Source organism: Microbacterium sp. GW823-FHT02G05 (genome assembly GCF_058797175.1).
Window position 1 is genome coordinate 1,188,235 of the sequence record NZ_JBXAJK010000001.1, and the last position, 224,726, is coordinate 1,412,960.

The window sequence follows — 224,726 nt, forward strand, 5'->3', positions numbered from 1 at the left end:
TCTCGCGGAGCAGATCGGCGACAACGACAACGCCGTGACCCGCTTCGTGCTCGTCACGCCGACGACGGTGCCGCCCGCGCCCACCGGCGCCGATAAGACCTCGCTCATCATCGAGCTGCCCGTCGACCAGCCCGGTGCGCTGCTTGAGATGCTGGAGCAGTTCTCCACCCGGGGCATCAACCTCTCGGCGATCCAATCGCGTCCCATCGGCGACGAGCTCGGACGCTACCGCTTCGTCATCGACGCCGACGGACACATCCACGACGAGCGCATGTACGACGCACTTCTCGGCATCCGCCGGTTCAGCCCGCGGGTGGTGTTCCTCGGCTCGTACCCGCGTGCCGACCGCCGCATCGTGCAGTACCCGGAACGCTACGCGGACGACATCTTCGTCGAGGCCCGCGACTGGATCCGCGGCCTGCTCAGCGGCGAGCCCGAGGCCTGAGAGTCGCCCGGAACAACGCGCCGCCTGTCATCTTCTTGCGCGATCACGCAAGTGGCTTGCGTATGATGGTCGGATGACGAAGCGTCTGGTCGAGGTCGCCCGCAAGGTGGGCGTGAGCGAAGCAACCGTCTCGCGGGTGCTCAACGAGAAACCCGGTGTTTCGGACGCGACGCGTCAGGCCGTGCTCACTGCTCTCGACGTTCTCGGCTATGAACGCCCCACGAAGCTGCGCGGCGAACGTGCCCGCCTCGTCGGTCTGGTCGCTCCCGAACTGACCAACCCCATCTTTCCGGCACTCGCCGAGATCGTCGGAGGCGGGCTCGCGCAGAACGGGTACACCCCGGTGCTCTGCACACAGAACGCGGGCGGGATCACCGAAGCCGACTATGTGGACCTGCTTCTCTCGCAGCATGTCTCGGGCGTCATCTTCCTCGGCGGTCTTTACACCCAGGAGGACGCCCCCCATGAGCACTACGAGCGACTGCGCCAGGTGAATCTGCCGACGGTCTTCGTCAATGCGCGAGTGGATTCGCTGCGCGTGCAGACGGTGGCCACCGACGACCTGGCTGCGGGAGAGCAAGCGGTCTCGCATCTGCGTCAGCTCGGTCATCGCAGGATCGGGATGCTCCTCGGGCCGACAGATCACATTCCGTCGCGACGGAAGCTGGAGTCCGCGCGCCGCCTGCTGGCGCGGCAGGGTGCGGACCTGGACGACGACCTCGTCGTCCATGCGCTGTACACGCTGGAGGCGGGGCAGGCGGGCGCGACGAAGCTCATCGATCGTGGGGCCACCGCGATCGTCTGCGCCAGCGACCCGCTCGCACTCGGCGCTATCCGGGCCGCACGCCGTCGCGGGCTCACCGTGCCGGAGGATCTCTCGGTTGTGGGTTTCGACGACTCGGCGCTGATGAGCTGCACGGAGCCGCCGCTGACGACGGTTCGCCAGCCGATCGAGGCGATGGGGCGCGCGGCGGTGGAGTTACTGATGGCTCAGATCGCCGGAACCTCTGATGCAGGGGACGAGTTGCTCTTCGAACCGGAGCTCGTGCTGCGCGGTTCCACGGCACCCCTGACCGCCTGATCGCAGGGGCGAGGCAGGCACTCGGAGCGCACCGCGCTTAGGTGGGCTGAGAACGCCCGTCCGGTATTGCGCGTTCCATCGCCGCGCCGCGTTCGTGGATCTTCATTTGTCAAGTTTTTGCAAAGTTCTATTGAGTTGTTGCTTAACAAGGTTCATAAAGCTACAGTCATCGCATCGGCGAGTCGCGCCGAGGGAATGACGGAGAACGATGGACATAGGCGTCCGCACGCAGGAGTCGACCGCGCAGGTCGCGCAGGATTCGACGTGGTGGCGGTCCGCGGCGATCTACCAGATCTACGTCCGCAGCTTCGCAGACGGGAACGCCGACGGAATCGGCGATCTGCGCGGGGTGCGTGAGCGCCTTCCGTACCTGGCTGAGCTCGGAGTCGACGCGCTCTGGTTCAACCCGTGGTACCCGTCGCCTTTCGCGGATGGCGGCTACGACATCTCGGACTATCGCGACATCCACCCGTGGTTCGGCACGCTGGCCGAGGCGGAGGAGCTGATCAATGAAGCCCGCGCCTACGGCATTCGCACGATCATCGACATCGTTCCCAATCACGTCAGCGATCAGCATCCGTGGTTCCGCGAGGCGATCGCCGCCGAGCCGGGCGACCCGGCCCGTGAGCGGTTCTGGTTTCATGCGGGCAAGGGCGGGGACGGCGCGACCATCCCGACGAACTGGGTGTCCAGCTTCCAGGGAACGACCTGGACCCGTACAACCCAGGATGACGGCCGTCCCGGGGAGTGGTATCTGCATCTCTTCACTCCCGAGCAGCCCGATCTCAACTGGAACCACGAAGATGTGCGCCGCGAGCACGAGGACATCCTGCGGTTCTGGTTCGATCGTGGTGTCGCCGGAGTGCGTATCGATTCCGCGGCATTGCTGGTGAAGGATCCGGCGCTGTCCGAAGTGGGTCAGAATCCGGACCGCACCCATCCCACCCAGGACCGTGACGAGCTGCACGAGATCTATCGCTCCTGGCGCGCGATCGCCGACGGCTATGTCGAGCCGCGCGTGCTCGTCGGAGAACTCTGGCTCGAAGATGCCGAGCGTTTCGCGGCGTACCTTCGCCCCGATGAGCTTCACACGGCCTTCAACTTCGATTTCATGACTCGCCCCTATGGTGCGGAGTCCTTTCGAGCCTCGATCGATCAGACACTGCGCGCGCACGCCTCGGTCGCGGCGCCCTGCACGTGGGTGCTTTCCAACCACGACGTCACACGACCGGTCACCCGCTACGGTCGCGAGAAGACCGGATTCGCCTTCCTGGACAAGCGGTTCGGCACGCCGACGGACCTTGTCCTGGGCACGCGCCGTGCGCGCGCGGTGAGTCTGGTGGTGGCCGCCCTTCCCGGGTGCCTCTACATCTACCAGGGCGACGAACTGGGCCTCCCCGAGGTCGAAGACCTTCCACGGGATCGGATCGAGGACCCGATGCACTTCCGGTCCGGTGGGGTCGACCCGGGGCGTGACGGATGCCGGGTGCCTCTGCCGTGGTCGGGGTGGGAGTCACCGTTCGGTTTCGGCGAGGGGGCCGAGCCCTGGCTGCCGCAGCCAGATGACTGGGCATCGCGCGCCGTCGCCGTGCAGAGCGAGGACCCGCGGTCGATGCTCGAGCTCTACCGGCGCACGCTGCAGGCGCGTCGACGGATCGAGGACCTGCGCACGGGTGACTTCGCATGGTCGGAGGACTTCAGCCCGGAAGTGCTCGCCTTCCGACGCGGCGACGACTTCCTCTGCCTGCTCAACACGGGGGCAGCCCCCGTTCTGCTCCCGCGAGACGCGACCGTGCTCGTCGCCAGCGAGGAGCTCTCCAGCCGTCTGCTGCCGCGCGACACAGCCGTGTGGTTGCAGCTGGCGTCCGCAGCCGCGGACGACAACCAACAGGGATGACCGGCGCGCGCTTCACGCGCCTCCCGCACACGAAAGGTATGACAATGAGGTCACCACGAAAGGTCCTGCTCTCCGGTGCCGTGACGATCGCCGTCGTCGGTCTTGTCGCAGGCTGTACCGGAACAGCAGAGGACTCCGAGGCGGGCGACAAGGTCCAACTGCGCGTCGCCACCTTCCCTCCTGGGGCGGATGCGGCCGCGTACGAGGCGTTCGCGGCGCAGGAGGAGCAGTTCGAGAAGCTCAACCCCGGAATCGACATCATCGGAGTCGAGTACGAGTGGAAAGGGCCGACGTTCGCGGTTCAGCTCGCCGGCGGCTCTCTTCCCGATGTGTTCACGGTGCCGTTCACCGACACGAAGACTCTGCTCGAGAACGGCCAGCTCATGGATGTCACCGCGGAGGTCAAGAGCCTCGGCTATGCAGATGCGTTCAACCCGATCATCCTCGACGGGGTCACGGGCGCGGACGGCAACTTCTACGGCTTCCCCCGCCAGGCGTACGCGATGGGTCTGCACTACAACCGCGACCTGTTCACACAGGCCGGCCTCGATCCGGACAAGCCGCCGACCACCTGGGATGAGGTGCGCGCGTATGCGAAGCAGATCGCCGAGAAGACCGGCAAGGCCGGGTACGTCCAGATGGCCACGAGCAACACCGGTGGCTGGCAGCTCACAGCGCAGACGATCGCTCGGGGCGGACGCACCCAGACGGACGCGCAGGACGGCAGCGCCACTTCGACGATCGACAATGAGGCGACGAAGGCCGCGCTCGAATTTCTGCACGATGTGCGTTGGGAGGACCAGTCCTTCGGCTCGAAGTTCGATCTCGACTGGGGGACGATCAACCAGGAGTTCGCGGCCGGCAACGTCGGCATGTACACGTCGGGCTCTGACGTCTACACAGCGCTGGTGCGGGACTTCGCCCTCGACCCGGATGTCTACGGCCTCGGCGTCGTGCCGATCGAGGGTGCTGCCCCGGGCACCCTCGGCGGTGGCGACGTCGCCGTGATCAGTCCCAAGATTGACGACCGCACGAAAGCGGCGGCAGTCACCTGGATCGACTGGTACTACATGCAGAAGCTGATGAATGAGGAAGCGGCGATCACCGACGCGAAGACGCTCGCAGATTCGGGTCAGGCGGTCGGTACCCCGGTGCTTCCGGTTCTGAGTCGCGAGCAGTACGAGCAGTCGCTGGAGTGGATCGCGCCGTTCATCAACGTGCCGCGCGAGCAGATGGCCCCCTTCACCGAGAGCATCTGGGAGCAGACGCCGGTCGGCGAAGCGAAGAAGAAGACTCAGGAGGTGTACGCGCTTCTCGACGTCGTCGTGCAGACCGTGCTGACGCAGCAGGACGCCGACATTCCGGCACTGCTGAAGAAGGCTCAGTCTGACGCTCAGGCGCTTCTGGACCAGTGAAACCGTGGGGCCGCCCATCCTGTGGGCGGCCCCACCCCATCTGTGGAGAGAGATGACGACTCTGTCGGAAGAACGTGCAGCGGCGAAAACGGTGCAGACGATGCAGGAACCCCGGCCGAAGGTGCGCCGCAGCCCGAAAACCTGGTACCGCGGCGGTGGCCTGTGGAACCTGTTGTTCCTGCTGCCGATGATCCTCGTGTTCGCGGTCTTCAGCTGGTCGCCGATCGTGCAGTCCGTCGTGATGAGCCTGCAGAAGACGAACCTCATCACATCGCACTGGGTCGGTATCGACAACTATGCGCGGGTGTTGTCGGACCCGCTGCTCGGTGAGGCGGTGCTCAACACGCTCTGGTTCGCGCTGCTGGCTCTGCTGTTCGGCTTCCCGATTCCTCTGCTCATGGCGGTGCTCATGAGCGAGGTGCGCCGCGGCAAGGGTCTCTACTCCGCGCTGGCGTATCTTCCCGTCGTCATTCCGCCGGTCGTCGCGGTGCTGCTCTGGAAGTTCTTCTACTCGGCCGACGCGAACGGCGTCTTCAACACGATTCTGGGAGCCGTGGGTATCCCGCCCCAGCCATGGATCCAGGACGCGGTGCAGGCGATGCCATCTCTCGTGCTCGAAGCCACCTGGGCAGGAGCGGGGGGATCGATCATCATCTATCTTGCCGCGCTGCTCGGAGTGCCGCCGGAGCTGTATGACGCCGCCGAGGTGGACGGCGCAGGCCTCTGGCGCAAGGTCTGGCACATCACCCTGCCACAGCTGCGGGGCATCCTCTTCATCATGCTGATCCTCCAGATCATCGCGACCGCGCAGGTGTTCCTCGAACCGTTCCTGTTCACGGGCGGCGGACCGGCGGGTGCGACTCGAACGATCCTGCTCTACATCTACGACAAGGCCTTCCGCAACAGTCTGGGAGGTGCGTACGGCGAGGCGACCGCGGTCTCCGTGCTGCTCGCCCTCGCGCTTGCCCTGCTCAGTTGGCTCTACTTCCGCCTCACGAACCGTTGGAGCAGCTCATGAGCGTCGTCATCCGCCGGCAGGCACGACGGAGATCCGCAGACGAGACCGAGCGTACGATCGTCTCGGGATTCGATCGGCGAAAGCGCACGACCCGCATCGGCATGGGTGCCACGCATGTGTGCCTCGTCGTGACGCTGCTGATCGCCGGGCTCGGGCCGATTCTCTGGCTGATGAAGTCGGCGGTGACGCCTACGCTGGACACCCTCACGCAGCCGTTCGCGCTCTGGCCGAATGGGATCGACTGGGCAAACCTCTCTGCGGCATGGAACGACATCGGCATATCGCACTACTTCTGGAACACGATCGTCATCGCCGTCGGCGCCTGGTTCTTCCAACTGTTCATCGCGACGACGGCCGGGTACGGGCTTTCGGTGCTGCGCCCGAAGTACGCCCCGATCCTGAACGGCCTTGTGCTGGCGACTCTGTTCATTCCGGGCATCGTCCTGCTGGTGCCGCTGTATCTGACGATCGTGAACCCGCCGCTGGTGGGGCAGTCGATGTTGAACAGCTACTTGGCCGTCTGGCTGCCGATGGCGGCGAACGCCTTCAACATCCTCCTCGTCAAGCGCTTCTTCGATGCGCTGCCACGGGAGGTCTTCGAGGCGGCGCGCACAGATGGCGCCGGGCCCGTGCGACTGTTCTGGTCTGTCGTGCTGCCGATGTCGAAGCCGATCCTCGGCGTCGTGTCAGTGTTCGCCATCATCGCCGCCTGGAAGGACTACCTGTGGCCGATGCTCGTGCTGCCGGATCCAGCTGTTCAGCCGCTGTCGGTTCGGCTACCCGCGGTGCAGTCCCAGACGGAACTGGACGTCTTTCTCGCCGCGCTTGCGATCGCGACGCTGATTCCGATCGCGATGTTCATCGCGTTCCAGTCGGTGTTCCTGCGGTCCGCGGGCCTGGGAGGCGCGGTGAAGGGCTAAGCCAGCAATTCCAGCGTCTGCTGGCGCCCGGACGCGGTGTCCAGCGACTCTGTATCGAACGCCCCCGCCACCGGTGAGATCATGATCTCGTCGACGCCATAGCGCGCGGCGAAGGCTTCGAGCTCCGTGCGCACCTCCGCGCCGGTTCCGATGAACCATCCGGCTCCCGCGGCAGCGAGGGTTGTCGGATCTGCGGCAGCATCCGCGGCGGCGACGCCGGCCTGCGCCTGCTCGACGGTCTCCAGGGGAGTGAGCGGCAGGCCTCGACGCAGACGCACCATCGTGCGCAGCTGCGGCAGCGCTCGAGCTTCGGCTTCGTCGCGGGTCGGTGCAGCGACAGCGTTCGCGGTGAGGAAGGTGCGAGGCTCTGGATGCTGCTCACTGGGCCGGTAGCCGCTGCGATAGAGATCCAGCGCACGTTCGAGCCCGGCGCCGGAGAAGTGGTTCGCGAAGACGTACGGCAGGCCGTGCGATGCGGCGAGCTGCGCGGAGTAGTCGCTGGATCCCAGGAGCCAGATGTCAGGGGTTCCGGATGCGGCGGGCGTCGCGTGTACCGAGTACTCGCCGCCGCTCGTGAACTGCACGGTCGCGCCGTCCGGCTGCAGCATGAGTCCGATGTCCTGCACGTGCGAGGGGAATCGCTCCACGTCGCCGGCGGTCCCCGATGCGCGCAGAAGCTGGGTGATGACCGGATCGCTGCCGGGGGCGCGTCCGATGCCGAGATCGATGCGCCCGGGCGCGAGTGCTTCAAGTGCAGCGAACTGCTCGGCGACGATGAGCGGTGCATGGTTCGGCAGCATGACGCCACCGGAACCGACGCGGATGCGAGAGGTGCGCATGGCTGCGGCCGCGATCAACACGGGTGGCGCCGTGGAGGCGACCGCCGGCATGTTGTGATGCTCGGCGAACCAGTAGCGGCGGTACCCCAGAGCATCCGCCTTCTGCGCCAGCGTGAGCGATGCGGCCATGGCCTGCGCGCTGGTCTGCCCGGTGCGCACCGGGACGAGGTCGAGAACAGAGAGTGTGAGAGCAGTCATCCCTCAGAGCAACCGCCCCGGGGTCGCATCAATTCCCGCGGTCGGCCGCGTACTCTTGCCGCATGGACGCCGCCCTCTTCTACATCGTCGTCGGTGCTGTCGCTGTGGCGGCGATCGCACGCTGGCGAGGATGGCCCGCTCCGCTGCTCGTGACGATCGTTGCGCTCGCGGCATCCTTTCTTCCCTTCGTGCCTGAGATCACGATCGACGGGCATGTGCTGCTGAACATCGTGCTCCCGCCGTTGCTGTACTCGGCGGCGCTGGATGTGTCGTTCGTCAGCTTCTCGCGCAGTCTTCCGCAGATCCGACGTCTGGGAATCGGCCTCGTCGTCGTCACCGCGGTCGCCGTCGGGTTCGTCGCCTGGTGGCTGATGCCGTCGCTCACCCTGCCTGGTGCCCTCCTGCTGGGGGCGATCGTCGCGCCGCCGGATGCGGTCTCCGCCGCCGCCATCGGGCGCAAGCTCGGCTTGCCTCGACGGGTGATGACCGTGTTGTCGGGGGAGAGTCTCATCAACGACGCGACCTCGCTCACGATGTACCGGGTCTTCGCGGGCGTGATCGTCGGTGCGGCATCGTTCGCTCTCTGGGAGTCGATCTGGCAGTTCCTCGTTGCGGTCGTCGTCGGTGTCGCGGTCGGTGTGGTCTTCGGGATCGTGCTGCATCAGCTGCGGATGAGGGTCAGTGATCCGGTCGTCAACGGCACGTTCGGTCTGCTGGCTCCCTTCGGCGCCTACGGCATCGCGGAGCACCTGCTCGGATCGGGCGTGCTCGCGGTCGTCGCGATGGGCCTGTTCGTCGGCTACAACGCTCCGCGCACCGACTATCTGACGCGTCAGCAGGAGGCGCCCCTGTGGCTGTCGGCCGACTTCCTGCTCGAGTCCTTCGTCTTCGCGTACATCGGACTCCAGCTGCCTCGTGTGCTGGCGGATCTCAACGACGGCGCGGTCGGAGAGGTCATCGTGCTGGCGATCGGGGTGCTGCTGGTCGTGCTGGTCGTCCGCCCGCTGTTCGTGTACCCGGCGCATGCCTGGGGGCAGTGGTGGCTGCGGCAGAAGGTGCGGAGGTGGGAGAATCACCACCGATCCGCACCGGAGGGGCGCGGGCGCGCCGGAAAGCGCGGCCGTCATGCGTGGACGGAACAGCAGCTGAAGGCCCTCGTCGCCGAGTCCGCTCTGTCCTGGCGGGACAACGCCGTGATCTCCTGGGCGGGAATGCGCGGCGTCGTGACGCTCGCCACTGCGCTCGCCGCCGCCGACCTGGCGGGCCTCGATCGAGACGCGGAGCATGCGATCGTCGTGGTCGCTTTCGTCGTCACGGTGGGCACCCTGCTGCTGCAGGGCCTGACGCTTCCCTGGATGATCCGTCGGCTGGAGGTCGTCGACGACGTGGAGGCGAAGGAGGATGAGCGGCAGATCGCGGCGGTGCGCGCCCGCAGCCGCGAGGTCGGCAAGGCGTACCTGAGGGAGGCGCGCACCCGCTGGGCCGCCGAATACGGCGAGGATCAGCTGCGTACTTTCGACACGTTCGCGAAGCGGCTGGTGAAGTTCGAATCGGATGCCGACGCGGTCGGCCCTGATGCTGCGCCTGCCCAGATCGCATACGAGCAGTTCCTTCCTCTGATGAAGGGATGGCTGTCCGTGCGGCGTGCGCTGCTGCTGGAGGAACGCGACGCAGGCACGCTGAGTGAAGAGGTCATGCACGAGCTGATCGCCGCGATGGATGCCGAAGAGCTGGCGCTGGATGCGCGCGCCGCTACTCGTTTTTCCCGTTGACGACACGCCTACTCCGGAGTAGGTCTGGAGTACGAGGTGAGCGCAGTGGACAGATTTCGTGATCGCGACGAGGCGGGTCGTCTGCTTGCCGACCGGCTGGCAGAGCAAGCACGGCCGGAAGCCGTCGTGCTGGCATTGCCTCGCGGAGGGGTACCTGTCGCGGCCGTCATCGCCGCACGCCTCGGGGTGCCGCTGGATGTGCTCGTCGTGCGGAAGCTGGGTGTGCCGTGGCATCCGGAGTTGGCGATGGGCGCGGTCGGCGAGGAGGGTGCGACGGCGTTGAACGACGATGTCATCGCCGCGGCGCGCATCGACGAGATCACGCTGCAGGGCGCGATCGCTCGGGAGCGATCGGAGGTCGCGCGACGCGTCGACCGGTTCCGGGGCGCACGGCCGCCGGTTGCGCTGGCGGGGCGCACGGCGATCATCGTGGACGACGGTGTTGCCACCGGGGCCACCGCCCGGGCGGGGTGCGCGGTCGCGCGGCTTCGTGGTGCAGCATCCGTTGTGCTCGCCGTGCCTGTCGGTGCGCCCTCGGCGATCCGCGATCTACGTGACGTGGCGGACGAGATCGTCTGCCTGCAGGAGCCGAGCGGATTCATGGCGGTCGGGATGCATTATCTCGACTTCCGCCAAGTCGAGGACACGGAGGTGGGGCGTCTGCTGCGCGCGGCACACCATCCGGAGACGTCGGCATGACCACGAGACCCCGCACTGCGACGCAGTGCGGGGTCTCGACGGGAGTGCTCGGTATCAGCGGGTGGGAGCGGGCTCCGCGGATGCCTCGGGCGCCGCATCCGCTGCCGTGGTGTCGTCCTCGGCGCTGTCATCACCAGAGTCGTCTGCGAACGGCAGGCCCTCGCGAGGAGCGTTGTAGAGATCCTCATCGAGGATGCCCTCACGCTTCGCGACGATCGTCGGGATGAGCGCCTGACCTGCGACGTTGACCGCGGTGCGGCCCATGTCGAGGATCGGGTCGATCGCGAGCAGCAGGCCGACGCCCTCGAGCGGCAGACCCAGGGTCGACAGCGTCAGCGTGAGCATGACGATCGCGCCCGTGGTGCCGGCGGTGGCGGCCGAGCCGACGACCGAGACGATCACGATCAGCAGATACTGCACGAAGTTCAGCTCGATGCCGAAGAACTGTGCGACGAAGATCGCGGCGATGGCCGGGTAGATCGCGGCGCAACCATCCATCTTGGTCGTCGCGCCGAACGGCACGGCGAAGGATGCGTAGGCGCGGGGCACGCCGAGGTTGCGCTCGGTGACGCGCTCAGTCAGGGGCAGCGTGCCGATCGACGAGCGGCTCACGAAGGCGAGCTGCACGGCGGGCCAGACACCCGAGAAGTACTGCTTGATCGAGAGGCCGTGCGTCTTCACGAGGATCGGGTAGACCACGAACAGCACGAGCGCGAGGCCGACGTAGATCGCGATCGCGAACCAGGCGAGACCCACGAGCTTGTCCCAGCCGTACTTGATGACGGCCGAGCCGATGAGGCCGAAGGTGCCGAGCGGGGCGAGGCGGATGATCCACCACAGCACGCGCTGGATGACCTTGAGCAGCGACTCGGTGAAGGCCAGGAACGGCTCGGCCTTCTTGCCGGCCTTGAGGGCGGCGATGCCGATGACGGTCGCGACGACGATGACCTGGAGGATGTTGAAGCCGACGCTCGACGAGAACGTGCCCTCAGCGGCGCCCGGGTAGGTGCTGACCGTGATGCCGAGGAAGTTCTGCGGGATGAGGCCGAGCAGGAAGTCCCACCACGAGCCGACGCGCGACGGCTCTGCGGGCGCTTCGAGGCCTTCGCCGGCACGAGCACCCGGCTGGATGATGAGACCGAGGGCGATACCGATCGACACGGCGATGAACGCGGTGATCGCGAACCACAGCAGCGTCTGACCTGCAAGGCGCGCGGCGTTCTGCACGCGGCGCAGGTTCGAGATGCTCGCGACGATCGCGGTGAAGATCAGCGGAACGACAGCCGCGCGAAGGATCGTGACGTAGGACGAGCCGATCTTGTCGAGCGTGTCGGACAGCACGGTGGCGGAGCCGTCGACGGAGATCTGGCGTCCGATGAGGCCGGCGGCGATGCCGAGCACGAGCGCGGCGAGGATCTGGAAGCCGAACGACGTCAGCAGCTTGCGGATGGGGCTGCGCGTGTCGGGCGCCTTGGCGGCGCGGGCGGTGGTGGTGCTCAAGGGGACTCCCGTCGATGCGCGCCGGGTGCGCGCCGTGGAGTTCAACGCTAGACACCGTCATTCATTCCCGTGAATGGTGTGACGCTCGATGACACCCAGTGTGACGCTGCGTGACACTCCGGCGGTCAGCGGGCGGGGGTTGAGGACGGGACGGCGGGAGCTGTGCTGGGGCGGCGAGACGGATGGCGGGAGCTTGGCACGTTTGGCGGCGTGGAATGGCCAGAACGCCCGTGAGTGCGTTGCGGTTCCCGCCATCCGTGCTTTGGCTGTCGGCCATCCGTCCCCGGCCGCGCACGATCTCGCCCGCTCGATCGGGTGACGGCATACTGAGGGCTGGTCAAAGAGAGTGGGCGCGATGTCGGTCATGCAGAAGTTCTCCCTTGAGGGGAAGGTGGCGCTCGTCACCGGCGGCAGCCGGGGAATCGGACGAGGGATCGCGCAGGCGCTCGCCGAGGCGGGAGCGAAGGTCGCGGTCACCGCGCGCACCGTGCAAGGGGCGGCGGATGCTGCCGCAGAACTCACTGCAGGAGGCCACACCGTCATGGGGGTTGCGATGGAGGTCACCGACGCAGAGAGCGTTGAGCGCGCGGTCGCCGAGGTCGAAGCATCCCTCGGTGCTGTCGACGTTCTCATCAACAATGCGGGCGTCTCGATCGGGGGTGCGGCTCTGGAGATCGAGGACGACGTCTGGACGCAGACCCTCGACACCAACCTCAACGGAGTCTGGCGTTGCAGTCGTGCTGTGGGACGTCGGATGGCTGAGCGTGGCGGCGGCACGATCGTGAACATCGGCTCGATGTCGGCGATGATCGTGAACCTGTCGCGCTGGCAGCCGGCCTATCTCGCATCGAAGGCCGCGGTGCATCAGCTCACGAAGGCGCTGGCGGCGGAGTGGGCACCGCACGGGATCCGCGTGAACGCCATGGCGCCGGGGTACATCCTGACGGAGATGTCGCCGGTCGATCAGCCCGTGCTCTACGACACGTGCATCGCCCCTGCCGCGATGAAGCGGCACGGGACGGTCGACGAGATCGGATCGGTCGCGGTCTTCCTCGCCAGCGACGCTTCGAGTTTCATGACCGGATCCGTGCTCGTCGTCGACGGCGGATACACGCTGTACTGAGAGCGAGCCGCCCGCGAGACGTTCAGCGCTCCGCGAGCACGAGCAGGTCGCCGACTTCGCAGTCGAGCGCATCGCAGATCGCGCGCAGCGTCGAATAGCGGATGGCCCGGGCGCGGTCGTTCTTCAGCACCGAGAGGTTGACGATGCTGACGCCGACCCGGACGCTCAGTTCTGTCAGCGTCATGCCGCGCTCGGCGAGCAGCTCGTCGAGGCGGCAGTGGATGCCCGTGTCCTCCTCGGAATCCGCGGGGGTCACACGAGTCCTCTGCTGTCCTCTTGCAGGCGGATGCCGCGGCGGAAGGCCACCCCGAGAATGCCCATCGCGACACCGATCAGCCAGACCGGCGCGTAGTTCCAGAAAGCGAGGGGGTGAAGTGGCTCGCCTGTCACGCCGAGGGACGCGAGGATGCCGTTGCGCACCACATTCTCCAGGCCGAGCACGACCAGCCCGCCGATGACGAGCGTCCAGCCGAGCAAGGTGAACGTCCGTGCGGTGCTGCGCACGAAGAAGCGGCCGCGCAGGAAGCTCCACGCCAGGAACATCACGGCCGCGACGATCACCAGCGCCGTGAGTGCCGACGCGATAATCGATGCGGCACCCGCGACAGCTGTCGCCGTGGCCACGTCGGGATCGACCACCAGAAGCGCGCCCGCGTAACCGTTCACGGACGCGGATCCGGAGGCGACCGTGGTTTCGACGGGCGTCTGGTCGACGTCGAGAGTCCAAGCGAAACCGTCGGGACGGAACGCAGACCAGAGACGCGTAGCCGTGGCTGAGGCGACGACGATGGTCGTGAGCGCGCCGAGCACGATGACCGTCACGAGATCAGCGGTCTCGTTTCGCTGTGCGCGGGTGGGGGAGGGGGCGTTCATCAGACGAGTCCTTCCGTGTCGCGTTGCATCCGCTCCGCCAGCAGCAGCACGGCAGAGATGACGAGCAGCAGCGTGGGCACGGCGAGCATGTCGGAGCTCAGGGTGAACGCGAAAGGAGCGTCATCGCCTGCCGGACCCAGTGTGAGTGCTTCGGTCGCGGCGACGGCATTCAGGAACGGCGCGAAGATCGTGCCGGCGAACGCCGCAACCGAGAGGCCCGCGAAGGTGAAGCCGACGCGGCGCTGGAACCGCTCGCGGGCTGTTGTGAGGCCGAGGATGATGATCGCGATCGTCATGCTCAGAGGAAGGAGCGCGGATGCTGCGGCTGAACCGATCACGAGGTTCCTGATCCCGGATGGCGGCTCGGCGACCATCACGTCGACCTGGCTGACCGAGGCGCGCACCTGGGTTCCCGACAGCACGTCGTACGGCGCGGGCTCGGTGAGCAGGGCCCCGGGGATCGTCAGCACCGACCTTGTCGCCGCCGACACGATCGCCGTGCCAAGGGCCACGAGAATGACGAGCAGTGCGAATCCCGCCAATCCGACGATCACCCAGAGCGTGCGGCGGTCTACGGCGGCCAGTCGTGCCTGACTCATGAGAGCTCCCTTTCGAGCGGTGGCTTATCGATGATCGTTAACATAACGACTATCGATAAAGACGTCAATGGCTCCCTGGAAACGGAAGGCTGAGTCATCCGCTCGCCACGGCCCTGCCTGCGCACCCCGCTCCGCTATGCCGACGGCGAACACGGGCATACGCCGTGGCGCTGGTCGTTACTCTCGATGTACAGGCGCCGCAGCGTCTTCGCCCTGTGCGATAAGGAGTCACAGCATGTTCGAGAGATTCACCGACCGAGCCCGTCGTGTGGTTGTGCTCGCCCAAGAAGAGGCGAAGATGCTCAACCACAACTACATCGGCACTGAGCACATCCTGCTCGGCCTCATCCACGAGGGTGAGGGCGCCGCTGCCAAGGCACTGGAGTCCCTTGGGATCTCGCTCGACGCCGTGCGCGAGCAGGTGCAGGACATCATCGGCCAGGGGCAGCAGCAGCCGACCGGCCACATCCCCTTCACGCCTCGTGCGAAGAAGGTTCTCGAGCTGAGCCTGCGCGAAGCGCTGCAGCTCGGCCACAACTACATCGGCACTGAGCACATCCTCCTCGGCCTCATTCGTGAGGGTGAGGGTGTCGCCGCTCAGGTGCTCGTCAAGCTCGGCGCAGACCTCAACAAGGTGCGTCAGCAGGTCATCCAGATGCTCTCGGGCGCTTCGGGCCGTGAGCCCGCCGCCGTCTCGGGCGCCGCGCACGAGACCCAGCAGTCCGCACAGGGCGGCTCGGCCGTGCTCGACCAGTTCGGCCGCAACCTCACGCAGGCCGCGCGCGACAACAAGCTCGACCCCGTCATCGGGCGTGAGAAGGAGATCGAGCGGGTCATGCAGATCCTCTCGCGTCGCTCCAAGAACAACCCCGTCCTGATCGGTGAGCCCGGCGTCGGCAAGACCGCCGTCGTCGAGGGCCTCGCGCAGGCGATCGTCAAGGGCGATGTGCCTGAGACGCTCAAGGACAAGCAGGTCTACTCGCTCGACCTCGGCTCGCTCATCGCCGGATCCCGCTACCGCGGTGACTTCGAAGAGCGTCTGAAGAAGGTCACGAAAGAGATCCGCACGCGCGGCGACATCATCGTCTTCATCGACGAGATCCACACCCTCGTGGGTGCAGGTGCCGCCGAAGGCGCGATCGACGCCGCCTCGATCCTGAAGCCGCTCCTCGCTCGCGGCGAGTTGCAGACGATCGGCGCGACGACGCTCGACGAGTACCGCAAGCACTTCGAGAAGGATGCTGCGCTCGAGCGCCGCTTCCAGTCGATCCAGGTGCAGGAGCCGAGCATCCCGCACGCGATCAACATCCTCAAGGGGCTGCGTGACCGCTACGAGGCGCACCACAAGGTGCAGATCACGGATGGCGCGCTCGTCGCCGCCGCGAACCTCGCAGACCGCTACGTCTCCGACCGCTTCCTGCCCGACAAGGCCATCGACCTGATCGACGAGGCCGGCGCTCGCCTGCGTCTGTCGATCCTGTCGAGCCCGCCCGAGCTGCGCGAGTTCGACGAGAAGATCGCCGCCGTCCGCGAGCAGAAGGAGCTGGCGTCGGAGGAGCAGGACTTCGAGAAGGCCGCGTCGTTGCGCGACCAGGAGAAGGAGCTGCTCGCCGAGCGCCTCCGCCTCGAGAAGCAGTGGCGTTCGGGTGACGTCGCCACGGCCGCCGTGGTCGACGAGGGCCTGATCGCCGAGGTTCTGGCGCAGGCCACGGGCATCCCGGTCTTCAAGCTCACCGAGGAAGAGACCAGCCGTCTCGTCTTCATGGAGAAGGCGCTGCACCAGCGCGTCATCGGCCAGGAAGAGGCGATCGCGGCGCTGTCTCGGACGATCCGTCGTCAGCGCGCCGGTCTCAAGGACCCGAAGCGTCCTTCGGGCTCGTTCATCTTCGCCGGCCCCACGGGCGTCGGAAAGACCGAGCTCGCGAAAGCACTCGCCGAGTTCCTGTTCGACGACGAGGCTGCTCTCATCTCGCTCGACATGAGCGAGTTCGGTGAGAAGCACACGGTGTCGCGTCTGTTCGGTGCTCCTCCCGGGTTCGTCGGCTTCGAAGAGGGCGGCCAGCTCACCGAGAAGGTCCGTCGCAAGCCGTTCTCCGTCGTGCTGTTCGACGAGATCGAGAAGGCGCACCCCGACATCTTCAACTCGCTGCTGCAGATCCTCGAAGAGGGTCGCCTGACCGATGGTCAGGGTCGCATCGTCGACTTCAAGAACACGGTCATCATCATGACGACCAACCTCGGAGCGCGCGACATCGCGGGTGGCCCGGTCGGCTTCCAGGCCGAGGGCGAGACCTCGACCAGCTACGAGCGGATGAAGGGCAAGGTCAACGAAGAGCTGAAGCGGCACTTCAAGCCTGAGTTCCTCAACCGTGTCGACGACATCATCGTCTTCCCGCAGCTGTCGAAGTCGGAGCTCATCCAGATCGTCGACCTGTTCACGAAGCGTCTCAGCGAGCGTCTGCTGGACCGCGACATGACGATCGAGCTGTCGCAGGTCGCCAAGGAGCGCCTCATCGAGATCGGCTTCGACCCGGCCCTGGGTGCGCGTCCGCTGCGTCGCGCGATGCAGCACGAGATCGAAGACCGCCTGTCGGAGAAGATCCTGCACGGCGAGCTCAACTCGGGCGACCACGTGAAGGTCGACGTCGCAGACGGCGCGTTCACCTTCGACCACGGTCCCCGCGGTGAGAAGGTCTCGGTCGGCATCAACACCGGCGGCGAGATCTCGGCCACTCCCGACCTGGCGGTCGCCAGCGGCGAGTAAGAACGTCTGACAGGAGGGCGGCGGATGCTTCGGCATCCGCCGCCCCTCGTCGTTCGCGCGACACCGTGTCGCACGCCGGTGCGCACTCTTCGCACGCCGGGGCGACGACGGCGCGGCATTCGACCCCTAGCCTCGCGGGTAATGCTCGAGGAGGACGACGATGACCACGGCTGACGATGTGCTCGACGTGTTGCGCGGATGGCAGATCCCCTATGTGTTCTGCTGTCCGGGAACCAGCGAGACTCCGCTGCTGGATGCTCTTGCGGATCCGGCGAACGAGGGACGCGGGCCGGAGTTCCTGCTGACCACTCACGAGGCGATCTCCGTCTCGATGGCGGACGGCTACGCCCGTGCATCCGGGGAGGTGGGCGTCGCCTATCTGCACACGAACGTGGGCCTCGCCAACGGTCTCGCGCACCTCTATGCGGCGCAGCTCGCGCGCAGCAGCGTGGCGCTGCTGACCGGCGTGAAAGGGACGGCCACGCTGCCGCACCGCGCGCTCACCACTTCGTCGCGCATCCTCGACACGGCAGCGCCGTACAGCGGCTACACCTGGCAGAACCTGCGTGGTGAAGACCTCATGACCGACATCGACCGGGTGCTCTGGAAGACCACGGTGGTGCCCGAGCAGCCCGCCGTGCTGACGATTCCGCAGAACCACATCGGTCGCACCCGCGCGGACAGCGGCGGCTTCCGGCGTCGTCGCGCCGCACGCCAGAGTGCCCACGCCGACGAGCTCAACGAGGCCGTCGCGCTGCTCCAGAAGGCCCGTCGACCCGTCATCGTCGCGGGCACGGACATCGCCCGTCGCGGTGCAGAGGCCGAGATCGAGCGCATCGCCGAACGGCTGGGGGCGCCAGTGCTCGTCGAATCGCGCCGCGATCTCGAACGCTGGGCGTTCCGTACGGACCATCCGCACTACGCCGGGCTCTTCGACCCGCGCTCGCCCCTGTTCGCCGAGGCGGATCTGCTGGTGATCGCGGGCGCGCCCACGCCCCTGGAGTTCTCCGCGGAGCGACCGATCCTTCCGCATGGCGTCCCGCTGCTGCACATCGCCGAGGACGCCGGAGAGCCGGGGCGGCGACAGGCGCCCGCAGCGAGCATCGTCGGCGATACGGGCGCGGTGCTGCGCAGCATCCGCCAGTTGCTGGAGCAGGAGTCGGCTGCCCGCTGTAGTCAGGGCTGGCTCGATCGTGCTCGGGGCGTCTTCGCCACGCAGCGCGCGACCTGGGCAGAGCAGGTGCCCGCTCGGGCTGACGGTGCGGAGTTCAGTGCGGCCAGCGCGATGCGTGTGCTCGCCGAAGAGCTTCCTGACGATCGTCCTGTCGTGCTCGATGCCGTCACCTCGACCCTGCCGCTGCTGCGCTTCATTGAGCGTCCCCGGCGCGACACCCTCTTCGCCACGGCGAGCGGCTCGCTCGGCTGGGGGATGGGCGCCGCGCTGGGTGTCACCCTCGCACGGCAGGAACGCACGGTCACGGTGGTCGGAGACGGCGTCGTGCAGTTCGGCGTTCCCGCCCTCTGGACGGCATCGCACTACCGCATCCCCGCAACCTACGTCGTCGTCAACAACGGCCGGTATCAGGCGGTGATCGCCGGTCTTGTGGGCATCGACGGCACGGCGCACGCCGAGGGCACCTACCCGCTGACGGACATCGGTGGTGTCGACATCGCCGCGCTCGCGCATTCGTTCGGGATCGCCGCCGAGCGCGTGCACGGCTCGGAGGAGCTGCGCGCGGCCCTTGCCGAAGACCGCGTACGCTCCGCCGATGACGGCCCCTACCTGATCGAGGTCATGGTGAACGGGGCCATGTGGCCGGAGAAATCATGATTGCGACATGGTGTCGGAATCGGGTGCGCAGAATCACTCCTCTGTTCCGTATCGACGGGTGATCCGGGCTTCCTAGCCTGGGGTTCCACGCATCCGAGGAGGAATCCGTGCCTGAATCCGTGAAGAGCACTCTCACACCCCTGCCCGCCATCAGTGACGATGTCTGGCCCACCTCGACCGAGGTTCTGATCATGGGCGGCGGCCCGGTGGGACTCACCTGCGCCATGCTGCTCGCCCAACAGGGTGTCGACGTGCTGCTGGTCGAGCGCCGCGACTTCGTGTTCCGCTTCCCGCGCGCGCACCTGCTCAACACTCGCACGATGGAGGCATTCCACGACATCGACGTCGCGGACGACATCTACGCGGCTACGCCCACGCACGACCGCTGGCGCAAGGCCGTCTGGTACACGACCGCAACGGGCCCCGGCGAGTTCGACGGCCTAAAGATCGGGGAGGTCCCCGCATGGGGCGGTGGACCCGACGCCGAGCGCTACCGCCAGTCGTCCCCCCGCGCCTTCGCGAACATGCCCCAGCTGCGCCTTGACCCGCTGCTGTACCGCCACGCGCTCGCCGCCGCGCCCGGACGCATCCGCAAGCGCCAGGAGGTCGTGGGCATCGAGCAGCAGGCGGATGCCGCGGTCGTGTCGATCCTCGACCGCACCACGGGCGACCTGCGCGAGGTGCGCGCGAACTACGTGATCGCCGCCGACGGTGGCCGCAGCAGCGCGGACATGCTCGGCGTCGAGATGGAGGGCCCGCGAGACATGCGCGAGGTCGTCAACTACCACGTGAGCATGGACCTCTCATCCTGGTCGGAGCCGGATGCTCTGCTCGGGCACTTCCTGCACCCGGCCGGCGGCGCGCGTCGCCGCGGCACGATCCAGGCGATCGGTCCGACCGAGTACAACCGCAACTCGGAGGAGTGGCTCGTCTCGGTGGCCGCATGGATGGTCGAGGGCGACCCCGACGACGAGGCGGCGCTGTTCGCCTCGATCCGCACGATGCTCGGTCTGCCGGAATCGCATGAGATCACGATGCACTCGATGACGCGCTGGAGCTACAACGGCCTGGTCGCGAAGCAGTTCCGCAACGGCCGGGTCTTCCTCGCCGGCGACGCAGCGCACAAGCATCCGCCCACGGGCGGGCTCGGCCTCAACAGCGGCATCCAGGATGCCCAGAACCTGTGCTGGAAGCTCGCCGCCGTGCTGCACGGTGAGGCATCCGACGGCCTACTCGACAGCTACCAGGCGGAGCGCCGCCCGATCGTCGCCTGGTACACGGCGCACTCTCTGGAGAACGCGAACCGGCACCCTCCGATCGCAGAGGCTCTCGGCTTCACCGAGGACGTCGAGGAGGGCTTCCGCAACTTGGCCGAGTTCGTCGCAGACACACCCGAGGGTGATGCGCGTCGCGCGCAGGTCAAGGCCGAGGTCGACCACAACGAGCACGACTACAGCCAGCTGGGTGTCGAGGCCGGGTACCACTACTCCGAGGGCGCGTTCGTCCCCGACGGATCGCCCGTCCCCGGTGACCCGAACGACCCGGTCGCGTTCCACCCGACATCACGACCGGGGCATCACCTCCCGCATGTGTGGTTGGCGAAGGCGGATGCTGCGGGCCAGCCAGTCTCGTCGCATGATCTGATCGCGCGTCACGGCCTCACGCTGCTGACCTCTGCCTCGGCGGCGGAGCGCTGGCGTGCCGAGGCGGAGCGAGTGCGCACGCACATGCCGCTCACGATCGCGACAATCGCCGACGACGATGCGGCATGGGCCGAGGCCCGTCAGATCGACGCGGATGGCGCGCTGCTCGTGCGTCCTGACCGCAAGGTCGCGTGGCGGGTGACGTCGCTTCCCGCGGATCCTGCACAGGCGCTCACGGACGCGCTCGATGTGATCGTGCGCGGCGGTGACCGGCTCGACAGCGACCCCGCCGAGCCGTACCTGGTGCGCATCCGCGCCGCAGCCAACGTCCTCGTGCGATGATCCGCGTCGCCATCGTCGGCGGGGGCGTGATCGGCCTGACGGTCGCTCATGAACTCGTCGGCGACGGCGCGCGGTGGTAGCAGGTGCCTGCGCGGGCTGCGGGTTCTAGGCTTGTCATGTGAGCGAGATCATCGTGCGGCCGGCCCGCAGCGCAGACGTCAAAGGCATCAGCGCGCTCCTTGCGCCGATGGTCGAGCAGCGCATCCTGCTGGGTAAAGACCTCGCGGTGCTCTATGGGGCGGTGCAGGAATTCGTCGTCGCGGAGGCGGAGGGCGAGCTCATCGGATGCGGTGCGCTGCACGTGTTCTGGGAAGACCTCGGCGAGGTGCGCACTCTGATGGTGCGCGGTGACTGGCTGCATCACGGTGTCGGCGGCGCGATCGTCGGCCGCCTGGAGGAGAACGCCCGAGAGCTGGGGCTGTCCCGCCTGTTCTGCCTGACCTTCGAGGTCGATTTCTTCGGACGCCGCGGTTTCACACCGATCGGCGAGCAGGTCGTCGACCCGGACGTCTACTCCCAGCTGCTGCGCAGCGGCGACGCCGGTGTCGAGGAGTTCCTCGATCTCGCGCATGTGAAGCCGAATACGCTCGGCAACACCCGCATGCTCAAACTGCTCTGAGCGGAAGCGTCTAGCCTGGAGTCATGACCGCGCGTGTTTCTCCCGCCGTGTATCGGCGGCGTCGACTGGTCTTCTTCGGTGCCCTCGTCGTGATCCTCGCGCTCATCGCAGGGCTGGCCTGGTTCCTTGTCGCTCGGGCTCAGGAGGCGTCGGCGCCGTCTCCTACGGGAACGGCAGAGACTTCGACTCCGGATGCGTCGGCGACGACCGACACGACGGTGACTCCGACGCCCGGCGACTCGACTCCGCCCGATGACGGCGCCGTGGGTCCGTGCGTGGAAGGGGATGTCACGGTCGCCGCAGTGACGGACTCGGAGAGCTACGCCGCGGATGCCCTGCCGCAGATGTCGATCTCGTTGACCAACAGCGGGGCACGCGACTGCACGATCGATGTCGGCACGGCGACCCAGCAGTTCACCGTGGTGAGCGGCGCGGATGTCTGGTGGCGTTCGATCGACTGCCAGCAGAATCCCGAGGGGATGATCGTCACGCTCGCGGCGGGATCCACGGTGACGAGCTCGCAGCCAGTGGTGTGGGACCGCACCCGCTCCTCGCCGGACACCTGCGCTTCGACCGAGCGACCGCGCGCTCCGGGCGGTGGGGCTTCGTACCACGTGAGTGTTTCGATCGGCGGCTTCACGAGTGCCGAGAGCGCTCAAATCCTGCTCTACTAGAGCTTTTATGGCAATGTTTGTGCACAATTGCCGATCCTTTGGGATACCATTGGATACAGCTACTGTGACACAGGACGAAAATCCATCCCCAGTGGTGTCGAGTTCATAGCGTCCCCAGCGCTTCGACTTCGTCCTCCAGGAGCATCCTGGGCCCTCTCGAATCATCCAGTCCCCAATGGCGGATTCGAGAGGGCCCCTTCTGCTTTCCTCCGTGACGCTCCCGCTCGTCGGTCGCAGCGTGCGGAGGAAAGCGGAAGCACTCCTGCGCCTAGGCTGGAGACATGGCCGCGAAGAAGTCTGCGCGCGCGAAGCGCGCTAAGGGATCCAAGAGCAAGCCCGGTCCGGAGGAGTTCCGCTCCGAGGCGCTCGCTCAGGCTCTCGAGAAGCAGGACATGGCCGCGGTGGCCCTCGCTCTGCGTCACGGCACCACCGTCGTTCCGCTGATCCGGCCCGGCGCTCGCGACAACCCCATCGACGGGGGTGAGGTGTGGACGTACCGCGATCCGCGCACGGGCGAGGTCGCGCTGCTGCTGTTCAGCGATGCCCGCAACAAGCCTGCCAACCTGCCACCCGGTGTCGGGATCTACTCGGCGGGCTGGCTGCGTGCGTTCCTCACGACGTATCAGGATCGCATCACGACGGTCTTCCTCGACATCGCCGGCCCGCACCCCATGCAGGCTGCGCCCGCTGACCTTCTTGCTGCGTTGAACGTCGATACCGACCAGGACGCCGACGCTGCGCCTGAGGAGGATGCTGCGGAGGAGGGCTCTCCGGAGGCCTAGAACGCCGGGATGTCGTCTTCGCGGCGCCGCTGCGTGCCGCGGGCTTTGACGTCGTCGATGGCGGCGCGCAGTGTGCCGGAGCGGTCATCGACGACCTGCGCGTAGCCCAGCCGGCCCGCTTCCGACCGCCGCTGCGCGGCCTGGGTGACCGGACGCACCTCGCCCGCGAGGCTGAGCTCGCCGACGGCGGCCACCGTGCGGGGTACGGCGACGTTGCGTAGCGAGCCGGCGACGGCGATCGCGATCGCGAGGTCGGCTGCCGGCTCGGTGAAGCGCACGCCACCGACCGTCGAGACGTAGACGTCTTGATCGCTCGTCTTGATGCCGGCGCGGCGTTCGAGCACCGCCAGCACCATCGCGACGCGTGCCGAGTCGAGGCCGTTCACGACGCGGCGCGGGTTGGGTGCTGCGGTCGGAATCGTCAGCGCCTGCACTTCCACCGGCATCGCGCGACGGCCCTCGAGGGCGATGGCGACGCACGTTCCCGGTTCGGGCTTGCCGCGCGAGAGGAAGAGCTGGCTGGGGTCGGGCACTTCGGCGATGCCTGCGCCCGTCATCTCGAAGCAGCCGACCTCGTCGGTCGGGCCGAATCGGTTCTTCAATGCCCGGACGAAGCGGAGGGCCGTCTGGCGGTCACCTTCGAAGTGGCAGACGACATCGACGAGGTGCTCGAGCATGCGCGGACCCGCGACCTGCCCGTCTTTCGTGACGTGGCCGACGAGGATGATCGGCAGGTCGCGCTCTTTCGCGATCCGGATGAGAGTGGAGGCGACGTCGCGCACCTGGCTGGGCTGCCCGGCCGCTCCGTCGATGAGCGCCGACGCGACCGTCTGCACCGAGTCGACGATGACCAGCTGCGGCTGCACCTCGTCGATGTGCCCGAGGATCGTGCCCAGGTCGGTCTCGCTCGCCAGGTACAGCTCATCGTGCAGGGCGTTCGTGCGCTCAGCACGCAACCGCACCTGCGCCTGCGACTCTTCGGCGCTCGCGTAGAGCACACGTCGTCCGGACTGGGCTGCCCGCGCGGCGACCTCGAGGAGCAGCGTGGATTTGCCGACGCCCGGCTCGCCGCTGAGCAGAATGGCGGCACCCGGCACGATGCCACCCCCCAGGACCCGGTCGAACTCGGCCACACCGCTTGATCTGCGGGGCGAATCGGCGGTGGTGATCTGTGTGATCGGGCGAGCGGCACGCCCCGCGCTCGGCGCCACCGGTGAGACCTGTCGCACGATGCCGGTCTGCGCTGCGCGTTCGACGACGGTGCCCCACTGCTGGCACTCTCCGCAGCGGCCGGCCCACTTCGCGGCGGTCCACCCGCATTCCGAGCACACATAGGCGGAAGGAGCGGGTCGACGAGTGGCCATGAGATCAGGCTAATCGGGGCAGCGGACATCGAGGTCGCGCCGGCCCGCAGCATCCGCCTTCGCGGCCCCGTGATCCGCGGAATTCCGGTGCAACTCATTATTCACGGCCCGACGAATAGGGGTTTTATACGGACCCGTGAATAATGGAGACATGCCTCCCGCAAGGCCCACCTACGGGCCGATTTCGAGCTACTCGCGAGTGCGGATCCTGCACCTCGTGCAGTCGCAGCCACATCGCACGATCGGTGAGCTGTGCGATGCGACCGGGCTGCACGCGAACACCGTTCGCGAGCACCTGCAGCGGCTCATCGACGGCGGGTATGTGGTGCAAGAGAGCGAGAAGCGTGCCACTCGTGGTCGCCCCCGCACGCTCTACAGTGCCGCGACCGGCGCCCCCGGAGCCTCCAGCTCCATCGCCCAGAAGAAGGTCATCGCGGCTGCTCGCCGTGGCGACCTGCTTCGTCGCGCGATCCCGGGAGCCGCGGGCGAGACCCTCGAAGAAGCAGCGACCCACCAGCTCGACGCCCTCGTCGAGCATCTGGAGGAGTCGGGCTTCGAGCCCCTCATCGACGAAGGCGCGCTCACGGTTGACCTTTCCCCCTGCCCGCATGCCGCAGCGTTGCCACAGCACCGACCGGTGCTGTGCCAGGTTCACCTGGGGCTGATGCAGGGAGTGCTGGCGCAGGCGGGAGGGCCGCTTCTGGCCCGGTGCGTGCGCACGACCGATCAGGTCAACGACTGCACGGTGGAACTGGCTCACGCCTCCTAGGGCGTGCGGAGACTGCAAAAAGGCAGCACAGGGGCAGACGCAGTGAATTATCACGGTGCCGGCCCCCGAACTCGGCGTACCCGCCGAACTAGCGTGGAGAACAGGGCAGAAGCCTGAGGAGGCACGATGGAATGGCTTGATCCACTCGTATTGTCGAGATGGCAATTCGGATTGACGACGGTGTACCACTACCTGTTCGTCCCGCTGACGATCGGCATGGCGCTCGCCGCGGCGATCTTCCAGACCGCGTGGGTGCGCACCGCCAAGGTGCAGTACCTCCACCTCACCCGCTTCTTCGGCAAGATCTTCCTGATCAACTTTGCGATGGGCGTAGTGACAGGAATCGTGCAGGAGTTCCAGTTCGGCATGAACTGGTCGGACTACTCCCGGTTCGTCGGCGACGTCTTCGGAGCTCCGCTGGCTTTCGAAGGTCTCCTTGCCTTCTTCTTCGAGGCGACCTTCATCGGCCTGTGGATCTTCGGCTGGGACAAGCTGAGCCCCAAGCTGCACCTCATGACCATCTGGTGCGTCGCGATCGGAAGCATCGTCTCGGCGTACTTCATCATCGCCGCCAACGCATTCATGCAGAACCCGGTCGGCTATGAGTTCAACCCCGAGACCAACCGTGCCGAGCTGGTCGACTTCGGTGCGCTGCTGACCAACCCGGTCGCACTTGCGGCGTTCCCGCACACGATCTTCGGTGCGTTCATGTTCGCCGCCGGTGTCATCATCTCGGTGTCGGCCTGGCACCTGGCGCGCGGGCAGCACCTCGACACGATGCGCATCTCGCTCAAGTTCGGTCTCTGGGCGATGATCATCTCGACCGTGGGCGTCGTGCTCACCGGGGACCAGCTGGGCCTTGCGATGTACGCCACGCAGCCGATGAAGATGGCCGCAGCCGAAGCGACCTTCAACACCGTGTGCGGCAAGGAGGCGGCGTTCAGTCTCTTCACGCTCGGCACGCCGGACGGCAAGACCGACCTCTTCTCGATCCGCGTGCCGTACCTGCTGTCGCTGCTGTCCACGCACACCCTCGACGGCTGCGTGCACGGCATCAACGACCTCAATGCGCAGTACGCGATCGAGTTCGCTGACACGGGTCTCACCGACTTCACCCCTGTGCTGTGGATCACGTACTGGGCCTTCCGCTGGATGATCGGTCTCGGAATGGCGGCTGCCCTCGTCGCCGTCGTCGGTCTCTGGATCACGCGCAAGAAGGCGAAGAACCCGCCGGCACCGTGGATGTGGAAGATCGCGATCTGGTCGTTCCCGTTGGCGCTCTTCGCCAACATCATGGGCTGGGTCTTCACCGAGATGGGCCGCCAACCCTGGATCGTCTTCAGCCTCATGTCGACGCAGGACGGCGTCTCGCCCGGCGTGAGCGGAGTCGAGGTGCTCATCTCGCTGATCGCCTTCACCGCGATCTACGCGGCGCTCGCCGTCGTGGAGATCCGCCTCATCGTCAAGGCCGCCCAGAAGGGGCCTGACACGTCCGAGAAGCCTGACGAGACGGCCAAGCTGCCGTCGGTCGTCTACTGAGTGAGAGGAGAGACACATGGATCTCGCAACAATCTGGTTCTGGATCGTCGCCTTCCTCTTCGTCGGCTACTTCCTCCTCGACGGCTTCGACTTCGGTGTCGGCATGTCCCTGCCGTTCCTGGGCAAGAACGACGTCTCGCGTCGGCAGATCATCAACACGATCGGCCCGGTCTGGGACCTCAATGAGACGTGGGTCATCGTGGCCGGTGCCGCGCTGTTCGCGTCGTTCCCGGAGTGGTACGCCTCGCTGTTCAGCGGGTTCTATCTGCCGCTGCTGATCATCCTGCTCGCTCTCATCGCCCGCGGTGTGTCGTTCGAGTACCGGCACCAGCGCGATGACGACCGCTGGCGCAACCGCTTCGACTGGATGATCGTGATCGGCTCGGCGGTTCCCGCGCTGCTGTGGGGTGTCGCCTTCGGCAACATCGTGCAGGGTGTGCCGCTGGATGAGAACCACATCTTCCGGGGCACGATCCTGACGCTGCTGAATCCCTACGGCCTCCTGGTCGGTGTGACGACGCTGCTGCTGTTCTTCGTGCACGGCCTGTACTTCATCGGCCTCAAGACCGACGGGCAGGTGCGCAGCGATGCGATCCGGCTTGCGAAGATCGCCGCTGTGCCGACGATCCTCGCCGCCGCCGGCACCGTCGTCTGGACGATCGTGATCGCTGCGGGGCGTCCGGATGCGCTGCTCTGGCTCGTCATCGCGTGCGGTGCGATCGCCGCGGTCTTCCTGATCACTGCGACCATCTTCTCGGCGAAGGGCCTTGAGGGCTGGGCGTTCACGAGCATGCTCGTCACGATCGCCGCAGCCGTCGTGATGCTGTTCGGAGCACTGTTCCCGTACGTGCTGCCGTCGACGATCGACCCGGCGTACAGCCTGACGATCGCCAACGCATCGAGCACGCCGTACACCCTGCAGATCATGAGCTGGACGGCCCTGTTCGCGATCCCGTTCGTGCTGCTCTACCAGGGCTGGACGTACTGGGTGTTCCGCAAGCGCGTCACGCGCGCCTCGATCGAGGCGGCGCCTGCGCACGCGTAATACTGTCAGTGCTCGCTCTCGGCGAGCAGGCTCCTGATCTGCGGATGCTTCTGCGCGAAGCATTCGCAGATCAGGGCCTGCGCCGAGAGAGACCTGCACGCCGATTCGGAGCATTCGCATGAAACCCCTCGATCCTCGCCTCCTGCGCTATGCGCCGGCGGCGCGAACGTACGTTGCCGCCTCGGCGCTGATCGCGGTGGTGCAGACCGTTGTGACGATCGCGTTCGCGTGGTTCCTCGCGGACGCGCTGACCGGACTGATCGCGGGGCGCGACGTGCGCACGTCGCTGCTGTGGCTCGTCGCGATAATTCTCGTGCGCGGCCTGCTGATCTGGGCCAGCGAAGCGTGGGGCCTTCGCGCTGCGGCGCAGACGGGGGCACAGCTACGGGCGGCCCTGTTGCGCGCGATCGGGCGCAGGGGCCCAGGATGGCTCGCGCAGCGCAACCAGGCAGAGCTCGCGGTCACGGCGGGGCACGGGCTGGATGCGCTCGATCCCTACTTCGCGCGGTACATCCCGCAGCTCGTGCTGACCATGATCGCGACTCCTGTGATCGTCGCGGTGATGTGGTGGCAGGACTGGCCGAGTGGTGTCGCGGCTATCATCACGCTTCCGCTCATCCCGCTGTTCCTCATTCTCATCGGCATCGCGACGCGCAGCGTGCAGCGTCGTCAGCTGGGTGTGCTGCAGCAGCTGGCCGCCCGGTTCGCCGACACCGTGCAGGGGCTCGCCACGCTGCGCGTCTTCGGGCGCGAGCGCCGCGCCGTGACGCGGATGCGCGAGACGGCCGAGCAGTATCGCCGTGAGACGATGAGCGTGCTGCGCTACTCGTTCATCTCGGGCTTCGCGCTCGAGCTGCTGTCGTCGCTGGCGGTTGCGATCATCGCGGTGTCGGTGGGCTTCCGCCTGCTCGACCGCGACATCACACTTGAGGTCGGGCTCTTCGTGCTGCTGCTCGCGCCCGAGGCGTTTCTGCCGCTGCGTCAGGTGGGAGTGCAGTTCCACGCTGCAGCCGAGGGCGTGGCGGCGACGGAGCAGATCTTCGAGGTGCTCGACGGGGACGCGCCTCGCGCCGCAACCCAGGCCGTCGCTGAGCAACCGACAGACGCGCAGGCCCCGGCAGGCGCCGCGCTCGTGCTGCAGGATGTGTCGGTCCGCTACGGCGATCGCGTGCTGCCCCCGGTCTCTCTGACAGCCGCGGCCGGGACGGTGACCCTGATCGAAGGCCCCAGTGGCTCCGGGAAGTCGAGTATCTTCGCCGCGCTTCGCGGCGCGGCGGACTTTGATGGGTCCGTGACGGTCGGGGAAGCGGATGTGCGCGCCCTCGCGCCCTCTGACTGGATGGCGTGGGCGGGGCAGCGACCGGGCCTCATCCGCGGAACAGTCGCCGAGAACGTCGCCCTGGGGCAAGAGCCGGATGCGGCGCGCGTCGCTCATGCGCTCACCGCCGCGCAGGCGGACACGATCGATCCTGCGCTCGCGCTCGGCGTGCAGGGTTCGGGGCTCTCCGGCGGTCAGGCGCAGCGCGTCGCGGTCGCCCGTGCGCTGTACCGGCTCGATGACGGTGTGCAGGTTCTCGCGCTCGACGAGCCGTCCAGCGCTCTCGATGCTGAGACGGAGGAGGCGCTGTGGCGGAGCATCCGCGCGGTGGCCGATTCCGGCGTCGCCGTTCTACTGATCTCGCACCGTCGATCGGCACGGGAGATCGCCGACCACATCGTCTCGGTGGGGGTGTCTGCATGAGCGTCTCGACCTCGTCGGTCCGCGGAATCCTGCGTGCCGCTCAGCCGCCGTTCCGACAGTTCTGGCCCGGGCTGCTGAGCGGCATCCTGTCGGCCGCGGCCGCGATCGGACTCCTGCTTGTGAGCGGATGGCTGATCGTCAGCGCGTCGATCGTCGACTCGCTCGTGCCGCTCTCAGTCGCGGTCGTCGGCGTGCGCTTCTTCGCCGTCTCGCGTGCCGTGTTCCGCTATCTTGAGCGGCTCGCGGGACACAGCGCCGCGTTGAAGCAGCTCGCGGGGCTTCGCGCCGGGATCGTCGATCGGCTCATCCCGCTCTCGCCCGCGGGGCTCGGTTCGACCGACCGCGGCGCGGTGCTGTCGAGTCTCGTCGACGATGTCGAGAACCTGCAGAACCTTCCTTTGCGGGTTGTGCAGCCACTTGTGACGGGCGGGGTCATCGCGCTGACGGCCATCGCTGTGGTGGCGTTCATCTCACCCGCGGCGGCGCTGTCGCTCGCCGTCTGCCTCATCGTTGCGACCGTCGTCGCGGTGCTCATCGGGGGCGTGCTCGGCAGCCGCGCAGAACGCGAGATCGCTGCGCGCCGCGCCACGCTCTCCGGTGCGCTCGTCGACTACCTGGCCAGCCTCGACGTGCTGCTCGCCTATGGGGCGGAAGAAGCGGCACACCGCCGGATCACGGATGCGGATGCTGCGCTGCGCCGTGCGGTGACCCGCGCCGCGCTCGCGCAGGCGGTGTCGGCCGCGGTCGTCTCCGTCGCTGCGGGTGCGGCGTCGGTGGGGGCGCTCATAGTGGCTCTCCCCGGTCAGCCCGGCGGAGCCGTGGATGCGCCGTGGTTCGCGGTGGCGGTGCTGCTGCCGATGGCCGTCTTCGAAGTGTTCGCGGTCGTGCCGCAGGCCGCGTCGTCGTGGCGGAGTGTGCGCGCGAGCGCCGAGCGTATTCACGCGGTGCTGCCGCAGGCGCTTCCCTCGGTAGTGCGCGACGACGACGGAGAACCGCTGGCGTCCGCGTCCGGTGTGCCGGCCGTGCGGGTGCGAGCCCTCCGGGCTTCCTGGCCGGATGCGCCGGAGACCCTGCGCGGTATCGACCTGGACGTCGATCCGGGGGAGCGCGTGCTGGTGACAGGATCCAGCGGCGCCGGAAAGTCGACCCTCGCGGCTGTTCTCGTCGGCTTCCTGCGCTTCGAGGGCGAGTACAGTCTGGGGGATCAGGATGCTGCGCGCATCGCTGGTCCGGAGCTTCGCCGCGTCGTCGGGCTGTGCGAGCAGTCGCCGCAGTTGTTCGATGAGGACATCCGGCAGAACCTGCTCTTCGCGAACGATTCGGCGACCGATGAAGAGCTCCTGGCCGTGCTCGACAGGGTCGGCCTCGGCGCGTGGGTGGCCGAGCGCGGCGGCCTCGATGCGCGGGTCGGCGAGCGTGGCGCGCTGGTCTCGGGTGGACAGGCGCAGCGCATCGCGCTCGCCCGTGCGCTGTTGCGTGGCTTCCCTGTGCTGGTGCTCGACGAGCCGACCGCGGGCGTCGACCCCGAGGCATCCGATGCCCTGCTGCGCGATCTGCTCGCTGCCGCCGATGCGCAATCGGTCATCCTGATCTCGCACGTCGCACCTCCGGCAGGGACGATCGACCGCACGGTGCGGATCGTCGCCGGACAGACCGTCGCGCACTGAGGGGTGACACCTCTGCGGTGCCGACGTAGCGTGGAGGGATGACGCGCACAGACGAAGTACGCCGAATGATCGATGCCTCACCGGTGCGGGTGTTCACCGCGCTGACGACGCCGGAGAGTCTGGAGCAGTGGCTCGCCCCTGACGGCATGACGGCGCGCGTGGAACGCTTCGATGCGCGCGCCGGCGGGGAGACGCGTATGGTGCTGACCTACGACGACGCCAGCGATGCGCCGGGAAAGAGCGATGCCGCGCACGATGTTGTGGAGACCACGATCGTCGCGTTCGAGCCCGGGGTGCGCATCGTGCAGGCGATCACGTTCGAGACTGACGACGACGCCTTCGCGGGTGTCATGCGCATGACCTGGGAGGTCGTCGCCGATGGAGCGCACTCGCAGGTGCTGTTCCGTGCGGAGGATGTTCCGTCGGGGATCTCTGCCGAGGATCACATCGAAGGACTGACGGCGTCGCTGCGCAACCTGGCGGCCCACGTCGAGCGCTGAGCCTCAGGCTCAGAGGTCTTCGGGTTCGGGCGGATCGACCGTGAAGCCCTGGGCCTCCAGCATCCGCCGACGCTCTTCCAGACGCCGGTGCAACTCCTGCTGCCCGTCGGCGATGAGATCGGCCGGCAGGTCGATGTGAGCGCCGCGAGCGGCACCATGGCGCTCGGCGATGAAGCGGTCGAGCTCCGGGCCGGAGGTCCACGAGGAGATGAGCGCGTACCGCGGTGCGGTGCCGCGGTGCCAGACCGCGTGCCAGAAGCGCTGTGTGTCGAGCACGAGTCGGGTGCCTGCGGGGAGGGGGATTCGCGTCTCGGTCGCGGGATCGAAGCGATCCTCGCGGAGGATCAGCAGCGATTCGCCGTCGTCGCTGAGGTTCTCGTAGCCGCGGACGACCCAGCCGGTGCCCTCGGGGTTGAGGCGGTTGTTGTCGTCTTTGTGCAGGTTGTAGATGGCGTCAGCGTAGGTGTTCGGCTGCAGTTCGATGACGCGGCAGCGGCCGACCCCTGCGCCGGCCGCGAGAGCGCGGCGCTGCAGAGACGGGGCGATCGCGACCTGAGATGCGATCCACACGCCGTCCTTGTCGGTGCGCGGGGGAGTGTGGTTCCAGAACGCGTTGCAGTCGACCTCGCCGAAGGCACTCGCCAGCGGTGCGAAGCGGGTCACCCCGGAGGACCGCCACGGCACGTACGCGAGGTTCATCCACTCGCTCGCATCCACGTCGCGCTCTGCACGGTCGAGGATGACGTATCCGGTCTCGTCGAGAGCACTCGATCTGAAGTACGGCATGCGCTCACCCTTTCCTGCGGCACCAAAGGCACTAAGGGCATGCTAAGCCAGAGTGCGGAAAGCGCCGATTCGGGCCGCCGTGAATAAGGCGCGGGAGGTGACTTGGGATGCCTCGGCGCGAAGCATCCGCCTGAATGAAACCGATAGCGTGGAGGCATGACGCAACCCCAGGGAGCCCACCTCGTCGGCAGCGTGAACTACGACGACGCCGAGAAAACGATGCGCACGGCCGCGGCCGAGATGGGGCCGCTGCTGCATCGCATCCCGGACGGCGAGGTCGGCAAGAGGTTCCACTGGATCATGTTCCAGCCCGACGTGCTCGGACAGACCGAGGGGCTCGAGCGCATCGGCGACGAGCCGCGGATGCTGCGCACTCTCGACACGCGTCCTCTGCGCATCGCCGACGGCGTGGACGCTGCCGCGCTGCAGTTCCCGCCGCTGGGGTACGCGTCTGCGGCGATCGAGTCGTACGCGATCTTCGCCCGTCTGCGCGCCGAGGGCGCGATCGCGGCCCGAACGCGTTTCCAGGTGTCGCTGCCGACGCTCGTCGCCGTCGTGTCTGCGTTCTTCTTCGGAGATGACCGCGAGGCGATCGAGCCTGTCTACACCGCGGCGATGCTGCGTGAGTTGGACGAGATCCTCGCGGCGATCCCTCACGAAGACCTAGCGATCCAGTGGGACGTCGCCTCGGAGATGGGCATCATCGAGCAGGCCGCCGTGTATGGCAAGCCCATGTCGGCCTGGTGGCCCGGCGATCCCTTCGACGGGCTCGTCTCGCGTCTCGCCGCGCTCGTGGATGCCGTGCCCGTGGACGTCGAGGTCGGTGTGCACCTCTGCTACGGCGACATCGCCGAAGCCCACTTCATCGAGCCCAAGGACGCGGGAACACTGACCCGCTTCGCGAACGCCATCGTCGCGGCGTCCGCTCGTCCGCTGACCTGGCTACACCTGCCCGTGCCGATCGAGCGCGACGACGAGGCGTACTACGCGCCGCTCGCAGATCTCACGCTGGCGGACGAGACCGAGCTGTACATCGGTCTCGTGCACCGCGAAGACGGCGTTGAAGGCGCGCATCGCCGCATCGCCGTCGCATCGAAGTTCGTGCCGGCGTACGGGGTGGCGACCGAGTGCGGCATCGGCCGCGCGCCCGAGGGAACGACCGAAGGCATCTTCCGCACGCACGCTGAGGTCGCAGCGGCCTGGTGACACGCCGCCCCGCGAACTCGATTCGCGCTGAGGCGGGCGGTGCCGTAAGCTTTTCCGCGGTGACGTGTCCGAGCGGCCGAAGGTGCAACACTCGAAATGTTGTGTAGGTTCACCCCTACCGTGGGTTCAAATCCCACCGTCACCGCCATGGAAACCCCCTCCTTGTGAGGGGGTTTTCGCATATCTGGAACGGTCCTCAGTAATACACCCAGCTGTATTGAGCCGGCAGGACGAACAGGGCGACGACCAGAGCTCCCACGGCGAGGACGCTGGAAAGGGATACGAGGACAACCCCGAGAACTCTCACCTTGACGCCTGCGGTCACGGCCGAACCGGGCCAGGAAGCAATAGCCGTCACCACAAGCGACGACACCCACACCAGGAGAAGCACCGAAGCAAGTATCACGCCTACTTCGCTCTCTGTGTCCTCCCAATAGGGAGCGCGACCGAAACTGCCTCCTACCCACACCAGTCCTGAGAGGTTGAGTTGCGCAGCGGCGCCGAGGCCGCACAGTATCCCGACGACGCTCGTTACGACGAGAACGAAGATCCTCAATGGATGCGCCTTTCTGATCTCGCTGTGCTCAGAACCCCTGGTGCCAACGGTGATCGTCCAGTACAGCATGTGGCGGTGACGGCCGCAGACATTCCTCGCCAGGGCGGCGGCTCGCGAGGCCACGCGTGAACACTCCAACAGATGAACTTCATCTTTCATCCATTCGCCCGCGTCACCTCTTCGACCGTTCGGACTCCTTCTTCATGTAACGACGCCTAGTCGGGCATGATCTGAGGGGATTCTGTGTGATGAAGGGGAGTGGAACGATGAGAAGCACGTTTGTGAAGAGATCGAGCCGAGGGGGAGCGATGTTCGCGGGGGCGCTGCTCGCCCTCGGTGTGATCTTCGCGCCCAGCGCAGCGATGGCCGCCGAGATCGAGAACGGCGACCCCGTCTACATCGGCGGGCGGGAAGGGTACCCGGGCACAGGCATCTTCCCGATCTGGTCATCGGGTAGTCAGGCTGGGGAGCCTGACTACTGGGCCTATTGCATCGAGCACGACGTGACCGCCAAGACCGGTCTCCAGGGCATCGCTGGCGACGCCGACAGCTTCCTCGGAAGCAACTACTTCGCCGATCCGGCGATCCCCGGCAAGGTCCTCTGGGTCCTCGCCAACAGCTACCCGGCAGTGAGCCTCGAAGAGCTGGCTGCTGAGTCGGGCGTGCCCCTGATCTCGCGCAGTGACGCGATCGAGGCCACGCAGTATGCGATCTGGCGCTACACGGATCTCACCTTCGATGCGGCGTGGGCGTGGGAGACGCCCGAGTCGGAAGCGGCCTATTGGTATCTGGTGAACGGCGCGAATGCCAGCTCCGGTCTGACGCCGAGTGAACTCACCGTCACGGCATCTGTGACGGCACCGAGCGCGGCGCAGGCGGCCGGAACGCTCGTCGGCCCGTTCCTCGTGAACACCAACCAGGCGACTGTCGCGCTCTCCGTCGACCCCGCCGTCACCGTCACGGACGTGGACGGGAATGCGATCGACGTGAACGCCGTCGCCGACGGGCAGGAGATCTATCTCGACCTGCGCGGAACCACGGCCGCCGGAAGCGCCACCGTTCGGGTCGTCGCGGACGGTGCGACAACCGGCAAGGTCGTGTCTGTCCCGAACACACCCGGAGGCACGCCGAGCGAGGCGGATCATGCGCAGACGATCATCTTGGTCGCCCCGGGCTCGGCGACCACGACGGCCGAGGCGGCCGCGGCGTGGGCCGCAGTGCCGGGAGCTGTCGTGCCCGTCATCGGAACGTCTTTGGTCGACTCCGCGGACGGAGACCGGGTGCTGGCCTGGAACGGCGGCACGGTGATCGACACCGTCGCCTACGAGAACCTGGTGCCCGGCACGGAGTACACGCTTGTCGGTGAGCTGATGCGCAAATCGGATGGCTCGTCGACGGGCATCACGGGAACGACGACGTTCACCCCGACGTCCGCCAACGGATCGGTCGATGTCAGCTTCGTCGTGCCGGAGGGATTCGCAGGTCAGACTCTCGTCGCATTCGAGTGGCTGTTCGTGGGGACGGACACACTCGGCGAACCTGTTGCGGCTCACACCGACATCGAGGACGCGGCTCAGACGGTCGTCGTAGACGCCGCAGTGCCGGTCGCGCCGGTCGTGCCCGCCGGACCGAGCCCGTCGGGCGGACAGCACCTCGCCGCGACCGGTTCACCGGCGCCGGTTGCGCTCGCCGCCGGTGCGTTGCTCAGCGTCATCGCCGGCGCGGCTCTGCTGATGGCCAGACGGCGATCAGCAGAAGCCTGATCCGACCAGTGAGGCAGGGGAGCGGAACCCGAACCGCGCCCCTGCCTCACTCATGCACCACGGATATCCGCTCCACGGAAACTTCTGTGAGAGAGGTGCCACGCGGGCATCCGACTTCTAGGATGTGGATGCGGGCGAGGCGGATCGGCCGTGCTCGTCCTCTCGGCCCGAAGCCGGAGAGGCGGGCGAGCGTCGTTCTGAGGGGAAGACGTGAACGAGTCTCGTGGCGACGCCGATCTTCTTCGCAGCCTGCGCGAGGGAGATCAGAGCGCATATGCGATTCTGTGGGAGCGCCACATCGGCGCCGCCCTGCGCTATGCGCACCGGGTCTACCCTGCGCGCGGGGAGGATCTGGCCTCGGAGGCATTCCTTGCGATCTACCAGCAGGTGACGACCACCGGCAAAGGGCCTGAGTTCGCCTTTCGCTCGTACCTCAAGGCGGTGATCCGCAACACCGCCATCCGGTGGCGGAAAGAGGCCGACCTCGTCGACGACACCGCCGCCGCTGACAGCACGGACTTCCGCGATGCGCTCAACCTCATCGAAAGGGAGGCGAACGCCAGCGATCTGCGAGGGGCATTCGAGGAGCTTCCGGAACGCTGGCAGCGAGTGCTGTGGCTGAGCGAGGTCGCCGAGGTCGGGCGTCCCGAGATCGCCCTCGAGCTCGGCATCAAGCCGAACGCCGTCTCCGCGCTGCAACGCCGCGCCCGCTCGGGCCTCAAGCTGAACTGGCTTGCGCGACAGATTCCGCTCGCGTTGCGCGACGACACGGCCCACGCTGCGCATCTCTTCCCTCGTCATCTTGCGGAGCCTCAGGACATGACCGTGGCGGAGGAGGTCTCCACGCATGTCGCGGAATGCTCCGTCTGCAGCGAACTGCTCCTCAATCTGCGCAACGACGCGCGGAGACTGCAGAACGTCACCTTGTCGGCGGTCGGTTTCGGTGCCCTGGGCGTCACGCTTCCTTCCGTGAGCGCATTCGCGCCCGGAACCGTGGCTGCGGCGGCGATCGTCACCGCAGGGGCGGGGATCGGCCTCACCGGACTCATCACCGGTGGTATCGGCGCACTCTCCCTCGGCGGCGTTCTGCTCACGACACTTCTGCTCCCCGGGCCGGGGCCGGTGGCTCCTTCTGAGGCTGTCGCGGACTCGACGACGAGCACGGCGCCCGTCGCGCCCGATCTGATCGTTCCCGAAGGTGCGGTCGTCGCGCCCGCGCCCACCCTGCCGGCCGTGCCATCGCCGACCGGACGCTGGAATGCCGACCCTTCGATCGATTCCGTCGATCTCGTCAATGATCCGGCTGCGGAGGTGCCGCTGGCCCCGACCGCGCCTGTGACGGCACCCGGCACGACACCGGGCCCCGGCGAAGGCGCGGAATCGGCGCCGAGCCCGGGAATGTCCACACCGCCGACGTCATCCGGCTATCTCGCTCCGGTGCTGGCGGGGCGGACGACGCCGGGGGCGGAGATCGGCATCGAGGTAGACGGACAGCGCTATGCGCCGGCGGTTGCGGCGGACGGCACGTGGTCGTTCGATCCGCGCGGCCTTCAGCTCGCCGCGGGAGACTATGAGTATCAGGCGTGGGCCTTCGACAGCACCGGACCGTCTCCCTCGACGACAGGGACCTTCACGATCCTTCCCGTCGTCATCGGCGGCTTCGAGAATATCTCCGGTATGGAAGACATGCAGGTCGCGGAGGCGAGCACCACGGGTCTCGTGATCTCCGCCACCGGGCCGGCGAACGGCTCCATCTTCATCACCACCATGCAGGGGCACACCGCGATCATCCCCCTCGATGAGAACGGGAACGCGCTGAAGCGGCTGCGGATGCACTCACGAGGCTGGTACTGGTTCACGTTCCGCGCGCTGGACGTAGACGAGAACTGGGGCCCGCCCACAGAGCATGCGCTCGATGTCTACGACCCCGAGATCATCTTCGACCCCTGGGGCCCCGGGCCCGAAGAGATGACGTTCGAGATCACTGATCCTTAGTCGACGGGGTCTCCGTTGTTCGACGGCCGCGGTCTCCGCCACCAGAGGCGCCGCTTCGGCGTGGGCGGGGCAGGCTCAGGGATGGCCGGGCTGGATGCCCGCTTGCGCTCGCGCCAGGCCGTGATGTCGTCATCGATGTTGCGCAGCGCGGTCACGACGGGCGGCCCGCCGAGCAGTTGCATCCGCGCGTGGCGGACGCGCTTGTTGAACTCCTCCAGGTACTCGCGTACATCGGACTCGTGCCACATGGCGTCGAGCGTCTCCTCGACCTCCGCCGATTCTTTGCGCAGCTGGAAGGCAGGCGGTGCGAGACCTGTGAGGTCTTCGCTCTGGATCTTCCGGCGGATCCACCAGTCCGGATCATTCGGGCTCCCGAGACCTTCGATCGGCTTTCCTGCGCCCGGAAGGTTGTCGAACTCGCCGCGGTCAATCGCCATCTGGATCGTCAGCTCGACCGCAGCCCAGCGCTCTTCCGTGGTCGACCACCGCGGTGGGCCGCCCGCGCCGTGCTCGGGCGTATCGTCGGCGTCTTCACGGTTCACATCATGCTCCTTCCGGGACCGAAATCTCTGGTCAACAGCGTCGGCCGGGCTCAGATACCCAGCGCCCGCGCCCACTCTGCTTCGTGAGCGCGCGCGTACTCGGTGGCTCCCGCCCAGTATGCGCCGTGGCCTTCGACGAACATCGTCGACCATGGTTCGACACCGGATGTGGAGGCGTCGCGCAGCATCGTATGCATGGCGGCCGCGCGGGTGCCCAGCATTGCGGGCAGTGCCGCGCGGAGCTCGTCAGACGGCGCATAGCCGTCGATGATCGCCGCGAGCCGCGCCGCAGCGGCCTCCACAGGCGCGCCTTCCGCGATCCCGGCGAACGCCTGCGCCGAGTATGCGAGATCCCACAGCCGCGAGCTCGGACCGGCCGCATCCCAGTCGATGAAGGCCCACCGTTCACCCATCACGAGATTCCACGGGGTGAGGTCGTTGTGGCAGACCAGGTCGGGGTCCGGAGCGGGGATCAGCGCGGGCTGCCAGTCATCGTCGAGCGGTACATCCGCGCACGCGTCGTGGATGCGGCGGATCAAGGCCCCCACCTGTCGCAGGTCGCGACCGTTCAGCGGCAGCAGGTCCATCGCCATCCGGCCGGGCACGAACTCGATGCTCTGTCGACCCGCTGCGTCAGCACCCAGATGCGTCGGAACATCGATCCCGGCATCCTGTACGACCGCCATCAACCGGGCCACCGCAGGCGTCGAGGACAGCCATGGCTTGCGCACCGTCTCGCCCACGCGCACGACGCCCGTCGTCGCGTTGCCGCCGGCGAGGGGCTCTTCCGTGGTCATCCCCTCAGCGTAGGCGGCGTGCGCTGTTCCCCAGGCAACCTCGGGTTGCCTCGCGTAGTGTCGAGGTTCCTGCCCCGCCCTGGCGCCTTTCCAAGGTGTCGGGCGAACGAATCGAGGGAGTTACTCCGGATGCCACGCATGGTGCAGTTTCCCGAGGGGCGGCAGATCGCGCTGACCTGGTCGATCCCCGACTCCTTCGGCGGGCTCACGACGGCCATGCTGCGCCGCTCTCGGGCGTTTCGAACCCTGGGGGGAACGGATGTCTCGGTGTTCACCCTGGATCCGCGCGAGAACCGCGTGCGCCGCGACCAGGTGCTGGCCGAGCGCGAGGCGCTCATCGACGGTGTGACCGTCGGAAACCTGTACGACTGGCTCCGAGAGCATCCTCTTCCCGGCGGTGGCTTGTACCTCGACCGAGAGGTCTTCACCCCCATCGAACCCGGCCAGGGGCTGGACGAGCGTGACACCGAGGACGGGCCGGCGCGTCGTCGCATCCGGCACAACGATGCCGGTGACGTGATGCAGATCGACCACCTTCGTGCCGACGGAACGCTCGTGCTCAGTGACCGCTACGACAGCACCGAACCGGGCACGAAGAGCGGCCGTTCGCTCGTGCTGTGCGATGAGACCGGCGCACCGGTGAGGTCGTGGCGCAAGGTCTGGCATCTGTACACCGCCTGGCTCGACCGCTTCACAGCGAAGAAACCGTCGTTCCTCATCGTCGACAGCAAGGTTGTCGCGAAGTTCGTCCTCACGTATCGACGTGAGCACGTCACCACGATCCATGTCGTGCACGGCTCGCACCTCAACGACGGCCCGGAGCCCGTGCGCGTCTCCCGCCGTGAAGTGTTCGCTCGCCTGTCGGACTTCGACGCCGTGGTCTTCCCGACCAACGGACAGCGGGCCGACGTCCGCACGATCGTCGGTCCCGAACCGCGGCTCTTCACGGTGCCGAACTCACTGCCCGATCCGATGCCGTCCGCGGACTCCGGCAGAACCGGCGCAGCCATGGTCGCGCGACTTGAGCCCCTCAAGCAGGTCGAGCATGCGATCGAGGCCGTGCAGCGCGCGAACGAGACACTCGCCTCGCCGATCACACTCGATGTCTACGGAGACGGCCCCCTGCGGGCGGAGCTGGAAGCACAGACGAACGGCGACCCGACCGTGCGGCTGAACGGCTTCACGACCGACGTGCAGGAACGTCTGGCGCAGGCATCCGTCCTTCTGCTGACCAGCCGGTCCGAGGCCTTCGCGCTCGCCATCGGCGAAGCCATGGCGGCGGGCTGTTTGCCGATCGCCTACGACATCAGCTACGGGCCGAGCGATTTCATCGAGCACGGCAAGAACGGATGGCTCGTCGCGAAGAACGACATCGCGGGCCTTGCGGCCGCACTTGTCGAGGCATCCCGCCTCCCCGAGCGGCGCCTGACAGCGATGCGTCGCAGTGCGCGCAAGCGCGCCGCGGACTTCACCGAGGCACGCGTGATCGAGATCTGGGCGCGAGTGCTGCGCGAGGCCGCAGGGCACGAGCCCGTCGAACCCCGCGGGTTCCTGTCTCGCCTTCGTCGCTGAGATCGCGTCACGGGAATCCGTCGAGTGGTGGCGACTGCGAGGATGTGACCATGATTTCGCGTGAGGAGTATCGGCGACAGTGGGTGGCTCAGTTCCTGCCGCAGGCCGATGAGACGGCCCGCTCCGAGGGGTTCAGCCTCGCTTCTTCGCAGAACGGCACGTGGGAGTGGGAACGCGCGCAGTCAGAGGGGGTTCGTGCGCGGGTCGTGATTGGTGAGATGACCGGTCGGCACACCCGTGACGGGATCGACCTCACCGCCTCGGGGACCCTCATCATCACCGAAGTCGAGGAGCGGATGCGTGCGTCCTCCGCGCGGCCCGCAGAGGCGGCCACGCTCATTGCGCCCCTGCGTTCGTGGGGGCTCACGTACACACGAGACAATCGCTACCCGCTGCGGTGGGCGGCCGATCCGGCTGTGCGCATCACGCAGCTCTGTCGCGACCTGCGTGCGTTCGCGCAGTTCGCACGCGGAATCGCCTCTGTGACAGATTTGGCGCCGCAGAGGCTGACCGTCTCCCGTATTCGGCGCCACGTCATCGACGGGCTCGCCCCGAACTACGCTCATGCGGGGGTCGCGGAGATCATCTCCGAACTCACGTCCCCGCCCGTGTCGAGGTGAGCTCTCAGAGGCCGAGCGTGGCGAAGCGGATGCCGCGCACGACGCGCTTCCAGGGGTGCTCGCCGACCGTCCACAGCATCTGATCCTGCGGGTCGAGCGCCAGATCCTCCGTGCCCACCGGCAGAGGGATGGGGCTGCGCTGCAGCATCCGCCCCTCACCGACCCAGAGGCGACCGGGCTTGCTGAGGCCTCGCGACTGGGAGACGAAGATCTGATCGCCCCATCGGGCGACGCCCTGCATGCGGGGGATGCCCGGTGCATCCGCCTCGATGTCGGCGACCGGCGTCGGGTCGTCGACAGGGACGAAGCCGGAGGAACCCTCGGGGATCGTGAACTCGCCGATGCGCCCGCGGTCGTCGGCGCGATACTCGCCGATCAGCACGCGCGGCAGAGGGGTGCCATCGGCCTCGAAGGCGCGGCCGAGGAACGAGCAGCGCAGTGAGACGGGGTGGACGCGCGTGCGCACGACGGCGAGACCGCTGAGCCCTCGTCGCCCCGTGATCCGGCGCACATCCTTTCGGTGCAGACGCGTGACCGAGCTGAGATCGAACTCCCAGACGCCCTCGTTGGTCGCCGCCGCGAAGAGACGGTCGTCGAACCAGGCCAGACCGCCGGCATGGATCTGCGCAGGCTGGAGATCGCCGTTCTCATCTTGGATCGCGAAACTCAGATCGAGGTGACGGGAGCGCTGTGGATCGATGAGGGTCACGCGGGACGCGAGGTGCAGCCCCGTCTTGTCTTTGCGGAACCAGCTCACGGCGAGCGCGCGCCGGCCCTGCCAGACGCCGACGTCGATGCCCTGCGGGTACCACTTCTCGGTGAAGGACCTCGCCGACAGCCACCGCAGATCCACGGTGTCACGGTGACGGCGCAGCATCCGTCGCCAGCGAGAACCAAACATCTCCCTATCGTCGCTGACGTTGCCCCCGCACGCTACTCGCAGGCGCTGGGCGAGCGCGTCTCAGGTGGAGCTGCGGGGTGCGGATAGGGAAATCCACACGCCCTCGTGCAGCGCCCCAACCGCGCGCTCTCGTGGTCGACACTGAACGCTGCCCGCCAAACAGGAGGCTCATTCGCCTCTTCTTCGGCTGGTCTTTCACGCAACTCGATAAACACACTCAACACGAAAGACGCCAGAATGACGACCGGAAAACTCACTCACAACGCCCGTCGGATCCGACTCGCTGCACTCGCCGCGATGGTGATCGGGGCTCTCTTCATCACAGCGGGCATCGGTGCCTGGATCATTGTGAGCACTCAGCTCGCATCGGAGAACATCACCGTGTCCGACGACGCAGCGCTTCTCGCCGGAAGTAGGGTGCAGGATCCGATCTCTGCGTTCGCGCAGGCGGAGGCCATCAACCAGCACGCCCTGTCGATGACCGACGGCAAGACCTACGCCGAACTCGACCAGGACGATCCGAAGCGCGAAACCGTCAAGACCGCCTCATTCCTGCGGGCGTCGCTGTTCACCTCGGTCGTGTCCTTCGGCGTCGCCCTCTTCGCGGTCGGGGTTGGCGTTATCGCGGTGCTCTTCGCCTACATCGGTCTGCTGTCATCGCGGCGGGGGGCCGCGCCGGCAGTCTAGGCACCCTTTGCAGCGCCCTGTCGCCCGCGGAGGCGACAGGGCGCTGCGCTGTTGCTCGGTGAGCGTGAGGCCGCGAACGGCGAACGGGAGGAAGGTTTCATGAATATGCAAGAAACTATTGCATATTCATGAAGTCTCGCGCATGATGGTCGGAGTCGCTGCGACCTGAGGCAGTGGCGAGGAGTTTCCACATCCGCTCAGTTCCAATGGAGGAATACGAGATGACCGCAATCGTCCGTCGAACAGCGACAGGCGCAATCGCGCTTGCCGCGGGCCTGTCGCTCGCGGCATGCAGCGCGGGAGCGCCCGCTACGCCCGAGGCCAGCCCTCTGCCCCAATCACACGACTCCAGCACCCTTGAAGGCTGGGGAGCGAACATCCGCGAGGCCTATGAAGGCACCGAGATCACGATCGCCGCGCACGCGCACCCGTCGATCGAGGCGTTTCGCACCATGGATGCTGAGTTCACCGATCTGACCGGAATCAAGGTCAACTGGGACGTCATGGAGCAGACATCGCTCAAGAACAAGCAACTGCTCGACTACACCTCGAACACCCAGATCTACGACATTCTTCTGGTCGACCCGTTCGCGCAGGCGGAGTTCGTCGACAAGAAGGTCATCGCACCGCTGAACAGCTACCTCGACGACGAGAATGCTGCTCCTTCCTGGTTCGACTATGACGACATCGTGCCCGCCTACTCCTCGGTCGATGACTTCGATGGTGAGATCTTCGGCGTTCCCATCGCGGGAGAGACCCGCTTCCTGGGCTATCGCGCCGATCTCTTCGAGAAGTACGGCAAGCAGCCCCCGAAAGACATGGCGGAGTTCCTTGAGCTCGCAGAGTTCTTCAACGGCAAGGAGCCGGGCCTGTACGGGGTCGCGATGCGTGCCCAGCGCGGCATCCACTTCGGGTCGGGCCTGATGAGCATCATGTACACAATGACGGACGGCTTCATCGACCAGAAGACGGGCAAGCCCACGATGAACGATCCCGAGATGGTCGATGCCCTGCAGTTCTACGTCGACTTGCTCAGCTTCGGACCGCCCGACATCGCCAACTACACACACGAGGAGGCGCTCTCGGCATTCGCATCCGGCAAGACGGCGATGTGGTTTGATGCCACGGCAATTGCGCCGCGCCTGCTCGATCCGGCCCAGTCGCAGATCGCCGACACCGTCGCTTTCATGTCGCCCCCGGACGGGCCAAAGGGCGAGGCAGCCGCGATTGCAGGTTGGCGCATGGCGCTCGCATCTAAGAGCAAGAACCCGGGCGCTGCTATGGCGCTGATCACGTACCTGGCGAGCAAGGAGATGAGCACCACCTACGTCGCAGCGGGCGGAGTCCCCACGCGCACTTCGCAATTCTCCAACCCGTCGACGCCTACGGAGGAGACCCTCTTCCCGACGATCCTCGAGTCACTCGACAAGGCGAAGGCGCTCTCGGATCGCGGTATCAGTTACGTGCCCGCGAACCCCAACCTGGGGCAGATCATGGACCGGATCGGCTACTGGGGCTCGCTAGCCCAGACCGGTGAGACCTCAGTTCCGGATGCTGCTGAAGAAGCGCAGAAGGAACTCGTGGAGATGACTGAGTAGTCCCCGTCCCTTCGATCGAGTGGGGTGGCGGCGCACGCCGCCCCACTCAGAGGAGCCGAACGAGCCGCATGTTTCGACGTCGCCCGTACCTGCCATTCATCCTTCCCGCCTTCACGATCATGGGCGTGCTCATCGCAGTCCCCGTGATCGTCATGATCACCTACGCCATGACCGACTACGAGATCGGATACCCGAGCTTCGAGTTCGTCGGAGCCGAGAACTTCCTGCGGCTGTTCCGCAGCGCGAGCTTCTGGCACTCGGTCACCCTCACGCTGCGCTACGCGCTGATTGTGACGGCGCTCTCCCTTCTCATCGGCTTCCTCATGGCGCAGCTGATCGACCGGCACCTCCGCTGGCGCCCGGTCGCGATCGCCGCCCTCGTCGTGCCGATCGCGATGACTCCGAGCATCGCCGGACAGATCTGGGGACTCATCCTCAACTCCGAGTACGGCGTGCTGAACTTCCTCCTGGATGCCGCGATCAACGTGCGCCAGCCCTGGCTGGCATCGGACTGGGCTTTCGCTTCCGTCGTCGGCGTCTCCGTGTGGCAGAGCGCGCCCTTCGCCGCTCTGATCATCTTCGCCGGACTGCAGTCCATGCCCGCAGAGCCCTTCGAGGCGGCGCGCGTTGACGGGGCCGGAACCCTGCAGACGCTCTGGCACATCACCCTGCCTCTGCTGCGTATGCCGCTGCTGCTGGCGCTGATCTTCGTCTCGATCGATGCCCTGCGTATCTTCGACATCCCCTTCACCTTGACCCAGGGTGGGCCGGGTGACGCGACGGAGCTGCTGGGCATGTACATCTATCGGACCGGATTCGGGCAGACGGGCTGGATCGGCCGTGCTTCGGCAGCGTCCGTGATGCTCATGCTCTTGACCCTCGCGATCAGCCTCGTGCTCATCAGTGTTGTGCGCCGCTCGATGAAAGGCATCACGAAATGACCCTCACCCGCGTGGAACGGGCCACTTCGACCCGCCGTGGCGCGCGATCGGCGAAGCATCGGCTCGGTCGGACCCTCACAGGGGCTCTCCTGCTGGGGATGCTCGTGGTCTGCGTCTTCCCCCTGTTCTGGATGGGCGTGGTCTCGTTCAAGCAGGCCAAGGACGTCACAAATCCGGCGATCTGGTTCGTCGCGCCGAATCTCGAGAACTACATCGACGTCTTCGTCAATCGAGGCCTCGGGCAGTACCTCGCAAACAGTGCGATCGTCGCGGTGAGCGCGACCCTCATCTCCGTCGCCATCGGCGCGTTCGCCGCCTACGGTCTCGCCCGCTTCGAGTACCGCCGGCGCGAGGACCTTGCATTCCTGGTGCTCGCGATGCGGATGCTTCCGGCGATCGCGATCGTGATTCCGCTGTTCGTGATGGCGCAGACGATCGGGGTGCTCGACACGCATCTCGTGCTGGTCGTCTGCTACATGCTGTTCAACATCCCATTCTCGATCTGGATGCTGCGGGGGTTCTTCGAGGAGATCCCTCGAGAGATCGAAGAGGCGGCGCTCATTGACGGGTGCACGCGTCGACAGATCCTCGCGCGGATCATGTTCCCGCTCGCAGCCCCCGGCCTCGCTGCGACGAGCATCTTCTGCCTCATCAACTCGTGGAACGAGTTCACTTTCGCGGTGTTCCTCACGAGTGTGCGTGCCTCGACGCTGCCCACGACGGTGACGCAATTCCTGTCCGCGGCAGGCACGTCCTGGGGTGCGATGGCCGCGACGGGTGTCGTGACGATCATCCCGGTGCTCATCTTCTCGCTCCTCGTGCAGCGATACATGGTCAAGGGCCTTTCCTTCGGAGGTGTGAAATGAGCCGCCTGAGGGTCGGTGTCATCGGAATGGGCGCGATGGGACGTACTCATCTGCGTGCATGGCGCAGCATCGAGGAGGCCGACGTGATCGGTGTCGTGTCCTCGCGCCCCCAGGAGGGCGTCGCTGTGTACGAGACGGTGGAGTCGCTCCTCGCGCACGGACACCCGGATCTCGTATCCGTGTGCACACCGACAGACACTCATCCGGCGATCGTGCGAGAGCTGCTCGTGGCTGGATGCGATGTGGTGTGCGAGAAGCCGCTGGCCCTGACTGCGGTGGAAGCCGCCGTGCTCTTCGCTGAGGCAGAGGCCGCGGGAAGGATGCTTGCCGTCGGACACGTCGTTCGGCACTTCCCGCAGTACTCAGAAGTGCGCGCGATCCTGGATTCGGGACGGCTGGGCACCCCCGCAACGGCACGACTGCGTCGCGCGGTGCCGTGGCCCGCGGGAGCGTCCGACTGGTTCTCGGACGAAGCACGCTCCGGCGGCGTCGTCTTCGATCTCATGATCCATGATCTCGACTTCCTGGTCGGTGAGTGGGGGCGACCCGAAACGGTCTTCGCTCGTCGAGCGGACGGCCCGGGAACAAGCGTGGTCACGGCGACGATGCGTTTCCCCGAGGGGGTGCTCGCACATGTTGAAGCTCTCTGGGGTGGAGTCACCGAACTGGAGTACAGCTGTGAGATCGCGGGCAGTGCGGGCTCGGTGGAGTTCTCTTCGCGGCGCAGCGCAGGAATGGTCCTGACCAGCACCGTCACCGGTGCGATGCGCCACGAGTCTCCGACCATCCTCGATCCGTACGCGGCGCAGCTTCGTCATCTCGCTGAGGTCAGACGCGCACGCTCCGTCGCCACTTCGGATCAGCAGGCGATCGAGACGATCATGACGTGCGAGATGATCGGGCGCTCGCTGCAGACAAGTCAGTCCGTGAGCGCACAAGGATGGGGCAAGGCATGAGTCGGATCCGAGTGGGGATGGTCAGCTTCGCCCATTCCACCCACCCTGAGCGCGCGCTCTCGGCCTTGTTGCGGAACCCTTCCGCAGAGATGATCGGCATCTGGGATGACCGTCCTGAGAGGGCGCGTCCCCACGCCGAGCCTGCCGGGATCCCGCTCTTCGATGATCTCGCGGCACTCCTGCTCCGCTGCGATGCTGTCGTCATCAGTTCCGAGTATGACCTCCGCGCGAAGCATCTCCGGGCCGCCGTCGATGCGGGAGTCGCGATCCTCTGCGAGAAGCCGCTCGCTCCCACTGCGGAGATGCTCGATGATGTCGTCGCCATTCTTGCGGAGGGAACTCGCCCGTTCATGGTCGCATTTCCGTGTCGGTTCATCCCCGCCGTCGTTGCCGCGCGAGAGGCGATCGCGGCTGGCGAGATCGGACGAGTTCTTGCTGTCAACGCGACCAACCGAGGGGCTTGTCCCCATGACTGGTTCGTGGACCTGAGGCGTTCCGGCGGCGGCGCGATCATGGACCACACGGCGCACGCGGCTGATCTGATCCGGTGGCTCACGGGCGCTGAGTATGCGTCGATCCATGCGCTCGCCGGCGACAACCTGCTCGGGCTCGCTGTCGAGGACTCTGCGCTGCTGCACGTCGAGATGACGAACGGCGTGGTGGGGTCGATCGACACGAGCTGGTCGCGCACAGGCGCCATGCCCAGCACGTTCGACATCACACTTCGCATCGTCGGCACGGAGGGCACGATCGAAGTCAACGCACTTGCGCAGCACGTCGACGTGTACGCCGAGACGCTGTCATGGAATCTCTACAGCGGGTCGATCGATGACGCGATGATCGACGAGTTCCTGCGGCATGTGTCCGAGGGCAGCGTGCCTTCCATCGGTCTCGCGGATGTCGCCGCGGCGACCGCCCTTTCATTCGCCGCATATCGCTCCATCGACGAGGGGAAGGCCATCCGTCTGGTTGAACAGGACTAGGGTCGTTCTCGTCAGATGGAGACCGCATTGCAAGTGCTCACACCGCAGGACGTCGGCCGCGCGAACCGCTATCGCGTCCTTCAGGCCCTCGTGGATCATGGCCCGCTCTCGCGCGCGGAGCTTGCCCGGGTGATGGGCGTTCCTCGCGCGTCTGTCGGAACCATCACGAACACTCTTGTAGAGGACGGCGTGCTTGCAGAAGAACCAGCGGCCGGCGCGCAGAGGGGGCGAGGCAAGCCGGCTCGCCCCCTCTGGTTCGCGGATGACGCGGGCCTCTGCGGCGCGGTGGCGATCGAGTCGGGTCGGGTGCGCTGTGGCCTTGTCGATGCATCAGGCGCGGTATCTCATGCCGCGGAGGTTGCGATCGATGAAACGGCCACGGAGGAGCAGCTGATTGCTGCGGTGACGGCGATGTTCGAAGGGTTTCCGGTCACAGCGCGTCAGCGCATCCGCACCGTGGGGCTCACGGTGCCCGCCCAGTGCGATCCGGCGGGACGCGTGATCGAACTCTGCACCGTGGTGCCGGCACTCACCAACAGCGCCCTTCCTGAGCGTCTCGCCGAGATTTTCGGCTGCGAGGTCGCTCTGGAACAGGACGTGCGTGCCTTTGCCAGCGCCGAGCGCTGGTTCGGCAACGGTCGCGGCAGAGTGTCTTTCGGAGTCCTCCAGGTGGACCGTGGCGTCGGTGTCGGGCTGGTGGTCGACGGACATCTCTTCCCGGGCGTGACGGTGTCCAGCCCGCAGTTCGGGCATATCTGCGTGGACCGAAGTGGGCTCGACTGCTCGTGTGGTCAGCGCGGATGCTGGGAGACGATCGCATCGACCGAGTGGCTGGCCACTGCGATTGCGCACATGCAGCCGGAGCGCGCGGACGCCACGCTCGGCACCTTGCTGCAGCGCGCGGAGGATGGCGACGCTGCGGCCGCAGATCTGATCGAGGAGTACGCGGATAACATCGCGATCGGCATTGCGACGCTCGGCCAGATTTTTCGAGTACCTCATGTGGTGCTCGAAGGTGAGCTCTCTCACGCTGGAGAAGCGATGCGGGCGCGTCTCCAGCGCGCGACGAACCGCAGAGCGGCGATGATGGCGCACCCCCCAGAGATTCTCCGTTCGGGACTGCTGCACGAAGCGGCGCTGCTCGGCGCAGGGGCGACCGCCCTCAGCCAGGAGCTGGGCGTGCGTCTCTAGCAGCCAAGTCGTACGGCGGTCTGAGAGCTGACACGTGGATGGGACAGCGTCAGAGGTCGGCGTAGCGCCCGCGGAATCCGCAGAAGACGCCGTAGAGGATGAGCCCCGCACCGATCCCGAGCGTCAGCGCGGGGCCGAAGGGCATCTCGAGCAGTGCGGCGATCGCGGCGTCCAGCCCGCCTGCGGCATCCGGATCGACTTTGAACGCGGCAACGAGCAGCAGCACTCCCATGCTCAGCAGCGATAGTCCCTTCGCGATGAATCCCGCGGCGCCGAGCGCGGTGACAGCGTGCCCGACGGGACCGTCCGGCAGGCGCATCTTCGAGACGAAGCTGCGTCGCACGCCCATGACGGCGAAGGCGACGCCGGCGATCGCGAAGCCTGCCCCCACGCCCCCGAGAACAAACACCCCACCGGGGACGAAGAGCACGCCGCGGCTGACATCCGCCGCCGTCTCGTCCGCGTCAGGGCGCGCGCCCAGCGCGACCGACGCGGCGAGGATGCCGATCACGAGGAAGACCGCGGCCTGGCTCCACTCCGAGACGCGTCGACCCCACTTCTGCGCGGTGCTGCCCCGCGGCGCGAGGACGCCATCGAGAACATGCCACAGAGCCAGTGCCCAGAGCGCCGCGGCCAGAATCCAGAGCAGTGCGAAGCCGAACGGTGCGGCGGCCAGCGCCTTGAATGCGCCCGCCTGATCCGACTCGCCCCGGCCGCCTAACGCCACCGCCAGCACCAGCGACCCGATGAGCACGTGCACGACGCCGTTCGCGGCGAAGCCCGCGCGCGCAAGCACGCGCAGAATCGTGGATGACTCGGCTTTGCGCGCGGCCCGACGGGCTTCGCTTCTCATGTGCCCATCCTAGGGATGGCGTGGTTGTCGCGCGGAACCAGGCATGGAAGCATCGCATCATGAGCACAGTCGTCATCGCGGGAGCATCCGGTCTCATCGGCACAGCGCTCACCCACAGTCTGCGCGCCGATGGCGTCGATGTCGTGCGGCTGGTGCGCCGCCCTACGCGCGGGACGGACGAGCGGGAGTGGCTGACGGATGCTTCGCCGTTGAACCCCGATGTGCTCGCGGGGGCTTCCGCGGTGGTCGGTGTGAACGGTGCGAGCATCGGACGTCTGCCGTGGACGCCTGGCTATCGGAAGACGCTGCGTGAGTCGCGCCTGCGCCCGACCGAGACGCTGGCGGCGGCCCTGAAGTCGCTCGGCTCCGACGCGCCACCCTTCCTGAGCGGCTCTGCTGTCGGGTACTACGGGTCGCAACCGGGCGTCGAGCTCGATGAGGCCGGTTCCGGCGGTGGCACTTTCCTCGCGGAGCTCTGCGTCGAATGGGAAGCCGCGGCGCGCACCGCGGGGTCGTCGACGAGGGTCGTGCACCTGCGTACCGCGCCGATCGTGCATCCGGATGGTGTGCTGAAGCCGCTTATGCGGCTGACGGCGCTCGGCGTCGGTGGACCGATCGGACGGGGCACGCAGATCTGGCCGTGGATCTCGCTCGACGATGAGGTGCGTGCCATCCGGTACCTCATCGACGCCGACGTCGAAGGTCCTGTGAATCTCAGCGGCCCCACCACGGCATCCGCGAACGATCTGGGGCGTGCCGTCGCCCGTGCGATGAATCGTCCGTTCTGGCTCCGGGCGCCGGAATGGGCACTGCGGCTCGGCCTCGGGCGCGCGCCGGTCGATTCGCTGCTGACCTCTGATGCGAGGGTCATTCCGCGCGTTCTGCGTGACACCGGATTCACCTTTCACAATGAAACGGTCGAAGCAGCCACAGCGGCGGCCCTCGGCTGATAGCCCCTTTCGGGCGGTGGAATTGCTCGCTAGGTTGTGGAGCACATCGGCTCCACACCCTGCGACGAAAGAGGCATGATGACGACGGCGACGATCTCAGGAAATGCTCGAAAAGTCCGCATCCTCGCGATCTTCGCGATGGTCGTCGGTGCGATCTTCATCGTGGCGGGCATCGTCGCATGGATCGCCGTCAGCGTGCAGCTGGCCGCGGAGAACATCACGGTGTCCGACGACGCGGCCTTCCTCGCGGGGAGCCGTGTGCAGGGACCCCTCTCGGCGTACGCGCAGGCCGAGGTCATCAACCACCACGCGCTGGCCATGAGCGACGGCAAGACCTACGCCGAACTCGCGCAAGACGACCCCACGCGTGACACCGTGATGAATGCGTCGTTCCTGCGTGCATCGCTCTTCACCTCGGTCGTGTCGTTCGGAGTCGCTCTCTTCGCGATCGGGGTCGGCGTCCTCTCGATGGTCTTCGGCTACATCGCCATTCTGCTGTCCCGTCGTGAGCCAGCCGTCGTGGTCTGAGCGCCGCGCATTACGCTGTGCAGGTGACCAGCCCCGCTACGCCCGCTCCTCCTCTGCTGTCGCCGACCCTCCGAACGCTCCTCGGTCTCGCCGCAGCCGCGGTGGTGATCGCGGGCATCTTCTTCGCGAAGGAGATCGTCGGCCCGATCGCGCTCGCGATCGTGATCGTCGTCATCTGCGAACCTCTGCGGGTGCCGCTGGAGCGTCGTGGCTGGCCGCGCTGGCTCAGCACGACGAGCGTCATCGCCCTTGCCTATGGGATCCTCCTGGCGATGGGCGCATTGCTCTGGTTCGCCGGAAACCAGTTCGTCCGTCTCGTGATCGGCCTGACCGACGACGGCGAGCTCGGGAAACGTCTCGACGAGTTTCTGACCTGGCTGGAGTCGCTCGGCATCACCGAGCAGACCACCGATTCCCTTGCGCAGGCGCTCGACCCCGCCACTCTGCTGCGGCTTGCCTCCGGCATCGGCGGCACTGTCCTCGCGGTGGCGACGGCGCTCTTCTTCGTCTTCGCCTATGTGATCTTCATGGCCGTCGACGCCGCCCGCTATCGGAACGTGCCGGGGGCGTTCCGTGCGCCGCACGCCGCAGCGATCGGGCGCATCACTCGGCTCAACTCGGGTATCCGTCGCTACTTCATCGTCAACGCCGCCTTCGGCGCCATCGTCGCGGTCATCGATGGCCTGGCGCTGTGGTGGATGGGCGTGCCGGGACCCGCGATCTGGGCAGTGCTGGCATTCGTCACGAACTTCATCCCCAACATCGGCTTCGTGCTCGGTGTCATCCCGCCGGCGATCCTCGCCTTCGTCGTCGGGGACTGGCCGATGCTGATCGGTGTGATCGTGGTCTACTCCGTCGTCAATGTCGTCCTGCAGGTGCTCGTGCAGCCGAAGTTCGTGAGTGATGCTGTCGACCTCAGCCTCACGCTCAGCTTCTTCTCCGTGATCTTCTGGACGTTCGTGATCGGACCGCTCGGCGCCATCCTGTCGATTCCGCTGACACTCGCAACGCGCGCGCTGCTCCTGGAACCGAATCCCGATGCGCTCTGGCTGCGGTGGATCACGGGTGATCGCACGGCCGTGCCACCGGGCCCGCAGCACGAGCATGTGGATGCCGCAGAGGCGGAGAGCGACGCGGCACCGGAAAGTGTGTCCCGCACCGACGAAGATCCGGTCCCGGACGACAGGACGTGACCTCGCCGGCTGCCGGCCGCACCCGTTAGGTCACACCGCCGACCAGAGCCTCGACCGTCTCGGGCTGGCGCCGCGACCGGTCTGCCAGTCGTGCGATGAGAGCTGCCGCGAGCACGAGCGCGGCAGCCGTGAATGCGGTCGCCCCGACAAGCGCAGAGGACGGTTCGTCGACCACGCGTGCGACGCCGATCCAGGCCAGTCCCCAGGCGGTCGCGATCGCCGGAGCGAGACGCCCGCGGCTCCACAGTGCCGTCGCCACGGAGATCGTCGCTCCCACGACGATCACGATCAGCCCCCAGACCTGCGCGGGCCAGCCGAATCCTTCGAAGCCGATCGCGACGAGCCACGCGGTGATGTTCGCGATCGTCGCGACGGTGACCCATCCGAGGTACAGACCCATCGTGGCATCCATTGTCAGCATGTCGACCCAACCGCGAGCGTCCAGCTGTCGCATCCGCACGAAGACGATGATCAGCACGAGCAGCAACACAGCGATGATCACGACCGAGGCGCCGAGGAGCCCGGCCTGCACGGTCAGGATCCAGAGTGCGTTCAGTACCTGAGAGGCCAGGATCCACCAGCCGAGCAGACGATGCCGCGGACGGGCGGCTTGGCTCGGGAGCAGCTGCCAGATGGCGTAGCCGAGGAGCCCTGCGTAGATCACGGACCAGATCGAGAAGGCGGGGCCGTAGGGGGCGAGCAGCGTGGCGTCCGCAGCGAGCGCGCCGCCCGCAGCATCCTGAACCGACGTGCCGCCGAGTGCCCCGGAACCGAGGAACGCCCCGAAGAGGGCGAGCAGCCCGCCGAGGAGGACGGTGACCTGCCGCACGCGATCTGCGGGGGTGGGGGTGTGATCACTCGGTGTGCTCATGTGCACACCGTACCCAGGCAGACGCATCGGCGACAGAGGGTTGCGAGGGCGGAGAATCTCTGAGATGCGGATGCTCAGGCAGAACCGTAGAGCCGTGCGATGTCGGGCGAGTCGAGGCCGTGACCGTAGGTGGGGCGCTGCGGCCATCCGTCCGGCACATCCTGCCATTCCTCCTGGCGTCCGTAGGGCAGGACGTCCATGAGGCCGTGCAGGTAGCCGAGCTGCTCGGTGCCGCGCCCGTCGGTGTGCCACGCGCGATAGACCGTGTCGCCAGAACGAACGAAGGTGTTGAGCGCGAAGCCTTCGCCGGGAGCAGCGCCCATGTCGGCGCCGAAGGGGCTCTCGGCGCTCGAGTACCAGGTCATCTGGTTGCCGACGCGGTCGCGGTAGGCGAGCGCCTCGTCCAGCGGGCCGTTCGTCACGATGACGAACCGGGCGTCGTACTCTTCCTGGAGGAAGTCCAGGCGTGTGAACTGCGAGGTGTACCCCGTGCATCCTGGGCACTGCCACGTCTCGTGCGGGAACCACATGTGGTGGTACGTGATCAGCTGTGAATGACCGTCGAACATCTCCGCGAGGGTGACGGGGCCCTCCGCGCTCTGCAGGGTGTACGTCGGCAGCTCGACGACGGGAAGCCGCCGTCGCTGGGCTGCGATCGCATCGAGCTCGCGTGTCGCCGCCTTCTCACGCACGCGCAGGGCATCGAGGTCGCGTCGCCACGAGTCGGTGTCGACGACCGGCGGCAGGGGGAGATCGCTCATGAGAAGCCTCCAGCGGGAGTCTTAGGTCTGCGCCCGCTCCGGAGGGGCGTCAACCGGGTCGACGGGCACGGCGGGCGGGCGACGAATGCCGATCCACGACACGATCCCGCCGAGGGCCATGAGGATCGCCGTCACCCACGCCGCCGTGTGGAAGCCGGCGAGGTCCAGCGTGCCTCCCACGATCGTGGCGAGCAGTGCGACGACGAGTAGACCAGCCACGCGAGCGACCGCGTTGTTCACGGCCGAGGCGATGCCGGAACGGCTCTCGTCGATGGCTCCGAGGATGGCGGAGGTCAGTGGTGCGACAGTGATCGCAAGGCCGAGGCCGAGCACGGTCACCGACGGCAGGACCTGCCACCAGTAGTTGAAGTCGAGGGAGACCGTCAGCAGCAGGATGGCGCCGACGGCCATGACCAGCGGGCCCACGGTCATGAAGATGCGCGGCCCGAAGCGACCGGCGAGAGCGCCTGCCCGAGAACTCAACAGAACCATGAGCACCGTCGTCGGAAGGCTCGCGAGACCCGCGAGAGTCGCGCTCAGCCCTGCACCCTGCTGCAGATACACGCCGATCACGAAGCCGTTCAGGGCAAGGGCGGCGTAGACGAAGAGCGTCGCGAGGTTTCCCCAGCCGAAGTTGCGCACGGTGAACAGCGAGAGGGGCATGAGCGGGGCATCCGAGCTCTTCTGCCGCAACAGGAACAGGGCGAACAGCGCCGCACCGCCGAGGGCGGGGATCCAGATCGCGGGCGAGCCCCAGCCGAGGTTCGGCTGCTCGATGAGTGCGAACACGACGGCCCCGAGCCCCACGGCGCAGAGCGCGCCGCTCACCCAGTCGACGCGGGCGCCCCGGGCGTGCTGTGGGAGATCGAGCCGCGCCAGCAGGAACAGCGTCACAGCGATCGGCACGACGTTGATGAGGAACACCCAGCGCCAGGAGGCGTAGTCGACGAAGAGCCCGCCCATGAGCGGTCCGATGAGGAAGGCGGCAGTCGTGAATGCCGTCCATGCACCGATCGCCCGCGCCTGCACTTCGCCGCGCATGGTCGCGGTGATCAGGGCGAGCGAGCTCGGTACGAGCAGGGCTCCGGCGGCCCCTTGAAGAGTGCGGGAGATGATCAGGATGAGCGGGTCGGGCGCGAGTGCGACGGCGACGGACGCGATGCCGAAGGCGATGAGGCCCACACGCATGATGAGCACGCGGCCGTACGCGTCGGAGAGGGACCCCGCCAGGAGGATCAATGCGCTCAGAGTGATGAGATACGAGTCCACGACCCACTGCTGCGTGGTGATGCCCCCGCCGAGTTCGCGGCTGATCGCCGGCAGGGCGACGGTCACGACGCTCCCGTCGAGGAAGGTCACGAAAGACGCCAGGATCGCGACGACGACGACGCCGCGCTGCGTGGAGGTGAACGTGGTCACACGCTGAGCGTACGCCCGTCCGGGACGCTGCGGGGCGGATTCTGTGAGACGGATTCCTGCTCGTCGAGGGCCGCGCTGATGGCCGTGATCACGCGCGTGGCCGCGGCGAGTTCGTCGTCGGTGAACTCGGCGACGGCTCCGCGCATCGCGCGCAGGCGCACGCCGAAGAGGCGGAAGAACTCCGACTTGGCGAAGTCGGTGAGGGTCACGACGCGGGCGCGGCGGTCGATCGGGTGCGGCCCGCGGAGAACGTGTCCGGATGCCACGAGGCGGTCGAGCAGCTTGGTGGTCGAGGCGGTCGAGATGCGCAGGTGTCGGGCGATGTCGGCGGGGGTGACTTGCGCGCCGCTCTCGGCACGCATGATCAGCAGCCGGAGAGCGGCGATATCGGTGATGTTCATGTCCATCCCGAGCTTCATGCCGGTGCTCATCCGGTCATGAGAGTCGCCGAAGGAGCGCACGGCGCGAAGCACGTCCATGACGATGGCTTCGCGTTCTCCCATCGGGGATTCACGCACATCTTCCTCCCGCATTCCCGGAACTCAGTATTTCATCATGCAACGAGTTCGGTTATATTGCTAGATAAACTAGCGATTGGATGCACATGGGTCACGAAGAACGCGTCGTCCTGTTGGACGACGATGGGCAGCCGATCGGTACAGCGCTCAAGAGCGAGGTGCACCACGAGACCACTCCGCTGCACCTTGCGTTCTCCTGCCATGTCTTCGACGACAACGGTCGGATGCTGATGACACGTCGCGCGCTCACCAAGAAGACCTGGCCCGGAGTGTGGACGAACTCCTTCTGTGGACACCCCGGCCCAGAGGAGCCGATGGAGGACGCGATCCGCCGTCGGGCACGTCAGGAACTCGGTCTCGAGCTCGATGACATCACCGCACTGCTCCCCGACTTCCGCTACTCGGCTGTCGATGCGAGTGGCACGGTCGAGAACGAGATCTGCCCGGTGTACGCCGCGCGCGCGACATCAGCGGTGCAACCCGACGCCACCGAGGTCGCAGAATTCGTCTGGGCTGATCCGCGGAACCTGCGCACGGCGGTGAGAGCGGCTCCCTTCGCATTCAGCCCGTGGTTCGCGCGGCAGCTCGACGAGATCGCTACAGGAGAGAAGACGCCATGGGCAGCGTGAGCGACCACCATCGCGTCGATGAGGAGATCTCTCGCATCATCGACGAACTTCCGCTGCCCGGGACATCCGGACACGCGCTGCGTGAGCAGATGCGCGCAGCAACCATCGGAGGAAAGCGGTTCCGTCCGCGCCTGGTGCTGGAGTCTTTCCGCGCCTTCGCGTCGTCGAGCCCGGTCCCCGACAGCCTCTGGCGGGTTGCCGCCGGCTACGAGATCCTCCACGCCGCCTTCGTCGTGCACGACGACATCATCGATCAGGACACCCACCGCCGTGGCCGCCTGAATGTGCGCGGGGATCTGGCGCGCCAGGCGCAGAGCGCCGGAGAAGCGGAAGCAGCCAGCACCCGTATCGGAGACGCGGGCGCGCTCCTCGTCGGCGACCTGCTGCTGTACGCCGCCTCCCGGGCCATCCTCACCGCAGATGCGGAAGCGCCCGTGCGGGCACGCCTCGCCACGCACCTCGATGCCGCGCTCGCCGTGTCGGCGGCCGGCGAGTGGGAAGACGCGACCCGCGCAGGCGCAGACCGCGATGCAGCCCTGGGCATGACCGCCAACAAGACCGCGGTCTACTCGTTCACGGCGCCGCTGTGCGCGGGCGCGGCGCTGGCCGGCGCCGATGAGGACGCAGAGCAGACCCTGCGCGCGGTCGCCCACGAGCTCGGAGTGGCCTTCCAACTCGCCGACGACCTCATCGGGGCCTTCGGCACCGACGCGCAGGCCGGGCGGGAGAGCGGCGCAGATCTTCGTGAAGGTAAGCGCACGCCCCTTGTGGCGCTGGCGCAGGAGAGCGCAGACTGGCCGGAGGTCGAGGGCGCGCTCGCGCTCGCGAACACGGGCCCCGTCGCGGTGCGGCGCGCACAGCGGATGCTGGAGCGCAGCGGTGCCCGGGAACGGACCGTCGTGCTGCTGCGCGGACACCTGGAGCGGGCGCGGGCGCAGGCCGCCGAGCTGCCCGTGGGGATCGTGATGCTCGTCGAAGATGTGGCCGCCGAGATCGAAGGGCGAGTGCCATGAGCCGCAGACTCACTGACAGCGAGCGCTACGACGAGACCGCGTCGGCTGCTGCCGCCGTGGTGATCGGCCATTACTCCACCTCGTTCTCGCTCGCGACGCGGATGTTCGGCCCGCGCGTGCGCCCCCATGTGCGCAACGTCTATGCGCTGGTGCGCATCGCCGACGAGATCGTGGACGGGCCTGGACGCGGAGCATGCCGCGACGCGGAGGCGCTGCGGACCCTCATCGATGCCTTGGAGCGCGAGACCCTGTCGGCGGTGGCATCCGGCTTCAGCACCGATCTCATCGTCCACGCCTTCGCGCAGACCGCGCGCGAGAGCGGCATCACCGAGGGGCTGATCCGTCCGTTCTTCGACTCGATGCGCACCGACATCGATGTGACGGCGCACGACCCCGCGTCGCACGACCGCTACGTCTACGGCTCTGCGGAGGTCGTCGGTCTCATGTGTCTGCAGGTCTTCCTCAACGCGGGCTACCACCGAGCCCGCACGGCGCCCGCGCACCTCACGGCCGGAGCGCGGCGCCTCGGGGCGGCCTTTCAGGACATCAACTTTCTCCGCGACAGCACGCACGACCGTCAGGTCCTCGGGCGTGACTACGTCGGGGCGGATGATCCGGCCCAGCGCGAAGAGGTGCTGCGGCGTATCCGACAGGATCTGAACGCGGCCGCACGCGTCATTCCCGACCTTCCGCCGGACTGCCGTCGCGCGGTGATCCTCGCGCACCAGCTGTTCAGCGCGCTCGCCCGACGTCTGGAGACGAACCCGACGGAGCGGGCGTCGGTGCCGACCTCGGCCAAGGCGCTCATCGCCGTGCGCGCGCTTCTCGGCGGCTCGGCGAGCGAGGTCGCGGCATGAGCCATGTGATCGTGATCGGCGGGGGAGTGTCGGGACTTGCCACCGCCGCGCTGCTCGCCGCCGACGGCCACGACGTCGAACTGCACGAGGCGCGCGATCAGCTCGGCGGACGCGCGGGCATCTGGGAGAAGGACGGCTTCCGCTTCGACACCGGGCCCAGCTGGTATCTGATGCCCGAGGTGTTCGAGCACTTCTTCGCGCTGCTGGGCACGAGCGCAGAGGAGCAGCTCGACCTGGTCGCTCTCGACCCCGCATACCGCGTGTACAGCGAGGGGCATTCGCCCTTCGACGTCGTGAGCGGACGGGCGCAGACCATCGCGCTCTTCGAGTCGATCGAGGCGGGCGCGGGAGCCAAGATCGATCGCTATCTGGATGCGGCCGAGCACGCGTACCACCTCTCCGTGGACCACTTCCTCTATGACGGCTATCAGAATCTGTCGGGCCTGAGGCATCCCGCCGTGCTGCGCAGCGCGCCCCAGCTCGTGCCGTCGCTGAGCCGTTCACTCGCACGGCATGTCGACTCCCGCTTCACTGACACGCGACTGCGCCAGGTGCTCGGCTACCCGGCGGTCTTCCTCGGGGGCACGCCCTACACCGTGCCTGCCCTGTATCAGTTGATGAGTCACCTCGACCTCAACGACGGGGTGCTCTATCCGCAGGGCGGCATGTACACGTTCGTCGCCGCGTTGGAGCGTCTCGCCCGCGAGCGCGGCGTGCGCGTGCACCTGGGCAGTGACGTGCGGCGGATGCTGGTGAGCGATGGTCGTGCGCGCGGCGTCGAGCTCGCCGACGGAACCACTCATGACGCTGACCTCGTCGTCGCCGCCACCGATCTGCACCACCTCGAAGCGGACCTTCTCGCCGGTGCCAGCACCGGACGGAGACGTGAGCGCACACCGAGTTCCGGGGCGCTGCTTCTGCTGCTCGGCGTGCGCGGTGAGGTGCCGCAGCTGGCTCACCACACACTGCTGTTCACCGCCGACTGGCAGCAGAATTTCGATGCGATCACGCGCGCCGGCGGTCACATCCCCGATCCTGCGTCGCTGTACGTGTGCGCCGCGTCGCAGACCGATCCCTCGGTTGCGCCCACGGGAGACACGAACCTCTTCGTGCTCGTCCCTGCACCCGCGGATCCGGAATCCGGGGCAGGCGGCATCGACCGCGGTGGCGACGACGAGATCGAGCGGACGGCCGATCGTGTGATCGCGCAGATCGCCGAGTGGTGCGACATCCCGGATCTGGCTGAGCGCATCGTGGTGCGCCGTACGATCACGCCGCAGGATTTCGCGACCGACCTGCGCACCTGGCAGGGCAACGCGCTCGGGATGGCGCACACGCTGCGGCAGAGTGCACTGCTGCGCGACCGCAACACGGTTCCGGGAATCGAGGGTCTCTACCGGGTGGGTGCCGACGTCACGCCCGGTATCGGCCTGCCGATGTGCCTGATCTCCGCCGAGATCGTCACGAAGCTCGTCCGCGGTGACACAGCGCCCGGGCGCATCGGCGCGCTGCGGAGCGCGCTCTGATGCCGGGCCTGTACCTCGCAGCGATCCTGGTCTCGACGGCAGGCGTCGCCGTCTGCGATGCGCGCTGGCGGCTCGCCCTCTGGCGCGATCGCCGTCGTACGCTGCTTCTGCTCGCGATCGGGTGGGGGTTCCTGCTCCTCTGGGACATCGTCGGGATTGCGACCGGGGTGTTCGTGAAGGGCACGGGTCCGTGGTTTCTGGGCATCGACCTCGCTCCTCATCTGCCCCTCGAAGAGCCGTTCTTCCTCGCCTTCCTCACGTATCTCACGCTCGTGCTGATCGGTGCGGGCGAGAGGATGGGGAGCCGACGAGGGGTGGATGCCTCGTGACCTACCTGCTCATCAGCGTGCCGTTCCTCGCCGCGACCGCGCTCGCCGTCGGGCTCTCCGCTCGCGTTCCTGGCATCGGGCGGCGCCTGCTCGTGTCATCCGCTGCATTCGCCGTGCTCTTCGTCCTCACCGCCATCTTCGACAACGTCATGATCAGTGCAGGGCTCTTCACCTACCCGTCGCACCTCATCAGCGGCCTCCGCATCGGCCTTGCTCCCATCGAAGACTTCGCCTATCCGCTCTGCCTCGCTTTCGGGCTGCCGGCGCTCGCAGCGCTCCTGTCGCAGAAGACCGCGCGAAAGAAGGAGAGAGCCTGATGCTCGACACCATTCGTCAGCTGTTCCTCGCGTCGCGTCCCATCAGCTGGATCAACACCGCCTATCCGTTCGCCGCCGCCTACCTGATGACGGTGCGCGAGATCGATGCGAATCTCATCGTCGGGACGCTGTTCTTCCTCGTGCCGTACAACCTGCTCATGTACGGCATCAATGACGTGTTCGACTACGAGTCCGACCTGCGCAATCCGCGCAAGGGAGGCGCGCACGGCGCTGTGCTCGGAACGCGGATGCACCGCACGACGATCATCAGCGCAATCGCTCTGAGCGTGCCGTTCGTGCTCTGGATGCTGCTCGTCGGCAACACCGCGAGCCGCATCGTGCTGGTGATCAGCGTGTTCTTCGTCCTGGCCTATTCGGTGCCGAAGCTCCGGTGGAAAGAGGTGCCTTTCCTCGATTCCTTCACCAGCGCTGTGCACTTCGTCTCACCCGCCCTGTACGGCCTCGTCCTTGCAGGAGCGCGCTGGGATTTTCCCCTCGTGCTTATCGTCGTCGCGTTCCTCTGCTGGGGCATCGCGAGTCATGCCTTCGGCGCGGTGCAGGACATCACCGCCGACCGGGCGGCTGAGATCTCCTCGGTCGGCACCGTCATGGGCGCGGCGCGCACGACCCGGTTCGCGCTGATCGCCTATGCTGCGGCAGGCGTGCTCATGCTCTTCACGCCGTGGCCGGGCCCGCTGGCGGCCGTGCTCGTGGTGCCGTACCTCGTCGCGATCTGGCCCTTCCGCTCTCTCTCCGACGAGGAATGCGAGCAGGCGACGCGCGGGTGGAAGAGGTTCCTCTGGCTCAACCAGATCGCCGGATTCGGTGTGACCATGCTGCTGATCTGGGTGTGGAACCTGCCCAGCTGATCCCTCGCGTAGGCTCGTGGACTATGGCTATCGGCGCGACCATCCACACGTTCACGGTGAATCTCGCCGATGTCGACCGTGGAGTCTACGAAGAACTCACGTTGCGTGTCGCGCAGCACCCGTCGGAGACACCGGCATACATGATGACCCGCGTGCTGGCGTACTGCCTGGAGTACGAGCAGGGTATCGGCTTCAGCGAGGGCATCTCGTCGGTTGATGAGCCCGCGATCCTGGTGCGTGATCTCACCGGACGGGTCACCGGATGGATCGAGGTCGGCGCTCCGGACGCCACTCGTCTGCACTACGGCAGCAAGCTCGCCGACCGCACGACGATCTACACGCACCGCGACCCCGCCAAGGTCGTGATTCCGTGGACGGGCAAGACGATTCACAATGCCGAGGCCATCACGCTGCACAGCTTCGACCCTGGATTCATCGACGACGCGGTTGCAGCACTCGAACGCCGCAGCACCATGACCCTGTCGGTCACCGAGGGACAGCTGTACCTCGAGCTCAACGGGACGCATCTGAGCTCCGCCGTGCACGCGCAGCCCATCCAGTAGACAGCCGCGATGGCGGATGCTGCGGGTCGTCGCATCCGCGTCAGAGAGAGGTCTTCGGGCCTCGGCGTCGGAATCCCTCGCCGGCGAGCAGGACGAGAGCGAGTGCGATCGCGGCGTAGGTCGGAAGCTCCTGCGCGGACAACGGCTCTGCGAGCACGACGGTCGCGGCGACGATGAGCAGCACCGGCTCCAGGTAGCTGAGCATGCCGAAGAGGCTCAGCGGGAGAACCTGACTCGCTCCGATGTACAGAGCGAGCGCGCCGGCGCCGAGCACGGCGAACAGGCTCAGACTGAGCGCTGAAGCGGGATCACGCAGCGTCGCCAGCGTCGGGTCGTCGATCAGCAGAAGTGCGAGTGCGACCGGCAGGATCAGAATCATCTCGGCAGTCAGGCCGGCGCTGCCCTCGATCCGCGCAAAACGGCGAACAGCGAAGTAGATCGGGTATCCGAGCGCCACGGCCAGGGTCTCCCACGACAGGCCGCCGAACTGCCAGATCTGGTAGCCGACACCCACGACCGCGACGCTCACGGCGGCGATGCGCCACGGACCCAGCCGCTCGCGGAAGAGGAGTCGTCCTGTGAGCGCGAGAGCGATCGGCATCACGAGGTAGCCCAGCGCCAGGGGCAGGCCGCGGCCTTCCCCTGGCGCCCACGTGAAGAGCCACTGCTGGAAGCCCAGCATCGCGGCCGATACGGCGAGCGCAAGAATCAGACGCGGGTTGCCGCGCAGTCGTCGCAGAAGCCCGCGGAGCGCGGGCAGGCGGCGGCTGAGGCCGAGGAAGCCCAACAGCAGGACGACGGCGAAGGCGATGCGCCAGCCGAAGAACACGTTGCCGGTGAAATCGAGCGATGCCGACAGGACGAACACGATGCCGAAGATGGTCGACGAGAGCACCGAGGCGATGACGCCGAGGCGGGCTCGGGGCGCGGACTCTGACACGGTACTGCTCTCCCGCCACGGAGGGCGGCCGGGCGTGCAATCCAGCCTATCCGGGGGCGCCGACGTGGGAGGATCGCAGCATGACCACCGTGCGACTCACCGGACAACTTCGCTGCGCCACTGACACTGACATCGAACGCGTGCGCGCGCACCTTCCCGAGCACGTGCGTCTGACGAGGGAAGAACCGGGATGTCTCTCGTTCGAGGTCGTCCAGACGGCCGATCCGCTCATCTGGCAGGTCGACGAGGAGTTCACGGATGCTGCCGCGTTCCGCGCGCATCAGGAACGGGCTGCAGACAGCGAGTGGGCGAGGGGCACGGTCGGAATCGAGCGCGACTACACCGTCGAGGGCCTGGGTGCGTGAACGTCGGTTCAGCGTCGCCCGCGTCCCGAGTCGTGGAGCGGTTGCGATCGGCGGGGTGGCAGCATGCGTCCGCACCGATGCCAGACGCGAACCTGCCGGCGCGCCTCGAGGGGGTGCATCCGGACGTCATCGCATGGGTGACCTCCTTCGGGCTGCTGTCGAACGCGGCGGAGACGAGATGGTTCCTCTCCCGCGATGATTACGCACGCGCCGACGCAGACGGTTTCGCCTGGGATGAGTTCGAGCTGCTCAGCAGGGACGCGGCCGATGGTCCCGAGAGCCTCGCTGCGGTGGCGGCATTCTGGCGGGCGCATCTGCCGATCCTCCAGTCGGTTGGCGGCGCGTACGCCTATCTGGCCGTTCGCTCTGACGGCGCTGTCGTCTACGGAGAAGAGCCCGAGTTCGAGGAGACGACTGTCGTCGCGGACAGCATCGGGCATCTGCTGGAGCAGATCGTCGCGGAGACCGCGGTGCCGGGCGACATCATCGATCGGCTGTTCTTTCACGACGCGCCTTAGGGCACGCGCTCGCTCCGGAGATCAGAGCCCCGTTGCCGCCGAAACCACCGCGAAGAGTGCGACGGCACCGACAGCGACTGAGAACAGCACGCTCGCGAGAAGCAGCCGCGCGTCGGGCAGCCGAGAGGCGTCCTCCACCGGTTCCAGCGCCCGATACGCTGCCCGGTAGCGGGCCCGTGCGGCGACCCACAGCAGCGCGGCGACGATGAGCCCGATCACTCCCGCGATGATCCACAGCGCCGAGTCGAGCATGACCGGCAGGATCCGCATGCTCACGAGCGATCCCACAGCGATGGCGAGAGCCGTCCGGCGCCAGGCGAGCTCGGTGCGCTCGGGCTGCAGGCCGACGTCGTAGAGAGCCATCAGAGCAGGGTGGCGATGACGATCAGGACGCCCGCGACGGTGACGGCGATGCCCACGGCGGGGGCAAGCAGCGACGCCGGCAGGGGGGTGTTCAGGCGCATCGCCTTCTCGCTGCGGATCCAGCTGAACCAGGCGAGGGCGGGCGTGATGACCCCGGCGATGATCAGCACCAGCGAGGCCGCGAACTTCAGATCGGGCTGCAGATCGAGCCCGAGCAGTTCGAGAGCGACGCCACCGGCGATCAGCGCGAGCGCGGTGCGGGTCCACGCGAGGAACGTGCGCTCGTTCGCGAACGTGAAGCGCGCGTCGGGCTCGGTGCCGTGGCGGTAGACGGCCTGCGGGAATCGGCGGTCAGACATGGGTCTCCGATCGGGTGGTCCTCAGAGCGCGACGGTACGGAAACCGGCGTTGCCCATGGAGGAATCGGGGGTGTTCTGCGAGCGCGCCGAGTTGCGGTAGCGGTTGCAGTAGGAGATGTGGCAGAGGAAGCTGCCGCCGCGCAGGACGCGGGAAGTTCCGGATGCTGCGCCCGTCGGGTTCGCGGATTCGGAACGCTCATAGTAGGTGGGGTCGTACCAGTCAGCGCACCACTCCCACACGTTGCCGACGGTCTGCCACAGGCCGTAGCCGTTGGGCTCGAAGGTGCGCACGGGGGCCGTGGTGAGGAAGCCGTCGTCGAGCGTGTTCTCGCGCGGGAAGGTTCCCTGCCAGATGTTGACGCGCCATCCGCCGTCGTCGACCTCGTCGTCGCCCCATGGATACTTCTTGGCATGGAGCCCGCCGCGGGAGGCATACTCCCACTCGGCCTCCGTCGGCAGGCGGCGCCCCGCCCACTCGCAGTACGCGACCGCGTCGTTCCAGCTCACGTGGACGACAGGGTGGTCGCCGAGTCCTTCGATCGACGACTCGCTGCCGCCGGGGTGCGCCCAATCGGCGCCGCGCACGCCGAGCCACCATGGCGTTCCCGGGGGCTGGCCGAGGATGTCTTCCTGCGGAGCGGCGAGTGCGAGGTGGAAGACAGCAGAGAAGCCGAACGTCTCTGCCTCGGTACGGTACCCGGTCGCGGCCACGAAGGCCGCGAAAGCGTCATTGGTGACCGACGTTGCGTCAATCGAGAAGGCATCGATCGTGACCTCGTGCAGCGGGGTCTCGCCATCGCCGGGATTGCGGTCGCCGGACGAGTCGCCCATCAGGAACGTGCCGGCGGGGATCTGCACCTGCTCGACCGAATGGGTGCTGCCGGCCTGCGAAGCCTGGGCTGCCTCTGTGGGGCGGGGCTGCAGGGTGAGGAACTGCTCGCGTCCGGGCGCGCCGCAGGCGCATTGGGGGCCGCAGCCCTCGCCCTCAATCGTTTCAGTCATCGGAATCGATTCTACCGAGAGGCTAGACGTCGCATGTCGAGATGTGTACCGTCTGACTGACACAAAGTGTGTCAGTTGCTTGGTACGAAGGGGCAATGGTGGGACTCATCTTTCTCGCGTACTTTGGCGCCGTCATCCTGGCGGCAGTCATCGGGATCACCTGGTGGGTGTCTCGTGGTCGCACTGACGTCGCGCTGGCGGGGATCGTGCGTACTCTCACCATCGTGGCCGCGGGTGTGCCGCTCGTGGCCTTCCTCGCATACAGGCTCTGGGCCGGGCTTCCCTTTCTCGGAGTGCCCATCGGGCCGCTGCCGATCGAACTGGCTCGGTTCGCGATCGACAGCCGATACTTCCTCCCGCTTGCTGTGGCCCTGCCCATGCTGCTTCTCCTGGCCGTGCCGGAGCCTTCCCCCAGGATCACGGGATCGGCGGGTATATCCCGTCGTACGATCGTCAGCTTCGTGTCACGGGGGTGGTGGATAGCGGGTGCGTCTGTTCTGGCCGTGATCGGCATCATCACAGTGAGCGCAGGATTCGCCTCGTCCCCTGACGAGGAGGGACACTGGCGCATGTTCGAGATCGAGCTCGGCACCACGACCGCCAGCACCTGGATCTACGGCTGGTACTACTCGACGACGAGTCTCGTCCTCATCGCCGGCGTGCTTGTCTTCACGGCGCTGGCTCTCGGAGTCGTCGCGCGTCCGCCCCTTGCCTCGGACCCTGAGCTCGACATCGCTCGTCGCGGAGTCCGCAGCCGCAACATCATGGCCGTCGCTCTCGGCGCGCTGCTGTGCCATCTTGCGGGCGTGCTGGGCGGGCTGGCCGGAACAGCGGGGCTCAGAGTCGGGATCGGTTCCTCACCCGCCGGCCCGATTGAGGTCGGCACGCCGTTCGCAGCGCTCTCCGCGCCGCTCTACGCCGCGGAGATGCTCGCGCTTGGTGGGGGAGTGGGGCTGTGGTTCATCGTGCTGCTGTCGGCGGTTCGTGCGAGCGTGCGCAAGCCCGCGGTCGTGACGTCATGATCATCACCGTCACCCCGGCAGGCGGCACTCCTGCCGAGCAGATCCATGATCAGATTCGCGGGCTTATCACGACGGGCCAGCTCGCGGCCGATGAGCGTCTGCCTTCCGTGCGCCAGCTTGCCGCTGACCTCGGGGTCGCCCCCGGAACCGTCGCGAAAGCGTACAAGGCGCTGGAGTCCGAGTCCCTGCTGATCACGCGTATCGGTGCCGGGACGCGTGTGCGCCGCGGTGCAGCATCCACGCCCGCGAGCGTCGTGGCTGCGGCCCGAAATCTGAGCGCCGCCGGCCGCGCCGAAGGCCTTGAGCTCGAGGAGATCATCCGCATCGTGCGCGCGATGTGGTGAGGCGACAGCGCAGCATCCGGATGCATCGCCGATACGATTCAAGAATGGCCAGCGAAGAGCAGATCGACGACGTCTCCATCGGGGGCGATGTCATTCGCCTCGGGCAATTCCTGAAATTCGCAGGACTGATCGACTCCGGCGGCGACGCAAAAGAGGCCATCATCGACGGCTACGTTCTGGTGAACGGCGAAGCCGATCGTCGCCGCGGACGGCAGCTGCACGACGGCGACATCGTCAGCTTCGAAGGTCGTTCCGCGCGCGTACGCCCCTGACGGAACGGGGTCAGAAGCCCACGGAGAAGACGACGTGCTCCTTCGCTGATGCCGCATCCGCGAAGAAGGTGCGTACACCGGCGAGCCATCCGAGCGCGTACCCCTCTTCATCGGGGCCGTACTCCGGGTTGCGAAGCTCTTCCGGCATGACGGCATAGGCGCGCGAGAACTCCTCGTCGCTGAGCGCCGCGAGGTACTCGGCAACCTCCGCGACCTCAGCCGGATCGAGGTGCGTCACCCAGGATTCGTCGTCATCCTCCTGCAGCTTTCGGGCGCCGCCGATCACTCCACGGGCGGGCCATGCGGCCTCATCGCCCTCGGGTGCGATCGCGCAGTGGATCGGATCCCATGCCTTGTCGGTCTCACACGCCCGCGAGTAGACCTCTTCGTTCTCTTCCAGGGCCGACAGCGCCGCCCCCAGAGCCTCGTCGTCGCCCGCGCAGGCGAGGACCTCCGCTGCCTGTTCCGCCGTCAGTCGCATGTGCAATCCGAGTTCCATGGGGACAAGCTAGCGCAGACGACGGGGCTCTATGGCTGTGTGGTGTGAGCGTTCAGGAAGTCGATGGTCTTCTGCAACGCAGTCTGCGCATCCGGCATGTCCAGATGGAACTGGTACTCGTGCGGCAGCGCAGGCTCGTGATCGGCGGGCCAGAACTGCGTCGTCAGGTCGACGCCGAGCGCATCCAGGCGCTGGGCCATCGGGATCGACTGCAGCCAGGTGAGTCCGTCGCCATTTCCGCCGGAGATGTAGGTCGTGGGGAAGTCCTCGTTCACGAAGTCGATCGTCGACATCATCGCGCCGGTGGAGCCCACCGCCCAGTTCTTCGTGCCGCTGTACGCCCACATCGACGTCTTCAGCCCCCAGCCAAGGATGCCGTCGAGCGCCGCGAGAGCAGAGAGGTCGTAGACGCCGCAGTTGAGGACGGTGGCGACGAGCTGGGATGACGTGAGCGCGGGCGTCATGTCCATCAGAGCGGCATAGTCGGGGTTCGTGACGATCGTCGCGACCTGGCTTGCGAGCTGCGCGCCGGCGGAATCTCCGGCGAGCACGATCTGCGAAGGATCGACGCCCAGGTCCTCGGCGTTGTCGACGATGTACGCGAGGGCCTCGTTGATCTGGCGGACGGCGAGGGGATAGACGCCTTCGGGGCCGCGCGTGTAGTCCACGGCGATCATCGTGTAGCCCTCGCCGGCGAGGATCTGCATGTAGGGATCGACGTCTTCCTTCGACCCGGAGATCCAGGCACCGCCGTGGATCCACACGACTGTCGGGAGCGGCTCCGTGGCGGAGGCGGGTGTGAAGACATCCATCGTGGTGTCGTCGTCGCCGGTGAGGCCGTCAGAGCCGTAGGCGATGTCGAGCGTCGCCGTGACGGGGGTGTCGGGGATATGCCGCTTCATCTCGGCCGCCGTCGCCTCACCGCCCTGCGTGAACACCGCGCGGATGAGCATCGCTGATGGCCAGGACGTGATCGAACCGACCAGAGCCACGATCACGCCGACAGCGAGGATCACGCCGATCGTGATGCGGGTGCGGTGCCATGGGCGGCGCCGCTTCTGGTTCTTCGACGTCGTCGCAGCGGCGGGCTCGTCGTGCTGGGTGGTCTCCGCGGGGTTGGTCATCGTCCCTCCTCGCACTCAGTGTGGCAGGAGAGACGTCGCGGAGGCCAGCGCCGGTATTCCGGGCGATGATGGCTCAGAGCGCGGCGGCCTGCACGATCGCGAGGTTGCGCTCGGCGGTCGTCACGATCGCGTCCACGGTGACGTCATCGGGACGTCGCGCCACCTTGACGGAGAGCCACGGCACATCGCCCGCCGCGGCGAGGGCCGCCGACACGTGCGCGGCGTCGAGCAGAGACTCCGATTCGGGGAACGTCTCGGCGATCGGCAGATGGGCGTCGAGCCAGGCGGGGCCGTAGGCCCCGGTGACGGCGGATGCTCCGGAGAACGCCACCCCTGCGAGATGGCCACTCGCGGCGGCATCCGCGATCTGGGCGGTCACGGCGTCGGCGTCCTGCAGCTCGATCGCGGAGCGGCCCCAGTTGATCCACATCCCGACGGGAGCCTTCGACACCTCGATCGCTTCGAGTTCGGCGGCCATCGAGAGGAAGCGCTTCTCGCCGGCGTGTCCCGCGACGAAGGCGTCGCAGTGTTCGATGACCAGTTGCGCCCCTGACCAGTCCCAGCTGCCGATCTCGGCGAGGGAGCGTGCGAGCGCGTCGATGCTGTCCTGCCCGTAGGCCGCAGCGTTCTGGGGTGCGCTGTGCAGCGTCACGATCGCGACGGATGCCGCGCTCTCCGCGCGGACTCGCGCCACATCGGCGGCCACGCGACGCAGATCAGCGAGGGCCTTCGCGCGACCGGTCTCGTCAGGGGAGGCGATGCCGTAGGAGGCGTCTGCGGCGCAGCTCTTCATGACCCACGGAATCGCCGTCAGTGCGAGCTGCGCGCCTGCGGGGACGTGGGCCAGGAACCAGGCCTCGTCGTGCGGATGCAGTCCGTCGACCCAGGGGACTTCGAGACCCGTGACTCCGGGGAGGGCGAACAGCGCCGGAAGGAGCTCGGCTTCCAGAGCCGGATCCCACTGCGCGTGCGCGGGGGAGAGCGGGTACGAGCTCAGGATGATGGGCGTGCTCATGCGTTCGCTCCCTCGGCGATGGCGGCGACGAACCAGGAGGTGATCGTCGACGGGTGCGTGATCGCCGTGCCCACGCACACCGAGTCGGCGCCGGCAGCGAGCGCTGCCGCCGCCTGCGCCGGGCTGTGCACACGGCCTTCTGCGACGATCGGGCGCGAGCACTGCGCCGCGAACTGGGCGATCAGCTCGAGGTCGGGGCCTTCCGTCTTCGGACGCTCACCGGTGTAGCCCGAGAGCGTCGTGCCGAGGATGTCGGCGCCCGCTGCTTCGGCGGCGATCGCGTCGTCGAGCGAGCCGCAGTCGGCCATGATGAGCGCGTCGCTGTGCGCGCGGATCTGTGCGATGGTTTCGGCGAGTGTCAGGGCATCCGGGCGCGGGCGGCGGGTGCCGTCGATCGCGATGATGTCGGCGCCCGCATCGGCGACGGCGCGGGCGTGTTCGGCCGTCGGGGTGATGAAGACGTCGGAGTCGCCGTCCTTCCACAGGCCGATGATCGGCACGGGGAGCTCCGACACGGCGCGGATGTCGGCGATGCCCTGCACGCGGATCGCGGCGGCGCCGCCGACGATCGCGGCCTGGGCGACCTGCGCCATGGTGCGCGGGTCGCGCATCGCTTCGCCGGGGTACGCCTGGCAGGAGACGGTGAGCCCGCCGCGCAGGCGGTCGATGATCTCGGAGGGGGTGAATCTCATGGGGTGGCCTCTCCGGCGTCGACGGCATCCCAGGCGGATGCGGCGGCGCCGCGCAGCGGTGCGTCGTTGCCGAGAGCACCGGGAAGAAGGGGGATGGTCTGCAGAGCGTCGATGACCTCGGCCCGGAAGGCCTGCTCCATCGGCTGCCACCAGGCGTCGCCGATGTGCGGCACGCCGCCGGTGATCACGATGCGCTCGGGATCGAGCAGCGTGGCTGCTCCGGCCACCGCGCGGCCGACGGCGGCGGCGGATTCCCGCATCGCGCGGAGCGAGAGGGCATCGCCGGATGCCGCAGCGGCGGCAATCCCGCGGGCATCGCGGATCTCGGGGGATCCGCCGATCGCGAGGTAGTGGGCGTGCATGCCGATGCCGGATCCGATCGCCTCCAGGTGGCCCACGCGACCGCAGGGACAGCGCAGATGCTCGGCACCGGGAGTGGGGACGTGCGCGATCTCGCCGGCGACGTGGTGCGCACCGCGCACGGCCCGCCCGTCGAGGATGAGCCCGGAGCCGACGCCCGTGCCGACCGCGACGATGAGGGCGCTGCGCGCACCGGAGGCGGCGCCGTGACGGAACTCGCCCTCCGCATGCGCGTCGACGTCGTTCTGCACGGCGACGGGGGAGTCTGCATCCAGATGGGCGGAGAGGCCCGCACGCACGAGATCGGCTAGGGGTGTTCCTGGCCAATCGGTGAAGGTGTCGGTCGAGGAGACGATGCGGCCGCGTGCCGCATCCACGACCCCTGCCGTGCCGATGCCGACGGCCCGCAGGCGCACGCCGTCGGCATCAGCGAGGAGTTGTTCTGCAAGGGTGATCACTGTCGCCACGACCGCCGCCGGTCCCTGCAGTGCGGGGGTCGGCGCGGTCGCGGTGAACAGCGGAACATCGTCACGGCCAGCGAGCGCGGCAGCTGTCTTCGTGCCGCCGATATCGACAGCCAGGACGACGTCAGTCATCAGGCGCTGACTCCCGCAGGAAGCAGCTCGTGTGCGGCGAGGATGCCGCGGATCTTCTCGACGGCAGCCGCATCGAGCGACTGCACGCCGGCAGCCATCGTCGCGTGGTCGATGATGCCGCGTGCGTGCATCGCGGCCTTGAACGCGCCGACGCCGGTGGCGTCGCCCGAGAGGCCCTTGGGCTGGAAGACGATGTCGAAGATGCTGTTGATGCGCTCCTGCTCGGTGCGCGCAGCCTCCCAGTCACCGCGCTCGGCGGCATCCCACAGACGCACGTAGCCTTCGGCCTCGACGTTCGCGAGCCCGGGGACCACGCCGTCGGCGCCTGCGAGCGCCATCGCGTCGACGACCATCTCGTGGCCCGTCAGCAGCTGCAGCGGGTGTCCGGCGGCGTCGTTTGCGGCGAGGAGGCGGCGGAAGCCCACGTCGTCACCCGAGGAGTCCTTCACACCGTGAATCGTACCGTCGAGGGCGAGCTCCATGAGCAGGTCGAGGCTCAGCTTGGAGTGCACGCGCACCGGGATGTCGTATGCCCAAAGCGGCGCATCGATCGCCGCGGCGATGGTGCGGAAGTGCGCGGCGTGCTCGGCCACGGAGTTCAGCGTGTACAGCGGCGTCGTGGTGACGACAGCGTCTGCGCCCGCGGCGACGAGCTGGCGTGCGAGGGCAGCCGTGCGTGCCGAGGTGAGGTCGATCGCACCGGCGATGATCGGAGCACGGCCTGCGGATGCGCTCTTGATCGTGGTGAGGATCTCCAGGCGCTGTGCGTCGGTGAAGTACGCGGTCTCGCCCGTCGAGCCCAGCGCGAACAGGCCCTTCACCCCCGCGGTGACGAGGTAGTCGACCAGGCGCTCGAGCGATGCGTGGTCGATCTCGCCGCTGGGGAGCAGGGGAGTGGCGACGGGAGGGACAACCCCGGTGAAGACGGGGGCAGAGGTGGCAGTCATGTTCTTTCCTGTGTGATCTCTAGAGCGAGGAGTGAGGTTCAAGCAGCGAGGGCGCGGCACCCAGCAGGGTGCGCGTGTACTCGTCGGAGGGGTTGTCGAAGACCTGGGCTGCGTCGCCGAACTCGACGACGCGACCCTTGTTCATGACGGCGATCTCATCCGACAGGTAGCGCACCGTCTGGATGTCGTGCGAGATGAAGACCATGCCGAGGCCCAGCTGCTCTTTGAGGTCGGTGAGCAGGTTGAGGATCTGCGCACGCACCGACACGTCGAGGGCGGACGTGGGCTCATCGGCGATGATCACCTGCGGATCCAGCACCAGGGCGCGGGCGATCGCCACGCGCTGGCGCTGACCGCCGGAGAGCTGACCGGGCAGAGCATCCAGAGCGGATGCCGGCAGCCCGACCATTCCGATGAGGTCGCGCACCTTGCGCTGACGGCTCGCCGGTGTGCCGAGGTGGTGCACCTGCATCGGGTCGATGAGAGCATCGCGCACCGTCATGCGGGCGTTGAGCGCCGTGGCGGGGTCCTGGAACACGACCGAGAGGATGCGTCCCAGACGCTTGCGAACCGACGGCGTGAACGACCGCACGGATTCGCCGTCGAAGACGACCTCGCCGCTCGTGGGCTGTTCAAGCCCGATCAGGACCTTCGCCGACGTGGACTTGCCCGAGCCGGACTCGCCCACGATGCCGAGGGTCTGTCCCCGCTTCACGGTGAGGGAGACACCGGCGAGCGCGTCGACGTAGTTGCGCTGGAACAGGGACGAGTTGCGCGTCTTGTAGCGGACGTGCACATCCTTCAGCTCGATGACTGCATCGCTCATCGTCCGGCCCCGATCGCTTCGACGGGCGCATCGTCGGGATGCGCGGAGTAATAGTGTTCAGTGCCCTCGATCTGACGGCGCACCGGGGTGATGCCGCGGTAGCGCGCAGGGTTCGAGGAGCGCGGCGCGAAGCGGTCGCCCTCCGGGAAGTCCCGCGGCGACGGGACGACGCCGGTGACCTGGTGCAGGCGGTCAGAGCCTGCCTCGATCGACAGCACAGCGCCCAGCAGGCCCTGCGTGTACTCGTGCACCGGCTGGGTGAGCACCTCACGCGTCGTGCCCTGCTCGACGACCTGCCCCGCGTACATCACGGTGATGCGGTGGGTGAGCTCGGCGACGAGTGCCAGGTCGTGCGAGACGAAGATCATCGCGAAGCCGAGCTCGCGCTGCAGACGCATGAGCAGCTCGACGACCTGTGCCTGCACCGTCACGTCGAGCGCCGTGGTGGGCTCGTCGGCGATGACCAGTCGCGGGTTGCGGGTGAGCGCCATGGCGATCAGCACGCGCTGGCGCTGTCCGCCGGAGAGCTCGTGCGGGTACGACGCGAGCGTGCGCTTCGGGTCGAGGCCCACGAGTTCCAGCAGCTCCTCAGCGGTGCGGGTGCCACCGCGCGAGGTGAGCTGCTTCATCTGCGAGCGGATGAGCATGGCCGGGTTCAGGGAGCTGAGTGCGTCCTGGTAGATCATCGCGATGTCGTGGCCGCGCAGCGCGTTGCGCTCGCTCGCCGACATCGTGAGCAGATCCTTGCCGTCGTAGAGGATGCGGCCGGTGACCTTCGCCTTGGCATCGAGCAGACCCATGATGGCGAGCGAGGTGATCGACTTTCCGCAGCCGGACTCGCCCACGAGCGACATGGTCTCGCCGGGGCGCACCGTGAAGCTGACATGGTCGACGACGTTCACGTCACCGTGGCGCGGGAACGCGATGGACAGATTCTGCACTTCGAGCAGCGGCGCCGCGTCGCCCGTGTAGACCATCCGGTCGGTGCGCTGCAGCTCCGTCTCGCGGAGCTGGGCGAGGCGCTCTTCGAGCGGAACCGCCGAGGTCTGCGGTACGAGGATGTCGCGCACGCCGTCGGGAACGGTGACGTTGACGCCCGTGTCGATCGTGGTGATCACGTTCGTCGCGTCGGGGCCCGCCATTGCGGTCTCGAGGTCGTGCGTGGACTCCTCCGTGTTGGCCGCATCCGCGGTCACGCGACGTGCGCGCGGGGAGACCATCGCGTCCGTCATGCTCTCCGACAGGATGTTCAGCGCGAGCACCGTGAGCAGGATCAGCAGTCCGGGGAAGAACGTCGCCCACCAGGCCCCGCTCATCACGAGGTTGCGACCGGCGGCGATCACGTTGCCCCACGAGGGCTCCGGGTCCGGAACACCGGCCTGGATGAACGACAGCGACGCCTCGAAGACGATCGCATCCGCAACCAGCACGGTCGTGAACACGAGCACGGGGGCGATCGAGTTGCGCACGACGTGCTTGATGATGATGCGCGGCGTGGACGCGCCCATCACCCGGACGGCGGAGACGTAGTCCTCGCCGTACTGGTCGAGGATGTTCGCGCGCACCACGCGGGTCAGCTGCGGTGTGTAGAGGAAGGCGATCGTGAGCACGAGCACCGGCAGGGACTGTCCGAAGACAGCGACGAAGACGGCGGCGAGGGCGATGCCGGGGAACGACATCACGATGTCGAGCACGCGCATCACGGTCTCGGAGATCCACTTGGGAGCGGTCGCTGCGATCGTGCCGAGCACGGCGGCGGCGGCGAGTGCGACGAGGGTCGCGCCCAGGCCGATCACGAGCGAGTAGCGGGCGCCGAACAGCAGGCGGGACAGGATGTCGCGTCCCTGGCGGTCGGTGCCGAACCAGTGCTCGGGGCTCGGCGGCTGCACGGGTGCGCCGGAGGCGAGCGGGTCGTAGGGGCTGATCAGGGGCGCGAAGATCGCGGCGAGGGCGATCAGCGCGACGACGGCGAGGCCGACCTTCGCGCTGATGCTGAGCCCACCCAGGCGCAGGCCGGGGACGGAGAGGCGTTCTGTCAGTTTGCGTCGCATGTCACACCGACCGGATTCGGGGGTTGATGAGGACGTACAGGAGGTCGACGATGATGTTGATGACCACGAAGGCCATCGCGACCGCGAGCGTCACGCCCTGCACGAGGTTGGGTTCGTTGTTGGTGACGCCGTTGAGGATCAGCGTTCCCATGCCCGGGAGGGCGAAGATGATCTCGATCACGACGGCGCCGCCGAGCAGGTAGCCGACGCGCAGTCCCAGCACCGTCACGGGGGTGATCAGAGCGTTGCGCAGCACGTTGCGGCCGACGACGACGCGGCGGGGGATGCCGAAGCCGAGAGCGGTGCGCACGTAGTCGCGATCGAGTTCCTCGACCATGGCGGTGCGGACGACACGCGAGAGCTGGCCGATCACCGGGACGGCGAGGGCGAGAGCGGGCAGGGTCATCCGGGCGAGCCAGCCGGCGGGATCTTCGCTGAATTCGGGAAGCTTGCCCGAGGAGGGGAGCAGCCCCAGCTGCAGTGTCACCAACTGGATGAGCAGGATCGCGAGCCAGAACGACGGCGTCGACAGCGACGCGATCGAGACGATGCGGATGACCTGGTCGGGCCAGCGATCGCGGTAGACGGCGGCCACGATGCCGAGGATGGCGGCGCCGATCACGGCGATGATCAGGCCGAGGAACGTGAGCTGGAGGGTGATCGGGAACGCGCGGGCGACCTCGTCGATCACGGGGAGCTGACGGGCGGAGTAGGTTCCGAGATCTCCCTGGAGCAGGCCGAGGAGGAAGCTGAAGTAGCGCACCAGCAGCGGGTCGTTGAGACCGTGGGCTTCGCGGTATGCCTCGCGGCTCTCCAGCGATGCGCCTTCGCCGAGCGCGGTGAGCGCCGGGTCGACCGGCGAGAACGACATCACGACGAACACGAGGAACGTGATGCCGAGGATCATCAGAGGCAGCTGCAGGAGTCTGCGTCCGATGAGGCTGAGCGTGTTGGACACGAGGTCGGGCCTTCCTGGGGAGGAAGCCGGGGGCGCGGACAGGGATCCGCGCCCCCGGCAGGGACTACTTGGCGGCTACTCCGACGTCCAGGAACGAGAGTCCCGTGGTCGGAACCGGAGCGAAGCCGACAAGGCTGTCAGCGTCCCAGCCGGTGGGCAGCTTGCGGTGGAACAGCGGGTACAGCGGAACCTCGTCGGAGAGGAGGTCGAATGCCTCGTTCCACGACTTCTGCTGTGCGTCGCCGGTCTCGCGAACAGCGGCGTCCATCAGGGAGGTGAGCTCTGCGTACTCTGCGCTGTCTGCCCAGTTGTAGCGGGTGTTCGGCCACACGTTGTCGCCGTACCACCAGCGCATCAGCACGTCGGGGTCGTTGCCGAAGACCGAGGGGTCACCGGGGGCGACCATGACCTGGTAATCACCGGCGTCGACCTTCGTGTACTGCGCACCGGACTGGCCGATGTCGAGCGTGGTGTTGATGCCGACAGCATCCAGCGACTCCTTGATGAGAGGCGCAACCTCGCGGACCCAGCCGGTGTCGGTGGTGAGGAGCGTGAGGTCCATGCCGTCGACGCCCGCTTCCTTCAGCAGCGCCTCGGCCTTCTTCGGGTCGTAGGTGTAGACCGTCGATGCCTCGTTGTAGTTCGGGTGCGACTTCGGCAGGAACGACGTGGCGGCCTCGGCGTTGCCGAGCAGACCTGTGCCGATGATCTTCTCCATGTCGAGTGCGTAGAAGAGCGCCTGGCGCACACGCACGTCGTCGAAGGGGGCCATCTTCGTGTTGAACATCATGAACAGCAGGCCGAAGGACTGCACGCTCTCGACGTCGGCGGTCGCGGCGAGGCCGTCGACGTCGATGTAGGGCACGTCTTCCATGGCTTGGATCGTGCCGCTGGACAGTGCCGTGACGCGAGCTGCGGCGTCCGAGAGCAGGTTCCAGTTCATGCCGGCTGCGAGCGCGGGGCGCGGGCCGGTGTAGTCGTCGAAGCGCTCGAAGACGATCTTGTCGTCGGGAACGGCCGAGACCAGGCTGTACGGTCCGGTGCCGATCGGCTGCGAGCCGAAGGCCTCAGCTCCTGCCTCGACGACGGCCTTGGGGACGATCTTGACGACGCCGAGGCGCTCGTTGACGAGCGAGAACGGGTAGTCGGTGGTGATGCGCACGGTGTCTTCGTCGACGGCGGTGACCGTGTCGACGAAGTCGATGAAGCTCGTGAACAGGCTGTTGTTCGCCGGGTCGAGGACGCGCTCGTAGCTGTAGACGACGTCTTCTGCTGTGACCGGGTCGCCGTTGTGGAAGACGGCGCCGTCACGGAGGGTGACCTCGTAGGTGGTGTCGTCGATCTTCTCGGGCATTTCGGCGGCCAGGGCCGCGTAGGGCTCGCGGGTCACGGGGTCGAGGTCGACCAGACCCTCGAAGACGTGCCAGTTCACGGCCTGCGTGACGGCGCCCGATGCGAGCATCGGGTCGAAGCTGCCGCTCAGCGAGTAGGAGATACCCGCTTCGATGATGGCGTCCTTATCGATTTCTGCTGCTGCGCTGCCACCGTCGGCAGGCTTCTCGGCGGCGGGTGCGCCACAGCCGGCAAGTGCAACCGCGGCGGCAACGGTGCCAGCCAGCGCGATCGCGATACGTCCCGCGCCTCGGCGGGATGTGTTGCGGTACATGTGTACTCCAGTTGGGTGTGGGGAGAACTTCTTGAAGACATCAGATGTCTGACGTAATATAAACATGTGGATCGAGAATTCACAAGAGTGGGATGATCATGCGAAGCACATCGATACAGGAGCGAGATTTCGTGAGAACCACGGGACCGGGGCGTCAGGCCCGCATGCGTCGATCCACGACGGCGGATCAGATCAAGCAGTTGATCCTCACGCGCGAGCTCCGCCCGGGGGATCCACTGCCGACGGAGGCTGAGCTCTGCGACATCCTCGAGGTGTCTCGTTCCTCCGTCCGGGAGGCGATCCGCACGCTCTCCACGTTGGACATCGTCGACGTGCGACACGGCCACGGCACCTACGTCGGCGCCATGTCTCTGGATCCCATGGTGGAGGCGCTCGTCTTCCGCGGCGTTCTCGCGCCCGAGGGGTCCCTCAATGCACTGCGCGAGGTCGTCGAGGTGCGCCTCGCCCTCGACCTCGCCATGGCTGATCGTGTCGTCGCCGCCGTCAGCGCTGCAAGCGCGGACGATCTGAACGAGCTGGCGGCTCTCGTCGACGAGATGGTCGACAACGCGAGCCGCGGTGAGAACTTCCTCGAGGCGGATCGCGCCTTCCACACGAAGCTGTTCGCGGAGGCGTCCAATCACCTCGCGACGCAGCTCGTCGGAGCGTTCTGGGATGTGCACACCGCGGTCCTCCCGCAGCTCGGCATCGCTCCGCCTGCCGACATCCAGCTCACTGCCAAGGCGCACGGTGACATGCTCGACGCGGCGCGCAGCGGCGACATCGACGCATATCGGCGCGCGGTGATCGAGCACTACCAGCCGCTGCAGCGGGTTCTCGCTCAGGCGGGCTGACTCCGCGAGCAGGGCTGCGCGGTTTCGCTGTCCGTGATGCCCGCGATGATGTGCGCGAGGGCGTACTCGAAGGCGGCGTCGACATCGCCCCCGAGTCGGAAGGCGCCCGCGATCTCCATCGACAGGAAGCCCGTGGCCCAGGCGGTGAACATGCGAGCGGCGTGTAGGGCTGCCTCGGATTCGCCCACCTTGGCGGCGCAGCTGCTGATCACCGGTTCTGCTGCGCGCTGGAGTGCGTCAAGCGGTGCCAGTGGGGTGGACAGCAGGCGAAAGCCCTCGGGGTTCGCGTGAGCGAAGCCGCGGAAGGCGACGGCGAGTGATCGCAGGTCGCCGGTGTGCGGGTTCAGTGCCGATTCGAGGTCATGGATGACGTCCTCGACGATCGCGGTGAGGAGGGCGTCTCGATCGGCGATGCGCTTGTAGAGCGACGGGGCGCGGACGCCCACGTGGTCGGCGACCGCTCGCATCGTGACCCTCGACGGGCCTTCGCTCTCGAGGAGGGCGCGGCCGGCGGCGATGATCTCGCTCCGTGAGGTGCGGTCGGGGGTGGGCATCGTCGTGCTCCGGCTCGTCATCGATGGCTATTGACAGTAGCCATGATAGCTAACTAACGTAGCCATGTCATCCCCTCGCGCTCAGAAAGCTCCTGATGAAACTCGCACCACACCTGCACCGCCTTGGCAACGACATCGTCGCGTCCTATCTGATCGACCTGCCCGAGGGCATCACCCTGATCGACGCAGGGCTGCCGGGGCACTGGAAAGATCTGCACAATGAACTCGCCGCAATCGGGCGCTCGCTCAGCGACGTGCGCGGAGTCATCCTGACCCACGGCGACTCCGACCACATCGGATTCGCAGAGCGGCTGAGACAGGAGGCCGGGGTCCCCGTGTTCATCCACGAGGCTGACGAAGAGCGTGCGCGCACGGGCAAGAAGCCGAAGACGGGCGTCGAGCGGATGGCCCTTGCCGGCGTCGTGTCGTTCTTCACCTATGCCCTCAGCAGGGGAGGTCTCCGTACGAAGTACGTGCAGGAGATGAGCGTCGTCGCCGACGGCGATGTGCTGGAGCTCCCCGGCTCCCCGGTGATCGTGGGCATCCCCGGCCATTCGCCGGGCAGCATTGCCGTGCATGTCCCCGCGGTGAACGCGCTGTTCGTCGGCGATGCGCTCACGACGCGTCATGTGCTCACAGGAGAGCTCGGACCGCAGGCGGCGCCGTTCACGGACGACCCCGCCCGCGCGGATGCATCCCTCGACCGCCTCAAGAATCTGTCGGCATCGTGGGTGCTCCCGGGCCACGGCGAGGCATGGCAGGGCTCGCCCGCCGTGCTCGTCGACGCCCTTCGTGCTCGCTAGCGCCGACGAGCTCGGGGTTCGACCCCGCGGCGCGCGTCAGCGAGACGCGAGCACCCTCGCGGTGTCACTGAGTGAGATCTGCGGTGGGTAGAGGCCCATGATGTGGAGCGCAGCCGCGTGATTCTCGGCGGTCGATCCCGCGCAGGCATCGGCGGCGACCGTGACGTACGCCCCGGCATCGGCCGCGGCGAGCGCAGTGGAGATCACACAGCAGTCGGTGCTGACACCGGCCAGCACGATGTGCGCTCCATGGCCGATGATCGCCTCCAGTTCGGGCCCCCACTTGCCGAAGGTGGGGAGGTCCAGTGTCGGGTGCGGGCTCAGCGCGGCAGCATCCGGCACCAGTGAGAAAAGCGGATCATCCGCGGGCTGATCCGCGAACGGCCAGTCGGCGAAGTACGCCCCCCATGATGTCGAGCGATCCGCCGTCGGCATCCATCGCGTCACGAGCACGCGCTCACCGAAGGCCTCGGCAAGACGCGTGATCTGAGGCATCGCCGCGGCGAAGAAGGGCGAGCCCCACGCGGAATCCGGGGCCGCGAAGATGTTCTGCGGGTCGATCACGATGAGCCACGGCTGCGGAGTGATCGGTTCCGACACGGCGAGGTTCTTCGCGTTCTCGACGACCGGGTTCGTCATCCGTTCTCCTGCGCTCGGATCTTCGCGGCACGCGCGAAGTAGGTCACGAGGAACGAGAGCACCAGGGCGAAGAAGACTCCGAGGTTGGCGTAGGCCCAGTCGCCGTCCGCCCCGCCCACGAGACCGAGGAAGTAGCCCTGCCAGTTGTTCCACGGGGCGGCGTCCGCGAAGCCGTTGAGCACGAAGCCCCAGCCGATGATCGACGCGACGATCATCGTGCCGATGGAGGTCCAGTCCCAGGCGCCGTAACGGCCGTTGGCGTCGAAGAGTCCGTCTTCGTCGTACGTCTTCCTGCGGCGCAGGATGTCAGCGATCAGGATGCCCGCCCAGGAGGCGAGCGGAACACCGAGCGTGATGAGGAAGCTCTGGAACGGGCCGAGGAAGTCAGCGGAGAAGAACACGACGTAGATCGTGCCGAGCGTCAGGATGACGCCGTCGATCGCCGCCGCCGAAGGGCGCGGGATGCGGATGCCGAGGCTGATGAGCGTCAGGCCCGAGGAGTAGATGCCGAGCACCGCGCCGGAGACGAGTGCGAGCACGGCGGTGAGCAGGAACGGCACCAGCACCCAGACCGGCAGAATCGACGCGAGTGCGCCGATCGGGTCGGCGCCGACGGCATCCATGAGCTCCTGGTCGGAGCCGGCGAGGAGCAGGCCGAAGACGACGAGGATGACGGGGGCGATTGCGCCGCCGAAGGTGTTCCATCCGACGATCGCGGCATCCGAGGCTGTGCGCTTCTGATAGCGCGACCAGTCCGCGGCGATGTTGATCCAGCCGAGACCGAAGCCGGTCATGACCATGACGAGTGCGCCGATGACCTGGCCGATTCCTCCATCGGGGCGAGCGAGGACCGCCGCGAAGTCGATGTGCGGCACGGCGAGGATCACGTAGAGGATCGTGACCGCGCCGGTGATCCACGTGAGGATCGACTGCATCTTCATGATCGTGTGATAGCCGAGCACGGAGGCTGCCACGATGAGCGCGGCCACGATGACCGTCGCGATGATCTTGAGCACGACACTGTCGCCGTCGCCGCCCAGCTGCGTGATGACGGTCGCTGTGGCGAGCACCGCCATGATCGCGAGGAAGGTCTCCCAGCCGATCGAGGTCAGCCAGGAGACGATGCCCGGGATCTTCTGCCCGTGCACGCCGAAGGCGGCGCGCGACAGCACCATGGTGGGTGCGGAGCCGCGCTTCCCGGCGATGGCGATCAGCCCGCAGAGGAAGAACGACACGACGATGCCGATGATCGACACGAGCGTGGCCTGCCAGAACGAGATGCCGAACCCGAGCACGAACGACCCGTACGACATGCCGAACACCGAGACGTTCGCCGCGAACCACGGCCAGAACAGATCGCGCGGCTTCGCCGTGCGTTCGGACTCGGGGATGATCTCGATCCCGGCGCGCTCGATGAGAGTCGACGGCACCGTGGTGGTTTCGCTCATACGCCCATATTGGCACCGGCCGGGGGCGTGCGGGTGGGAACGTCCGAGGCTGTCTGCGGTGTCAGCGCGTGAAGAACGCCTCCGCGACCCGCGCGAGGTCGTACAGGTCGGTCACGCCGGCAAGCTCACGAGCCGAGTGCATCGACAGGATCGGGATGCCCACATCGACCGTGCGGATGCCGAGTCGCGTCGCCGTGATCGGACCGATCGTCGAACCGCAGGGAACCGAGTTGTTCGACACGAACTCCTGTGAGGCGACGCCCGCGCTCTCGCACCAGCCTGCCCACGCGGCGGCGCCCACGGCATCGGTGGCATAGCGCTGATTCGCGTTGATCTTGAGGATGGGGCCCGAGCCGAGCAGCGGCTGTACCACCGGGTCGTGCTTCGCGGCGTAGTTCGGGTGCACCGAGTGCCCCACGTCGCTCGACAGGCACCAGGATGCCGCGTAGGCGCGGTGCTTCTCGGAAATGTCTGCACCGAGGCCGGCGTAGATGCGCTCGAGGATGTCTTCGAGGAAGGGGCCCGCGGCACCGGATCGCGACGCGGAGCCGAGTTCTTCGTGGTCGAACGCGGCCAGTACCGGAATGACATCGCCGTCGACGGGCGCCGAGGCCAGCGCTGCCAGCGCGACGACGCCCGCGTGCACGGAGGCCAGGTCGTCGAGGCGGCCGCTCGCGAAGAACGCCGAATCTTTGCCGAAGACGGCACCCGGCGCAGCATCCGCCACGACCGCGTCGAAGCCGCGGATGTCTGCGGCATCGACCCCTGCGGCATCCGCGAGCTCCGCAAGCAGATCGGCGTCGCCCGGATCGCCGAGGCCCCACACCGGCTGGGTCTCGAACTGCTTGTCGAGCGAGAGGCCGTTGTTCGCGCCGCGGTCGAGGTGGATCGCTAGCTGCGGCAGGCGCAGCAGCGCGTCGGTCGCGGCCAGCACGACAGAGCCATCAGCCATCGCCAGGCGCCCGGCCAAGCGCAGCTCGCGATCGAGCCACGAGTTCAGCAGCGGGCCGCCGTACACCTCGACACCGGCCTGCAGCCAGCCCTTGTGACCGGTCGTCGGCTGCGGCTTGAGCTTGAACCCGGGGGAGTCCGTGTGCGCGCCGAAGATGCGCGTGCCGGTCGTCGCCGTGGCCTCCGCGGGCACAGCCCAGGCGATCGCCGCGCCATCGCGAACCACCACGAAGCGCCCGCCGGCCTGCGTCGGCCACGCGTCGTGTTCGTCGAGACGGACGAAGCCGGCGGCTTCGAGGCGGCGTGCGACCTCTTCCGCGGCGTGGTAGCTCGAGGGCGATGCGGCGACGAAGTCCGCGAGGTCTTCGGCGTGGCTGAGGGCTGCGGGGGTGGGGGTCATCGACCGGCCTTCCTTGTGGGAGCAGACCCTTCGATCGTATCCGGCGGGGCCGGCTGCTCCCCGTCGCCGACCCCGCACGTCCTGAGTTGCCGAGCAGTGTTCACGCGCTGGTCGTTCTGCGCGGGTGAACACCACTCGGCGAAGGCGCCGCCTACCCGCCAGCGATCTCGAAGACGGGCTCGCCCCAGCCGATCACCGTCTCGGTGGCGACCGTGAGTCCCGCGCGCTCGATCAGCGACAGGACCTCTTCGCGTGTACGGAAGCCAGAGCCGTACAGGCCGTAGAGCTGCAGGTCTTCTGCCGCGTCGTGATCATCGATCTCTGCTTCTTCGAGAAGGTGCTCGACGACCAGCATCCGTCCGCCGGGGGTCACCGCGGCGTGCGCCCGCTGGAGCGTGAGGACGGCATCTGCGTCGGGCAGCACCGCGAGCGCGCTGCCCAGAATCACGGTCTCCGCCTCGGGCCAGGTGCCGAGCACCGTGCCGGGGTGGATCGTGACGTGCGGTCGGGATCGCTCGTCGATCAGGGCGAGAGCGGCCTCGGCGCGCGACGGGCGGACGATGAGGGAGAGAGCCGGAGGTGAAGCCGAAGCGAGCGCGTCGGCGAGCAGCGTCGCCGCTCCCGCGCCGCCTGCGGTGACGCGCTCACCCGCTGCGAAGGAGTACGCCCGTGCGAACGCGGGGCGCAGCCACTCCAGCTCGTCGACGGCATGCTCCTCGTGCGCGGCGGCGACGGCGGGTGAGGCGTCGCCCAGTTCGTCGATCGTGCCGCCGAACACGCGGGATGCGACGGGTGCGCCGCCCTCGACGGTATCGAGGAGTGCGTCGAACACACGGATCAACCCACCCAGAGGATGGCGCAGATCGAGCTGGTCGATCGCCTCCTCATCGTCCAGCGCGGAGCCCAGCGAGGTCAGGCCGTAGCCGCCGTCGGGCAGAGTCTCCAGCACCTCGATCGTGCTGAGGTAGCGCAGCAGCTTGCCGAGCGCGACCGCGTCGGCGCCCACCGTCTCGGCGATCGCGGATGCCGTCGTATGGCCGCGACGGATCGCCGGAACGACACCGAGCGTCGCGGCGACGCGAATCGCGCGCGACGGGACGGGGTCGATCAGCTCGTGCATCCGCTCGACATCGTCGATCTCGCTGTCGGGGTCGGGCAATCCACCCGTGCCCTCGATCTCGTCGACCTCGGTGCGACGCCAGTACCCGGTGACCTCGACGCGCTCGGGCGGCAGGCCCTTGTCTTCGCGCAGCCAGCGCCGGATCGGTTTGATCGCGAGCGTCTCGCCGGCCACCCACGCGAAAGGAGTGCCGTCGTGCCACGGGGTGCGCAGCACCGCATCCGCGAGGTGCGTCGTCGTGCCCGCCGCCACCGGACCGCGATGCACCCAGGTGATGCGTACGCCGGGGTGCGCGTCGATCGGCTGCTCATCGGCGGGTCCGCTCACCTCGATGAAGACCTCCGCGGTGACGTCGGGGGCAAGCTCCTCGACCCAGCGCGCGATCGCAGGGATCGCGGTGTCATCGCCCGCGATCAGCAGCCAGTCCGCGCCCACCGGGTGCAGCAGCGACATCTTGGGTCCAGCGATGTGCACGCGGTCGCCGACCTCGCAGCCGCGGGCCCAGGTCGAGGCGACGCCGGTGCCGTGCAGCACGAAATCGAGTTCGAGGCGTGCGTTCTCTCCGTCGATCGCGCGCACCGTGTAGGTGCGTGCGACAGGGCGAGGGTCGCGCGGCCACTCGATCACGTTCTCGCGCTGGATGGGCAGATGGAGCTCGCCGGTGAGCGGGTCGGGGAAGAAGACCTTGATCTCATCGTCGAACCCCTGGCTGACGAGCGCAGGCAGATCGAAGGGGTCGCGGCGGAAGTCTGCGAGCTGCTCACCGCCGAGCACGATCCGACGCATGCTCGACGAGATGTCGAAGGAGTCGAGCACTGTCAGCTCGCGGAGCGTGATCGGCTCGATCGTGGAGGGGCGGATGCTGCGTGCCATGAAGACGTCTCTCTTCTCGTGGAGGTGTCAGGACGCCGCGTCGGCGAGGAAGGGGAGCACGTTCTTCAACGCCCAGGGCAGGCCGAGCGGCGAGGGGTAGGCGATGGGGGAGGCGACGTCGTCGCCGATCACCGTGTACCCACCGGCCTTGACGACGGGCAGGCTCTGGAAGAGCGCATCCGATTCGAGCTGATCGCGGCTGAGCATCCCCTCATCCCCGAACGGGAATCCGACGACGAGCACATCGGCGTTGAGCTTGTCGACGTTCTCCTTGCTGAGCCCTGTCGTGTCTCCGGTGAACTCGGATGCCTCCGGCGGAAGCACGAAGCCCAGGTCGGTGAAGAAGGTCACGTCGCTGCCCTCCCAGGAGCTGTACGTGATCTGGTCGGGGTGGATGACGGCGTAGGTGATGGTCTTTCCAGCGAACTCCGGATGCTCGGCGGCGGCATCGGCGAAGGCGTCGGTCACGGCCGACACGGCGGCATCCGCCTCATCCCCGAGCCCCAGGGCGCAGCCCGCGAGTTCGGTGCGCTCGATCCAGGTCATCGAGTCGAGACCGTTGTCTGAGGTGTACGCGATGACGGGGGCGATCGCGTTGAGCTTGGCGTAGTCCTCGTCGAGGCTCCACCCGCTCGTCGCGAGGATGGCATCGGGCTTGGACGCGGCGATGGCCTCGAAGTCGATGCCATCGGCGGGGTCGTAGCTGTCGAGCTCGATGCCGTTCTCGTCGAAATACTCCTGCTGCCAGGCGCCCAGTTCATAGCCGGGGTAGATGACCGGTTCCACTCCGAGGGCCAGAGCGATGTCGAGATCGACGTCGGTGACGACAGCGACGCGCTTCGGGGCAGCATCCAGCGTCACGGTGCCGAACGCGTGGTCCAGCGTGTACGGGAAAGTGCCGCATGTGCTGGTCGAGGCCTGCGTGCGATCGGCGCTGCACCCGGCGAGGGCTCCACCGGCGAGCACAAGGCCGAGGGTTACAGCGCTGACGCGGAGCAGAGCGGGGCGGGACGGGATGTTCATCGGTTCTCCTGTGACGGTGTGGTGGTGAGTCGCGCGAGCGCATGTCGGCCGCGCGGAAGGACAAGGGGTGTTCCCGTGTCGGGGTCGGGGATGATCCGGGACCGCAGCCCGAAGACGTCGAAGACGAGCTCTTCCGTGAGCACGGCCGATGGATCGCCGTGCGCGACGATCTGTCCGTCGCTCACGACGACGAGCTGATCGGCGTAGGCGGCCGCCTGCTCGAGGTCGTGCAGCACCATGACGATCGTCTTGCCGCGGGTGTCGCGGAGGTCGGCGAGCAGGTCGAGGACCTCGATCTGGTGGGCGATGTCGAGGAAGGTCGTCGGCTCGTCGAGCAGCAGCAGCGGTGTCTGCTGGGCGAGCGCCATCGCGATCCAGGCGCGTTGTCGCTGCCCGCCGGAGAGCGCATCCACGGGACGCTCTGCCAGGTCGGCGATGCCCGTGACCGTGAGCGCCTCGGCGACGATCGCGAGGTCATCGTGCGCTGGACGGCGCAGCAGCCGACCGTGCGGGTGCCGGCCGCGCGCGACGAGGTCGGCGACGGTGATTCCCTCGGGGGCGAGGGGGCTCTGCGGCAGCAGACCCAGACGCTGCGCGACCGTGCGGCTGGGCAGCGTGTGCAGATCGACCCCGTCGAGCAGCACCGACCCTGACTGCGGGGGCAGCAGACGGGAGAGCCCCTTGAGAAGAGTCGATTTGCCGCAGGCGTTCGGTCCGATGAGCGCTGTGATCGATCCCTGCGGGAAGGCGACGTCGATGCCGTCGATCACGACGCGCGTGTCGTAGCCGAGTCGGATGCCTTCGGCACGGAGTGCCGCGGGGGAGTCGACCGTGGCCTCGGTGGAGGGCCGTGCGGCGGATGGCAGAACGCGGGTCATGAGGTCCTCCGACGACGGATGAGCAGGTAGACGAGTGCGGGGGCGCCGATCACGGCCGTGATGCTGCCGGTGGGTGCCGGAGAGATGAACGGCGCGGTCTGGGCGACGAGGTCGGCTGCGGTGACGACGACGGCGCCGACGAGCGCCGCTGTGGCGGGAGCATCCGACCGGCCGGACAGGCGTGCGGCGATCGGTCCCGAGACGAGGGCGACGAATCCGATCGGCCCCGTGATGCTCGTCGCGATCGCGGCGAGGGCGGCACCGAGGAGAAGCGCGGCCAGGCGCACCCGCGTCACCCGTGTGCCGAGTCCCGCCGCCAGTTCGTCGCCCAGAGCGAAGGTGCCGAGCGCCGGTGCGAGCAGCGCAGCGGCGATGCCGCCCGCGACGACCGTGGCGAGGAGAACAGCGACGCCGGCCCAGTCAGATCCGCTGAGTGAGCCGATGATCCAGCGCAGGGCGCGCTCCATGCTCATCTCGTCTGCGCGCGTGACGAGATAGGTGGTGACCGCGCTCGCGCAGGCGCCGATGCCGATTCCGACGAGAACGAGCCGGTACGCGCTGACCCCGCCCTGCCAGCTGAGCAGGAAGACGAGCGTCGAGGCGACCACGGCGCCGAGTACGGCGCTCACCTGTACGCCGATTCCGATCACTCCGAGCGTGATCACTGCGGTTGCGGCGGCGGCGGCACCTGCCGAGATGCCGAGGATGTCGGGGGTGGCCAGCACGTTGCCGACCAGCCGCTGGTACATCTGCCCTGCGAGGCCGAACAGCGCGCCGGCGAGAGCGGCCGTGAGGGCGCGGGGAACGCGGGTCTCGTGGATCACGTAGGCCGAGAGACCGTCACCGAATCCGAGCGCCGAAGGAAGGATCTCGTCGAACGGCACGTCCGCGGATCCTCCGACGAGCACCTCGACGACAAGGAGCGCGACCAGCACAGTGAACAGGACGATCGCTACAGCGGCGGATCGTCGTCGGGCTGCGCTCCGCGCGATGCGGAGGCGGGTCAGGAGCGTGCCGTCCTCCGTGGCAGCGAGAACGCGAGGCGCGTCGAGAGCTGTCATACCGGGATCACCCGCCGACCGCGGGCGAGCATGACGAAGACGGGGGCACCGATCACGGCCGTCGCGATCGCGACCTGCAGCTCACCGCTTCCCGGGAGGAGACGGCAGGCGACATCCGCGAAAAGGAGGAGGACGGCACCGCACAGGGTGCCGTAGGGCAGCAGCCAGCGGTGGTCCGCGCCGACCAGCAGGCGCGCCGTGTGCGCACCGAGCAGTCCGACGAAGGCGACAGGGCCCACCGCGGCCGTGGCTGCCGCGCACAGCAGCACGGCGACGCCTGCGCCGAAGAGCTGCCAGCGCACGACCGGGACTCCGAGTCCTGCGGCGACCTCATCACCCAGCGCGAGCGCGTTCAGGGCGCGACCGAGCACGAGCGCGAGGGCAAGCCCGATGACGGCGAAAGGCCAGATCTCGTCGATCACGCCGCCGCGTCCCGTGAGCTGGCCGACCGACCAGTAGTTGTAGTGCGCGTAGACGGCGGTGTCGCGGATGATCAGCAGGGTGATGAGGGATCCGAGGATCGCCGACATCGCGGCGCCGGCGATGACCAGGCTGATCGTGGTGCTCGCAGCGAAGCTCGCGAGTCGTGCGATCAGCAGCACGATGACGGCGGTGACCGCGGATCCGGCCAAGGCCCACCAGAAGTAGGAGGAGGCGCCGCGCACTCCGGCGAAGAGAATGCCGAGGAGTACTGCGAAGGCGGCGCCGAGCTCGATTCCGAGAATGCCGGGGTCGGCGAGAGGGTTGCGTGTGAGTGCCTGCATGATCACGCCCGAGCAGCCCAGGCACGCACCGACGAGCAGGGCGAGGAGGGTGCGCGGCATCCGCTCGGTCATGATGACGAGCGCCTCGTATTCGCCGTCGGCACGGGCCCCGAGAAGCGCCTCGATCACCGTCCACGGCGCGATGTCGCGCGCGCCGAGCGCGAGACCGAGGACGATCCCGATCACACTGAGCACCAGCAGCGCCACGAGACCGAGAACACGCCGGCGGGCGCCGGTCTGCACGGTGTCCCGCAGGGCCATGCGGAGCGCGTCCTCCGGGGAGGCGACCGGAGAGGACGCGAGGAGAGAGGGCATTGAATGAGCGTAGGCTTACCTAAGTTGCCCTGAATCACACTCAGCGATCGAGGTGTCCCTTGCTCCGCTCAATCCCCGCCGCTGCGCCGTCCCCACCGCCGGCTGCCTCCGACTTCGGCGACCTCAAAGACTGGGGGCACGCGGCCCACAGCCATTCCTACGGTCATCTCGTCACGGCGATCGTCGGGTCCGGCGTGCTCGTCGTCGACGGGCGCGAACACCCCTTCGACTCGACCCACGGCGTCTGGGTCCCCCCGCACGTCGTGCACGAAGGGCGCTTCGGGACCGACCTGCTGCCGCTTGCGGTCGACATCCTGGATGACGCCGCCGTTGCGTGTCTCTCGCACACCGGGGTGCGCGGGATTCCGATCGATGCCGAGCTGCGCGCCGTGATCCTCGCCTGGGGTCGAGACCACGATCCCGCGCGCACGAGACAGCGCGAGCGCCGCATCGCCGACGCCGTCTGCGACGCTCCTGTGCTGCGCGAGGGGCTGCGGCTGCCCGTCGGGCCGTTGACGCACCCCATCATGGAGTATCTGCGGGTGGCGCCGGCGCATCTGCTCTCCCTCGAAGACTGGGCGGCGAAGCTGCACGCCTCCACCGCCAGCATCCGACGGGCGTTCCTCGCCGAGACCGGGCGGCCGTACTCGGAGTGGACGACCTGCTTCCGTCTCGAGCTCTCCACGGCTCGGCTGCTCGGCGACGAGCCAGTCGCGCTGATCGCCCGTGCCGTGGGGTTCAGCCCGAACGGCTACACCCTCGCCTTCCGTCGTTGGGCGGGGTGCACGCCCTCAGAGTTCCGGGCCCGCGCACGCTCTCAGTGACTCGTGACCGCGCGCACGTGACTCCAGGCGGCGCCGGCCCAGCGCGACGACAGCTTCTCGAAGAGCGTGAAGCTGTGCATGCCGGGCCAGTCTGCCGGAAGCAGAGACGACGGCAGGCCGGGATCGACGTAGGGCAGAACGCGCCAGCTGTCGATCAGGTGCACATAGGAGTGAAAAGCAGTGCCCCTGTCGAGCGATTCGAGCCTGGCCTGAAATCGCTCGTGCTCGGCGCGTAGGGCGTCGAGGTCCCACCATTTCGTCACGGCCTCGGTGAGCGGTGTTCCCGGCCGCGGGTCTTCGGTCTGGAAGAGGGTGGCGAAGGTGCGAGCATCCAGCTCTTCCAGGATCTGCTCGACCTCGACGGCAAGATGATCGGGGCAGATCCAGAGTCCGGGCGCGACGGCGCCGCATCCGATCCACTGCAGGCGTCGCCGCAACTGGTGGCGCAGGTCGCGTCGCGACTCCGGAACGGTGAAGGACACGAGACACCACGGATCGCCGGCGCTCATCTGCCGCATCTCGAAGATGCGACGGTCGCCGCGTTCGAGCATCGGCAGAGCCGCAGGATCGAGCACGTAGTCGCCCGCGTCCGCGAGCAGCAGCCCCTTCTGCTTCAGACGAGTGATGCCGGTGCGGGCACGCGGCGCGGGAATGCCGGCATCGGCTGCGAGCTGAACGAGCGCGGACGCGCTGATCCGACCGTCCAGCGGGCGCAGGTAGAGGCCGACGATCGTGCGCAGCAGGGAGGTCGTGCTGCCGGGGCGGGCGTCGAGATCATCGAGAACCGTGGCCGCCGGAGAGCCGTGGCTATCGGGCATCAATCGCCTCGCGCACGGCGAGCACCCCGCGGGCGACTTCTTCGAACGAGGTGCTGAGCGGGGAGAGACCAAGGCGGATCCCGTCGGGGAAGCGGAAGTCCGGGATCACGCCGTCGGCCCAGAGGGTCTGGGTGACCTCACGGAAGGAGGGGTGGCCGATCGTGACATGGCTGCCGCGTTGCGTGGCATCCCTCGTGCTGAGCAGTCGCACACCGGCTGGTGCGAGCACCTCATCGTAGGCGCGCACTGCGAAGTCGGTCAGGGCGATCGACTTCGCGCGCACAGCGTCGATGCCGACGCTGTCGATGAGGTCGAGCATCCCCTGCATCGCGAGCATCGAGATGACCGGCGGGGTGCCGCTGAGCAGCTGACGGATGTCGGCGGAGGGCGCGTACTCCGGGCCCATCGCGAAGATGTCGGCGGCGCCCCACCAGCCCTGAATCGGCTGGCGCAGCGTGCCGAGCAGCTCGCGCCGCACATAGGCGAAGGCGGGGGAGCCCGGACCGCCGTTGAGGTACTTGTAGGTGCATCCGACCGCGAGGTCAACGCCCCAGGCATCCAGCTGCATGGGGATCACGCCGACCGAGTGGCACAGGTCCCACATCATCAGCGCACCCACGTTCTTCACGGTCGCGGTGATCGCGGGCATGTCGGCGAGGGCGCCCGAGCGGTAGTCGACGTGGCTGAGGGCGACGAGTGCGGTGCGCTCGGAGAGGAGGGATGCCACGTCGTCGACGGTCACACCGCGAACCGCATCCGGCTCCAGCCAGCGCAGCGTCATGCCCGCTTCGGCCGCGACGCCTTCGGCGATGAACCGATCGGTGGGGAAGTTGCCGCGCTCGATCACGATCTCGGTGCGGCTCGCGTCATGCCCCGCAGCGGCGCGCATGAGCTTGTAGATGAGCACGCTCGTCGAGTCGGCAACGACGGTCTGGCCGGACGCGGCGCCCAGCGCCACGGCGCCGATGCGGTCCCCGAGCACCATCGGCAGGTCCATCCACTGCTCGTCCCATGAGCGGATCAGGCGTGTGCCCCAGTCGTGCCGCACGAACGCGGCGATCTTCTCGGCGGTGTCGCGGAGCGGGCGTCCGAGGGAGTTGCCGTCGAGGTAGGCGTCGACACCGGGAGCATCTGCGAAGGCGCTGAGGTGCGCGTGCAGCGGATCGGCAGCGTCGAGCGTGCGAGCGGCGTCGAGCAGGTCAGTCATCGGGGCTCCAGTTCAGCGGGGGCACACAGGTCGTCGGCGGTGAGCGGCCTGGTGGCGAGAGGGTCGAAGTCATCGGTCGGTGCGGGTGCGGCAAGGAGCACAGCACCCGGCGTGCGCGGGTCGATCGGGGCGAGGGCGGCGAGGAGCGCGGCACCCTCGATGCCTGCCGCGCGCATGGCGTCGATCTCCTCGGCGCGGAGGTCGATGGGCGTCGGTCCATTGCCCATGTCGGTGCCGTACAGCACGGTGCCGCCCGCCGCAGCGAAGCGTCGGAGATTGTCGATCGCAATGGCCAGCGGCTCGCCCTCATGAATCGCAAGGGTCGTGATCCAGGCGGCGGATGCTGCCTGCCGTGCGATCTCGTCGTCGTCGAGTCGTTCGGTGAAGGGGGTGTGCACGAGCGTCGTCGCGCCCAATTGCACCGTGCGCTCGGCTTCGCCAGGGCCCTCGGCGTGGGCGTAGACGGGAATCCCGTGTTGCGCCGCGGACGCGACGACTGCGGCGAAAAGATCGTCCGCGAAGACGGGTCCTGCCTCGCTGTTGCTCATGACCTTGATGCAGGATGCTCCGGCGTCGACCATCTCGGCGACGGCGAGCGCCGCGGCATCCGCATCCGCGATCTCGCGCACCGAACCCTCGCGCGCCCACCAGCGGTCGGAGGGGTAGCCGCCGGGAGGTGTGAGAAAGGCCCCGGCAAAGTCGATCTGCACGGGGAGCTTCGGCGCCCACTCGCGCAGCCGGGCGAACGGAGCGCCGAGGTCGAGGACGCGGCCCAGACGCGAGTGCGCGAGAGGCGCGGGGTCGACGAGCATCAGGTGTACGTGGTGGTCTGTGAAACCGCCGACGATCGCCTGCGGGAAGCGCGGCAGCGAAGCATCCGCCGCCTCATCGCGCAGGACGGGACGCCCCTCTTCGACTGCCAGCACCCCCTCGCGCCAGGTTGTGCCGTCGAAGTAGGTCACCGCGAACGTCGTCATGACGCTCCGATCTCCGTGCGCACCGAGTACAGCTCAGGGAAGAAGGTCAGCGACAGCGCACGCTGCAGGAAATCGACCCCGCTCGAACCGCCGGTGCCCTTCTTCATGCCGATCGTGCGGGTGACGGTGCGGAGATGGCGGAAGCGCCAGAACTGGAAGTTGTCTTCGACATCGACGAGCTCTTCGCACGCCTCGTACAGATCCCAGTGCTCGCGCGGGTTCTCGTAGATCTCGCGGATCACCGCGACCAGCTCTGGCGTCTCGCGGTACGCCTCGCGAACGTCGCGCTCCAGAATCGAGGCCGGCACCGGCAGGCCACGTCGGGCGACGAGGCGGAGGAACTCGTCGTAGAGGGTCGGGCGCTCCCACTCGGCGGTCAGCAGCGCGAGGTTCTCAGGGTGCGTCTTGAAGACGCTCAGCATCCGCTCGTTCTTGTTGCCGAGGGCGAACTCGACCGCCCGATACTGCACCGATTGAAAACCCGAGGAGTTGCCGAGCTCGCCGCGGAACTCCGCGTACTCGGTGGGCGTGAGAGTCGCCAGCACCGACCACTGCTGCGTCAGCACCTCCTGAATGTGCTTGACGCGTGCGACGTGCTTCAGGGCGGCGCGCAGGTCGTCGTCGGCGAGGCGATCGCGCGCCGTGCCGAGCTCGTGCAGCACGAGCTTGAGCCACAGCTCGGTGGTCTGGTGCTGGATGATGAACAGCATCTCGTCGTGGTGCTCCGGAGAGCTGACCGGATGCTGCGCCGTGAGCAGACGGTCGAGGTCGAGATAGCCGCCGTACGTCATGCGGTCGCGCAGATCGGTGACGATTCCCTCTTCGAGGGCGCGTTCGTTGCCCGTGGTCGTCGGTTCGGCGTCACTGCTCATGCAGCGAACATAACACTTTCGTGGCGATCGTCACAGATGTGAAATGTGCGCCGAAGGCTAGCCTTAGTAGATGCGAGTCGAAAGCGTGGATCCCGCGCGAGTCCCGGCGGGCTATCTGCTCACGACGCGGGAGTTCGATGTCGAGGCGCCGATCACCTGGCCCGAGCATCGACACGATGAGCACGAGCTGCTCTGGTCGGATGGGGGAATGGCGCGCCTCGAGGCGCGCGGTCGGGTCTGGGCGATTCCGCCTTCGCTCGCGGTCTGGGTGCCGGCGGGGATCGTGCACACCGCATCCGCGGGGCGCAGCGCGCGGGTGCGCGCGACATACTTCGCCGCGGTGGAGTCCAACCTGCTCGCCATGCCGTCGGAGGTGACCGGAGTCGCCATGACCGAACCGCTGCGCGTTCTGCTCACCCACAACCTCCAGGGTGACCTTGACGAGGCGGCTCGTCTGCGGCTGCAGCGGGTCATCCTCGATCTCCTGGTGCCAGCGCCGCAGGAATCGTTCGCGCTGCGGATGCCGCACAGCGCCCACCTGCATGGGGTGGCGAGCGCGATTCTCGCCGACCCGGCCGACAAGCGCACGACCGCGTACTGGGCGTACGAGTGCGGCCTGCATGCGCGCACGCTCGCCCGACAGTTCGAGGCGGAGACGGGGATGACCTTCACGCAGTGGCGCATCCTGGCGCGGCTCCAGCTCGCGGTGCGCGAGCTGACGCAGGGGCGTTCGATCGTCGCCGTCTCGCGCCTGGTGGGGTACCGGAATCCGACGACGTTCATCGAGCACTTCCGCGAACTCACGGGGCAGACTCCCGCAGAGTACCTTCGCGAGGCCCGCGTTCCCCGTAATCACGCGGGTTGAGTACCGAAAGCGGTACAACTCGTCCCCTCTTCGATACGGGGTCTCGACTAACTTAGGTCAGGCAACCCTAACCAGCCTCGCGGCGCTCCGGCGCCCGGCTTCACATGCCCGTCCAGGAGACCCATGTCCCAGCACGCTTCCGCGCCGAACCGTCGCGCTCGCCGCATCCTCAGCATCCTTGTCGCCTCGGCGACCGCGCTCTCGCTCGCGGCCTGCAGCGGCGCCGCTCCTGCCGCAGAGGAGATCTCGTCCCGCATCTACGAAAGCGATTTCGGCCCGATCGAACTGCCGGAGACGATCGAGCGCATCGTCTCCGTGGACTTCTACACGCCCGCGGCCCTCATGGACCTCGGCATCGTTCCGGTCGGCGTCGTGAACACCTACTTCACCGACACTGCGGGGGACGCGATCCCTCTCGAATACACCACCGCGATCGCGGACAGCGGCGCGGAGTCGATCGGCGAGTACTACGAACTCAACCTCGAAGCGATCGTGAAGGCGAAGCCGGATCTGGTCATCGCGACCAATGACTTCCTCCCCCTCGACGACCCGATGCGCGCCGAGATCGAGAAGGTCGCGCCGATCCTCACCTTTAACGCGCGCGACGGCGAGAGCTGGCGCACCCGGGCGAATGAGCTGGCCGCGATCTTCGACAAGGAGGACGCGCTGCAGCCGCTCATCGACAAGTACGAGAAGCGCCGCGACGAGATCAAGGCCACCTACGCCGACATCCTCGCCGACAACACCGTCACCGTCTTCGGCCCGGAGCCCGACGAGTGGGGAACGTACGCCGACACGCACTTCAGCACGCCGATCCTGCGCGATCTGGGTGCGAAGTTCCGCGAGCAGGAGGCGGATGAGGTCACCAAGGACGGTTTCCCCGCCTGGTTCTCGTACGAGACCCTCGACCGCATCTCCAACGCCGACCTGATCTTCATGCGCAACGGTGTCGCCCCCGAGATGCGGGCGCAGCTCGACGCGAACACGATCTGGCAGAACCTGCCCGCCGTGAAGAACGGCATGGTGGTCGAGTACATCACCAAGTCGCCGACGGGCTCGTTCGGCTGGGCCCTGGAGAACCTCGAATCCCTGGACGCGGTCTTCGCCGAGGTGCAGGCGAAGGTCGACGCTGCCCGCTGATGACCGATCTGCATGTCGCAGAGGTGACGCGCGTCTCCTGGCTCACGCCGGGCATGGTGCGCGTCACCTTCGCAGGAGAAGGCCTTTCCGCGTTTCGCACGACCGGCATCGGTGACGAGTACGTCCGCGTGCACTTCCCCTCGGAGGGGGTGCTGCACCTGCCGCGCATCGACGATGAGGGGATGTGGCACTACCCGGAGGGGGTGGAGTCGCACGTCGAGCCGTACACGATCCGCCGTCATGACGCTGCCACGGCCGAGGTCGACATCGATCTCGTCGTGCACGGACACGGCAGGGCGGGCGCCTGGGCATCGGGGGCGCAGCCGGGCGATCGCGTCGCTTTCGGCGACCCGCGCGGTCTGTACGAGCCGCCCGCTGGTGCCGTCGAGCAGTTCTTCGTGACGGATGCCACGGGGCTCCCCGCCCTCGCACGGCTCGCCGAGCAGTTCGATCCGGGCGTTCGCGCGATCGCCGCCGTCGAGATCGCCGAAGAGTCGCACCGACTGGAGATCCACAGTGCGCGTCTGCAGGTGCGCTGGATCGTGGGGCGAGGCAACGGAGTCGGACCGAGCGCGATGACCGAGGCGCTGCGCGCGCTGCCGATCACGGCGGAATCCTACGTGTGGGTCGCGGGCGAGGCGGGTGAGCTGCGTGATGCGCGTCGTCATCTCCGCCACGAGCGGGGGCTCAACGCCAGCCAGTACAAGGTGATCGGCTACTGGCGCGATCGTCAGGAGGAATGGCTCGAACGATACGAGGCCCTCAGCGCGCGGGAGCTGGAAGAGCTGAACGCGGCATGGGAGTCGACGAGCGACGAAGAGGCACGTCGGGATCTGTACGACGACCGCCTCGCCGCACTCGGGCTCTGACCCGACCATGACTCTCACATCACCGGCGACTGTCGACGCCCTTCCCCCGGAGAGCACCCACGCTGCCCCGCGCGTGCGGCTCACACGTGCGCTCTTCCTGGTCGGAGCGCTCATCCTGCTGGCGGCGTGCTTCGTGCTCAGCCTGTGGGTGGGCGCGCGCGGGATCGGCTTCGCGGAGGTGTGGGAGACGCTGTGGCATCCGGATGGCGGGGAGAGCTCGTTCATCGTGCACGAGATGCGGATGCCACGGGCGTGGCTCGCCGTGATCGTCGGCGCGGCGCTCGGCGTGGCCGGCGCGCTCATCCAGGCACTCACCCGCAACCCGCTCGCAGACACGGGGATCCTTGGCGTCGGGGCGGGCGCGAACTTCGCGGTCGTGATCGCCATCGGCCTGCTCGGCGTCACCGCGATCTCGCAGTATCTGTGGTTCGCCTTCCTCGGAGCCATTGTCGTGACGGTGCTCGTGTACGTGCTCGGCTCAATCGGCTCTTTGGGCGCGACGCCCGTGCGTCTCACCCTCGTCGGAGTCGCGCTCGGGGCGCTGCTGGGCGGCATCGCGTCGGGCATCACGATGCTGCATCCGGACTCCTTCGATGACATGCTGCGGTGGAGCGCCGGCTCGCTGGCAGGCAGGGGCTGGGGAATCGTGGGGACGGTTGCGATTCCCATCGTGCTCGGACTCTTGCTCGGAGTCGTGGCCGGGAGACCACTCAACGCGATCTCGCTCGGAGACGACCTCGCCCGTGCGCTGGGGGCGCGCGTGATCCGCACCCGTGTGCTCGTGATCGTCGCGGTCACGCTGCTCGCCGGGGCGGCGACGGCCGCAGCCGGACCCATCGGCTTCGTCGGACTCATGGTGCCGCACGTCGTGCGCTGGTTCGCGGGGCCGGACCAGCGGTGGATCATCCCGTTCTCCGCGGTCGGGGCAGCCCTGCTGCTGCTGGCGTCCGACGTGGTGGGGCGCGTGATCCTGGCGCCGCGAGAACTCGAGGTCGGCATCGTCACCGCGATCATCGGGGCGCCCGTTCTGATCATCCTCGCTCGTCGCCGACAGATGAGCGCCCTGTGAGTGCGGAGAGGACGGTGTCCACGACGACGTCGCCGGTGGATTTCGGCGCGCGGATGCTCGTGACCCAGCGCCCCGGTTGGTCGTGGACGATCTCGCTGCGGGCCGTCATCGTCACGATCCTCATCGCGGCACTGACGCTGCTGGGCGTGCTGCTCTCGATCACGACCGGCACCTATGAGCTCACGATGGACGAGGTGCTCGGCGGACTTCTGGGCACGGCGGATCGCGGCACGGTGCTCGTCGTGCGCGAATGGAGACTTCCGCGGGCGCTGCTGGCTGCGCTCTTCGGCCTGGCGCTCGGCATGTCCGGTGCCATGTTCCAGTCGATCACGCGCAATCCGCTGGGCTCCCCGGACATCATCGGCTTCTCCGCAGGTTCATACACGGGCGCGCTCGTCGTGCTGCTCGTGACGGGCGGAGGCTATTTCGCCATCGCGTCCGGAGCGCTGATCGGGGGAGTGCTCACGGCGCTCGCCGTCTTCGTGCTGGCGTACCGCGGCGGAGTTTCCGGGTTCCGCCTCATCATCGTCGGGATCGGAATCTCCGCGATGCTCGCCGCCGTCAACACCTACCTGATGCTGAAGGCGAGTCCCGAGGAGCAGCTCACAGCAGGAGTCTGGGGCAGTGGCTCGCTCAACGGCGTCACGGTCGACACGCTCGTGCCCGTGCTCATCGTGCTGGGTATCCTGCTTCCGCTGGCGCTCATGCTGTCGCCTCGTCTGCGGGTGCTGGAGATCGGCGACGACGCCGCAGGATCGCTCGGCGCTCGACCCACCACGACGCGCCTGGCCGCGGTGGTCGTCGGCGTCGGGCTTGTGGCACTCGTGACGGCGGCGGCTGGCCCCATCGCCTTCATTGCACTCGTTGCGCCGCAGATCGCCCGCCGGCTGACCCGCAGCACCGGGGTGGGTCTTCTCGCCGCAGGAGTCACCGGCGCGCTGTTGCTGGTCGCGAGCGACTTCCTGGCGCAGCGGCTCTTCGCCCCGATGCAGCTGCCCGTCGGTATCGTGACGGTGTCTGTGGGCGGCATCTATTTCGTCTGGCTCCTGATCCGGGAGACCCGGCGACGATGAACACCACGCAGAGAGAACTCGAAACCATGGCATACGACGCCGTCCTCGAATCCGCGCGACTGCACACGGAGGGAGTGACCATCGGGTACGACCGGCGGGTGATCGCGGAGAACCTGGACGTACGAATCCCGGATGGCTCGTTCACCGTGATCGTCGGCCCCAATGCCTGCGGCAAATCGACGCTGCTGCGCGGGCTCGCGCGGCTGTTGAAGCCCACGGTGGGACAGGTGCTGCTCGATGGCCGCTCTATCGCGTCGATGCCCGCCAAAGTGCTCGCGCGTGAAGTGGGTCTGTTGCCGCAGACCTCCCTCGCACCGGATGGCATCGTCGTCGCCGATTTGGTGTCTCGGGGGCGGTATCCGCATCAGAAGCTGATTCGCCAGTGGTCCGCGGAGGATGCGCGCGCCGTGGCGGTGGCGCTCGCCGCGACCAACACGACTGACCTCTCCACCCGCCTGGTCGATGAGCTATCCGGGGGTCAGCGGCAGCGGGTCTGGGTGGCGATGGCGCTGGCCCAGGAGACACCGATCCTCCTTCTCGACGAGCCGACGACGTTCCTCGACATCGCGCATCAGATCGAACTTCTCGACCTGTTTCGCACACTGCACGGCGACGGCCGCACGCTCGTCGCCGTGCTGCACGATCTGAACCACGCGGCGCGCTACGCGACGCACATCATCGCGATGAAGGACGGCCGGGTCGTCGCCGAAGGCGCACCCCGCGAGATCGTCACGGCAGAACTGGTCGAGGAGGTCTTCGGTCTGCGCTGCGTCGTGATCGACGATCCGATCACCGGCAGCCCTCTCGTGATCCCTCGCGACTCGGCGGTCCACGGCGATGCGTGAGGCCTCGCAGCGACACGGTGCCGTCACCCCGGCCGGTGTCTTCGCGGAGAGCGCGGGGCGAGGCAGACGTCGGTGGGCGCTGGGGCTCGCCGTGCTCGGGTTCAGCGGTCACCAGCTGAGCGAGGTGATGGTGCCGGTCGCCATCGGACTCGTCATCGACCGGGCGATCGCCCCGCACGATCCCATCGCTCTGGTGTGGTCGATCCTGTTCCTCGTTGCCGTCTTCGCTGTCCTCATCACCGCGTGGCAGCTCGGTGCGCGTGTCGGCACGCGTGTCTACGCGATCGGCGAGCATGTGCTCCGTCAGCGCATCCTGCGTCGAGCACTGCGGGGATCCGGTCGCCGTCGCAGTGCCGGCGAGACGCTCACCCTTTCGTCAGGCGACACCATGCAGGCTGCCGGGATCGTCTGGATCATCGGCGAGCAGGCGGCGGCGTTCACGGCCGTGCTGGTTGCCTGCATCGTGCTGTTCTCGATCGCCTGGCCTCTCGCTGTCGCCGTCCTCGTCGGAACCCTCGTGCAGGGCGTCGTCGTGCACCTGCTGAGCGGGGGGCTGCGGCGGCGCGGGTATGCCGCACAGAAGCAGGCGGCGCGACTGGATGCCGTCGGCGCTGATCTCACCACTGGGCTGCGGGCACTGGAGGCACTCGGTGCGACATCGCGCGCTGCAGCCCGGTACCGCGCAGAGAGCGAGGTCGCCGCGGATGCGGCCTATCGTGCCGAACTCTCGCGGGCCTCACTCAGCGCGGTCAATGCCGCCGTCAGCGGCGTGGTGTTCACCGGAATCGCGCTCCTGGGCGGCTACCTGACGCTTCGCGGTGATGTCACGGCCGGTGGTTTCGTCACGGCGATCGGCCTGGCGCAGACGATTCGCTGGCCACTGCAGACACTCGGGCACCTTCCGGGGGCGATCGCAGCGAAGTACGGTTCGGCCCAGCGCATCGCGGAGTACCTCTCTGAGGGAGAGAGGACAGGGGGCGTCGTTGACGCACCCCTTGCCGTGGAGCCGTTGACACTCCGCGACGGCGAACGTCACCTTGTGATCCCCGATGGTGCGCTGACGGGGATCCGGTGCTCGGCTGATCAGGCGGTCGCCTTGGCCGACCTGTTCGCGGGCCGCAGGGCGGCCGAGCAGGGAGAGCTCCGTATCGGCGCGACCGATGTCTTCGATGTGGATGCATCCGTATTGCGTGCGCATGTCTTCGCGCCGCCTCATGACGCGGCGGTGTTCAGCGGGTCGGCACGGCGGAACATCGCCACGGATGTGGAGCACGCGCACATCGTCGCCGCCGCTTTCGACGAGGTTCAGGAACGCCTGCCCGAGGGACTCGATGAGCGCGTGGGCGAACGCGGGATGCGCTTGTCGGGTGGCCAGCGCCAGCGGCTGCTGCTGGCGCGGGCTCTGCACCAGCCGCAGCCCGTCCTGGTGCTGCACGAGCCGACGACCGCGATGGATCCCCTCACCGAGGCCGCCGTCGTGGCGAACCTGGCGGCGCACTGCGCACCCGGACGCTCGATCGTTCTCTTGAGCGACAGGCCATCGCTGCTCTCGGCGTGTGCGATCGTGCACGATCTGAGCGCGCAGAGTTCGCAGGGGCAGATCTCGTCGGCGACGGAGACGAAGGCGGTTCAACGATGAGCGATGCACGGCTTCCCATCGCATCCGCCCGCGTCACTGCGCGGGAGCTCCTGCGTGTGCTGCGGCAGAGGACGCTCCTTGCCATCGCGTGCATCCTCGCGCTGGTCATCGGCGTCGCCTCGGGGCTTGCTGCCCCCTGGATCATCGGCCAGATGGTCGACGACATCGCACGGGGCGGACAGCACCTTGTCGCCTTCACCGCGGGTCTCGGCGGTGCACTGCTGGTCGGCGCCGCCCTCACCTGGACGGGCAGTGTGCTACTTGCCCGCCTGGCGCAGCACGCGGTGCGCTCGATCAGGGAATCCGCGTTCGACGCCGCCTTCGCTCAGTCATCGACGATGGTCGAAGAAGCGGGCAGCGGCGATCTCGTCTCTCGGCTCTCCGACGACGTTCGCGCGGTCGGTGCCGCAGTGGGTGAGGCGCTTCCGGCCTTCCTCACCGCCCTGCTCATCACGGTGCTGAGCCTCGTCGGTATGGCCGTGCTCGATCCGCGCTTCGCGCTGGCTGCGCTGTGCGCCGCTCCGGTGCAGATCCTCGGGCTGCGCCGTTTCCTGCGACAGTCGGCGCCGGTGTATCGCCAGCACCGCGCCGTCATCGCTGAGCGCGGTCAGCGCACGATCGAGGCGGTCCGCGGGGTCGACACGGTCGTAGCTCTCCGGCAGGAGGACCGCCATCTCGACGAGGTCGCTGAGGCGTCGCGGCGCGGGATCGGCCTCGACATCCGCGCCACCCACGTGCGCAACGTGTTCTACGGACAGCTCAACTTCGCAGAGCTCGTCGGCCTGTCGGCGGTTCTGATCACGGGGTACTTCCTGGTCACCGCGGGCGAGGTGACGCTGGGAGCGGCGACGACGGCAGCGCTCTTCTTCCTGGGGCTTTTCGGCCCGCTGGGGACACTGCTCGGCACGGTGGATGACCTGCAGGATGCCGGGGCGAGCCTGGCACGGCTCTTCGGTGTCGTCGGACTGCCGCTGGCCGCGCCGCGTCCTGTCGCCGATGCGGGTCGCTCTGAAGGTGCGGCCCGGATCGAGGTGGAGGCGTTGCAGTTCGGCTACCGCATGGACGCTCTCGACCTCGACGTGCCCACACTGCGGATCGAAGCGGGGGAGAGGGTGGCGATCGTGGGCGCGAGCGGGGCAGGAAAGACCACCCTCGCGCGCGTTCTCGCCGGGCTGATCCCGGCGAGCGTCGGGCGGGTCACGCTCGATGGTGCGGCGGTCGAGGAGTGGCATCCGCACGATCTGCGCGAGACGGTCGCGATGCTCAGCCAGGAACCCCACGTCTTCGCGGGCAGTGTGCGCGACGATCTGCGACTCTTCGCTCCGGATGCCACGGATGCCCAGCTCATCGACGCCCTCGAGCGGCTTGGGGCCGAGTGGGTGCAGGCACTTCCTGAGGGGCTGGACACGCTCATCGGCGATGAGGGGCGCACGCTCACTCCGGGGCAGGCGCAGCACCTCGCGCTCGTGCGGGTCGCACTCACGTCTGCGCGTCTGGTGATCCTCGACGAGGCGACCGCCGAGGCAGGGTCCGCGGATGCGGCTCTGCTGGACGACGCGGCGGTCGCCGCGATCGGCGACCGCACGGCGATCGTGATCGCGCACCGGCTCAGCCAGGCGGTCACGGCCGATCGGGTGCTTGTCATGGCGGACGGGAAGGTGGTGCAGGACGGCACACACGACGAACTTGTCGCAGTGCCTGGGCCGTACGCCGCGCTCCGGCGGGCATGGCGCGAGTGGTGACGGCGGGGTGCATACGGGCGGAGTCTGTGTCTCTGTGTGACCCTCGATGAAGCGGCATGTCGACCCCAGGTGACGCTGCGCGCTGCGACACGGATTCTTGGTAGCACACCAACGCTGCCATCACCGTGAGGAGTGCCATGACCGTCTTGTCTTCCGGTGCGCCGCGGTGCGCGAATCTCATCTCGCCACAGGAGCTCGCGGCGGCGCAGGAGGCCGCCGCGAACGGGACAGGGCCGACGGTTCGCCTTCTGGATGTGCGTTGGCGCCTGGACCGGCCAGAAGGACGACCGGAGTATCTGCGCGCGCACCTGCCGGGAGCTGTCTACGTCGACCTCGACCACGAACTGGCCCGCAAGGGCGATCCGGCAGAGGGGCGGCATCCGATCCCTCTTCTTGACGACCTGCAGCGATCTGTGCGGGGATGGGGCGTGAACGAGGGGGATATCCTCGTCGCCTACGACGACATCCGCAGTGTCGCCGCCGCCCGGCTGTGGTGGCTCCTCTCCCGCGCGGGAGTCGCCGTGCGCGTGCTGGACGGAGGGCTGCGGGCGTGGATCGGCGCCGGCTTCGCCCTGGAGAGCGGAGATGTGCGACCGGTCGCCGGCGCCATCACGCTCGCCGACTTCGACTCCGGCGCGCTGACGATCGATCAGGCGGCGGTATTCCCGGCAGACGGGGTGCTGCTCGATGTGCGATCTCCTGAGCAGTATCGCGGGGATCGGGCGCCGCTCGATCCGGTCGGAGGGCACATCCCCGGAGCGGTGAATCTGCCGACGATGGCGCACGTGGCGGATGACGGGCGCCTGCATGCGCCCGACGTCCTGCGTCGCATCTTCCAGACCGCGGGTGTCACGGAGAAGACCTCGGTCGGGGTGTACTGCGGATCCGGGATCGCCGCGTCGCACACGGCGTTGGCGCTCGCCGAGGCGGGAATCGCCGCACGCGTCTTTCCCGGTTCGTGGAGCCAGTGGTCGAACACGAAGGGGCGGCCCGTTGCTGTGGGCATCCTGCCGAGCGGCCGCATCGAGGCGGTGTGAGCGCGCCATCGGCGACCGAAGCGCGAACCGCCGCCGTGTAGGGTGAAGGCGATAGCGCCTAGGGTTCCGGAGTCTCACTCGACTGGTCCGAGCGGCGCCACGGTCCGCCTCCGCAGGCGGGGCGTCATCTGACAGGACAAAAGCCCGGAGGAACCTCGTTCGGCATGCCGTCATGTCGTCCGGAAGGTTCTTCGTGTCTCTTCTCGCATTCGTCCTCGTCTTCGGCGCAGCGCTCGCTCATGCAGCGTGGAACATCATCGCGCATGGCGTCAGCCGCGCCGGTCTGCCCTTCCTCTGGTGGGGTGCGCTGGCGAGCACAGTGCTCTGGGCGTTCGCCGTTCCGTTCACGGGCGGACTCGGGACGGACGATCTGTGGGGCGTTGCGATCGGCGTTCTCGTCTCGGGTGTGCTGCACGTCGCCTACATGCTGGTGCTGCAGCACGGGTACCGGGTCGGCAACCTCTCGACGGTGTACGCGACAGCGCGCGGAACCGGACCGTTCCTGGCGGTGCTCATCGCGATCGTCCTGCTGGGGGAGCGGCCCACACCGCTCGCGCTCGTCGGGGTCGCCGCGATCATCGTGGGCGTCGTGGCGATCGGATTCGTCGACCGCGGAGCATCCGGATCCCCTCGTCGCGGAATCGACCCCGCGCTGCTGTTCGGCCTGCTCACGGGCGTCGCGATCGCCGTCTACACGATCTGGGATGCCCACGCCGTGCGCACCTGGAGCCTCTCACCCGTCGCCTTCATGGTCGGCACGACGCTCGTGCAGATCCCGTTCTACTCCTTCGCCGTGCGCAAGCAGTGGGGCGCGGTGCGAGAGCTCGGACGACGTGAATGGCGGCGCATCCTGGCGTTCGGCATCCTCTCGCCGCTGTCGTACATCCTCGTGCTCACCGCGATCACGATGGCGCCCGTCGCACTCGTCGCGCCGCTGCGCGAGGTGAGCGTCGTGCTGGTGAGTCTTTTCGGCGCCTTCGTGCTGAAGGAGTCGCGGCCGGGGTGGCGCGTGGCCGCGTCGGTCGTCGTGCTCGCCGGAGTGGTGCTTTTGGCCGTGTGAGGGCTCAGCGCGGCGGGTACGGCGAACCCGGAGCGGACGGCGGCGCCGTGTATCCGCCGCGCGGTGGCGTCGTCATTGCATATCCGCGGCGCAGGCGTTCCTCGTCTGCCTTGAGAATGCCGTTCTTCACGGCCGTGCGGATGATCAGATACGTGATCCAGAGCGACAGCGCCAGGACGCCGAGATAGATCACCGCCATCAGCAGGAACATTCCGATACCGAGTCCTGCGGCCCATCCGTAGTCGTCGTTCATGACTTCCCCCTTCGTGGGCGACGATCGCGCTCCTCGGAGCGGATGCCGCGTCGATGTGTGGTCAGTGTAGCGGCGCCGGACGCACCCCCTTCGGACTCTGCGTGCATCCTGCCGTCAGTAGGGTGGACCGCATGGGAGACCCTGGCCTTCGCGTGCACACCTTCGGCGACCCCAGCGGCGAGCCGCTGCTGCTCCTGCACGGTGGTGGCGTGGCCGGGTGGATGTGGAACCCGCTGCGCGAGCACCTCGACCCGCGCTTTCACGTCATCGTGCCCGACCTGCCCGGTCACGACGTCGACTCCGACGAGCACTACCTCTCGCACGCGGCGACGATCGAGGCGCTTGCGCCGCTGCTCGCCGCGGGGACGACGGTCGTCGGTTTCTCGCTCGGCGCCCAGCTCGCGGTGCTGCTGGCCGCACAGCATCCGGATCTTGTCGCCCGCGTCGTCGTGATCAGCGCGCAGGCGATCCCGACCCGCGCACCTGGCGCCACGCTCGCTCTGCTCCGAGCCGCCGCGCCCCTCGCCCGCTACGAGTGGTTCGCGCGGCTGCAGGCGAAGGAGCTCTTCGTCCCCGACGCCCTCATTGACGAGTACCTGCGCACTTCGCGTCGCATCTCCGTCGAGACGCTCACTCACGCGGTCGGTGAGAACATCCGCTTCACGATCCCGGCGGGCTGGGCGCAGTTCCCCGGAACGGCAGTGATCCTCGCCGGATCCCGCGAGAAGGCCGTCATGCGTGCCTCCGCCTGGCGGCTGCACGAGACGCTTCCGGGCAGCGAGTTCGCACTCGTCGCCGACTGCGGCCACGGCATCCCCCTGCAGAAGCCCGAAGGGCTCGCGCAGATGCTGAACGGCTAGCGTTCACCCACCCACGGCGCGCAGGTACTGGCCCTCGGCGGAGATGCCGGATGCCGCCACCGTGAATCGCACGATGGTGGAGAGGTAGCGGTCTTCGGATGCCTCGAAGACACGGCCCTCCGCGTCGCGTGACGTGCGGGTGAGGCGAAGAATGGGGGAGGAGACCGGCACGCGCAGCAGCGCGGCATCCTGGTCGTCCGCGGCGACCGCGTCGATCTCATGCTGCAGTCCGACGATCGGATGCCCGTGGGCGCCGAGATACTCGGTGATCGAGATGGCGTCGGTGTCGGCGTCGAGCAGCAGACGGCCGACGGATTCGATGTAGTTGAGGCGCTCCAGCATCGCCGGGCGCCCGTCCAGCAGCCGCAGGCGCACGACGCTCACGATCGTGTCGCCGACCGCGACATCGAGGGCGGCGGCCAGGGCCGCATCCGCGCGCCGCAGACTCAGCTCCTGCGTCTGCGCTCCCGGAACCACACCGAGATCGCGCGCCCAGCGCGTGAACGGCACCGAGACATCGACGGCCTGGGTCGCCTTGGGCGCGGTCACCCGTGCCGGGCGCCCACGAGCCGTTTCGATCAGCCCCTCGCCTCGCAACAGCGCGAACGCGTTGCGGATCGGCCCGCGGGACGTCTTCCACCGTTCTGCCAACTCGGCCTCTGTCGGAACCGCTTCACCCGGGCGCAGCTCACCCGACGAGATCCGGGTGCGCAGATCGTCGGCGATCTGTAAGTAGACAACATCGCTCACATAGGCATACTACTTCGCCGGTATATCTCCGCAAGGCGCGTTCTCGCGATGTTCACGCGTATGGCCAGCGGGTGAACAGCCTGCGAACAGTGCCGAGATAGGTATACATCTCGCGGAAATCGCTGGAAGAGTGCTCTCGGATCATCCGAATCCCACACACAGCGAAAGGTCCTCATGAAGCTTCGTGCTCTCCCCGTACTGGCAGGCGCAGCCGTGCTCGCCCTCGGTCTCGCCGCCTGCTCGGGCAACGCCAGCGCCGCCCCCGGAGAAGACACCGCCGCCGCGACCAGCGGCTACGCGGTCAACGAGAACACACTCGTCTTCGGCGTCGTGCCGGACTCGGTCGACACCGAGACCAACTACCAGCCGCTCATGGACTACATCGCCGAGGTCACCGGCAAGGAGGTCGAGTACCACGAGTCGACCGACTACGCCGCACTCATCGAGGCCGCGATCGCCGGCAAGATCGACGTCGCATCGTTCTCGGGCTTCACGTACGTCACGGCGACCAACAACGGTGCCGAGCTCACCCCGATCTCCTCCATCGTCACGAAGGAAGGCCAGGAGCCCGGCTACTACTCCATGGCCATCGCGCCGAAGGACAGCGCCGTCAAGACCATCGAGGACTTCGCCGGCAAGAAGGTCTGCTTCGTCGACCCGTCGTCGACCTCGGGCTACCTGTTCCCGTCCTACAACCTGCTCGAGGCGGGCATCGACCCGAAGACCGACATCACCCCGGTCTTCGCCGGTAAGCACGACGTGAGCGTGCTCAAGACCGGTGAAGGTGCCGAGTGTGAGGTCGGCTTCGCCGAGGACTCCGAGGTCGCCAAGTCGGATGACGTCAAGGTCATCGCCGAGACCATGGTTCCCGGAGCGCCGCTCGTCGTCTCGACGAAGCTTCCGAAGGACGTCGCCTCGGTAATCACCGACGCGCTCGCCGAGGTCACGATCGACGACATCATCGCCGCGGGCATCACCAGCGCCGACAGCGAGGGCTTCCGCAGCGTCTTCTACGCCACCAAGCCGGTCGACGACACCTACTACGACCTGATCCGCGACATCTGCAAGAAGACCGAAGCCGAGCAGTGCAAGGGCTGACCCGCCCGCAGCACTGAACGCAGCCCGCTGAACACTGCAGCCCACTGAGATCCCGGAGAGCCCAGCCATGAGCACCACGACCGATTCCCTCATCCGCCTGGACGGCGTGACCAAGACCTTCGGGTCGACGACGGCGCTGCGGGATGCCTCGCTGCAGGTGTCGCGCGGAGAGATCGTCGTGCTGCTCGGGCTCTCCGGGTCGGGCAAGTCGACGCTGCTGCGCCACCTCGACGGGCTGGAGGTTCCGACCTCCGGTTCCGTCGAGGTGCTTGGCGCCGACGTCCCGAGACTGCGCGGACGGGCGCTTCGTCGCCTGCGCAGCCGGGTCGGCTTCATCTTCCAGCAGTTCGAGCTCGTGCCCTCGCTGACGGTGCTGGAGAACGTCCTCACTGGATCCCTCTCTGGCATCCGCGGCCCGCGCCTCGGTCTCTGGGGGTACAGCAAGGCCGCCAAGCTTCGCGCCCTGGAGCATCTCGACCGCGTGGGCCTGCTCGACCGCGCCTACCAGCGCAGCGACACCCTCTCCGGCGGCCAGCAGCAGCGCGTTGCGATCGCCCGCGCACTCATGCAGAAGCCCGAGATCCTGCTCGCCGACGAGCCGGTCGCCTCACTCGACCCGGAGTCGAGCGACCAGGTCATGGCGCTCATCCGCGAGATCGCCCGCGATGAGGGTCTGACCGTCGTGTGCAGCTTGCACCAGGTGGATCTCGCGATCTCCTGGGCCGACCGCATCGTGGGTCTCCGCCACGGCGAGGTCGTTCTCGACATGGCGACCGAGCATCTCACCAAGGCCGAGGTCATGGAGATCTACGGACGCGTCGCGACGACCACGGCAGAGCTCGCGATGGTCTCCGACCTGGAGAGCGTCCCGACGGATGCGCCGCCCGCCGCGAAGCCCGCGCGCACTCCGGAGCCCGTCGCATGACGCTCACCACGGAACGTCCCCGTGCGGCGCGCGTGCCGTCGCACCTCGCCGACCTCGAGCACCGCGCACCGCGTCCGCAGCGCTCACCGGAGCGCATCGCTGCCGGTCTCACCCTGATCGTCCTGGTCGTCCTCGGCATCGCCGCCGTGAACGAGACCGGCATCTCCCTCGGCGGAATGCTGGAGAGCTGGGGCAACGCCGAGCGGTTCTTCGCCCGTGTCGGCGCGCTGCAGGTCCCGGAGCCCGCTGATCTCGTCGGCCTCATCGCGCTGACCGTCGGCCTCGTGCTGGTCGGCACTCTGCTCGCCGCGCTCATGTCGGTGCCGATCGCGTATCTGGCGGCATCCAACACGACTCCCGGACCTGGATGGCGTGCCGCCGCCCGCTTCATCGGCGTCTTCACCCGCGCTCTTCCCGACGTCGTGCTCGCCATGGCGTTCGTGCTGATCTTCTCGCTCGGCACCCTGCCCGGCATCCTCGCGATCGCGATCCACTCCATCGGCATGATCTCGAAGATGTTCGCCGACGCGATCGAGCAGATCGACGAGGGTCCTCGTCTCGCCATCCGCGCCGCCGGCGGCACGAAGATGCAGGAGTTCGTCTCCGGCATCCTGCCGCAGGTGCTGCCCAGCTGGGTGGCGACGGTGCTGCACCGCAACGACATCAACCTCCGCGGCAGCGTCGTGCTCGGCTACGTCGGCGTCGCGGGCCTGGGCCTGGAGATGTCGTACGCCTTCAAGTCCCTCAACTACGGCCTCGGACTCGGCATCGCGCTCGTCATCTTCCTGCTCTGCATCGCGATGGAGATCGTCTCCAGCACCGTGCGCGGCGCGATGCTCGGCCGCACCGCACAGACGCGGTCCTGGATCGATCGGATCCTGCACCCGCGGATGGCGAAGGTGGATGCTGTGCAGACACCTGTGGCGTCGGCGAAGCCGGCCTGGGCGCAGACGCCGGAGACGGCCCTGCGGCGCCCCTGGACCGGTGCACGCGTGCGCGGCAACCTCGGCGGCATCATCGCCGTGCTCGTCGTGATCGGCAGCGTGGTCGTGAGCAACATCACCTGGAACGACTTCTTCACCGTCTGGGCGAAGATCCCTGCGATGGCCGTCCAGTTCTGGCCGCCGACCTTCGGAACCTATGAGGCCGACGCCATGATCGACGCAATGCGCGACACGATCGCGATCGCGCTCGCCGCCACCGTTCTCACGCTGCTGCCCTCGCTGATCCTCGGATCCCTCGCGGCACGCAACGTCGCCCCGACCTCGGGTATCCGCAGCGGAGCACGCTTCCTGCTCGTCGGCATCCGCGGCATCCCGGAGCTGATCCTCGCGATCGTGCTCATCGTCGTGACCGGGCTCGGAGCCCAGGCGGGCGTCATCGCTCTGGCCATCGGCGGGATCGGCCTGCTCGGCAAGCTCATCGCCGATTCGTTCGAAGAGGTCGACGCGGGCCCGGAGCGCGCACTGTCGGCGGTGGGCGCGACGCGTCTGCAGCGTTACTCCTCAGCGACCCTGCCGCAGGGCATGCGCGCGCTCATCGGACACAGCTTCTACATGCTCGACACCAACATCCGCGCGGCCACCGTGCTGGGCATCGTCGGCGGGGGCGGCGTCGGCTACTACCTGCTGAACGCAGGTCAGGGCGCTCGCTACGGCACGGTCACCGCGATCGTGCTCATGATCCTCGCCACGGTTCTCGTGGTCGAAGGACTCGCGATGTGGATGCGGCGGGTGTACCGATGAACCGATTTGACGTGATCGTGGTCGGGTCGGGCATCGTCGGACTCGGCGCCGCCTACGCGGCCGTCCGCCGCGGACTGCGTGTCGCGGTCGTCGACCGCACAGAAGCCCCCGTCGGCGCGAGCATCCGCAACTTCGGACACCTCTGCATCGGCGCACAGACCGGCGAGGCGCGCCGCTACGCGGACATCGCGCGGGACCTGTGGCTGCAGCTCTCCCGAGACGCCGACTTCTGGCTGCGTCCGTCGGGCACGCTGATCGCCGCACGTCACCGTGATGAGCTCGAGGTGCTGGAAGCCGCGACGCGCGACGGCGGGGAACTGCGGATGCTGGAGGCGGATGAGCTTCGCAGGCGCGCCCCGCTGCGGGCCGATGGTCTCCTCGGCGGTGCGCTCATCCCCACCGACCTGCAGACGAACCCGCGCACGGCGGGCGTGGCGATCGCCCGGCATCTGGCCGCGCTCGGCGTCGATTTCCGCTGGCGGACGGCCGTCACGGGTGTGCGCTCAGGCGTCGTCGAGACGACGCGCGGCACACTGACCGCCGCGCAGATCGTGCTCGCCGTGAACCACGACATCGACCAGCTGCTCCCGGATCTCGCCGAACAGCGCGGTGTCGTGCGCTGCGCACTGGACATGATGCGCGTCGCCGCCTCGCTGCCGACGCCGCTGAGCGCGCCGCTGCTGACCGGCTGGTCCCTGGTGCGCTACGGACGCTTCGCAGCCCTGCCCGAGATCGACGCGGTGCGTGCGCGACTGCACGCCGAGCGTCCGGACCTCGCCGCGATCGACCTCAACCAGATGTATACGCAACTGCCGGACGGCACGCTCATCATCGGCGACTCGCACGTCGGGGCTGTGCAGCCGGATCCGTTCCAGCCGGAGGTCGCCTTCGACGCGTTCCTCGATGAGGCCCAGGCGCTCTTCGACATGCCACGCCCTCGTGTGCTCGAACGCTGGCAGGGCATGTACGCCAAGGGGCCCGCCGACTTCCTGATCGAACAGGTCGACGACGGCGTGCTGGCGCTCGCCGCCACCACGGGCATCGGCATGACGACGGGCCTCGGCCTCGCAGAAGACTCTCTCACCACCGCCTTCGGGTGGGAATCCGCTTTGGAAGGAACATCATGAACACCCCCATCGAACTCGTCGTCCTCGACATGGCAGGAACCACGATCACGGATGACGGCATCGTCGAGCAGGCATTCCAGCGCGCCGCGGAGCGCACCGGGATCGCCGAGCGGATGTCCTGGGACGAAGCGATCGACTACGTGCGCGTCACGATGGGGCAGTCGAAGATCGACGTCTTCACGCACCTCGGCGGCGGCGATGTCGCGGCAGCAGAGCGCGCGACCGCCGCGTTCGAAGGTGCCTACGCCGAGATCGTCGCCGAGCAGGGCGTGGAGGAGATCCCCGGAGCGGCAGCGACCATCACCGCTCTCCGCGACGCGGGACTCAAAGTCGTGCTGACCACGGGCTTCGCCCCGGTCACGCGCGACGCCCTGATCGACGCCCTCGGCTGGCACGACCTCGTCGACCTCGCGCTCTCCCCGGTCGACGCAGGTCGCGGGCGTCCGGCACCCGACCTCGTTCTCACCGCCGCACTGCGCATGCAGGTCAGCGCCATGTCGGCTGTCGCGGTCGCGGGTGACACCGCAAGCGACGTCGCGACCGGCCGCAACGCCGGCGCGGGCTTCGTTGCGGGGGTGCTGAGCGGTGCACACGAACGGGACGCACTGGCATCCGCGGATGCGGTGCTGAACAGCGTCGTCGAGCTGCCAGACGCCCTCATCGCTCGCGACCTGCTGCGCCTTGCCGCGGCGGTCTGACGTGCGACTGCCGCTGCTGCGACGCCCCCAGACGCACCGCGACGTCGTCCTGCGTCCCCCGGCGACTGCCATGGTGTGGCTCGGCGAGGGACAGCCGCACGAGACTGTCGCCGTGCCAGGCGTCGCGCTTGCGACAGGCGACGTCCTCGTCGCGGTGGAGATGTCGACGATCTGCGGGTCGGATGTGCACACGGTGCACGGACGTCGCTCAGCACCCGTGCCGCTCGTCCTCGGGCATGAGAGCGTCGGACGCGTGATCGCGGTGGGCGACGACGGAGCATCCGCCGTCGACGGCGCACCGGTCCGCGTCGGCGACCGCATCGTCTGGTCCGTCGCCGTCACCTGCGGCACGTGCGACCGCTGCGTCGCGGGTCTCAGTCAGAAGTGCCGCACGCTCTCGAAGTACGGCCACGAGCGCATCGGATCGCACCGCGAGCTCACCGGCGGATTCGCCAGCCACTTACAGCTGCGAGCGGGTACCGCGATCGTCCGAGTGCCCGAATCGCTGCCCGCCCAGACGCTCGCCCCGGCCGGCTGTGCGACCGCGACTGCATGGGCGGCCGTCGCTCGTGCGGGACGCGACCGTGATCTGCGGGGGGCGCGGGTGCGCATTTACGGTGCCGGTCTCGTCGGTCTCTCCGCCGCGGCGATCGCGACGGCCCAGGGCGCCGTCGTGGACGTACACGATCCGCACTCCGGTCGAGCCGCGCTTGCTGCGTCCTTCGGTGCGACCGGACTGGATCGCGAGCCGGATGTCGTGATCGAGGCATCCGGGCATGGCGTGTCTGATGCGCTCGACACCGTCGCCATCGGGGGAACCGTCGTGCTCATCGGCAGCGTGTTCCCTGCACCTCCGGTTCCGCTGGATGCCGAGAGCGTCGTACGGCGGATGATCACGATCACGGGCGTGCACAACTACACCGCGGGTGACCTCGCCGCTGCCGTCGACTTCCTCGGTGGCGCCGGACGCGACTATCCCTTCGCCGACATGGTGGGCCGCGTGCGGGCACTCACCGATCTCGATGAGGCGCTCGACGACGCATCCGCTCCTGACGCTCCACTGCGCGTCGGACTCGTGGCGCGGTAGCGCGAAGCCGCGGGCGCGCCGAATTGCCAGGCGAGCGACCGCGGGTACAGGCTGGAGGGGTGCACGCCCCCTCCACCTCACGCCCCGCCATCGGCGTCGCGCTCGTCATCGGCTCCTGCCTCTCGCTGCCGTTCGGTGCGGCCATCGCCGTGCAGCTCTTCCCCGCGCTCGGATCGTGGGGCGTCGCGTCGTTGCGCATCACGATCGCGGCGCTCGTGGTCATGCTGCTCGTGCGTCCGCGCCTGCGACGCTGGAACCGACAGCAGTGGGGCGCGGCCACGCTCTTCGGCCTGACGCTGGCAGGCATGAACGGCTTCTTTTACGCGGCCATCGAGCGCATCCCGCTCGGCCCTGCCGTGGCGATCGAGTTCATCGGGCCCCTTGTGCTCGCCGCCGTGCTCACCCGTCGCCGTGCCGACGCGATCTGGGTGGGGGTCGCCATCATCGGGATCGCCCTGCTCGGCGTCGACGGCATGATCGGGCAGGATCCGCTGGACCTGCTCGGAGTGCTCTTCGTGCTCGTCGCGGCCGGATTCTGGGTGCTCTACATCCGGATGAGCGCCCGCGTGGGTGCCCTGATCCCCGGCGCGGGCGGGCTTGCCGTGGCGCTCGCGGTGGCTGCTGTCGTGCTGCTGCCGTTCGGTATCCCGGCCACGATCACCGCGGTCGGCGACATGAATCTGCTGCTGCTCGCCGCACTCACCGCGCTGCTGGCATCGGTGATTCCCTACACGTTCGAACTCGCGGCGCTCAGACGCATTCCGCAGCGCGTTTTCGGTGTGCTGCTGAGTCTGGAGCCGGCGTTCGCGACGCTCGCCGGGTTCATCATGCTCGGTCAGCTCGTGTCGCCGCTGAAGCTCCTCGCGATCGTGCTTGTGATCGCGGCGAGCGTGGGCACGACACTCACGTTGCGCAAGAAGAAGGGGGCGGATGCCTCGCAGCAGCCACTTCCTCCGGTCACGGCCTACACGGGCTCGATTCCGGTCGTCCCCGACTGACCGAGCCGCGCATGCGCTGGGGGGCGTAGCCTCGAAGAATGAGTGATCTGCGCGCCCTGCTCGGAGTGGATGTCCCCGTCGTACTCGGTCCGTTCGGCGGGCTGTCATCCGTCGCTCTCACGGCGGCCGTGAGTGAAGCAGGCGGCCTCGGATCCTACGGCCTGTACGGATACGACGGCGAGCGGATTCACGCCACCGCCACGGCTCTGCGCGAGGCGACGAGTGCGCCGTTCGCGTTCAACATCTGGCTGCCGATGGGAGACGAGGTCGAGCCAGGTGTGCAGCACTCCGTCTTCGCGCAGGCTCTCCAGCCGTTCTATGAGGCGGTCGGGGTCGATGTTCCGGCCAAGCCCGACCGCTACCTCCCACCTCTCGACGAACAGCTCGACGCGATCTGGGACGCGAGCCCCGCCGTGCTGAGCGTCGTCTACGGTGTGCCGGCGCCAGAGATCATCGAAGAAGCACATCGCCGCGGCATCCGCGTGGTGGGGACGGCCACGACCGTGGCCGAAGCGGTCGCGTTAGGTGAAGGCGGCGTGGATGCCATCGTCGCCACGGGGTTCGAGGCGGCCGGTCACCGGGTGTCGTTCTTGGGCAAGGCAGAAGAATCGCTGGTCGGCAGCTTCGCGCTGATCCCTCAGGTCGTCGATGCGGTCTCGGTGCCGGTGATCGCCGCCGGCGGCATCTCGGATCGTCGCGGGGTCGCCGCAGCGTTCGCGCTCGGCGCCCACGGCGTGCAGGTGGGCACCGCGTTCCTCGCCACGGCGGAGTCCGCGGCGAACGACGCTCATCGCACGACCATCCGCACGACACCGGCCGAGGCGACCGTGCTCACCCGTGCGATGAGCGGCCGTCTCGCACGCGGAGTGCGCAATCGCACCGTGCGCGCGATCGAGGCATCCGGCTTCATCGCGCCGTTCCCTGCACAGAACTGGCTCACCGGACGCTTCCGCGCTGCCGCCGGCGCGCAGAACCTGCGCGAGATGCAGTCGCTGTGGCTCGGGCAGGCGGCACCGCTCGCCCGGTGGGATGCCGCAGCCGATGTGTTCGCGGAGCTCGCGGCCGGGGTGCCTAGAGGATGACGGTCGAGCGACCGTGCACGATCACACGGTCTTCCGCGTGCCACTGCACGGCGCGCGCGAGCACCTGACGCTCGACGTCCGCGCCGCGGCTCTGCAGTTCGGCGGCGTTCTCGGCGTGCGTGACGCGGGTGACGTCCTGCTCGATGATCGGGCCCTCGTCGAGATCGGCGGTCGCGTAGTGCGCTGTCGCGCCGATCAGCTTCACACCACGGTCCTTCGCGCGGGCGTAGGGGTTCGCGCCGATGAAGGCGGGCAGGAAGGAGTGGTGGATGTTGATGACCGGCGCGCCGAGCTGCTGGATGAAGTCGTCTGAGAGGATCTGCATGTAGCGGGCGAGCACGACGAGGTCGACGTTGCCCTGCAGCAGTTCGAGCTGACGCGTCTCCATGGCGGCCTTGTCGGCCGAGGGGATGTGCACGAACGGCACACCGAAGGAGCGCACCGACTCGGCGAGGTCGGGGTGATTGGAGACGACCATGGTGATGTCGACGTCGAGCTGGCCGCGCTGCGTGCGCCAGAGCAGCTCCATCAGGCAGTGGTCGTACTTCGAGACGAAGATCGCCACGCGCTTGCGCTTGGAGATGTCGTGCAGAGACCACTCCATGCCGAACCGTTCGGCGACGTTCTGGATGCTCGCCTCGAGCGCCGGCCGTGCGGCGGCGAGGCCATCCAGATGGATCACAGTGCGCTGGAAGAAGCGCCCGCCCTCGGAGTCCGTGGAGTGCTGATCGAGCGAGATGATGTTCGCTCCGTGCTCGGCGAGGACGCCGGCGACAGCGGCGACGATGCCGGGCTGGTCGTCGCAGGCGATCAGCAGGCGAGCGGTATCAGGCTGATTCATGGATGCTCCTTGCAGGGGGTCTTGCTCGATTCTGCCGCTCCGAGCGCCGTCCCCGCGAATCGACGGCGATCTGCACCGCCGAGCGGTGGCAGGATCGCTACCCTGAATGCGTGACTCCCAACGATGCCGCGCTCGTGCTGATCCCCGCGCTCGCGGTGGTCGCACCACTGCTGGCGCGGATGCTGCGCCCGCTGCTGCGCGTGCCGATCGTCGTGTTCGAGCTCCTCCTCGGCATCCTCGTCGGCCCGGCGGTCCTCGGCTGGATCGCACCGCATGACGTCATCGACACGCTCGCAGACTTCGGGCTCGCGATGCTGTTCTTCATCGCGGGGACCGAGATCGTCTTCGCGGGCATCCGCCGGGCCACTCTGGCGCGCGCCTCCCTCGGCTGGCTGCTGAGTCTCGCGGCGGGTATCGGGATCGGACTGTTCTTCGCTCCCGGAGAGGGAATGGTCGTCATCGGGATCGCCCTGAGCTCGACAGCACTCGGGACTCTGCTTCCGATCCTGCGCGACACCGGCGATCTGCCGACCCCCTTCGGTGTGGCGGTCACCGCGATCGGCGCGGTCGGCGAGTTCCTTCCGCTCGTCGCGATCTCGATCTTCCTCAGCACCCGCACAACACTGACTGCAGCTCTCGTCCTCGTCGGATTCGTCGTGCTCTCGATCGTCGCGATCGTGATCGCGCGTCGTGCGCCCCACGGCCAGCTGCACGGCATCGTGCGGGCGACGCTGCACACCTCGGAGCAGTTCGGGGTGCGCTTCGTGCTCATGCTGATCGCCGCGCTGGTGGTGCTCAGCCTCGTGCTCGATCTCGACATGCTGTTGGGTGCCTTCGTGGCGGGAATCGTCTGGCGTCTGGTCATGGCCCGCGCACCGGAGGCGGATGGCGAGGCGATCGAGAGCAAGGTCGAGGCGATCGCCTTCGGCTTCCTCGTGCCGATCTTCTTCCTCTCCACGGGCGTGAACTTCGACCTGGATGCGCTCGTGAGCGACCCGGCGGTGCTCGCGCTCGTGCCGATCTTCCTCGTCGCGCTGCTCGTGATCCGGGGCGCCGCGGCGCAGCTGTCGGCCCCTGCAGGATCGTCCGCCCGTGATCGGGGCGCGCTCGGGCTTTTCGCGGCCACCGGCCTTCCGATCATCGTCGCGGTCACCGCGATCGGAGTGGAACAGCAGATGCTCGACTCCGGCATCGCCGCCGCCCTTGTCGGTGCCGGGATGCTCTCGGTGCTGCTGTTCCCTGTGCTGGCGATGTCGCTGCGCGGCGAGCGTGTTCCCGTCGTCGCACCCCAGGGAGAGCTGTGAGTACGACACGCGCAGTCATCGACAACGCACGCCGTGCTCTCGCAGGCGTGGCTCAGGAGGCGCTCGGCGCCGACAAGATCTCGCGGTGGCGGGCTCCCCGCATTGTGCGGGTAGGTGCGGCCTGGCACATCGGAGTGCTGCTGATCGACGAATCCCGAGTGCTGACCACCGCCGAGGTGCTGCGGGCAGCGGACCCCGGACGCCGCGGATACACGGCCGAGTCGGCGCGAGCCCGCGCCGAGCGCCGCGCGCAGGCGCTGCGCGGAGGTTTCACAGCGGGGGAGACGGTGCACGTCGGGTGGGAGGCGATTGACCTGGATGCCATCGACCGGGGCTCCACGTCGGGTCCGCTGGCGCTCATCGACGGAGTGCCGTCGGTGCGGTGGTCGTCGACCGGCGGCTACATGCCGCTGGAGAGCTACCTGCGCGAACGCATCGCGTTGCTGCGTGGCGACGGGCTCTGATTTCTCACACGGCGAACGTCTGCGCGAACCGTCGCAGCAGCAGCGGCGGTTCGATGACATCGGCCTGAAGCACGGCGGCGGCCACCGTGTCGAAAGCCGTGGGGTCGAAGTACCCCGTCGAACGGTAGAAGTGCATGCGATCAGCGAAGTCTCGCGGTGTCGGCTCCGGATGGAACTGCGTCGCATACAGGCGGTCACCGACCCGGTACGCCTGCACCGGACATGCGTCGTTCGTGCCGAGCAGCACGGCACCGGGAGGCACGGCGCGAGAGCCCTCTTTATGTGCGGTGAGGGCCGAGTAAGAGGTCCCCGCTGGTCCGAAGATCGGATCTGCCGCAGCATCCGCCGTCGCTGAGACGTGCGACGCACTCGTCGGCTCTGGTGTGTCGAGCCCGACCGTCCCGCCCAGCATGCGTGTCACGACGCCGATGCCGTAGCAGGTGAAGAACGCCGCCGTGCGCCCGTCGAGGGCGGCGTGCGCGATGCGCTCCAGGTCGCGTTCGACGCGCAACTGCACATCGGACTTAGCCGCGTCGGTGACGTTGAAGGGTGAGCCGCCGATGACGAATCCGGCATAGGAATCGAGGGCGCGCTCGGGCAACTCATCGCGCAGCAGGTCGATGCGATCGAGGCCGCCCGCGCTCACGCCGAGGGCGCGCTGGAACGATGCGTGCTCGGCCGTCGCTGCTTCCAGCTCAGGACGCACACAGACATAGGCAAGCGGCGGCATCCCGCGATTCTAAGCGAGGGGGATCGTGGGCCGGAAAACGGGTCAGCGCGACGAGTTCGCGGTGCGTCCGCGGATGATGCCGATGAACGTCTCGACATCCGCTGTCGTCCGCGCCGCGGGCCACGCGAAGCCGACCGGGGCGACGGGGCCACCGCGCAGCACTCGGTACCCGGCGTCCTTGCGGTGATGCAGTCGGGCGAGCGACATCGGCACGATGACGATGCCGACCCCGGCGGCGACCGTTGCGATCGCGTCCTGCGTGGTGTTCAGGGGCGGCACGGTGCTCGCCCGCGTGCCGGGAAGATCCAGCGGCCCGAGTACGTCTTCGTGTGTCGTCAACACGACTTCACCCGTGAGGTCGGCGATGTCGAGCTCCTCGGCAGCCATCAGGTGAGACTCGACCGAGGCGACGACGACAGGAAGCTCCTCGTACAGCGGAATGACCTGGAGCCCGGCATCCGTCAGCGGAAGACGGACGAGCGCCGCATCGATCAGTTCATCGGCGAATGCCCGCTCCTGCGTCTGCGCGGTCAGCTCGACGATCTCGATCCCGACGTGCGGCATCCGCTGCTTCCACGTGTCGACCCAGCGGCCGACCGTGGCTCCGGGCACGATTCCCAGACGGAAGAGGCGCGGCTCCTCTTCGATCACGTCCGGGCGCTGATCGAAGACGACGGGAGCCTTCTTGCCGGTCGCCTTCGCGCGTGGGCTTGACGGACTCTTCCCGGATCGGCCGGCCCCGGACTTCTTCGGGGCGCCTGCGCCCGACTTCCGCGCAGGGGGGCGCCCCGAGCGGCGCGGTCGGTTTCCGGAACTGGCCATGATTCGAGCGTACTCGCCGTGGCGTCCGCGCTTCGGCGGGAACGATCAGGCGGCGAGCCAGAGCCCGCGACGGTCCGTCGCGATCGCGGCACCCGCCGGCACCGTCTCGTCGTCGCCGATGCGTGCACCGCGGGCGATGCGTGCACCTGCACCGACGTCCGTGCGGACACCGACGTGCGCCCCATCCGCGATCACTGTGCCCTCGCCGATGCGCGCGTGCGCCTCGACGCGTGCGCCGACGCCGACGGCCGCGTTCGGTTCGATCCAGGCGCCGCGTCCGATGAATGCGTGCGCGCCGATCTTGGCGCCCGGTTCGACATAGGCGCCTGCTTCGACAACCGCCTGCGGGTGCACCTTGGCACCGTGCGCGATGAAGCCACGCCCGTTGGCGTGTTTGCGGTATCGCAGCACGTCGCCGCGGTCGTCTTCGATGTCGATGTAGTTCTTACCCACGAAATCCTCCCGTGCCCGGAATCCTCCGGCACTAGAAGGTAACGACAGACCTGGGTGGGGTATTCCGGCGATCGCGGATGCGGATGCGGGCGGGCGTGTCGCGGGTTACCCCTGGCAGCGGGGACACCAGAAGGTGATCCGCTCCTCGGTCTCGACCGCGCCGAGTTCACTGGTCTCGATGAGCGTTCCGCATCGGCGGCACGCGCGGTGGGCGCGGCCGTAGACCCAGGTGCGCTGGCCAGGGCGGGCAATGCCGGTGAAGGTGCGTTCGCTGCGTTCGATGTTGGCGCGGATCGTGCGCGCCCCGAGATCGACCAGCGCCCGCGCATCGACCTCCGACGCGGGAGCCGTGGGCAGCACCCCGCGCAGAAAGAGAAGCTCTGCGGCGTACTCGTTGCCGAACCCGGCGACGTTGCGCTGATCAAGGAGGGCGACGTGGATGCTGCGCTCGTCAGCGTGCAGACGGCGGGCGGCCTCCGCCGCATCCCAGTCGTCCTGCAGGGGGTCGGGGCCGAGATGCCCGATCAGTGATTCCTCCTCACGGGTGGGAACGAGCGCCAGCATGGACACCTCGAAGCCCACGGTCTCCGCATGGGCGGTGGCGATGACGGCCCTCGCGCGGTGGGCGGGTGCGCGCCACTGCTCGCCCGGCCGGTACACGTGCCAGGACCCATCCATGCGCAGGTGCGAACGGAGCGTCATGTCACCGATGCGGTGCAGCAAGTGCTTACCGCGAGGGACGACCTCGTGCACGATCTCGCCACGTAGATCCGCCGTCGCGAGCGCCGGGACGCGCAGGTCGAAGCGCGTGACTTCATCGCCCTGCAGCGCGCGGTGCAGACGTCGCGCGGCACGGAAGACGGTGTCGCCCTCAGGCATCCGCACTCTGATCTGCGGGCGAGGACGATGGCGCTTGTGCACCGGAGGTGGCGTCGCCTGATGTGGGGGAAAGGCTGGGTGCGGCGCGGTCGAGCACGCTCCGGGCGAGCATCGTCGCCCCCGCGACCGCGGCGGGCATCGTGAGCACAGCGCCGAGCGGCACCAGGAAGCAGAGCTGCGTCGCAACGCCGAATCCGAGGACCCGCGCCCGGGAGGTGCGCAGCAGGTCACCGCGTACCGTGCCTGCGAGATCGCGTGCGTCGAACGCGCGGCCCGTGAGCTCGCGGGCGAGGACGCGACCGGTGAGGACGACGCCGCCGACGGCCGCGAGTGCACCGCCGACGATGGGGACCAGGCCGATCAGCAGCACGAGCACCGCGACGAGCGTGCCGGTCAGCACCAGGCGGATGCCCTCGTTGACGGTGGACCAGAACGAGCCCTCGCCGGTTGGCAGCGGGGCACCCAGATCGCTTTCGACGGCGCGCCAGATGCGCTGGTAGAACGGGTCGCCGATGATCAGCGCGAGCGCACTGAAGAGCGCCGCAGACAGCGCGAGCGCGGCGACGAAGATCACGAACCCGACCGCGATGCGCAGGGCGGTCCGCCAGCCGATGATCCAGCCGTCGGCGAAGGGCGTCATCGCATCGGACAGCGGACCGAGGTTCAGCGTCAGGGGGACGAGCGCGGTGGCGAGAAGGACGAAGGCGATCGCTGCGGGAAGGAGCCCGAGCGCCATCAGGGCGGGGCGCTGCTTCCAGTACGCGAAGCCGCGCAGCAGCATCCGCACTCCAGCGAAGAACTCGGTGACGACCGACATCACACGCCCTTTCTCAGGGTGAACCCGCGGGGCGTGGCGACGAAGCCCGCCTCCTGCAGTACGCGGCTCAGCGCCGCGCCCTGTTCGGTGCCGTACATACCCTCGCCGTTGACCTTCTCGACCGTCAGGGTGTCGAGGCGGTAGGTGCGTGCTGTGGTGGCGAGGTCGGATGCTGCGGCCCGCAGAGTCTCGTCGTCGTCGTCGAACGCGAGAACGGTGCGGCCGCCGCGCTCCAGGTACAGCACGAGGCGTCCGTCGACGAGCACGACGAGCCCGCCGGCCTTGCGCCCGGGGCGGTGGGAGACACCCTCGATGCGGGGCCAGCTGAGGGCGGCGCCGTAGGGGTTCGCGGGATCGGTGGCGGCGAGGGTGATGGCCTTGCGCGGCGGAGGGTCGCTCATGCCGGAGTACTCGCGCAGCCGGTCCACGGTCGCAGACGCGGCGAACTGGGCAGCTCCGAGCTTCTCGATGACGTAGCCGCGGCGACAGTGTCCGGCCTCTTCGAATCCGGCGAGCACGCGGTAGACCTGCGCGAAGCCGCCGGGCACGCTCTCGGCCTGCACCGCGCCGCGGGTGACGACGCCGTAGCGATCGAGGAGCAGCCCCGCGGTGACAGTGGCGCGACGAGCCGGATCGCCGTCGGGCGGGGGAAGCAACGACCAGCGCCCGCCGGGCGCGGTCGGTCGGGGAGCCGTGACGGACGAGCCCAGGGTTACGCCCCGGTAGGTGCGGGTGCGGGGCGCACGACGTGTGACCTTGTGGGCCTGCGATCCGCCCGAGAGAAGCGCGCGGATCGGAGCGAACGTGTCGTTGGTGACGTGTCCCGCCCACGCCAGGTTCCACAGCGCCTCGGTGACACTCAGATCGTTCTCGGCGCCGGTCATCGCGCGGAGCTGGCTGGCGAAGTACGCACCACCCGCGTCGAGCGCCGCTAGGAGCTGCGCCTCCAAGGAACCGGCGGCGGGCTGCTCCTCGGGCTCGGGGCGGGTGAAGGCAGAGAGATCGGTGGGATGGAGGGAGATCCATCCGTCTCGCCCTGGCATCGATCCGTGGCCCGCCCAGATCACCTCGCCCGTGGAGGTGAGTTCGTCGAGCATGGCGGGCGCGTAATCGCGCACGCGCCGGGGGAGGATCAGCGACTCCCAGGCGCTCGCCGGAATCGGCACACCCGCGAGCTGTTCGATCACGGTGAGCACCCCGTCGATGCCTTCGAGTGGGCGCGTGAGGTGCTGCCAGGAGGGGAGGAACCGTGCGAATGCCTCGGGAGCGACGGGTTCGACGCTGCCGCGTATCGCCGCGAGCGAGCGCATCCGCAGGCGCCGCATGACCTCGGCATCGCACCATTCGGTCTCGGATGCGGAGCCCGCAGCCTCCGGAAGGAAGTACCCGCTCGTCAGACGCCCCTGCTGCTCGAGGCGCTGCAGAGTGTGGCGGGCGACGGCGGTGCCGATGCCGAAACGCGTGGCTGTCGCATCCGCCACGAAAGGACCATGGGTGCGCGCGAAGCGGGCGAGCAGATCACCGAGGGGGTCTGCGACCGGCTCGAGGAACGCCACGGGAATGCCCACCGGCAGGGGAACTCCGAGCGCATCGCGCAAGCGCCCCGCGTCTTCGATCGCGGCGACGCGCGGGGCGCCGCCGATCGTGACCTCGATCGCGCGGCGCGCGTCGACCAGTGCCTGCAGGTGGGCGGATGCTTCGGCGACCGTCGCGTGCGGTTCGGCTGCGTCGTCGGATTCCGGGGCTGGCGCCTCCGCCGCGAGCCGCTCCGCGACCTCCGTCGCATCCAGGGGGCCGAGCAGACGCAGCAGATCTGCCACGCCCTCCAGCCCGCGCGCTCTGCGGGCCGAGTCGAGGCGCTGAGCCTCCCGTTCGAACTGCGTGATGACTCCGGGATCCAGCAGCTCGCGAAGCTCGATCGTGCCGAGCAGTTCGCCCAGAAGCGCGGGGTCGACGGACAGCGCGGCGGCGCGCCGCTCCGCGAGGGGCGAGTCGCCCTCGTACATGAACGCCCCGACGTAGCCGAAGAGGAGATCACGCGCATAGGGGGAAGGCTGCGCGGGGGCGGTCTCGACCAGGCGCACCTTGCGGTCGGCGATCGACGTCGCCAGCCGACGCAGCGCCGGAAGGTCGTAGACATCCTGCAGCACCTCGCGCAGGGTCTCGAGGATGATCGGGAACGTCGGGTACTTGCGGGCGACCTCCAGCAGCTGCGCGGAGCGCTGCCGCTGCTGCCACAGTGGCGTGCGGCGCTGTGGATTCGTGCGCGGCATGAGCAGAGCGCGTGCGGCGCACTCGCGGAAGCGCGAGGCGAACAGTGCCGAGCCTCCCACTTCGGTCGTGACGATCTGCTCCAGCTCGTCGGGATCGAAGACGAAGAGCTCGGCCCCCGGTGGTTCCGCGTCCGCATCGGGGATGCGGACGATGATGCCGTCGTCGCTGCCGACGGCCGAGCCCTCGACGCCCAGACGCTCGCGAACCCGCGCGTTGACCGCCAGCGCCCAGGGCGCGTGCACCTTCATGCCGTAAGGGGAATGAAGGATGAGACGCCAGTCGCCGATCTCGTCGCGAGAGCGTTCGACCGTGAGGGAGCGGTCGGTTGGCAGCGTCCCCGTGGCCTCACGCTGTTCGTGCAGGTATGAGATCAGGTTGGACTGCGCGTGCTCGTCGAGCCCGGCTTCGGTGAGACGCGCGCGGGCGTCCTCCGCCGGGGCGGCGTGAACCTCGCGGGCGAAGCGCCCGAGCGCCTCACCGAGCTCGAACGGGCGGCCGATGCCGTCGCCGTGCCAGAAAGGCACCTTTCCCGGCTGACCGTAGGCGGGGATCACATTCACGCGGTCGTGGGTGATCTCGGCGATGCGCCAGCTCGTCGTTCCCAGGGTGAAGACATCGCCTACGCGTGACTCGTAGACCATCTCTTCGTCGAGTTCACCGACCCTGGCGCCGGTCGTCTCGCCCGCGACGAACACACCGAAGAGCCCGCGATCGGGGATCGTGCCGCCGCTCGTGACCGCGATGCGCTGCGCGCCGGGACGGCCGGTGAGCGTGCCCGCATCGCGGTCCCACACCAGCCGAGGACGCAACTCCGCGAACTCATCCGAGGGGAAGCGCCCTGCCAGGAGATCGAGCGTCGCCTCATAGGCCGAGCGCGGCAGTGACGCGAACGGCGCGCTGCGTCGTACCGTCTCGAACCACGACTCGACCTCGATGGGAGTCAGTGCGCAGGCCGCGACCGTCTGCTGCGCGAGGATGTCGAGGGGATTCCGGGGGACGGAGATCGCCTCGATCTTGCCCGCCAGCATCCGCTCGGTCACGATCGCCGTGTGCAGCACGTCGCTGCGGTGCTTGGGGAAGAGCGCGGCACGACTGATCTCGCCGACCTGGTGACCGGCGCGCCCGATGCGCTGCAACCCGGAGGCCGCGGATGGCGGGGCCTCGACCTGAATCACGAGGTCGACCGCTCCCATGTCGATGCCGAGTTCCAGGCTGCTCGTCGCCACGACGCAGCGCAGCACGCCGGACTTCAGCTCTTCCTCGACCTGTGCGCGCTGTTCCTTCGAGACGGAACCGTGGTGCGCCTTGGCGAGCACAGGATCTGCACCCGCGGTCGTGCCCGCCTGCGCCATCATCTGCGCGGGCACGCTCGGCGCAGGGAGGTCGAGGCCGATCCGCTCGCTGTAGATCTCGTTGAGCCGTCCGGTCAGCCGTTCGGCGAGCCGGCGGGAGTTCGCGAACACGATGGTCGAGCGGTTCTCGAGAATGCGATCGACGATCGCCTCCTCGACGTGCGGCCACACGGATCCGGTGATCTCCGTGTTCTCGAACCGGCCGTCGGGATCGTCGTCGATGGCGCTGACACCGGGCGGAGGCGGCGGGTTCAACATGTCTTCGATCGGCACGACGACAGACAGATCGAACGTCTTGGATGCGGGTGGGGCGACGATCTCGACCGGCTGGGCGCCGCCCAGGAACCGCGCCACCTCATCGATCGGACGGACCGTCGCCGACAGCCCCACCCGCTGCACGGGCGTGCGGTCGGGGTCATCGGCTCGACGCAGTGCATCGAGACGTTCGAGCGTCACGGCCAGATGTGCGCCACGTTTGGTCGCAGCCACGGCGTGCACCTCGTCGATGATGACCGTGTGCACATCGCGGAGAGTCTCACCTGCACGGCTCGTCAGCATGAGGTACAGCGACTCAGGGGTCGTGATGAGGATGTCGGGCGGTGAGGCGACGAGCTTGCGCCGATCGCTCGAGGTCGTATCGCCCGAGCGCACGCCGACACTGACCTCGGGGGCGGGAAGCCCGAGGCGGCGGGCCGACTGTCCGATGCCGATGAGCGGCGAGCGCAGGTTGCGTTCGACGTCCACGCCCAGGGCCTTGAGCGGCGAGATATAGAGGATGCGCGTGCGTGCAGCATCCGCCACGATCTTCTTCGCGCCCCGTTTGGGCGGATCGACCGGGGCGGATGCTGCGCGCTCTGATCGTTCTCGGAAGACACTGTCGATCGCCCAGAGGAACGCGGACAGCGTCTTGCCGGATCCGGTCGGCGCGACGACGAGGGCATTCTTGCCAGCGGAGATCGTCTCCCACGCGCCGGCCTGAGCGGACGTGGGCGCGGTGAACGCCCCGCGGAACCAGTCTTGGGTCGCAGGGGTGAAGCGGTCGAGCACGTCGCTCATGCCTCTATCTTTGCGGAGGCCGCCGACATCCGCCCGACGGTCACAGCCGCGCCCATCGGACGGCGCAGCGACGCGAGTGAACGAAGTGCGGCGTCACGCTGTTGATAACCTCGGATTGCCTTCGCGCGACTGATAGAAAGAGCGGCGGAGGATCGCATGAAACCGCAGGACGAACCCACCCCCGAATCGTCCCCGGCGCGCCGTCGCTGGCTCCTCTCCGGCGCGCTTGCGGCGGTCGTCGTCGCGGTCTCCCTCGGCGTCGTCGCGTTCATGTACGCCCATGCGCCCCAGGCTGTCGCCGAACGCTACCTCGGGCACATCGCGTCCGGCGATGCGACTGCCGCCGCCGCGATGCTGGCCCCCTCGCATCCGGGGGTCGCCGGTTTCCGTGATGACGCCCTGCTCACGGACGAGGTGCTGCAGTCAGCGGTCGAGCGGATCAGCGACGTGTCCGTCGCGCAGCATCCGGCCTCCGACGTCGACATCGCGAGCTTTGACATCACCTTCACTCTCGCCGGAGAGAAGTACGACGAGCGCCTCGATCTCATTGCCGGACCGCCGCTGTGGGGCGTGATCCCGACCTGGCAGGTGCGTGCGCCCTTCTCGGTGGCCTTCCTGCTCGAAGCATCCGGCCCTGCGCCCGTGACGATCGCGGGCGTCCCGATCGCTGCACCCGCCCGCGGAGACGTGGCCTGGGTGACGATGTATCCCGCCGTGTACCCGCTCGGCGTCGCTGGCGACTACTACGCGCCCACCTCCGACACGATCACCGTCGGCATCGACAACTCACCCGGCACGGTCGACCTCCGGCCGACCGAACGTCTACAGCGGGCCGTGCAGGAAGAGGTGGAAGCGGTGCTCGCTGGCTGCATGGCGCAGGCGACGATGGCCCCGGACGGATGCCCGTTCCGGGCCAGCGCGGATGCCACCGGTGTGCCCGTGGCCTGGGGGATGGACGCCCCGCCCAGCGTCGAACTCGACGAGACCGGTACGAGGTTCTCCTTCGACGACGGGTGGATCCGCGCCGTGTACACGCCGGCGACCGCCAGCGGCGAGACGCAGGAGGAAGCCGCGCTGTGGCTCAGCGGGACCGTCTCGGTGCGCGGCAGCGACGTCGAGGTGCGCTTCGGCGACTGAGACGACCCCGTTGCCTCAGCCGATGGCGCGGAGTCCCTCGTGGTCGAGCTCGAGCGTGAGATCGAGATCGAGCCGGTCGAGGAACGCATCATCGTGGCTGACGACGAGCACGGCGCCGCGATAGGCGCGCAGCGCTTCGACGAGCTGATCGACCGTGTCCAGGTCGAGGTTGTTCGTCGGCTCGTCCAGAACGACCAGATGTGGTGCGGGCTCGGCGAGCAGCAGCTGCGCGAGCGCAGCACGGAAGCGCTCGCCGCCGGAAAGCGCCCCCACCGGGCGGTCCACGGTCGATCCTCGCAGCAGGAAGCGCGCCAGGCGGTTGCGGAGCTCCTTATCCGGGACGTGCGGCGCTGCCGTGGTGACGTTCTCCAGAACCGTTCGCCCGTCATCCAGGCCGTCGACGCGCTGAGACAGGTAGCCGATGCGGTCGGTGTGCGGTACGCACCTCCTCAGATCTGAGGAGGCGTGCTCGCCTCCCGCCACCAGCATCCGCAACAGCGTCGTCTTGCCGACCCCGTTGGTGCCGATCAAGGCCACCCGCTCGGGGCCCTGGATGATCCACTCGCGCTCGCCGTCACGCAACGTTGCCACGCGTCGTGACGGGGAGAGCCCGGGGTCGGGCAGCTCGATCTTCATGCTCTCGTCGCTGCGCACCCGGTGCCCCGCTTCATCGAGCGCGCTTCGCGCCGCGGACTCCCGCGACTGCATGTCTCCGCGCAGCTTGCTCGCAGACAGCTCTGCCGAGTTCTTCAGATGATTCGCGATGATCTTCGGCATGTTCTGCTCACGCTGAATGCGCTTCGCCGTGCGAGCGCGTCGGGCCAGCTTCGTCTCCGCCTCGATGCGCTCGCGCTTCTCCCGTCTCACGGCTTGCGCGGCGGTCCGCTCCGCCTGGCGTGCGGCTTCCTGCTCCGAGTCGAGCCAGGCGCGCCACTGCGAATAGGGTCCGCCGAAGACCGTCAGCTCCGTGCCATAGATCTCCGCGGTCGCATCCATGAGCTCGAGCAGTGCCGTGTCGTGGCTGACGATGATCAGAGTCCCGCGCCACGCGCGCACCATGTCGCCGAGCCGTGCCCGCGCGTCGCGGTCGAGGTTGTTGGTCGGCTCGTCGAGAAGCGTGATCGGTGCGCGGCGAAGGCGGATGCCGGCGACCGCGACGAGCACGGCTTCGCCTCCCGACAGCTCGCCGACGGTGCGGTCGAGGAACGAGGGGTCGAGCCCGGCGTCGGCGAGCGCCACCTGCGCGCGCGCCTCGACGTCCCAATCGTCACCGACGGCGTCGAAGTGCGAGGGGTCGACGTCACCGGCGGTGATCGCCCGTACGGCGTCCAGCGCGTCGGCGACGCCGAGCAGCGTGGCCACCCGAGCGGTCGTGTCGAGCGTCAGTTGCTGAGGCAGATAGGCGACCTCGCCGCTGCGTGCGATAGTTCCCGCCGTCGGTGTGAGTTCGCCGGCGATGAGACGCAGCAGTGTGGACTTGCCCGAGCCGTTGCGGCCGACGAGACCGGTGCGCCCGGCGGCGAAGGCACCGGAGAGTGCGTCGAGGGCGACGGAGCCATCGGGCCAGACGAAGGTGAGCTGGTCGAGAACGACCGATGAGGAAGAGGGTGTGAACATGAGCGGCTCCCGGAGGGTATGCGGGTGCGCTGCACGACGAGACGGTCGTCGAAGACGTCGAAAGGACCGGATGCCGGAGCAGACGCTCAGGGCGGGAAGGGTCGTCGGGTCAGCGCGTGGACAGAACGCGGAGGCGACGACTCAGATCAAGGGACTTCCCAACACGGCGGACAGGACTCGACGAGACTATCGACCGGCGACGGTTCGTGCAACCCGGGCGTGTCGTGCGCGCATCCGCTGGTGGCCCGAGGCGAAGGGGGACTTCGTCAGAAGCCGGCCAGTCCCTTGCCGATCACCTGCGCCCCCAGCACCAGGAAGAGCACGGTCATGATGGCTGCGTTGTGCGCAGCGAGCCAGGTGCGCACGCTGGCGAGAACGCTCGCCGCTCTCTTCGGGGCGAAGACAGCGAGGAGCACCGGTACGGCGACGGTCAGCGCGGCGATGACGGTGAAGAGTCCGATCGTCGCGAGCTGACCTCCGATCGTCAACTCCGCGGCACGTCCGATCACGGTACCCGCCGCGGCGGCCATGAGCAGGTTCTTCGGGTTGACCGCAGCCAGCGCGAAGCCTAGTGCGAGCGCGGCCAAAGGGCGCATCGAGTCGATCTTGGACATCCATGCAGGAAGCGCCGCATCTTCGCCGGGCTTCGGCCGGGACTTCCACTGCCGCACTCCGAGCAGCACGAGGAGGGCGCCGAGAACAAGCTGGATCACCGCCATCACCGGACGTGATCCTCCGGAGGAATCCGGCTCGGGGATGACGCCGGCGAGCAGGGTGAAGACGGTCGTGGCCGCGTAGACGCCGATGACCCAGCCGAGCAGGAATCCGACCCCCAGCTGTCGTGCGCGCGGCGACATGAGCATGAGGATCACGGCGATGATCGGCAGGGGGCTGATCGCGATCGCAACAGCGTTGGGCAGCACGCTGCCGAGGGATTCCAGCATTCGATTTCTCCTTGTTGCGCGGGCGTTTCGCACCCGGAGGGACTCAGGACGAGAGCAGCTGCTGCTTCGCGAGGGCGAATTCTTCGGCGGACAGAAGGCCCTGCTGGTGCAGTTCGCCAAGCTGCTGCAGGCGGGCGACGACATCGTTCGCCGGAGCCGGAGCCGGAGCCGGAGCCGGAGTCGGAGCCGGAGCCGGAGCTGGAGCCGGAGCGACCGGCGCGGTTGCGGCGGCCGCGGCCTGCGCGTAGGCCGCGGCCTGTTGCTGCTCCATCGCCTGGTGCTCAGCTGCACGCGCATGCTGGCGTTGGGCGACGGCGCCGCTCACGGCGGTCGCGGTGCCGGCGACGACGGCCGTGCGGGCCGCCATCCCGAGGAGGCCGGGACGACCGGCGCGTCGAAGGATGGGCATCTCAGACCTCTTCCTGAGCAGGGGTGCCCAGAGCGAGGGCGACCAGTTCGTTGACGACGGGCGCGGGGATGCGCTCGGCACGGACGACGCGTCCCCCTGCCTCGGAGACGCGGGAGGAGAGCGTTCTCGCCCAGCGCATCTCGAGCGCCAGGATGGCAACGCCAGAACCGGCCGGGGTCTGGGCGATCGCTTCGGAGATGTCGTCCTCGCCGATGACGCCCTCGAGGTCCATCACGAGTTGCGAGATCACGCCGGTGGCGCTTTCACGCATCTCGGTGATCTGCACAGAGTCGTCTGAGCGCCGCACGGCGATCACGAGGTCGAGCACACGCACAGTGTCGGAGACGGCAAGGTCGGCGACGGCGGCGAGCACACCCGCATCCGGGGCGTCACCGTCGAACTCGACGACGAAGACCTCGACCGGGCCGAAGGCGAACTCCTCAGACATCGTCAGCGACCTCCGATGGTCGGGAACGTCCACGAGCCGTCGAGGATCTCGGGACGCGGACGGTACAGGCGGACGAGGTAGTTCCAGCCCTCCATGATCGGCAGGGTGTTCGGGCGGTGGGGGTCGCCGCCGAACCGCGCGGTCACCGTCCCGTCCTCATTGTGGGCGGCGGTGATGTTGTTGATGCTGTAAGCGTTCGTGGAGTTGGGCTCAAGGTAGCCCTCCGCGTTGTAGAGGGTGATCGACCAGAAGCCGTCGACGGGCACATCGCCGACCACCAGCTCGTACTCGCCAACGGGCAGCTCAGGATTGACGTTGATGTAGTACGCCTCTTCGACGGGGAGACCGCCCCAAGCCGAGGCCGTTCCGAGCAGGTGACGGATCGGGTCGACGTCTTCCTTTCGCCCGAAGCATCCCTCCATGCCACCCAGGCCCTTGGCGAGCTCGATGAGGGCGGCACGGGTCGCCGCGAAGGACGTCTCATCCCAGACCACCGGTGTGAAGATCCTGCCGCCCGCCGAGGTCGCTGCGAACTGCCGCTGGAGCTGGTTGACCGTGGCGATGTCGTCGGGGTTCTCGGGGTCGACCAGAATACGGCCCGCGGCGAGGACGAAGTCGCTGCCGATCTCCTCCGCGGTCAGCTCGTAGGTCCCGCCGCTGTGCAGTACACGGGGGATGTAGTGATCCTGGCTGACGAGCATGACTGACACGTAGCGCTCTCCGGCATCGGGGATCGTGATCGTGGCCCCGCGCGACACATCCAGGATGATGGCGCTGTAGAGGGTGTCACGGTTCATGCGGATCACCGTCTGCTTGTCGACCGGCGTCGGCGAGAAGTAGTGGTTCCACGTGTTCGGCGCGGGTGCTGCGGCGGCGATGCCGGCGAACATCCGGTCGCTCTCCGCGCGAACGAAGTTCGCGAACGTGACGGGGGTCGGTGCGGTCGTCATGGTGGTGCCCTTTCTGCGCAGGTCCTGTCATCCTCACGGGGGGACGGCGCCGGCGCATCATCATCTGCGGATGATTTCTCGGCCATGACTCTGTCGAGCGCGTCGGTATGCACGAGAGGATCGGAACGATCCGGAACGACGAAGGGAAGACGATGACCGAGGTGACGATCGGCTCTGTGCTGGGGGACCCGGAGGCGCCGGTGCGTCTGGATGCCCGGCGGTTCAACCGGCACACATTCTGGTGCGGGCAGAGCGGCAGCGGAAAGACCTACGCGCTCGGCGTCGTACTGGAGCAGCTGCTGTTGCACACGGAGCTGCCGATCTTGATCCTTGACCCCAACGCCGACTTCGTGCACATCCCCGAGGCGCGGTCGACCGCGAACGCCGAAGACGCGCAGCGGCTGGCAGAGACCGATATCCGCGTCTTCCGCTCATCTGCGGGTGAGGGTGAGCCCCTGCACGTCCGTTATCTTGATCTGTCCACGGCATCGAAGGCGGCGCTGCTACGGCTCGATCCGATCACAGATGCAGAGGAGTACAACGTCCTTCTGAATTCGGACGAGCGCGCAGAGACTTTCAGCGCCGCGGAGATGCTGGCGCGACTCCGCGGGTCCGGCGACCCGGGACAGATTCGTCTGGCTAACCGCATCGACAATCTGGAGGTGCTCCGCTGGGACCTCTGGTCGCGCGGCGAATCCTCGGTCGTGGATGTGATTGATGAGCGACCGCGTGGAACAGTTCTCGATCTCGGCGGATTCACCCACCCCGCCGAATCCAAGGTCGCTGCTCTGGCTGTGCTGGAGCATCTGTGGGCGCGGCGAGAGGAACGGCGACCGATCCTGATCGTGATCGACGAGGCGCACAATCTCTGCTCCCCTCATCCGCGCACCGATGTCGAACGCGCTCTGACGGAGCAGCTCGTGCAGATCGCCGCGGAGGGGCGCAAGTTCGGGTTGTGGCTGCTGCTTTCCACGCAGCGTCCGACGAAGATCCACCCCAATGTGCTCTCGCAGTGCGACAACCTCGGACTCATGCGCGTCAATGCCCCGCGCGACCTCCTGGAGCTCTCCGAGGTGTTCGGTTTCGCCGGCGAGGAGGAGGTACGGCGCTCCGCGAGCTTCGGCCTCGGGCAGGCGCTCTTTGCCGGCGGATTCATCGCCGAACCGACCTTCGTGCAGATGGGAGAGCGCGTGACGGAGGAGGGCGGCGGCGACGTGCGTGTGCCGCTGCGGGGGACGCCGCCGGCCTGAGCGCTCAGGTACGGAAGCGGACGGCCTCGCGGCGGTTTGCGACGCCAAGCTTTCGGTAGATCGCGCGCTGGTGCGTGCGGATCGTGTTGACGGAGACGAACAGCGCCTGGGCGATCTCCTCGGAGGTCATGGTCGTGCACAGATAGCCGAAGATCTCGCGCTCGCGCGCCGAGAGCGGCAGACCGACAGCGTCGCCTTCGGGCGTGGTGGCATCGAAGGCGGTGATCCGCGCGGCGATGAACCCGCCGTGGGCGGTTCCTGCCGCTGCGTGATCGGCGAGGAGGGCACGGTAGCGGGCGTCGCGTTTGGTGAAGGGCTGCAGAATCCCCTCGGGAATGGCGACGTCGAGGGCCCGCTCGAACAGTCTCCGGCTCTGCGTCGCATCGCTCCGCTCATGAGCGATGAGCGCGGATGTGAGGTATCCGGAGGAGGCCACGAGGGAAACCCGGCGGGCCTGTGCTGAGATCCGGGCGAGGACGCGGATGGCTTCGACTGAGCGTCCGGCGCTGCGGAGCACTTCTGCCGCGATGACGCTGACGAGGGGGACGTCGTCCATGTCGGTGATCGTTGCCAGTATCTCAAGGGCGCGCTCATGGTCTCCCGCGGCGGAGAGCAGCCGGGCGTCGGCGATGGCCCGGTAGGTGGGCCACGGAAGCCCGTGCACGCGCTGCGTGCTGATGCCGTCGAGCTCGGCCCGGGCGGACTCCCACTCGTCGGGGTTCCCGTCGTCTGCTGCGCTGAGTGCCATGTAGACGCGGGCGAGCGCGGCGTAGGACGCCTCATGCCCACCCTGTGAGAGGAGGGCACGGAACACAGTGCGTGCGTCGCCTGTCCGCGCTTGCCAGTAGTCGACGAAGCCTCTCGCGAACAGGGCGATCCCCCCGTCGTAGTGGAACCAGTCCTCCGCATGATCTGCGGCGTCGTCGCCATCGTCGAGCAGGCGACGAGCGTGCTTGAGGTGCCCGCCGTAGCCCAGGGCGAAGGCGAGGTTGCCGCGGGCTCGTCGGGCAAGGATCGGGCGTGCGCCGGCATCGGCTTCGAGAACGGCTGACTGCAGCAGCCGCACAGCCGACGGTGGGTCGCGCCGAAGGCGCAGCTCCACCCATCCGAGCAGGAACACCCGATACGCGTTCAGAGAGGGATCGGATGACGCATGCGTCATCACGGTGCGTGCGCGATCGGCGGCGGACGCGAGGACAGCGGAGTCATCGGTGAGGAACAGGGCGGCGAAGGCCTCTGTCGCTACGAAGTTCGGGTCTGACCCTCCCGTCGCTGTCGCCTGTGCGTGCAGCAGCGTCGAGCCAGTCGTGTCATCGAGCAGGTTGAGGCACGCGGCACGGATCACGAGGAGTTCAGGGTGGTTGCGCAGTTCGGGTGAGAGCCGAAGGCACTGGGCATTGAGCTGTCTCGCGCCCGATTCGGTGATCACTCGCAACCACATCGTGCGGATGATGTCGACGGCCACGTCATCCGCGCCGGCGCGAAGGGCGTGCGTGATCGCCTCCGCGGGGGAGTGCGGTGCAAGCCAGCGCGCCGCGAGCGTGTCCAGGGCACGACGACGCACGCCGTTCGAGCGCGCCAGGATGTCACGGCACCGAGTCGCGAACTCTTCGTTCCAGCGGTAGAGCGCGTTCCCTTCGGCATCCCGGTATCGCGTGAGGAAGAGTCCGTGCGCGATGCACTCCTCCAGGAAGCGCTCGCTGTCCGGCTCGCTCGTCAGCGCCTGCGCCAGTGCGGGTGTGAGCAGTGAGCAGGTGGTGGCGGAGAGGACGAACTCGGCGAGTGCGGGAGGAAGTCTGCCGAGGACGTGATCTGCGATGTAGTCGGTCAGCAGAGCGGCGTGTTCGGGCTCGGGAAAAAGCTGTCCGCTTGTCGCTCCGCGGCTGTCTTGTGCGTGTGCGGTCAATCGGTGCAGGCGCGCAGCGATGGGCCATCCGCTGCTCGAAGTGATCAGCGCGCCCGCCTCGGCTTCTGTGATCTGGGCGTCCCAGTGGGCGTACTCCTCCATGACCTCCTCGACGGTGACCGCGAGGTCACGGGCGGAGAGCGTCGTCGCACGCTGACTTGCTACGGCACCGGCGAACCAGGTGCGGAGCGCGGGAGCCCCGGCCGCGATGATGCGCACTCTTCCCTCCGTGCGCGCGATGAGGGTGTGGAGAACATGGGGTGTGAGTGCGGCCCCCGCATGGTGGGCATCGTCGATCACGAGCGTGACCGGTGCGCCGAGGCCGTCGACCACTGCGGTCAGCCGTTGCCAGGCATCCGCGGACGGCGCGGAGCCCGACGAGGAGAGCGCGATTCCGTCGATCTGGAGCAGTGCGCTCCGGATCCCAGTGAGGAGATGCTCTTCGTCCATGTCGTCGTGGGCAGTGAGTGTGAGCCATGCGGTGTGTGCGGTGCTCCGCAGCGCCCAGGCGGAGAGGAGCGTCGTCTTGTCGTAGCCGGAGGGGGCGGCGAGCAGCGTCAGCGGGTAGTCCCGCACTGCGGCGTCGAGGTGGGCAAGGAGACGCGGACGCGCGGGCGCGGTCATCGCCGACTCCGGCGGTGACATCAGACTCCACGGCGAGGCCCCCCGGACCCGCATCGACTGCTCCCTCACAGGGCAGATTCTAGTGAGCGGGATACGCGAGGGGGCGCATCGTCGGCGATAGACCTGCCGCAGCCACGGTCATCATCTCTGGATGAGATCGGCGACGGGTCCTTCCGCGGGGTCCAGACGATGAGCCATGGTGGGAAGCGCTCCTTCCCTGCGAGCCATAAGGAGGATGATCGATGCGGCGACCGCTCGCGGGGCTGACCCGCCATAATGTCCTGCGCGAGGCTATCGCCGGCGTGACCCTGCTGGCGATCTCGGTGCCTCTGAACATCGGCTACGCCCAGATCGCGGGGCTCCCTGTGACCGCGGGACTCTACGCGCTCGTCGTGCCGACTGTCGTGTACGCGCTTCTCGTCTCCTCTCGGCAGGTGGTGGCGTCCCCAGACGCCGCCGCGGCGGCACTCGTCTTCTCCTCTCTCACGGGGCTGGGCATCGCCGGCGCGGACTTTCCCACGATGGCGGCCGCACAGGCGATCATCTGCGGGCTCGCCCTAGTTATCGCGTCCTGGCTGAAGCTCGGCTTCCTCGCCAACTTCCTGTCGAAGCCGATCCTCGTGGGATTTGTCGCGGGGCTCGCGCTCGAAGTGCTGCTCAGCCAGATCGCGAAGATGCTGGGCATCAGCATCGAGAGCGGTGGCGAGTTCTTCGAGAACATCGCGTCGCTCGTGACACGCCTGGGCGAGGCATCCGCGCTTTCCGCGGTGATGGCACTCGCAGCCCTCGCCCTGCTGCTCGCGGGAAGACGGTTCGCGCCGAAGGTTCCCGCAGCGCTCGTCGTGCTCATCGTCGCAACTTTCGTCACCGTCGCCTTCGGGCTGGACGAGCGCGGGGTGGCGGTGCTGGGTGCGGTGCCGGCGGGGCCGCCCCGGTTCGATCTGCCTTCGCTCTCGCTCTCACAGTGGATGGCGATCGTTCCCTCTGCGCTGGCGCTGGCGCTGATCACGATGGCGGAGGGTGTGCTCGTGTCGCGCTCGTACGCCGATCTGCGCGGCCACCGGGTCGACGCTGATCGCGACCTTGCCGCATTCGGCGCCGCGAATGTCGCCGCAGGGCTGTCCCTCTCGTTCGCCGTGGGCTCGTCGACCTCGCGAACCGCGGCGATGGATCAGCTCGGCTCGCGCACGCAGTTGCCCAGCATCGTCCTTGCGCTCGGATCTCTTCTCCTCCTGCTCTTCGGGACGGGCCTGCTCAAGGGGATTCCTTCCCCGGTGATCGGGGCAGTCGTGGCGGTCGCCGTGATCCGCCTCCTCGGCGTCGCGGAGTTGCGCCAGGTCGCGAGGCAGTCCCGATATGAGGCAGCCATCGGCGGCGCGTGCGTGCTGGGCGTGCTGATCCTCGGCCCGATCGGCGGGCTGTTGCTGGCGTTCGTCCTCTCACTCGTCAACCTCGTGCGTCGTGCGGCGCATCCGGAGGTGAGGGCGCTCTCGATCCCCGCGGATCCGGATGCTTCGCTCACGGACGTCGCCGAGGACGCGCAGCCGGACGAGGCAGGAACGCTCGTCGTCCGTTTCGCTGCTCCTCTGTTCTTCGGAAACGGCGCCACGCTCGCCGGATTCCTCGACGACGCCACTCGGGACGGCGACGTTCGTATCCGCACTGTCGTACTCGATGCCGAGGCCGTCACGGATGTCGACGTGACCGGAGCTGCAGCGCTGCGTCGGGCGATAGACGCTCTCGACGCCAGGGGCATCGGGTTCAGCCTGTCGCGACTTCGGCCAGAGCTCCGCGCGCGGTTCGCCCGTTTCGGGCTGCTGGACGAGAGCGTGGGGGAGTTCGCCACGACTCGTGAGGCCGTTCGGGTGCTGCGCGAGCGGTACGGGCCGCACAGCGGAGACAGCTGACTCCGCCGCGCGACGGATGCGCCCACGCCCACCCGGCTCTACCGTGGACGTATGGCACGCGATGAGATGAGCAGGCACGAGGCGAAGCAGCGCATGAGTTGGGGCGTGGGCATCGCGCTCGGCATGGGCGTCGGAGTCGCCATGGGTGTCGCCACGAAGAACATGGGCGTGGGCATCGGAGTAGGCATCGCGATCGGTCTCGTGTTCGCGATCGCGGTCAACGGGGCGCCCGGCCGCCCGAAAGCGCCGCCCGCGGAGCCGTCGGGCATCGAACCGGACGGTGACGCTCCGTACATGGATGCTCCGTCGACCGGCGTTCCGTCGACCGATGTGCCTCCGACCGACGTTCCGCCGCGCAGAGACGAGCCTGACTCAGACCGCTGACTCTTCGGGACGATCGCGCCACTTCGTGAGGAAGACGTGCACGTCGTCGAGCTCGTCTTCGGAGATGCTGTGGGTGAGCCCCGGGTAGACCCGGCCGGAGAGCTCGCTGTGATCGGGCAACCACTGCGCCGTGTGCGCGATGAGTGCCGCCGGGATGACATCGTCGTGGGAGCCGCGTCCCCAGAAGACGGCGGGCTTCTGCTCCCGCAGCGCGGCGTCGCCGTCGAGTGCGCCGGGCGCCGCATACCCGCTCAGTGCGACGACCGCACCGAAGCGCTCGGGGGCAAGGCGCAGTGCCTGCAGTGATACTGCGGCGCCCTGGGAGAATCCGAGCAGCGCCACGCGCGTGGCATCCGGAGCCTCGGCATCGAGCCAGTCGAGCACGGCCTGCGCTGCGGCCGTCACATCGGAGGATGAGCGGCCATTCAGCCCCTCGATCGGATACCAGGAGCGCCCGGGCATGGGCCACGGGGGAGACAGCGGGGCCGCGACGGATGCCACGGCGATGCCGGTCGGCAGATAGCGGACGAGCCCGAACAGGTCGTTCTCGTCGGCGCCGTACCCGTGCAGGAGAACGAGCAGCGGCGCGTCCGGGCCGCGACCCGACCAGCGGGTCGCGGACGTATCGAGCACAAGCGGAACAGTCACGATTCCATCCTGCCAGCGGGTGCCGACATCGACGTTCTCACGGAGTTTCCGCGCCCGCTCCTGTGTTCGCAGGTTCGCCCTGGTAGAACTGACACATGGCGGTACGCACACCAGACCCCGATCCGTCCGACTCCGGCGACGAGCTTCCCGAGTTCGGCAGCGACGGCGTGTCCGACGTCAGCAACCCGGGCTGGCTCAGCGAGTTCGAGCTCGCCGAGGCGCGCCGAAGGCTACCCATGCTGTACGTCGAGGCCGTCCCGGTGCGCACCGACGGATCCGGGCAGGTGACCGACATCGGCATCCTGCTGCGGGCGACCCCCCTGGGCGAGATGAAGCGCACGATCGTGTCGGGGCGCGTGCGCTTCGGTGAGACCGTACGCGATGCGCTCTTCCGCCACCTCGAGAACGACCTCGGACCGATGGCCTTCCCGCTGCTGCCGGCATCGCCGGCGCCGTTCACGGTCGCCGAGTACTTCCCGCTTCCCGGCGTGAGCGCCTTCCACGATGACCGCCAGCATGCGGTCTCGCTCGCTTTCATCGTCCCGGTCACCGGCACGTGCGAGCCGCGGCAGGACGCGCTGGAGGTCACCTGGTTCTCGCCGGAGGAGGCGGTGTCGGATGCCCTCGCCGCCGAGATGGAGGGTGGCCGAGGTGCGCTCGTGCGTCAGGCCGTCGCGCACCTCGGACTCATCCGCTAGACAGCGGGCTGCGTTTCTGCTCAGGCCGTGAGGCGCGCGACCTCGGCGACGAGCGCGTCGATGTCGGACTCCTGCGTGTCGAAGCTGCACATCCAGCGCACCTCGTTGCGTGCGGCATCCCAGTCGTAGAAGCGGAACTTCTCGCGCAGCGCATCCGCGATGCCGTCGGGCAGAGTCGCGAAGACGCCGTTCGACTGGGTGTCCTGAGTGAAGCCGACACCGTTGATGGTGCCCGCGGCGATGCCCTCTTCGAGTTCGCGGCGCAGGCGTGCGGCCATCGCATTGGCGTGGCTCGCGTTGCGCAGCCACAGGTCGCCCTCGAGCAGGGCGATGAGCTGCGCCGAGACGAAGCGCATCTTTGAGGCGAGCTGCATGTTGAACTTGCGTGAGTAGCGCAGACCGTCGGATGCCTCGGGGTTGAGGACCACGATCGCCTCGCCGAGCATCGCGCCGTTCTTGGTGCCGCCGAAGCTGAGCACGTCGACGCCGGCGTCGCGCGTGAAGGCGCGCAGCGGCAGGTCGAGGGCAGCGGCGGCGTTCGCGAGGCGCGCACCGTCGAGGTGCAGCTTCATGCCGCGCTCGTGCGCGTGATCAGCCAGCGCGCGGATCTCATCGACCGTGTAGAGGGTGCCCAGCTCGGTCGACTGCGTGATTGAGACGACGAGCGGCTGCGCGCGGTGCTCGTCGCCCCAGCCCCACGCCTCCTGATCGACGAGCTCAGGAGTGAGCTTGCCGTTCTCGGTCGGGACGTTCAGGATCTTGAAGGCGCCGATACGCTCGGGAGCACCGCCCTCGTCGACGTTGATGTGCGCTGTCGAAGCCGCGATCACCGCGCCCCAGCGGGGCAGCATCGACTGGATGCCGGTGACGTTCGCCCCGGTGCCGTTGAAGACGGGGAAGGCCTCGACGCCCTCGCCGAAGTGCTGCTGGAAGACCTCCTGCAGCCGAGCCGTGTAAACGTCGCCGCCGTATGCGCCCTGGTGGCCGTCATTGACCGCCGCGATCGCCGCGAGCACCTCAGGGTGGATGCCGGAGTAGTTGTCTGATGCGAAGCCTCGTAGGCCGCTGTCATGCAGTGGGGTCACCAGATCAGCCTAGTTCCGGATGCTGACATCCGGCCTCGTCGGTGGTACGTGCCAACCGCCCCTATCCAATGTCCGCCCCCCGAACTACCCTTTTCCTGTGAACCAGGACGCACCGCATCCGTCCGCAGGTGAGGTTTCGATCCCTCCTGCGGAGTCCACAGGCACGCACTCGATGCGCAGCTTCATCCAGGTGCTCATCAACACGGCGGTCGCGAACCTGACGACGAGCTTCCTCTGGTTCGGGCTGACGTTCTGGGTGTACCTCGAGACCGAGAACGTGATGGCGACCGGCATCGTCGGCGGGGCCTACATGCTGCTGATCGCGCTGTTCGCGATGGTGTTCGGCACCTTCGTCGATCGCCATCGCAAGCGGGCCGTCTTCGTGCTGTCGAGTGCGGTGACGGCCGTCGCGTTCGTGCTTGCGCTGCTTCTGTACTTCTGGCAGCCCGAATCCGCTCTGCTCGATTTCGGGGGTCCGTGGTTCTGGCTGTTCGCGGGCGTCATCCTGCTCGGGGCGGTCGTGGAGCAGATGCGCAACATCGCCCTGTCGACGACAGTCACGCTGCTGGTCCCCGTCGAACGTCATGCGAACGCGAACGGGCTGGTCGGCACGGTGCAGGGCGTCGCCTTCATCGCGACGAGTGTGTTCAGTGGTCTCTCGATCGGCTTCCTCGGTATGCAGGGCACGCTTCTCATCGCGGTCGCACTCACGGTGGTCTCGCTCGTGCACATCCTCTTCGTGCAGATCCCCGAGAAGTCGCCGGAGGTCGATCCGGATGCTCCGTCCGCTCTGGACTTCCGAGGAAGCGTCTCTGCGATCCGCGCGGTACCGGGCCTCTTCGTCCTGCTGTTCTTCGCCATGTTCAACAACTTCATCGGCGGCGTGTACATGGCGCTCATGGACCCCTACGGTCTCGAGCTCATGCCCGTGCAGTGGTGGGGCATCGTCTTCGGGGTCGCATCCACCGGGTTCGTGATCGGTGGCATCGTCGTTGCCGCTCGCGGACTGGGACGCAATCCGATCCGCACGATGCTCACTCTGGTGATGGTCATGGGTGTGCTCGGGGCGCTTTTCACGATCCGTGACTGGTGGTGGGTCTACGCGCTCGGTATCTGGGTGTACATGATGTTGATCCCCGCCATCGAGGCGGCCGAGCAGACCGTGATCCAGAAGGCCGTTCCTTTCGAGCGTCAGGGACGCGTGTTCGGTCTCGCATCCGCGATGGAGGCGTCCGCTGCGCCCGTCACGGCGTTCCTGATCGCGCCGCTCGCGCAGTATGTGATCATCCCGCACGTGGAGTCTCCGGCGGGAGTCGCGCAGTGGTCCTGGCTCGTCGGCGAGGGCGATGCGCGAGGTATCGCGGTCATCTTCTTCTTCGCGGGACTCGCGACGATCGCCCTGGGAGCGATCGCCTTCACGACGAAGGCGTATCGACGCTTGAGTACGCTCTTCGTCACAGACGCGACCGGCGCCGAGAGCAAGCCCTCCTCCGCAGAGAACGTCCCGGCGGCCAACGACTGATGTGGCGGGCAGCGCGCCGAGTGCGCCTGCCCGCCACGGGGCCAGATCAGCTGCTGCGACGGATCGCCCGCACGCCGACGACGAGCCCCACAGCCGCGACTGCGAGTGCCGCGAGCGATCCCCACAGCACGGTGATGTCGGCGAGGTCTCCCGCGAACAGCGCGCGTTCGGCCTGCACGATCCAGTTGACCGGATTGACGGCAGCGACCCCGCGCATCCACTCGGGGGCCGCGTCCAGCGGCAGCAGCATCCCGGAGAGGATCAGCAGGGGGAAGATCAGCATCTGCTGCACACCCCAGAAGAGCCATTCGCGCTCCTTCGACGCGATCGCCAGCGCGTAAGACAGCGATCCGAGCCCGATGCCGAAGATCGCCAGCAGCACCAGGCCGATCACGAGCCCGAGCGGGTTGACCGCGAAACCGAACGCCCACGCGATCGCCACGATCACAAGCGCCTGGATCACGATTGGTGCGACCTCCTTGAGTGCGCGACCCGTGAGCAGCGAGGAACGGGCGAGAGGTGCGACCAGGGTGCGCTCATGTGAGCCGGTCATCATCTCGTACTGAAGGTTCGAGCCGGTGGCGCCGGTGCCGAAGAGCACGATCATGACGAGCACTCCGGGCACGAACCACGCGAGGGTCTCCGCGGGCGGCTCTCCGGAGCTGCCGATCAGCAACGGCCCGAACAGCCCCAGGAAGACGAGTGGCTGCAGCAAGCTGAAGATCATCGTGAACGGATCGCGCAGTACCGGCTTGAGTTCGCGAGTCAGAACGTTCTTGGTGTCGCGCAGGAGATGCGGACGCACGAGTGTGTCGGGGGTGGTCATGAGCGGACTCCTGTCTCGGTGAGGGCAGCGGGGACGGCGGTGGTCGTGGCATCGGACGTGGGATCGCCTGCTGTGGCATCGCCCTCGCCCGCCTCACGGAGCGTGCGTCCGGTGAGCGCGAGGAAGACGTCGTCGAGGGTCGGTGGAACGCCGGTCGCGCGAACGACGCGGACATCCGCGGCATCCAGTTGCCGAAGGATGACCGGCAGCAGACGGTCTCCGTCCTGCGCTGTCAGCGACAACGACGTCCGGTCGATCGTGATCTCGCCGGGGGTGAGGCTGCTCACGATGGTGTGTGCCTGCGCGGCCTCTGCCGCATCCGCGAAGCCGAACGTCAGCACGTCGCCGGCGAGCTGCGCCTTCAGCGCCGCTGCGTCGTCGTCGGCGATGATGCGTCCGCGATCCATGACCATGACCCGTTCGGCGTAGCGGTCGGCCTCTTCGAGATAGTGCGTCGTGAGGAACACGGTCGTGCCGTGTTGCGCGCGCAGCGTGAGGATGTGCTCCCACAGGTTGGCGCGGCTCTGCGGGTCGAGTCCTGTCGATGGCTCGTCGAGGAAGAGCAGGGGAGGAGCGTGCATGAGTCCCAGCGCCACGTCGAGGCGCCGCTTCTGGCCTCCGCTCAATTGCCGCACCGATCGCGTCGCGAACGACCCGAGATCGAGAGATTCGATGAGCTCGTCCGCGCGACGGATGCTGTGGCGTTTCGACATCCCGTAGAACGCGCCCTGGCTGAGCAGCTCATCCCGCACGCGCTGCGAGAAGCTGCCGCTGGTGAGCTGGCCGACGTACCCGATTCGCGCGCGGACGCCCGCGGCATCCGTGCGGATGTCGTGGCCGACGACCCGTGCAGAACCGGACGTCGGCGGGATCAGCGTTGTGAGCATGCGCAGGCTTGTCGACTTCCCGGCGCCGTTCGGGCCCAGGAAGGCGACGAGCTCGCCTCGTGCGGCCGTGAAGGTCAGGTCGGTCACCGCGGCGACCTGCGCCTTCTTGACGGTGAAGACCTTGCTCAGGCCCTCGGTCTCGATGATGGGTTCGTGTGTCATGCCGCGAGCGTAGGAAACTATGCGGACAGATCCTGTCCTGGAGGCATGAGAATCTTGGATCATGTCCGACACCACCTCGCGCGCCCTCGCACTGCTCAACCTGCTGCAGACGCACCGACACTGGCCGGGCGGTGAGCTGGCCGCACGGCTCGGAGTCACCGAACGAACGGTGCGCCGTGATGTCGATCGTCTGCGCGAGCTCGGCTACCGCGTCGAGTCGACGCCGGGGTCCGCGGGCGGATACCGGCTCGAAGCCGGTAGCGCGCTGCCTCCGCTTCTGTTGACGGACGATGAGGCTGTCACGATGGCGATCGGCTTGCGGGTGGCGGCGACCCAGCAGTTGTCGGGCGGAGCGGAACTCACGCTCACGGCCCTCGCGAAACTCGAGCAGGTTCTTCCCTCAGGGCTGCGCCAGCGCGTGCACGCGCTCGCCGCATCGATCCAGACGACACCCGGAATGGGGGCCGCGATCACGGTCTCCCCGGCGGTGCTCGGCGAACTCGCGCTCGCGACGAGGGACACTGAGCGCTTGCGCCTCCGCTACGTCGACGCGGAGGGGCGAGAGAGCATCCGCCGGGTCGAGCCGCACGCGCTGGCTCCCGCGGGACGCAAATGGTTCGTGCTCTGCTGGGACCTCGATCGCGATGACTGGCGCACGTTCCGTGTGGATCGGATCGAATCGGTCGAGCACACGCGCGTGCTGTTCACTCGCCACGAGATCAGCGCTGAGGAGGTCGAGGAGCTCATCGCCGTCGCGGCATCCTGGACGCCACAGAAGGTCGAAGCCGATGCGGTCATGGAGCTTCCGCTCGGGGAGGTGCAGGCGCAGTTCGGCCCATGGGCGCAGGGCGCGATCGCAGAGGACGCCGGGCGCACGCGGTGGCCCTTCGGCGGCGCCGACTGGCGGGAGGCGATGTACGGAATGCTCTGGATCCCTGAGGGTGTGGAGTACACGACGACGTTCCCCGAGCCGGAGCGTGCCGCGTTGAGAGAGGCGCTGGGGCGGATGCTGCGCGCTCTCGATGCTCCGTCTCCTCGCGAACCGCAGTCATCCGCGGACGCATAGGGATATCCCAGGCAACAGACCTAGCCGCCGAGGTCACGGCCCGGTAACGTCGGGGTCATCGCGGCGATCCGGGTGGTCCCGGGCCTCAGCTCATACCTGCGGGCGTTGCGGGTTCGACTCCCGCCGTCGCGTCTATCCCTGAAGGGCCGTCACCGGCTCCGCTAGCCTGAGCGCATGACGCGTGTGTGGCTGTCCGGGTGGGAGTGGGGCTGCTGCGGCGATCCCTTCGCCGTCGGCGATTTGGTGGACTTCGGTATCCAGTCGCGCACCGTCGACGCATTCCTCATCGACACCCTCGGGCCTGATCTCGCCGCGACCGTGGAGGCGGCGGAGTCGCACCACGAAGAGGAGTACGCGGATCGCGTGCGCGGCCGTGTCGCGGCGGTCTACGCCGTCACACAAGAGTCCATTCAACGCTGGTCGCTGCGGCGACCCGGACACGGGGCGCCGCCGGATGCGGGCATGCCGCCGGACGGCGAGGAATGGCCGGATACGCGACAGGATCTGGGAAACGGGATCATCGTGGGGTCCCGACCTTCGCGCTACATCTCCGAAAGCGTCCCGGTCCCGAACTCGGCGACGCTCGTCCCCGTCCGTGGTGTGCGCCTCCCCGGTGAACGTGAACACGGTACGCCTGTCGATCGCTCCGGCGACCCTCCACCGGAGCACCGCATCCGCACGCAGCCCGGATGGCTCGTCGATGTCGATGAACAGGCTGTCGCTGGGCAATAGACTGACCCGCACGTTCCCCGACGATCAGGAGCATCCATGTCCTTCCAGGCGTATCTCGACAAGGCAGAAGAACAGACCGGTCTCACGCCGCGGCAGTTCATCGCGCTCGCGAAGGAGCAGGGCTTCGACGAGAGCACGAAGTCGTCGGTCGTGCTCAACTGGCTCAAGCAGGAGCACGGCCTCGGGCACGGCCACGCGCAGGCGATGGTGCACGTGATCCTGAAGGGGCCAAAGATCAGCAGCAAGCACGTCGGCACCGGTGGCACGCACAGCGACGCCTCCGACACCCTGTGGCTCGACGGTAAGGCGAGCAACCCGAACGGCTAGCTCAGGTCGCGCACGCTGTCGTTGAGCGCGGCGGCATCCTGCGTCCAGAGGTCGAGGAAAGCCGGTGCCAGAGCCGAGGCATCGAGCGCCTTCACGCGGAAGATGACGGATGCTGCGCGCAGCGGCACTTCGGAATCTCGGGCGGTCTTCACGAAGCCGTGCGCGACGGCACGCGCCCACGCTTCCGCCGCGGCCTTGACTGCTGCATAGTTCGCGCCACCGGCGAGCGGACGCGCCACGGCCGTCGATGAGACGATCGCGAAGCGGCCAGCCTCCGATTCCTGCAGTGCCGCGTCGAAGGCGCGACTCGTCGCACGCACTGCCTCCAGGGAGGGGAGGAGTGCAGCAAAGTCGGCATCCGATTGTCCCGCGAGTCCACCGCCGCCACGCCAGCCGCCGACGAGCGGCAGCACGCCGTCCACCCGGTCGAGACGCTCAGCGAGCGCCCGCATGTCCGAGAGCGACGTCGCATCCGCGACCTCGACCTGCGCACCGGCCGCCCGCAACGGTTCGAGGCGCTCGGCCGATCGGCCCGTCACGACCACGCGCGCGCCAGCCGCGATCAGCGTCGTTGCAAGAGTGAGGCCCGCAGCGCTCGTGGCGCCGGCGAGGACGATGGTTCGTTCGCTGACAGTCATGATTCCCACCTTCGCGGATCGGTGCGGGTTCTGCGACCGCACACGGCGGGATATCCCGCACTGTGCGGCCGCAGAACCCTCGCGTCCCCAGCTGCTGCGGGCCGCGACGCGGCCGCAGCAGGTCTCTCAGTCGTCGCTGCCGCGAATGCCGGCGGTCGACTCGATGACCGGCTTCATCTTCTTGTCGAGTGCTTCGAAGAACATCGACAGAGGGAACTCGTCGTCGAGCACAGCATCCGTGTAGCCCTTCGGCGGTCCCGCGAGGACCTCGTCCGACAGGCCCCGCGCCCACACCGACGCGGGGTGCGGGGTCACCGTGGCGCGCACGAGGTCGTACGCCGCCAGCCAGTGAGCCGTCTTCGGACGGTCGATCGAACGCCAGTACAGGTCGTCGACCGCATCACCGAGCGCGACGACCGCATCCGGTACGCCGTCCCAGTCGAATGCGAGTGCCGTGTCGGTCCAGTGCAGCACGCCGCGCTGGTGCAGCCACGCGAAGAGCAGCTGCCCGCCGAGGCCGTCGTAGTTGCGCACCCGCGAACCGGTGATCGCGAAGCGGAAGATGCGGTCGAAGATCACCGCATACTGCACGAGTCCCGCGTGGTCGAGCGTCTCGCGCTCGATCTCCGTGAGGTCGTCGCGCGCTGCGAGCGCCCGCTCGATCTTCACCGACTCGCGGAACGCGGTCAGATCACAGCGCAGCTCCTCCAGTGAATACAGGAAGTACGGCATGCGCTGCTTGATCATGAACGGATCGAATGGCAGGTCGCCCCGCATGTGCGTGCGGTCGTGAATGATGTCCCACATCACGAACGTCTTCTCGGTCAGATCCTGGTCGTCGAGCATCGCCGCGGCACGCTCGGGCAGGTCGAGCTTGGTGATCTCGGATGCCGCGCGCACGACGCGACGGTACCGCGCCGCTTCCCGATCCTGGAAGATCGCGCCCCACGTGAACGTGGGAATCTCGCGCATGGCGACGGTCTCCGGAAAAAGTACAGCGGAGTTCGTGTCATATCCAGGCGTGAAATCGATCAGGCGCAGTGAGACGAAGAGCTTGTTGCCGTAGTCGCCGGCCTCCAGCTCGGCGATGAACTCCGGCCAGATGGCCTGCACGATGAGCGCCTCGACGAGCCGCTGGTTCGATCCGTTCTGCGTGTACATCGGGAAGACCACGAGGTGGCGGATGCCATCGACGCGGTGCTGCTGGGGCTGAAATGCGACGAGCGAGTCGTAGAAGTCGGGAACGCCGAATCCTTCCGCCACCCAGCGCTCGAAGTCGACGATGGATGCGTTCAGATAGGCGGAATCATGCGGAAAAGCGGGTGTCAACGCGCGGATGCCCGCGGTGAGAGTGGCGACGAGTTCCGTCGCGGCCGGGTGCAGCGAAGCATCCGGGATCGACCCGTCTGTGCGTTGCAGGTCACGAAGGGAGATGGCGGCACTCTTGAGCTGCGCCCACGCGCTAGTGTTCTCGGCAGTGGACGCGTCTTCGACGACCTCGGGTTCGCCGATGACGGACGGTGCGACAACATTGTTCGCGGTGGTGGGGGACATCAGTGCCTCCGATCGTGAAGTCTGCAGGAAATATTCCTGCGGTTGACGTTTTCTATGGATAATCTTACGGCATGGTGGATTCTGTAGACCGGGCGATCCTCACCGAGATCTCCCGCGAGGGGCGTGCGACGCTCGCCCAGCTCGCCGACGCTGTCGGCCTGTCGATCTCCGCAGTGCAATCACGGCTGCGACGGCTGGAGACCCGGGGCGTGATCTCCGGGTATCGGGCCATCCTCGACCCTGAGCAGGTGGGGACGCCTCTCTCCGCCTTCATCGAGATCACCCCCCTCGACCCGGCGCAGCCCGACAACGCCCCCGAACTGCTGCAGCACCTCGAGGCGATCGAGGCCTGCCACTCCATCGCCGGCGACGCCAGCTACATGCTGTTCGTGCGGGTCGCGTCGCCACGCGCTCTGGAGGAGCTCATCCGCGACATCCGCCTGGCAGCCTCGGTGAGCACCCGATCGACGGTCGTGCTCCAGACCTACTACGAGCATCGGCCGATCGTTCCTCTGGACGCGTAGGTTCGCGGTCTCCGCGCCAATAGGCTGGAGCGATACCAGCGCACGGAGAGGAGCCGCATGATCACGGGCACCACGGCGAACGAGATCGCCGAGAGCGTCCGCCAGCAGATCGATGCCGGCATCCTTCATCCGGGCGACCCCCTGCCGCCGGTGCGCGCGCTCGCCGAGCAGCTCAGCGTCAACCGCAACACGGTGTCCTCCGCGTACCTGGCACTTGCGCGTGCCGGCGCCGTCATCAGCCGCGGGCGCGCAGGAACCATTGTCGCCGGAGCTCCCGTGCTCACAGAGGAGGAGGGCTTCGCGCCCGAGACGGTGCTGCGCGATCTCGGCAGCGGCAACCCTGATCCTGACCTGCTGCCCCTCCCGGTTCTCGCGGAGGTTGACCTGCGGACGCCCGCGCTCTACGGCGACGCCCTGATCGACGCGGATCTGCGTGAGTGGGCGACGGCATGGATGCGGCAGGCGCAGCCTCGCGAGTTCGAACTCACGGTCACGTCCGGCGCGGTGGATGCGATGGAGCGTCTGCTCGCGCAGTCGCTCACCCAGGGCGATGTGCTCGGCCTGGAGGACCCCTGCTTCCTCTCGAGCATCAACACGGTGAAGCTCGGCGGATACCGGCCGATCGGCATCCCCCTCGACGACGAGGGCATGACCGTCGAAGGGCTCGCCGCTGCGCTCGACGCCGGCGCGCGAACGATTGTCTGCACACCGCGGGCACACAACCCCACCGGGATCAGTCTGTCCGCACGCCGTGCCGCGGCGCTGCGTGATCTGCTTGTGGGCGTGCCGCACGTGCTCATCATCGAGGACGACCACTACTCGCTGCTCGCGCGCACGCCTTATCACTCGATCATCCCGGAAGGGCATCCCCGCTGGGCGCTCGTGCGGTCGATGTCGAAGTTCCTCGGCCCGGACCTGCGCCTCGCACTGCTCGCGAGCGACCCCGACACCGCGCAGCAGCTGCGCACTCGCCTGTCGCCCGGTACGACGTGGGTCAGTCGCATCCTGCAGCGGGTGGCCGTCGGGATGCTCGACCACGAGGCGACGGCCGACAACCTCGCCGGGGCGAGCGCGCACTATGCGGAGCGCAACGAGGCGCTGCGGACGCTGTTGAGAGAGCGTGGCATCGCCGAACGCGGTGACGATGGCCTCAACGTGTGGGTCGAATGCGGCACGGATGCCCGGGCCGTCTCGGAGTCCATGATGCGGCGGGGCTGGCTCGTGCGCACGGGCGGTGTGTTCCGCCTCGACGGCGACGAGTCCGCTCCCGAGCTGCGCATCACCGCGCACACCCTCGACGATGCGGAGATGCGCACGTTCGCCGACGACCTCGCCGCATCGATCTCGGAAGCCCGCATCGCCGTCGCGAACCGGGGCCGGCGCTAGCTCGGGTGGGTGCTGCGGCGCGCCGACCCGCGCCGACCCGCGACGCCTTGCCCCCGCCTCGCGCTGCGCTGTCGCACCCCGCAACGCCTTGCGCGACGCCACCCACGCAATGCCCTCACGCAACGGAGGAGTTCCCCCGGAACGGAGGACGTTCTCGGCGCAGGAGTCCTCCGTTCAAGGAGTTCTCCTCCGCACACCCTGCCCCGTGCACGGCCGGAGACCTGCTCCAGGGGTGCGGGAGTCCCAGCCCGCGCGCTGCCTTCTCCGCATCATCGCCAGAACTAGGCTGGTGCCGTGGCATCCTCGAAGCGCTCCTCCCGTCCCTCGCCCGTCCGCCGTTCCGGCAACCCGGCGAAGAAGCCGATCATCGCGGCAGGCCCCGTGACCGTCGGCGACTGGATCGGCGCCGCGCGTCCTCGCACGCTGCCGCTCGCGATCGCCCCGGTGCTCATCGGCACGGGTGCCGCGATCGTCGCGACGGGAGTGTTCCACTGGGTCATCGCGCTCGCATGCCTTGCCGTCTCGGTGCTGCTCCAGATCGGCGTGAACTTCACGAACGACTACAGCGACGGCATCCGTGGAACGGACGCGCACCGCGTCGGCCCTGCGCGCCTGACCGCTTCCGGTCGTGTGCCGGCGCGCACCGTGCTCATCGTGGGGCTGTCGTTCTTCGCCCTGGCCGCACTCGCGGGCCTGGCGATCGTCATCCGCACGCAGCAGTGGTGGATGCTGGCGGTCGGTGCCGTCGCGATCATCGCGGCATGGTTCTACACCGGCGGCAAGCGCCCCTACGGCTATGCGGGCCTGGGCGAGGTCTTCGTGTTCGTCTTCTTCGGACTCGTCGCGACCCTCGGCACCACCTGGGTTCAGGCCTTCACGCTGCCGCAGGAGTCGTGGGCGGGGGCGATCGCCGCGGGACTGTTCGCGTGCGCCGTGCTGCTCGCGAACAATCTGCGCGACATCGATCAGGATCGCGCCGCGGGCAAGCGCACGCTCACCGTGCGCATCGGAAAGCGCGCGACGCAGGTGCTGTTCACCGTGTTCGCGCTCGTGCCGTTCCTGATCGCCGCGTGGTTGGCGCTGTTCTACCCCATCGCCTGGTTGGCGCTGCTCGTGCTGCTGGCGGTCGTTCCCGCGGTCATCATCATCTGGACCGCGCGCACGGCGAAGGAGCTCATCCTCGTGCTCGCGCTCACCTCGGTCAGCTCTCTGCTCTATGCAGGGATGCTGTTCTGGGCGTTCGTCGGCTGAGGCCTAGGCGGCGGGGTCTGCGCTGTCTTCCGCCTCTTCATCCGAGGCTTCATCGCGCTGACGGTTCTGACGGCGGCGGTAGATCTCGGTGGAGGCACCGGCGAGCGGCGCTCGCAGGAAGAGCAGCGAGATGCTGATGCCGATGAGCGCCGCGAAGAGCGCCGCCAGCCACCAGAACTCGCGGAAGATCGGGAAGAAGAACCAGAGGATCCCGAGCGGAACGAGGAAGGCGAGCAGCCGCAGCACGGAATACACAAGGAGGGGCGGAAGCTTCACCCCTCCAGTCTAGGTGGGCACATTAGCCCTCAGCTGTGCGTGGGACAGAGGGCGGATGCTGGGGGTTCGCCGCATCCGGGGTCGCGGCGCGGGAACCTGCCTAGACTGGGAAAATGGCACGTTTACTTGTCGTCGGCGGTTTCCTCGCGGCGATCTTCTGGATCTACAGCGTCGTGGACTGTGCGCTGCAGCCTGCCACACGCCACCGGGGCGTGTCGAAGGGCGTCTGGGTCGCGATCGTGCTCCTCATCCCCGTGCTCGGGGGCATTCTCTGGTTCGTCCTCGGCCGTTCGCGCCCGGGGCAGAGCCCGCGCGGTGACCTGTATGTGCCGCTCGACGATGACCCGACGCATCTGCGTCGTATCAGCGAGGCCGAACAGGACCGTCGTATCCGCCAGCTGGAGGAAGAGCTCGCTCGTCTGGACCAGGAGGGCGATGCGCCCGAGGCCGGAACAGGCACGGGCGAACGCTCGTGACGGCGACGGATGCTGCGACGCCGTCCATGTCCGCCGCAGCGGCGCTGTTCGCGGAACTCGTCGCGCAGGGCGTGGAGCACGTGGTGCTCTCACCGGGGTCGCGTTCGCAGGCACTGGCGCTGACGGCGGTCGCGCTCGAGAGGCAGGGCCGCCTGCGGGTGCACGTGCGCATCGACGAGCGGGTGGCGGGATTCACCGCTCTCGGCCTTGCCCGCGAGACGGGACGACCCGCGGTGGTCGTCTGCACGTCGGGCACTGCTGCCGCGAACCTGCTGCCGGCCACCATGGAGGCCTTCCACGCCGGGGTGCCGCTGCTTCTGCTCACGGCGGATCGCCCGCCCGAGCTGCGGGGGATCGGTGCCAACCAGGCGACGATCCAGCCCGGCATGTTCGCCTCGTGGGTCCGGTACGAGCTCGATGCCCCGGTCCCCGGTGAGGGGGGCTTCGAGACCTTCTCCCGCATCGCCGCGCATGCCGTCGCGGCGTCGCTCGGCGCGTCCGGTGTCGAGGTCGACGGGCTCCCCGGAGTCGCCGGCCCCGTGCACCTGAACCTCCCGTTCCGCGAGCCGTTGTCGGGGGCCGTCGTCACGACGTCCATCGCGGACGCCCCCGTCCCCGCGGCCGTCGCGCGCGAGCCGTTCCTCCTCAGGCGCGGTCCGCGCACGATCGTCATCGCGGGCGCGGACGCCGGCCCCGACGCGGAAGAGATCGCGCATCAGGGCGGTTGGCCACTGATCGCAGAGATCGTCAGTGGGGCGCGCTTCGGTCGCCACCTCGTGCACGGCTATCGTGCCCTGCTGCAAGAGCCCGTTCTGGGCGGGCGCATCGAGCGGGTCGTCGTGCTGGGGCACCCCACGCTCAGCCGTGAGGTCCCCGCGCTCCTGCGCCGCACCGATGTCGAGGTCATCGCCGTCCGCTCCGGCGGCGAGGCGCTCGACTTCAACGGCGCCACGCGCGCTGTCGACGCCGTCAGGGTCGAAGCCGGAGCATCCGATCGGGAATGGCTGGGGGAGTGGATGCGGGCCTCCGCCGCCTCCGCCGTCGACTTGGATGCCCCTGCGCGCGACGTCGAGGGGCTGTCGTCGTTCGATCGTGTGGAACGGCTCAGCGCCGTGAAGGCGGAGCTCCAGGCCGTGCGGCGTCCTCTCGATCGTGAACTCCTCGTCGATTCGCTCTGGCGGGCGACGTGGCCGCACGACCGCCTGGTGTTCGGATCCTCGCGCCTCGTGCGTGTCGCCGATGCCGTGCTCGGCGGAAAGCGGGTGCCCGTGCACGCGAACAGGGGCCTGGCCGGAATCGACGGCACGGTTGCGACCGCGACCGGCGTCGCGATCGCAAGCCAGGCGGCGGGCGGCGCGGGCGTCACGCGCGTGCTTCTCGGCGATCTCGCGTTCCTGCACGACGTGGGCGCGTTGCTGCTTCCGCCGGATGAGGCAGAGCCCCGGCTGCAGGTCGTCGTCGGCAACGATGGTGGCGGAACGATCTTCGACGGACTCGAAGTCGCGGCGACCGCCGACCGTGGCGACCTCGATCGTGCCTTCTACACGCCGCACACCGCCCGGCTCGAGCATCTCGCGCTGGCCTACGGGTGGGAGTATCAGCGCGTCACGACCCGGTCGGCGCTTGATCAAGCGCTGACCTCGCCGGTCGGAGGACGCCAGCTGATCGAGGTCCCGCTCGCGCGGTAGGCATTCCCCACAGGGCTGCACTGCGGCAGGATGTTCGCATGAGCACAGACCACTCCGGTTGGAAGGCCGCCGCATCCGAGGTTCTCCGCGTGGGGCCGGACTTCCGCCTCGGCGCGGTCGACCCGGAGACGACTCCGGGCTATGAGGGCGGCAAGGCCCGCGGGGCCGCGGATCTCGCGGGAGGGATCGGCCAGCTCAGCGAACTGCAGGAGCGTCTCTTCGCCGAGAGTCGCGTCGGCGTGGCAAAGGACTCCGTGCTTCTCGTGCTCCAGGCGATGGACTCCGCAGGCAAGGGCGGCATCGTCCGTCACGTCGTCGGCGGCGTGGATCCGCAGGGAGTCCACTTGACCGCCTTCAAAGCGCCCACGGCGGAGGAGCGCGCACACGACTTCCTCTGGCGCATCGAGAAGCGGCTGCCGGAGCACGGCTTCATCGGCGTCTTCGACCGCTCGCATTACGAGGACGTGCTGATCGGTCGCGTCCGTCAGCTCGCCCCGACGGAGGAGATCGAACGCCGCTACGACGCCATCAACGCGTTCGAGGCCGAGATCGCGGCATCCGGAACACGCATCATCAAGGTGATGCTGCACATCTCGCGGCATGAGCAGAAGAAGCGTCTCAGCGAGCGTCTGGAACGTCCGGACAAGCATTGGAAGTACAACCCGGGCGATGTCGATGAGCGTCTGCTGTGGGGTGACTACATGGCGGCGTTCCAGACGGTGTTCGAGCGGACCTCCACCGCGGCGGCGCCCTGGTACGTGGTTCCGGCGAACTCCAAGTGGTACGCGCGTCTCGCCGTGCAGGAGCTGCTGCTGGAGACGCTCACTGCGATCGATCCGCAGTGGCCCGCGGCGGACTACGACGTCGAGGCCGAGAAGAAGCGGCTCGCCGCGAGCTGACGGCGCGGATGCCTCAGGCGAGCGCGTCGACGATGGGGCGGAACTTCACGCGGGTTTCGAGCAGCTCGGATTCCGGATCGCTGCCGGTGACGATGCCTGCGCCTGCGTAGGCGGTGACCGTGATGGGCCCGCTGCCCGTGCCGCGCACGTGTCCGCGTTCGAACTGTGCGCACCGCAGCGCGATCGCCCACTCGCCGTTTCCGGCGGCGTCGACCCAGCCGACCGGGCCGGCGTAGCGTTCGCGGTCGAAGGGCTCCAGGCGGCGGATCGCCGCGATCGCGGCCGGGGTGGGGGAGCCGGCGACGGCAGCGGTCGGATGCAGCGCGCCGACCAGATCGAGGGAGGTGGCGCCGTCTGACAGCTCACCTTCGACATCGGTCGCGAGGTGGAAGAGGTTGGGCAGCTTCAGCAGGAACGGCTGCTCGCTCGACGCGAGCGCGCGCGTGTGCGGGCGCAGCTCGGTGAGTACGCTCTGCACCGCGTATTGGTGCTCGTCGAGGTCCTTCTCGCTGGAGGCGAGGGCGGCGGAGGCGGCGACATCGGCATCCGCATCCGCCCCGCGTGCCGTCGTTCCGGCCAGCACCCGTGCGGTGACCGTTCCGTTCTGCGCCGTGACGAGCGTCTCGGGACTCGCACCCATCAGGCCGTCGACCGCGAACGCCCAAGTGTCGGGATACTCGCTCGAGAGCGCGCGGACGAGCCGGCGCAGGTCGGCGCCCTCGGGAACCGTGCCGGTGAGGTCTCGTGCGAGCACGACCTTGCTGACCTCGCCCGCCGTGATCGCGTCGAGTCCCGCGCGCACGCTGTCCTGGTAGCCCTGTGCGGTCTGCGCGCCGGGGCCGAGGGTTCCCGCCCAGTGCGGTCCGTACTCGCGAGGTTCGACGAGCGCGTCGGGAACATCGTCGTTGCCGCGGATCGTGGTGATCCACGAGCGCCCCTGTGCGCGGCCGATGATCGCGGACGGCACGATGAGGACGCTCGCGGCAGCGGAGGCGTCGTCGAAGACCAGGGTGCTGAAGGCGACGAGCCCGGTGCCGGGGAGCCCTACCGGGTCGTCGACGTCGGCCTGAGCGACGAGCCGCTGCCAGCCGGACGACATGATCGCGGCGTGCGGCTCGTCGAAGCCGCCGGTGATGCGCAGGTGGGTCTGCATTCCCGAGCCGACGGCGACGATGCCGTCGCCGCGGCGCAGCCACGCGAGGGGGGTCGTCGGGTCGGCGTAGGCGAGCAGATCTTCGACCGGATCGATCTCGCGCGTCACCACGGAAAGGCGGAAGGGCATCACCTGCCCAGCTTAGGCCGCGGGCCTGCACCGCGCCGCCGCGCGGGCAGTATGCTCGCCCCGTGACCTCTTCGCTCCCGGCTCCCGGAACCCCGATGATCATGCAGTGGCGCAAGTGGGACGACTCCGTGCACTGGAGGCACGAATGCGTGTACCTCGGGTCGGATGAATGGGGTGACTGGGTCGGTCAGCCCATCGGCTGGCACAGCGCCCGACCCGGAGTCGAGATGGACGCGGAGTGCCTCAACGTCACGCTCATCCCGCCGATCGGCGAGTACGCGATGACGGTGAACCGGGACCATCCGCGAGGGCTGCGCGTCTACATCGATGTGGCCTGGGACGTGCACTGGGGCGCTCCCGCCGGTGTGACGAACGCGGATGCTGAGGCAGGGCTGCCCCTCGTCACCGGAATCGACATGGATCTCGACGTCGTGCGTCGATTCGACACGCAGGGCGCGTACCCGTCGGGAACCTACGTGGACGATCGCGACGAGTGGGAAGCGCACCAGGCGAAGTTCGGCTATCCGGAGGACGTCATCGAGGTGCTGGAAGAGCTCACCGCAGAACTCGAAGAAGCCGTCCGCGATGAGTACGCGCCGTTCGACGATGCCACCGCGGATGCCTGGCTCGACCGCCTTGAGGCGCTGAACCTGCCGCCTAGACTGGAAGCGTGACCCCCGAAAGCGAAGCCAATCGCGCCGACCTCGGCAAGGACCCTGATCGCGTCAGCAGAATGTTCGACCAGGTGGCGGCGGGGTATGACCGCACGAACTCCGCGATGACGGTCGGCAACGACGCCCTCTGGCGGGCGGCGACGACCCGTGCGGTCGCACCGAAGCGCGGGGAGCGCATCCTCGACCTGGGTGCGGGCACGGCATCGTCGTCAGCATCCTTCGCAGCGAGTGGCGCCGAAGTGGTGGCGGCAGACTTCTCGCCGGGCATGCTCGCCGAGGGCAAGCGCCGCCACGGGCATCTGCCGAACCTCAGCTTCGTGCAGGCGGATGCCACGGATCTCCCCTTCGAAGACAACGAGTTCGACGCGGTTTCGATGTCGTACGCGCTGCGCAACGTGCAGGACCCGAAGAAGGCTCTCGCAGAGCTGTACCGGGTGACCAAGCCGGGCGGACGCCTCGTGATCAACGAGTTCTCCACTCCGCCCAGCGCCCTCGTGCGCGGCTTCTACCGCTTCTACAACAGCCAGGTGCTGCCCCGCGTCGCTCGTGTCGCGGGCACCAACGGCGGCGCCTATGACTATCTGAACGAGTCGATCCGGGATTGGCCCGACCAGAGGCGCCTTGCGGCCTGGATTCGTGAGGCCGGATGGTCGAACGTCGCGTACCGCAACCTCTCTTTCGGAATGGTCGCGCTGCACCGTGCGACGAAGCCCGCGGAGCCCAGCGGATCCTGACCGTTCGCCCGAATCTGCCGCCCACGACAACAGATAGGCTGGAACACGTGACTTCGAGCCACTCCGCCTCGGGTTCGCGCCTCGCGAGCCGTCTTGGCTTCAGCGACCGCGTGTTCGTCGGCCCCTCCGCGCGCCGTCTGGCCCGCGAGGTCGAGGCCGGACTCGATGTCATCGAGAGCGGTCTGTCGGAAGATCTGCGCGTCGCGGATTCCCTGGCCGATGCCGCTGCTCGCTATCTGTTCGAGGCCGGCGGTAAGCGCGTGCGGCCGGTGCTCACGCTCCTGGTCGCTCAGCTGGGTGACGGTAACATCGCTCCTGTCATCGATGTGGCCAAGGCGATCGAGATCACGCATCTCGGCTCGCTGTACCACGACGACGTCATGGACGGCGCAGACCGCCGGCGTGGTGTTCCCTCGGCCCATGAGGTCTGGGGCAACAACGTCGCCATCCTCACGGGCGACATCCTCTTCTCCCGGGCGAGCCAGATCATGTCGCGTCTCGGAGAGCGCGCGATCCGGCTTCAGGCCGACACCTTCGAGCGCCTCGTGCTCGGACAGATGCACGAGACCATCGGCGCTCAGCCCGATGACGATCCGATCGAGTTCTACATCCAGGTGCTGGCCGACAAGACCGGCTCGCTCATCGCGGCGGCGACGCAGGCGGGGATCATCTTCTCGAACGCACCGTCCGCCTTCGAAGAGCCTCTGCGTGTGTATGGCGAGAAGGTCGGCGTCGCGTTCCAGTTGCTCGATGACGTGATCGACCTCTCGGCTGATGCCGAGAACACCGGCAAGGTTCCTGGTACCGACCTGCGCGCGGGCGTTCCGACGATGCCGTATCTGCTGTTGAAGACCGACACGGATGCGACATCGATCGACCTGGCGGCACGGATCGACTCCGGCGTCGCTGAGATCGCCGATGGCGCAGACCCGGCGATCCTCGATGGGCCGCTCGCCGAGCTTCGCGACCACGCGGCGACGCAGCGCACTCTGGATCTGGCGCGCACCTGGACCGACGACGCGATCGCCGCGATCGCCCCCCTTCCCAGCGGCCCGGTGCGCGAGGCGCTCACCCGGTTCGCACAGACTCTCGCTGATCGCAGCAGCTGAGGCGTCCCGCGGCCGGCGTGCCGCGTGTGGGCGCAGTGACGAAAGGACCTCATGACCAAACTGAGACTCGCCATCGTCGGAGCAGGACCGGCCGGCATCTACGCCGCAGACATCCTGCTGAAGGCGGAACGCAAGTTCGACGTGTCGATCGACCTGTTCGAGCAGCTTCCTGCGCCCTACGGCCTGGTCCGCTACGGCGTTGCTCCCGATCACCCGCGGATCAAGGGCATCATCACGGCGTTGCGCGATGTTCTCGACCGCGGCGACATCCGCATCTTCGGCAACGTGCGCTTCGGTGAAGACATCACGCTCGAAGACCTGAAGAACCACTACAACGCGGTCATCTTCGCGACCGGCGCCATCCGCGACACGAGTCTCGACATCCCGGGAATCGACGCCGTCGGCTCCTACGGTGCCGCGGACTACGTGAGCTGGTTCGACGGCCACCCCGATGTGCCGCGCGAGTGGCCGCTGGAAGCGGAATCCGTTGCCGTCATCGGCAACGGCAACGTCGCGCTCGACGTGGCCCGGATGCTCGCGAAGCACGCCGAAGACCTGCTGGTCACCGAGGTGCCGCAGAACGTCTACGAGGGTCTCGCCGCGAGCAAGGTCACCGATGTGCACGTCTTCGGTCGTCGCGGACCGGCGCAGGTGAAGTTCACCCCGCTCGAGCTGCGTGAGCTCGGTGAGCTGCGCGACGTCGACATGGTCGTCTACGACGAGGACTTCGACTACGACGAGGCATCCCGCGATGCCGTCGCGAGCAACAAGCAGGTCATGGTCATCGACCGTGTGCTGCAGTCGTGGCGCAAGCGGGACTCGGTCAACAACGCAGGCGGCACGGCATCGCGCCGCCTGCACCTGCACTTCTGGGCGCGCCCGGTCGAGGTGCGCACCGACGAGGAAGGCCGCGTCGCCGCGATCGTCTACGAGCGCACGAGGCCGGACGGCGAAGGTGGCGCAGTGGGCACGGGCGAGATGCGCGAGATCGAGATCCAGGCGCTGTACCGCGCGGTCGGCTACTTCGGTTCGCCGCTGCCGGGTGTGCCGTTCGACAAGAAGCACGGTGTGATCCCGAACCGCGAGGGTCAGGTGATCGAGGCCAAGTCGAACCAGCGCGTGCCCGGGATCTACGCCACCGGATGGATCAAGCGCGGACCGGTGGGCCTCATCGGCCACACCAAGTCCGACGCGATGGAGACGGTACGCCACATCATCAACGACCAGGGCTCCTGGTGGCAGCCGAGCGACCCGTCGGAAGAGGAGATCCCGGCGCTGCTCGCTGAGCGCGGCGTGCAGTGGACCGACCTCGACGGCTGGCACCGCCTCGACCAGCACGAGATCGCGCTGGGCGAGCCGCACGAGCGTGCGCGCGTGAAGGTCGTTCCGCGCGACGAGATGGTGCGGATCTCGCGCGGCGAGTGAGCCAGAGAACATGACGGCGGATGCCCCGGACCGATCGGTCCGAGGCATCCGCCGTTCTCTCTGCGATCAGGGAGCGGGCGTGACCTCGACGGTGAAGGTCACGCTGTCTCCGCTTTCGGAGTTGTCGAGGGTGACTTCGGTGGACCCCTCAGCCAGGGCTTTCAGCCCCGGGTTGAACTGCGCCGAGCCGTCGTCCTTTCCGGGAGTGAATTCGACGATCTTCGGGTCGGCGATGTCCGCCTCCCACGACGTGTACGTCTTGTCGTCGCCGGTGAGGTCGATGACGTTGCCGACGCCGACTGTGACGGTCGTGCCGTCGATCTTCGTGAGGTCGGCGATGACGGGGGCGATGACACCCGTCGAGGGTGCGGCGCAGCCGGCGAGGGCGAACACGGAAGCCATGCCGAGGGCGAGGAACGCGGCGGTGCGGGGGCGGGGCGTGCGGGTCATAGGAACCTCCGAAGGGCAGAAGACGGGGTAGTTGTGCCTGTAGCGCTCAGCGTAGGGGGAATGGCGCACGCAGCGGCTGGGAAAGCACAGTGATCCGCGCGTGCGAAATGGGGCGACGGATCTGAGAGGATGGAGCCATGCGACAGTCCCGGGCCACGCGCGTCCTGCGTGGTGCTGTCGCGGCCTCGGTCGCGACGTTCGTCGCGCTGCTCTCCCACGTCGCCGGTGGCGGTCCGCTGCCCGGCCTCCTGTGGATGCTGACACCGTGGGTCTTCTCGATCCTCATTTCGGTGATCCTCGCGGGGCGCGCGCTCTCGCTCCTGCGGTTGTCGTTCACAGTGGCTCTGAGCCAGGTGCTGTTCCACGGGATGTTCGCGCTCGGCGCCGTTCCGACATCGGGGCTCGTGGGCGTTCCGGAGGCTGCAGGCGTGCACGTGCACGGTGGGGCATTCATGCTTCCGGCGCTGGGCGCATCTGCGGCGAGCCCGCTCGCCGGCGATGCCCTCATGTGGGCGATGCACGCGGTCGGCGCGATCGTCACGACGGTGGCCCTGTACCGGGGCGAGCGTGCGGTGCTGCGGCTGCTCCAGCTTGCTTCGGACCTGGTCGCGTGGGTGCAGCGCAAGCTCATCCCCGTGCAGACGGTCCTGGCGGCCGTGCTTGCGCCTCGGCCGCGCGGACTCGCTGCGGCGACCGCGCTTCTGCCGGTGGCGGCGACGTCGCCTCATCTCTCGATGGTGATCCGTCGAGGCCCTCCTCTCCTCTCGGTGTGAGTTCCTTCGTGCGCCAGATCCGCGCACGCCTTCACCCATCTGTGCGCGCACGGCGCTGATCGTGCGCGCCCTGGGGCGTGGTGCTGCCATGCCCCGAAAGGAGAGACATGTCTCGTATTCGTACCCTTCTGGCGGGCGCCGCGTTGGCGACCGCTGTTGTTCTGGGCACAGCGCTTCCGGCTGCCGCCCATGATGATCTCGTCGGGAGCACCCCGATCGCGGGCGAGACGCTCGCGACCCCGCCCGCATCGGTGACCCTGTCGTACAGCGCCGACGTACTGACGATCGGGGCACTCGTCTCTGTCGTCGACGCGAGCGGCACGGACTGGGCGGCCGGAGAGCCCGTCATCGAGATGACCGACGTGACCACGCCGTTGAAGGACGGTATGCCCGCCGGGGCATATGAGATCCGCTGGCGTGTGGTCTCCAGCGACGGACACCCGATCTCGGGTCTGGTTCCGTTCACGGTCGAGGCATCCGCGGTCCCCGAGGTCGTGCCGTCGCCGACGCCGGAGGTCACCGCGTCCGCGACGTCGGAGCCGGAGCCGGAGGTATCCGCCGTTCCGGTCGCCGACGATGCACAGGACTCCCTGTGGGACTCGCCGGTCGCCCGCACCATCGCGATCGCCGCTGCTGGTGCCGTCGTGGCCCTCGGGTTGTTCCTCGGCATCTCGTTCTTCCGTCGACGCCGCAAGGCCGCCGGTTCCGCGGGCGAGAAGCAGTGAGAGGGCGAATCATCGTGAACACGACATCGCGCAGCATCCGCCTTGCCGCTCTCGCAGCCGCCGTCCTCGCCCTCAGCGCCTGCGCGCCGGCGGCACCCGCTCCTGAGTCCGCCCAGGCGGAGGTGACGATCGCCGCAGACTCCGTGACGATGGCGGATACCTGGGTCAAGGCCGTGCCCGAGGGCATGTCCGCAGCTTTCGGCGTCATCGAGAACCCGAGTGCCGTCGATGTGACGATCGTCTCGGCGACCACCGAGGTCGCGCACATGGTCGAACTGCATGAAACCGTGGAGGACGAGAACGGCCAGCACGTCATGCGCGAGAAGCAGGGCGGGTTCGTGATCCCCGCGGGCGAGCGTCTTGCGCTCGAGCCCGGGGGAAACCACCTCATGCTCATGGGGCTCACCGGTCCGCTCGTCGCGGGTGCGGATGTCACGCTCACGCTGACGTTCTCGGACGGATCGACGCTCGAGATCACGGCGCCCGTGAAGGATTACGCCGGTGCGAACGAGAACTACGAGGGCGGGCACGGTGGCTCGAATGAGGACGCCGGTCATGATCACGGCGGCGATCACTGATGCCTGACCCGGACACTGCCAGCCCGCGGCGAGCCAGTCGACGGCAGTTTCTGCTGGGCGGCGCCGTCGCGGGCGTCGGTGCTGTCGCAGCGGTGGGGCTCGACGCGCTCGTCGCGTCGGCCCGCCCTGCGCCGGCGACGGCGGAGCCGGCAGCACCCCCACTGCACGGTTCCGAGACGGTGCCGTTTCACGGCATCCATCAGGCCGGAATCGCGACGGATGCCCCTGCGCACGCCCTGTTCATCGGGCTCGACCTCCGCCCCGATGCCGACGCCGCCGCGCTGCGCCGACTCATGCGCACGCTGTCGGACGATGCGGCGCGTCTCACCCAGGGGCGGCCGGCGCTCGCCGATACCGAACCTGAACTCGCAGTGGCCCCGGCGAAGCTGACGGTCACCTTCGGGTTCGGTCCGGGGTTCGTCGCCCGCGCACAGGGGGAGGCGCCTTCGTGGTTGCGGCCGCTGCCGGCGTTCGGCATCGACCGCCTGGAGCCCGCGTGGTCGGACGGCGATCTGCTGCTGCAGATCTGCGCCGAGGACCCGCTGGCCACGGCCCATGCCGCGAGGATGCTGTTGAAGGATGCTCGCAGCTTCGCCGAGGTGCGGTGGTGGCAGGACGGCTTTCGCCGGGCGCACGGCACCGTCGCTCCGGGCACCACGATGCGCAACCTGTTCGGACAGGTCGACGGCACGAGCAACCCGATCCCCGGCAGCGCGGACTACGACCGGCTCGTGTGGGTGCCAGACGGATGGATGGCCGGTGGCACGGGGTTGGTCGTGCGCCGCATCCGCATGGATCTGGACACCTGGGATGAGCTGGACCGCCCCGGACGCGAGCAGTCGGTCGGGCGCACACTCGGCACAGGGGCGCCGCTGACCGGGATGCGCGAGCACGACGAACCCGATTTCACCGCGGTGGACGGGCTCGGGTTTCCGGTGATCCCAGAGTTCTCGCACGTTCGGCGTTCGCGCAGCGATGACCCGCGTCAGCGCATCTTCCGGAGGGCGTACAACTACGACGTCGCCCCGGACGGCAGGGGTATCTCGGAGTCGGGCCTCGTCTTCGCGACGTTCCAGGCCGACATCGATGCGCAGTACGTGCCGTTGCAGCAGCGCCTCGATGAGCTCGACCTGCTCAACCAGTGGACGACGCCCATCGGCTCGGCTGTGTTCGCCATCCCCCCGGGATGTGCGGAAGGCGGGTACGTCGGCGAGACTCTGCTCGGCTGAACCAGGGGTGCGACGTCTTCGCGACGTCGCACCCCTGCCGTTGAAGTCTCGACGCTACGCTGGCACCATGGCCGACTGGATGCCCGACGTTCTCGGAGACGAGTTCGAGCAGCTGACGCTCCCGCTCGGGCAGGACGACGAGGGGGAGGTCGTCGCGACCCTCGTGCGCGCCCTGCCGCAGCGTCCGTTCTGGAAGCGTCTGCTCGAGGGGCCGCTCCCGCTCGCCGATGTCGATGTGCTCTACGTGCACGGGTGGTCCGACTACTTCTTCCAGAAGCGCCTCGCCCGATTCTGGACGTCCCGCGGAGCCCATTTCTACGCCCTTGATCTCCGCAAGTACGGCCGCAGTCTGCGTGAGGGGCAGACGCACGGCTTCGTGACGAGCCTCTCCACCTATGACGAGGACATCGCGGCGGCCCTGGCTATCCTCGGGATCGAAGTGCCGCCGAGCGATGGCGTCGACACGGCGGGGGATGCGCCCCCCGCACGTTCACGGCGTCTGGTGCTCCTCGGTCATTCCACGGGTGGGCTCACGCTCAGCCTCTGGGCCGACCGGCATCGCGGCATCGCGGACGCGCTGGTGCTGAACAGCCCCTGGCTGGAACTCCAGGTGCCCCGGTTCGCCCGCGAGACGATCGCACCGTTCGTGGGGTTGCAGGCGCGCCGGCGTCCGCTCGACAGAGCGCCCCAGATCGATCTGGGCTTCTACACCCGCGCGCAGGCGGAAGCCGCGGATCCGCTCGACCCCGTCGAGCCGGACCGCCACTGGCGTCCCGAGGTCAGTTGGGATGTGCACGCCGGGTGGCTCCATGCGATCCTCACCGGCCACGCGACGGTGGATGCGGGTCTCGCGATCGACGCGCCCGTGTGCGTGCTGCTGTCCGCGCGATCCACGCTGCCAACTGCCTGGTCGGATGACCTCACGCGAACAGACAGCGTGCTCACGGTCGACAACATCGCGCGCGCAGCACTCAAGCTCGGATCCTCGGTGACGATCGAACGCATTCCCGGCGCCCTGCACGACATCTTCCTCTCGCGCCATGACGCACGCGAGGACGCCTACCGGCGCCTGGATCGGTGGATCACCGGATGGAACGCGGTCGAGACCAGGGAGATCAAAGGTCTCCCTCGCTAGACTGGAGGCATGGCTGACTCATCTTTCGACATCGTCTCCAAGGTCGATCACCAGGAAGCGGAAAACGCCCTGAACCAGGCGCACAAGGAGGTCGAGCAGCGCTACGACTTCAAAGGCACGGGCGCATCGATCAAGTGGAGTGGTGAGCAGATCCTCATCATCGCGAACACGGAAGAGCGCGCGAAGGCGGTGCTCGACGTGTTCCAGTCGAAGCTCATCAAGCGGGGGATCTCGCTCAAGAGCCTCGACGCAGGCGAGCCCTTCGCCAGCGGCAAGGAGTTCCGCATCGTCTCCTCGCTGAAGGACGGCATCTCCTCGGAGAACGCGAAGAAGGTCAACAAGATCATTCGCGATGAAGGGCCCAAGGGCGTCAAGAGCCAGATTCAGGGTGATGAGCTGCGGGTGCAGTCGAAGAGCCGTGACGACCTGCAGGCGGTGATCGCGCTGCTCAAGGGCAGCGACCTCGACATCGATCTGCAATTCGTGAACTACCGCTGAAATTCGCGGGCCTCTACGGCACCTGCTGGCCACGGCCACGGGTGCCGTTCCCCATTGAGGCCTGCTCAACATATTGGTTTGCCCAGATCGTTCGATGCTCTTGAGAATCGGACGATCGGCGTGGTGTAGTTGTCCTCCTGGGCACTGACGCTGGGCAAGACTTGGGGGTGCAAGGACTATGGATATCGCCGAAGGAACGCCGGGCGGCAAGAAGCTCCTGGCCGACGAGGTCTTCGACCGACTCGCGCATTCGATCATCGACGGAACGCTGCAGGCAGGTGAGCGCATTCGCGATGCTGAACTCGCGGCGAGTTTCAACATGTCGCGCATGCCTATTCGTGAGGCGCTTCAGCGCCTGGAGCGCATCGGCATGGTGGTGATGTACCCGAGCCGCTTCACGCAGGTCACAGAGGTCACTCCGGAGGTTTCGGATGCCTCGCTGGAGTTCGCTGGATACCTCTCGGGATCGGTGGCGCACATGAGCGTGCCGAGGCTGACGAGCACGGAGCGCGAGCATGCGGCGAGTCTTGTGGATGCCATGATCACGAGCATCGGGAATGCGAAGGAGACGTCGAACGCGCGCTGGGCGATGTTCGACTATCTGGGGGCCCGAACGGGTAACCCGCTGGTGCGCTCGGTGCAGCTGGAGTACGGCATCGCCATGTTCCGTAACCTCAGTGAGTGGCATCTGACCGATGAGCAGTGCGCACGAATGCGCGAGGTCACCGAGGAATTCCGTGCGGCGCTGCTCGCGGGCGACGCCGCCGCAGCGGAACGGGCGGCGCGGGCCATGCACCTCGTCGATTGACGCACTCCACTTCGCTCGACTCTGATTCAGACACGACGTGGACGCGCCACCCCGAGCGTCGCGCGGAGGAAGCGCCGGTCCTTCCGGACACGATCCGCGCGCCTCGCCGTGGTCGTGCATTCGCGAGTTACCGTGAGGGCATGGCACGGATCGCGGGGAGAAACACGGCGATGGCCTGGACCGCCGGAGTCTTCTGCATCGGGGTGGTTGCAGGACTCTTCGTCCTCGCTGCCCCTCTCGCTCCCGTTCTCGCGGAGTTCGCCGGAGACCTTCTGCGGTCGGTGGCGGGCTGAGCGGAAGGAGTTCCGATCTCACGCGGCATCCGGTCCTTTTCGGCACGCCTCACGGACGCGGGGCTCCGCACGGAATACTCTCTGTGTGGCACACATCCGAGGTGAGGAGCACTCATGAGCGAGCCCCAGGTTCCCCAGTCGTCAGACAAGGACGAGGTGAACGAGGTCGTCGACAGCGCCAATGCCGCGCTGGCTGACGCCGAGGTAGCGCGTGCCGACTCCGGTGCGGACGCCGCTGCTGCGAGCGACGAATCGGCCGTAGACGCCCCCGGCCCCGACACCAAGGTCGAGGCCAAGGCGCCCGGAGTCGACGCCGATCTCGCCGCCTTCGAAGAGGCTGAGCGCGCGTTCCCCGGCACCTTCGGCGGAACCTTCACGCCCCCGCCGCCCGCGGTCGAGACGCCCACACCAACCCCGGTTGCGGCCGACACCGCCGACGACGTGGCCATCGCGGCCACCGCAGCGACAGTCGCCTACACCACAACGGCGAACACGGCTGATGTCACCGAGACGCGGATCGTGGCACCGGAGCCCGTCTTCGTTCCCCCCGCACAGCCGCAGCCCATCTTCGTGCAGGCGCCGGAGGCTCCGCGCGAGCGCGGCAACCGCGGCACCATCGCCGGCATCGGCCTTCTCGCCGCTCTCAGCTTCGCCGTGCTTCTGCTCGGCACCGCTCTGGGCCTCGGCGCTCTGGCGGGTGAGGTCTCGTTCGAGAACATCGGCACCGCTGCGCTCGCGACGATCAGCGGCGTGGAGTTCTGGACGACCGTCGTCGTCTTCTATCTCGTCTTCTGCATCCTCGGGGCGATCATCAACCGCGGACGCTGGGGCCACTGGGTGATCTGGGGCCTTGTCGTCGGCCTCGGAGCCTACGGCGGCTACCTGCTCGGCGCCCTGATCGCCGCCCCGTTCTGGACACTCACCGCCAGCCAGGGATCCGCGCTCCTTGCCGAGCACCTGTTCGCTCCCCTCGCGATCGCCTCCTTCGTCTTCGGACGCGAGCTGACAATCTGGTTCGGCGCGTGGGCGGCCCGCAGCGGCGCGCGCAAGACCGTGCTGAACGCCGAGGCGCAGCGCGAATACGAGCGTACGCTGGAGGCAGGGCCTCAGCTTCCCTAGGGAACCCCGAGGGGCCTGAACGCTTCTTGCATCGAGGTCACCGTGAATGCTTCATCGCCCAACCCCCGCAGCCCTGGGTCTGCGGGGGTTTCGGCTGTCCTGGCGCTGGTGCTCGCGATCATCTCATTCTTCGCGTTGACCATCGGCGGTCTCGGTTTTCTGAGCCTGCTCACCGAGACCGACATCATCAGCGTGCCGGGGCTGGGGCAGCTTCCCGGCGTCATCGGCATGGTGAGCGCGGTCGCCATGTTCGCTCTCCTGCTCGGGGCCGTCCTGCGCGCAGCGCATCCTTCGTACTTCGCGAGCCTCGGGGTCGCCCTCGCGACCGCGCTGGTGCATCTCGGTGCGGTCTGGATCACCGCGTCCGGCACCGGCGACGGACCGGTCGCGGCCGGGGCCGTCGTCGGGCAGCTCGTCCTCGGCGGATCCAGCGCGCTCATCGCCGCGTCTGCGCTGATCGCCGCCTGGGGCGGGATCGCGCTGCGGCGAACACGGGCGCAGCATCCGCAATGGCCGTGGGAGAAGCGGGGCGAGTAGCCGAAGGGGGTGCTGCGGAGCATCCGCCTCTTCCGCGTCGAAGTGCCGCACCACGGGCGCAGCGTCGTACGCTAACCACGTGGAGCGTTCACTGGAGACGCAGGTCAGCCTGGCCATCGAGGCCTGGCTGCGATGGGTGCCGCGCTGGGAGCCGGCAACGCATCGCGGTCGCGTCGCGCCCTGTCGACGCTGTCTCGGATCGCCCATCCTCGCTGCCGCCGGGATCGGAGCCAACGTTCCGCACGGAGTGCAACATGGGCTCTCCACGCGAATCAAGGCGATTGTGGACGCGGCGGTCGCCGCGTACACCGCCGTGAACCTGCCGATGCTGCAGGCCGAGCTCGACCAGCAGTCCGCCCGAAACCGTGCCCGCGCCTACCGGCCGGCCGAAGACCTGGCCCCGGAGTTCGAGGGCATGCCGTTGGACCCGGAGCCCGTGCCCGGCGCGCCGTTCCTCTTCACTCTCGCGGGACTCGCCGACGAGGCATCCGCGGTGTTGCCGCCGTTGCCTCCCCTGAGCGACGAGGCGAAAGCCGCGCTGCGACGCGAGGTGGCGCTCGCGGATGAGTACGCGAACATGATCGGCCGGGAGATCTGCGGATTGCTCTTGCGGCATCGGCTCGCGGTGCAGTCGGCGATCTCGCAGTACGTCGAACCGCAGATCGAGGCGATGCTCGCCGAGCTCACCGAATCACTCGACTCGCCCTTCGACCCCGATACCCTCTGAACAGCTACTTGCTCTCGTCGAGGATTCCGAGCGGGTCGCCCTCCAGGTCGTAGACGCGCAGCGTGCCATCGACGACCTCGGCCGATCCGGCGTTGCGCAACCACGTGTCCACGCCCATGCAGGCCTTCAGCGTGCCGAACCCGAGCTCGAGCTGGATCGCGTCGCCCTCGCGGGTGTACGTGCCGCCGAACGCGTTGCATCCGTCGAAGCCGCCGAGGGTGCCATCGGAATAGAGCGCAAGTGTCGGCTCGCCCGGCTGGGCGCTGGACCACGTTGCCGTGGCTGTCGGCGTGGGCGAGGGCTCGGTGGCCGACGGGGCGGGCGAGGCCTCGGGCGTGGCCGGCGCTGCGCTCGCGCAGCCTGCCAGGAGAAGGACGCTGGCAGCGGCGAGCGTGGCGAGGACGAGGGGAGCGCGCATGATCGGTGCCTGCCTTAGGTGATTCGTCATTGTGCTTCGAATCTATTCCCTTGGCTCGACAGTCCGCGATATGTTGGTCGCGTCGTGTGTGAAATCGCCACGAAAATGTTCATGTCAACGGTGGGGAACAATCTGTGAAGAGTACAAAGCAGGTACGCGCAGCGGGGGCGGCACTGGCCGCACTGGCTCTGACGGCGAGCGGTGTGGTGCTCACGCCACTCGCGGCATCAGCGCAGGGAGCGACCGAGGTCGCGCCGACGGACGATGCGGGCTACCAGGCCTTCGTTCAGGAGCTGATCGCAGAAGACGCCGCGGTCACCGCTGTGAGCCAGGACGGCAACGGCAACGTCGTCGTCGCCGCCGTCGAGGGAACCCTCGCGGAGACCACGGTCGCCCAGCTGCAGGGGTACGAGAACGTCGTGCTCAAGGACCGTCCCGTTGCGCAGGCGTACGCGATCGACGACGTCGTCGGCGGTGCTGGCTACGCAGTCAACCGTGCCAGTGTCTGCTCCTTCGGATTCAGCGGCTGGTCGCCCACCGGCGACCCTGCGATCATCACCGCTGGGCACTGCGGCCCGGCAGGCGCGACGATCGAGCGCACCCTGCCGAGCGAGGACGACGCCCCCTACTACCCGGAATTCGAGCCGCGGTACAGTCCCATGATCCTCGACAGTGTCGGCACCATGGCGTTCTCGCAGTGGGGTGGCCCCGGCGGCAGCGAAGGTGGCCACGGCGATCTCGACAGCACCGACATCGCGGCGATCGCCGTCACCAACTCCGACCTGCGCCTTCGTCCGCTCGTCACGGACTGGACAAGCTGGGAGAGCGAAGACCTCTCTCTGTCTGGCACGCCCGTGACTGCGGTCGGCACCGTGCAGGTGGGCGACCAGATCACCCGCAGCGGACGCTCGACCGGCACCACGACCGGCGACGTCACAGGGGCGCCCGGCGCTGAGGTCATCGAAGACAAGTCATGGACCCGCGTCTGCGAGGTCGTGACTCCTGTTCCGACCAACTGCCACTGGGTCTACGGCTTCTGGACCGACGCTGACACACGCCCCGGCGACTCCGGCGGGGCCTACATGCGCGGCACGACCGCGGTGGGTGTGCTCTCCGGCGGTGGCGGCGGCATGAGCTTCGCCACCGACCTGCAGAACGGTCTGCGCCTGACCGGCGGCTACACGGTCATGCTCGACCTGGCAGAGCCGGTCGTCACCTCCGACCTCGCCGTCGCGCCGAACGGCATCGTGCACGGCACGGGCCCGGCGGGTCTCACCCTGCGCGTGACACTGGGCTCGTCCACCACGGAGCTCCCCATTGCTGCCGACGGAACGTGGAGCTTCCGCGCGCCGACCGCCGAGGGACCCCACGCGTACGATCTCGCCGTGATCGACGACGGCTTCAACGTGTCCGACACCGTCTCGACGACGATCACCGTCGACGGCGATCTCGTCGTGCAGCCGCTGATCACCGCGCCCGCGAACGGCGCGGTCGTGACCGGAACCGCTGTCACGTTCAGCGGCATCGGTGCCCCGTCCGCCACCATCACGCTCTCCGGTGCGGCTTCTGGCACGACGACGGTCGACGCGAACGGCGCATGGTCGGTGACGGCAGTGCTCGGTTACGGCCCGGCAACCGTGACCGCGACTCAGGACATCTTCGACGTCACCGCGGCGACGTCGATCGACCTGTCCGTCATCCCCGTCTTCGCTGCGCTGACGAGCCCCACGGCGGGAACGACGTACACGACAGCTCCGACCGAGATCACGGGCACGGCGTTGCCGGGTGCGACGGTGGTCGTCACTCTTGACGGCAAGCAACTCGACGGCGTGAAGTTCGCAGCGGCCGCAGCGAACGCCCGCGCACTCGCGGCGGACGCGGCGTGGTCGGTTCCGATTCCCGGTGCGCTGGCGGTCGGAGCACACGAGATCACGGTCGTGCAGACGATCGACGGTGTGTCGAGCGCAACGCTTCGCGCATCGTTCACCATCGCCGCACCTCCTGCAGGCGGCGGTGACGGTGCTGGCTCGACGCCGGGCTCGCTCCCCGCGACCGGTATGGACCTGGCATCCGCTGCCGCTCCGACCGCCATCGGCGGCGCGCTGGTTCTGGTGGCGGGCGCGCTGCTGCTGATCGCTCGGAGGCGTGCTACGCGCATTTGACCGTCAGGTTACGTCGCATTACCATTGATCGGGTGTGGGTGTGTCTTGACGCGCCCACACCCTTTGGGCTCCGACACTCGTCGGTCAGCCTCCACGGCATACCCGTCACAACAGCGCAGCGGTTCCGTTGCGCTGGCGGGTCATGATGTGAAACCCATCACGCTGTCACCGTGCAGCACAACAAGGAGAGAACGTGCCAACTATTCAGCAGTTGGTTCGCAAGGGACGCACGCCGAAGGTCACCAAGACCAAGGCTCCGGCTCTGAAGTCGAACCCGCAGCAGGCCGGCGTATGCACCCGTGTGTACACCACCACCCCGAAGAAGCCGAACTCGGCGATGCGCAAGGTCGCTCGTGTGAAGCTCCGTAACGGCACTGAGGTCACCGCATACATCCCGGGTGAAGGTCACAACCTTCAGGAGCACTCGCTGGTGCTCGTCCGTGGTGGTCGTGTGAAGGACCTCCCCGGTGTCCGCTACAAGATCGTCCGTGGTGCGCTCGACACCCAGGCAGTCAAGAACCGTAAGCAGGCTCGTAGCCGCTACGGCGCGAAGAAGGGTTAAGACCAATGCCTCGTAAGGGTCCAGCCCCCAAGCGTCCCGTCGTCAACGACCCGGTATACGGCGCTCCGATCGTCACCTCGCTCGTCAACAAGATCCTTGTCGACGGCAAGAAGTCGCTCGCAGAGTCGATCGTCTACGGCGCCCTCCGCGGTGTCGAGGCGAAGAACGGCCAGGACGCCGTCGCCACCCTCAAGAAGGCGCTCGACAACGTGCGCCCCACTCTTGAGGTTCGCAGCCGCCGCGTCGGTGGTTCGACGTACCAGGTTCCGGTTGAGGTCAAGCCTCACCGTGCCAACACGCTCGCACTTCGCTGGCTCGTGAGCTACGCGAAGAGCCGTCGTGAGAAGACCATGACCGAGCGCCTCCAGAACGAGATCCTGGATGCCTCGAACGGCCTCGGTGCCGCGGTGAAGCGCCGTGAAGACACCCACAAGATGGCCGAGTCGAACCGCGCGTTCGCACACTACCGCTGGTAACAGCGATGCCGGTTCCGCACCCTTTCGGGGGTGCGGAACCGGCACCCACATTCTTCGCACGCGTCGCATCGCGACCGCACAGCAGATAAGGAAACGCCCGTGGCACAAGACGTGCTCACCGACCTGAGCAAGGTCCGCAACATCGGCATCATGGCGCACATCGACGCCGGAAAGACCACCACCACCGAGCGCATCCTGTTCTACACGGGTGTCAACCACAAGCTCGGTGAAACCCACGACGGTGGCGCCACGACCGACTGGATGGAGCAGGAGAAGGAGCGCGGCATCACGATCACGTCGGCCGCCGTGACCTGCTTCTGGAACAAGAACCAGATCAACATCATCGACACCCCCGGTCACGTGGACTTCACGGTCGAGGTGGAGCGTTCGCTCCGCGTCCTCGACGGTGCTGTCGCCGTGTTCGACGGCAAGGAGGGCGTCGAGCCCCAGTCCGAGACCGTGTGGCGTCAGGCTGACAAGTACAACGTCCCGCGTATCTGCTTCGTCAACAAGATGGACAAGCTCGGCGCCGACTTCTACTTCACGGTCGACACGATTGTGAAGCGCCTCGGTGCACGTCCGCTCGTTATCCAGCTGCCGATCGGTGCGGAGAACGACTTCATCGGTGTCGTCGACCTCGTCGAGATGCGTGCGCTCGTCTGGGCTGGTGACTCGAAGGGTGACGTGACGATGGGTGCCTCCTACGAGGTGCAGGAGATTCCTGCCGACCTCGTCGAGAAGGCCGCCGAGTACCGTCAGGCGCTGCTCGAGACCGTCGCCGAGACCGACGACGCGCTGCTCGAGAAGTTCTTCGGTGGCGAAGAGCTCACGGTCGCAGAGATCAAGGGCGCCATCCGCAAGATGGTCGTCGCCTCCGAGATCTACCCGGTCCTGTGTGGCTCGGCGTTCAAGAACCGTGGCGTGCAGCCCATGCTCGACGCGGTTGTGGACTACCTGCCGAACCCCCTCGACGTCGGTGCCATCGAGGCACACGACCCGAAGGACTACGACACGATCATCGAGCGTCGCCCCTCGGCGGACGACCCCTTCGCTGCTCTCGCGTTCAAGGTCGCCGTGCACCCGTTCTTCGGTCGCCTCACCTACGTGCGCGTCTACTCGGGTCACCTCGACTCGGGTTCGGCCGTGCTGAACTCGACCAAGGGCAAGAAGGAGCGCATCGGAAAGATCTTCCAGATGCACGCCAACAAGGAGAACCCGGTCGACTCGGTCACCGCGGGCAACATCTACGCCGTCATCGGTCTGAAGGACACCACCACCGGTGACACCCTGACCGACATCGCGCAGCCCGTCGTCCTCGAGTCGATGACGTTCCCCGAGCCGGTCATCGAGGTCGCGATCGAGCCGAAGACCAAGGCTGACCAGGAGAAGCTGGGCACCGCGATCCAGAAGCTCGCTGAAGAAGACCCGACGTTCCGCACGGAGCTCAACCCCGAGACCGGTCAGACGACCATCAAGGGCATGGGCGAGCTGCACCTCGACATCCTCGTCGACCGCATGAAGCGCGAGTTCAAGGTCGAGGCCAACGTCGGCAAGCCCCAGGTGGCGTACCGCGAGACCATCCGCAAGGCCGTCGAGAAGCACGACTACACGCACAAGAAGCAGACCGGTGGTTCGGGTCAGTTCGCGAAGATCCAGTTCAACATCGAGCCTCTCGAGCTCGACTCGGACAAGACCTACGAGTTCGTGAACGCCGTCACCGGTGGTCGCATCCCGCGCGAGTACATCGGCTCGATCGACGCTGGTTTCCAGGACGCGATGAACGTCGGCGTCCTCGCCGGCTACCCGATGGTGGGCGTCAAGGCCACCATCGTCGATGGTGCGGCGCACGACGTCGACTCGTCCGAAATGGCGTTCAAGATCGCCGGCTCCATGGGATTCAAGGAGGCCGCTCGTAAGGCCAACCCGGTGATCCTCGAGCCGCTGATGGCCGTTGAGGTCCGTACCCCGGAGGAGTACATGGGCGACGTCATCGGTGACCTGAACTCCCGTCGTGGTCAGATCCAGTCGATGGAAGATGCCACCGGCATCAAGATCGTCCGTGCATCTGTGCCGCTGTCGGAGATGTTCGGCTACATCGGTGACCTGCGCTCGAAGACCTCGGGTCGCGCCGTGTACTCGATGGAGTTCGACAGCTACGCCGAGGTTCCTCGCAACGTGGCTGACGAGATCATCCAGAAGACCAAGGGCGAGTAAGCCCTCGGGAGCCCCGGATGCGTCTGGCGCCGAATCACTCGGCAGACGGCGCATCCGGGGCACCTACCCCGGCTGGTGGATCACCGCCGTCCGGGAATCGCACAACTTCACATTCATCTCTCTACTAAACTGAGAAAACAAACCGTAGTGAACCGGTCGCAAACCAGTGCCCGGAACATCTACACGATGTCCTGAGGAGGACCCAGTGGCCAAGGCCAAGTTCGAGCGGACCAAGCCGCACGTCAACATCGGTACCATCGGGCACGTTGACCACGGCAAGACCACGCTGTCGGCAGCAATCTCGAAGGTGCTCGCTGACAAGTACCCGTCGGAGACCAACGTTCAGCGCGACTTCGCGACGATCGACTCGGCTCCCGAGGAGCGCCAGCGCGGTATTACCATCAACATCTCGCACATCGAGTACGAGACCCCGAAGCGCCACTACGCGCACGTTGACGCCCCCGGCCACGCCGACTACGTCAAGAACATGATCACCGGTGCTGCACAGATGGACGGCGCGATCCTCGTGGTCGCCGCCACCGACGGCCCGATGGCACAGACCCGTGAGCACGTTCTGCTCGCGAAGCAGGTCGGCGTTCCCTACCTGCTCGTCGCACTGAACAAGTCCGACGCGGTCGAGGACGAGGAGATCCTGGAGCTCGTCGAGCTCGAGGTCCGTGAGCTGCTCGCCGGCCAGGGCTTCGACGAGGACGCTCCCGTCGTGCGCGTCTCGGCTCTCAAGGCTCTTGAGGGTGACGAGAAGTGGACGCAGGCCATTCTCGACCTGATGCAGGCTGTCGACGACAGCGTTCCGGAGCCGGAGCGTGACCGCGACAAGCCGTTCCTCATGCCTGTCGAGGACGTTTTCACGATCACCGGTCGTGGCACCGTCGTCACGGGCCGCGCCGAGCGTGGCACGCTGGCCATCAACTCGGAGGTCGAGATCGTCGGCCTGCGCCCGACCGTCAAGACCACGGTCACGGGTATCGAGATGTTCCACAAGCAGCTCGACGAGGCATGGGCCGGCGAGAACTGTGGCCTCCTGCTCCGCGGCACCAAGCGTGAGGACGTCGAGCGCGGCCAGGTCATCGTGAAGCCGGGTTCGGTTACGCCGCACACCAACTTCGAGGGCACCGCCTACATCCTCTCGAAGGACGAGGGTGGCCGTCACAACCCGTTCTACACGAACTACCGCCCGCAGTTCTACTTCCGTACCACGGACGTCACCGGCGTCATCTCGCTGCCCGAGGGCACCGAGATGGTCATGCCTGGCGACACCACCGACATGACGGTCGAGCTGATCCAGCCGATCGCTATGGAAGAGGGCCTCGGCTTCGCTATCCGTGAGGGTGGCCGCACCGTCGGCGCCGGCACGGTCACGAAGATCCTCGCCTAAGCATCTGCTTACAGCAAAGGGGTCGAGCCTTCGGGCTCGGCCCCTTTGTCGTACCCGGCGAGCTTCCCTGGGGAGCAGCCGACTTGCGCCCGCCCGCTTTCGATATATAGGCTGACCTCGATTGGCTCTTGCAGCCATGCCATTGGGGGCACAGTCTGTGCGGCACCGATTACCCGATCGGGGCCTGCGCGGGGGAACTTGCCATTGCGCGTCTTGTCGCGCGCTCACCGGCATGCGCTTCCGGAGCCGTATGAAGCGATGGACCCGCCATCGCTCATCCTGAGGGGGATGGCTCATGCGTGCAGTCCTGCGCAAGCAGAAACGTCAACAGCGTGTCCGGAAGATCACTGCGATGATTGCCACGGCATCTCTGCTGACGGCAGGCCTCATCGTCGGAGGTCTGGGCATCCAGGGGGCGCTTGCTGCGCCGTTCACTCCGCAGGTGACCGTGGACAGCACGGGTAATGCAGGCAAGGACTTCATCCTCGCGGGTGAGGATGCGACTTTCGAGATCACGGTCTCCAACGAGACAGGCCCGAAGCAGTTCAACCTCGGCGTTACGGCGATGGTGTCTGACAGCGTCTCGCTGGTCTCAGGTGGCGCCTTCGGAGCGCCGACGATCTTCCGCGCGGGAGACGTTCTGCCCAACACGTCGCGAAGCGGCAACGTCGACTGCGCATCCCTCGGCTTCGTTCCTGCGCCTGGCAACCTCAACCGCTGCGCGGTGCCAGCGGGCCAACAGTTCTGGGTGTGGTCGGACGTCAACGACCTCCCGACCGGCGGTGACGTGACGTCGAGCGTGACGGTGCGACCGCATGCGACGGCGTTCCCGGTGGGGACCGAGATCGACTTCGCGGTCTCGGCGTACACGAGCAGCGAGCCCTCGCGTCTGCCCACTTTCGACGGTTCTCCGAGCAAGGCGAAGACGACCTCTCACACCTCGGCGCCTGGCCAGGACACTTCTCCGACGGCGCTCCCGGTGAAGGCTCTCCGCATCACCAAGAGCGAGCCGAGCCCCGAGAGCGAGCTGCTCCGAGGCGTGCACGAGAATGTCACGACATACACGATCACCGTCGACGCGACCGGCGAGGCCGCGACCAACGGCATCACCGTCACGGACTACCTTCCTGCGGGGCTCGAGTACCTCGGCGTGGCCGGGGGCGACCAGTCATCGGGCAGTGACGAGTACCCGACATCGGGCACGATCCCCGGCACCTGGACGCACAGCGGCGAGAGCGTCGAGACCGTGGCGCTGGACGCGACCGAGGCGAGCGCTCTCGGTCTCTCGGGCGCAGGCGTGTACACCAAGGTGACCTGGACGCTGCCTCCGATCACCAGTGGCTCCGCACAGGTGCTTCCGGGCACGCCCGGAACCGCTGGCACCTACACCTTCACCTATCAGGCGGGTATCCCGCTTTTCGAGAACGTACTCTGGCCCGCCGGATCGGAGCCGGACGTCGCATCCGGAGCGCAGGCAGCGAACCTCGACAACAACACCGGCCCGTCGACGCGTCACGGCAGCACCGATTCGAACGCACCCGCGCAGGCACAGTCGCTGGTGAACGCGGCCGTTGCTGAGGGAACCTACACCGGAGCGGTGACGGACGAGGCGCTGCGGGTCACAAGCGACCGCGACACGGAGTCCGTGGACGCCGTGGATCTGCGCGTGATCAAGAGCGTCATCACGGACGGCGACGGCGATGCCTTCGCCACGGGAACACTCGCGACCTACACGCTCTCTGTGGGCGTGAGCGAGTACGTGAACGCGTCGAACATCACTCTGACCGACGTCATCCCGAATGGCCTGTGCCCGGCCTTCCCTGCGCAGGCGACACCACCGACCCTCCTCATGGACGGCAACGTGGTCACAGCCGGGGTCTGGAACACGACCGTCACGCCCGGGAGCCGTTGCAACTATCCGAGCACGGAACCCGGTTCGACCCTGACCGGGGCGACAGCGACATCGATCGAGTACTCGTCGACGGACGGAACGTTCACGGTCGTCTTCGCCGCGTCCGACATCCCCGCGGGCACCGATCACGCAGGTGTGCAGTACACGCTCATGCAGCGTCCCGACTACACCGGCAGTGACGGTGGTACCAGCTCCGGTGACGTGCTCACGAACACCGTCAAGATCACCGGCACCACGACTCCGATCGATGAGATCGCCGGTGACCCCACGCTCTCCGGCAAGGTCGGTGGCGATTACTTCCCGCTCGATGACTCGGAGGCGACGATCACCTCGCCGCCGTCCATCCTCCAGAAGGACGTGCTCGAACGCGGAAAGACTCCGGCGACCGCAGCAGCAGGCGACTGGAAGGAGAGCTCGAGCGAGCCCTTCTCGACAGGAGACTCGGTCTGGTACCGGCTTCAGATCGATTTCGCCGACGGCATCGACACGCGCGGCGCGACCCTCGAGGACTACATTCCCGTGGGCGTTGAGTACGTCGGCGCGACGTACCAGTGGGCCGGCATTCCTGGATTCTCCGACCAGACGAGCCCCGTGGCTCACGGTGCCGGTGCCTTCCCCGGCGACTACCTGCCCGTGCCCCAGGTGAACGGAAACGTCATCGCTTGGGAGCTCGGTGCCGAGAACCGCGACGGCAGCACCGCGCGCTTCATGCCGGCGGGGAGCGCCATCACGATCCTCGTTGAAGGGCGAGTGACAGGCGTCTCCATCTCGAGCACCGACATCGACAGTCCCCTCAACCACGCGAAGTACCAGCAGGAGAACGTCAAGGGAAAGATCGTCTTCCAGCGCGACTCGGCCGGCTTCGACCTGGACTGGACCCCCACCCTCACCAAGGGCATCAAGACGAACCCGCACGCCGGTGGGAGCACGAACAAGACCTTCGACCAGGGCGGCACCAACGAGCTGGTCGTCCAGGGCGATCAGGTCATCTACCGCATCGACGTGACCGCACCGCAGAACACGACCGACGACTACCTCATCTGGGATGTCCTGCCCAAGGGCGTCAAGGCTGCGGATGTCTCGAACTACACCGCCGCCCTCTACGACGGTGGCACGGAGACGGCGACCGGCGCGTTCACGGCGCAGGCCTACGACACCCTGCCCGTTGGCATCCAGCTGAGCACGGCATACACGGGTCGCTCTGTGGTCATCTGGAACTTCACGGCGAGTGTCGCCGGATCCGAGAAGGGCACGAGCCCCGTCACCCGCGGCTTCACGCTGGGCTACACGCTGACCGTGCCGGACGGCTCGACGGCGAGCACCGCGGCCGAGCTCGGTCAGAGCTTCACGAACACCGCGGGGATCGTCAGCTACGACGTTCCGAACAATGGGGGAGGAGCCTCGACTCTCGTTCCGCAGAAGCCGGCCGGTGGTCAGGAGCTCACGACCCGCGTGCCGACCTCGTCGGAGCACGCCGTCGGCGACGCCAACACCTATGACTCCGCAGAGATCCACCTTCCCCAATCCACGATGGTGAAGAAGCTGGTCTCGACGGAGGTCGGCCCCGCCGCAGCCATCGGCGCGGATGGCACTGTCGGTCTGAACAACCTCAACGACGCCAACAACACCCAGACGCGCATCGTCCAGGGTGAGTACGCGACGTTCGAGTACAGCGCGACGATTCCCGCGTACACCAGCGTCTCGGGGGCCGTGCTGGCGGACAACGGCAACTTTGGCCCGACTCCGTACACGTTCGTCGCCGGCTCCGCGGTGTTCTCCGGTCCTCGTGGGCAGACGGCGAGCGATCTGGAGACCGCAGGCTTCACGCTCTTCCCCGCGAAGGTGGGCGCCGACAACGCGGGAACCATGAAGTTCCCCGCCACGTACACCAACTCCTCGGCGTCCCCAGAGGTCTTCTCCGTGCGCATCACCGTGCGCGTGGGGGATCTGAACAACAACACGACGCTGACCAACACGGCGACGTTCAGCCACACGAACGTCAACGGTGGCGCACGCGTCGTCAAGTCCGACACGGCCCAGACCGTGTACGTCGAGCCGGCGCCGTCGATCGCGAAGTCGGCGAGCCCGTCCTCCGATGTGCGCGCCGGCCAGGACATCACCTACTCGATCGTCGTCTCGAACGCCGGAGGACGCCCGATCAGCTTCGACAACAGAGTCGTCGATACAGTTCCTGCAGGACTGCACGTCGATCTCTCGTCGTTCACGGCGACGGTCGGCGCGACCACGGTCCCCGTTCCGCAGAGCGCGCTGACCTTCACGGGCGACGTGGCAGCAGGAGACGGCGGAACGATCACCTGGGCGCCCAGCGCGGTGACGGCACTCGGGGCGATTCTGCCTGCTGTCACCCTCACGTACACAGCGCAGATCACTGATATCGCTGCAGCGGGTCAGACGTACACCAACTCCGCGACTGTGACCGGCTACACCCTGCCGTCCACCGTCGGCGGTGAAGATACGACGACACGTCGCGGCCAGCGCACGGCGACGGACGACGCGGTCATCACGGCTACGACCCTCAAGCTGACGAAGGGCGTTCGCCTCGGCAGCAGTGGTGCGTACACGCCGACGACGACTGCACCCGTCGGCGAGACCGCCTCGTACGAGGTGTCGGTCGTGTTGCACGCGAACATCAACTACTACAACATCGAACTCCGTGACCTGCTGCCGCAGGGCGTGACGCTCGTCGGCAGCGCGCCTGTGGTGAGCGTGACACCATCAGGCTCCGGTGCTGACGCTGCGTGGAACTGGACGGAGACGTCGAACCGTTGGAAGGGCACGTACAGCGGCTCGGGAGGTGACATCCTCGCGAGCCCGCAGGAGCGCGTGCTGACCTTCACGTACGACGCTTTGCTGACCACATCGATCCCGCAGAACGCGACGACCCTCACGAACGAGGCCGGTGTCAGCTGGACACAGGGTGAGACGGGCCCGCGCACAGAGATCACCGATGACGCGACCATCACGGTCGCGAACCCGAACATCGTGATCGCGAAGAAGGTCCAGGGCGTCGACGAGATGCACGACCACTCCAACAAGACGTTCACGTACACCGTGCAGGCCCGCAACACCGGGACGACCGCGGGCTACAACATGACGTTCGTCGACACTGTTCCGAGTGGCGTGATCGTCGACCCCGCCACTGTGACAGGGGGCGGTGTGCTGACCGGCGCATCGGCTACCACGGGCGGTGGAACCATCACATGGACGGACGTGCCGGGGCCGCTGCCGGTCTACACCAACGGTGGCGCAGGGCAGCTGCTCGAGTTCACCTACGGTGCGCGCTTCGCGGATGCGGAGCACCTCGCAGGCAACCTCGCCACAGGTCGCGGCGCCACGCTCACCAACACCGTGCGCGCCACGCATCTCGAGTCGTTCCCCGACGGTGGACGCGAGTACACCCCGTCCGGGCCGGATTCGGTCGCAGACGCCAAGGTCGTCCCTCTCTTCCCGGCGGTAACGCTCGGTAAGGACGTCGTCGGCGGAGTGACCGAGGCCTTCGTGGGAGAGTCCTTCCGCTGGAAGCTGACCGCCTCGAACAACGGCCAGGGCAACGCTCAGACCATCACCCTCACCGACACGCTTCCGGCGAACTGGGAGTACGACGAGTCGGTTGCGCCGATCATCATGGTCGGCGGAGTGGCTGTCGCATCGCAGGCGCCGACCGAGGGCACCGCAGGCGGTCGTACGACGCTCACCTGGGTGTTCGGCGACGCGACAACCGCCGCTCTGCGCGGGACGGTGCTTGAGTCCAACCCGGCGAAGCGTGTGATCACGGTGGAGTTCGCGGCCAAGCCTCTGCCCGATGCGCTGCAGGACGCAGGTGCAGGTCTTGGCACCCCGCACACCAACACGGTGTCCGCGGTGACGACGGACCCGAGCGGGAGCTCCGGTAATGCGACGGGCTCGTTCACGGGCATTGATCGCACGGCGGACGCGGAGATCGCGCGCGCCGATCTGAAGCTCGAGAAGGACGCTATCGGCGGCGCCAGCGGGGTATGGATCCCCGGCAAGGCCGTGAGCGCAGACTACGCGCAGCCGAAGTGGCAGATCACGGTCACCAACCAGGGACCGGATGCTGCGCACGGACCGTTCACGGTCATCGATACTCCGACGCTTCCGACGGGTGTGACGACCGGTTCGTTCACCGCGCGCTACTACTCCAGCGCGGCAGACACGAATGGAACGGCTCTGACGCTCAGCGGAGCGGGAACTCCCGCATCGCCGTACGTCGTCGGTGACGCCGGTCTCGTGCTCGCGGCTGACCAGTCCGACCGGATCGAGCTCGTCGCAGACGTCACGATCGTGGCGGGCGCGACGGGCACGGCGGAGAACACCGCGAGTGTCATCGGCCGCACCTACGAGACTCAGACCGATATCGACAGGGACAACGAGGATGACGCGTCGAAGTCGCTGAACCCGCAGGCGGACCTCGCGATCCTCAAGAGCACGCCCACGACGGATCCCACGGCCGGCGCACCGCTGTCCTGGGGCATCTCGCTCACGAACCGTGGCCCGTCGATCTCTGAGTCGACCACGGCGAAGCCGATCGTCGTCACCGATGTGATCCAGCCCGGCGTCGCAGGAGTCGCGGAGCCCGCGGCGACGCCGCAGTGGACGGTCGCCGCGAGCGACGGTTGGCCTGCATCCGCCGGTGACACGATCACCTGGACGTTCACGGGAACGAGTCTCAGCGTCGGTGCCGTCGTCAACTTCGCCCTGGCGGGCACGGTCGACTCCGCCTGGACGGGCGGAGCTATCTCCAACACCGCAACGGTGACCCCCGGGGTGACGCCGGATCCTGACCCGGACAACAACGAGAGCACTGTCGTCGTGACCCCTGGCGACGAGACCACCCTCGGCATCACGAAGACGCGTGTCGTCTTCCACGAGGGTGCATGGAAGGACGCCGCCCAGCTGGGCAGCGCTCTTCCCGACATCATCGCCGGTGGGGAGGCGAGCTACCGCGTGACCGTCAGCAACAACGGTCCCGCTGATGCACGCCAGGTCTCGATCGTCGACGCGCCGCCCGCGGAGTTCACCTATGCCCGCGTCGCTGACGAGGTCGGAACGTGGACGCACTCGGTCGTGGCGGCACCTGGCACAGGAGATCGCCTCTCCCTGGGCGGCACGCTGCTCGCGCTCGATTCGGCATCGTTCATCGTCACCTACGGTGTGGACGACAGCATGACGGCGGGCACGGTGCTGGTGAATACTGTGACGGCGTCGGCGGAGAACTCGACGAACACACCGACGGACGACGATTCCAACTCGACCCAGCGTCAGGCGGATCTCAGCATCGTGAAGTCGGTGCTGGATGCCGCGGGTGACCCCGTCACGAACGCGACGGCCACTGCGGGAACGCAGCTGAGCTACCGTCTCGTCGTCACCAACAACGGTCCGAGCATCTCCTCGGCGCCGATCAACGTGACCGATGCGCTGCCTGCGGGTATGTCGTACGTCTCCTCGGAGATCACGTACGACGGCACGTCGGCTGCCGCGTCGCCCAGTGACGCCAGCGGAGTGCTGACCTGGTCGAACGTCACCGACGGAGATCCTCTCGCCGTGGGTGACACGCTCGTGATCGAATTGCTCGTCGACATCGCATCGACCGTCGGCGCTCAGGTGCTCACGAACACCGCGACGGTCAGTGGTCCGGAAGACAGCGACCCGACGAACAACACCGACACGGAGCCGGTGACGATCGAGACGAGGGCAGACATGTCGATCGTCAAGGACGTCGCAGCGGGTCCGTGGATCGCAGGGACGAACGTGACGTACACCATCACGGTGACCAACAACGGTCCCTCTGTTGCAGATGCGACGGTCACCGACGTGCTTCCGACGGGCCTCACGGCCGTATCGATCGACGGTCCCGGATGGGCATGCGACGGCACAGCGGCACCGTGCGAGTATCCTGCGCATCCGGTGGGCACGAGCACGATCACCGTTGTCGCTGCCATCGCCCCCAACGTCGCGACGGGGACGAACCTCGTGAACACGGCGACGCTGCAGTGGACCGACACCGATGGTCCGCACAGCGAGTCCGACCCGGCCGACATCACGGTCACGACGCAGGCCGACCTTGCGCTCGTGAAGACCGCAGTGGATGACGCCGGGAACGAGATCACCCACGTCACGGCGGGCGCCACGTCGCGCTACCAGATCGTGGTGAGCAACAACGGATCGAGCGATGCGGTTGCGCCGTTGACGGTCGTCGACACGCTGCCCGCCGGCATCAGTTTCGTTGCGCTGGTCGGGGCAACCGGGTGGACGGCTTCGCCCGCGGCTCCCGCGATGGACGGCACGCAGCAGGTGACGTTCACGCGTGACCCGAGCACGGCGGGACTTGCGAGCGGTGCGACCGCGACCATCCTGTTCGACGTGCAGGTGGACTCCGATGTCATGCCCGGTGCGGTGCTCACGAACACGGCGACGGTGACCTCCGGGACGCCCGACCCCGATCCGTCGAACGACACCGACACGGCTGATGTCACCGTCGACGCGCTCGTCGACCTCATGATCACCAAATCGGCCACCGGCCCGACAGTGATCGGCGAGACGGCGACGTACGAGCTGCTGGTTCACAACAAGGGCCCGTCCACGGCACGGGGGATCGTGGTCGAAGATCACCTTCCGGACTCGCTGGAGCTCGTGGGCGCATCGGGAACCGGATGGAACTGCGTGGCGGACATCGCGACAGGGCAGGTCAGCTGCACGCTCGATGAGCTCGCGGCAGGAGACGACGCTGCGGTGATCACGATCGAGGTGCGTGTCCTCCCGACGGCGTACGACGAGGTCTCGAACACGGCGACGGTGGGTTCGACCACGCCGGAGCTTCCCGAGACGCTCGACGACAACACGTCGACCGTGACGACTCCGGTGCCTCCCCTGGCCACGCTGAAGGTCACCAAGACCGCAGTCGGAACGTTCCAGGTCGGCAAGACCGGCACCTATTCGATCACGGTGCGCAATGACGGTCCGACCGAAGACCCGGGCCCGATCACGGTGACCGACGTCCTGCCAAATGGCCTGACCTTCGCCGGCTCTCCGGATGCAGGTGTCTCGGTCGCCGGGCAGACCGTCACCTGGACGCTCCCGGACACTCTCGCCGTCGGTGAGGAAGTGGTGCTCACTCTTGAGGTGAACGTCGGACAGGGGGCGTACCCGAAGGTCGAGAACACGGCGACGGTGCAGTCCCCGACGACGCAGACGCCGGACGCGGAGCTCACCGACAGCGTGACCGTCGAGGTCAAGGCCGCTGACCCGCTCGCGCTCACGGGCGGTGAGATCGCAGCGAACATCATCATCCTCGGGCTGGTGCTGACGCTGCTGGGAGCAGCGGGCGTCGTGATCGCACGACGGGGCCGCGACCTGGAGTCGGCGCAGTAGCCTCCGCCTGACGCGAACCGCCCCCGGGAGAAGTGATCCTTCCCCGGGGGCGGTTCCTTTGTGCAGAATGGGGGCAGGCCACGACCGCTGGCGCACACGCAAACGAAGGGGGACTCCATGGGCATTGGAGACTCGGTCAACGACGCAATCAACAAGGGCAAAGACTTCCTTGAGCAGAACAAGGACAACATCGAGGGTGCGCTCAAGAGCGAGCAGGCCGAGGGCATCAGCGACAAGGTTCTCGACGGCCTTTCCGACCTCGCCAAGAAGATCGCTCCTGACGCCGCAGACAAGATCGACGAGGTCCGTGACAACGTCGACAAGAGCGTCGGCAACGAGTAGGTTCTTCGCCCGCTGATATGTGGGTGTGAGGCGGTCCGCTCCGTGAGCGGGCCGCCTCGTCTTTTCCCCCGAGAACACGCGGATGTCACGGGGCGCCGGGGGCGACCGAACAGTGCGACACGCCCGGGTTTGCGTGGGTCAGATCCGCATGGCAAAATAGACAGGTTCCACATTTCGGCGTTGCGCTTGCGTGCGCCGAATCACTGCCAGGCAGTGCATAGACGGCGCGAAGCGCAGGGATCTAGGCCGCGGGTAGCAGAACACACAACCGACTCTCTCTCCGGAGAGACCCGCATGCGCGGGCGTCGGCATCCGTTCGCCCTCGGGCAGCGGGCTGACAGAAGAACAGTGGTGCAGCAGATCGACTCGCAGAGCCGGTCCGGTGCCAGGCGTGAAACACGCTGTGGTGCGTCCAATGCCCCCGATCCACCTGGGTCGGGACGGTAAGACGCTTTAAAGAAAGATGAGCAGACAATGGCGGGACAGAAGATCCGCATTCGCCTGAAGTCGTATGACCACGAGGTCATCGACACGTCGGCGCGCAAAATCGTCGACACCGTGACCCGTGCGGGCGCGACCGTCGTCGGCCCCGTGCCGCTTCCGACCGAGAAGAACGTCGTGTGCGTCATCCGGTCGCCGCACAAGTACAAGGACAGCCGCGAGCACTTCGAGATGCGCACCCACAAGCGTCTGATCGACATCGTCGACCCGACGCCGAAGGCTGTCGACTCGCTGATGCGTCTCGACCTGCCGGCCGATGTCAACATCGAGATCAAGCTCTGAGGTTCGACATGGCTACCATCAACGAGAAGATTTCCAAGGGCATGCTGGGCACGAAGCTCGGCATGACGCAGGTGTGGAACGAGAACGGCAAGCTCGTTCCCGTCACCGTCATCGAGCTTGCGCCCAACGTGGTCACCCAGCTCCGCACCATCGAGAAGGACGGCTACAAGGCTGTTCAGATCGCTGCGGGACAGATCGACCCCCGCAAGGTCAACAAGCCCCTCACCGCTCACTTCGAGGCCGCAGGCGTCACGCCGCGTCGTCACGTCACCGAGATCCGCACCGCGGACGCCGATGACTACACGCTCGGCCAGGAGCTCACGGTTGACGGCCTTTTCGAGGCCGGCCAGCTCGTCGACGTCGTCGGCACGAGCAAGGGTAAGGGCACCGCGGGTGTCATGAAGCGCCACAACTTCGCTGGTGTCAGCGCTTCGCACGGTGCACACCGCAACCACCGCAAGCCCGGCTCCATCGGCGCATCGTCGACGCCGAGCCGTGTTTTCAAGGGCATGCGTATGGCTGGCCGTATGGGTGGAGAGCGCGTGACCGTGCTCAACCTGACGGTGCACGCCATCGACACCGAGAAGGGACTCATGCTCGTCAAGGGCGCGGTCCCCGGTGCACGCGGCCGCATCGTTTTCGTCCGTAACGCAGTGAAGGGTGCCTAAGTCTCATGGCTGACACGACTCTCACTCTCGACGTCATCGGCGCCAGCGCGAAGAAGACCGGCACGGTCGACGCTCCCGCAGGCCTCTTCGATGTCAAGACCAACGTCCCGCTGATCCACCAGGTCGTCGTCGCGCAGCTCGCTGCCGCACGCCAGGGCACCCACTCGACCAAGCGTCGCGGTGAGGTCTCCGGTGCAGGCCGCAAGCCGTTCAAGCAGAAGGGCACGGGTAACGCTCGTCAGGGCTCGATCCGTGCACCGCACATGACCGGTGGTGGCATCGTCCACGGCCCGAAGCCGCGCGACTACTCGCAGCGCACCCCCAAGAAGATGATCGCTGCCGCCCTCCTGGGCGCGCTCAGCGACCGCTTCCGCGGCCAGCGCCTGCACGTCGTCGAGTCCTTCGGTCTCGAGGACAAGCCCTCGACCAAGGTCGCGGCTGCGCACCTCTCGGCTCTGCCGGGTAAGACGGCGCTCGTCGTGATCGACCGTACGGACGACAACAGCGCTCTGAGCATCCGCAACCTTGCTGGCGTTCACCTGCTGTACGTCGACCAGCTCAACGCATACGACGTGCTCGTCGCTGACGACATCGTCTTCACCAAGCCCGCTTTCGAGGCGTTCGTCGCCGCGAAGACCGGCACCATCGAGGAGGTCTCGGCATGAGCGCACAGGACAACGTCCTCGCAGCCGCGAGCAACAAGGACCCGCGCGACATCATCCTGAAGCCGGTCGTCTCCGAGAAGAGCTACGGTCTCATCGATGAAGGCAAGTACACCTTCCTGGTGGACCCGCGCGCTTCGAAGACCGAGATCAAGCTCGCCATCGAGAAGATCTTCGGCGTCAAGGTTGCTGCGGTCAACACGATCAACCGCGTCGGCAAGGCCCGCCGCACTCGCTTCGGCACGGGAAAGCGCAAGGACACCAAGCGCGCCATCGTGACCCTGAAGTCGGGCACCATCGACATCTTCACGGCAGTCGGCTGACCGGGGGATAAGGACTAATAATGGCTATTCGCAAGTACAAGCCCACGACCCCGGGCCGTCGCGGCTCGTCGGTGGCTGACTTCGCTGAGATCACCCGATCGACGCCCGAGAAGTCGCTGCTCCGCCCGCTCTCGAAGACCGGTGGTCGCAACAACCAGGGCCGCATCACGACCCGTCACATCGGTGGTGGCCACAAGCGCCAGTACCGTGTCATCGACTTCCGTCGCAATGACAAGGACGGCGTCAACGCCAAGGTCGCTCACATCGAGTACGACCCCAACCGCACCGCGCGCATCGCGCTGCTGCACTACTTCGACGGCGAGAAGCGCTACATCCTCGCGCCGGCGAAGCTCAAGCAGGGCGACATCGTCGAGTCGGGCGCAAGCGCTGACATCAAGCCGGGAAACAACCTCCCGCTGAAGAACATCCCGACGGGTACCGTCATCCACGCAATCGAGCTCCGTCCCGGTGGCGGCGCGAAGATGGCGCGTTCGGCCGGTGCATCCGTCCGTCTCGTCGCCAAGGATGGCCCCTACGCTCAGCTGCGTCTGCCCTCGGGCGAGATCCGCAACGTCGATGCGCGCTGCCGCGCGACCATCGGCGAGGTCGGCAACGCCGAGCAGTCGAACATCAACTGGGGCAAGGCTGGCCGCATGCGCTGGAAGGGCGTCCGCCCGACCGTGCGTGGTGTCGCCATGAACCCGGTCGACCACCCGCACGGTGGTGGTGAGGGTAAGACCTCCGGTGGTCGTCACCCTGTTACCCCCTGGGGTAAGGCAGAAGGTCGCACCCGTCACGCCAACAAGGAAAGCGACAAGTACATCGTGCGTCGCCGTACCGCTGGCAAGAAGCGCAAGTAGGAGTAGAGGAAGATGCCACGCAGTCTTAAGAAGGGCCCCTTCGTCGATGACCACCTGCTTCGCAAGGTTGTCGTCCAGAACGAGGCGGGTACGAAGAACGTCATCAAGACCTGGTCGCGCCGATCGATGATCATCCCGGCGATGCTGGGTCACACGATCGCGGTCCACGACGGTCGCAAGCACATCCCCGTGTTTGTCTCCGAGACCATGGTCGGCCACAAGCTGGGCGAGTTTGCGCCCACCCGCACCTTCCGCGGCCACGTGAAGGACGACAAGAAGGGCCGCCGCCGCTAACGCGGGGCGAAAGAGGAGAGAGAAATGGTGGAGTCCATCGCACGCGTGCGACACATCCGCGTGACCCCTCAGAAGGCTCGTCGCGTCGTTGCGCTCATCAAGGGAAAGCAGGCGCAGGAAGCGCTCGCGATCCTGAAGTTCGCACCGCAGGCCGCAAGTGAGCCGATCTACAAGCTCGTGCACTCGGCTATGGCCAACGCACAGGTGAAGGCAGATCGCGACGGCGAGTACCTGAACGAGGCAGACCTGTACGTGAGCAACGCTTACGTCGACGAGGGCACGACGCTCAAGCGTTTCCAGCCCCGTGCACAGGGTCGCGCCTTCCAGATCAAGAAGCGCACGAGCCACATCACGGTCGTGCTCTCGACGCCGGAGGTCGCTGAGACCGCCGACGCCGCAAGCAACAAGAAGGCGAGCAAGTAATGGGACAGAAGGTTAACCCGTACGGCTTCCGCCTCGGAATCACGACCGACCACGTGTCGCGTTGGTTCTCGGACTCGACGAAGCCGGGCCAGCGTTACGCCGACTACGTCGCCGAGGACATCAAGATCCGTCAGTTGCTGCAGACGCAGCTCGACCGCGCCGGTGTCTCGAACATCGAGATCGAGCGCACCCGTGACCGCGTCCGCGTCGACATTCACACCGCCCGTCCGGGCATCGTGATCGGTCGCCGTGGCGCCGAGGCCGAGCGCATCCGCGGCGACCTCGAGAAGCTCTCGGGCAAGCAGATCCAGCTGAACATCCTCGAGGTCAAGAACCCCGAGGCTGACGCTCAGCTCGTCGCACAGGGCATCGCCGAGCAGCTCTCTGCTCGTGTGGCGTTCCGTCGTGCGATGCGCAAGGGCCTTCAGGGCGCGCAGCGCGCTGGCGCCAAGGGCATCCGCATCCAGGTCTCCGGCCGCCTCGGCGGCGCCGAGATGAGCCGCTCGGAGTTCTACCGCGAGGGTCGTGTGCCGCTGCACACGCTGCGCGCGAACATCGACTACGGCTTCTACGAGGCGAAGACCACCTTCGGCCGCATCGGCGTGAAGGTCTGGATCTACAAGGGCGACCTCACCAACAAGGAGCTCGCTCGCGAGCAGGCAAACCAGAAGCCTTCGCGTGACCGTGGTGGCGACCGTCGCCGTGGCCCGCGCAACGAGGCACCTGTGGCAGAAGGAGCGTCGGCATAATGCTCATCCCCCGCAAGGTCAAGTACCGCAAGCAGCACCACCCCGGTCGTGCTGGCCAGGCCACCGGTGGCACCAAGGTGTCGTTCGGTGAGTTCGGCATCCAGGCACTGACGCCCGCCTACGTGACGAACCGTCAGATCGAGTCCGCTCGTATCGCGATGACCCGTCACATCAAGCGTGGTGGAAAGGTGTGGATCAACATCTACCCCGACCGTCCGCTCACGAAGAAGCCGGCCGAAACCCGAATGGGTTCCGGTAAGGGTTCCCCCGAGTGGTGGGTCGCCAACGTCAAGCCGGGCCGTGTCCTCTTCGAGGTCGCGGGTGTCAACGAGGAGCTCGCACGCGAGGCTCTGACCCGTGCCATTCACAAGCTGCCGCTCAAGGCACGCATCATCAAGCGCGAGGAGGGCGACGCGTAATGGCGATCGGCACCAAGGAGCTCGCTCCGGCAGAGCTCGACACGTTCGAAGACCAGCGCCTCGTTGAGGAGCTGCGCAAGGCCAAGGAGGAGCTGTTCAACCTCCGTTTCCAGTCGGCCACCGGCCAGCTGGAGAGCCACGGCCGTATCCGCGCCGTCAAGCGCGACATCGCGCGCCTCTACACCGTGATCCGTGAGCGTGAGCTCGGCATCCGTGCGACGCCGGCTCCGGTCGAGGCTCCGGCCAAGAAGGCGACCAAGTCGAAGGCGAAGAAGTCCGAGGATGCCTCGGCTGACGCCGAAGGGAAGGCTGAGTAATGGCCACGAAGAAGGAAGCAGCCGTCGAGGCTGAGCACGCCGCGCACGATGTGCGCGACGCCGACGCTCGCGGTTACCGCAAGTCGCGTCGTGGCTACGTCGTCAGCGACAAGATGGACAAGACCATCGTCGTCGAGGTCGAAGACCGCGTGAAGCACCCGCTTTACGGCAAGGTCATTCGCCGCACCTCGAAGGTCAAGGCGCACGACGAGTCCAACTCGGCCGGCATCGGTGACCTCGTCCTCATCAACGAGACCCGCCCGCTCAGCGCCACGAAGCGCTGGCGTCTGGTGGAGATTCTGGAGAAGGCCAAGTGATCCAGCAGGAGTCACGCCTCAAGGTCGCCGACAACACCGGCGCGAAGGAACTGCTCACCATCCGCGTTCTCGGTGGCTCGCGCCGCCGTTACGCCGGTCTTGGTGACACGATCGTCGCCACGGTCAAGGACGCGATCCCCGGCGGAAACGTCAAGAAGGGTGATGTCGTCAAGGCGGTCATCGTCCGCACCAAGAAAGAGACGCGCCGTCCCGACGGCTCGTACATCAAGTTCGACGAGAACGCTGCCGTCATCCTGAAGAACGACGGGGAGCCCCGCGGCACCCGTATCTTCGGCCCGGTCGGCCGTGAGCTTCGTGACAAGAAGTTCATGAAGATCGTCTCGCTGGCACCGGAGGTCATTTAACTATGGCGAACATCAAGAAGGGTGACCTGGTTCAGGTCATCACCGGACGCAAGCAGGACAAGGGCGGCGACCGCGGCAAGCAGGGCAAGGTCCTCGAGATCCTGACCGAGCAGAACCGCGTTGTCGTCGAGGGCGTCAACTACGTCACCAAGCACACCCGCGTCGGCCAGACGCAGCGTGGCACGAAGACGGGCGGCCTCGAGACCATCGAGGCTCCCATCCACATCTCGAACGTCGCCGTCGTCGACCCCTCGACCAAGAAGCCGACCCGTGTCGGTCACCGCGTCGAGGAGCAGGTGAAGGACGGCGTCAAGCGCACCGTCCGCGTGCGCTACGCCAAGAAGAGCGGTAAGGACCTCTGATGAGCACCAACGCTGCCGCGCCGGCTGGCAAGATCCAGCCGCGCCTGAAGCAGAAGTACAAGGCTGAGATCCAGCAGAAGCTGCAGGAAGAGTTCGGCTATGCGAACGTCATGCAGATTCCTGGCCTGGTCAAGGTCGTCGTGAACACCGGTGTCGGTGAAGCGGCTCGTGACAGCAAGGTGATCGAGGGCGCGATCGACGACCTCACCAAGATCACCGGCCAGAAGCCGATCGTCACCAAGGCTCGCAAGTCCATCGCGCAGTTCAAGCTGCGTGAGGGGCAGGCGATCGGTGCACACGTCACGCTGCGTGGCGACCGTGCCTGGGAGTTCCTGGACCGTCTCGTCTCGCTGGCTCTTCCCCGTATCCGCGACTTCCGCGGCCTCTCGGCGAAGCAGTTCGACGGAAACGGCAACTACACCTTCGGTCTCCAGGAGCAGAGCGTGTTCCACGAGATCGATCAGGACAAGATCGACCGCGTTCGCGGTTTCGACATCACTGTCGTGACCTCGGCGAAGACGGATGACGAAGGACGCGCACTGCTGCGTCACATCGGCTTCCCCTTCAAGTCCGAGGACGCACAGGCGTAGCACTCTCAGCGGGCCCGGTGACCACGTGTCATCGGGCCCGCTGGATGGCACGTACAATTGAAGATTGCTGCTTCAGAGCAGGTCGTCTGTCGTGTAACGGCAGCCGAAACCTCTTGAACAAAGGAAAACACCATGACAATGACAGACCCGGTCGCAGATCTGCTGACCCGTCTGCGCAACGCGAACTCGGCGCACCACGACTCTGTGTCCATGCCGTCGAGCAAGCTCAAGACGAACATCGCCGCGATCCTCCAGCAGGAGGGCTACATCGCTGGATGGGAGGTCACCGATGCACGCGTCGGCAAGAACCTCACCATCTCGCTGAAGTACGGTCCCAACCGCGAGCGTTCGATCGCCGGCATCAAGCGCGTGTCGAAGCCCGGTCTCCGCGTGTACGCGAAGTCGACCGAGCTCCCCAAGGTCCTCGGTGGCCTCGGCGTCGCGATCCTGTCCACCTCCTCCGGTCTCCTCACCGACCGTCAGGCTGAGACGAAGGGCGTGGGCGGAGAAGTCATCGCCTACGTGTGGTAATCCAAAATGTCGCGTATTGGACGTCTTCCCATCGACATTCCCGCCGGCGTGACCATCACGGTCAACGACGGTGTGGTTTCGGTCAAGGGCCCCAAGGGTGAACTCACCCTTCCGGTCGCATCCCCCATTCAGGTCGCCGTCGAGGGCAGCCAGGTTCTGGTCACCCGTCCCGACGACGAGCGCGAGTCGCGTTCGCTCCACGGCCTCACCCGCACGCTGATCAACAACGACATCATCGGTGTCACCCAGGGCTACACCAAGGGCCTTGAGGTTGTCGGCACCGGTTACCGCGTGATGCAGAAGGGCGGCTCGGTCGAGTTCGCTCTCGGCTTCTCGCACCCGGTCCTCGTGGACCCGCCGGCGGGCATCACCCTGACGGTGGAGGGCAACAACAAGCTCACCGTCAGCGGCATCTCGAAGCAGGCTGTCGGCGAGGCCGCAGCGAACATCCGCAAGATCCGCAAGCCCGAGCCCTACAAGGGCAAGGGTGTGCGTTACGCCGGCGAGGTCGTGCGTCGCAAGGCCGGAAAGGCTGGTAAGTAACCATGGCTGTGAAGTCAAAGTCCGTCGCCCGCGCGCGTCGCCACGCACGCCTTCGCAAGAAGGTCGTCGGCACCGAGCTGCGTCCGCGTCTGGTCGTCAACCGTTCGGCCCGCCACGTCTTCGTGCAGCTGGTCGACGACAGCAAGGGCCACACTGTGGCATCCGCATCGACTCTCGAGAACGACGTTCGCGCCATCGAGGGTGACAAGACCGCCAAGGCCCGCAAGGTTGGCGAGCTCGTCGCCGAGCGTGCGAAGGCTGCCGGCATTTCCGAGGCTGTGTTCGACCGTGGTGGCAACCGCTACGCCGGTCGTGTCGCCGCTATCGCCGATGGCGCCCGTGAAGGGGGGCTGGCACTGTGAGTGACATCAAGGAGACTGAAGTGACCGAGACGGCTCCCGCCGCCACCGAGGCAGAGCCCGCGCGCGATCAGCGCGAAGGCCGCCGCGGAGGACGCGACCGTGGCCAGAGCCGCGACCGCAACTCGCGCGACCGTGGGGACAACCAGTTCCTCGAGCGCGTCGTGACCATCAACCGTGTGTCGAAGGTCGTGAAGGGTGGTCGTCGCTTCAGCTTCACCGCTCTCGTGGTCGTCGGTGACGGCAACGGCCTGGTCGGCGTCGGCTACGGCAAGGCTCGTGAGGTTCCCCTCGCGATCTCGAAGGGTGTTGAAGAGGCCAAGCGCAACTTCTTCCGCGTTCCCCGCGTCGCCTCCACCATCCCGCACCCGGTGCAGGGTGAGGCCGCTGCAGGTGTCGTGCTGCTTCGTCCGGCCGCTGCCGGTACCGGTGTTATCGCCGGTGGTCCGGTTCGCGCCGTGCTCGAGTGCGCCGGTATCCACGACGTGCTGTCGAAGTCGCTCGGTTCGTCGAACACGATCAACATCGTGCACGCGACCGTCGCGGCTCTGAAGAGCCTTGAGGAGCCTCGCGCCGTCGCCGCACGTCGTGGTCTCGAGTACGACGCTGTCGTGCCGGAGATCATCATCCGTAACGAGGCGAAGGCAGCTGCTGCCGCCGCCGCGCAGAAGGTAGGTGCCTGATGGCCGCTCGGCTCAAGGTCACGCAGATCAAGTCCAAGGTGAGCGAGAAGCAGAACCAGCGCGACACGCTGCGCAGCCTCGGTCTCAAGCGGATCGGCGACTCGGTCGTCCGTCCCGACGACGCGCAGGTGCGCGGTTACGTCAAGACCGTTGCTCACCTCGTCAAGGTTGAGGAGATCGACTAATGGCTGAGAAGAACGAAGCCGTCGAGGCCGAGAAGGCCCCGAAGAAGGCCGCTGCTCCCAAGGCAGCTGCCGCGAAGAAGCCCGCTGCGGAGAAGGCTCCCGCAAAGGCCGCTGCGAAGCCGGCTGCTGCGAAGAAGCCCGCCGCGAAGAAGGCCGAGGCGGATGCTCCGGCGTCGCGCCCCAGCGTTCTGAAGGTTCACCACCTGCGTCCGGTCCCCGGCGCCAACACCGCCAAGACTCGTGTCGGCCGCGGTGAGGGCTCGAAGGGTAAGACGGCAGGCCGTGGCACGAAGGGCACGAAGGCCCGCAACACCGTGCGCGTCGGCTTCGAGGGTGGGCAGATGCCTCTGCACATGCGCACCCCGAAGCTGCGTGGCTTCAAGAACCCGTTCCGCGTCGAGTACCAGGTCGTGAACCTGGAGAAGCTCGCGGAGCTCTACCCGGCCGGTGGCGATGTCACCGTCAGCGACCTCGTCGCGAAGGGTGCCGTTCGCAAGAACGAGAAGGTCAAGGTTCTGGGCAACGGCGACATCGCCGTGAAGCTGAACGTGGCAGTGGACAAGGTCTCCGGCTCGGCTGAGCAGAAGATCGTTGCCGCTGGCGGTTCGGTCAAGTAGTACACAAGTCGAGAGGGGCCGGAGAATCTCCGGCCCCTCTTGCGTTACCCTGGTGTTTCAGCCGTCTTCGTCGACGGCATCCCCTTCAGGAGGCCCGCTTTTGTTTAGCGCTATCGCGCGGATCTTCCGCACGCCAGACCTGCGTCGGAAGATCGGTTTCACGCTGGCGATCATCGCCATCTACCGCCTCGGTTCGACGATCCCTGCTCCGTTCGTGAATTTCCCGAACGTCGAGGAGTGTTTGGCGCTCAACAGCGGCACGGATGGGCTCCTGGGCCTTGTCAACCTCTTCTCCGGCGGTGCTCTGCTGCAGCTGTCGATCTTCGCCCTCGGTGTGATGCCGTACATCACCGCGACGATCATCACCCAGCTGCTGCGCGTTGTCATCCCGCACTTCGAGGCGCTCCACAAAGAGGGGCAGGCTGGTCAGTCGCGTCTGACGCAGTACACCCGCTACCTCACGATCGCTCTCGCGCTGCTGCAGTCGACGACTCTGGTCACGGTCGCGCGCAGCGGACAGCTGTTCGGCCAGACCGACTTCGCCGCGTGCCAGCAGCTCCTGACCAACGATGTGTGGTGGGCGCAGCTGCTCATGATCATCACGATGACCGCCGGTACCGGCCTCATCATGTGGTTCGCCGAGCTCGTCACCGAGCGCGGCATCGGCAACGGCATGTCGCTGCTCATCTTCACGTCGATCGCTGCGACGTTCCCCGGTGCCATGGGCGTCATCTGGGAGTCGCGCGGCTTCGAGGTCTTCCTCCTCGTCCTCGCCGTCGGCATCGTCGTCATGGCCCTCGTGGTCTTCGTCGAGCAGTCACAGCGTCGCGTGCCTGTCCAGTACGCCAAGCGCATGGTGGGGCGCCGCACCTATGGCGGCACGAACACCTACATCCCGATCAAGGTCAACATGGCTGGTGTGATCCCGGTCATCTTCGCCTCGTCGCTGCTCTACATCCCGATGCTGATCGCGCAGTTCAACACCCCGCAGGACGGCTCGACGCCGCCGGCGTGGGTCACGTGGGTCTCGCAGTACCTGACGACGGGCGATCACCCGCTGTACATGGCCGTGTACTTCTTCCTGATCATCGGCTTCACCTACTTCTACGTGGCGATCACCTTCAACCCGGTCGAGGTCGCAGACAACATGAAGAAGTACGGCGGATTCATCCCGGGCATCCGCGCCGGTCGCCCGACCGCGGAGTACCTCGACTACGTGCTGACCCGCATCACGTTCCCCGGTTCCATCTACCTCGGTCTCATCGCTCTGATCCCGCTCGTCGCGCTGGCCACGATCGGCGCCAACCAGAACTTCCCGTTCGGTGGCGCATCGATCCTGATCATCGTCGGTGTCGGTCTCGAGACGGTCAAGCAGATCGACGCGCAGCTGCAGCAGCGCCACTACGAAGGGCTCCTCCGCTAATGGCATCCACTTCCGCCACGACCGCTCGTCTGCTCATCGTTGGGCCTCAGGGCTCCGGTAAGGGCACGCAGGGCATCCGCATCGCTGAAGCGCTCGGTGTCCCCGTCGTCTCGACCGGCGACATCTTCCGCGCCAACATCAAAGAGGGCACCGAGCTCGGCCGACAGGTCACCGAGATCCTCGACCGTGGCGACCTCGTGCCTGACGAGCTGACGGGCGCGATCGTTCGCGATCGTCTTCAGCAGGCGGATGCTGCACGCGGTTTCCTCCTCGATGGCTACCCGCGCAACGCGGCCCAGGTCGCCGACCTCGACGCTTTCCTCGCGGAGAGCGATGCCGCTCTCGACGCCGTCATCCTTCTGGACGTCGCCCGCGAAGAGAGCATCGCGCGCCTGAGTCTCCGTGCTGTAGAGCAGGGGCGCTCGGACGACAACGAAGAGGCCATCGCAAAGCGTCTCGACATCTACGAGAAGGAGACCGCTCCGATTCTCGAGGTGTACGGCGCTCGTGGCATCGTCGACCGGATCGACGGCGCGGGCGACCTCGACGAGATCACCGAACGCATCCTCGCCGCGCTCGAGGCTCGTGGCCTCGCACCGGCTGCCGCGGTCTAAGCAGTGTTCCGCCGCTCCATCTACAAGAACCCCGCGCAGTTGCGGGCGATGGCCGAACCCGGCCTTATCACCGCAGAGGCTCTGGCGGGCGTGCGTGCGCTCATCCGGCCTGGGGTGACGACGGCCGAGATCGATGCCGAGGCGTCGCGCATCATCGTCGCGCGTGGTGCAGAGTCGAACTTCAAGCTCGTGCGTGGCTACCACCACACGACGTGCATCTCGGTCAATGAGCAGGTCGTGCACGGCATCCCTGGTTCACGGGTGGTCGAGCCCGGAGACATCGTCTCCGTTGACTGCGGCGCCCAGTTCAAAGGGTGGAACGGTGACAGCGCGATCACGGTGGTCGTCCCGGATCCGGAGCGCCCCGATCTCATCGCGCGCCGGGAAGAGCTCTCTCGTGTGACGGAAGGCTCCATGTGGGCCGGAATCGCCTCGTTCGCGACGGCACGCCACCTGGGTGATGTCGGGGCCGCGATCCAGGGCTACATCGAGGCGCAGGGGCCCTCAGCGGTATCGGGGGAGACGTACGGAATCCTTCGCGAGTATGTCGGGCACGGGATCGGTCGCAAGATGCACGAGGCGCCGAGCCTGTTCAACTACCGCACGCCCAACCCCGGCGCCGAGGTTCGTCCCGGCCTGGTCATGGCGGTGGAGCCGATGGTGACCGCGGGTGGCGAAGAGACGTTCATCGAAGACGATGACTGGACGGTCTCGACGATCGACGGCTCTGACGGCTCGCACTGGGAGCACAGCGTCGCCGTGCACGAAGGCGGCATCTGGGTGCTGACGGCGCCAGACGGCGGTGCTACGGGGCTGGCGCCTTTCGGTGTCATGCCGACACCCATCGCCTGAGTTGTTCTCCAGAGACGCCATCCTGCGGGGTGGCGTTCTCTGTTTGTCCACGCCTTTGTCGCGTTCACAAGCGGGGCATAGGGTTTTGCGCGAAAATGTTGACAACTGCGCCACTGGCGCGCTGAACGAGAGAACGGATTGCACGTGGCTGCAGCGAAGGGCAAGACCAACTGGTTTGCCATCATCATCTCGGCGGTCGTCGTCGTCGCCCTCGTGGGCCTTGGCGCAGTCGTCGTCAACCTGAACAACCAGGCGACCGCACCGGCAGAGATGCCCAAGGCAGAGATCATCAACCAGGAGACCGGCGCGATCACGTTCGGTACCGGCGAGAAGGTCGTCGACACCTTCCTCGACTTCATGTGCCCCGCCTGCAACGCTTTCGAGCAGCAGTACGGCGGCGAGCTGCAGGACGCAGCGGCAAACGACCAGATCACACTCAACGTGCACCCGATCGCGATCCTCGACCACCTTTCGCAGGGCACCAACTATTCGTCCCGCGCAGCCGGTGCGATGTACTGCGTCGCGGAGAAGGCTCCGGACGCTGCCCTCGACTTCATGAACCTGCTGTTCGCGAACCAGCCTCAGGAAGCTTCCTCGGGCCTGGATGACGCAGCTCTTGCCGAGATCGCCAAGGAAGCCGGCGCGGATGCCGCTGTGGACTGCATCGCGGATGGCACCTACAAGAAGCTCGGCGTGCAGCAGGCGCAGGCACACGAGATCCGCGGCACGCCGACCGTGGAGATCGACGGCGAGCGTCTTGAGAACAAGGACCTCAGCACCCGCATGCCGGAGCTCTTCAGCTCTCTCAAGTAGTCGCGGTCTGACAGTGGACGGTCCCGGCTTGCCGGACCGCCCACTGTCAGATAACATAGATCCTTGGTGCCTTGCGCCTTTGTTCGGCGTGTCCGACAGGTGTGCACCACCATCCATCACCCACCGCAGATCGACCGATCTGCAGAAGCGTCAGCGAGGCTATGGCTAAGAAAGACGGTGTCATCGAGATCGAGGGCGTGATCTCCGAGGCTCTTCCCAACGCGATGTTCCGCGTTGAGTTGGCCAACGGTCACAAGGTCCTTGCAACGATCTCCGGCAAGATGCGGCAGAACTACATCCGCATCATCCCCGAAGACCGTGTGGTCGTGGAGCTCTCTCCATACGACCTCACTCGCGGTCGTATCGTCTACCGCTACCGCTAATCGGTCGAGAAGTAACGACTCTCGGCTGCGCTCTTCGCGAGCACAGCAGCGAGTACGAAGACAGCGAACAGGAAACATCATGAAGGTCAACCCCAGCGTCAAGCCCATCTGCGATCACTGCAAGGTGATCCGTCGTCACGGCCGCGTCATGGTGATCTGCAAGAGCAACCCGCGCCACAAGCAGCGCCAGGGCTGATCCCCGTCGGCGACGCCGACAGGGTCTCTTCAGATCTGACTCACAACTGAACACGCATCAGGCAGAGCTAAGAATCCGCACCAGCGGAAGACACCTCGAGACAGAGGCTCGGGTCCATGTTCTGCCCCACACCTCTACACATCCCAGGAGAACCGCATGGCACGTCTTGCCGGCGTTGACATCCCGCGCGACAAGCGCGTGGTGATCGCACTTACCTACATCTACGGCGTTGGCCGTACCCGTTCGGTCGAGATCCTCAAGGCCACCGAGATCGACGAGTCGATCCGCGTCAAGGACCTTAGCGACGACCAGCTCATCGCACTGCGCGACTACATCGAGGGCAACTACAAGGTGGAGGGTGACCTTCGCCGCGAGGTTGCTGCAGACATCCGCCGCAAGGTCGAGGTCGGCTCCTACGAGGGCCTCCGCCACCGCCGTGGTCTTCCGGTCCGTGGCCAGCGCACCAAGACCAACGCTCGTACCCGCAAGGGCCCGAAGCGCACCGTCGCTGGCAAGAAGAAGGCCCGCTAAGTAGCGGCCAAGGGACTAGGAGAACACTTTCATGGCTGCACCCAAGGCCGCCGCGCGCAAGCCGCGCCGCAAGGAAAAGAAGAACATCGCGCTGGGCCAGGCCCACATCAAGTCGACGTTCAACAACACCATTGTTTCGATCACCGACCCGTCCGGCGCTGTCATCAGCTGGGCCTCGTCGGGTGGCGTGGGCTTCAAGGGCTCGCGCAAGTCGACGCCCTACGCCGCTGGTATGGCTGCCGAGTCGGCTGCCCGCCAGGCTGCCGAGCACGGCGTCAAGAAGGTCGACGTCTTCGTGAAGGGCCCGGGTTCGGGTCGCGAGACGGCGATCCGTTCGCTGCAGGCCGCTGGCCTCGAGGTCGGTTCGATCCAGGACGTCACGCCGCAGGCACACAACGGCTGCCGTCCGCCGAAGCGTCGCCGCGTCTGATTTCCGGCCGTTGCCGGGGGTGCTTTCGAGCATCCCCGGCAACTCTGGTTGATCTTCCGGGCCTCCGTGCCCGTACACAATTCAAAACCTCACTCACCGCACGTGTCATATAGCGGGCACGTGATCGAAAGGAACCATAGTGCTCATTGCACAGCGTCCCACTCTCACCGAGGAAAAGATCGCCGAGAACCGTAGCCGGTTCGTCATCGAGCCGCTCGAGCCCGGATTCGGGTACACGATCGGCAACGCGCTGCGTCGTAGCCTGCTGTCGTCGATCCCCGGCGCGGCAGTCACCAGCATCCGCCTCGATGGCGTTCTGCACGAGTTCAGCACCATCCCCGGTGTCAAGGAAGATGTCACTGAGATCATCCTGAACATCAAGCAGCTGGTCGTCTCCTCAGAGCGCGACGAGCCCATCACGGCATACCTGCGTAAGACGGGTGCCGGCGAGGTCACCGCAGCCGACATCTCGGCTCCTGCGGGCGTCGAGGTGCACAACCCCGAGCTCGTGATCGCGACCCTCAACGACACCGCGAAGTTCGAGCTGGAGCTGACGATCGAGCGCGGCCGTGGCTACGTCTCGGCCGCGCAGAACCGCAACGAGTACGCCGAGGCCGGCCAGGTGCCGATCGACTCGATCTACTCGCCGGTCTTCAAGGTCAGCTACCGTGTCGAGGCGACTCGTGCCGGTGAGCGCACCGACTTCGACAAGCTGGTGCTGGATGTCGAGACCAAGTCGTCGATCCTGCCGCGCGACGCCGTCGCATCGGCTGGTCGCACCCTGACCGAGCTGTTCGGCCTCGCTCGCGAGCTGAACGTCGAGGCTGAGGGCATCGAGATCGGCCCCGCGCCGGTCGAAGCTGTTCTCTCGAACGAACTGTCGATGCCGATCGAGGACCTCGATCTGTCGGTGCGTTCGTACAACTGCCTCAAGCGTGAGGGCATCAACACGGTGTCTGAGCTCGTCGCCCTCTCGGAGACGCAGCTCATGAACATCCGCAATTTCGGACAGAAGTCGGTGGACGAGGTGCGCGACAAGCTCGTGTCGCTCGGCCTGTCGCTCAAGGATTCGGTGCCCGGTTTCGACGGCGCCCACTTCTACGGCGGCTCCGAAGACGAGTCCTACTGAATTACCGACCCTTCTGACCAGGAGTTAGATCACTATGCCTAAGCCCACCAAGGGTCCCCGTCTCGGAGGCGGCCCCGCACACGAGCGTCTGCTTCTCGCGAACCTCGCGGCAGCCCTCTTCACCAACAAGTCGATCCGCACGACCGAGACCAAGGCCAAGCGCCTTCGTCCGCTGGCCGAGCGCCTCGTCACCTTCGGCAAGCGCGGCGACCTGCACGCGCGTCGTCGCGCCCTGTCGATCCTGCGCAACAAGGAGGCCGTCCACGTCCTCTTCGCCGAGATCGCACCGCTGGTCGCTGAGCGTGAGGGCGGCTACACCCGCATCACGAAGGTCGGCAACCGCAAGGGTGACAACGCCCCCATGGCCGTGATCGAGCTCGTTCTCGAGCCCGTCGCGCCGAAGGCGAAGTCGGCCAAGAAGGCTGCTCCGGCCGCCAAGGCTCCCAAGGCCGAGGTCGTCGAAGAGGCTCCGGCGGAAGAGGTCGTCGAGGCGCCGGTCGAGGAGACCGCTGCTGCAGAGGCACCCGCCGAGGAGAAGGCTGAGTAATACTCACCACCTCGTCACGAAGCCCGTCACCCCATTCCGGGGTGGCGGGCTTCGTCGTTTCTCGGTGCAGAGGCGTGGGTGGCTGCTGGGCTCATGGGCAAGGCTCGAGGCGTGAGTGGCGACCGGGTAGATGGCCGCGGTTCGAGGCGTGGGCTGGTCGGATGCTGGGGGCAACCGGAGATATCCTCCGAGACGAAGGCACGATCGTGCCGAATTCGAACGGCGCCTCAGAGCTCAGGCGCGGGCTCCGAGGCGGACGCCGCGGCCTGAGGTGACGCTGCGGGCCCTGAAGCGCGGGCGCCGCGCGGGCCTGAGGTGCAGACGCCTGCGGTCTCGGCGCCTGCGGCCCCTGAGTCGGGATCAGGGGGCGCAGATGCGATAGGCGCCGCTGTCCACCAGCGGTTCGCCGTGCGCGCAGGAGCCGGTCGTGAGCTGAGGGACGTCCTTCATCGCCGGAGCGTCGAAGAGGCCGAGATGCGCCCCGCTGAGAACGACGGCAGACACAGGGCCACCCCAGGGATTCGCGGCGAGCCAGGGAACGTTGTAGTCCGTGACCCAGGCGCGAAGCGGCTCGACACCCGCGCGCTGCGCCTGCAGAGTCTCGCCGCGTGGCGAGAGCGCTGACTGGACATGCAAGGCCGCTGCACCCCCGAGCGTGACGACGAGAGCAGCCGTCATCGCGCCGGCGAGAAGTCGCCGCGGGAACGAACCCTTGCGCCAGGAGGTCTGCAGCGCGCGCACGACGAATGCGGCGAGGATGGGGGCGAAAGCGAAGACTCCTGGCGCGGGGTGGCGCACCCAGAGTGGTGTGTGGGCGGCCTGGGCCCACCAGCCGACGAACATGACGAGCCCGACCACGGCGCCGAGTGCGAGCGCGAGGAGCTCCGGTGAGAGCGGCTGTGTGCGTGCGCGCAGCGCGACGATGATCACTGCCGCGGCGAGCAGCACGCCGATCGCGATGATCCACGGAGCCACGAACCAGGACTCCGCGAGCGTCGAGAGCTTCTGGAACACGGTCGTGGGGCTCTCGCTCTGGCCGCCGCTGAGCAGGAACCCGCCGAGTGCCCGGAGATGACGCACGTAGCCCGTCACGCCCAGAGTGAGGAACGCCGCGACCTCCATGAGGAGAGTCGGGGCTGCCGTCAGCACAAGCGGCAGGATGCTGCGTCGAGCCGTCGCGCCGATCCGAGCCCATCCGCGTCCGGGCGTCAGCGCCCAGAGCGCGACGGCGAACGCAGGGAGGGCGATGAGCGCGATGAGCTTCGCCTGCAACGCGAGGCCGAACAGGAGACCCGCCAGCCAGGCGCGGCGAGGCAGCACGATGAACGCCCAGACGATGAGTGCGGCCGCGGGGATCTCGCCGAGCAGGTCAGCCGGACCTTGAATGGGGGAGAAGCTCAGCCCGGTCTGGAACGCCAGCGGCGCGGCGATGGCGACGAGGGCGCCCCAGCGGCCGGCGATGCGACGGCCGAGAATCCAGAGCCCTGCGAGCAGGAGCATCCAATACAGCAGCGGGATCAGCCGTGCCCCGATGACGGGGTCGATGCCGGTCGCCAGGACGAGCGCCACAGGCAGCAGCACGGAGGCCCCGGTGGAGATGCGCGGATCGAAGGGCGTGAGCGTGGAACCGGAGAGCGCACCGTCACTCGTGTAGCCGAGGCCGGCGAGCAGGTTGCGTGGCACCGTGAGGTTGAAGGCTTCGTCTTCCCAGAAGCGGTACGTTGTGAGGCTCTGCCAGCAGACCACGACGTTCGCGACGACGAGGGCGGCGAGGATCGCCCAGAACAGGCTGCCGGAGAGACGACGCATCATGGCTGCGTGCGTTTCGCCGGAGCATCCGGGATCAGACGGATACCCCGCAATGGTGCCGTGGGCGAGAGCGACGTGCGCCACACCTCGCCGAGTGCGTCGACCGCGAATCGACGAAGCCGGGCAGGGGGCAAGGCGATGCGTGGGCCACGGCCCCACATGGTTCCGGTCGCGGAGGACCCGCGACGCGGGATGCTGCGCACGCGGACGTAGCGGACGGTGAAATCGCTATGCACCTCGGCGAGCGAGAAGTGCACGTGGGGCACGAGCGCTTCTTCGGGGACGGCGGCGACGAGGGCCTGCGCGATCTCAGGCCGGTAAGCGCGGAGCGGCGTGTTGACGTCAGGGACGCCGCGCCCGGCAGCGAGTGCGACGAGCAGGCGCACGCATCCGGTGAGCGTCTTGCGGTACCAGGGGTCCGTGCGGCCGCCGCGGACGCCGTGGACGACATCGGCGTCTGCACTTGCGAGGGCCCGCAGCAGCGGGGGGAAGTCCGTCCCGAGGAACTGCCCGTCTCCGTCGACGTGCACGAGGACATCAGGGGAGAGGGCGAGCCCGGCACGGTACGCTGCGAGCGCTGTGGGGCCGTGGCCGCGGTTGACCGCCTGACGTTCGACCTGCACATCGGGGATGCCCTCAAGCACGGAGGTCGTCGCGTCCGTGGACTGGTCGTCGGCGACGACGAACGTGAGGCGCTCGGCGAGCGGCGCGACGTTGTCGCGGATCTCGTCGATGAACCCGGCGATGCCTTCGGCCTCGTTGAAAGCGGGCATCACAACGACAAGATGGGGAATCGACAAACCGGATCCTCAGGAAAGAAGGTGGCGGCGCGGGGCGCCCGAACTGCGCTGGAGCACTTCGAGTATTCTATGGGAGTCATGAATCGCCTCTCTCAGGTTCGCCGTATCGCTGGCGTCGGTACCCGTTTCCTCATCGTCGGCGGCGTGAGCACCCTCATCGAGGTCGGCGTCTTCAACTTGCTGGTCTACGTCTTCGGCTGGGATCTCGTCGCCGCCAAGATCGCCGCGTCACTCGTCGCCCTCGTCAATGCCTACATCGGCAACCGGGAATGGGCGTTCCGCCATCGGGATCGTCGCGGACGCATGTCGGAACTGTTCTGGTTCCTGCTCACGAACCTCGTGTGCACCGGCTTGGGGGCCGCTCTCGTCTGGGCGGGTGTCGAGGCGCTGCGCGGCGTCCTGGGTCATGAGCCCGGCGCGTTCGCGGTCAACATCGTGAACCTCTTCAGCATCGGCATCATCGTCCTGGTGCGGTTCGCGATGTATCACTGGGTGGTGTTTCGCGTGGCGCCGAAGCCGGAGACCGATCAGCCCGCGAGCTGATGCAGCGCCGTGCGCACGTCATGCAGCAGTGACGCTGCCGCCTTCTCACGCTCCTTTGCTTCGCGTCGCTCGACGGTGACATCCCGGAGCGCCTTGTCGACAGCGTCCGCGAAGAGCTCGCCTCCGCTGTCTCCGGGGTGCACAAGGTCTTCTGCGAGCAGGTCGGTGCGTGCGGCGATGGCGGCGGACCAGTCGGCGACGACGACGCCGACGCGGGCATCGGCGAACGCGGTGAGCTGTTCGTTGACGCCGGGAATCCAGTCCCGCGGCGCGTAGGCGTTCACGAGGATGAGGTCGCGCTTGGGGCTCACACTCGCAGCGATCCGGTCGAGGGCTTCCTGCTCGATTGCACCGTTGGTGCCGAGCCCGACGACGACGGTCTCGCGGAGCTCTCCTGCCGAGGCCAGGCCTGCCACGATGTCGGTACCCGCCCACATCGAGCGGGAGACCTCGGCGTCAACGGCGATGCCGGGAAAGCGCGCGAGCAGCGCTGGCGCGGAGGCGAGCATGACGGAGTCGCCGATCGCAACCATCTCCGGGCCATGTGCGACGGGTGCAGTCGTCGGTTCGGGTGCGCCCGGCAGGCCGCCTGTGAGGGCGTCGCTGGGATTCGGTGTCTGGGTGGGCGTGGCGGATGCCGCCGCATCCAGGGCGTCCTGGCCCGCGCGGATGCTGGCTGCTGCTGACGACTCGGCGGGTGCACTCGTGATCGAGGCGACGGTACCGGCGACGGAGGCCACGACCACGGCCGAGATCGTCAGAGCGATGAAGCGGCGCGCGGGGCGTCCGCCGAAGGCGCGGACGAGACTGCGCGCGGAGACGCGGAGACCGCGCCGACGGATCGGCATCTCGATGTAGCGATAGGAGAGGGCCGCGAGCAGGAGCGTGAGCAGCAGGGTCACGACCGCCGCGATAGGCGGGACGTGAAGATCGACGCTGCCGCGGCTGGTCGCTGCGACGATGAGGACGAGCGCCGGCCAGTGCCAGAGGTAGATGCCATAGGAACGGTCACCGACCCAGCGCAGCGGCGCGATGTCGAGACGCGCACCGAAGCGGGTCGCTGGCCATGCTGATGCCGCGATGACCGCGACGGTCCCGAGGCTCGCCAGCAGCAGCGTGCCCGGGAAGCTCGCAGCATCCGCGGTCTCGGGGAGCAGAGCGGATGCGACGATCGCCGCGAGGCCCACACCACCCAAGGCGGTGGCGGCGCGCCGAGCGGCGGGGCGCCGCATCCACTCTCGTTCGATGCGTCCGATGCCCGCGAACGCGAGGGCAACGCCGAGCAGGATTCCGAAGGCGTGCGAGTCGGTGCCGTAGTAGCCGCGGGTGACGGCGCCGCCGCTGGAGAGCTGTGCCATCCACCACGCGGATCCGGCGGCAGCGACCAGCACGAGAGCGATGCGTGCCCAGGTGCGCGGGATCAGCAGAAGCAGCGGAAGAAGAAGCGGCCACAGCACGTAGAACTGCTCTTCGACGGCGAGCGACCACAGATTGCGGAACAGCTCAGGGCTCGTCGCGGTGAAGTAGTCCGAGCCGGCGCCGAGCGCGACCCAGTTGTAGCTGAAAGTCGCCGCCCCCAGCACCTGGCGTCCGAGGTCGACGAGAACATCACCACCGATCAGCCACGCGACGGTTGCGCAGACGGTGACCACGAGGCCGAGTGCGGGAAGGAGACGGCGGGCACGGCGCGTCCAGAAATCGACGAGGGACGCCCGCGAGCCGAGACGACCGACCGCCGACGGCTGCAGAAGCAGAGAGGTGATGAGGAAGCCGCTGACCACGAAGAAGACGTCGACACCGACGAACCCGCTGCGCAGGATCGAGCCCGGGAACAGGTGATAGATGACCACGAGGGTGACGGCGATCGCGCGGAGACCATCGAGCCCGGGATAGCGTGCGGGGCGCAGTGAGGACATGGATTCGAAGCGGTCTCGACGAGGGCGTGCGGCGGCGCAGGGAGTGCGCGCGGGGAATGCCCCAGTGTACGTCGTGAGCCTGAAAGCGGTGGGAGGGACGGCATCCGTGAATGCTGCGCGCGATACCCTGAAACGTGCGCATCCGCCTGGACATCTCTTATGACGGCACCCATTTTCGAGGGTGGGCGCGCCAGCCGCAGCTGCGCAGCGTACAGGGCACGCTGGAGGCGGCCCTCGCGCGGATCGTGGGCTCGGATGTGCGGCTGGTCGTCGCAGGCCGCACGGATGCCGGCGTGCATGCCACAGGGCAGGTCGCGCATGTCGATCTCGACGAAGCCCAGTGGGAGCGTGTGAAGGCGCGCCGCGGTGTGCCCGAGGACAGCGCCGCGGCTGCTCTCGCCAGCAGGCTGCGCGGAGTGCTCGGCGCCTATTCGGATGTCGCGGTGCTCGCGTCATCCGAAGCGCCGGAGGGTTTCGACGCTCGCTTCTCAGCGGTCTGGCGTCGCTACGAGTATCGGCTCGCCGACGATGTGGCGGGATACCATCCGCTCGCACGACACAACACGACGTCGATCAAGGGCACCTTGGATGTCGATGCGATGGATGCCGCGGCGCAGAGTCTCATCGGACTGCACGACTTCGCCGCGTACTGCAAGGCGCGCGAGGAGGCGACCACGATCCGGACTCTCCTCGACTACCGCTGGCGGCGCGACGAGCGCGGTGTGCTCGTCGCTCACGTGAAGGCGGATGCCTTCTGTCACAGCATGGTGCGCGCGCTCGTCGGCGCGTGCGCCGCGGTGGGCGAAGGGCGTCTGAACGTGGAGGACGTCGCGGCCCTGCGCGACCGACTCGAGCGGACGAGCGAGTTCAAGGTGCTCGCCGCCCGCGGGCTCACCCTGAGTGAGGTCGGATATCCGGACGCCTCGCTGCTCGCCCAGCGTGCTGAGCAGACCCGGGCACGCCGCGATCTGGGCGGAGACTGACCGGCACTGCGGGTGCGCAAGCACAGCGACACGAAAAGTCGCAACCCCCTTCTCCGGGGTGCCAACCGGAGTAGCGTGGGTGGCAAATGAAGGTCATCTCGTACAACCTGCGAAAGCACAAGGCAGCCGACGAGCTCGTTGCGCTCGTTGAGCAACACGACCCCGATCTGCTCTGCCTTCAGGAATGCCTCACGAGCAGCCTGCCTGAGCGGATCGGCTCGCTGAAGCTCGTGGATGCGACGCAGGGAAACCGATTGGGTCTCGCGCTGTACTCGCGGACCGCGATGTTCCACGTCGAAGACGTGCGTACGGTCGGACTGAAGAAATCACTGCACGACCGAGTCCTGAGGCCTGCCCATGAGCGGGTGCTGGGTGCGCGACTGCGAGACATCGATTCGGGTCGAGCATTCGTCGTGGCGTCCTTCCACGCCGCACCGCTCACGGCGCTCAATTCGCTGCGCCGCCATCAGATCCGCGCGGCCCTCGATGCGCTCGCCGAGTTGGGAACAGGCCTGCCGATCCTCATGATGGGCGACTACAACTATCCCGTCTTCAAAGAGAACCTGAGTCAGAACATTAGTCGGCATGGATATGCCATGACGCTCAGTGATGACCACACCTACACGCGCTACCGCGTGTTCCGAGGTCACTATGATTTCGCAACATCCACCGGATTCCGCATCGACCGGATGCAGACCCTTCCACAGGGCGTCAGTGACCACCGTCCGGTCGTCGTCGAGGTCGAAGCGGACTAGGGGGCGGCACTACCCGCACTGCGTGATGGTGACCGGCGTCGCCCGCACCATCGGCGTGTGACGCACTTCGACCGGCCCCGTCGCGCCCTCGGGCTTCGCGAATGTGGCAGACACCGAATGCGCCACGCCGGGCTGTGTGAGCACGTTGACCTTGACGGCTGTGCGTCCGAGGTGAGGCATGGGGGTGACGGATACCGGGGCGCCGTCGAACGTCGCCGAGATGAACTGCGATCCGGCAGGGCCATAGAGGACGAGGTCGGTGGAGATGTCGCCCTTGGGGAAGAAGCGTCCGGGTGCCACGTACACGGCCAGGTCCTGTGCCTGCTCGGGGGTGAGCGTGTTCGTGAGCGTGGCGGCGATCGTGTAGCCGGCGGGCTCCGCGGCGGAGCACTGCGCGGTGAGATCGAGCTGCAGGTAGTAGTCGAGCTTTCCCTCGGTGATGTCGTTGACGTAGGCGCCGAGGACGGTCGACTCGGCATTGTCCGCGGGGAGCTGTCCTGCGACCTCGGTGCCGGCGATGAGCTCGGCTTCGGCGGGATCGCCGGGGGCATACAGCAGACGGCCCTCGTCGGCAGCCTTCACGAGCATCTGGATGAGCATGCGCGGATCCGGGCTGTTCTGCAGCAGCGCACTGAACACAGCTCCGGCAGCGCCTGCGAAGAAGAGATCCTGCATCTCGGGGTCGGGATACATGGAGTACACGTCGCTCAGGAGCATCGGTACCGCGTTCTCTGCGGTGAGCGTCTCGCCCGTGGGCAACAGGACCGGGCCCGTGGCCTGGAGCAGGTAGCTCAGCGCGACGGGATCGAACGAGGCCACTCCGTCGACGGGCGTGCCGAAGGACTCCGCCCAGAACGCCCTGACGATCTGCGCGGACTCGGTGAAGTCCGGCGAGAGCGTGACATCCTGCACGAATCGTCCGATCTTGTCGCCGTAGATCGCCACCGTCTCGGGATTGAGCGGTGTGATCGGTTCGACGCGCCCGTTGTTGAAGTCCGCTGAGCTCGCCTGGCCTCCGAGCGCGATTGCTCCGTTCGTCGCGGTGAGGACAGCGATCGCCGCGGGGTTTCCACCGGTACCGCGAGACTCGGCGTTGTTCTGAAAGAGCAGGAGGTAGTTTCTGGGGCCGTCGCTGCCCAGGGCCCTCGGCAGGATCGCCAAGACGTTGCTGACGGGCTCCAGATAGGGGTCGATCTTGTCGAGGCCCGCCTCGAGCTTCGTCACCGCGCCAGCGACCTGGTCGATCAGAGGGGCGCGGTCGATCGCGTCGAGGTCGCTGCGGACGGACGCGACGGTCGCCGTCGCAGATTCGACGATCAGGGCGAGGTCGTTCAGGCCTGCGAGGTTGATCGTACCGTTCTGAGGGAGCAGCGCATCCAGGCCGAGCGAGGTCAGCGGGACGACCGCGTCGCGCACGAGTGCGTCGGCGGACGCCGCGGCGACCCGAACGGCAGCGAGGTTGGGGCCGGCGACGGGGATGGACTCCGCGGTACGCCAGAGGTCGCCACTCGTCTTCTTCGCCGCGGATGCCGTCAGCTCGGCGATCTGGTCGGCCGTGGCCTTGGCTGCGGCGGAGTCGCCGGAGAGCATGCTCGTCTGAACGTTCTCGACGAGCGGCAGCGCTCGCTCGAGATCGTTCTTGGCAGACATGGCATCGTCATAGAGCTGCTTGGCGGTCACCGCGCCGATGGCTCCGACCACGAGGAGCACCAGCACGAGAGACACCGGGACCCAGAACGCGGCACGACGAAGGAGGGGGCGTTTCGCCGCGCGGGGAGCGTCTTCGTGCCGATCCATCGGGGCAGGAGAAGAGTCGGCGGTTGTCGGCTGCGGTGCTGCGGCGGACGCGCGCGCTTCACGGGCTTCTCGGCGGGTGGTCACGGGAACGAGTCTAGGAGGGATGCCTGGGGGAGTGATGCGCGCCGTCACGCTGCGGGCGGTGCTGTGAAGTGCGGGTATCCTGTGTATTGGCTGAGGGTGACGTTTTCGAGTCTCAGTGACAACGAAGAGGAAGCGACAGGTCCGGGGGGACGATGGCGATCACGGTGAACACGGCGCTGAACATGCCGACCGTGGAAACACCCGAGGTCCGCCCGAATCAGGGCTGGCGGCAGAGCATTGCACGCTGGCTGACCCTCAGCGACACGGTCGTCGTGGCGTTGGTCGTCTTCATCACACAGTATTTCTGGCTCGGCTTCCAGCCGGAGTTCGGAGAAGTGCCCTACTGGGTGATCTCTTTGGTGATCGTTCTGGCGTGGAGCTGGGCGCTCGGCCTGAACGACTCCCGCTCCTACCGAATTCTGGGAATGGGCGGCACCGAATACGTTCGCGTCATCTCGGCAAGCCTCCGCCTGTTCGGTGTGATTGCGATCATCGCCTACCTTGCGAAGGCCGATATCGCGCGAGGTCTGCTTCTGCTCTCGCTTCCGATCGGGATCATCGCGCTCGTGTTCTCGCGTTTCTGCTGGCGACTCTGGCTCCTTCGGAGGCGTGCGCGCGGGCACTTCGCTGCGCGCGTCGTCCTCGTCGGAACCGCGCGCTCGGTCAAGCGGCTGGCCGCGGAGCTGCGTCGTGCACCGCAGAGCGGGTTGATCGTCGTGGCAGCGTGTCTGCCTCCGGGGCAGAACCTCGCGGCGTCGGTCGGCTTCCCGGTTCTCGGCGACACGGAGGATGTCGTCTCGGTACTGCGGAAGACCAACGCCGATACGGTAGCGATCACCTCAGCCGACGAGCTTCCGATCGAGAAGGTCAAGCAGATCTCGTGGGCGCTCGAGGCCGGACAGCAGCATCTGATCCTCGCGCCGAGCATCATCGATATCGCCGGCCCGCGAATGCACATTCGTCCGGTGTCCGGTCTGCCGTTGATTCACGTGGAGACGCCGAAATTCAGCAACGGGCAGCGTCTCGGCAAGCGACTCTTCGACATCGTGGGCGCAATGATCGGTGTCCTTCTGCTTTCGCCGGTGTTCCTGGCCGTCGGCCTGGCGGTGAAGCTCTCCTCGAAGGGCCCGCTCCTGTACCGTCAGGTACGCATCGGCCGCAACGGCACCGAGTTCCGCATGCTGAAATTCCGCACGATGCGCGTCGGCGCGGACCAAGAGCTCGCAGGGCTTCTCGATCTGCAGGGCACGAGCGATCGTCCGCTGTTCAAGGTGAAGAACGACCCTCGGATCACCGCGGTCGGGCGGTTCTTGCGACGCTACAGCCTGGACGAACTGCCCCAGCTCTTCAACGTGATCGGCGGATCGATGAGCCTCGTGGGTCCGCGACCTCAGGTCGCCGGCGAGGTGGCCCTGTACGACGATGCGGCACGTCGACGGCTGCTGACTCGTCCCGGCGTGACGGGGCTCTGGCAGGTCAGCGGCCGTAGCGCCCTGAACTGGGAGGAAGCCATCCGCCTCGACCTCTCGTACGTGGAGAACTGGTCGTTCACCAGCGATCTTGTGATTCTCGCCAAGACAGTGAAAGCGGTCGTCGCGCCGGGCGAATCAGCCCATTGACGTCGCGCCCATACTCGAAAGTGTCAGACACCACGTTGGATTCCTCGATCTGTGAGACGACGGCTACCGTGTCCGTCGTTCTTCCTGTCTACAACGGGGATGTCGGGCTCATCGACCGGGCCGTCGACAGTGTGCGGCAGCAACGGTGCCCCCACTGGGAGCTGGTGATCGTGGACGACGGCTCTGAGCCCCGTGTCGCCGATCACCTCGATTCATACCCGGCGATGGACCATCGGATCACAGTTCTGCACCAGCTGAACGCGGGAGTCTCGGGGGCGCGTAATGCCGGAGTGGAGTCGGCGATCGGCGACTACGTTGCCTTCCTCGACGCCGACGACTGGCTCCTGCCCGGCTTCCTCTGTCAGGCCAAAGGCCTCTTGAAGAAGCTGCGTGCCGATGTCGTCTTCGGCGCGATGGAAGTGCGAACGGACAGCACAGCGTTCTGGCGTTCGGGCGGACCGAGCGCGGCAGACGCGAGAGTCGCAGACTCGGCTTCGCGGCGGGAAGCGGCGATGCGCGCGTTCTCGGATTCTCCGTCCCCGACAGAGGCGTCCTCGGTCCTGTCGGTCACGAACGCCGTCGCGGCGGTGTACGCGCGACGACTCGCACGCGATCAGAAGTTCCCCGTCGGCGTTTCGCACGCGGAGGATCGGCTCTTCACCGCAGGAGTGCTGACTCTGAGCGATCGCGTCGTCTTCTGCTCGGAGCCCTGGTACGTCTACGACCAGACGAGCGAACAGGGCGTGACACGAAATGTGAGCAGCGATACGCCGGAGCAGTTCGCCCGCACCGTGCGAGCGATGGCGGATCGGGCAGCCGTGTCTGCCGAAGATGAGCAGCTTGCGCGTGCTGCTGCGGGAGGCATGGTGAACTATCTGAAGCTCGTCGCAGCTGTCGAGGGGGCATTCCCTCACATCGTCGCCGGAAGAGGGGTCTTGCGTCCGCTCCTCGGTGAGGCCCGCGTGAGGACCGCAGCCCGCGCCTTCCGCCCGACGCGTGTTCGCGATGCGCTGGTGGTCATGCTGATCCGCATCCGGTCCGCCGTCGGCCTGCGAATCCTCGGACGCCTCTGGGTTCGTTCGGGTGCGCTTGCGATGAGGCCGCCCCTGTGACGGCCCGGCGAGGACGAGGTCCGTCAGACGCGGGGGCGGCGACGCCGCAGAGCAGCCTCTCCGCCACAGGGATGCGCGGCGGCAGCATCACCCTGATCGGCAGTGCTCTGAGCTTCGTGCTTCAGCTGCTCTCGCTCATGGTGCTGTCCCGCCTGCTCCTGCCGTCTGACTTCGGAATCGTCGCGATGGTCGCCATGTTCGTCGCGCTGGGCAACCTGCTCCGGGACTTCGGACTGCCACTGGCAGGACTGCAGAAGCAGATACTGAGCCCCCAACAGGCTTCGAACCTCTTCTGGGCCAGCGTTTCGATTTCACTGCTCTGTTCGCTCGCCCTCGCACTTGCGACGCCGCTCCTTGTCGCGCTGTTCGATGAGCCGCGCCTGCATGATGTCGTCCCGCCGCTCGCGCTGGGGGTGTTCCTCGGGGGGCTTTCCGCGCAGATCCAGGTTCAGCTGGCGCGATCGATGAAGTTCAAGGCGCTGGTCGCCAGTGATCTCGTCGGTCAGACGCTCGGACTCGTCGCCGCCATCGCCGTCGCGATCGCGGGCGGAGGGTACTGGGCGCTGGTCGTGCAGACCCTTGCCGCAGCCGTCGTCACCCTCGTGTGGCGATGGGTTGCTTCTGCGTGGCTGCCGGGGCTGCCGAAGCGTGGCCACGACACTCTCGGCTTGCTGCGCACGGGTGTCACGTACGGCGCTGCTCAACTGCTGACGTTCGTGCAGAGCAACGTGGATTCACTGCTGATCGGAACCCAGCTCGGAGCGAGCGCACTCGGATACTACAACCGCGGATTTCAGATGCTGACCGCCCCGGCTGCCCGGCTGCTCGATCCTCTCACCCAGGTGGTCATCCCTCTGCTGAATAGGGCGAAGGGCGAAGAGCGCGACCCGGATGACATCCTCTACAAGGCCCAGTTCATCGTGGGGGCCTTCATCGTCTGGATCTTCGTTTCGACCGCCGGTACGGCGCCCGCACTGGTCCCGCTGGTGCTGGGCGCACAGTGGATGCCGGTCGTGCCCATCTTTCAGATCCTCGCGGTGGGCGGCTGCTTCTGGGTCTTCAACCACGTCAGCTACTGGGCATTCATCTCGAAGGAGAAGCCGAAGGAGCTGCTTCTCTACAATCTCGTCTCGAAGCCTCTCGCGATCATCGGCATCGTCGTCGGATCCACGCATGGTATTCTCGGGGTCGCTGCGGGGTACACGGCGGCGATGGCCATCTCGTGGCCGATCAACCTCATCTGGCTGGCGAAGACCGCCGATTTTCCATCGATGCGTTTCCTCGTGAATGGTGTTCGTGTGCTCTGTGCAGGTGCCGTCGGTGCCGCCGGAGCGGTGGGGGGCTTTGCGCTCGGGAATATGCTCTCGCCGCTCATGGGCATCCTCGTCGGACTGGTGGCCAGTACCGCGCTCATGTTCGCCGCGCTGGCCGTCATGCCGGGGAGTCGAGCGCTCCTGCGGGGCACCATCGCCAGCGCTCGGACGCAGTTGATTCGAGTGGGAAAGGACTCCGATGCATAGGATCGAGGAGACGATCACTCGCGGCATCTGCATAGGCTGCGGAGCATGCAGTGCGGCAACCGGCGGAGCCGTCAAGGTGACGCTGGGGCGGACTCGTCTCTATGAGGCCGAACTCGGGGGTGTGCCTGAGGAAGCACTTCGCGTGGCGAGTCGCGTCTGCCCCTTCTCGGACGAGTCGCCGAATGAGGACCAGCTGGGTGCACCACATCCTGATGCCGACATGGTGCACGACACCAAACTGGGCACGTACTCCTGGACGTTCGCGGGGAGAGTCGCCGACGAGGAGTACTTGAAGGGCTCGAGCTCCGGGGGACTGGCCTCGTGGTTGACTCAACGACTGGTCAGCGCGGATCTTGTGGATTCGGTGCTGTCCGTCGGGCGGACCGCGGGCTCGGAAGGCGAGGAGCTGTTCCGTTTCGGTGCGAGTGAGAATCCTGCCCGGGAGGACGCCCGCAAGTCCCAGTACTACGCCACCACCATGGCGGACGCGCTCGCTCAGGTCATGCAGACTCCGGGGCGTTACGCGATCGTCGGGGTGCCGTGCTTCATCCGTGCCGCACGAGCGCTCGCGAGGGAGAATGAGACCTTCGCGACACGTGTGCAGTACTTTGTGGCTCTCGTCTGCGGACACTTCAAGACGCATGCGTTCGCGGACTCTCTCGCGTGGCAGGCCGGTGTGCACCCGAATGACGTCCAGGCGGTCGATTTCCGGGTCAAGGACGGCGCCCGCACAGCGAACGACTACGATTTCGCGGTGAAATCACGGACGACCGCAGAGACCACCCAGGTTCCGATGCGCGAGCTCCTCGGTGGGAACTGGGGGCACAGCGCCTTTCAGCCGGAAGCCTGCAACTTCTGCGATGACGTCGTCGGCGAGACGGCCGACGTCAGTTTCGGCGATGCGTGGCTGCCGGAGTACACGCCCTACTCGTTCGGCACGAACGTGGTGGTGAGCCGCAACCGGACGATCGATGCCCTCTTCCGGGACGCCGCGGAGAGCGGTGAACTCCACCTCTTCGAGGAGTCTGCCGACCGCGTGGCTGACTCGCAGGCGGGCGGTTTCCGGCACCGGAGGGAAGGCCTCGCGGTTCGCCTGGCGGATGATCTCGAGGCAGGGCTCTCCGTGCCTCGGAAGCGAGTGGTGCCGTCGACGTCTGCCGTCTCGGAGCGGCGGGCTGCTCTCATACGCCAGAGGCGGAAGATGGCCCATGAGAGTCATGCGGTCTTCAATCAGGCACTCGAGACGGATGATCTTTCCCTTTACCTCCGGCACTACCTGCGAGAAGCAGCGCGGTATCGGCGAATCGAGCTGAAGGTGCATCAGAGGATCGTGCAGAGACTGAAACGCGCCGCACGACGGACAGTGAACTACCTGCAGAAATGGACGAGCAAGTGACGTCGGATTCCCTCCTAGTCGAGAACCACGGTTCGCCTGCACAGGCGGGTCTGATCGCCCACTTCAGCCGGGACAATTACGGCAACCATCTCGTGAACTATGCGGCGAAGACGGTGCTGGAAGAGTGTGGATACACGGTCGACGTCCTGGTTCCGAGAGGGGAATCGGGCGAGAAGACGATCCTCTCGAAGATCAGGCGGCTTCCGAGGAAGCTCCGCCGGCTGGGCATCAGGGGAGCGCTCGATCGTGTCCGGGGCCGCATCGGGCGACTGGGCGCACGCCCGGACGCGACCGGCGACATCGACGTCATCGCACGTCGGCACGAGCTCTTTGACGCTTTCGCGCAGGAGCACCTGCAGCCAGTTCCTTTCGCTCGCGAACGTCGCACGGAGTTGACTCACAGCTACGCCAGGTTCGCCATCGGGAGCGACCAAATCTGGAACTTCGACTATGACGTCGACGGCACCAGCTTCGCTGATTTCGCGCCCGCGGGAAGCGCGGTGGTCCTCTCGCCCAGCGTCGGGCACGGGCAGATCCCGGACGAGTGGCGTGCCTCCTATCGGAGGTGGCTCGCGCGCTTCGATGAGGTAGGCATTCGCGAGGACGAATGGGTGGCCTCGCTCGGACAGTTCGAAGGGCAGCCGCGCTACACGCAGCTCCTCGATCCGACTCTTCTGCTCGACGCGCACCGTTGGTCGGAGATCGCTGCCGACCGCGATGAGACCACCGGACGAATGCTCGTCTATCACCTCGGTGCGCTGCCGAGCGAGGACGAAGCACTCATCGCCGAGCTCTCATCTGCTCACGACCTGCCCGTTGAGCGGCTCTCCGCGCACAACCCCGGGCCCCTTTGGGCGAGTAACGCATCGGACTTCATCGGGTTGATCCGCTCCGCTGACCTCATCGTCACGGACTCGTACCACGGCGCGATCTTCTCTTTCCTCTTCAACAGGCCCGTTGTGATCCTCGAGCGACGTGGATTCGCAGGAGCCATGAACACCCGTATCCGGACGCTGACATCGAGTCTGGGACTGGAGGATCGTCTCGCCAGCAGAATCGCCGCGTCCGACGCGCTCTCCTACGACTACACGGATGCCTTCGACCGGCTGGCGCAACGACGTGAGCAGTACAACGGGTATCTCGCCCGGCATGGCCTTGAGCGGCGCGTCGCGGGCGGGGGGAGCCGATGAGCGGCATCGTCGCGGGCATTGTCACGTTCGAACCGGACCTCGAGCGTCTGAGCCAAAATGTGAAGGCTGTCGCGAGCCAGGTATCGCATGTCTTCGTGTTCGACAACGGGTCCTCGAACATCACCGAGGTCGCGGCGTTGCTGGATACGATTCCCGGTGCCGAACTGCTCCGGTCCCCGAGCAACGTCGGAATCGCGGCAGCGCTCAACAGGCTTGCCGAAGCCGCCGAGGGCCGGCACGCTGACCGGATCGTCACCTTGGATCAGGACAGCGTGTGCTCGCCCGGAATGGTCGACGCACTTGACCGCCAGCTGGCCGGACGCGTCGGCATGTCCACCCCGTTCATCGTGGATCGCAACAAGATGAGTCTCGAAGCGCACGCCGCGATGAGCCTTCCGGAGATCGAGCGGTACCGGCAGCCCGCACGGCGGGGGGCCATCACCTCGGGTGCGCTTCTTCTTCTGCAGGCCTGGAGGGAAGCCGGCGGATTCGACGAACGGTTCTTCATCGACTACGTCGACTATGACTTCAATCAGCGCCTCATGGCGTCGGGATGGCAGATCGTGCGCGTCAACGCGGCGACGCTGTTGCATGAGGTCGGGAAAGCGTCGCCGACCTGGCTCTTCGTGCCGCGGCGTGGTATGTCCGGAGGGTGGCGTCTGGAGCGCTTCTACGCGTTCGGGCACAGCGCCGAGAGGTGCTACTTCAAGGCGCGCAACCGGATTCTCTTCACCCGCAAGCATGGAAGAGCATTGGGGATCACACACGAGGGCGTCTGGCAGCTCCCGCAGCAGATCGCACTGACTGTTCTCTTCGAGCGCGATCGTCTTGCCAAGCTGGCGAGCTTCATGCGCGGCGTCCGCGACGGCCTGGCGTTGAAGATGTGACGTCCGCTCAGCGGGAGAAGACCCACTCATACGGAAGCACTCCGTGCGCGTTCCAGACGAGAGTCTGGAAGACGAAACCGGTGAAGAAGGCCGCGCAGACGACGAACGTCACCGCGCGCCGATTGAACGATGAGCGAATCAGCGACAGTGCGAGCGGTACTGCGATCAACTGGATGGGCGCGAAGTAGTAGTTGAGGCGCGAGAAGAGATAGGCGATGACCAGCGTGGCGAGGAAGACCACCACGTTGACGATCGAGAGGTTGACGACGGCGTTCGTGTATCCGTCGCGCTCCTTCAAGCGGTGGGTCGTCACGATCACCAGTACGAATGCCGCGACCGTCGTGAAGATGGCGGTCGGGTGCACGGATCGTGTCACGCCGTAGTCGGACGTGAAGTACCACGCGTAGTTGGGTGCGAACTGCTCGACGAGGGTTTGAAGCAACTGTGGGGCCGCCAGCACCAGTCCGACGAGTAGTGCGATCAGCAGAACACGGTTCGCGCGATTCAGGCGGATGAGAAGGAGAGGGAGCGCAGCGAGCCAGATCAGTGCACTGCCGTGGAATGACGCGGCGAGCAGCGTCAGGAGCACGAAGCGAACGTACTTGTGGCGCAGGGCGTACTCAATGGTGTTGAGGAGGATCGCCACGGCGAGAGCCTGCTTCACTGCGTTGAAACTCTCCAGATAGAAGCCGCCGAACACGAAGATGAAAACGGAGATGGCCGGGCTGAGAGACATCCGCAGGAAGAAGCGGTAGTACAGGGCGAGCGTCAGAAAAGAGGTCGCGAGGAAGATCCCCTGGTAGTCGTCGGTGACGGTCGCGACCAGCCTGTTCAGAGCGAGATATCCAGGTTCCTGCTCAGGTGCCGCGCCGCCGCCTCGGATCTGCTCGAACAGAGGCGCATAGCGCGCCCAGTAGTCTGTGCCGATGCCGTAGCGGAATCCCGCCGGGATGAAAAGCAGCAGAAAGCTGACGGCGAGGGCGAGGAAGTTCTTGATCGAGCGTCGGTCGGTCAACAGTCGCCGCTCCAGCTGCGGAGACTCCCAAGAGATCGCGTGCAGTGGGCTCTTCTGGGCCACGCGGCCCCGGTAGAAGGCGATCGAGAGCGTGGCCAACAGCCCGCAGATGATGTAGATCATGTCTGGCTCATGCTCTCAGTAGTTGAAACGCCTTGCGGAGAAGGCCCTGCTTGAAGATCCGATGATGCACGACGATCCTGATGCGCTGCACCTTGTTGCGGGAGATCGAGGAAGCGTAGGCCTCGACGATGCTTCTCTTCTCAGAGGGCAGTTGCGCGCCGTGCGCTCGGATCAGCTCCGCTGCTTGGGTCCATGTCTGCGAGAGCGGCTGCGCTGACTTGCCGAACACCTTCCGGAGGATCAGCGCGAGGCTGCCTCGGTCGACGGCGCCCAGGGTGTTGGTTTCGTGCTGCCGATACTCGATGAGCGGATCTGGGACGAAACGGATGGCGCCTGTGGTGGAGGCGAGAAGAGCGAGCCACCAGTCGTGCATGATCACGTTCTCCGGCCGAGGAAGAGATTCCCGGTGGAGGCGGGCCAATGCCGCATTGAAGAGCATCGCGCATCCGGGGATGGAGTTCTCGACGAGGAGACCGGGGAACATCCGCTGATGAGGATCGACGCGCATCCGCCGCTGAAACGAGTCGGCGATCGTCGTGCGATCGTCGGCGACGACACGGAGATCCGAGTACGTGAGAACCGGCTGGTGGGGAGTCTCGGCTTCGACCGCCTGGCAGACCGTCAGCATCTGCGCGAGCTTGGCCGGATGCCACACGTCATCCTGGTCGCAGAGCGCGAAGTAGGGGGACGTGGCCTCCTGCGCGAGAAGCCGAAGGAAGTTCGACTTCGCAGACCGTGAGACGGCGGGTTCGAGAAGTGTCACCCGTGAGCTGTAGCGACGCGCGAACGACCGAACGATATCCAGGGTCTCGTCCACCGATCCGTCGTCGGATACGACGAGGCGCCAGTTCTCATGCGACTGCGCAGCGATCGACTCCAACTGCTCGGAGATGAATCGCGCCCCGTTGTAGGTGGCGAGAAGTACCGTGACCTCGTCCTCGTGCCCGTTGGCTGCCATCAGCTGGTCCGCATCACGTGGGCGAGTCGAGTGGTTCGCCGTACTGCCCGTACTGACCGTATCCGTAGGAGTCGGGGCCCTTGCTCGGCAGCATCGTGACGACGACACCGACGAGCGGACCGCCCGCGGTCTCGAGCGTGCGGACTGCAGCCTGCAGCTGCTGCTTCTTGGTCTTCCCGGAGGCGGCGACCATGATCGCGCCGCGCGTCTTCTTGGCGATCAGAGCCGCGTCCGTGACGAGAAGCAGCGGGGGAGCGTCGACGAGTACGTAGTCGAAGTGCTTCGAGAGCGACCCGAGCACGTGGTCCATCGCAGCCGAGCCCAGCAGCTCACTGGGGTTCGGCGGGACCGTGCCTGCCGGCAGCACGAAGAGCTTGCCGGTTCCCCACTTCTGCAGGGCGTCGGCGAGCTCCACCCGACCGACCAGCACATCCGTGAGGCCGATCGTGCCATCGATGTCCATGTACTGGGCGACGCGCGGGAGGCGCAGGTCGCCGTCGATCAGCGCGACGCGAGCGCCGAGCTGCGCGAGTGCGATGGCAAGGTTGGCGGTCGTGGTCGACTTTCCCTCGCCGGGGCCCGAACTTGTCACGACGAAGCTGCGAGGGCCCTCATCGACGTTCACGAACTGGAGGTTCGTCCGCAGTGTGCGGAAGGACTCCGAACGGGGCGAGCGCGGGTCGGCGTGCACGATGAGCGGACGCTTCTGCGCATCCGGATCGAAGGCGATGCCGCCGAGCATGGGGCGGTCCGTGACGTGCTCGATATCGCTGAGCGAGTGGATGCGTGTGTCGAGGACGGTCCTGAGGGCTGCTGCGCCTGCGCCCACAGCAAGGCCGAGCACCGCTCCCATCGCGATGAAAAGAGGAATGTTCGGGCTCGACGGCTTCGTCGGTACCTGCGCCGATTGGACGACACGTAGCTGCACCGCGCTCTCCGCGCCCTCGGTGCGAGGGGGTTCGAGCGTCGTCTCGACGGCTTCGATGAGGCTCTCCGCGACAGCATCCGCGATCCTCGCCGCCATTTTGGGATCGCCGTCGGTTGCGCTGATCGTCAGGATGACCGTGTTCAGCGCGCTCGTGGCGGAGACTCGGGATGCGAGCGCCGGGGCGGTCGTGTCGAGGCCGAGCTCATCGATCACAGGGTCGAGTACGAGACCGGTCGTCGCGACCTCGACGTAGCTCGTCACGACCTGGCGTGCGAAGGTCGTGCCCTGCACCAGGTCACCCGTCGCCGCGCCATCCGTGCGCACGGAGACGTAGATCTGCGTCGAGCTCTGGTACTTCGCGGGCGTCGTGAAGCCGATGGCGGCACCGGCTCCTGCGCCGACGATCAAGAGCACCAGCAGCAGAATCCAGTTGCGGTGCAGAATGCGGACGTAGTCGCGAAGTTCCATGAATGTCGTTTCGTATCTGTGGTGAATCTCGGTCAGCCCGCCGGCTGATCCGCATAGGTGTAGGCGTTGTCCGCCACACGGGGCGTGCGCATGGCGATGAGTCCGAGCACATTGCCGCCGATCTTCTCGAACGCTCCCAGGGCCGCTGCCAGCGCCGGGCGACGAGTCGAGCCCACTGCCGCGACGAGCAGCGCGCCATCTGCGAACCGAGAGACGACCGCGGCGTCGGTGACGGCGAGCACGGGAGGTGCGTCGATCAGGATCACGTCGAAGCTTGTGCGAAGGTCGTTCAGCGTCTGCTCCATCGTCGCCGAACCCAACAGCTCAGCGGGATTGGGGGGAAGCTGGCCGGAGGCGAGGACGAAGAGTCGGCCCGTGCCCCACTGCTGCAGAACGTCCGCGAGACCGGCTCTGCGGCGCAGCACGTCGGTGAGTCCGACGCTGCCCTCAAGGCCGAAGAGAGAGGCGATCGTCGGCGCGCGAAGATCAGCGTCGATCAGCACGACACGCTTGCCGGTCTCGGCGATCGCAAGTGCGAGGTTGGCGAAGGCCGTCGACTTGCCTTCACCCGGCGCGC

225 protein-coding genes and 2 tRNA genes (2 of these 227 only partly in view) are annotated in these 224,726 nt (G+C 67.3%); 151 read left to right on the forward strand and 76 right to left on the reverse strand.

Annotated features, from left to right (window positions below; translation table 11 throughout):
* The 6 genes from pheA to AC1REM_RS05645 all read left to right on the forward strand — a co-directional run.
* A protein-coding gene (pheA, locus tag AC1REM_RS05620) for a prephenate dehydratase (protein WP_492513743.1) crosses the window boundary here: on the forward strand, positions 1-445 show its 3' portion. The gene continues 536 nt to the left of window position 1, outside the view; only the last 445 of its 981 coding nucleotides appear in the window; its start codon lies beyond the left edge, outside the window; the stop codon is at positions 443-445.
* 73 nt (positions 446-518) lie between these two features.
* The gene (locus tag AC1REM_RS05625) at positions 519-1,526 is read left to right on the forward strand and encodes a LacI family DNA-binding transcriptional regulator (protein ID WP_492513744.1); all 1,008 of its coding nucleotides are present in this window, start codon (positions 519-521) and stop codon (positions 1,524-1,526) included.
* Positions 1,527-1,734: 208 nt separating this feature from the next.
* Positions 1,735-3,423: a glycoside hydrolase family 13 protein gene (locus AC1REM_RS05630; RefSeq protein ID WP_492513745.1), complete on the forward strand. Its 1,689-nt coding sequence runs from the start codon at positions 1,735-1,737 to the stop codon at positions 3,421-3,423.
* Between the two features lie 44 nt (positions 3,424-3,467).
* A complete protein-coding gene (locus AC1REM_RS05635; protein WP_492513746.1) occupies positions 3,468-4,838 on the forward strand; it encodes an ABC transporter substrate-binding protein in 1,371 nt (456 codons plus the stop codon).
* Positions 4,839-4,890: 52 nt separating this feature from the next.
* A complete protein-coding gene (locus tag AC1REM_RS05640) occupies positions 4,891-5,856 on the forward strand; it encodes a carbohydrate ABC transporter permease (RefSeq protein WP_492513747.1) in 966 nt (321 codons plus the stop codon).
* Complete coding sequence (locus AC1REM_RS05645) at positions 5,853-6,776, forward strand: carbohydrate ABC transporter permease (RefSeq protein WP_492513748.1); 924 nt, start codon at positions 5,853-5,855, stop codon at positions 6,774-6,776. The genes AC1REM_RS05640 and AC1REM_RS05645 overlap by 4 nt, the downstream gene beginning before the upstream one ends.
* Here AC1REM_RS05645 and AC1REM_RS05650 read toward each other — a convergent pair.
* Positions 6,773-7,813, reverse strand: coding sequence for an LLM class flavin-dependent oxidoreductase (locus tag AC1REM_RS05650; protein WP_492513749.1), 1,041 nt, complete (start codon positions 7,811-7,813; stop codon positions 6,773-6,775). The genes AC1REM_RS05645 and AC1REM_RS05650 overlap by 4 nt on opposite strands.
* 62 nt (positions 7,814-7,875) lie before the next feature.
* On the opposite strand from AC1REM_RS05650, the gene AC1REM_RS05655 reads away from it, so the two are divergent.
* Complete coding sequence (locus AC1REM_RS05655) at positions 7,876-9,585, forward strand: cation:proton antiporter (RefSeq protein WP_492513750.1); 1,710 nt, start codon at positions 7,876-7,878, stop codon at positions 9,583-9,585.
* A gap of 45 nt (positions 9,586-9,630) precedes the next feature.
* Positions 9,631-10,284, forward strand: a complete 654-nt coding sequence (locus AC1REM_RS05660; protein ID WP_492513751.1) for a phosphoribosyltransferase — start codon at positions 9,631-9,633, stop codon at positions 10,282-10,284.
* Between the two features lie 54 nt (positions 10,285-10,338).
* Here AC1REM_RS05660 and AC1REM_RS05665 read toward each other — a convergent pair whose 3' ends face one another.
* Positions 10,339-11,784, reverse strand: coding sequence for a dicarboxylate/amino acid:cation symporter (locus AC1REM_RS05665; protein WP_492513752.1), 1,446 nt, complete (start codon positions 11,782-11,784; stop codon positions 10,339-10,341).
* Between the two features lie 355 nt (positions 11,785-12,139).
* Between AC1REM_RS05665 and AC1REM_RS05670 the strand changes: the two genes are divergently transcribed.
* Positions 12,140-12,907 carry an SDR family NAD(P)-dependent oxidoreductase gene (locus tag AC1REM_RS05670; protein ID WP_492513753.1) on the forward strand — a complete coding sequence of 256 codons (768 nt, stop codon included), beginning with the start codon at positions 12,140-12,142 and terminating at the stop codon, positions 12,905-12,907.
* 22 nt (positions 12,908-12,929) lie between these two features.
* On the opposite strand, the gene AC1REM_RS05675 is transcribed toward AC1REM_RS05670, so the two are convergent.
* From AC1REM_RS05675 to AC1REM_RS05685, 3 genes are read right to left on the reverse strand one after another with little or no spacing between them, the layout of a single operon-like run.
* Entirely contained in the window at positions 12,930-13,163 is a 234-nt protein-coding gene (locus tag AC1REM_RS05675) for a helix-turn-helix domain-containing protein (RefSeq protein ID WP_492513754.1), read from the reverse strand.
* Entirely contained in the window at positions 13,160-13,780 is a 621-nt protein-coding gene (locus AC1REM_RS05680) for a hypothetical protein (protein ID WP_492513755.1), read from the reverse strand. The genes AC1REM_RS05675 and AC1REM_RS05680 overlap by 4 nt, the downstream gene beginning before the upstream one ends.
* Positions 13,780-14,379, reverse strand: coding sequence for a hypothetical protein (locus AC1REM_RS05685; protein WP_492513756.1), 600 nt, complete (start codon positions 14,377-14,379; stop codon positions 13,780-13,782). The genes AC1REM_RS05680 and AC1REM_RS05685 overlap by 1 nt, the downstream gene beginning before the upstream one ends.
* Before the next feature lie 235 nt (positions 14,380-14,614).
* On the opposite strand from AC1REM_RS05685, the gene AC1REM_RS05690 reads away from it, so the two are divergent.
* The 6 genes from AC1REM_RS05690 to AC1REM_RS05715 all read left to right on the forward strand — a co-directional run bounded on the left by AC1REM_RS05690 (position 14,615) and on the right by AC1REM_RS05715 (position 23,034).
* Positions 14,615-17,143 carry an ATP-dependent Clp protease ATP-binding subunit gene (locus AC1REM_RS05690; protein ID WP_204939011.1) on the forward strand — a complete coding sequence of 843 codons (2,529 nt, stop codon included), beginning with the start codon at positions 14,615-14,617 and terminating at the stop codon, positions 17,141-17,143.
* Positions 17,144-17,303: 160 nt separating this feature from the next.
* Positions 17,304-18,974, forward strand: coding sequence for a thiamine pyrophosphate-binding protein (locus AC1REM_RS05695; protein WP_492513757.1), 1,671 nt, complete (start codon positions 17,304-17,306; stop codon positions 18,972-18,974).
* A 107-nt stretch (positions 18,975-19,081) separates the two neighbouring features.
* Positions 19,082-20,959 carry an FAD-dependent monooxygenase gene (locus tag AC1REM_RS05700; RefSeq protein ID WP_492513758.1) on the forward strand — a complete coding sequence of 626 codons (1,878 nt, stop codon included), beginning with the start codon at positions 19,082-19,084 and terminating at the stop codon, positions 20,957-20,959.
* Positions 20,960-21,077: 118 nt separating this feature from the next.
* Complete coding sequence (locus AC1REM_RS05705; RefSeq protein WP_204939014.1) at positions 21,078-21,578, forward strand: amino-acid N-acetyltransferase; 501 nt, start codon at positions 21,078-21,080, stop codon at positions 21,576-21,578.
* Positions 21,579-21,601: 23 nt separating this feature from the next.
* Complete coding sequence (locus tag AC1REM_RS05710; protein ID WP_492513759.1) at positions 21,602-22,252, forward strand: hypothetical protein; 651 nt, start codon at positions 21,602-21,604, stop codon at positions 22,250-22,252.
* 281 nt (positions 22,253-22,533) lie between these two features.
* Positions 22,534-23,034 carry a dehydrogenase gene (locus tag AC1REM_RS05715; protein ID WP_492513760.1) on the forward strand — a complete coding sequence of 167 codons (501 nt, stop codon included), beginning with the start codon at positions 22,534-22,536 and terminating at the stop codon, positions 23,032-23,034.
* On the opposite strand, the gene radA is transcribed toward AC1REM_RS05715, so the two are convergent.
* Positions 23,031-24,398 (reverse strand): DNA repair protein RadA, encoded by a 1,368-nt coding sequence (radA, locus tag AC1REM_RS05720; protein WP_492513761.1) that lies wholly within the window; start codon positions 24,396-24,398, stop codon positions 23,031-23,033. The genes AC1REM_RS05715 and radA overlap by 4 nt on opposite strands.
* A 151-nt stretch (positions 24,399-24,549) precedes the next feature.
* Here radA and AC1REM_RS05725 point away from each other — a divergent pair, with 151 nt between their 5' ends.
* The 6 genes from AC1REM_RS05725 (at position 24,550) to AC1REM_RS05750 (ending at position 31,659) form a co-directional block, all read left to right on the forward strand.
* Positions 24,550-25,167: a helix-turn-helix transcriptional regulator gene (locus AC1REM_RS05725; protein WP_492513762.1), complete on the forward strand. Its 618-nt coding sequence runs from the start codon at positions 24,550-24,552 to the stop codon at positions 25,165-25,167.
* A gap of 126 nt (positions 25,168-25,293) precedes the next feature.
* Positions 25,294-26,706 (forward strand): cytochrome ubiquinol oxidase subunit I, encoded by a 1,413-nt coding sequence (locus AC1REM_RS05730; RefSeq protein WP_492513763.1) that lies wholly within the window; start codon positions 25,294-25,296, stop codon positions 26,704-26,706.
* A gap of 16 nt (positions 26,707-26,722) precedes the next feature.
* Positions 26,723-27,751: a cytochrome d ubiquinol oxidase subunit II gene (gene cydB / locus AC1REM_RS05735; RefSeq protein WP_492513764.1), complete on the forward strand. Its 1,029-nt coding sequence runs from the start codon at positions 26,723-26,725 to the stop codon at positions 27,749-27,751.
* 118 nt (positions 27,752-27,869) lie between these two features.
* Positions 27,870-29,492, forward strand: coding sequence for a thiol reductant ABC exporter subunit CydD (cydD, locus tag AC1REM_RS05740; RefSeq protein ID WP_492513765.1), 1,623 nt, complete (start codon positions 27,870-27,872; stop codon positions 29,490-29,492).
* Positions 29,489-31,159 (forward strand): thiol reductant ABC exporter subunit CydC, encoded by a 1,671-nt coding sequence (gene cydC, locus AC1REM_RS05745; RefSeq protein WP_492513766.1) that lies wholly within the window; start codon positions 29,489-29,491, stop codon positions 31,157-31,159. The genes cydD and cydC overlap by 4 nt, the downstream gene beginning before the upstream one ends.
* A gap of 38 nt (positions 31,160-31,197) precedes the next feature.
* A complete protein-coding gene (locus tag AC1REM_RS05750) occupies positions 31,198-31,659 on the forward strand; it encodes an SRPBCC domain-containing protein (protein ID WP_492513767.1) in 462 nt (153 codons plus the stop codon).
* A 9-nt stretch (positions 31,660-31,668) separates the two neighbouring features.
* Here the strand turns inward: AC1REM_RS05750 and AC1REM_RS05755 are convergent, their stop codons facing one another.
* Positions 31,669-32,445: a hypothetical protein gene (locus AC1REM_RS05755; RefSeq protein ID WP_492513768.1), complete on the reverse strand. Its 777-nt coding sequence runs from the start codon at positions 32,443-32,445 to the stop codon at positions 31,669-31,671.
* A gap of 156 nt (positions 32,446-32,601) precedes the next feature.
* On the opposite strand from AC1REM_RS05755, the gene AC1REM_RS05760 reads away from it, so the two are divergent.
* Both AC1REM_RS05760 and AC1REM_RS05765 read left to right on the forward strand, forming a co-directional pair.
* The gene (locus tag AC1REM_RS05760) at positions 32,602-33,651 is read left to right on the forward strand and encodes a hypothetical protein (RefSeq protein ID WP_492513769.1); all 1,050 of its coding nucleotides are present in this window, start codon (positions 32,602-32,604) and stop codon (positions 33,649-33,651) included.
* 58 nt (positions 33,652-33,709) lie between these two features.
* A tRNA-Ser gene (locus AC1REM_RS05765) sits at positions 33,710-33,799 on the forward strand.
* 48 nt (positions 33,800-33,847) lie between these two features.
* Here the strand turns inward: AC1REM_RS05765 and AC1REM_RS05770 are convergent.
* Positions 33,848-34,330 carry a hypothetical protein gene (locus AC1REM_RS05770; protein ID WP_492513770.1) on the reverse strand — a complete coding sequence of 161 codons (483 nt, stop codon included), beginning with the start codon at positions 34,328-34,330 and terminating at the stop codon, positions 33,848-33,850.
* Between the two features lie 158 nt (positions 34,331-34,488).
* On the opposite strand from AC1REM_RS05770, the gene AC1REM_RS05775 reads away from it, so the two are divergent.
* Positions 34,489-35,970 (forward strand): VaFE repeat-containing surface-anchored protein, encoded by a 1,482-nt coding sequence (locus AC1REM_RS05775; RefSeq protein ID WP_492513771.1) that lies wholly within the window; start codon positions 34,489-34,491, stop codon positions 35,968-35,970.
* Between the two features lie 210 nt (positions 35,971-36,180).
* A complete protein-coding gene (locus tag AC1REM_RS05780) occupies positions 36,181-37,965 on the forward strand; it encodes a sigma-70 family RNA polymerase sigma factor (RefSeq protein ID WP_492513772.1) in 1,785 nt (594 codons plus the stop codon).
* On the opposite strand, the gene AC1REM_RS05785 is transcribed toward AC1REM_RS05780, so the two are convergent.
* Together AC1REM_RS05785 and AC1REM_RS05790 are read right to left on the reverse strand one after the other, a co-directional pair.
* Complete coding sequence (locus AC1REM_RS05785; RefSeq protein ID WP_492513773.1) at positions 37,962-38,507, reverse strand: DnaJ family domain-containing protein; 546 nt, start codon at positions 38,505-38,507, stop codon at positions 37,962-37,964. The genes AC1REM_RS05780 and AC1REM_RS05785 overlap by 4 nt on opposite strands.
* 50 nt (positions 38,508-38,557) lie before the next feature.
* Positions 38,558-39,304, reverse strand: a complete 747-nt coding sequence (locus tag AC1REM_RS05790; protein WP_492513774.1) for a phosphotransferase — start codon at positions 39,302-39,304, stop codon at positions 38,558-38,560.
* A 138-nt stretch (positions 39,305-39,442) separates the two neighbouring features.
* Between AC1REM_RS05790 and AC1REM_RS05795 the strand changes: the two genes are divergently transcribed.
* Both AC1REM_RS05795 and AC1REM_RS05800 read left to right on the forward strand, forming a co-directional pair.
* The gene (locus AC1REM_RS05795; RefSeq protein ID WP_492513775.1) at positions 39,443-40,876 is read left to right on the forward strand and encodes a glycosyltransferase; all 1,434 of its coding nucleotides are present in this window, start codon (positions 39,443-39,445) and stop codon (positions 40,874-40,876) included.
* 50 nt (positions 40,877-40,926) lie between these two features.
* Positions 40,927-41,496: a hypothetical protein gene (locus AC1REM_RS05800; protein ID WP_492513776.1), complete on the forward strand. Its 570-nt coding sequence runs from the start codon at positions 40,927-40,929 to the stop codon at positions 41,494-41,496.
* A 4-nt stretch (positions 41,497-41,500) separates the two neighbouring features.
* Here the strand turns inward: AC1REM_RS05800 and AC1REM_RS05805 are convergent, their stop codons facing one another.
* The gene (locus tag AC1REM_RS05805; RefSeq protein WP_492513777.1) at positions 41,501-42,397 is read right to left on the reverse strand and encodes a hypothetical protein; all 897 of its coding nucleotides are present in this window, start codon (positions 42,395-42,397) and stop codon (positions 41,501-41,503) included.
* Between the two features lie 237 nt (positions 42,398-42,634).
* On the opposite strand from AC1REM_RS05805, the gene AC1REM_RS05810 reads away from it, so the two are divergent.
* The 7 genes from AC1REM_RS05810 (at position 42,635) to AC1REM_RS05840 (ending at position 49,619) form a co-directional block, all read left to right on the forward strand.
* Positions 42,635-43,084, forward strand: coding sequence for an aromatic ring-opening dioxygenase LigA (locus AC1REM_RS05810; protein WP_492513778.1), 450 nt, complete (start codon positions 42,635-42,637; stop codon positions 43,082-43,084).
* A gap of 221 nt (positions 43,085-43,305) precedes the next feature.
* The gene (locus AC1REM_RS05815) at positions 43,306-44,682 is read left to right on the forward strand and encodes an ABC transporter substrate-binding protein (protein ID WP_492513779.1); all 1,377 of its coding nucleotides are present in this window, start codon (positions 43,306-43,308) and stop codon (positions 44,680-44,682) included.
* Positions 44,683-44,750: 68 nt separating this feature from the next.
* Positions 44,751-45,623, forward strand: coding sequence for a carbohydrate ABC transporter permease (locus AC1REM_RS05820; RefSeq protein WP_492513780.1), 873 nt, complete (start codon positions 44,751-44,753; stop codon positions 45,621-45,623).
* Entirely contained in the window at positions 45,620-46,489 is an 870-nt protein-coding gene (locus AC1REM_RS05825; protein WP_492513781.1) for a carbohydrate ABC transporter permease, read from the forward strand. Before AC1REM_RS05820 ends, AC1REM_RS05825 begins: the two co-directional genes overlap by 4 nt.
* Positions 46,486-47,445 (forward strand): Gfo/Idh/MocA family protein, encoded by a 960-nt coding sequence (locus AC1REM_RS05830; protein ID WP_492513782.1) that lies wholly within the window; start codon positions 46,486-46,488, stop codon positions 47,443-47,445. The genes AC1REM_RS05825 and AC1REM_RS05830 overlap by 4 nt, the downstream gene beginning before the upstream one ends.
* Entirely contained in the window at positions 47,442-48,428 is a 987-nt protein-coding gene (locus tag AC1REM_RS05835; protein ID WP_492513783.1) for a Gfo/Idh/MocA family protein, read from the forward strand. The genes AC1REM_RS05830 and AC1REM_RS05835 overlap by 4 nt, the downstream gene beginning before the upstream one ends.
* Before the next feature lie 15 nt (positions 48,429-48,443).
* Positions 48,444-49,619 carry an ROK family protein gene (locus AC1REM_RS05840; RefSeq protein WP_492513784.1) on the forward strand — a complete coding sequence of 392 codons (1,176 nt, stop codon included), beginning with the start codon at positions 48,444-48,446 and terminating at the stop codon, positions 49,617-49,619.
* A 49-nt stretch (positions 49,620-49,668) separates the two neighbouring features.
* Here AC1REM_RS05840 and AC1REM_RS05845 read toward each other — a convergent pair whose 3' ends face one another.
* Positions 49,669-50,472 carry a DUF1206 domain-containing protein gene (locus AC1REM_RS05845; RefSeq protein WP_492513785.1) on the reverse strand — a complete coding sequence of 268 codons (804 nt, stop codon included), beginning with the start codon at positions 50,470-50,472 and terminating at the stop codon, positions 49,669-49,671.
* Positions 50,473-50,531: 59 nt separating this feature from the next.
* Between AC1REM_RS05845 and AC1REM_RS05850 the strand changes: the two genes are divergently transcribed.
* The 3 genes from AC1REM_RS05850 to AC1REM_RS05860 all read left to right on the forward strand — a co-directional run bounded on the left by AC1REM_RS05850 (position 50,532) and on the right by AC1REM_RS05860 (position 53,143).
* The gene (locus tag AC1REM_RS05850; RefSeq protein WP_492513786.1) at positions 50,532-51,422 is read left to right on the forward strand and encodes a TIGR01777 family oxidoreductase; all 891 of its coding nucleotides are present in this window, start codon (positions 50,532-50,534) and stop codon (positions 51,420-51,422) included.
* A gap of 75 nt (positions 51,423-51,497) precedes the next feature.
* Complete coding sequence (locus AC1REM_RS05855; RefSeq protein ID WP_492513787.1) at positions 51,498-51,950, forward strand: aromatic ring-opening dioxygenase LigA; 453 nt, start codon at positions 51,498-51,500, stop codon at positions 51,948-51,950.
* Between the two features lie 23 nt (positions 51,951-51,973).
* Positions 51,974-53,143: an AI-2E family transporter gene (locus AC1REM_RS05860; RefSeq protein WP_492513788.1), complete on the forward strand. Its 1,170-nt coding sequence runs from the start codon at positions 51,974-51,976 to the stop codon at positions 53,141-53,143.
* Positions 53,144-53,168: 25 nt separating this feature from the next.
* Here AC1REM_RS05860 and AC1REM_RS05865 read toward each other — a convergent pair whose 3' ends face one another.
* The 4 genes from AC1REM_RS05865 to AC1REM_RS05880 form a co-directional block, all read right to left on the reverse strand.
* The gene (locus AC1REM_RS05865) at positions 53,169-54,014 is read right to left on the reverse strand and encodes a TspO-related membrane protein (protein ID WP_492513789.1); all 846 of its coding nucleotides are present in this window, start codon (positions 54,012-54,014) and stop codon (positions 53,169-53,171) included.
* Between the two features lie 74 nt (positions 54,015-54,088).
* On the reverse strand, positions 54,089-54,775 hold the full coding sequence (locus AC1REM_RS05870; protein WP_492513790.1) for a DUF899 family protein: 687 nt from the start codon (positions 54,773-54,775) through the stop codon (positions 54,089-54,091).
* Positions 54,776-54,796: 21 nt separating this feature from the next.
* Positions 54,797-56,194 (reverse strand): MFS transporter, encoded by a 1,398-nt coding sequence (locus AC1REM_RS05875; RefSeq protein WP_492513791.1) that lies wholly within the window; start codon positions 56,192-56,194, stop codon positions 54,797-54,799.
* Positions 56,191-56,697: a MarR family winged helix-turn-helix transcriptional regulator gene (locus AC1REM_RS05880; RefSeq protein ID WP_492513792.1), complete on the reverse strand. Its 507-nt coding sequence runs from the start codon at positions 56,695-56,697 to the stop codon at positions 56,191-56,193. Before AC1REM_RS05880 ends, AC1REM_RS05875 begins: the two co-directional genes overlap by 4 nt.
* 101 nt (positions 56,698-56,798) lie before the next feature.
* Between AC1REM_RS05880 and idi the strand changes: the two genes are divergently transcribed.
* From idi to AC1REM_RS05920, 8 genes are read left to right on the forward strand one after another with little or no spacing between them, the layout of a single operon-like run.
* Positions 56,799-57,341 carry an isopentenyl-diphosphate Delta-isomerase gene (idi, locus tag AC1REM_RS05885; RefSeq protein WP_492513793.1) on the forward strand — a complete coding sequence of 181 codons (543 nt, stop codon included), beginning with the start codon at positions 56,799-56,801 and terminating at the stop codon, positions 57,339-57,341.
* Positions 57,329-58,354 (forward strand): polyprenyl synthetase family protein, encoded by a 1,026-nt coding sequence (locus AC1REM_RS05890; protein ID WP_492513794.1) that lies wholly within the window; start codon positions 57,329-57,331, stop codon positions 58,352-58,354. Before idi ends, AC1REM_RS05890 begins: the two co-directional genes overlap by 13 nt.
* Positions 58,351-59,211, forward strand: a complete 861-nt coding sequence (locus AC1REM_RS05895) for a phytoene/squalene synthase family protein (protein ID WP_492513795.1) — start codon at positions 58,351-58,353, stop codon at positions 59,209-59,211. Before AC1REM_RS05890 ends, AC1REM_RS05895 begins: the two co-directional genes overlap by 4 nt.
* Positions 59,208-60,737, forward strand: coding sequence for a phytoene desaturase family protein (crtI, locus tag AC1REM_RS05900; protein ID WP_492513796.1), 1,530 nt, complete (start codon positions 59,208-59,210; stop codon positions 60,735-60,737). Before AC1REM_RS05895 ends, crtI begins: the two co-directional genes overlap by 4 nt.
* Positions 60,737-61,066: a lycopene cyclase domain-containing protein gene (locus tag AC1REM_RS05905; RefSeq protein ID WP_492513797.1), complete on the forward strand. Its 330-nt coding sequence runs from the start codon at positions 60,737-60,739 to the stop codon at positions 61,064-61,066. The genes crtI and AC1REM_RS05905 overlap by 1 nt, the downstream gene beginning before the upstream one ends.
* A complete protein-coding gene (locus tag AC1REM_RS05910) occupies positions 61,063-61,383 on the forward strand; it encodes a lycopene cyclase domain-containing protein (RefSeq protein ID WP_492513798.1) in 321 nt (106 codons plus the stop codon). The genes AC1REM_RS05905 and AC1REM_RS05910 overlap by 4 nt, the downstream gene beginning before the upstream one ends.
* Complete coding sequence (locus AC1REM_RS05915; protein WP_492513799.1) at positions 61,383-62,252, forward strand: prenyltransferase; 870 nt, start codon at positions 61,383-61,385, stop codon at positions 62,250-62,252. The genes AC1REM_RS05910 and AC1REM_RS05915 overlap by 1 nt, the downstream gene beginning before the upstream one ends.
* A gap of 23 nt (positions 62,253-62,275) precedes the next feature.
* Positions 62,276-62,815 (forward strand): YaeQ family protein, encoded by a 540-nt coding sequence (locus AC1REM_RS05920; RefSeq protein WP_492513800.1) that lies wholly within the window; start codon positions 62,276-62,278, stop codon positions 62,813-62,815.
* 40 nt (positions 62,816-62,855) lie between these two features.
* Here AC1REM_RS05920 and rarD read toward each other — a convergent pair whose 3' ends face one another.
* Complete coding sequence (rarD, locus tag AC1REM_RS05925; RefSeq protein WP_492513801.1) at positions 62,856-63,755, reverse strand: EamA family transporter RarD; 900 nt, start codon at positions 63,753-63,755, stop codon at positions 62,856-62,858.
* An 80-nt stretch (positions 63,756-63,835) separates the two neighbouring features.
* Here rarD and AC1REM_RS05930 point away from each other — a divergent pair, with 80 nt between their 5' ends.
* Positions 63,836-64,120, forward strand: coding sequence for a putative quinol monooxygenase (locus tag AC1REM_RS05930; RefSeq protein ID WP_492513802.1), 285 nt, complete (start codon positions 63,836-63,838; stop codon positions 64,118-64,120).
* A 77-nt stretch (positions 64,121-64,197) separates the two neighbouring features.
* Positions 64,198-64,638, forward strand: coding sequence for a hypothetical protein (locus AC1REM_RS05935; RefSeq protein ID WP_492513803.1), 441 nt, complete (start codon positions 64,198-64,200; stop codon positions 64,636-64,638).
* A 21-nt stretch (positions 64,639-64,659) separates the two neighbouring features.
* On the opposite strand, the gene AC1REM_RS05940 is transcribed toward AC1REM_RS05935, so the two are convergent.
* Genes AC1REM_RS05940 through AC1REM_RS05950 form a run of 3 tightly spaced genes read right to left on the reverse strand, consistent with a single transcriptional unit; the run spans position 64,660 to position 66,362 of the window.
* Positions 64,660-65,001, reverse strand: coding sequence for a DUF202 domain-containing protein (locus tag AC1REM_RS05940; RefSeq protein ID WP_492513804.1), 342 nt, complete (start codon positions 64,999-65,001; stop codon positions 64,660-64,662).
* Positions 65,001-65,360: a YidH family protein gene (locus AC1REM_RS05945; protein ID WP_492513805.1), complete on the reverse strand. Its 360-nt coding sequence runs from the start codon at positions 65,358-65,360 to the stop codon at positions 65,001-65,003. The genes AC1REM_RS05940 and AC1REM_RS05945 overlap by 1 nt, the downstream gene beginning before the upstream one ends.
* Positions 65,361-65,381: 21 nt before the next feature.
* Positions 65,382-66,362 (reverse strand): formylglycine-generating enzyme family protein, encoded by a 981-nt coding sequence (locus AC1REM_RS05950; RefSeq protein WP_492513806.1) that lies wholly within the window; start codon positions 66,360-66,362, stop codon positions 65,382-65,384.
* Positions 66,363-66,457: 95 nt separating this feature from the next.
* Between AC1REM_RS05950 and AC1REM_RS05955 the strand changes: the two genes are divergently transcribed.
* Genes AC1REM_RS05955 through AC1REM_RS05965 form a run of 3 tightly spaced genes read left to right on the forward strand, consistent with a single transcriptional unit; the run spans position 66,458 to position 68,000 of the window.
* Positions 66,458-67,384, forward strand: coding sequence for a hypothetical protein (locus AC1REM_RS05955; RefSeq protein WP_492513807.1), 927 nt, complete (start codon positions 66,458-66,460; stop codon positions 67,382-67,384).
* Positions 67,381-67,728 carry a GntR family transcriptional regulator gene (locus AC1REM_RS05960; RefSeq protein WP_492513808.1) on the forward strand — a complete coding sequence of 116 codons (348 nt, stop codon included), beginning with the start codon at positions 67,381-67,383 and terminating at the stop codon, positions 67,726-67,728. Before AC1REM_RS05955 ends, AC1REM_RS05960 begins: the two co-directional genes overlap by 4 nt.
* A gap of 44 nt (positions 67,729-67,772) precedes the next feature.
* Entirely contained in the window at positions 67,773-68,000 is a 228-nt protein-coding gene (locus AC1REM_RS05965) for an RNA-binding S4 domain-containing protein (protein WP_204939059.1), read from the forward strand.
* A gap of 10 nt (positions 68,001-68,010) precedes the next feature.
* On the opposite strand, the gene AC1REM_RS05970 is transcribed toward AC1REM_RS05965, so the two are convergent.
* The 10 genes from AC1REM_RS05970 to AC1REM_RS06015 form a co-directional block, all read right to left on the reverse strand.
* Entirely contained in the window at positions 68,011-68,499 is a 489-nt protein-coding gene (locus AC1REM_RS05970) for a DUF1877 family protein (protein WP_492513809.1), read from the reverse strand.
* A gap of 29 nt (positions 68,500-68,528) precedes the next feature.
* Complete coding sequence (locus tag AC1REM_RS05975; protein ID WP_492513810.1) at positions 68,529-69,623, reverse strand: alpha/beta hydrolase; 1,095 nt, start codon at positions 69,621-69,623, stop codon at positions 68,529-68,531.
* Positions 69,624-69,696: 73 nt separating this feature from the next.
* Complete coding sequence (locus tag AC1REM_RS05980) at positions 69,697-70,638, reverse strand: DUF4862 family protein (RefSeq protein WP_492513811.1); 942 nt, start codon at positions 70,636-70,638, stop codon at positions 69,697-69,699.
* Complete coding sequence (locus AC1REM_RS05985; protein ID WP_492513812.1) at positions 70,635-71,330, reverse strand: N-acetylmannosamine-6-phosphate 2-epimerase; 696 nt, start codon at positions 71,328-71,330, stop codon at positions 70,635-70,637. Before AC1REM_RS05985 ends, AC1REM_RS05980 begins: the two co-directional genes overlap by 4 nt.
* Positions 71,327-72,286 (reverse strand): ROK family protein, encoded by a 960-nt coding sequence (locus AC1REM_RS05990; RefSeq protein WP_492513813.1) that lies wholly within the window; start codon positions 72,284-72,286, stop codon positions 71,327-71,329. The genes AC1REM_RS05985 and AC1REM_RS05990 overlap by 4 nt, the downstream gene beginning before the upstream one ends.
* A complete protein-coding gene (locus AC1REM_RS05995; RefSeq protein ID WP_492513814.1) occupies positions 72,286-73,233 on the reverse strand; it encodes a dihydrodipicolinate synthase family protein in 948 nt (315 codons plus the stop codon). The genes AC1REM_RS05990 and AC1REM_RS05995 overlap by 1 nt, the downstream gene beginning before the upstream one ends.
* A gap of 19 nt (positions 73,234-73,252) precedes the next feature.
* Positions 73,253-74,059 carry an ABC transporter ATP-binding protein gene (locus AC1REM_RS06000; RefSeq protein WP_492513815.1) on the reverse strand — a complete coding sequence of 269 codons (807 nt, stop codon included), beginning with the start codon at positions 74,057-74,059 and terminating at the stop codon, positions 73,253-73,255.
* Positions 74,056-76,110: a dipeptide/oligopeptide/nickel ABC transporter permease/ATP-binding protein gene (locus tag AC1REM_RS06005; protein WP_492513816.1), complete on the reverse strand. Its 2,055-nt coding sequence runs from the start codon at positions 76,108-76,110 to the stop codon at positions 74,056-74,058. Before AC1REM_RS06005 ends, AC1REM_RS06000 begins: the two co-directional genes overlap by 4 nt.
* A gap of 1 nt (position 76,111) precedes the next feature.
* Complete coding sequence (locus AC1REM_RS06010) at positions 76,112-77,068, reverse strand: ABC transporter permease (protein WP_271171498.1); 957 nt, start codon at positions 77,066-77,068, stop codon at positions 76,112-76,114.
* Between the two features lie 64 nt (positions 77,069-77,132).
* Positions 77,133-78,734: an ABC transporter substrate-binding protein gene (locus AC1REM_RS06015; RefSeq protein WP_492513817.1), complete on the reverse strand. Its 1,602-nt coding sequence runs from the start codon at positions 78,732-78,734 to the stop codon at positions 77,133-77,135.
* 131 nt (positions 78,735-78,865) lie between these two features.
* Between AC1REM_RS06015 and AC1REM_RS06020 the strand changes: the two genes are divergently transcribed.
* Positions 78,866-79,588: a FadR/GntR family transcriptional regulator gene (locus AC1REM_RS06020; RefSeq protein ID WP_492513818.1), complete on the forward strand. Its 723-nt coding sequence runs from the start codon at positions 78,866-78,868 to the stop codon at positions 79,586-79,588.
* Here the strand turns inward: AC1REM_RS06020 and AC1REM_RS06025 are convergent.
* Positions 79,576-80,142, reverse strand: a complete 567-nt coding sequence (locus tag AC1REM_RS06025; RefSeq protein WP_492513819.1) for a TetR/AcrR family transcriptional regulator — start codon at positions 80,140-80,142, stop codon at positions 79,576-79,578. The genes AC1REM_RS06020 and AC1REM_RS06025 overlap by 13 nt on opposite strands.
* A 95-nt stretch (positions 80,143-80,237) precedes the next feature.
* Between AC1REM_RS06025 and AC1REM_RS06030 the strand changes: the two genes are divergently transcribed.
* On the forward strand, positions 80,238-80,945 hold the full coding sequence (locus AC1REM_RS06030) for an MBL fold metallo-hydrolase (RefSeq protein WP_492513820.1): 708 nt from the start codon (positions 80,238-80,240) through the stop codon (positions 80,943-80,945).
* 36 nt (positions 80,946-80,981) lie between these two features.
* Here the strand turns inward: AC1REM_RS06030 and AC1REM_RS06035 are convergent, their stop codons facing one another.
* From AC1REM_RS06035 to AC1REM_RS06070, 8 genes are all read right to left on the reverse strand, one after another.
* Complete coding sequence (locus AC1REM_RS06035) at positions 80,982-81,584, reverse strand: cysteine hydrolase family protein (RefSeq protein WP_492513821.1); 603 nt, start codon at positions 81,582-81,584, stop codon at positions 80,982-80,984.
* On the reverse strand, positions 81,581-83,032 hold the full coding sequence (locus AC1REM_RS06040) for a purine-cytosine permease family protein (RefSeq protein ID WP_492513822.1): 1,452 nt from the start codon (positions 83,030-83,032) through the stop codon (positions 81,581-81,583). The genes AC1REM_RS06035 and AC1REM_RS06040 overlap by 4 nt, the downstream gene beginning before the upstream one ends.
* A 61-nt stretch (positions 83,033-83,093) precedes the next feature.
* The gene (locus AC1REM_RS06045) at positions 83,094-84,383 is read right to left on the reverse strand and encodes a M18 family aminopeptidase (protein ID WP_492513823.1); all 1,290 of its coding nucleotides are present in this window, start codon (positions 84,381-84,383) and stop codon (positions 83,094-83,096) included.
* Between the two features lie 151 nt (positions 84,384-84,534).
* The gene (locus AC1REM_RS06050; protein ID WP_492513824.1) at positions 84,535-86,376 is read right to left on the reverse strand and encodes an SIP domain-containing protein; all 1,842 of its coding nucleotides are present in this window, start codon (positions 86,374-86,376) and stop codon (positions 84,535-84,537) included.
* 27 nt (positions 86,377-86,403) lie between these two features.
* The gene (locus AC1REM_RS06055; RefSeq protein ID WP_492513825.1) at positions 86,404-87,399 is read right to left on the reverse strand and encodes an ABC transporter substrate-binding protein; all 996 of its coding nucleotides are present in this window, start codon (positions 87,397-87,399) and stop codon (positions 86,404-86,406) included.
* Positions 87,396-88,277, reverse strand: coding sequence for an ABC transporter ATP-binding protein (locus AC1REM_RS06060; protein ID WP_492513826.1), 882 nt, complete (start codon positions 88,275-88,277; stop codon positions 87,396-87,398). Before AC1REM_RS06060 ends, AC1REM_RS06055 begins: the two co-directional genes overlap by 4 nt.
* The gene (locus AC1REM_RS06065) at positions 88,274-89,338 is read right to left on the reverse strand and encodes a FecCD family ABC transporter permease (protein WP_492513827.1); all 1,065 of its coding nucleotides are present in this window, start codon (positions 89,336-89,338) and stop codon (positions 88,274-88,276) included. The genes AC1REM_RS06060 and AC1REM_RS06065 overlap by 4 nt, the downstream gene beginning before the upstream one ends.
* Positions 89,335-90,417 (reverse strand): FecCD family ABC transporter permease, encoded by a 1,083-nt coding sequence (locus tag AC1REM_RS06070; RefSeq protein WP_492513828.1) that lies wholly within the window; start codon positions 90,415-90,417, stop codon positions 89,335-89,337. The genes AC1REM_RS06065 and AC1REM_RS06070 overlap by 4 nt, the downstream gene beginning before the upstream one ends.
* 59 nt (positions 90,418-90,476) lie before the next feature.
* Here AC1REM_RS06070 and AC1REM_RS06075 point away from each other — a divergent pair, with 59 nt between their 5' ends.
* Positions 90,477-91,241, forward strand: a complete 765-nt coding sequence (locus tag AC1REM_RS06075; RefSeq protein ID WP_492513829.1) for a helix-turn-helix domain-containing protein — start codon at positions 90,477-90,479, stop codon at positions 91,239-91,241.
* Here AC1REM_RS06075 and AC1REM_RS06080 read toward each other — a convergent pair.
* Genes AC1REM_RS06080 through kynA form a run of 4 tightly spaced genes read right to left on the reverse strand, consistent with a single transcriptional unit; the run spans position 91,235 to position 95,115 of the window.
* Positions 91,235-92,059, reverse strand: coding sequence for a PaaX family transcriptional regulator (locus tag AC1REM_RS06080; protein ID WP_492513830.1), 825 nt, complete (start codon positions 92,057-92,059; stop codon positions 91,235-91,237). The genes AC1REM_RS06075 and AC1REM_RS06080 overlap by 7 nt on opposite strands.
* Positions 92,049-93,266 (reverse strand): kynureninase, encoded by a 1,218-nt coding sequence (locus tag AC1REM_RS06085; RefSeq protein WP_492513831.1) that lies wholly within the window; start codon positions 93,264-93,266, stop codon positions 92,049-92,051. The genes AC1REM_RS06080 and AC1REM_RS06085 overlap by 11 nt, the downstream gene beginning before the upstream one ends.
* Entirely contained in the window at positions 93,263-94,243 is a 981-nt protein-coding gene (locus tag AC1REM_RS06090; RefSeq protein ID WP_492513832.1) for an amidohydrolase family protein, read from the reverse strand. Before AC1REM_RS06090 ends, AC1REM_RS06085 begins: the two co-directional genes overlap by 4 nt.
* Positions 94,240-95,115 (reverse strand): tryptophan 2,3-dioxygenase, encoded by an 876-nt coding sequence (gene kynA / locus AC1REM_RS06095; RefSeq protein WP_492513833.1) that lies wholly within the window; start codon positions 95,113-95,115, stop codon positions 94,240-94,242. The genes AC1REM_RS06090 and kynA overlap by 4 nt, the downstream gene beginning before the upstream one ends.
* A gap of 70 nt (positions 95,116-95,185) precedes the next feature.
* Between kynA and AC1REM_RS06100 the strand changes: the two genes are divergently transcribed.
* The 10 genes from AC1REM_RS06100 to AC1REM_RS06145 all read left to right on the forward strand — a co-directional run bounded on the left by AC1REM_RS06100 (position 95,186) and on the right by AC1REM_RS06145 (position 106,454).
* On the forward strand, positions 95,186-95,980 hold the full coding sequence (locus AC1REM_RS06100; RefSeq protein WP_492513834.1) for a helix-turn-helix transcriptional regulator: 795 nt from the start codon (positions 95,186-95,188) through the stop codon (positions 95,978-95,980).
* Between the two features lie 123 nt (positions 95,981-96,103).
* Positions 96,104-97,120: an ABC transporter substrate-binding protein gene (locus AC1REM_RS06105; RefSeq protein ID WP_492513835.1), complete on the forward strand. Its 1,017-nt coding sequence runs from the start codon at positions 96,104-96,106 to the stop codon at positions 97,118-97,120.
* The gene (locus AC1REM_RS06110; RefSeq protein ID WP_492513836.1) at positions 97,120-97,989 is read left to right on the forward strand and encodes a siderophore-interacting protein; all 870 of its coding nucleotides are present in this window, start codon (positions 97,120-97,122) and stop codon (positions 97,987-97,989) included. Before AC1REM_RS06105 ends, AC1REM_RS06110 begins: the two co-directional genes overlap by 1 nt.
* Positions 97,990-97,996: 7 nt before the next feature.
* Positions 97,997-99,058 (forward strand): FecCD family ABC transporter permease, encoded by a 1,062-nt coding sequence (locus AC1REM_RS06115; RefSeq protein ID WP_492513837.1) that lies wholly within the window; start codon positions 97,997-97,999, stop codon positions 99,056-99,058.
* A 53-nt stretch (positions 99,059-99,111) separates the two neighbouring features.
* Entirely contained in the window at positions 99,112-100,131 is a 1,020-nt protein-coding gene (locus AC1REM_RS06120; protein WP_492514473.1) for a FecCD family ABC transporter permease, read from the forward strand.
* Entirely contained in the window at positions 100,128-100,976 is an 849-nt protein-coding gene (locus AC1REM_RS06125; RefSeq protein ID WP_492513838.1) for an ABC transporter ATP-binding protein, read from the forward strand. Before AC1REM_RS06120 ends, AC1REM_RS06125 begins: the two co-directional genes overlap by 4 nt.
* A complete protein-coding gene (locus tag AC1REM_RS06130) occupies positions 100,969-102,615 on the forward strand; it encodes an ABC transporter transmembrane domain-containing protein (protein ID WP_492513839.1) in 1,647 nt (548 codons plus the stop codon). The genes AC1REM_RS06125 and AC1REM_RS06130 overlap by 8 nt, the downstream gene beginning before the upstream one ends.
* Complete coding sequence (locus AC1REM_RS06135) at positions 102,612-104,357, forward strand: ABC transporter ATP-binding protein (RefSeq protein WP_492513840.1); 1,746 nt, start codon at positions 102,612-102,614, stop codon at positions 104,355-104,357. The genes AC1REM_RS06130 and AC1REM_RS06135 overlap by 4 nt, the downstream gene beginning before the upstream one ends.
* A 137-nt stretch (positions 104,358-104,494) precedes the next feature.
* Positions 104,495-105,394, forward strand: a complete 900-nt coding sequence (locus AC1REM_RS06140) for a sulfurtransferase (protein WP_492513841.1) — start codon at positions 104,495-104,497, stop codon at positions 105,392-105,394.
* A gap of 193 nt (positions 105,395-105,587) precedes the next feature.
* On the forward strand, positions 105,588-106,454 hold the full coding sequence (locus tag AC1REM_RS06145) for an EamA family transporter (protein ID WP_492513842.1): 867 nt from the start codon (positions 105,588-105,590) through the stop codon (positions 106,452-106,454).
* A gap of 4 nt (positions 106,455-106,458) precedes the next feature.
* On the opposite strand, the gene AC1REM_RS06150 is transcribed toward AC1REM_RS06145, so the two are convergent.
* Positions 106,459-106,707, reverse strand: coding sequence for a hypothetical protein (locus tag AC1REM_RS06150; protein WP_492513843.1), 249 nt, complete (start codon positions 106,705-106,707; stop codon positions 106,459-106,461).
* Positions 106,708-106,838: 131 nt separating this feature from the next.
* On the opposite strand from AC1REM_RS06150, the gene AC1REM_RS06155 reads away from it, so the two are divergent.
* Positions 106,839-107,567 (forward strand): alpha/beta fold hydrolase, encoded by a 729-nt coding sequence (locus AC1REM_RS06155; RefSeq protein ID WP_492513844.1) that lies wholly within the window; start codon positions 106,839-106,841, stop codon positions 107,565-107,567.
* Positions 107,568-107,570: 3 nt separating this feature from the next.
* Here AC1REM_RS06155 and AC1REM_RS06160 read toward each other — a convergent pair whose 3' ends face one another.
* Positions 107,571-108,317, reverse strand: coding sequence for a GntR family transcriptional regulator (locus AC1REM_RS06160; protein ID WP_489968730.1), 747 nt, complete (start codon positions 108,315-108,317; stop codon positions 107,571-107,573).
* Between the two features lie 174 nt (positions 108,318-108,491).
* On the opposite strand from AC1REM_RS06160, the gene AC1REM_RS06165 reads away from it, so the two are divergent.
* The 8 genes from AC1REM_RS06165 to AC1REM_RS06200 all read left to right on the forward strand — a co-directional run bounded on the left by AC1REM_RS06165 (position 108,492) and on the right by AC1REM_RS06200 (position 117,077).
* Positions 108,492-109,415, forward strand: coding sequence for a phosphate/phosphite/phosphonate ABC transporter substrate-binding protein (locus tag AC1REM_RS06165; protein WP_492513845.1), 924 nt, complete (start codon positions 108,492-108,494; stop codon positions 109,413-109,415).
* A 67-nt stretch (positions 109,416-109,482) separates the two neighbouring features.
* Positions 109,483-110,340, forward strand: coding sequence for a phosphonate ABC transporter ATP-binding protein (phnC, locus tag AC1REM_RS06170; RefSeq protein ID WP_492513846.1), 858 nt, complete (start codon positions 109,483-109,485; stop codon positions 110,338-110,340).
* The gene (locus AC1REM_RS06175) at positions 110,337-112,085 is read left to right on the forward strand and encodes a PhnE/PtxC family ABC transporter permease (RefSeq protein ID WP_492513847.1); all 1,749 of its coding nucleotides are present in this window, start codon (positions 110,337-110,339) and stop codon (positions 112,083-112,085) included. Before phnC ends, AC1REM_RS06175 begins: the two co-directional genes overlap by 4 nt.
* Positions 112,082-113,212: a TIGR03364 family FAD-dependent oxidoreductase gene (locus AC1REM_RS06180; protein WP_492513848.1), complete on the forward strand. Its 1,131-nt coding sequence runs from the start codon at positions 112,082-112,084 to the stop codon at positions 113,210-113,212. The genes AC1REM_RS06175 and AC1REM_RS06180 overlap by 4 nt, the downstream gene beginning before the upstream one ends.
* Positions 113,209-113,910: an HAD family hydrolase gene (locus AC1REM_RS06185; protein WP_492513849.1), complete on the forward strand. Its 702-nt coding sequence runs from the start codon at positions 113,209-113,211 to the stop codon at positions 113,908-113,910. The genes AC1REM_RS06180 and AC1REM_RS06185 overlap by 4 nt, the downstream gene beginning before the upstream one ends.
* A gap of 1 nt (position 113,911) precedes the next feature.
* Positions 113,912-114,997, forward strand: a complete 1,086-nt coding sequence (locus AC1REM_RS06190; protein WP_492513850.1) for an alcohol dehydrogenase catalytic domain-containing protein — start codon at positions 113,912-113,914, stop codon at positions 114,995-114,997.
* Positions 114,998-115,056: 59 nt separating this feature from the next.
* A complete protein-coding gene (locus AC1REM_RS06195; protein ID WP_492513851.1) occupies positions 115,057-115,995 on the forward strand; it encodes an EamA family transporter in 939 nt (312 codons plus the stop codon).
* Positions 115,996-116,033: 38 nt separating this feature from the next.
* Positions 116,034-117,077, forward strand: coding sequence for an NAD(P)H-dependent flavin oxidoreductase (locus tag AC1REM_RS06200; protein ID WP_492513852.1), 1,044 nt, complete (start codon positions 116,034-116,036; stop codon positions 117,075-117,077).
* Here AC1REM_RS06200 and purU read toward each other — a convergent pair.
* Positions 117,067-117,918 carry a formyltetrahydrofolate deformylase gene (gene purU, locus AC1REM_RS06205; RefSeq protein WP_492513853.1) on the reverse strand — a complete coding sequence of 284 codons (852 nt, stop codon included), beginning with the start codon at positions 117,916-117,918 and terminating at the stop codon, positions 117,067-117,069. The two genes, AC1REM_RS06200 and purU, sit on opposite strands and share 11 nt — an antisense overlap.
* 110 nt (positions 117,919-118,028) lie before the next feature.
* On the opposite strand from purU, the gene AC1REM_RS06210 reads away from it, so the two are divergent.
* Positions 118,029-119,222 carry a cation:proton antiporter gene (locus AC1REM_RS06210; RefSeq protein WP_492513854.1) on the forward strand — a complete coding sequence of 398 codons (1,194 nt, stop codon included), beginning with the start codon at positions 118,029-118,031 and terminating at the stop codon, positions 119,220-119,222.
* Positions 119,219-119,686, forward strand: a complete 468-nt coding sequence (locus AC1REM_RS06215; RefSeq protein WP_492513855.1) for a glutaminase — start codon at positions 119,219-119,221, stop codon at positions 119,684-119,686. The genes AC1REM_RS06210 and AC1REM_RS06215 overlap by 4 nt, the downstream gene beginning before the upstream one ends.
* Positions 119,687-119,690: 4 nt before the next feature.
* On the opposite strand, the gene AC1REM_RS06220 is transcribed toward AC1REM_RS06215, so the two are convergent.
* From AC1REM_RS06220 to AC1REM_RS06245, 6 genes are all read right to left on the reverse strand, one after another.
* On the reverse strand, positions 119,691-120,416 hold the full coding sequence (locus tag AC1REM_RS06220) for a glutamine amidotransferase-related protein (RefSeq protein ID WP_492513856.1): 726 nt from the start codon (positions 120,414-120,416) through the stop codon (positions 119,691-119,693).
* Positions 120,417-120,458: 42 nt separating this feature from the next.
* Positions 120,459-121,238, reverse strand: coding sequence for a LysR family substrate-binding domain-containing protein (locus AC1REM_RS06225; protein ID WP_492513857.1), 780 nt, complete (start codon positions 121,236-121,238; stop codon positions 120,459-120,461).
* Between the two features lie 45 nt (positions 121,239-121,283).
* Complete coding sequence (locus AC1REM_RS06230; RefSeq protein ID WP_492513858.1) at positions 121,284-121,691, reverse strand: transferase; 408 nt, start codon at positions 121,689-121,691, stop codon at positions 121,284-121,286.
* A 105-nt stretch (positions 121,692-121,796) separates the two neighbouring features.
* Positions 121,797-122,570, reverse strand: a complete 774-nt coding sequence (locus tag AC1REM_RS06235; protein ID WP_492513859.1) for a DNA-formamidopyrimidine glycosylase family protein — start codon at positions 122,568-122,570, stop codon at positions 121,797-121,799.
* On the reverse strand, positions 122,563-123,387 hold the full coding sequence (locus AC1REM_RS06240) for an EI24 domain-containing protein (protein ID WP_492513860.1): 825 nt from the start codon (positions 123,385-123,387) through the stop codon (positions 122,563-122,565). Before AC1REM_RS06240 ends, AC1REM_RS06235 begins: the two co-directional genes overlap by 8 nt.
* Positions 123,387-128,069, reverse strand: a complete 4,683-nt coding sequence (locus AC1REM_RS06245; protein ID WP_492513861.1) for an ATP-dependent helicase — start codon at positions 128,067-128,069, stop codon at positions 123,387-123,389. Before AC1REM_RS06245 ends, AC1REM_RS06240 begins: the two co-directional genes overlap by 1 nt.
* A gap of 156 nt (positions 128,070-128,225) precedes the next feature.
* Here AC1REM_RS06245 and AC1REM_RS06250 point away from each other — a divergent pair, with 156 nt between their 5' ends.
* Positions 128,226-129,206, forward strand: coding sequence for a hypothetical protein (locus tag AC1REM_RS06250; RefSeq protein WP_492513862.1), 981 nt, complete (start codon positions 128,226-128,228; stop codon positions 129,204-129,206).
* A gap of 15 nt (positions 129,207-129,221) precedes the next feature.
* Here AC1REM_RS06250 and AC1REM_RS06255 read toward each other — a convergent pair whose 3' ends face one another.
* From AC1REM_RS06255 to AC1REM_RS06275, 5 genes are all read right to left on the reverse strand, one after another.
* Positions 129,222-130,823: an ABC-F family ATP-binding cassette domain-containing protein gene (locus tag AC1REM_RS06255; protein WP_492513863.1), complete on the reverse strand. Its 1,602-nt coding sequence runs from the start codon at positions 130,821-130,823 to the stop codon at positions 129,222-129,224.
* A 266-nt stretch (positions 130,824-131,089) separates the two neighbouring features.
* Positions 131,090-131,767 (reverse strand): GAP family protein, encoded by a 678-nt coding sequence (locus AC1REM_RS06260; protein ID WP_492513864.1) that lies wholly within the window; start codon positions 131,765-131,767, stop codon positions 131,090-131,092.
* Between the two features lie 43 nt (positions 131,768-131,810).
* Positions 131,811-132,176 carry an SHOCT domain-containing protein gene (locus tag AC1REM_RS06265; RefSeq protein WP_492513865.1) on the reverse strand — a complete coding sequence of 122 codons (366 nt, stop codon included), beginning with the start codon at positions 132,174-132,176 and terminating at the stop codon, positions 131,811-131,813.
* Position 132,177: 1 nt separating this feature from the next.
* Complete coding sequence (locus tag AC1REM_RS06270) at positions 132,178-132,624, reverse strand: DUF6325 family protein (RefSeq protein WP_492513866.1); 447 nt, start codon at positions 132,622-132,624, stop codon at positions 132,178-132,180.
* Positions 132,625-132,626: 2 nt separating this feature from the next.
* Positions 132,627-133,574, reverse strand: coding sequence for a DUF1214 domain-containing protein (locus AC1REM_RS06275; protein ID WP_492513867.1), 948 nt, complete (start codon positions 133,572-133,574; stop codon positions 132,627-132,629).
* Positions 133,575-133,726: 152 nt separating this feature from the next.
* Between AC1REM_RS06275 and AC1REM_RS06280 the strand changes: the two genes are divergently transcribed.
* Positions 133,727-134,824, forward strand: a complete 1,098-nt coding sequence (locus tag AC1REM_RS06280) for an ATP-binding protein (RefSeq protein WP_492513868.1) — start codon at positions 133,727-133,729, stop codon at positions 134,822-134,824.
* 4 nt (positions 134,825-134,828) lie between these two features.
* Here the strand turns inward: AC1REM_RS06280 and AC1REM_RS06285 are convergent, their stop codons facing one another.
* Complete coding sequence (locus AC1REM_RS06285; RefSeq protein ID WP_492513869.1) at positions 134,829-137,354, reverse strand: LuxR C-terminal-related transcriptional regulator; 2,526 nt, start codon at positions 137,352-137,354, stop codon at positions 134,829-134,831.
* A 242-nt stretch (positions 137,355-137,596) separates the two neighbouring features.
* Here AC1REM_RS06285 and AC1REM_RS06290 point away from each other — a divergent pair, with 242 nt between their 5' ends.
* On the forward strand, positions 137,597-139,261 hold the full coding sequence (locus AC1REM_RS06290; RefSeq protein ID WP_492513870.1) for a SulP family inorganic anion transporter: 1,665 nt from the start codon (positions 137,597-137,599) through the stop codon (positions 139,259-139,261).
* A 51-nt stretch (positions 139,262-139,312) separates the two neighbouring features.
* Positions 139,313-139,645 carry a glycine zipper domain-containing protein gene (locus AC1REM_RS06295; protein WP_492513871.1) on the forward strand — a complete coding sequence of 111 codons (333 nt, stop codon included), beginning with the start codon at positions 139,313-139,315 and terminating at the stop codon, positions 139,643-139,645.
* Here the strand turns inward: AC1REM_RS06295 and AC1REM_RS06300 are convergent.
* Complete coding sequence (locus AC1REM_RS06300) at positions 139,634-140,293, reverse strand: alpha/beta hydrolase (RefSeq protein ID WP_492513872.1); 660 nt, start codon at positions 140,291-140,293, stop codon at positions 139,634-139,636. The genes AC1REM_RS06295 and AC1REM_RS06300 overlap by 12 nt on opposite strands.
* Before the next feature lie 95 nt (positions 140,294-140,388).
* Between AC1REM_RS06300 and AC1REM_RS06305 the strand changes: the two genes are divergently transcribed.
* Positions 140,389-140,991, forward strand: coding sequence for an NUDIX hydrolase family protein (locus tag AC1REM_RS06305; protein WP_492513873.1), 603 nt, complete (start codon positions 140,389-140,391; stop codon positions 140,989-140,991).
* 20 nt (positions 140,992-141,011) lie between these two features.
* Here AC1REM_RS06305 and AC1REM_RS06310 read toward each other — a convergent pair whose 3' ends face one another.
* Positions 141,012-142,076 (reverse strand): threonine aldolase family protein, encoded by a 1,065-nt coding sequence (locus AC1REM_RS06310; RefSeq protein WP_492513874.1) that lies wholly within the window; start codon positions 142,074-142,076, stop codon positions 141,012-141,014.
* A 97-nt stretch (positions 142,077-142,173) separates the two neighbouring features.
* On the opposite strand from AC1REM_RS06310, the gene AC1REM_RS06315 reads away from it, so the two are divergent.
* Entirely contained in the window at positions 142,174-143,598 is a 1,425-nt protein-coding gene (locus tag AC1REM_RS06315) for an MFS transporter (RefSeq protein WP_492513875.1), read from the forward strand.
* Between the two features lie 46 nt (positions 143,599-143,644).
* On the opposite strand, the gene AC1REM_RS06320 is transcribed toward AC1REM_RS06315, so the two are convergent.
* Both AC1REM_RS06320 and AC1REM_RS06325 read right to left on the reverse strand, forming a co-directional pair.
* A complete protein-coding gene (locus tag AC1REM_RS06320; RefSeq protein ID WP_492513876.1) occupies positions 143,645-144,424 on the reverse strand; it encodes an ABC transporter permease in 780 nt (259 codons plus the stop codon).
* Positions 144,421-145,473, reverse strand: coding sequence for an ABC transporter ATP-binding protein (locus tag AC1REM_RS06325; protein ID WP_492513877.1), 1,053 nt, complete (start codon positions 145,471-145,473; stop codon positions 144,421-144,423). The genes AC1REM_RS06320 and AC1REM_RS06325 overlap by 4 nt, the downstream gene beginning before the upstream one ends.
* A gap of 61 nt (positions 145,474-145,534) precedes the next feature.
* Here AC1REM_RS06325 and AC1REM_RS06330 point away from each other — a divergent pair, with 61 nt between their 5' ends.
* The 4 genes from AC1REM_RS06330 (at position 145,535) to AC1REM_RS06345 (ending at position 147,598) form a co-directional block, all read left to right on the forward strand.
* Positions 145,535-146,539 carry a helix-turn-helix transcriptional regulator gene (locus AC1REM_RS06330; protein WP_492513878.1) on the forward strand — a complete coding sequence of 335 codons (1,005 nt, stop codon included), beginning with the start codon at positions 145,535-145,537 and terminating at the stop codon, positions 146,537-146,539.
* A 59-nt stretch (positions 146,540-146,598) separates the two neighbouring features.
* Positions 146,599-146,671: transfer RNA gene (locus AC1REM_RS06335), tRNA-Met, on the forward strand.
* A 42-nt stretch (positions 146,672-146,713) separates the two neighbouring features.
* Positions 146,714-147,271, forward strand: a complete 558-nt coding sequence (locus tag AC1REM_RS06340) for a DUF6578 domain-containing protein (RefSeq protein WP_492513879.1) — start codon at positions 146,714-146,716, stop codon at positions 147,269-147,271.
* A 36-nt stretch (positions 147,272-147,307) separates the two neighbouring features.
* Positions 147,308-147,598 (forward strand): DUF4287 domain-containing protein, encoded by a 291-nt coding sequence (locus tag AC1REM_RS06345; protein WP_454126099.1) that lies wholly within the window; start codon positions 147,308-147,310, stop codon positions 147,596-147,598.
* Here AC1REM_RS06345 and AC1REM_RS06350 read toward each other — a convergent pair.
* Both AC1REM_RS06350 and AC1REM_RS06355 read right to left on the reverse strand, forming a co-directional pair.
* Positions 147,595-148,236: an SDR family NAD(P)-dependent oxidoreductase gene (locus AC1REM_RS06350; RefSeq protein ID WP_492513880.1), complete on the reverse strand. Its 642-nt coding sequence runs from the start codon at positions 148,234-148,236 to the stop codon at positions 147,595-147,597. The two genes, AC1REM_RS06345 and AC1REM_RS06350, sit on opposite strands and share 4 nt — an antisense overlap.
* 126 nt (positions 148,237-148,362) lie before the next feature.
* Entirely contained in the window at positions 148,363-149,790 is a 1,428-nt protein-coding gene (locus AC1REM_RS06355; protein ID WP_492513881.1) for a DUF6421 family protein, read from the reverse strand.
* 71 nt (positions 149,791-149,861) lie between these two features.
* Between AC1REM_RS06355 and AC1REM_RS06360 the strand changes: the two genes are divergently transcribed.
* From AC1REM_RS06360 to AC1REM_RS06370, 3 genes are all read left to right on the forward strand, one after another.
* Positions 149,862-150,314: an Lrp/AsnC family transcriptional regulator gene (locus AC1REM_RS06360; RefSeq protein WP_204939117.1), complete on the forward strand. Its 453-nt coding sequence runs from the start codon at positions 149,862-149,864 to the stop codon at positions 150,312-150,314.
* A 57-nt stretch (positions 150,315-150,371) separates the two neighbouring features.
* Positions 150,372-151,700 (forward strand): aminotransferase class I/II-fold pyridoxal phosphate-dependent enzyme, encoded by a 1,329-nt coding sequence (locus AC1REM_RS06365; RefSeq protein WP_492513882.1) that lies wholly within the window; start codon positions 150,372-150,374, stop codon positions 151,698-151,700.
* Between the two features lie 294 nt (positions 151,701-151,994).
* A complete protein-coding gene (locus AC1REM_RS06370; RefSeq protein ID WP_492513883.1) occupies positions 151,995-152,951 on the forward strand; it encodes a 1,4-dihydroxy-2-naphthoate polyprenyltransferase in 957 nt (318 codons plus the stop codon).
* Between the two features lie 3 nt (positions 152,952-152,954).
* On the opposite strand, the gene AC1REM_RS06375 is transcribed toward AC1REM_RS06370, so the two are convergent.
* Entirely contained in the window at positions 152,955-153,227 is a 273-nt protein-coding gene (locus AC1REM_RS06375) for a DUF4229 domain-containing protein (RefSeq protein WP_492513884.1), read from the reverse strand.
* 113 nt (positions 153,228-153,340) lie between these two features.
* Between AC1REM_RS06375 and AC1REM_RS06380 the strand changes: the two genes are divergently transcribed.
* The 3 genes from AC1REM_RS06380 to AC1REM_RS06390 are packed head-to-tail and all read left to right on the forward strand — an operon-like array spanning position 153,341 to position 156,290.
* On the forward strand, positions 153,341-153,703 hold the full coding sequence (locus AC1REM_RS06380; RefSeq protein WP_204939121.1) for a PLD nuclease N-terminal domain-containing protein: 363 nt from the start codon (positions 153,341-153,343) through the stop codon (positions 153,701-153,703).
* Between the two features lie 26 nt (positions 153,704-153,729).
* Complete coding sequence (menD, locus tag AC1REM_RS06385) at positions 153,730-155,391, forward strand: 2-succinyl-5-enolpyruvyl-6-hydroxy-3-cyclohexene-1-carboxylic-acid synthase (protein WP_492513885.1); 1,662 nt, start codon at positions 153,730-153,732, stop codon at positions 155,389-155,391.
* A 38-nt stretch (positions 155,392-155,429) separates the two neighbouring features.
* Positions 155,430-156,290, forward strand: a complete 861-nt coding sequence (locus AC1REM_RS06390) for a polyphosphate kinase 2 family protein (RefSeq protein ID WP_492513886.1) — start codon at positions 155,430-155,432, stop codon at positions 156,288-156,290.
* Between the two features lie 13 nt (positions 156,291-156,303).
* On the opposite strand, the gene AC1REM_RS06395 is transcribed toward AC1REM_RS06390, so the two are convergent.
* Positions 156,304-157,572 carry an isochorismate synthase gene (locus AC1REM_RS06395; RefSeq protein ID WP_492513887.1) on the reverse strand — a complete coding sequence of 423 codons (1,269 nt, stop codon included), beginning with the start codon at positions 157,570-157,572 and terminating at the stop codon, positions 156,304-156,306.
* Positions 157,573-157,634: 62 nt separating this feature from the next.
* Here AC1REM_RS06395 and AC1REM_RS06400 point away from each other — a divergent pair, with 62 nt between their 5' ends.
* From AC1REM_RS06400 to AC1REM_RS06415, 4 genes are read left to right on the forward strand one after another with little or no spacing between them, the layout of a single operon-like run.
* Complete coding sequence (locus tag AC1REM_RS06400) at positions 157,635-158,246, forward strand: DUF402 domain-containing protein (protein WP_492513888.1); 612 nt, start codon at positions 157,635-157,637, stop codon at positions 158,244-158,246.
* Complete coding sequence (locus AC1REM_RS06405) at positions 158,243-158,980, forward strand: class I SAM-dependent methyltransferase (RefSeq protein ID WP_492513889.1); 738 nt, start codon at positions 158,243-158,245, stop codon at positions 158,978-158,980. Before AC1REM_RS06400 ends, AC1REM_RS06405 begins: the two co-directional genes overlap by 4 nt.
* Positions 158,981-159,027: 47 nt before the next feature.
* Positions 159,028-160,089 (forward strand): polyprenyl synthetase family protein, encoded by a 1,062-nt coding sequence (locus tag AC1REM_RS06410; RefSeq protein ID WP_492513890.1) that lies wholly within the window; start codon positions 159,028-159,030, stop codon positions 160,087-160,089.
* A gap of 51 nt (positions 160,090-160,140) precedes the next feature.
* Positions 160,141-161,514 (forward strand): FAD-dependent oxidoreductase, encoded by a 1,374-nt coding sequence (locus tag AC1REM_RS06415; protein WP_492513891.1) that lies wholly within the window; start codon positions 160,141-160,143, stop codon positions 161,512-161,514.
* 66 nt (positions 161,515-161,580) lie between these two features.
* Here AC1REM_RS06415 and AC1REM_RS06420 read toward each other — a convergent pair whose 3' ends face one another.
* Entirely contained in the window at positions 161,581-161,964 is a 384-nt protein-coding gene (locus AC1REM_RS06420) for a hypothetical protein (RefSeq protein WP_492513892.1), read from the reverse strand.
* A gap of 137 nt (positions 161,965-162,101) precedes the next feature.
* Here AC1REM_RS06420 and AC1REM_RS06425 point away from each other — a divergent pair, with 137 nt between their 5' ends.
* The 11 genes from AC1REM_RS06425 (at position 162,102) to AC1REM_RS06475 (ending at position 170,386) form a co-directional block, all read left to right on the forward strand.
* On the forward strand, positions 162,102-162,737 hold the full coding sequence (locus AC1REM_RS06425; protein ID WP_492513893.1) for a hypothetical protein: 636 nt from the start codon (positions 162,102-162,104) through the stop codon (positions 162,735-162,737).
* A gap of 107 nt (positions 162,738-162,844) precedes the next feature.
* Positions 162,845-163,462 carry a copper resistance CopC family protein gene (locus AC1REM_RS06430; RefSeq protein ID WP_492513894.1) on the forward strand — a complete coding sequence of 206 codons (618 nt, stop codon included), beginning with the start codon at positions 162,845-162,847 and terminating at the stop codon, positions 163,460-163,462.
* A 14-nt stretch (positions 163,463-163,476) separates the two neighbouring features.
* A complete protein-coding gene (locus AC1REM_RS06435) occupies positions 163,477-164,040 on the forward strand; it encodes a copper chaperone PCu(A)C (RefSeq protein ID WP_492513895.1) in 564 nt (187 codons plus the stop codon).
* Positions 164,040-165,269 (forward strand): Dyp-type peroxidase, encoded by a 1,230-nt coding sequence (locus tag AC1REM_RS06440; RefSeq protein ID WP_492513896.1) that lies wholly within the window; start codon positions 164,040-164,042, stop codon positions 165,267-165,269. Before AC1REM_RS06435 ends, AC1REM_RS06440 begins: the two co-directional genes overlap by 1 nt.
* Positions 165,270-165,336: 67 nt before the next feature.
* Positions 165,337-166,404, forward strand: a complete 1,068-nt coding sequence (locus tag AC1REM_RS06445) for an alpha/beta hydrolase (protein WP_492513897.1) — start codon at positions 165,337-165,339, stop codon at positions 166,402-166,404.
* Between the two features lie 9 nt (positions 166,405-166,413).
* The gene (locus tag AC1REM_RS06450; RefSeq protein WP_492513898.1) at positions 166,414-166,902 is read left to right on the forward strand and encodes a YajQ family cyclic di-GMP-binding protein; all 489 of its coding nucleotides are present in this window, start codon (positions 166,414-166,416) and stop codon (positions 166,900-166,902) included.
* A 178-nt stretch (positions 166,903-167,080) separates the two neighbouring features.
* Positions 167,081-167,710 carry a GntR family transcriptional regulator gene (locus AC1REM_RS06455; protein ID WP_492513899.1) on the forward strand — a complete coding sequence of 210 codons (630 nt, stop codon included), beginning with the start codon at positions 167,081-167,083 and terminating at the stop codon, positions 167,708-167,710.
* Between the two features lie 140 nt (positions 167,711-167,850).
* Positions 167,851-168,003, forward strand: a complete 153-nt coding sequence (locus tag AC1REM_RS06460; RefSeq protein ID WP_492513900.1) for a hypothetical protein — start codon at positions 167,851-167,853, stop codon at positions 168,001-168,003.
* Between the two features lie 114 nt (positions 168,004-168,117).
* The gene (locus AC1REM_RS06465) at positions 168,118-169,122 is read left to right on the forward strand and encodes an ABC transporter (protein WP_492513901.1); all 1,005 of its coding nucleotides are present in this window, start codon (positions 168,118-168,120) and stop codon (positions 169,120-169,122) included.
* A gap of 42 nt (positions 169,123-169,164) precedes the next feature.
* Positions 169,165-169,659, forward strand: coding sequence for a DUF6121 family protein (locus tag AC1REM_RS06470; RefSeq protein WP_492513902.1), 495 nt, complete (start codon positions 169,165-169,167; stop codon positions 169,657-169,659).
* A 79-nt stretch (positions 169,660-169,738) separates the two neighbouring features.
* Complete coding sequence (locus AC1REM_RS06475) at positions 169,739-170,386, forward strand: spermidine/putrescine ABC transporter substrate-binding protein (RefSeq protein ID WP_492513903.1); 648 nt, start codon at positions 169,739-169,741, stop codon at positions 170,384-170,386.
* A gap of 4 nt (positions 170,387-170,390) precedes the next feature.
* Here the strand turns inward: AC1REM_RS06475 and AC1REM_RS06480 are convergent, their stop codons facing one another.
* Entirely contained in the window at positions 170,391-170,804 is a 414-nt protein-coding gene (locus AC1REM_RS06480; protein WP_492513904.1) for an META domain-containing protein, read from the reverse strand.
* Positions 170,805-170,938: 134 nt separating this feature from the next.
* On the opposite strand from AC1REM_RS06480, the gene AC1REM_RS06485 reads away from it, so the two are divergent.
* From AC1REM_RS06485 to rplQ, 37 genes are all read left to right on the forward strand, one after another.
* The gene (locus tag AC1REM_RS06485) at positions 170,939-172,966 is read left to right on the forward strand and encodes a S1 family peptidase (RefSeq protein ID WP_492513905.1); all 2,028 of its coding nucleotides are present in this window, start codon (positions 170,939-170,941) and stop codon (positions 172,964-172,966) included.
* Positions 172,967-173,159: 193 nt separating this feature from the next.
* Positions 173,160-173,528, forward strand: a complete 369-nt coding sequence (gene rpsL, locus AC1REM_RS06490; RefSeq protein WP_036318318.1) for a 30S ribosomal protein S12 — start codon at positions 173,160-173,162, stop codon at positions 173,526-173,528.
* Between the two features lie 5 nt (positions 173,529-173,533).
* Positions 173,534-174,004 carry a 30S ribosomal protein S7 gene (gene rpsG, locus AC1REM_RS06495; protein ID WP_204939141.1) on the forward strand — a complete coding sequence of 157 codons (471 nt, stop codon included), beginning with the start codon at positions 173,534-173,536 and terminating at the stop codon, positions 174,002-174,004.
* A gap of 99 nt (positions 174,005-174,103) precedes the next feature.
* Positions 174,104-176,218 (forward strand): elongation factor G, encoded by a 2,115-nt coding sequence (gene fusA, locus AC1REM_RS06500; RefSeq protein ID WP_492513906.1) that lies wholly within the window; start codon positions 174,104-174,106, stop codon positions 176,216-176,218.
* Positions 176,219-176,423: 205 nt separating this feature from the next.
* On the forward strand, positions 176,424-177,614 hold the full coding sequence (tuf, locus tag AC1REM_RS06505) for an elongation factor Tu (protein WP_204939143.1): 1,191 nt from the start codon (positions 176,424-176,426) through the stop codon (positions 177,612-177,614).
* A 352-nt stretch (positions 177,615-177,966) separates the two neighbouring features.
* On the forward strand, positions 177,967-186,936 hold the full coding sequence (locus tag AC1REM_RS06510) for a hypothetical protein (RefSeq protein ID WP_492513907.1): 8,970 nt from the start codon (positions 177,967-177,969) through the stop codon (positions 186,934-186,936).
* A 117-nt stretch (positions 186,937-187,053) separates the two neighbouring features.
* Complete coding sequence (locus tag AC1REM_RS06515; protein WP_492513908.1) at positions 187,054-187,278, forward strand: hypothetical protein; 225 nt, start codon at positions 187,054-187,056, stop codon at positions 187,276-187,278.
* Between the two features lie 474 nt (positions 187,279-187,752).
* Entirely contained in the window at positions 187,753-188,061 is a 309-nt protein-coding gene (gene rpsJ, locus AC1REM_RS06520) for a 30S ribosomal protein S10 (RefSeq protein WP_017201594.1), read from the forward strand.
* A gap of 8 nt (positions 188,062-188,069) precedes the next feature.
* Positions 188,070-188,729 carry a 50S ribosomal protein L3 gene (rplC, locus tag AC1REM_RS06525; protein ID WP_204939146.1) on the forward strand — a complete coding sequence of 220 codons (660 nt, stop codon included), beginning with the start codon at positions 188,070-188,072 and terminating at the stop codon, positions 188,727-188,729.
* A 5-nt stretch (positions 188,730-188,734) separates the two neighbouring features.
* Complete coding sequence (rplD, locus tag AC1REM_RS06530; RefSeq protein WP_492513909.1) at positions 188,735-189,394, forward strand: 50S ribosomal protein L4; 660 nt, start codon at positions 188,735-188,737, stop codon at positions 189,392-189,394.
* On the forward strand, positions 189,391-189,714 hold the full coding sequence (gene rplW / locus AC1REM_RS06535) for a 50S ribosomal protein L23 (protein WP_204939148.1): 324 nt from the start codon (positions 189,391-189,393) through the stop codon (positions 189,712-189,714). Before rplD ends, rplW begins: the two co-directional genes overlap by 4 nt.
* A gap of 20 nt (positions 189,715-189,734) precedes the next feature.
* Entirely contained in the window at positions 189,735-190,574 is an 840-nt protein-coding gene (gene rplB / locus AC1REM_RS06540; protein ID WP_204939149.1) for a 50S ribosomal protein L2, read from the forward strand.
* Between the two features lie 12 nt (positions 190,575-190,586).
* Complete coding sequence (rpsS, locus tag AC1REM_RS06545; protein ID WP_492513910.1) at positions 190,587-190,868, forward strand: 30S ribosomal protein S19; 282 nt, start codon at positions 190,587-190,589, stop codon at positions 190,866-190,868.
* Between the two features lie 24 nt (positions 190,869-190,892).
* On the forward strand, positions 190,893-191,291 hold the full coding sequence (gene rplV / locus AC1REM_RS06550) for a 50S ribosomal protein L22 (RefSeq protein ID WP_204939150.1): 399 nt from the start codon (positions 190,893-190,895) through the stop codon (positions 191,289-191,291).
* Positions 191,291-192,040, forward strand: coding sequence for a 30S ribosomal protein S3 (rpsC, locus tag AC1REM_RS06555; protein ID WP_204939151.1), 750 nt, complete (start codon positions 191,291-191,293; stop codon positions 192,038-192,040). The genes rplV and rpsC overlap by 1 nt, the downstream gene beginning before the upstream one ends.
* Positions 192,040-192,459, forward strand: coding sequence for a 50S ribosomal protein L16 (rplP, locus tag AC1REM_RS06560; protein ID WP_204939152.1), 420 nt, complete (start codon positions 192,040-192,042; stop codon positions 192,457-192,459). Before rpsC ends, rplP begins: the two co-directional genes overlap by 1 nt.
* Positions 192,459-192,776, forward strand: a complete 318-nt coding sequence (gene rpmC / locus AC1REM_RS06565; RefSeq protein WP_204939153.1) for a 50S ribosomal protein L29 — start codon at positions 192,459-192,461, stop codon at positions 192,774-192,776. Before rplP ends, rpmC begins: the two co-directional genes overlap by 1 nt.
* Positions 192,776-193,093 (forward strand): 30S ribosomal protein S17, encoded by a 318-nt coding sequence (gene rpsQ, locus AC1REM_RS06570; protein WP_204939154.1) that lies wholly within the window; start codon positions 192,776-192,778, stop codon positions 193,091-193,093. The genes rpmC and rpsQ overlap by 1 nt, the downstream gene beginning before the upstream one ends.
* Complete coding sequence (rplN, locus tag AC1REM_RS06575) at positions 193,090-193,458, forward strand: 50S ribosomal protein L14 (RefSeq protein WP_025102399.1); 369 nt, start codon at positions 193,090-193,092, stop codon at positions 193,456-193,458. Before rpsQ ends, rplN begins: the two co-directional genes overlap by 4 nt.
* Positions 193,459-193,460: 2 nt before the next feature.
* Complete coding sequence (gene rplX, locus AC1REM_RS06580) at positions 193,461-193,820, forward strand: 50S ribosomal protein L24 (RefSeq protein WP_492513911.1); 360 nt, start codon at positions 193,461-193,463, stop codon at positions 193,818-193,820.
* Positions 193,820-194,410 (forward strand): 50S ribosomal protein L5, encoded by a 591-nt coding sequence (rplE, locus tag AC1REM_RS06585; RefSeq protein ID WP_204939156.1) that lies wholly within the window; start codon positions 193,820-193,822, stop codon positions 194,408-194,410. Before rplX ends, rplE begins: the two co-directional genes overlap by 1 nt.
* 132 nt (positions 194,411-194,542) lie before the next feature.
* On the forward strand, positions 194,543-194,941 hold the full coding sequence (gene rpsH, locus AC1REM_RS06590; RefSeq protein WP_204939157.1) for a 30S ribosomal protein S8: 399 nt from the start codon (positions 194,543-194,545) through the stop codon (positions 194,939-194,941).
* Between the two features lie 6 nt (positions 194,942-194,947).
* Positions 194,948-195,484 (forward strand): 50S ribosomal protein L6, encoded by a 537-nt coding sequence (gene rplF / locus AC1REM_RS06595; protein ID WP_492513912.1) that lies wholly within the window; start codon positions 194,948-194,950, stop codon positions 195,482-195,484.
* Between the two features lie 2 nt (positions 195,485-195,486).
* Entirely contained in the window at positions 195,487-195,846 is a 360-nt protein-coding gene (gene rplR, locus AC1REM_RS06600) for a 50S ribosomal protein L18 (protein WP_204939159.1), read from the forward strand.
* A gap of 20 nt (positions 195,847-195,866) precedes the next feature.
* Entirely contained in the window at positions 195,867-196,526 is a 660-nt protein-coding gene (gene rpsE / locus AC1REM_RS06605) for a 30S ribosomal protein S5 (protein ID WP_271171506.1), read from the forward strand.
* Complete coding sequence (gene rpmD / locus AC1REM_RS06610; RefSeq protein WP_204939161.1) at positions 196,526-196,711, forward strand: 50S ribosomal protein L30; 186 nt, start codon at positions 196,526-196,528, stop codon at positions 196,709-196,711. Before rpsE ends, rpmD begins: the two co-directional genes overlap by 1 nt.
* Positions 196,711-197,328, forward strand: a complete 618-nt coding sequence (gene rplO / locus AC1REM_RS06615) for a 50S ribosomal protein L15 (protein WP_492513913.1) — start codon at positions 196,711-196,713, stop codon at positions 197,326-197,328. Before rpmD ends, rplO begins: the two co-directional genes overlap by 1 nt.
* Positions 197,329-197,428: 100 nt before the next feature.
* Positions 197,429-198,751, forward strand: a complete 1,323-nt coding sequence (gene secY / locus AC1REM_RS06620) for a preprotein translocase subunit SecY (RefSeq protein WP_204939162.1) — start codon at positions 197,429-197,431, stop codon at positions 198,749-198,751.
* A complete protein-coding gene (locus tag AC1REM_RS06625) occupies positions 198,751-199,365 on the forward strand; it encodes an adenylate kinase (RefSeq protein ID WP_492513914.1) in 615 nt (204 codons plus the stop codon). Before secY ends, AC1REM_RS06625 begins: the two co-directional genes overlap by 1 nt.
* Before the next feature lie 3 nt (positions 199,366-199,368).
* Entirely contained in the window at positions 199,369-200,217 is an 849-nt protein-coding gene (gene map, locus AC1REM_RS06630; protein ID WP_492513915.1) for a type I methionyl aminopeptidase, read from the forward strand.
* 144 nt (positions 200,218-200,361) lie between these two features.
* Positions 200,362-201,030: a DsbA family protein gene (locus tag AC1REM_RS06635; RefSeq protein WP_492513916.1), complete on the forward strand. Its 669-nt coding sequence runs from the start codon at positions 200,362-200,364 to the stop codon at positions 201,028-201,030.
* Between the two features lie 161 nt (positions 201,031-201,191).
* Positions 201,192-201,413, forward strand: a complete 222-nt coding sequence (infA, locus tag AC1REM_RS06640) for a translation initiation factor IF-1 (RefSeq protein WP_102191677.1) — start codon at positions 201,192-201,194, stop codon at positions 201,411-201,413.
* Between the two features lie 79 nt (positions 201,414-201,492).
* Complete coding sequence (gene rpmJ / locus AC1REM_RS06645; RefSeq protein ID WP_005050492.1) at positions 201,493-201,609, forward strand: 50S ribosomal protein L36; 117 nt, start codon at positions 201,493-201,495, stop codon at positions 201,607-201,609.
* A gap of 156 nt (positions 201,610-201,765) precedes the next feature.
* Positions 201,766-202,140 (forward strand): 30S ribosomal protein S13, encoded by a 375-nt coding sequence (gene rpsM, locus AC1REM_RS06650; RefSeq protein WP_204939166.1) that lies wholly within the window; start codon positions 201,766-201,768, stop codon positions 202,138-202,140.
* A gap of 31 nt (positions 202,141-202,171) precedes the next feature.
* Positions 202,172-202,570 (forward strand): 30S ribosomal protein S11, encoded by a 399-nt coding sequence (rpsK, locus tag AC1REM_RS06655; protein ID WP_071644012.1) that lies wholly within the window; start codon positions 202,172-202,174, stop codon positions 202,568-202,570.
* 139 nt (positions 202,571-202,709) lie between these two features.
* Complete coding sequence (locus AC1REM_RS06660) at positions 202,710-203,699, forward strand: DNA-directed RNA polymerase subunit alpha (protein ID WP_204939167.1); 990 nt, start codon at positions 202,710-202,712, stop codon at positions 203,697-203,699.
* Positions 203,700-203,733: 34 nt separating this feature from the next.
* Positions 203,734-204,246, forward strand: coding sequence for a 50S ribosomal protein L17 (rplQ, locus tag AC1REM_RS06665; RefSeq protein WP_204939168.1), 513 nt, complete (start codon positions 203,734-203,736; stop codon positions 204,244-204,246).
* Between the two features lie 360 nt (positions 204,247-204,606).
* Here rplQ and AC1REM_RS06670 read toward each other — a convergent pair whose 3' ends face one another.
* Together AC1REM_RS06670 and AC1REM_RS06675 are read right to left on the reverse strand one after the other, a co-directional pair.
* Positions 204,607-206,058 (reverse strand): hypothetical protein, encoded by a 1,452-nt coding sequence (locus AC1REM_RS06670; protein WP_492513917.1) that lies wholly within the window; start codon positions 206,056-206,058, stop codon positions 204,607-204,609.
* Positions 206,055-206,855 carry a glycosyltransferase family 2 protein gene (locus AC1REM_RS06675; RefSeq protein ID WP_492513918.1) on the reverse strand — a complete coding sequence of 267 codons (801 nt, stop codon included), beginning with the start codon at positions 206,853-206,855 and terminating at the stop codon, positions 206,055-206,057. The genes AC1REM_RS06670 and AC1REM_RS06675 overlap by 4 nt, the downstream gene beginning before the upstream one ends.
* A gap of 78 nt (positions 206,856-206,933) precedes the next feature.
* On the opposite strand from AC1REM_RS06675, the gene AC1REM_RS06680 reads away from it, so the two are divergent.
* A complete protein-coding gene (locus AC1REM_RS06680) occupies positions 206,934-207,398 on the forward strand; it encodes a GtrA family protein (protein ID WP_492513919.1) in 465 nt (154 codons plus the stop codon).
* Here AC1REM_RS06680 and AC1REM_RS06685 read toward each other — a convergent pair.
* On the reverse strand, positions 207,383-209,314 hold the full coding sequence (locus AC1REM_RS06685) for an acyltransferase family protein (RefSeq protein ID WP_492513920.1): 1,932 nt from the start codon (positions 209,312-209,314) through the stop codon (positions 207,383-207,385). The genes AC1REM_RS06680 and AC1REM_RS06685 overlap by 16 nt on opposite strands.
* 134 nt (positions 209,315-209,448) lie before the next feature.
* Here AC1REM_RS06685 and truA point away from each other — a divergent pair, with 134 nt between their 5' ends.
* Positions 209,449-210,297, forward strand: coding sequence for a tRNA pseudouridine(38-40) synthase TruA (gene truA, locus AC1REM_RS06690; RefSeq protein WP_492513921.1), 849 nt, complete (start codon positions 209,449-209,451; stop codon positions 210,295-210,297).
* A gap of 86 nt (positions 210,298-210,383) precedes the next feature.
* A complete protein-coding gene (locus tag AC1REM_RS06695) occupies positions 210,384-211,052 on the forward strand; it encodes an endonuclease/exonuclease/phosphatase family protein (RefSeq protein ID WP_492513922.1) in 669 nt (222 codons plus the stop codon).
* A gap of 9 nt (positions 211,053-211,061) precedes the next feature.
* Here AC1REM_RS06695 and AC1REM_RS06700 read toward each other — a convergent pair whose 3' ends face one another.
* Complete coding sequence (locus AC1REM_RS06700) at positions 211,062-212,933, reverse strand: DUF4012 domain-containing protein (protein WP_492513923.1); 1,872 nt, start codon at positions 212,931-212,933, stop codon at positions 211,062-211,064.
* Positions 212,934-213,085: 152 nt separating this feature from the next.
* On the opposite strand from AC1REM_RS06700, the gene AC1REM_RS06705 reads away from it, so the two are divergent.
* From AC1REM_RS06705 to AC1REM_RS06730, 6 genes are all read left to right on the forward strand, one after another.
* Positions 213,086-214,552: a sugar transferase gene (locus AC1REM_RS06705; protein ID WP_492513924.1), complete on the forward strand. Its 1,467-nt coding sequence runs from the start codon at positions 213,086-213,088 to the stop codon at positions 214,550-214,552.
* 68 nt (positions 214,553-214,620) lie between these two features.
* Complete coding sequence (locus AC1REM_RS06710; RefSeq protein WP_492513925.1) at positions 214,621-215,664, forward strand: glycosyltransferase family 2 protein; 1,044 nt, start codon at positions 214,621-214,623, stop codon at positions 215,662-215,664.
* Complete coding sequence (locus AC1REM_RS06715; protein ID WP_492513926.1) at positions 215,661-217,184, forward strand: lipopolysaccharide biosynthesis protein; 1,524 nt, start codon at positions 215,661-215,663, stop codon at positions 217,182-217,184. Before AC1REM_RS06710 ends, AC1REM_RS06715 begins: the two co-directional genes overlap by 4 nt.
* Entirely contained in the window at positions 217,177-218,580 is a 1,404-nt protein-coding gene (locus tag AC1REM_RS06720; RefSeq protein ID WP_492513927.1) for a Coenzyme F420 hydrogenase/dehydrogenase, beta subunit C-terminal domain, read from the forward strand. The genes AC1REM_RS06715 and AC1REM_RS06720 overlap by 8 nt, the downstream gene beginning before the upstream one ends.
* Positions 218,577-219,770: a polysaccharide pyruvyl transferase family protein gene (locus tag AC1REM_RS06725; RefSeq protein WP_492513928.1), complete on the forward strand. Its 1,194-nt coding sequence runs from the start codon at positions 218,577-218,579 to the stop codon at positions 219,768-219,770. Before AC1REM_RS06720 ends, AC1REM_RS06725 begins: the two co-directional genes overlap by 4 nt.
* Positions 219,767-220,657 (forward strand): glycosyltransferase, encoded by an 891-nt coding sequence (locus tag AC1REM_RS06730; protein ID WP_492513929.1) that lies wholly within the window; start codon positions 219,767-219,769, stop codon positions 220,655-220,657. Before AC1REM_RS06725 ends, AC1REM_RS06730 begins: the two co-directional genes overlap by 4 nt.
* Before the next feature lie 7 nt (positions 220,658-220,664).
* Here the strand turns inward: AC1REM_RS06730 and AC1REM_RS06735 are convergent, their stop codons facing one another.
* The 4 genes in view from AC1REM_RS06735 to AC1REM_RS06750 are tightly spaced (at most 32 nt apart) and all read right to left on the reverse strand, a layout consistent with a single transcriptional unit that may run on beyond the window.
* Entirely contained in the window at positions 220,665-221,795 is a 1,131-nt protein-coding gene (locus tag AC1REM_RS06735) for an EpsG family protein (protein WP_492513930.1), read from the reverse strand.
* A 7-nt stretch (positions 221,796-221,802) separates the two neighbouring features.
* Positions 221,803-222,753 carry a glycosyltransferase family 2 protein gene (locus AC1REM_RS06740; protein WP_492513931.1) on the reverse strand — a complete coding sequence of 317 codons (951 nt, stop codon included), beginning with the start codon at positions 222,751-222,753 and terminating at the stop codon, positions 221,803-221,805.
* Positions 222,754-222,766: 13 nt separating this feature from the next.
* Entirely contained in the window at positions 222,767-224,149 is a 1,383-nt protein-coding gene (locus tag AC1REM_RS06745) for a tyrosine-protein kinase domain-containing protein (protein ID WP_492513932.1), read from the reverse strand.
* Between the two features lie 32 nt (positions 224,150-224,181).
* Positions 224,182-224,726, reverse strand: the 3' end of a protein-coding gene (locus AC1REM_RS06750) for a tyrosine-protein kinase domain-containing protein (protein ID WP_492513933.1). It continues 817 nt past the right edge of the window; the window shows 545 of its 1,362 coding nt (coding positions 818-1,362); the start codon falls outside the window, past its right edge; its stop codon occupies positions 224,182-224,184.

Excerpts from the sequence above, each read along its gene's own strand:
- AC1REM_RS06125 (WP_492513838.1), top strand. The coding sequence starts at position 100,128 with ATGAACACCACGCAGAGAGAACTCGAAACCATGGCATACGACGCCGTC.
- phnC (WP_492513846.1), top strand. The coding sequence starts at position 109,483 with ATGAGCACCACGACCGATTCCCTCATCCGCCTGGACGGCGTGACCAAG.
- AC1REM_RS05685 (WP_492513756.1), bottom strand. The coding sequence starts at position 14,379 with ATGAGTCAGGCACGACTGGCCGCCGTAGACCGCCGCACGCTCTGGGTG.
- purU (WP_492513853.1), bottom strand. The coding sequence starts at position 117,918 with ATGAATCAGCCTGATACCGCTCGCCTGCTGATCGCCTGCGACGACCAG.
- AC1REM_RS06305 (WP_492513873.1), top strand. The coding sequence starts at position 140,389 with ATGGCGGTACGCACACCAGACCCCGATCCGTCCGACTCCGGCGACGAG.
- crtI (WP_492513796.1), top strand. The coding sequence starts at position 59,208 with ATGAGCCATGTGATCGTGATCGGCGGGGGAGTGTCGGGACTTGCCACC.
- rpsK (WP_071644012.1), top strand. The coding sequence starts at position 202,172 with ATGGCTGCACCCAAGGCCGCCGCGCGCAAGCCGCGCCGCAAGGAAAAG.
- AC1REM_RS05940 (WP_492513804.1), bottom strand. The coding sequence starts at position 65,001 with ATGGCTCTCTACGACGTCGGCCTGCAGCCCGAGCGCACCGAGCTCGCC.
- AC1REM_RS05760 (WP_492513769.1), top strand. The coding sequence starts at position 32,602 with ATGACGCAACCCCAGGGAGCCCACCTCGTCGGCAGCGTGAACTACGAC.
- AC1REM_RS05920 (WP_492513800.1), top strand. The coding sequence starts at position 62,276 with ATGGCTATCGGCGCGACCATCCACACGTTCACGGTGAATCTCGCCGAT.
- AC1REM_RS05730 (WP_492513763.1), top strand. The coding sequence starts at position 25,294 with ATGGAATGGCTTGATCCACTCGTATTGTCGAGATGGCAATTCGGATTG.
- AC1REM_RS05930 (WP_492513802.1), top strand. The coding sequence starts at position 63,836 with ATGACCACCGTGCGACTCACCGGACAACTTCGCTGCGCCACTGACACT.
- AC1REM_RS05680 (WP_492513755.1), bottom strand. The coding sequence starts at position 13,780 with ATGAACGCCCCCTCCCCCACCCGCGCACAGCGAAACGAGACCGCTGAT.
- AC1REM_RS05890 (WP_492513794.1), top strand. The coding sequence starts at position 57,329 with ATGGGCAGCGTGAGCGACCACCATCGCGTCGATGAGGAGATCTCTCGC.
- AC1REM_RS06350 (WP_492513880.1), bottom strand. The coding sequence starts at position 148,236 with ATGACTGTCAGCGAACGAACCATCGTCCTCGCCGGCGCCACGAGCGCT.
- AC1REM_RS06120 (WP_492514473.1), top strand. The coding sequence starts at position 99,112 with ATGCTCGTGACCCAGCGCCCCGGTTGGTCGTGGACGATCTCGCTGCGG.
- AC1REM_RS06735 (WP_492513930.1), bottom strand. The coding sequence starts at position 221,795 with ATGATCTACATCATCTGCGGGCTGTTGGCCACGCTCTCGATCGCCTTC.
- AC1REM_RS06025 (WP_492513819.1), bottom strand. The coding sequence starts at position 80,142 with ATGCCCACCCCCGACCGCACCTCACGGAGCGAGATCATCGCCGCCGGC.
- AC1REM_RS05995 (WP_492513814.1), bottom strand. The coding sequence starts at position 73,233 with ATGACTGCCACCTCTGCCCCCGTCTTCACCGGGGTTGTCCCTCCCGTC.
- AC1REM_RS06035 (WP_492513821.1), bottom strand. The coding sequence starts at position 81,584 with ATGACGAACCCGGTCGTCGAGAACGCGAAGAACCTCGCCGTGTCGGAA.
- AC1REM_RS05830 (WP_492513782.1), top strand. The coding sequence starts at position 46,486 with ATGAGCCGCCTGAGGGTCGGTGTCATCGGAATGGGCGCGATGGGACGT.
- AC1REM_RS06100 (WP_492513834.1), top strand. The coding sequence starts at position 95,186 with ATGCGAGTCGAAAGCGTGGATCCCGCGCGAGTCCCGGCGGGCTATCTG.
- AC1REM_RS06065 (WP_492513827.1), bottom strand. The coding sequence starts at position 89,338 with ATGACAGCTCTCGACGCGCCTCGCGTTCTCGCTGCCACGGAGGACGGC.
- AC1REM_RS05895 (WP_492513795.1), top strand. The coding sequence starts at position 58,351 with ATGAGCCGCAGACTCACTGACAGCGAGCGCTACGACGAGACCGCGTCG.
- AC1REM_RS06390 (WP_492513886.1), top strand. The coding sequence starts at position 155,430 with ATGAGCACAGACCACTCCGGTTGGAAGGCCGCCGCATCCGAGGTTCTC.
- AC1REM_RS05635 (WP_492513746.1), top strand. The coding sequence starts at position 3,468 with ATGAGGTCACCACGAAAGGTCCTGCTCTCCGGTGCCGTGACGATCGCC.
- AC1REM_RS05970 (WP_492513809.1), bottom strand. The coding sequence starts at position 68,499 with ATGGAACTCGGATTGCACATGCGACTGACGGCGGAACAGGCAGCGGAG.
- AC1REM_RS05810 (WP_492513778.1), top strand. The coding sequence starts at position 42,635 with ATGACGACCGGAAAACTCACTCACAACGCCCGTCGGATCCGACTCGCT.
- AC1REM_RS06295 (WP_492513871.1), top strand. The coding sequence starts at position 139,313 with ATGGCACGCGATGAGATGAGCAGGCACGAGGCGAAGCAGCGCATGAGT.
- AC1REM_RS06730 (WP_492513929.1), top strand. The coding sequence starts at position 219,767 with ATGAGCGGCATCGTCGCGGGCATTGTCACGTTCGAACCGGACCTCGAG.
- AC1REM_RS05640 (WP_492513747.1), top strand. The coding sequence starts at position 4,891 with ATGACGACTCTGTCGGAAGAACGTGCAGCGGCGAAAACGGTGCAGACG.
- rpsS (WP_492513910.1), top strand. The coding sequence starts at position 190,587 with ATGCCACGCAGTCTTAAGAAGGGCCCCTTCGTCGATGACCACCTGCTT.
- AC1REM_RS06360 (WP_204939117.1), top strand. The coding sequence starts at position 149,862 with ATGGTGGATTCTGTAGACCGGGCGATCCTCACCGAGATCTCCCGCGAG.
- AC1REM_RS05845 (WP_492513785.1), bottom strand. The coding sequence starts at position 50,472 with ATGAGAAGCGAAGCCCGTCGGGCCGCGCGCAAAGCCGAGTCATCCACG.
- AC1REM_RS06285 (WP_492513869.1), bottom strand. The coding sequence starts at position 137,354 with ATGACCGCGCCCGCGCGTCCGCGTCTCCTTGCCCACCTCGACGCCGCA.
- AC1REM_RS05960 (WP_492513808.1), top strand. The coding sequence starts at position 67,381 with ATGATCATCACCGTCACCCCGGCAGGCGGCACTCCTGCCGAGCAGATC.
- AC1REM_RS06460 (WP_492513900.1), top strand. The coding sequence starts at position 167,851 with ATGGCACGGATCGCGGGGAGAAACACGGCGATGGCCTGGACCGCCGGA.
- AC1REM_RS05795 (WP_492513775.1), top strand. The coding sequence starts at position 39,443 with ATGGTGCAGTTTCCCGAGGGGCGGCAGATCGCGCTGACCTGGTCGATC.
- rpmC (WP_204939153.1), top strand. The coding sequence starts at position 192,459 with ATGGCGATCGGCACCAAGGAGCTCGCTCCGGCAGAGCTCGACACGTTC.
- AC1REM_RS06720 (WP_492513927.1), top strand. The coding sequence starts at position 217,177 with ATGCATAGGATCGAGGAGACGATCACTCGCGGCATCTGCATAGGCTGC.
- rplE (WP_204939156.1), top strand. The coding sequence starts at position 193,820 with ATGAGCACCAACGCTGCCGCGCCGGCTGGCAAGATCCAGCCGCGCCTG.
- AC1REM_RS06245 (WP_492513861.1), bottom strand. The coding sequence starts at position 128,069 with ATGAGCGACGTGCTCGACCGCTTCACCCCTGCGACCCAAGACTGGTTC.
- AC1REM_RS05955 (WP_492513807.1), top strand. The coding sequence starts at position 66,458 with ATGGTGGGACTCATCTTTCTCGCGTACTTTGGCGCCGTCATCCTGGCG.
- AC1REM_RS05880 (WP_492513792.1), bottom strand. The coding sequence starts at position 56,697 with ATGGGAGAACGCGAAGCCATCGTCATGGACGTGCTTCGCGCCGTGCGC.
- infA (WP_102191677.1), top strand. The coding sequence starts at position 201,192 with ATGGCTAAGAAAGACGGTGTCATCGAGATCGAGGGCGTGATCTCCGAG.
- AC1REM_RS05725 (WP_492513762.1), top strand. The coding sequence starts at position 24,550 with ATGCCTCCCGCAAGGCCCACCTACGGGCCGATTTCGAGCTACTCGCGA.
- AC1REM_RS06455 (WP_492513899.1), top strand. The coding sequence starts at position 167,081 with ATGGATATCGCCGAAGGAACGCCGGGCGGCAAGAAGCTCCTGGCCGAC.
- AC1REM_RS06180 (WP_492513848.1), top strand. The coding sequence starts at position 112,082 with ATGAACCGATTTGACGTGATCGTGGTCGGGTCGGGCATCGTCGGACTC.
- AC1REM_RS05695 (WP_492513757.1), top strand. The coding sequence starts at position 17,304 with ATGACCACGGCTGACGATGTGCTCGACGTGTTGCGCGGATGGCAGATC.
- AC1REM_RS06265 (WP_492513865.1), bottom strand. The coding sequence starts at position 132,176 with ATGCCCATCCTTCGACGCGCCGGTCGTCCCGGCCTCCTCGGGATGGCG.
- rplO (WP_492513913.1), top strand. The coding sequence starts at position 196,711 with ATGGCTGAGAAGAACGAAGCCGTCGAGGCCGAGAAGGCCCCGAAGAAG.
- AC1REM_RS05835 (WP_492513783.1), top strand. The coding sequence starts at position 47,442 with ATGAGTCGGATCCGAGTGGGGATGGTCAGCTTCGCCCATTCCACCCAC.
- AC1REM_RS05670 (WP_492513753.1), top strand. The coding sequence starts at position 12,140 with ATGTCGGTCATGCAGAAGTTCTCCCTTGAGGGGAAGGTGGCGCTCGTC.
- AC1REM_RS06000 (WP_492513815.1), bottom strand. The coding sequence starts at position 74,059 with ATGAGCGATGCAGTCATCGAGCTGAAGGATGTGCACGTCCGCTACAAG.
- AC1REM_RS06030 (WP_492513820.1), top strand. The coding sequence starts at position 80,238 with ATGAAACTCGCACCACACCTGCACCGCCTTGGCAACGACATCGTCGCG.
- idi (WP_492513793.1), top strand. The coding sequence starts at position 56,799 with ATGGGTCACGAAGAACGCGTCGTCCTGTTGGACGACGATGGGCAGCCG.
- AC1REM_RS06255 (WP_492513863.1), bottom strand. The coding sequence starts at position 130,823 with ATGTTCACACCCTCTTCCTCATCGGTCGTTCTCGACCAGCTCACCTTC.
- AC1REM_RS05825 (WP_492513781.1), top strand. The coding sequence starts at position 45,620 with ATGACCCTCACCCGCGTGGAACGGGCCACTTCGACCCGCCGTGGCGCG.
- menD (WP_492513885.1), top strand. The coding sequence starts at position 153,730 with ATGTCCGCCGCAGCGGCGCTGTTCGCGGAACTCGTCGCGCAGGGCGTG.
- AC1REM_RS06625 (WP_492513914.1), top strand. The coding sequence starts at position 198,751 with ATGGCATCCACTTCCGCCACGACCGCTCGTCTGCTCATCGTTGGGCCT.
- rpsC (WP_204939151.1), top strand. The coding sequence starts at position 191,291 with ATGGGACAGAAGGTTAACCCGTACGGCTTCCGCCTCGGAATCACGACC.
- AC1REM_RS06740 (WP_492513931.1), bottom strand. The coding sequence starts at position 222,753 with ATGGCAGCCAACGGGCACGAGGACGAGGTCACGGTACTTCTCGCCACC.
- AC1REM_RS06670 (WP_492513917.1), bottom strand. The coding sequence starts at position 206,058 with ATGATGCGTCGTCTCTCCGGCAGCCTGTTCTGGGCGATCCTCGCCGCC.
- rplX (WP_492513911.1), top strand. The coding sequence starts at position 193,461 with ATGGCGAACATCAAGAAGGGTGACCTGGTTCAGGTCATCACCGGACGC.
- AC1REM_RS06325 (WP_492513877.1), bottom strand. The coding sequence starts at position 145,473 with ATGACACACGAACCCATCATCGAGACCGAGGGCCTGAGCAAGGTCTTC.
- AC1REM_RS06130 (WP_492513839.1), top strand. The coding sequence starts at position 100,969 with ATGCGTGAGGCCTCGCAGCGACACGGTGCCGTCACCCCGGCCGGTGTC.
- AC1REM_RS06290 (WP_492513870.1), top strand. The coding sequence starts at position 137,597 with ATGCGGCGACCGCTCGCGGGGCTGACCCGCCATAATGTCCTGCGCGAG.
- rplW (WP_204939148.1), top strand. The coding sequence starts at position 189,391 with ATGAGCGCACAGGACAACGTCCTCGCAGCCGCGAGCAACAAGGACCCG.
- AC1REM_RS05715 (WP_492513760.1), top strand. The coding sequence starts at position 22,534 with ATGGCCGCGAAGAAGTCTGCGCGCGCGAAGCGCGCTAAGGGATCCAAG.
- AC1REM_RS06515 (WP_492513908.1), top strand. The coding sequence starts at position 187,054 with ATGGGCATTGGAGACTCGGTCAACGACGCAATCAACAAGGGCAAAGAC.
- AC1REM_RS06240 (WP_492513860.1), bottom strand. The coding sequence starts at position 123,387 with ATGTCGGTCGTCACCGAGTTCTTCGCTGGAGTGCGGATGCTGCTGCGC.
- AC1REM_RS05630 (WP_492513745.1), top strand. The coding sequence starts at position 1,735 with ATGGACATAGGCGTCCGCACGCAGGAGTCGACCGCGCAGGTCGCGCAG.
- AC1REM_RS06430 (WP_492513894.1), top strand. The coding sequence starts at position 162,845 with ATGTCTCGTATTCGTACCCTTCTGGCGGGCGCCGCGTTGGCGACCGCT.
- AC1REM_RS06685 (WP_492513920.1), bottom strand. The coding sequence starts at position 209,314 with ATGTCCTCACTGCGCCCCGCACGCTATCCCGGGCTCGATGGTCTCCGC.
- AC1REM_RS06155 (WP_492513844.1), top strand. The coding sequence starts at position 106,839 with ATGGGAGACCCTGGCCTTCGCGTGCACACCTTCGGCGACCCCAGCGGC.
- AC1REM_RS06365 (WP_492513882.1), top strand. The coding sequence starts at position 150,372 with ATGATCACGGGCACCACGGCGAACGAGATCGCCGAGAGCGTCCGCCAG.
- cydC (WP_492513766.1), top strand. The coding sequence starts at position 29,489 with ATGAGCGTCTCGACCTCGTCGGTCCGCGGAATCCTGCGTGCCGCTCAG.
- AC1REM_RS06695 (WP_492513922.1), top strand. The coding sequence starts at position 210,384 with ATGAAGGTCATCTCGTACAACCTGCGAAAGCACAAGGCAGCCGACGAG.
- AC1REM_RS06440 (WP_492513896.1), top strand. The coding sequence starts at position 164,040 with ATGCCTGACCCGGACACTGCCAGCCCGCGGCGAGCCAGTCGACGGCAG.
- AC1REM_RS05950 (WP_492513806.1), bottom strand. The coding sequence starts at position 66,362 with ATGACTGAAACGATTGAGGGCGAGGGCTGCGGCCCCCAATGCGCCTGC.
- AC1REM_RS05710 (WP_492513759.1), top strand. The coding sequence starts at position 21,602 with ATGACCGCGCGTGTTTCTCCCGCCGTGTATCGGCGGCGTCGACTGGTC.
- AC1REM_RS06450 (WP_492513898.1), top strand. The coding sequence starts at position 166,414 with ATGGCTGACTCATCTTTCGACATCGTCTCCAAGGTCGATCACCAGGAA.
- AC1REM_RS06395 (WP_492513887.1), bottom strand. The coding sequence starts at position 157,572 with ATGCCCTTCCGCCTTTCCGTGGTGACGCGCGAGATCGATCCGGTCGAA.
- AC1REM_RS06250 (WP_492513862.1), top strand. The coding sequence starts at position 128,226 with ATGAAACCGCAGGACGAACCCACCCCCGAATCGTCCCCGGCGCGCCGT.
- rplC (WP_204939146.1), top strand. The coding sequence starts at position 188,070 with ATGGCTACCATCAACGAGAAGATTTCCAAGGGCATGCTGGGCACGAAG.
- radA (WP_492513761.1), bottom strand. The coding sequence starts at position 24,398 with ATGGCCACTCGTCGACCCGCTCCTTCCGCCTATGTGTGCTCGGAATGC.
- cydB (WP_492513764.1), top strand. The coding sequence starts at position 26,723 with ATGGATCTCGCAACAATCTGGTTCTGGATCGTCGCCTTCCTCTTCGTC.
- rpsH (WP_204939157.1), top strand. The coding sequence starts at position 194,543 with ATGACAATGACAGACCCGGTCGCAGATCTGCTGACCCGTCTGCGCAAC.
- AC1REM_RS06085 (WP_492513831.1), bottom strand. The coding sequence starts at position 93,266 with ATGACTGACCTGCTCGACGCCGCTCGCACGCTCGACGCTGCCGATCCG.
- AC1REM_RS06040 (WP_492513822.1), bottom strand. The coding sequence starts at position 83,032 with ATGAGCGAAACCACCACGGTGCCGTCGACTCTCATCGAGCGCGCCGGG.
- AC1REM_RS05805 (WP_492513777.1), bottom strand. The coding sequence starts at position 42,397 with ATGTTTGGTTCTCGCTGGCGACGGATGCTGCGCCGTCACCGTGACACC.
- AC1REM_RS06330 (WP_492513878.1), top strand. The coding sequence starts at position 145,535 with ATGTCCGACACCACCTCGCGCGCCCTCGCACTGCTCAACCTGCTGCAG.
- AC1REM_RS05840 (WP_492513784.1), top strand. The coding sequence starts at position 48,444 with ATGGAGACCGCATTGCAAGTGCTCACACCGCAGGACGTCGGCCGCGCG.
- AC1REM_RS06320 (WP_492513876.1), bottom strand. The coding sequence starts at position 144,424 with ATGACCACCCCCGACACACTCGTGCGTCCGCATCTCCTGCGCGACACC.
- rpsJ (WP_017201594.1), top strand. The coding sequence starts at position 187,753 with ATGGCGGGACAGAAGATCCGCATTCGCCTGAAGTCGTATGACCACGAG.
- AC1REM_RS06045 (WP_492513823.1), bottom strand. The coding sequence starts at position 84,383 with ATGACCCCCACCCCCGCAGCCCTCAGCCACGCCGAAGACCTCGCGGAC.
- AC1REM_RS06220 (WP_492513856.1), bottom strand. The coding sequence starts at position 120,416 with ATGCCGCCGCTTGCCTATGTCTGTGTGCGTCCTGAGCTGGAAGCAGCG.
- AC1REM_RS05855 (WP_492513787.1), top strand. The coding sequence starts at position 51,498 with ATGATGACGACGGCGACGATCTCAGGAAATGCTCGAAAAGTCCGCATC.
- AC1REM_RS05935 (WP_492513803.1), top strand. The coding sequence starts at position 64,198 with ATGCCAGACGCGAACCTGCCGGCGCGCCTCGAGGGGGTGCATCCGGAC.
- AC1REM_RS06235 (WP_492513859.1), bottom strand. The coding sequence starts at position 122,570 with ATGCCTGAGGGCGACACCGTCTTCCGTGCCGCGCGACGTCTGCACCGC.
- AC1REM_RS06225 (WP_492513857.1), bottom strand. The coding sequence starts at position 121,238 with ATGGCCAGTTCCGGAAACCGACCGCGCCGCTCGGGGCGCCCCCCTGCG.
- AC1REM_RS06015 (WP_492513817.1), bottom strand. The coding sequence starts at position 78,734 with ATGTACCGCAACACATCCCGCCGAGGCGCGGGACGTATCGCGATCGCG.
- AC1REM_RS06175 (WP_492513847.1), top strand. The coding sequence starts at position 110,337 with ATGACGCTCACCACGGAACGTCCCCGTGCGGCGCGCGTGCCGTCGCAC.
- AC1REM_RS05965 (WP_204939059.1), top strand. The coding sequence starts at position 67,773 with ATGGCCAGCGAAGAGCAGATCGACGACGTCTCCATCGGGGGCGATGTC.
- rpmD (WP_204939161.1), top strand. The coding sequence starts at position 196,526 with ATGGCCGCTCGGCTCAAGGTCACGCAGATCAAGTCCAAGGTGAGCGAG.
- AC1REM_RS05750 (WP_492513767.1), top strand. The coding sequence starts at position 31,198 with ATGACGCGCACAGACGAAGTACGCCGAATGATCGATGCCTCACCGGTG.
- AC1REM_RS05915 (WP_492513799.1), top strand. The coding sequence starts at position 61,383 with ATGCTCGACACCATTCGTCAGCTGTTCCTCGCGTCGCGTCCCATCAGC.
- AC1REM_RS05625 (WP_492513744.1), top strand. The coding sequence starts at position 519 with ATGACGAAGCGTCTGGTCGAGGTCGCCCGCAAGGTGGGCGTGAGCGAA.
- rplQ (WP_204939168.1), top strand. The coding sequence starts at position 203,734 with ATGCCTAAGCCCACCAAGGGTCCCCGTCTCGGAGGCGGCCCCGCACAC.
- AC1REM_RS06260 (WP_492513864.1), bottom strand. The coding sequence starts at position 131,767 with ATGCTGGAATCCCTCGGCAGCGTGCTGCCCAACGCTGTTGCGATCGCG.
- AC1REM_RS05690 (WP_204939011.1), top strand. The coding sequence starts at position 14,615 with ATGTTCGAGAGATTCACCGACCGAGCCCGTCGTGTGGTTGTGCTCGCC.
- AC1REM_RS06135 (WP_492513840.1), top strand. The coding sequence starts at position 102,612 with ATGAGCGATGCACGGCTTCCCATCGCATCCGCCCGCGTCACTGCGCGG.
- AC1REM_RS06090 (WP_492513832.1), bottom strand. The coding sequence starts at position 94,243 with ATGACGACGTTCGCGGTGACCTACTTCGACGGCACAACCTGGCGCGAG.
- AC1REM_RS06280 (WP_492513868.1), top strand. The coding sequence starts at position 133,727 with ATGACCGAGGTGACGATCGGCTCTGTGCTGGGGGACCCGGAGGCGCCG.
- AC1REM_RS06150 (WP_492513843.1), bottom strand. The coding sequence starts at position 106,707 with ATGAACGACGACTACGGATGGGCCGCAGGACTCGGTATCGGAATGTTC.
- AC1REM_RS06415 (WP_492513891.1), top strand. The coding sequence starts at position 160,141 with ATGACCAAACTGAGACTCGCCATCGTCGGAGCAGGACCGGCCGGCATC.
- AC1REM_RS06055 (WP_492513825.1), bottom strand. The coding sequence starts at position 87,399 with ATGAACATCCCGTCCCGCCCCGCTCTGCTCCGCGTCAGCGCTGTAACC.
- AC1REM_RS05870 (WP_492513790.1), bottom strand. The coding sequence starts at position 54,775 with ATGAGCGATCTCCCCCTGCCGCCGGTCGTCGACACCGACTCGTGGCGA.
- AC1REM_RS06465 (WP_492513901.1), top strand. The coding sequence starts at position 168,118 with ATGAGCGAGCCCCAGGTTCCCCAGTCGTCAGACAAGGACGAGGTGAAC.
- AC1REM_RS06115 (WP_492513837.1), top strand. The coding sequence starts at position 97,997 with ATGACTCTCACATCACCGGCGACTGTCGACGCCCTTCCCCCGGAGAGC.
- rplR (WP_204939159.1), top strand. The coding sequence starts at position 195,487 with ATGGCTGTGAAGTCAAAGTCCGTCGCCCGCGCGCGTCGCCACGCACGC.
- AC1REM_RS06070 (WP_492513828.1), bottom strand. The coding sequence starts at position 90,417 with ATGCCCTCTCTCCTCGCGTCCTCTCCGGTCGCCTCCCCGGAGGACGCG.
- AC1REM_RS06165 (WP_492513845.1), top strand. The coding sequence starts at position 108,492 with ATGAAGCTTCGTGCTCTCCCCGTACTGGCAGGCGCAGCCGTGCTCGCC.
- AC1REM_RS06445 (WP_492513897.1), top strand. The coding sequence starts at position 165,337 with ATGGCCGACTGGATGCCCGACGTTCTCGGAGACGAGTTCGAGCAGCTG.
- AC1REM_RS06110 (WP_492513836.1), top strand. The coding sequence starts at position 97,120 with ATGACCGATCTGCATGTCGCAGAGGTGACGCGCGTCTCCTGGCTCACG.
- AC1REM_RS06340 (WP_492513879.1), top strand. The coding sequence starts at position 146,714 with ATGACGCGTGTGTGGCTGTCCGGGTGGGAGTGGGGCTGCTGCGGCGAT.
- rpmJ (WP_005050492.1), top strand. The coding sequence starts at position 201,493 with ATGAAGGTCAACCCCAGCGTCAAGCCCATCTGCGATCACTGCAAGGTG.
- rpsM (WP_204939166.1), top strand. The coding sequence starts at position 201,766 with ATGGCACGTCTTGCCGGCGTTGACATCCCGCGCGACAAGCGCGTGGTG.
- AC1REM_RS06270 (WP_492513866.1), bottom strand. The coding sequence starts at position 132,624 with ATGTCTGAGGAGTTCGCCTTCGGCCCGGTCGAGGTCTTCGTCGTCGAG.
- AC1REM_RS06380 (WP_204939121.1), top strand. The coding sequence starts at position 153,341 with ATGGCACGTTTACTTGTCGTCGGCGGTTTCCTCGCGGCGATCTTCTGG.
- AC1REM_RS05945 (WP_492513805.1), bottom strand. The coding sequence starts at position 65,360 with ATGTCTGACCGCCGATTCCCGCAGGCCGTCTACCGCCACGGCACCGAG.
- AC1REM_RS06275 (WP_492513867.1), bottom strand. The coding sequence starts at position 133,574 with ATGACGACCGCACCGACCCCCGTCACGTTCGCGAACTTCGTTCGCGCG.
- AC1REM_RS05790 (WP_492513774.1), bottom strand. The coding sequence starts at position 39,304 with ATGACCACGGAAGAGCCCCTCGCCGGCGGCAACGCGACGACGGGCGTC.
- AC1REM_RS06060 (WP_492513826.1), bottom strand. The coding sequence starts at position 88,277 with ATGACCCGCGTTCTGCCATCCGCCGCACGGCCCTCCACCGAGGCCACG.
- AC1REM_RS06005 (WP_492513816.1), bottom strand. The coding sequence starts at position 76,110 with ATGCGACGCAAACTGACAGAACGCCTCTCCGTCCCCGGCCTGCGCCTG.
- AC1REM_RS06050 (WP_492513824.1), bottom strand. The coding sequence starts at position 86,376 with ATGGCACGCAGCATCCGCCCCTCCACGATCGAGCCGATCACGCTCCGC.
- AC1REM_RS05820 (WP_492513780.1), top strand. The coding sequence starts at position 44,751 with ATGTTTCGACGTCGCCCGTACCTGCCATTCATCCTTCCCGCCTTCACG.
- AC1REM_RS05815 (WP_492513779.1), top strand. The coding sequence starts at position 43,306 with ATGACCGCAATCGTCCGTCGAACAGCGACAGGCGCAATCGCGCTTGCC.
- AC1REM_RS05800 (WP_492513776.1), top strand. The coding sequence starts at position 40,927 with ATGATTTCGCGTGAGGAGTATCGGCGACAGTGGGTGGCTCAGTTCCTG.
- AC1REM_RS06480 (WP_492513904.1), bottom strand. The coding sequence starts at position 170,804 with ATGCGCGCTCCCCTCGTCCTCGCCACGCTCGCCGCTGCCAGCGTCCTT.
- rplF (WP_492513912.1), top strand. The coding sequence starts at position 194,948 with ATGTCGCGTATTGGACGTCTTCCCATCGACATTCCCGCCGGCGTGACC.
- AC1REM_RS05645 (WP_492513748.1), top strand. The coding sequence starts at position 5,853 with ATGAGCGTCGTCATCCGCCGGCAGGCACGACGGAGATCCGCAGACGAG.
- AC1REM_RS05990 (WP_492513813.1), bottom strand. The coding sequence starts at position 72,286 with ATGACTGACGTCGTCCTGGCTGTCGATATCGGCGGCACGAAGACAGCT.
- rplD (WP_492513909.1), top strand. The coding sequence starts at position 188,735 with ATGGCTGACACGACTCTCACTCTCGACGTCATCGGCGCCAGCGCGAAG.
- AC1REM_RS06705 (WP_492513924.1), top strand. The coding sequence starts at position 213,086 with ATGGCGATCACGGTGAACACGGCGCTGAACATGCCGACCGTGGAAACA.
- rpsG (WP_204939141.1), top strand. The coding sequence starts at position 173,534 with ATGCCTCGTAAGGGTCCAGCCCCCAAGCGTCCCGTCGTCAACGACCCG.
- AC1REM_RS06425 (WP_492513893.1), top strand. The coding sequence starts at position 162,102 with ATGCGACAGTCCCGGGCCACGCGCGTCCTGCGTGGTGCTGTCGCGGCC.
- AC1REM_RS05650 (WP_492513749.1), bottom strand. The coding sequence starts at position 7,813 with ATGACTGCTCTCACACTCTCTGTTCTCGACCTCGTCCCGGTGCGCACC.
- rplV (WP_204939150.1), top strand. The coding sequence starts at position 190,893 with ATGGTGGAGTCCATCGCACGCGTGCGACACATCCGCGTGACCCCTCAG.
- AC1REM_RS06420 (WP_492513892.1), bottom strand. The coding sequence starts at position 161,964 with ATGACCCGCACGCCCCGCCCCCGCACCGCCGCGTTCCTCGCCCTCGGC.
- AC1REM_RS06200 (WP_492513852.1), top strand. The coding sequence starts at position 116,034 with ATGAGTGATCTGCGCGCCCTGCTCGGAGTGGATGTCCCCGTCGTACTC.
- AC1REM_RS06355 (WP_492513881.1), bottom strand. The coding sequence starts at position 149,790 with ATGTCCCCCACCACCGCGAACAATGTTGTCGCACCGTCCGTCATCGGC.
- AC1REM_RS05865 (WP_492513789.1), bottom strand. The coding sequence starts at position 54,014 with ATGAGCACACCGAGTGATCACACCCCCACCCCCGCAGATCGCGTGCGG.
- AC1REM_RS06185 (WP_492513849.1), top strand. The coding sequence starts at position 113,209 with ATGAACACCCCCATCGAACTCGTCGTCCTCGACATGGCAGGAACCACG.
- AC1REM_RS06510 (WP_492513907.1), top strand. The coding sequence starts at position 177,967 with ATGATTGCCACGGCATCTCTGCTGACGGCAGGCCTCATCGTCGGAGGT.
- AC1REM_RS06680 (WP_492513919.1), top strand. The coding sequence starts at position 206,934 with ATGAATCGCCTCTCTCAGGTTCGCCGTATCGCTGGCGTCGGTACCCGT.
- AC1REM_RS05850 (WP_492513786.1), top strand. The coding sequence starts at position 50,532 with ATGAGCACAGTCGTCATCGCGGGAGCATCCGGTCTCATCGGCACAGCG.
- AC1REM_RS06140 (WP_492513841.1), top strand. The coding sequence starts at position 104,495 with ATGACCGTCTTGTCTTCCGGTGCGCCGCGGTGCGCGAATCTCATCTCG.
- AC1REM_RS06345 (WP_454126099.1), top strand. The coding sequence starts at position 147,308 with ATGTCCTTCCAGGCGTATCTCGACAAGGCAGAAGAACAGACCGGTCTC.
- rplB (WP_204939149.1), top strand. The coding sequence starts at position 189,735 with ATGGCTATTCGCAAGTACAAGCCCACGACCCCGGGCCGTCGCGGCTCG.
- AC1REM_RS05980 (WP_492513811.1), bottom strand. The coding sequence starts at position 70,638 with ATGAGCACGCCCATCATCCTGAGCTCGTACCCGCTCTCCCCCGCGCAC.
- AC1REM_RS05655 (WP_492513750.1), top strand. The coding sequence starts at position 7,876 with ATGGACGCCGCCCTCTTCTACATCGTCGTCGGTGCTGTCGCTGTGGCG.
- rpsQ (WP_204939154.1), top strand. The coding sequence starts at position 192,776 with ATGGCCACGAAGAAGGAAGCAGCCGTCGAGGCTGAGCACGCCGCGCAC.
- AC1REM_RS05985 (WP_492513812.1), bottom strand. The coding sequence starts at position 71,330 with ATGAGATTCACCCCCTCCGAGATCATCGACCGCCTGCGCGGCGGGCTC.
- AC1REM_RS05905 (WP_492513797.1), top strand. The coding sequence starts at position 60,737 with ATGCCGGGCCTGTACCTCGCAGCGATCCTGGTCTCGACGGCAGGCGTC.
- cydD (WP_492513765.1), top strand. The coding sequence starts at position 27,870 with ATGAAACCCCTCGATCCTCGCCTCCTGCGCTATGCGCCGGCGGCGCGA.
- AC1REM_RS06105 (WP_492513835.1), top strand. The coding sequence starts at position 96,104 with ATGTCCCAGCACGCTTCCGCGCCGAACCGTCGCGCTCGCCGCATCCTC.
- AC1REM_RS05755 (WP_492513768.1), bottom strand. The coding sequence starts at position 32,445 with ATGCCGTACTTCAGATCGAGTGCTCTCGACGAGACCGGATACGTCATC.
- AC1REM_RS05975 (WP_492513810.1), bottom strand. The coding sequence starts at position 69,623 with ATGACCAACCCCGCGGAGACCACCCAGCACGACGAGCCCGCCGCTGCG.
- kynA (WP_492513833.1), bottom strand. The coding sequence starts at position 95,115 with ATGAGCAGTGACGCCGAACCGACGACCACGGGCAACGAACGCGCCCTC.
- rplP (WP_204939152.1), top strand. The coding sequence starts at position 192,040 with ATGCTCATCCCCCGCAAGGTCAAGTACCGCAAGCAGCACCACCCCGGT.
- AC1REM_RS06745 (WP_492513932.1), bottom strand. The coding sequence starts at position 224,149 with ATGGAACTTCGCGACTACGTCCGCATTCTGCACCGCAACTGGATTCTG.
- AC1REM_RS06080 (WP_492513830.1), bottom strand. The coding sequence starts at position 92,059 with ATGCCCGATAGCCACGGCTCTCCGGCGGCCACGGTTCTCGATGATCTC.